The sequence below is a fragment of the Streptomyces sp. NPDC050842 genome (assembly GCF_044456565.1).
Classification (GTDB): Bacteria; Actinomycetota; Actinomycetes; order Streptomycetales; family Streptomycetaceae; genus Streptomyces.
The window spans coordinates 56,798-243,834 of record NZ_JBITGA010000013.1; the positions used below are offsets into that span (position 1 = coordinate 56,798).

At 72.2% G+C, this 187,037-nt stretch carries 159 protein-coding genes and 7 pseudogenes; 87 read left to right on the forward strand and 79 right to left on the reverse strand.

Going from position 1 to position 187,037, the window contains the following annotated elements:
• The first annotated feature begins 169 nt into the window (after positions 1 to 169).
• Together ACIBG6_RS34505 and ACIBG6_RS34510 are read left to right on the forward strand one after the other, a co-directional pair.
• Positions 170 to 763 (forward strand): hypothetical protein, encoded by a 594-nt coding sequence (locus ACIBG6_RS34505; RefSeq protein WP_399226657.1) that lies wholly within the window; start codon positions 170 to 172, stop codon positions 761 to 763.
• 691 nt (positions 764 to 1,454) lie between these two features.
• Positions 1,455 to 2,330, forward strand: coding sequence for a hypothetical protein (locus ACIBG6_RS34510; RefSeq protein ID WP_399226658.1), 876 nt, complete (start codon positions 1,455 to 1,457; stop codon positions 2,328 to 2,330).
• A gap of 284 nt (positions 2,331 to 2,614) precedes the next feature.
• Here the strand turns inward: ACIBG6_RS34510 and ACIBG6_RS34515 are convergent, their stop codons facing one another.
• Together ACIBG6_RS34515 and rpmF are read right to left on the reverse strand one after the other, a co-directional pair.
• Positions 2,615 to 3,787: a GTP-binding protein gene (locus tag ACIBG6_RS34515; protein WP_399226659.1), complete on the reverse strand. Its 1,173-nt coding sequence runs from the start codon at positions 3,785 to 3,787 to the stop codon at positions 2,615 to 2,617.
• Positions 3,788 to 3,791: 4 nt separating this feature from the next.
• Positions 3,792 to 3,962, reverse strand: a complete 171-nt coding sequence (gene rpmF / locus ACIBG6_RS34520; RefSeq protein WP_399226661.1) for a 50S ribosomal protein L32 — start codon at positions 3,960 to 3,962, stop codon at positions 3,792 to 3,794.
• A 319-nt stretch (positions 3,963 to 4,281) separates the two neighbouring features.
• Here rpmF and ACIBG6_RS34525 point away from each other — a divergent pair.
• The 3 genes and pseudogenes from ACIBG6_RS34525 to ACIBG6_RS34535 form a co-directional block, all read left to right on the forward strand.
• Positions 4,282 to 5,061: pseudogene (locus ACIBG6_RS34525) on the forward strand (Tat pathway signal sequence domain protein); the annotation flags it as partial.
• A complete protein-coding gene (locus tag ACIBG6_RS34530) occupies positions 5,047 to 5,967 on the forward strand; it encodes a discoidin domain-containing protein (protein WP_399226816.1) in 921 nt (306 codons plus the stop codon). The pseudogene ACIBG6_RS34525 and the gene ACIBG6_RS34530, both read left to right, overlap by 15 nt.
• 474 nt (positions 5,968 to 6,441) lie before the next feature.
• The gene (locus tag ACIBG6_RS34535) at positions 6,442 to 7,950 is read left to right on the forward strand and encodes a DUF4246 domain-containing protein (RefSeq protein WP_399226662.1); all 1,509 of its coding nucleotides are present in this window, start codon (positions 6,442 to 6,444) and stop codon (positions 7,948 to 7,950) included.
• A gap of 25 nt (positions 7,951 to 7,975) precedes the next feature.
• Here ACIBG6_RS34535 and ACIBG6_RS34540 read toward each other — a convergent pair whose 3' ends face one another.
• Complete coding sequence (locus ACIBG6_RS34540; RefSeq protein ID WP_399226664.1) at positions 7,976 to 9,967, reverse strand: protein kinase; 1,992 nt, start codon at positions 9,965 to 9,967, stop codon at positions 7,976 to 7,978.
• Between the two features lie 349 nt (positions 9,968 to 10,316).
• Between ACIBG6_RS34540 and ACIBG6_RS34545 the strand changes: the two genes are divergently transcribed.
• Complete coding sequence (locus ACIBG6_RS34545; RefSeq protein WP_399226665.1) at positions 10,317 to 11,858, forward strand: hypothetical protein; 1,542 nt, start codon at positions 10,317 to 10,319, stop codon at positions 11,856 to 11,858.
• A 27-nt stretch (positions 11,859 to 11,885) separates the two neighbouring features.
• On the opposite strand, the gene ACIBG6_RS34550 is transcribed toward ACIBG6_RS34545, so the two are convergent.
• The gene (locus ACIBG6_RS34550; RefSeq protein ID WP_399226666.1) at positions 11,886 to 12,272 is read right to left on the reverse strand and encodes a DUF6223 family protein; all 387 of its coding nucleotides are present in this window, start codon (positions 12,270 to 12,272) and stop codon (positions 11,886 to 11,888) included.
• 220 nt (positions 12,273 to 12,492) lie between these two features.
• Between ACIBG6_RS34550 and ACIBG6_RS34555 the strand changes: the two genes are divergently transcribed.
• On the forward strand, positions 12,493 to 13,626 hold the full coding sequence (locus ACIBG6_RS34555) for a sensor histidine kinase (protein WP_399226667.1): 1,134 nt from the start codon (positions 12,493 to 12,495) through the stop codon (positions 13,624 to 13,626).
• Positions 13,623 to 14,285, forward strand: a complete 663-nt coding sequence (locus ACIBG6_RS34560) for a response regulator (protein WP_399226668.1) — start codon at positions 13,623 to 13,625, stop codon at positions 14,283 to 14,285. The genes ACIBG6_RS34555 and ACIBG6_RS34560 overlap by 4 nt, the downstream gene beginning before the upstream one ends.
• Positions 14,286 to 14,300: 15 nt before the next feature.
• Here ACIBG6_RS34560 and ACIBG6_RS34565 read toward each other — a convergent pair whose 3' ends face one another.
• A complete protein-coding gene (locus ACIBG6_RS34565; protein WP_399226817.1) occupies positions 14,301 to 14,924 on the reverse strand; it encodes a hypothetical protein in 624 nt (207 codons plus the stop codon).
• Between the two features lie 158 nt (positions 14,925 to 15,082).
• Between ACIBG6_RS34565 and ACIBG6_RS34570 the strand changes: the two genes are divergently transcribed.
• Positions 15,083 to 15,685 carry a GPP34 family phosphoprotein gene (locus ACIBG6_RS34570; protein WP_399226669.1) on the forward strand — a complete coding sequence of 201 codons (603 nt, stop codon included), beginning with the start codon at positions 15,083 to 15,085 and terminating at the stop codon, positions 15,683 to 15,685.
• 75 nt (positions 15,686 to 15,760) lie between these two features.
• Here ACIBG6_RS34570 and ACIBG6_RS34575 read toward each other — a convergent pair whose 3' ends face one another.
• The 4 genes from ACIBG6_RS34575 to ACIBG6_RS34590 are packed head-to-tail and all read right to left on the reverse strand — an operon-like array spanning position 15,761 to position 20,073.
• Positions 15,761 to 16,369, reverse strand: a complete 609-nt coding sequence (locus ACIBG6_RS34575; RefSeq protein WP_399226670.1) for a substrate-binding domain-containing protein — start codon at positions 16,367 to 16,369, stop codon at positions 15,761 to 15,763.
• Between the two features lie 56 nt (positions 16,370 to 16,425).
• Positions 16,426 to 17,205 carry a hypothetical protein gene (locus ACIBG6_RS34580; protein WP_399226671.1) on the reverse strand — a complete coding sequence of 260 codons (780 nt, stop codon included), beginning with the start codon at positions 17,203 to 17,205 and terminating at the stop codon, positions 16,426 to 16,428.
• Positions 17,189 to 18,832 carry a substrate-binding domain-containing protein gene (locus ACIBG6_RS34585; protein ID WP_399226672.1) on the reverse strand — a complete coding sequence of 548 codons (1,644 nt, stop codon included), beginning with the start codon at positions 18,830 to 18,832 and terminating at the stop codon, positions 17,189 to 17,191. The genes ACIBG6_RS34580 and ACIBG6_RS34585 overlap by 17 nt, the downstream gene beginning before the upstream one ends.
• Positions 18,829 to 20,073 (reverse strand): hypothetical protein, encoded by a 1,245-nt coding sequence (locus tag ACIBG6_RS34590; RefSeq protein ID WP_399226673.1) that lies wholly within the window; start codon positions 20,071 to 20,073, stop codon positions 18,829 to 18,831. Before ACIBG6_RS34590 ends, ACIBG6_RS34585 begins: the two co-directional genes overlap by 4 nt.
• Before the next feature lie 263 nt (positions 20,074 to 20,336).
• Here ACIBG6_RS34590 and ACIBG6_RS34595 point away from each other — a divergent pair, with 263 nt between their 5' ends.
• The gene (locus ACIBG6_RS34595) at positions 20,337 to 22,049 is read left to right on the forward strand and encodes an amidohydrolase (RefSeq protein ID WP_399226674.1); all 1,713 of its coding nucleotides are present in this window, start codon (positions 20,337 to 20,339) and stop codon (positions 22,047 to 22,049) included.
• A 31-nt stretch (positions 22,050 to 22,080) separates the two neighbouring features.
• Positions 22,081 to 22,851, forward strand: a complete 771-nt coding sequence (locus tag ACIBG6_RS34600) for a LuxR C-terminal-related transcriptional regulator (protein ID WP_399226675.1) — start codon at positions 22,081 to 22,083, stop codon at positions 22,849 to 22,851.
• A gap of 76 nt (positions 22,852 to 22,927) precedes the next feature.
• Here ACIBG6_RS34600 and ACIBG6_RS34605 read toward each other — a convergent pair whose 3' ends face one another.
• Genes ACIBG6_RS34605 through ACIBG6_RS34615 form a run of 3 tightly spaced genes read right to left on the reverse strand, consistent with a single transcriptional unit; the run spans position 22,928 to position 25,232 of the window.
• A complete protein-coding gene (locus tag ACIBG6_RS34605) occupies positions 22,928 to 23,938 on the reverse strand; it encodes a transporter (RefSeq protein ID WP_399226676.1) in 1,011 nt (336 codons plus the stop codon).
• Positions 23,935 to 24,831, reverse strand: coding sequence for an ABC transporter ATP-binding protein (locus ACIBG6_RS34610; RefSeq protein WP_399226677.1), 897 nt, complete (start codon positions 24,829 to 24,831; stop codon positions 23,935 to 23,937). Before ACIBG6_RS34610 ends, ACIBG6_RS34605 begins: the two co-directional genes overlap by 4 nt.
• Positions 24,828 to 25,232 (reverse strand): GntR family transcriptional regulator, encoded by a 405-nt coding sequence (locus ACIBG6_RS34615; protein WP_399226678.1) that lies wholly within the window; start codon positions 25,230 to 25,232, stop codon positions 24,828 to 24,830. The genes ACIBG6_RS34610 and ACIBG6_RS34615 overlap by 4 nt, the downstream gene beginning before the upstream one ends.
• Positions 25,233 to 25,443: 211 nt before the next feature.
• On the opposite strand from ACIBG6_RS34615, the gene ACIBG6_RS34620 reads away from it, so the two are divergent.
• Genes ACIBG6_RS34620 through ACIBG6_RS34645 form a run of 6 tightly spaced genes read left to right on the forward strand, consistent with a single transcriptional unit; the run spans position 25,444 to position 31,010 of the window.
• Entirely contained in the window at positions 25,444 to 26,595 is a 1,152-nt protein-coding gene (locus tag ACIBG6_RS34620; protein WP_317601105.1) for an extracellular solute-binding protein, read from the forward strand.
• Between the two features lie 7 nt (positions 26,596 to 26,602).
• Positions 26,603 to 27,649, forward strand: coding sequence for an ABC transporter permease (locus tag ACIBG6_RS34625; protein WP_399226679.1), 1,047 nt, complete (start codon positions 26,603 to 26,605; stop codon positions 27,647 to 27,649).
• Positions 27,637 to 28,497: an ABC transporter permease gene (locus ACIBG6_RS34630; protein WP_399226680.1), complete on the forward strand. Its 861-nt coding sequence runs from the start codon at positions 27,637 to 27,639 to the stop codon at positions 28,495 to 28,497. Before ACIBG6_RS34625 ends, ACIBG6_RS34630 begins: the two co-directional genes overlap by 13 nt.
• Positions 28,494 to 29,579 carry an ABC transporter ATP-binding protein gene (locus ACIBG6_RS34635; protein WP_399226681.1) on the forward strand — a complete coding sequence of 362 codons (1,086 nt, stop codon included), beginning with the start codon at positions 28,494 to 28,496 and terminating at the stop codon, positions 29,577 to 29,579. The genes ACIBG6_RS34630 and ACIBG6_RS34635 overlap by 4 nt, the downstream gene beginning before the upstream one ends.
• Positions 29,576 to 30,229 (forward strand): HAD family hydrolase, encoded by a 654-nt coding sequence (locus tag ACIBG6_RS34640; protein WP_399226682.1) that lies wholly within the window; start codon positions 29,576 to 29,578, stop codon positions 30,227 to 30,229. The genes ACIBG6_RS34635 and ACIBG6_RS34640 overlap by 4 nt, the downstream gene beginning before the upstream one ends.
• Positions 30,230 to 30,254: 25 nt before the next feature.
• The gene (locus ACIBG6_RS34645) at positions 30,255 to 31,010 is read left to right on the forward strand and encodes a GntR family transcriptional regulator (protein ID WP_399226683.1); all 756 of its coding nucleotides are present in this window, start codon (positions 30,255 to 30,257) and stop codon (positions 31,008 to 31,010) included.
• A gap of 72 nt (positions 31,011 to 31,082) precedes the next feature.
• On the opposite strand, the gene ACIBG6_RS34650 is transcribed toward ACIBG6_RS34645, so the two are convergent.
• Entirely contained in the window at positions 31,083 to 31,631 is a 549-nt protein-coding gene (locus tag ACIBG6_RS34650) for a phosphonate degradation HD-domain oxygenase (protein WP_399226684.1), read from the reverse strand.
• Positions 31,628 to 32,722, reverse strand: a complete 1,095-nt coding sequence (locus ACIBG6_RS34655) for a TauD/TfdA family dioxygenase (RefSeq protein WP_399226685.1) — start codon at positions 32,720 to 32,722, stop codon at positions 31,628 to 31,630. Before ACIBG6_RS34655 ends, ACIBG6_RS34650 begins: the two co-directional genes overlap by 4 nt.
• A gap of 192 nt (positions 32,723 to 32,914) precedes the next feature.
• Here ACIBG6_RS34655 and recQ point away from each other — a divergent pair, with 192 nt between their 5' ends.
• Positions 32,915 to 34,945 (forward strand): DNA helicase RecQ, encoded by a 2,031-nt coding sequence (recQ, locus tag ACIBG6_RS34660; RefSeq protein WP_399226686.1) that lies wholly within the window; start codon positions 32,915 to 32,917, stop codon positions 34,943 to 34,945.
• Between the two features lie 43 nt (positions 34,946 to 34,988).
• Here the strand turns inward: recQ and ACIBG6_RS34665 are convergent, their stop codons facing one another.
• Positions 34,989 to 35,654: a class I SAM-dependent methyltransferase gene (locus ACIBG6_RS34665; RefSeq protein WP_399226687.1), complete on the reverse strand. Its 666-nt coding sequence runs from the start codon at positions 35,652 to 35,654 to the stop codon at positions 34,989 to 34,991.
• Positions 35,655 to 35,774: 120 nt separating this feature from the next.
• Here ACIBG6_RS34665 and ACIBG6_RS34670 point away from each other — a divergent pair, with 120 nt between their 5' ends.
• The 4 genes from ACIBG6_RS34670 to ACIBG6_RS34685 are packed head-to-tail and all read left to right on the forward strand — an operon-like array spanning position 35,775 to position 39,048.
• Complete coding sequence (locus tag ACIBG6_RS34670) at positions 35,775 to 36,722, forward strand: hypothetical protein (RefSeq protein ID WP_399226688.1); 948 nt, start codon at positions 35,775 to 35,777, stop codon at positions 36,720 to 36,722.
• A complete protein-coding gene (locus ACIBG6_RS34675; protein ID WP_399226689.1) occupies positions 36,719 to 37,249 on the forward strand; it encodes an HD domain-containing protein in 531 nt (176 codons plus the stop codon). Before ACIBG6_RS34670 ends, ACIBG6_RS34675 begins: the two co-directional genes overlap by 4 nt.
• A 45-nt stretch (positions 37,250 to 37,294) precedes the next feature.
• Complete coding sequence (locus tag ACIBG6_RS34680; protein ID WP_399226690.1) at positions 37,295 to 37,966, forward strand: RNA polymerase sigma factor; 672 nt, start codon at positions 37,295 to 37,297, stop codon at positions 37,964 to 37,966.
• Positions 37,963 to 39,048, forward strand: a complete 1,086-nt coding sequence (locus tag ACIBG6_RS34685) for a CU044_5270 family protein (protein WP_399226691.1) — start codon at positions 37,963 to 37,965, stop codon at positions 39,046 to 39,048. Before ACIBG6_RS34680 ends, ACIBG6_RS34685 begins: the two co-directional genes overlap by 4 nt.
• Here ACIBG6_RS34685 and ACIBG6_RS34690 read toward each other — a convergent pair.
• Both ACIBG6_RS34690 and ACIBG6_RS34695 read right to left on the reverse strand, forming a co-directional pair.
• Complete coding sequence (locus tag ACIBG6_RS34690) at positions 39,038 to 39,931, reverse strand: glycerophosphodiester phosphodiesterase (RefSeq protein ID WP_399226692.1); 894 nt, start codon at positions 39,929 to 39,931, stop codon at positions 39,038 to 39,040. The two genes, ACIBG6_RS34685 and ACIBG6_RS34690, sit on opposite strands and share 11 nt — an antisense overlap.
• Positions 39,932 to 40,039: 108 nt before the next feature.
• On the reverse strand, positions 40,040 to 40,786 hold the full coding sequence (locus tag ACIBG6_RS34695; RefSeq protein ID WP_399226693.1) for a TioE family transcriptional regulator: 747 nt from the start codon (positions 40,784 to 40,786) through the stop codon (positions 40,040 to 40,042).
• A 58-nt stretch (positions 40,787 to 40,844) separates the two neighbouring features.
• Between ACIBG6_RS34695 and ACIBG6_RS34700 the strand changes: the two genes are divergently transcribed.
• Positions 40,845 to 42,047, forward strand: coding sequence for an erythromycin esterase family protein (locus ACIBG6_RS34700; RefSeq protein WP_399226694.1), 1,203 nt, complete (start codon positions 40,845 to 40,847; stop codon positions 42,045 to 42,047).
• Positions 42,048 to 42,116: 69 nt separating this feature from the next.
• On the opposite strand, the gene ACIBG6_RS34705 is transcribed toward ACIBG6_RS34700, so the two are convergent.
• The 4 genes from ACIBG6_RS34705 to ACIBG6_RS34720 form a co-directional block, all read right to left on the reverse strand.
• Positions 42,117 to 43,559, reverse strand: coding sequence for a GH1 family beta-glucosidase (locus ACIBG6_RS34705; protein WP_399226695.1), 1,443 nt, complete (start codon positions 43,557 to 43,559; stop codon positions 42,117 to 42,119).
• An 88-nt stretch (positions 43,560 to 43,647) separates the two neighbouring features.
• Positions 43,648 to 44,568, reverse strand: a complete 921-nt coding sequence (locus tag ACIBG6_RS34710; protein WP_399226696.1) for a carbohydrate ABC transporter permease — start codon at positions 44,566 to 44,568, stop codon at positions 43,648 to 43,650.
• Positions 44,569 to 44,572: 4 nt separating this feature from the next.
• Entirely contained in the window at positions 44,573 to 45,586 is a 1,014-nt protein-coding gene (locus tag ACIBG6_RS34715; protein ID WP_399226697.1) for a carbohydrate ABC transporter permease, read from the reverse strand.
• 91 nt (positions 45,587 to 45,677) lie between these two features.
• A complete protein-coding gene (locus ACIBG6_RS34720) occupies positions 45,678 to 47,024 on the reverse strand; it encodes an ABC transporter substrate-binding protein (protein ID WP_399226698.1) in 1,347 nt (448 codons plus the stop codon).
• Between the two features lie 331 nt (positions 47,025 to 47,355).
• On the opposite strand from ACIBG6_RS34720, the gene ACIBG6_RS34725 reads away from it, so the two are divergent.
• A complete protein-coding gene (locus ACIBG6_RS34725; protein WP_399226818.1) occupies positions 47,356 to 48,405 on the forward strand; it encodes a LacI family DNA-binding transcriptional regulator in 1,050 nt (349 codons plus the stop codon).
• 39 nt (positions 48,406 to 48,444) lie between these two features.
• Here ACIBG6_RS34725 and ACIBG6_RS34730 read toward each other — a convergent pair whose 3' ends face one another.
• The 3 genes from ACIBG6_RS34730 to ACIBG6_RS34740 form a co-directional block, all read right to left on the reverse strand.
• Entirely contained in the window at positions 48,445 to 49,755 is a 1,311-nt protein-coding gene (locus ACIBG6_RS34730; protein ID WP_399226699.1) for a PQQ-binding-like beta-propeller repeat protein, read from the reverse strand.
• Positions 49,756 to 49,940: 185 nt separating this feature from the next.
• Positions 49,941 to 51,698, reverse strand: a complete 1,758-nt coding sequence (locus ACIBG6_RS34735; protein WP_399226700.1) for a glycoside hydrolase family 6 protein — start codon at positions 51,696 to 51,698, stop codon at positions 49,941 to 49,943.
• A 47-nt stretch (positions 51,699 to 51,745) separates the two neighbouring features.
• Positions 51,746 to 53,329 (reverse strand): cellulase family glycosylhydrolase, encoded by a 1,584-nt coding sequence (locus tag ACIBG6_RS34740; RefSeq protein WP_399226702.1) that lies wholly within the window; start codon positions 53,327 to 53,329, stop codon positions 51,746 to 51,748.
• A gap of 289 nt (positions 53,330 to 53,618) precedes the next feature.
• Here ACIBG6_RS34740 and ACIBG6_RS34745 point away from each other — a divergent pair, with 289 nt between their 5' ends.
• The 8 genes from ACIBG6_RS34745 (at position 53,619) to ACIBG6_RS34780 (ending at position 66,271) form a co-directional block, all read left to right on the forward strand.
• Positions 53,619 to 56,522 carry a glycoside hydrolase family 48 protein gene (locus ACIBG6_RS34745; protein ID WP_399226703.1) on the forward strand — a complete coding sequence of 968 codons (2,904 nt, stop codon included), beginning with the start codon at positions 53,619 to 53,621 and terminating at the stop codon, positions 56,520 to 56,522.
• Between the two features lie 204 nt (positions 56,523 to 56,726).
• The gene (locus tag ACIBG6_RS34750; RefSeq protein ID WP_399226704.1) at positions 56,727 to 58,271 is read left to right on the forward strand and encodes an alpha-N-arabinofuranosidase; all 1,545 of its coding nucleotides are present in this window, start codon (positions 56,727 to 56,729) and stop codon (positions 58,269 to 58,271) included.
• Positions 58,272 to 58,477: 206 nt separating this feature from the next.
• Complete coding sequence (locus ACIBG6_RS34755) at positions 58,478 to 59,728, forward strand: ABC transporter substrate-binding protein (protein WP_399226705.1); 1,251 nt, start codon at positions 58,478 to 58,480, stop codon at positions 59,726 to 59,728.
• The gene (locus ACIBG6_RS34760) at positions 59,728 to 60,762 is read left to right on the forward strand and encodes a carbohydrate ABC transporter permease (protein ID WP_399226706.1); all 1,035 of its coding nucleotides are present in this window, start codon (positions 59,728 to 59,730) and stop codon (positions 60,760 to 60,762) included. Before ACIBG6_RS34755 ends, ACIBG6_RS34760 begins: the two co-directional genes overlap by 1 nt.
• Complete coding sequence (locus ACIBG6_RS34765) at positions 60,759 to 61,637, forward strand: carbohydrate ABC transporter permease (protein WP_399226708.1); 879 nt, start codon at positions 60,759 to 60,761, stop codon at positions 61,635 to 61,637. The genes ACIBG6_RS34760 and ACIBG6_RS34765 overlap by 4 nt, the downstream gene beginning before the upstream one ends.
• A 16-nt stretch (positions 61,638 to 61,653) precedes the next feature.
• Positions 61,654 to 62,232, forward strand: coding sequence for a hypothetical protein (locus ACIBG6_RS34770; protein ID WP_399226709.1), 579 nt, complete (start codon positions 61,654 to 61,656; stop codon positions 62,230 to 62,232).
• A 215-nt stretch (positions 62,233 to 62,447) separates the two neighbouring features.
• Positions 62,448 to 65,180, forward strand: coding sequence for a Tat pathway signal sequence domain protein (locus ACIBG6_RS34775; RefSeq protein ID WP_399226711.1), 2,733 nt, complete (start codon positions 62,448 to 62,450; stop codon positions 65,178 to 65,180).
• 41 nt (positions 65,181 to 65,221) lie between these two features.
• Positions 65,222 to 66,271 (forward strand): rhamnogalacturonan acetylesterase, encoded by a 1,050-nt coding sequence (locus tag ACIBG6_RS34780; RefSeq protein ID WP_399226712.1) that lies wholly within the window; start codon positions 65,222 to 65,224, stop codon positions 66,269 to 66,271.
• Here the strand turns inward: ACIBG6_RS34780 and ACIBG6_RS34785 are convergent.
• Positions 66,268 to 69,153, reverse strand: coding sequence for a glycoside hydrolase family 2 TIM barrel-domain containing protein (locus tag ACIBG6_RS34785; RefSeq protein WP_399226713.1), 2,886 nt, complete (start codon positions 69,151 to 69,153; stop codon positions 66,268 to 66,270). The two genes, ACIBG6_RS34780 and ACIBG6_RS34785, sit on opposite strands and share 4 nt — an antisense overlap.
• A gap of 207 nt (positions 69,154 to 69,360) precedes the next feature.
• Here ACIBG6_RS34785 and ACIBG6_RS34790 point away from each other — a divergent pair.
• The 4 genes and pseudogenes from ACIBG6_RS34790 to ACIBG6_RS34805 form a co-directional block, all read left to right on the forward strand.
• Positions 69,361 to 70,389, forward strand: a pseudogene (locus ACIBG6_RS34790) (LacI family DNA-binding transcriptional regulator); the annotation flags it as partial.
• Between the two features lie 472 nt (positions 70,390 to 70,861).
• Entirely contained in the window at positions 70,862 to 71,401 is a 540-nt protein-coding gene (locus tag ACIBG6_RS34795; protein WP_399226714.1) for a SigE family RNA polymerase sigma factor, read from the forward strand.
• Positions 71,401 to 72,075, forward strand: coding sequence for a hypothetical protein (locus tag ACIBG6_RS34800; protein WP_399226715.1), 675 nt, complete (start codon positions 71,401 to 71,403; stop codon positions 72,073 to 72,075). The genes ACIBG6_RS34795 and ACIBG6_RS34800 overlap by 1 nt, the downstream gene beginning before the upstream one ends.
• A 26-nt stretch (positions 72,076 to 72,101) precedes the next feature.
• Positions 72,102 to 72,401 (forward strand): hypothetical protein, encoded by a 300-nt coding sequence (locus tag ACIBG6_RS34805; RefSeq protein WP_399226716.1) that lies wholly within the window; start codon positions 72,102 to 72,104, stop codon positions 72,399 to 72,401.
• A 15-nt stretch (positions 72,402 to 72,416) separates the two neighbouring features.
• On the opposite strand, the gene ACIBG6_RS34810 is transcribed toward ACIBG6_RS34805, so the two are convergent.
• Positions 72,417 to 72,923 (reverse strand): hypothetical protein, encoded by a 507-nt coding sequence (locus ACIBG6_RS34810; RefSeq protein ID WP_399226717.1) that lies wholly within the window; start codon positions 72,921 to 72,923, stop codon positions 72,417 to 72,419.
• A 99-nt stretch (positions 72,924 to 73,022) separates the two neighbouring features.
• Between ACIBG6_RS34810 and ACIBG6_RS34815 the strand changes: the two genes are divergently transcribed.
• The 4 genes from ACIBG6_RS34815 (at position 73,023) to ACIBG6_RS34830 (ending at position 77,520) form a co-directional block, all read left to right on the forward strand.
• Positions 73,023 to 73,367: a PadR family transcriptional regulator gene (locus ACIBG6_RS34815; RefSeq protein WP_399226718.1), complete on the forward strand. Its 345-nt coding sequence runs from the start codon at positions 73,023 to 73,025 to the stop codon at positions 73,365 to 73,367.
• The gene (locus tag ACIBG6_RS34820) at positions 73,364 to 74,041 is read left to right on the forward strand and encodes a permease prefix domain 1-containing protein (protein ID WP_399226719.1); all 678 of its coding nucleotides are present in this window, start codon (positions 73,364 to 73,366) and stop codon (positions 74,039 to 74,041) included. Before ACIBG6_RS34815 ends, ACIBG6_RS34820 begins: the two co-directional genes overlap by 4 nt.
• A 102-nt stretch (positions 74,042 to 74,143) precedes the next feature.
• Entirely contained in the window at positions 74,144 to 75,874 is a 1,731-nt protein-coding gene (locus tag ACIBG6_RS34825; protein ID WP_399226720.1) for a rhamnogalacturonan lyase B N-terminal domain-containing protein, read from the forward strand.
• Positions 75,875 to 76,002: 128 nt separating this feature from the next.
• Positions 76,003 to 77,520, forward strand: a complete 1,518-nt coding sequence (locus ACIBG6_RS34830) for a carboxylesterase/lipase family protein (protein WP_399226721.1) — start codon at positions 76,003 to 76,005, stop codon at positions 77,518 to 77,520.
• 16 nt (positions 77,521 to 77,536) lie between these two features.
• Here ACIBG6_RS34830 and ACIBG6_RS34835 read toward each other — a convergent pair whose 3' ends face one another.
• The 12 genes from ACIBG6_RS34835 to ACIBG6_RS34890 all read right to left on the reverse strand — a co-directional run bounded on the left by ACIBG6_RS34835 (position 77,537) and on the right by ACIBG6_RS34890 (position 91,186).
• The gene (locus ACIBG6_RS34835) at positions 77,537 to 78,667 is read right to left on the reverse strand and encodes a pectinesterase family protein (protein ID WP_399226722.1); all 1,131 of its coding nucleotides are present in this window, start codon (positions 78,665 to 78,667) and stop codon (positions 77,537 to 77,539) included.
• 81 nt (positions 78,668 to 78,748) lie between these two features.
• Positions 78,749 to 80,044 (reverse strand): polysaccharide lyase family 1 protein, encoded by a 1,296-nt coding sequence (locus ACIBG6_RS34840; RefSeq protein WP_399226723.1) that lies wholly within the window; start codon positions 80,042 to 80,044, stop codon positions 78,749 to 78,751.
• 2 nt (positions 80,045 to 80,046) lie between these two features.
• Entirely contained in the window at positions 80,047 to 80,889 is an 843-nt protein-coding gene (locus ACIBG6_RS34845) for a rhamnogalacturonan acetylesterase (protein ID WP_399226724.1), read from the reverse strand.
• Positions 80,886 to 82,223, reverse strand: a complete 1,338-nt coding sequence (locus ACIBG6_RS34850) for an ABC transporter substrate-binding protein (RefSeq protein ID WP_399226725.1) — start codon at positions 82,221 to 82,223, stop codon at positions 80,886 to 80,888. Before ACIBG6_RS34850 ends, ACIBG6_RS34845 begins: the two co-directional genes overlap by 4 nt.
• An 83-nt stretch (positions 82,224 to 82,306) precedes the next feature.
• Positions 82,307 to 83,857, reverse strand: coding sequence for a family 43 glycosylhydrolase (locus ACIBG6_RS34855; RefSeq protein WP_399226726.1), 1,551 nt, complete (start codon positions 83,855 to 83,857; stop codon positions 82,307 to 82,309).
• Positions 83,854 to 84,699: a PmoA family protein gene (locus ACIBG6_RS34860; protein ID WP_399226727.1), complete on the reverse strand. Its 846-nt coding sequence runs from the start codon at positions 84,697 to 84,699 to the stop codon at positions 83,854 to 83,856. The genes ACIBG6_RS34855 and ACIBG6_RS34860 overlap by 4 nt, the downstream gene beginning before the upstream one ends.
• Positions 84,696 to 85,859, reverse strand: coding sequence for a Gfo/Idh/MocA family protein (locus tag ACIBG6_RS34865; protein WP_399226728.1), 1,164 nt, complete (start codon positions 85,857 to 85,859; stop codon positions 84,696 to 84,698). The genes ACIBG6_RS34860 and ACIBG6_RS34865 overlap by 4 nt, the downstream gene beginning before the upstream one ends.
• A gap of 26 nt (positions 85,860 to 85,885) precedes the next feature.
• Positions 85,886 to 86,785: a carbohydrate ABC transporter permease gene (locus tag ACIBG6_RS34870; RefSeq protein ID WP_399226819.1), complete on the reverse strand. Its 900-nt coding sequence runs from the start codon at positions 86,783 to 86,785 to the stop codon at positions 85,886 to 85,888.
• 14 nt (positions 86,786 to 86,799) lie between these two features.
• Positions 86,800 to 87,753: a carbohydrate ABC transporter permease gene (locus tag ACIBG6_RS34875; RefSeq protein ID WP_399226729.1), complete on the reverse strand. Its 954-nt coding sequence runs from the start codon at positions 87,751 to 87,753 to the stop codon at positions 86,800 to 86,802.
• Between the two features lie 148 nt (positions 87,754 to 87,901).
• On the reverse strand, positions 87,902 to 89,623 hold the full coding sequence (gene araD / locus ACIBG6_RS34880; RefSeq protein WP_399226730.1) for an L-arabinonate dehydratase: 1,722 nt from the start codon (positions 89,621 to 89,623) through the stop codon (positions 87,902 to 87,904).
• Positions 89,620 to 90,522: a dihydrodipicolinate synthase family protein gene (locus ACIBG6_RS34885; protein ID WP_399226731.1), complete on the reverse strand. Its 903-nt coding sequence runs from the start codon at positions 90,520 to 90,522 to the stop codon at positions 89,620 to 89,622. The genes araD and ACIBG6_RS34885 overlap by 4 nt, the downstream gene beginning before the upstream one ends.
• Positions 90,523 to 90,535: 13 nt before the next feature.
• Positions 90,536 to 91,186 (reverse strand): GntR family transcriptional regulator, encoded by a 651-nt coding sequence (locus tag ACIBG6_RS34890; RefSeq protein ID WP_317601192.1) that lies wholly within the window; start codon positions 91,184 to 91,186, stop codon positions 90,536 to 90,538.
• Between the two features lie 221 nt (positions 91,187 to 91,407).
• On the opposite strand from ACIBG6_RS34890, the gene yicI reads away from it, so the two are divergent.
• Positions 91,408 to 93,657 (forward strand): alpha-xylosidase, encoded by a 2,250-nt coding sequence (yicI, locus tag ACIBG6_RS34895; protein ID WP_399226732.1) that lies wholly within the window; start codon positions 91,408 to 91,410, stop codon positions 93,655 to 93,657.
• 76 nt (positions 93,658 to 93,733) lie between these two features.
• Here the strand turns inward: yicI and ACIBG6_RS34900 are convergent, their stop codons facing one another.
• Together ACIBG6_RS34900 and ACIBG6_RS34905 are read right to left on the reverse strand one after the other, a co-directional pair.
• Positions 93,734 to 94,549 carry an ABC transporter permease gene (locus ACIBG6_RS34900; protein ID WP_399226733.1) on the reverse strand — a complete coding sequence of 272 codons (816 nt, stop codon included), beginning with the start codon at positions 94,547 to 94,549 and terminating at the stop codon, positions 93,734 to 93,736.
• On the reverse strand, positions 94,546 to 95,508 hold the full coding sequence (locus ACIBG6_RS34905) for an ATP-binding cassette domain-containing protein (protein WP_399226734.1): 963 nt from the start codon (positions 95,506 to 95,508) through the stop codon (positions 94,546 to 94,548). The genes ACIBG6_RS34900 and ACIBG6_RS34905 overlap by 4 nt, the downstream gene beginning before the upstream one ends.
• A gap of 217 nt (positions 95,509 to 95,725) precedes the next feature.
• Between ACIBG6_RS34905 and ACIBG6_RS34910 the strand changes: the two genes are divergently transcribed.
• From ACIBG6_RS34910 to ACIBG6_RS34920, 3 genes are all read left to right on the forward strand, one after another.
• The gene (locus ACIBG6_RS34910) at positions 95,726 to 96,463 is read left to right on the forward strand and encodes a helix-turn-helix domain-containing protein (protein WP_399226735.1); all 738 of its coding nucleotides are present in this window, start codon (positions 95,726 to 95,728) and stop codon (positions 96,461 to 96,463) included.
• A 275-nt stretch (positions 96,464 to 96,738) separates the two neighbouring features.
• Complete coding sequence (locus ACIBG6_RS34915) at positions 96,739 to 97,917, forward strand: Cmx/CmrA family chloramphenicol efflux MFS transporter (RefSeq protein ID WP_399226737.1); 1,179 nt, start codon at positions 96,739 to 96,741, stop codon at positions 97,915 to 97,917.
• A 52-nt stretch (positions 97,918 to 97,969) separates the two neighbouring features.
• The gene (locus ACIBG6_RS34920; protein WP_399226738.1) at positions 97,970 to 98,191 is read left to right on the forward strand and encodes a hypothetical protein; all 222 of its coding nucleotides are present in this window, start codon (positions 97,970 to 97,972) and stop codon (positions 98,189 to 98,191) included.
• Positions 98,192 to 98,244: 53 nt separating this feature from the next.
• Here ACIBG6_RS34920 and ACIBG6_RS34925 read toward each other — a convergent pair whose 3' ends face one another.
• The 3 genes from ACIBG6_RS34925 to ACIBG6_RS34935 all read right to left on the reverse strand — a co-directional run bounded on the left by ACIBG6_RS34925 (position 98,245) and on the right by ACIBG6_RS34935 (position 102,196).
• Positions 98,245 to 98,505 (reverse strand): hypothetical protein, encoded by a 261-nt coding sequence (locus ACIBG6_RS34925; protein WP_399226739.1) that lies wholly within the window; start codon positions 98,503 to 98,505, stop codon positions 98,245 to 98,247.
• A 315-nt stretch (positions 98,506 to 98,820) separates the two neighbouring features.
• A complete protein-coding gene (locus ACIBG6_RS34930) occupies positions 98,821 to 99,255 on the reverse strand; it encodes a hypothetical protein (RefSeq protein ID WP_399226740.1) in 435 nt (144 codons plus the stop codon).
• Positions 99,256 to 99,316: 61 nt separating this feature from the next.
• Positions 99,317 to 102,196: a glycoside hydrolase family 3 C-terminal domain-containing protein gene (locus tag ACIBG6_RS34935; RefSeq protein WP_399226741.1), complete on the reverse strand. Its 2,880-nt coding sequence runs from the start codon at positions 102,194 to 102,196 to the stop codon at positions 99,317 to 99,319.
• Between the two features lie 338 nt (positions 102,197 to 102,534).
• Here ACIBG6_RS34935 and ACIBG6_RS34940 point away from each other — a divergent pair, with 338 nt between their 5' ends.
• The 5 genes from ACIBG6_RS34940 to ACIBG6_RS34960 all read left to right on the forward strand — a co-directional run bounded on the left by ACIBG6_RS34940 (position 102,535) and on the right by ACIBG6_RS34960 (position 110,619).
• A complete protein-coding gene (locus tag ACIBG6_RS34940) occupies positions 102,535 to 104,322 on the forward strand; it encodes a Tat pathway signal sequence domain protein (RefSeq protein ID WP_399226742.1) in 1,788 nt (595 codons plus the stop codon).
• A complete protein-coding gene (locus ACIBG6_RS34945; RefSeq protein ID WP_399226821.1) occupies positions 104,319 to 105,365 on the forward strand; it encodes an ABC transporter permease in 1,047 nt (348 codons plus the stop codon). Before ACIBG6_RS34940 ends, ACIBG6_RS34945 begins: the two co-directional genes overlap by 4 nt.
• Positions 105,362 to 106,300 (forward strand): carbohydrate ABC transporter permease, encoded by a 939-nt coding sequence (locus ACIBG6_RS34950; protein WP_399226743.1) that lies wholly within the window; start codon positions 105,362 to 105,364, stop codon positions 106,298 to 106,300. Before ACIBG6_RS34945 ends, ACIBG6_RS34950 begins: the two co-directional genes overlap by 4 nt.
• Before the next feature lie 93 nt (positions 106,301 to 106,393).
• The gene (locus ACIBG6_RS34955; RefSeq protein ID WP_399226744.1) at positions 106,394 to 108,412 is read left to right on the forward strand and encodes a beta-galactosidase; all 2,019 of its coding nucleotides are present in this window, start codon (positions 106,394 to 106,396) and stop codon (positions 108,410 to 108,412) included.
• A complete protein-coding gene (locus ACIBG6_RS34960; protein WP_399226745.1) occupies positions 108,409 to 110,619 on the forward strand; it encodes a glycosyl hydrolase family 95 catalytic domain-containing protein in 2,211 nt (736 codons plus the stop codon). Before ACIBG6_RS34955 ends, ACIBG6_RS34960 begins: the two co-directional genes overlap by 4 nt.
• Here the strand turns inward: ACIBG6_RS34960 and ACIBG6_RS34965 are convergent.
• The 4 genes from ACIBG6_RS34965 to ACIBG6_RS34980 all read right to left on the reverse strand — a co-directional run bounded on the left by ACIBG6_RS34965 (position 110,609) and on the right by ACIBG6_RS34980 (position 115,077).
• Positions 110,609 to 111,694, reverse strand: coding sequence for a LacI family DNA-binding transcriptional regulator (locus tag ACIBG6_RS34965; protein ID WP_399226746.1), 1,086 nt, complete (start codon positions 111,692 to 111,694; stop codon positions 110,609 to 110,611). The two genes, ACIBG6_RS34960 and ACIBG6_RS34965, sit on opposite strands and share 11 nt — an antisense overlap.
• A gap of 118 nt (positions 111,695 to 111,812) precedes the next feature.
• Positions 111,813 to 112,820 carry a hypothetical protein gene (locus tag ACIBG6_RS34970; protein ID WP_399226747.1) on the reverse strand — a complete coding sequence of 336 codons (1,008 nt, stop codon included), beginning with the start codon at positions 112,818 to 112,820 and terminating at the stop codon, positions 111,813 to 111,815.
• Positions 112,821 to 112,882: 62 nt separating this feature from the next.
• On the reverse strand, positions 112,883 to 113,926 hold the full coding sequence (locus tag ACIBG6_RS34975; protein WP_399226748.1) for a zinc-binding dehydrogenase: 1,044 nt from the start codon (positions 113,924 to 113,926) through the stop codon (positions 112,883 to 112,885).
• The gene (locus ACIBG6_RS34980) at positions 113,923 to 115,077 is read right to left on the reverse strand and encodes a mandelate racemase/muconate lactonizing enzyme family protein (RefSeq protein WP_399226749.1); all 1,155 of its coding nucleotides are present in this window, start codon (positions 115,075 to 115,077) and stop codon (positions 113,923 to 113,925) included. The genes ACIBG6_RS34975 and ACIBG6_RS34980 overlap by 4 nt, the downstream gene beginning before the upstream one ends.
• 161 nt (positions 115,078 to 115,238) lie before the next feature.
• Between ACIBG6_RS34980 and ACIBG6_RS34985 the strand changes: the two genes are divergently transcribed.
• Entirely contained in the window at positions 115,239 to 116,024 is a 786-nt protein-coding gene (locus tag ACIBG6_RS34985; protein ID WP_399226750.1) for an IclR family transcriptional regulator, read from the forward strand.
• 55 nt (positions 116,025 to 116,079) lie between these two features.
• On the opposite strand, the gene ACIBG6_RS34990 is transcribed toward ACIBG6_RS34985, so the two are convergent.
• Positions 116,080 to 117,357, reverse strand: a complete 1,278-nt coding sequence (locus ACIBG6_RS34990) for an ROK family protein (RefSeq protein ID WP_399226751.1) — start codon at positions 117,355 to 117,357, stop codon at positions 116,080 to 116,082.
• Between the two features lie 129 nt (positions 117,358 to 117,486).
• On the opposite strand from ACIBG6_RS34990, the gene ACIBG6_RS34995 reads away from it, so the two are divergent.
• The 5 genes from ACIBG6_RS34995 (at position 117,487) to dgoD (ending at position 122,198) form a co-directional block, all read left to right on the forward strand.
• Positions 117,487 to 118,392 (forward strand): SMP-30/gluconolactonase/LRE family protein, encoded by a 906-nt coding sequence (locus ACIBG6_RS34995; RefSeq protein ID WP_399226752.1) that lies wholly within the window; start codon positions 117,487 to 117,489, stop codon positions 118,390 to 118,392.
• A 215-nt stretch (positions 118,393 to 118,607) separates the two neighbouring features.
• Complete coding sequence (locus ACIBG6_RS35000) at positions 118,608 to 119,282, forward strand: bifunctional 4-hydroxy-2-oxoglutarate aldolase/2-dehydro-3-deoxy-phosphogluconate aldolase (RefSeq protein WP_399226753.1); 675 nt, start codon at positions 118,608 to 118,610, stop codon at positions 119,280 to 119,282.
• Positions 119,279 to 120,241 carry a sugar kinase gene (locus ACIBG6_RS35005; RefSeq protein ID WP_399226754.1) on the forward strand — a complete coding sequence of 321 codons (963 nt, stop codon included), beginning with the start codon at positions 119,279 to 119,281 and terminating at the stop codon, positions 120,239 to 120,241. Before ACIBG6_RS35000 ends, ACIBG6_RS35005 begins: the two co-directional genes overlap by 4 nt.
• A 62-nt stretch (positions 120,242 to 120,303) precedes the next feature.
• Positions 120,304 to 121,056, forward strand: coding sequence for an SDR family NAD(P)-dependent oxidoreductase (locus ACIBG6_RS35010; RefSeq protein WP_399226755.1), 753 nt, complete (start codon positions 120,304 to 120,306; stop codon positions 121,054 to 121,056).
• Positions 121,053 to 122,198, forward strand: coding sequence for a galactonate dehydratase (gene dgoD / locus ACIBG6_RS35015; protein ID WP_399226756.1), 1,146 nt, complete (start codon positions 121,053 to 121,055; stop codon positions 122,196 to 122,198). The genes ACIBG6_RS35010 and dgoD overlap by 4 nt, the downstream gene beginning before the upstream one ends.
• A gap of 59 nt (positions 122,199 to 122,257) precedes the next feature.
• Here the strand turns inward: dgoD and ACIBG6_RS35020 are convergent, their stop codons facing one another.
• Both ACIBG6_RS35020 and ACIBG6_RS35025 read right to left on the reverse strand, forming a co-directional pair.
• Positions 122,258 to 123,862 (reverse strand): glycosyl hydrolase 53 family protein, encoded by a 1,605-nt coding sequence (locus ACIBG6_RS35020; protein ID WP_399226757.1) that lies wholly within the window; start codon positions 123,860 to 123,862, stop codon positions 122,258 to 122,260.
• A 212-nt stretch (positions 123,863 to 124,074) separates the two neighbouring features.
• The gene (locus ACIBG6_RS35025) at positions 124,075 to 126,096 is read right to left on the reverse strand and encodes a beta-galactosidase (protein ID WP_399226758.1); all 2,022 of its coding nucleotides are present in this window, start codon (positions 126,094 to 126,096) and stop codon (positions 124,075 to 124,077) included.
• A 207-nt stretch (positions 126,097 to 126,303) separates the two neighbouring features.
• Between ACIBG6_RS35025 and ACIBG6_RS35030 the strand changes: the two genes are divergently transcribed.
• Positions 126,304 to 127,623, forward strand: coding sequence for an ABC transporter substrate-binding protein (locus tag ACIBG6_RS35030; protein WP_399226759.1), 1,320 nt, complete (start codon positions 126,304 to 126,306; stop codon positions 127,621 to 127,623).
• Positions 127,624 to 127,673: 50 nt separating this feature from the next.
• On the opposite strand, the pseudogene ACIBG6_RS35035 reads toward ACIBG6_RS35030, so the two are convergent.
• Positions 127,674 to 128,416: pseudogene (locus ACIBG6_RS35035) on the reverse strand (RNA-guided endonuclease TnpB family protein).
• A gap of 144 nt (positions 128,417 to 128,560) precedes the next feature.
• Between ACIBG6_RS35035 and ACIBG6_RS35040 the strand changes: the two are divergent.
• The 3 genes from ACIBG6_RS35040 to ACIBG6_RS35050 are packed head-to-tail and all read left to right on the forward strand — an operon-like array spanning position 128,561 to position 131,511.
• Positions 128,561 to 129,544, forward strand: a complete 984-nt coding sequence (locus ACIBG6_RS35040) for a carbohydrate ABC transporter permease (protein ID WP_399226760.1) — start codon at positions 128,561 to 128,563, stop codon at positions 129,542 to 129,544.
• Positions 129,541 to 130,455, forward strand: coding sequence for a carbohydrate ABC transporter permease (locus ACIBG6_RS35045; protein WP_399226761.1), 915 nt, complete (start codon positions 129,541 to 129,543; stop codon positions 130,453 to 130,455). Before ACIBG6_RS35040 ends, ACIBG6_RS35045 begins: the two co-directional genes overlap by 4 nt.
• Before the next feature lie 30 nt (positions 130,456 to 130,485).
• Positions 130,486 to 131,511, forward strand: a complete 1,026-nt coding sequence (locus tag ACIBG6_RS35050; protein WP_399226762.1) for a LacI family DNA-binding transcriptional regulator — start codon at positions 130,486 to 130,488, stop codon at positions 131,509 to 131,511.
• A gap of 53 nt (positions 131,512 to 131,564) precedes the next feature.
• Here the strand turns inward: ACIBG6_RS35050 and ACIBG6_RS35055 are convergent, their stop codons facing one another.
• From ACIBG6_RS35055 to rhaI, 6 genes are read right to left on the reverse strand one after another with little or no spacing between them, the layout of a single operon-like run.
• A complete protein-coding gene (locus ACIBG6_RS35055) occupies positions 131,565 to 132,215 on the reverse strand; it encodes a lactate utilization protein C (protein WP_399226763.1) in 651 nt (216 codons plus the stop codon).
• On the reverse strand, positions 132,212 to 133,636 hold the full coding sequence (locus ACIBG6_RS35060; protein ID WP_399226764.1) for a LutB/LldF family L-lactate oxidation iron-sulfur protein: 1,425 nt from the start codon (positions 133,634 to 133,636) through the stop codon (positions 132,212 to 132,214). Before ACIBG6_RS35060 ends, ACIBG6_RS35055 begins: the two co-directional genes overlap by 4 nt.
• Positions 133,633 to 134,349, reverse strand: coding sequence for a (Fe-S)-binding protein (locus ACIBG6_RS35065; protein WP_399226765.1), 717 nt, complete (start codon positions 134,347 to 134,349; stop codon positions 133,633 to 133,635). The genes ACIBG6_RS35060 and ACIBG6_RS35065 overlap by 4 nt, the downstream gene beginning before the upstream one ends.
• Positions 134,349 to 135,887 carry a rhamnulokinase family protein gene (locus ACIBG6_RS35070; RefSeq protein ID WP_399226766.1) on the reverse strand — a complete coding sequence of 513 codons (1,539 nt, stop codon included), beginning with the start codon at positions 135,885 to 135,887 and terminating at the stop codon, positions 134,349 to 134,351. Before ACIBG6_RS35070 ends, ACIBG6_RS35065 begins: the two co-directional genes overlap by 1 nt.
• 8 nt (positions 135,888 to 135,895) lie before the next feature.
• Complete coding sequence (locus ACIBG6_RS35075) at positions 135,896 to 137,941, reverse strand: bifunctional aldolase/short-chain dehydrogenase (protein ID WP_399226767.1); 2,046 nt, start codon at positions 137,939 to 137,941, stop codon at positions 135,896 to 135,898.
• A 43-nt stretch (positions 137,942 to 137,984) separates the two neighbouring features.
• On the reverse strand, positions 137,985 to 139,151 hold the full coding sequence (rhaI, locus tag ACIBG6_RS35080; RefSeq protein ID WP_399226768.1) for an L-rhamnose isomerase: 1,167 nt from the start codon (positions 139,149 to 139,151) through the stop codon (positions 137,985 to 137,987).
• A gap of 158 nt (positions 139,152 to 139,309) precedes the next feature.
• Here rhaI and ACIBG6_RS35085 point away from each other — a divergent pair, with 158 nt between their 5' ends.
• Positions 139,310 to 139,639, forward strand: a complete 330-nt coding sequence (locus tag ACIBG6_RS35085; RefSeq protein WP_399226769.1) for an L-rhamnose mutarotase — start codon at positions 139,310 to 139,312, stop codon at positions 139,637 to 139,639.
• 94 nt (positions 139,640 to 139,733) lie between these two features.
• On the forward strand, positions 139,734 to 140,843 hold the full coding sequence (locus ACIBG6_RS35090) for a LacI family DNA-binding transcriptional regulator (RefSeq protein ID WP_399226770.1): 1,110 nt from the start codon (positions 139,734 to 139,736) through the stop codon (positions 140,841 to 140,843).
• Between the two features lie 13 nt (positions 140,844 to 140,856).
• On the opposite strand, the gene xylA is transcribed toward ACIBG6_RS35090, so the two are convergent.
• Entirely contained in the window at positions 140,857 to 142,026 is a 1,170-nt protein-coding gene (xylA, locus tag ACIBG6_RS35095; protein ID WP_399226771.1) for a xylose isomerase, read from the reverse strand.
• A gap of 148 nt (positions 142,027 to 142,174) precedes the next feature.
• On the opposite strand from xylA, the gene ACIBG6_RS35100 reads away from it, so the two are divergent.
• Both ACIBG6_RS35100 and ACIBG6_RS35105 read left to right on the forward strand, forming a co-directional pair.
• On the forward strand, positions 142,175 to 143,854 hold the full coding sequence (locus ACIBG6_RS35100; protein ID WP_399226772.1) for an FGGY family carbohydrate kinase: 1,680 nt from the start codon (positions 142,175 to 142,177) through the stop codon (positions 143,852 to 143,854).
• Between the two features lie 211 nt (positions 143,855 to 144,065).
• Positions 144,066 to 144,296 (forward strand): hypothetical protein, encoded by a 231-nt coding sequence (locus tag ACIBG6_RS35105; protein WP_399226773.1) that lies wholly within the window; start codon positions 144,066 to 144,068, stop codon positions 144,294 to 144,296.
• Positions 144,297 to 144,544: 248 nt separating this feature from the next.
• Here ACIBG6_RS35105 and ACIBG6_RS35110 read toward each other — a convergent pair whose 3' ends face one another.
• Together ACIBG6_RS35110 and ACIBG6_RS35115 are read right to left on the reverse strand one after the other, a co-directional pair.
• Positions 144,545 to 144,982 (reverse strand): glutaredoxin domain-containing protein, encoded by a 438-nt coding sequence (locus ACIBG6_RS35110; RefSeq protein WP_399226774.1) that lies wholly within the window; start codon positions 144,980 to 144,982, stop codon positions 144,545 to 144,547.
• Positions 144,983 to 145,126: 144 nt separating this feature from the next.
• Positions 145,127 to 145,633, reverse strand: coding sequence for a hypothetical protein (locus tag ACIBG6_RS35115; protein ID WP_399226775.1), 507 nt, complete (start codon positions 145,631 to 145,633; stop codon positions 145,127 to 145,129).
• 382 nt (positions 145,634 to 146,015) lie between these two features.
• Between ACIBG6_RS35115 and ACIBG6_RS35120 the strand changes: the two genes are divergently transcribed.
• Entirely contained in the window at positions 146,016 to 146,702 is a 687-nt protein-coding gene (locus ACIBG6_RS35120) for a MerR family transcriptional regulator (RefSeq protein WP_399226776.1), read from the forward strand.
• A 451-nt stretch (positions 146,703 to 147,153) separates the two neighbouring features.
• Complete coding sequence (locus ACIBG6_RS35125; RefSeq protein ID WP_030552413.1) at positions 147,154 to 147,540, forward strand: nuclear transport factor 2 family protein; 387 nt, start codon at positions 147,154 to 147,156, stop codon at positions 147,538 to 147,540.
• A 139-nt stretch (positions 147,541 to 147,679) separates the two neighbouring features.
• Here the strand turns inward: ACIBG6_RS35125 and ACIBG6_RS35130 are convergent.
• Positions 147,680 to 148,700: pseudogene (locus tag ACIBG6_RS35130) on the reverse strand (IS630 family transposase).
• 930 nt (positions 148,701 to 149,630) lie between these two features.
• Here ACIBG6_RS35130 and ACIBG6_RS35135 point away from each other — a divergent pair.
• From ACIBG6_RS35135 to ACIBG6_RS35145, 3 genes are all read left to right on the forward strand, one after another.
• Positions 149,631 to 150,011 carry a VOC family protein gene (locus tag ACIBG6_RS35135; protein ID WP_399226777.1) on the forward strand — a complete coding sequence of 127 codons (381 nt, stop codon included), beginning with the start codon at positions 149,631 to 149,633 and terminating at the stop codon, positions 150,009 to 150,011.
• Between the two features lie 116 nt (positions 150,012 to 150,127).
• Positions 150,128 to 150,529, forward strand: a complete 402-nt coding sequence (locus tag ACIBG6_RS35140) for a VOC family protein (RefSeq protein WP_399226778.1) — start codon at positions 150,128 to 150,130, stop codon at positions 150,527 to 150,529.
• A gap of 56 nt (positions 150,530 to 150,585) precedes the next feature.
• The gene (locus tag ACIBG6_RS35145) at positions 150,586 to 151,053 is read left to right on the forward strand and encodes a hypothetical protein (RefSeq protein ID WP_399226779.1); all 468 of its coding nucleotides are present in this window, start codon (positions 150,586 to 150,588) and stop codon (positions 151,051 to 151,053) included.
• A gap of 18 nt (positions 151,054 to 151,071) precedes the next feature.
• On the opposite strand, the gene ACIBG6_RS35150 is transcribed toward ACIBG6_RS35145, so the two are convergent.
• Together ACIBG6_RS35150 and ACIBG6_RS35155 are read right to left on the reverse strand one after the other, a co-directional pair.
• The gene (locus tag ACIBG6_RS35150) at positions 151,072 to 151,575 is read right to left on the reverse strand and encodes a GNAT family N-acetyltransferase (RefSeq protein ID WP_399226780.1); all 504 of its coding nucleotides are present in this window, start codon (positions 151,573 to 151,575) and stop codon (positions 151,072 to 151,074) included.
• Positions 151,576 to 151,624: 49 nt separating this feature from the next.
• Positions 151,625 to 152,491 carry a GNAT family N-acetyltransferase gene (locus tag ACIBG6_RS35155; protein ID WP_399226781.1) on the reverse strand — a complete coding sequence of 289 codons (867 nt, stop codon included), beginning with the start codon at positions 152,489 to 152,491 and terminating at the stop codon, positions 151,625 to 151,627.
• Between the two features lie 187 nt (positions 152,492 to 152,678).
• On the opposite strand from ACIBG6_RS35155, the gene ACIBG6_RS35160 reads away from it, so the two are divergent.
• A complete protein-coding gene (locus ACIBG6_RS35160) occupies positions 152,679 to 153,956 on the forward strand; it encodes a serine hydrolase domain-containing protein (RefSeq protein WP_399226782.1) in 1,278 nt (425 codons plus the stop codon).
• Positions 153,957 to 153,966: 10 nt separating this feature from the next.
• On the opposite strand, the gene ACIBG6_RS35165 is transcribed toward ACIBG6_RS35160, so the two are convergent.
• Positions 153,967 to 154,890, reverse strand: coding sequence for a ketopantoate reductase family protein (locus ACIBG6_RS35165; RefSeq protein ID WP_399226783.1), 924 nt, complete (start codon positions 154,888 to 154,890; stop codon positions 153,967 to 153,969).
• Positions 154,887 to 155,501, reverse strand: a complete 615-nt coding sequence (locus ACIBG6_RS35170; protein WP_399226784.1) for a winged helix-turn-helix transcriptional regulator — start codon at positions 155,499 to 155,501, stop codon at positions 154,887 to 154,889. The genes ACIBG6_RS35165 and ACIBG6_RS35170 overlap by 4 nt, the downstream gene beginning before the upstream one ends.
• An 80-nt stretch (positions 155,502 to 155,581) precedes the next feature.
• On the opposite strand from ACIBG6_RS35170, the gene ACIBG6_RS35175 reads away from it, so the two are divergent.
• The gene (locus tag ACIBG6_RS35175) at positions 155,582 to 156,805 is read left to right on the forward strand and encodes an ROK family protein (RefSeq protein ID WP_399226785.1); all 1,224 of its coding nucleotides are present in this window, start codon (positions 155,582 to 155,584) and stop codon (positions 156,803 to 156,805) included.
• A gap of 7 nt (positions 156,806 to 156,812) precedes the next feature.
• Here the strand turns inward: ACIBG6_RS35175 and ACIBG6_RS35180 are convergent, their stop codons facing one another.
• Positions 156,813 to 157,610 carry an MBL fold metallo-hydrolase gene (locus ACIBG6_RS35180; protein ID WP_399226786.1) on the reverse strand — a complete coding sequence of 266 codons (798 nt, stop codon included), beginning with the start codon at positions 157,608 to 157,610 and terminating at the stop codon, positions 156,813 to 156,815.
• A gap of 185 nt (positions 157,611 to 157,795) precedes the next feature.
• Here ACIBG6_RS35180 and ACIBG6_RS35185 point away from each other — a divergent pair, with 185 nt between their 5' ends.
• The 3 genes from ACIBG6_RS35185 (at position 157,796) to ACIBG6_RS35195 (ending at position 161,108) form a co-directional block, all read left to right on the forward strand.
• Positions 157,796 to 159,310 (forward strand): ABC transporter permease, encoded by a 1,515-nt coding sequence (locus ACIBG6_RS35185; RefSeq protein WP_399226787.1) that lies wholly within the window; start codon positions 157,796 to 157,798, stop codon positions 159,308 to 159,310.
• 44 nt (positions 159,311 to 159,354) lie between these two features.
• Positions 159,355 to 160,041, forward strand: coding sequence for an ABC transporter ATP-binding protein (locus ACIBG6_RS35190; protein WP_390481246.1), 687 nt, complete (start codon positions 159,355 to 159,357; stop codon positions 160,039 to 160,041).
• Positions 160,042 to 160,187: 146 nt separating this feature from the next.
• A complete protein-coding gene (locus ACIBG6_RS35195; protein WP_399226788.1) occupies positions 160,188 to 161,108 on the forward strand; it encodes an alpha/beta fold hydrolase in 921 nt (306 codons plus the stop codon).
• 13 nt (positions 161,109 to 161,121) lie between these two features.
• Here ACIBG6_RS35195 and ACIBG6_RS35200 read toward each other — a convergent pair whose 3' ends face one another.
• Entirely contained in the window at positions 161,122 to 162,117 is a 996-nt protein-coding gene (locus ACIBG6_RS35200; protein WP_399226789.1) for a M23 family metallopeptidase, read from the reverse strand.
• A gap of 8 nt (positions 162,118 to 162,125) precedes the next feature.
• Positions 162,126 to 163,052 (reverse strand): annotated as a pseudogene (locus ACIBG6_RS35205) (SPFH domain-containing protein); the annotation flags it as partial.
• Between the two features lie 408 nt (positions 163,053 to 163,460).
• Here ACIBG6_RS35205 and ACIBG6_RS35210 point away from each other — a divergent pair.
• Positions 163,461 to 163,937: a hypothetical protein gene (locus tag ACIBG6_RS35210; protein ID WP_399226790.1), complete on the forward strand. Its 477-nt coding sequence runs from the start codon at positions 163,461 to 163,463 to the stop codon at positions 163,935 to 163,937.
• A 149-nt stretch (positions 163,938 to 164,086) separates the two neighbouring features.
• A complete protein-coding gene (locus tag ACIBG6_RS35215; RefSeq protein ID WP_399226791.1) occupies positions 164,087 to 165,034 on the forward strand; it encodes a S66 peptidase family protein in 948 nt (315 codons plus the stop codon).
• Positions 165,035 to 165,097: 63 nt separating this feature from the next.
• Here the strand turns inward: ACIBG6_RS35215 and ACIBG6_RS35220 are convergent, their stop codons facing one another.
• From ACIBG6_RS35220 to ACIBG6_RS35230, 3 genes are all read right to left on the reverse strand, one after another.
• The gene (locus ACIBG6_RS35220; RefSeq protein WP_317601289.1) at positions 165,098 to 165,520 is read right to left on the reverse strand and encodes a DUF350 domain-containing protein; all 423 of its coding nucleotides are present in this window, start codon (positions 165,518 to 165,520) and stop codon (positions 165,098 to 165,100) included.
• Between the two features lie 155 nt (positions 165,521 to 165,675).
• The gene (locus ACIBG6_RS35225) at positions 165,676 to 166,278 is read right to left on the reverse strand and encodes an HdeD family acid-resistance protein (RefSeq protein WP_399226792.1); all 603 of its coding nucleotides are present in this window, start codon (positions 166,276 to 166,278) and stop codon (positions 165,676 to 165,678) included.
• A gap of 59 nt (positions 166,279 to 166,337) precedes the next feature.
• On the reverse strand, positions 166,338 to 167,714 hold the full coding sequence (locus ACIBG6_RS35230) for a dipeptidase (protein ID WP_399226793.1): 1,377 nt from the start codon (positions 167,712 to 167,714) through the stop codon (positions 166,338 to 166,340).
• A 179-nt stretch (positions 167,715 to 167,893) separates the two neighbouring features.
• Between ACIBG6_RS35230 and ACIBG6_RS35235 the strand changes: the two genes are divergently transcribed.
• Both ACIBG6_RS35235 and opcA read left to right on the forward strand, forming a co-directional pair.
• Positions 167,894 to 168,448: a DoxX family membrane protein gene (locus ACIBG6_RS35235; protein WP_399226794.1), complete on the forward strand. Its 555-nt coding sequence runs from the start codon at positions 167,894 to 167,896 to the stop codon at positions 168,446 to 168,448.
• Between the two features lie 32 nt (positions 168,449 to 168,480).
• Positions 168,481 to 169,392, forward strand: a complete 912-nt coding sequence (opcA, locus tag ACIBG6_RS35240) for a glucose-6-phosphate dehydrogenase assembly protein OpcA (RefSeq protein ID WP_317601296.1) — start codon at positions 168,481 to 168,483, stop codon at positions 169,390 to 169,392.
• Between the two features lie 39 nt (positions 169,393 to 169,431).
• Here the strand turns inward: opcA and ACIBG6_RS35245 are convergent, their stop codons facing one another.
• Positions 169,432 to 170,688, reverse strand: a complete 1,257-nt coding sequence (locus ACIBG6_RS35245) for a cytochrome P450 (protein WP_399226795.1) — start codon at positions 170,686 to 170,688, stop codon at positions 169,432 to 169,434.
• Between the two features lie 267 nt (positions 170,689 to 170,955).
• On the opposite strand from ACIBG6_RS35245, the gene ACIBG6_RS35250 reads away from it, so the two are divergent.
• Positions 170,956 to 172,137 (forward strand): cytochrome P450, encoded by a 1,182-nt coding sequence (locus ACIBG6_RS35250; RefSeq protein ID WP_399226796.1) that lies wholly within the window; start codon positions 170,956 to 170,958, stop codon positions 172,135 to 172,137.
• A gap of 125 nt (positions 172,138 to 172,262) precedes the next feature.
• Here ACIBG6_RS35250 and ACIBG6_RS35255 read toward each other — a convergent pair whose 3' ends face one another.
• From ACIBG6_RS35255 to ACIBG6_RS35265, 3 genes are all read right to left on the reverse strand, one after another.
• Positions 172,263 to 173,051 (reverse strand): aldo/keto reductase, encoded by a 789-nt coding sequence (locus tag ACIBG6_RS35255; RefSeq protein WP_399226822.1) that lies wholly within the window; start codon positions 173,049 to 173,051, stop codon positions 172,263 to 172,265.
• A 96-nt stretch (positions 173,052 to 173,147) separates the two neighbouring features.
• Entirely contained in the window at positions 173,148 to 174,380 is a 1,233-nt protein-coding gene (locus ACIBG6_RS35260; RefSeq protein ID WP_399226797.1) for an MFS transporter, read from the reverse strand.
• Positions 174,381 to 174,586: 206 nt separating this feature from the next.
• Positions 174,587 to 175,558 (reverse strand): acetylxylan esterase, encoded by a 972-nt coding sequence (locus ACIBG6_RS35265; protein WP_399226798.1) that lies wholly within the window; start codon positions 175,556 to 175,558, stop codon positions 174,587 to 174,589.
• Positions 175,559 to 175,806: 248 nt separating this feature from the next.
• Between ACIBG6_RS35265 and ACIBG6_RS35270 the strand changes: the two genes are divergently transcribed.
• The gene (locus ACIBG6_RS35270; RefSeq protein WP_399226799.1) at positions 175,807 to 176,088 is read left to right on the forward strand and encodes a hypothetical protein; all 282 of its coding nucleotides are present in this window, start codon (positions 175,807 to 175,809) and stop codon (positions 176,086 to 176,088) included.
• Positions 176,089 to 176,238: 150 nt separating this feature from the next.
• Here ACIBG6_RS35270 and ACIBG6_RS35275 read toward each other — a convergent pair whose 3' ends face one another.
• Complete coding sequence (locus ACIBG6_RS35275; RefSeq protein WP_399226800.1) at positions 176,239 to 177,351, reverse strand: hypothetical protein; 1,113 nt, start codon at positions 177,349 to 177,351, stop codon at positions 176,239 to 176,241.
• Between the two features lie 204 nt (positions 177,352 to 177,555).
• Between ACIBG6_RS35275 and ACIBG6_RS35280 the strand changes: the two are divergent.
• Both ACIBG6_RS35280 and ACIBG6_RS35285 read left to right on the forward strand, forming a co-directional pair.
• Positions 177,556 to 178,426 (forward strand): annotated as a pseudogene (locus ACIBG6_RS35280) (aminoglycoside phosphotransferase family protein).
• Positions 178,427 to 179,275: 849 nt separating this feature from the next.
• Positions 179,276 to 179,536: a GlsB/YeaQ/YmgE family stress response membrane protein gene (locus ACIBG6_RS35285; protein ID WP_399226801.1), complete on the forward strand. Its 261-nt coding sequence runs from the start codon at positions 179,276 to 179,278 to the stop codon at positions 179,534 to 179,536.
• Positions 179,537 to 180,085: 549 nt separating this feature from the next.
• Here the strand turns inward: ACIBG6_RS35285 and ACIBG6_RS35290 are convergent.
• Positions 180,086 to 180,295, reverse strand: a pseudogene (locus tag ACIBG6_RS35290) (hypothetical protein); the annotation flags it as partial.
• A 189-nt stretch (positions 180,296 to 180,484) separates the two neighbouring features.
• Here ACIBG6_RS35290 and ACIBG6_RS35295 point away from each other — a divergent pair.
• Both ACIBG6_RS35295 and ACIBG6_RS35300 read left to right on the forward strand, forming a co-directional pair.
• Entirely contained in the window at positions 180,485 to 181,039 is a 555-nt protein-coding gene (locus ACIBG6_RS35295) for a hypothetical protein (protein WP_399226802.1), read from the forward strand.
• Positions 181,040 to 181,559: 520 nt separating this feature from the next.
• A complete protein-coding gene (locus ACIBG6_RS35300) occupies positions 181,560 to 181,991 on the forward strand; it encodes a hypothetical protein (RefSeq protein WP_399226803.1) in 432 nt (143 codons plus the stop codon).
• Between the two features lie 244 nt (positions 181,992 to 182,235).
• On the opposite strand, the gene ACIBG6_RS35305 is transcribed toward ACIBG6_RS35300, so the two are convergent.
• Both ACIBG6_RS35305 and ACIBG6_RS35310 read right to left on the reverse strand, forming a co-directional pair.
• Positions 182,236 to 182,379 (reverse strand): hypothetical protein, encoded by a 144-nt coding sequence (locus tag ACIBG6_RS35305; RefSeq protein ID WP_169749533.1) that lies wholly within the window; start codon positions 182,377 to 182,379, stop codon positions 182,236 to 182,238.
• A gap of 218 nt (positions 182,380 to 182,597) precedes the next feature.
• A complete protein-coding gene (locus ACIBG6_RS35310; RefSeq protein ID WP_399226804.1) occupies positions 182,598 to 183,668 on the reverse strand; it encodes a serine/threonine-protein kinase in 1,071 nt (356 codons plus the stop codon).
• 241 nt (positions 183,669 to 183,909) lie between these two features.
• Here ACIBG6_RS35310 and ACIBG6_RS35315 point away from each other — a divergent pair, with 241 nt between their 5' ends.
• The 4 genes from ACIBG6_RS35315 to ACIBG6_RS35330 all read left to right on the forward strand — a co-directional run bounded on the left by ACIBG6_RS35315 (position 183,910) and on the right by ACIBG6_RS35330 (position 186,775).
• Entirely contained in the window at positions 183,910 to 184,134 is a 225-nt protein-coding gene (locus tag ACIBG6_RS35315; protein ID WP_399226805.1) for a DUF6458 family protein, read from the forward strand.
• A gap of 60 nt (positions 184,135 to 184,194) precedes the next feature.
• The gene (locus ACIBG6_RS35320) at positions 184,195 to 184,569 is read left to right on the forward strand and encodes a PRC-barrel domain containing protein (RefSeq protein WP_399226806.1); all 375 of its coding nucleotides are present in this window, start codon (positions 184,195 to 184,197) and stop codon (positions 184,567 to 184,569) included.
• 1,272 nt (positions 184,570 to 185,841) lie between these two features.
• Positions 185,842 to 186,009 carry a hypothetical protein gene (locus ACIBG6_RS35325; protein WP_399226807.1) on the forward strand — a complete coding sequence of 56 codons (168 nt, stop codon included), beginning with the start codon at positions 185,842 to 185,844 and terminating at the stop codon, positions 186,007 to 186,009.
• A gap of 202 nt (positions 186,010 to 186,211) precedes the next feature.
• Positions 186,212 to 186,775 (forward strand): DUF6328 family protein, encoded by a 564-nt coding sequence (locus tag ACIBG6_RS35330; RefSeq protein ID WP_399226809.1) that lies wholly within the window; start codon positions 186,212 to 186,214, stop codon positions 186,773 to 186,775.
• Positions 186,776 to 187,037: the final 262 nt, after the last annotated feature.

Here is a 187,037-nt window from a genome sequence, read left to right on the forward strand (position 1 = left end):
AGCCAGGTGAGTCCGGTGTGCCGGAGGTCGTGGCGCCGCAGGTGTTCGTATCCGAGTTCCGTGACGACGTCGCCCAGTGGGTGGCGTCGCGCAGGACCGCGGTGGAGATGCGGCCTCCTCGGGGGCCGGTGAACATGCGCGCGCCGGGAGCTGGTCCGGCGGCCGGCATGTGCTGCGCGACGAGGGAACGGATCTCCTCGATGATGGGGACCCGGCGGGCTCGCTTGCCCTTCGTCCCCTTGTCGACGAGGCCACCCGGCGCCGGGGTGGTCTGGCGCCGGACGGTCCAGATCCAGGTGTCGGTGTCGATGTCCCCGACTCGGCAGCCGGAGACCTCGCCGATTCGCTTGGCCGTGCAGGCGACGAAGCGGACGACATCGCCCCAGGCTCCGTACTTGTCATGGGAGGCGGCCACGAGTGCGTCGGCCAGCTCGACGAGCGCTTCCCAGCCGGGCAGGGCGAGTGCTCGCGGGTCGAGGAGTTCATCCTCGGCCTGCTTGTAGAGCTTCTGCCAGCCCGTCACACGGGCCGGGTTGACCTTGATGTTGCCGTACCGGACCGCCTGCTCCATGACGCGGACCAGGACGGTGATGGTGTTCTCGACGGTCGAGCGACCGTGCTTGTCGGCGATCCAGTTCTGAACGGTTCGGCCGATGGCCCCGTTGGTGATCATCCGGACCGGCAGGTGCCCGAGGGCCGGCACTACGCGCACTCGCCATCCTGCGAGATAGGGATCGCGCGTCTTCAATTCCAGTCCCCGTAGGGCGAGTTCCATGTTCGTGTGGCTCGGAACCGATCGGACGCCTGGCTGAGGCTTTCTGGAGTAGGGGGAAACCTGCCGTGACGAGATGGGGCGGCGCCCCTTGGTCCCCGCCCGAAAGGTGAATCCCCGGGCGCGCGCGGTTACACGGCGAAGGTCCTCGACCCTCCCATGCGCCGGCGACACCAGCCTCGCCGCGTGCATCCTCGGCCGCAAGGCCCCAGTTCGCCGTCGACACCAGTCATCCCGTCGACGCCCTCTGTCTTGCTACGCCTTCCCGGCGCACCGCTCGGTCCGGCAGCCGTCTCGAAGCCATCGCCGTCCTGTACGGGGCTCACTCGCACGCCAGACTCGGAGACGGTCCCGAAGTCCACCGCTACGACGGCACCGCGCTCACTCTTCTCGGTCGCGTGGGGACGACGGAGCCATCGTCCCCTTCTGCTTTCGCACCTGGGATACAGGGGCGTCTACCTCGCCCGTGCAGCCCGTGTCCATACGGCACCGGCAACATGACCGGGGCCGCTCGGATCGGCGTACAGACCGCCGGGATCGGCACCGAAGCCGGCTCCGCACCGGATCACCGGCCACCTCGTTCGGCCGGATCGGACGCTTGCCCCGCACCGAGCAGGTGAAGGCCAGGTCGTCGGCGGAGGTTCGCTGCCGTCGATCGCCGGGGGTGGCGCACAGTGGTGGTGTGGATGTCGAAGAGGTCGCCGAGGAGCTGTACGGGCTGAAGCCGGCCGAGTTCGTGGCGGCGCGGGACGCGTACGTCGCGGAGGCGCGGAAGGTGAAGGACGCGGCGGCGGCGAAGGCGATCGCCGCCTTGCGTCGGCCGGCGCTCGCGGCGTGGGCGGCGAACCTTCTGGCTCGTGAGCGGCGGCGGGAGGCGGAGCAGTTCCTGACGGTGGGGGACACTCTGCGGGAGGCGCACCGGACGCTCGACGCCCAGCAGCTTCGTGTGGCGAGTCGGCAACGGCACCAGCTCGTCACCGCGCTCGCCCGTACCGCCGCAGACCTGGCCCGCGAGGCCGGGCAGCCGGTGAGTGACACGGTGCTGCACGAGATCGAGCAGACCCTCCAAGGGGTTCTCGCCGACCAAGGCGTCGCCGAACGGTGGTCGAAGGGCCGACTCGTGAGGGTGCCCGAGGCCACGGTCGGCTTCGCTGCTGTCGCCCCGGAGGCGGAGTCTGCCCACCCGGATCCGGCCGAGCGGCCCGAGCCGAAGAAGAAGCCCGGGCGTGAGGCGGAGCGGCGGCTGCGTGATCTCGAGCGCGCTCGTACGAAGGCGGAGGAGGCCGACGCCGAGGTGGGCAAGCGCGAGCGGGAGCTCGGCGATGCGCGTGATGCGCAGGAGGCCGCCGGAGCGAAGGCCGAGGAGGCCGAGGCGCGGGTGGTGCGCATGGAACACGAGCTGCAGGCGGCCCGTAAGGCGAAGACGAAGAGTGGGGTCCTTGTGACGGAGGCAGGTACGGCGGTGAAGGCGGCGGAGAGTGCCCTGCGGGAGGCGCGCCGGGTGGCCGAGCGGGCCGTCCGTGCGGTGGAGCGTCTGGAGGTGCAGGGCGAGCCGTAGGCGGCAGGTCGGCGCGGATTGTTCCGGCTCGGGCCGGCCGGCTGCCTCGCCCTTGCGGTTCGCCATCCCGCCCTCCTCGGTGACCTCCGGCGCCGCCGTTCCGGCCGCCCATGAGGTAGGTCGCGTGGTGCATGCCCGCGGGGCGTGATCGCATGGGGTGGAGACGGCTATCCACTGCGGTCGGTCGGGTCGGTCGATGCGACGGGGACCCGCCGGACGCCGTGCTTCAGTGATGGCCGGGCTGGGCGGTGCCGTGGCTGCGACCACCGCCCAGCCCGGAGTGTTCAGGCCGCCTCTGCCGCGTGCTCGTGGACGTCGCAGGCGGCGGCGGTGCCGTACGTCTCCCAGGCGGGGAACTCGTCGCCTCCCGGTACGGGTTCGCCTGGGGCGAGCGAACAGGCGCCCAGGGCCGCGAGGAGGGCTTCAGCGCGCAGGTCCGTGCCGATGAAGACCAGTTCCTGGCACTGCGTGGTGTCGGGTCCGCGCGTACCGGAGGGTTCGAAGCGGGCGACGTTGCCGGCCTGGGACCAGAGGCCGGTCATGTGGGGGCGGCTCGCGAGCCAGAAGAAGCCCTTGGAACGCAGGATGTTCCCGAAGGTGCCACTGTCGAGGCCCTTGGTGATGAACGTCCACAGCCTCGCGGGGTGGAAGGCGGCATCGGAGCGGAACACGACGGAAGAGATGCCGTACTCCTCGGTCTCGGGGACGTGGTCGCCGTTGAGCTCCTGGACCCAGCCGGGTGCCTGCTGCGCCTTCTCCACGTCGAACAGGCCGGTGCCCAGGATGTGTTCGAGGGCGACGTGTCCGCGCACGGCGGGCACTACGCGGGCGGCCGGGTTGAGTCGGGTGAGTGCGGCGCGCAGGTGCCTGGCGTCGTCAGGGTCCACCAGGTCGAGTTTGTTGATGACGATGACGTCGGCGAACTCGACCTGGTCGACGAGGAGATCGCTGATGGTTCGTTCGTCGTCCTCGTGGGCGGCGAGTCCACGCGTGGCCAGTTCGTCCCCGTCTCCGAGTTCGCGCAGGAAGTTCGCGGCGTCGACGACGGTGACCATGGTGTCGAGGCGGGCGAGATCGTCGAGGGTGGCTCCGTCGTCGCGGGGGAAGGAGAACGTGGCGGCGACCGGCATGGGCTCGGAGATGCCGCTGGACTCGATGAGCAGGTGGTCGAAGCGGCCTTCGCGGGCGAGCCGGTCGACCTCCGCCAGGAGGTCGTCGCGCAGGGTGCAGCAGATGCACCCGTTGGTCATCTCGACCAGCCGCTCCTCGGTGCGTGAGAGCGCCGCCTCGCCGCCGCGGACGAGTGCGGCGTCGATGTTGATCTCGCTCATGTCGTTGACGATGACCGCGACGCGCAGGCCCTCGCGGTTGCTGAGGACGTGGTTGAGCAGAGTGGTCTTGCCGGCGCCGAGGAAGCCGGACAGGACGGTCACCGGCAGGCGGTCGTGTGAGGTCACGCGCTCAGCCTTCGGGGTGGATGAGGCCGCGCTCGTACGCCTTCACCAGGCGCTGCGGGACCTGGTGGACGGAGCCGTCGATGGTGACCGGCACAAGCTGGGGCGTGGTCGCCTTCCACTGGGCGCGGCGGTGGCGGGTGTTGCTGCGGGACATCTTGCGCTTGGGGACGGCCATCGTGAGCTCCTGGGGATGCGGGAGGGTACGCAGGAGAGAGTAGATGAAAATGGCATCCATTATCAATCTATCCCTCTGTCCCTCTGTTCAGAGCGCGCGTGTATGTGGTTCCCGGACACCCTGTCCATCTGACTACAGCTTCGCGTCGCGGCCGACTGGTCCCGCCCGGACTCTGGTGGTTCGCGGGCGTTGCCGAGCCGACGTGGCGCCGTCCCGAGGCCGTACGTCCCGGGTTCAACTCGTTTGTTAGGAAGCTTTACTGACACCCCTTCCTCGGGCAGCATGGTCCGTACCTGACAACCTCATCGAGGGGTGACGTATGACGTACGGACGCTCAACGGTGGCCCTGCTGGCCGCACTTGCCCTGGGGCTGCTCGGCCTCGGCCTTCCCTCCGCCCCCGCCGAAGCGGCTCCCGTCTGGACGCTCCGCTGGTCCCCTGATCCGGCCGCCCAGGGCCTCGGCGCCTTCGAGACCGTCGAGGACGACCGGGCCGATTCGCACCCGGGTGCCGCTCCGCACATCAAGGTCGCGAACGGCGCCTATCGATTTGACATGCACACGGCGGACCGGGATACCTCCACCGACCGGCAGCGCCACGAGGTCACCGGCAACCGCACCTCGTCGTCGAGCTACCTGCAGTGGAGGCTCGGCGAGACCTGGCGGGTCACGTACTCCATGTACATCCCCGGCTCGCTGATGGCGACGACCAGCTTCACCCACATCATGCAGACCAAGCAGCCGGGCACGGGCACCTCCCCGATCACCGTGACGTCGCTGCGGCGCGTCGGCGGCGTCCAGACCATCGAGCACAAGGTCATCGCCGGGGACGTCCTGGTCGGCCGGACGAACCTGGAGCCCCTCCAGAACAAGTGGATCGACATCGAGTACGAGATCAAGATCGGCGACGGCACGGCAGGCGCCGTCCGTTGGGTGGTCAAGAGCGCGGGCACGACGGTCGTCGACGCGACGAAGACCGGCGTCGACACCTTCCTCGCCGACCGGGTCCGCCCCAAGTGGGGCATCTACCGGTCCCTCGGCGACACCTCGGGCTCCCTCCGCGACACCTATCTGCTCCTGCGCGACATGCGCGCCTACCAGCAGACCGGCACCGCCCCGGGTGGTGACACCCAGGCCCCGACCGTCCCGGGCGGACTGCGGGCGACCGGCGTCACGTCCGGCAGTGTCTCCCTGGCCTGGAACGCGGCCGCCGACGACGTGGGGGTGACCGGCTACGAGATCTACCGCGGCACCGCCCTCGTCGGCACCACCACCGGCACCGCGTACACCGACACCGGTCTCGTCGCCGCCACCCCGTACACCTACACCGTCCGGGCCAAGGACGCCGCCGGCAACCGCTCCGCCAACTCCGCGCCCCTCTCCGTCACGACCGCGTCCGCTCCCGGCACCGAGATCCTGCTCTCCCAGGGCAGGCCGACCACCGCCTCCTCCACGGAGTCCACCGGCTACGAGCCCGACAAAGCCGTCGACGGCCAGAGCGCCACCCGCTGGGCCTCCGCTGAGGGCATCGACCCCCAGTGGCTCCGCGTCGACCTCGGGACCACTGCCGCGCTCTCCCGCGTACGGCTCGACTGGGAGGCCGCCCACGCCTCCGCCTACCGGATCCAGTCCTCCGTCGACGGGGCGACCTGGACCGACCTCGCCACCGTCACGGGAGGCGACGGCGGCACCGACGAACTCACGGTGAGCGGCGACGCCCGCTACGTACGGATGTACGGCACCCAGCGGGGCACGCCGTACGGCTACTCGCTCCACGAGTTCAAGGTGTACGGCACCACCGGGACCACCGGCACCCCGGCCCCGGCGCCCACCCCCACCCCGTCACCGACCCCGACACCGTCGGGCAGTTGGCAGGCCGGCGTCGCCTACGCGGTGGGCGCCCAGGTCACCTACGACGGGACCGGCTACCGCTGCCTGCAGGCCCACACCTCACAGCCGGGCTGGGAGCCTTCCGTGAGCCCCGCGCTCTGGGAGCGGTCGGCGTGATGCTCCTGGGGGCCTCGTCCCACTCGGGCGCGCAGCCCGCTCACAGGTTCCTGGTCTCGATGACCTCCTGTTCGGCCTCTCGACCAGGAAGCGTGCGGCGGGGTCGCCCCCCGCGCGGCGTACGGCGCCGCGTACCAGGGCGAGGTAGAAGAGGGCCGGTGCGCAGGGGGACCAGCGCTCCTCCGGCTCGTCGGCGATGAAGCCGAGTACGGAGGCCGGGTCGGCGGGTACGGAGGCCGGGTCGGCGGGTACGAACTTACATCGAGATGACCTCCCGCATCCTCGAACCCGCCCTGATCGGCCTCACCGTCCTCGCGGTCCGCAGCCGCGTGAAGCGGTAGCGGCAGAGGGGCGACGAGCATGCGGACAGGGACAGGGACAGGGACAGGGACAGGGACACGGACCGCGGCCGCGGTGTCAGACGGCTGGGCTATCCTTCCGGCCACCGCACACCGACTGTAGGGACCACGAGAATTGACCGGCCTGTCTGCTTTCCCGCTGCCCTTCCACGCTTCCCGTTCCATGGGGTTCGCGACACCCCGAACGCTGCGGGAACTCGAGATGATGCAGTGCAGTGCGCACCTCCGGGAGAAGCCGGGGTGGTTCGACAAGATGAACGATGCCGACATCGTCGCCCGGTGGACACAAGAGGCGGTCGCCCAGGGCCTCACCGAAGCGCAGGTTCGTTACGTGCTCGCCGAGCTCGCGCACTACGCCGGGCTGCGGGACGGACGAACCGGCATGGAGGTGTCCGCCGTCGACGGGGTGTGGCAGTCGGACACGCTGGTCGACGACAAGCTCAGGTCCCGGCTGAGTGAGGCGGTTCGGGTTCTGGAAGAGGTCCCCGAAGCCGAGCAGGACTGGCATCCCGGATCCGACGGGCAGGTACTGGATCTGGTGCATCCCTCACTCTTCTGTCTGGTGAGAGAGTTGAGCGGCGCGCCCGAGCGGGCTTGGCAGAACCCGACGAGCCGCTACTCGAAGTACGAGTTCTCGGAGAAGTTCCAGTGGCTGCCCACGGATGTCGACGTCAGTGACGACGGCGATGTCGCCTTCCGTTCGTACGTCAACAACGTCCACCCCGAGGCCCATCACGCACTGGCCTCCCTCCTGCCGGACTTGTTCGCGCGCATGCGCCCGCTGCTGGAGAACGTGCTCACCGATCTGCGCCATCCGCGGCCCCTGCGGATCACGGCCGATCCTTACGGGTGGTACGACTCGGAACCGGAGTGTCCGGACGAGGCCTCCTACGGTGATGCTGCGGCGTACGACGAAGCCGTCAGCGCATACGAAGAGGCTCACGACGACTGGTGGGAGAACCGCCGCCCGGTCATCCCGGACGCCCCGGACTTCACCGCGCCCGAGTCGCCCGACGAGTCCGCCCGAGTCGACCTGCGCGGCCGCGGTCTCCAGGTCATCGTCAAGCTCGCCACGATTCATCTCACCCCGGACAAGCCCGAGTACGCCGGCGGTTCCTGGCATGTCGAGGGGATGCTGAACGAGCGGATCGTCTCGACCGGCATCTACTACTGGGACAGCGAGAACATCACCGAAAGCCGGCTGAGCTTCCGGGCGGCGCTCGACGACCCGCACTACGAGCAGAACGACGACAACGGTATGCGCGACGTGTACGGCCTGGAGAACGAGGACGCGCTGAACCAGATGCTGGGATCGGCACCGACGCCGGCGGGTCGCTGCCTGGCGTTCCCGAACGTCCTGCAACACCGCGTCGGCGACTTCCGCCTCGTGGACCCCACCCGCCCGGGACACCGCAAGATCCTTGCGTTCTTCCTGGTCGACCCGTCGGAAAAGATCGTCTCGACATCCGATGTGCCCCCGCAGCAACCGTGGTCCGACACCTCGACCATGACGCTCGAACAGGCCGAGAACTACCGCGAACAGCTCATGCAGGAACGCAAGTTCTTCGTCGACGAACACAACGAGCAGCTCTACGAACGCGAATTCTCCCTCTGTGAGCACTGAACCTCGGCGGTCAGTGCGGGGTGGGTCAGGTCTCGCAGCTCCCGGCTGAGCCCCAGCGGAGAAACTGTGCGTCGCCGGCATCGTCGAGGATCGCGACCGCGTACAGGAAGTAGGCCCATTCCTGGCGGGCGCGGGACTCGGTGAGGACGGCCCGACAGGCCACGGTGGCCGCCTGCTCGGCCCACTCCTGCCGGGTCGACTGGTTCCATTCGGGCTTGGTCGTCCACACGTACATCGTCTTCTCGTGCGGGGCGAAGCCGATGCTGGTGTTCTCGTCGCTGAGGTATCGGGGGCTGTGGACCAGCCGGGAGTTTCCGTTCCACTCGACGAAGAGTTCGTGGACCGCCTCCGTGGCCACCCGGATCTCCTCCTCGTCGGTGCTGGGGATCCGGGCCGCCTCCAGGCCGCCTTCGGTGGGTTGCCAGTCGGACTCCTGGCCGTCCTCGGCGGTGTTGCGTTCGGCCGCCTGTGTGACGCAGCCGGTGTTGGTGCGGAAGTCGTCCTCCCAGACGATCGCGGGTGCCGTGGGCGTGGTGTCGTCCACCAGGACGTACTCGTCGTAAGGGAGGCCTTTGTAGATGTCCGCCATCATGCGGAGGCTGTAGCAGGCGTCCTTGGCGATCGACTGGATGATGTGGGGTGCGAGGGCGGGGCCGTTGACCGAGATGTAGATCTCTCGGCGGGATTCGGCGAACCGGAAGTCGTACTGCCCGATGTAGTCGTAGTCGGAACCCACGCCCATGCTGACGTCGTGGCCGAGCGCCGCCGAGGTCTCCAGTTCCGCCTCGCCCTTCGGGCGTCGGGCACCGTGCCAGGTGGCGATGGACGCCTCGGCGGAGTCGGCGGAGTCGACGGACGACGGCGTCGGGCGGTCCGACGCCGGGGGGCCGGCCGCCTGCGAGGGTGCCGCAGGCGTGTCGGCGAGCGCGGTGGCGGAAGTCCCCGCGCGCGAGGGCAGGGAATTCGACCCGTGCGTCGTATCGCCGCTCCGCAGCACGATCGCTCCTCCCACCAGTCCGCCGATCACGGCGCCGACGGCCAGCGAGACTCCGAACACGCGCTTGCGTGAGCGGGCGGGAGGATGCCAGGCCGGGTCCTCCGGCGTGGGCACGCCCCACTGGGTGGCGACGAGGTCGGCGGCGAGGCTCGGGTTGGTGGCGGGCGAGACGACGAGAGTGGTCTGGGCTGCGAGGAGGGCCACGCATTCCCCGGCGACGCCGCTCGCGGTCGGCCGATCGGCGGGGGTCTTGGCGAGGGCTCTTCCGACGATCTCGTGGAGCGCGTCGGGCAGGCTCTGGAGGTCGGGTTCGTCGGACATGACGCGGTAGGCGATGACGTCCGGTGCGCCGGTGCCGAAGGGCGGGCGGCCGGTGGCGGCGTACGCGACGAGCGCTCCCCAGGTGAAGACGTCGCCTTCGGGCCCGGCGGCGCCGGAGCGGTAGTGCTCGGGACTGACCCAGCCGGGGGTGCCGGTCATGACTCCGGTACGGGTCACGGAAGTGCCGTCCGTGGCGTGGGCGATGCCGAAGTCGAGGACGCGGGGGCCGCCGGCGGCGAGGATGACGTTCTGCGGTTTGACGTCCCGATGGACGACGCCGGCCGCATGAATGGTCGCGAGTGCCTGGGCGGTGCCGGCGGCGAAGGCGATCAGGGTGGCGCCGGTGAGAGGGCCGTGCACGGCGAGGTGCTGGTCGAGGGTGAGCCCGGGAGCGAAGGCGGTGGCCAGCCACGGGGTGTCCGCGTCCGGGTCGGCCGCGAGGAGCGGTATGAGGCACGGACCCTGGACGCGGGCGGAGAGCTGGACCTCGCGGCGGAAGCGTGCCCGGAACTCGGGGTCGTCGGCTTGCGCGGGGTGGACGACCTTGACCGCGACCCGGCGGCCTGCGGCGTCGAGGCCGGCGTGCACGGTGCCCATGCCGCCCGAGCCGAGGCGCCCGATGATGCGGTACGGGCCGACCCTCTTGGGGTCACCGGGCCGGCCGGGGTGCACACGCCCGCCGGGACGAGCAACGCTCACGGGGCATCCATCTCTCTGGTGCGAGGGAGTGCGTGAGGCTGAACCCACCCGTCGGAGGCGACATTCGAGCCTGGTCGCAGGATGCTATCCGCACGCCGCCGAGGTGGCTGACGACTGCTCACTCCTCGGCCGCCGTGCACTCCACGCCGACTTCCTGTGGGCAAGGTCGCACGGGCAAATCGAGATGCTTGCAGCCGCTACTTCGGAATCGGAGGTTCCGGGGCAACACGCCACATCCCGTTCGGGCGCGGGCGGTTGACCCGCCGATCCCCCTTGCAATCCGTGCAAGCGTCCTGAAAGCCTTCGTTCGATTCAGCTGTCGCAGCAGCAAACAACGGAGGCAATGCGCATGTCCCACATCCGAATGCGACGGGCGTGGCTGACCGTCACCGCCGCGGTCTCGCTGGCACTGACCGGCCTGGCGGCCCCGGTTCAGGCCGAGACGCCCGTGGGCACCATGGCGTGGACCAGCCCCGGCGGGAAGGCCGACCCCTCGGACTTCACCCTGCAGGCCGGCGCGATGAACGGGACGACCGCCGAACGCGTCGCCCGCCTCGACGGCGTACTCCCCAAGTCGGGCGTATCGAAGCTCCTCGCCGACGCCAATCGCACCGTCGACACGTCGTGCACCCGCGACCCGTTCGGCACGGCGCCCGCTCCGGCTCTCAAGTGGTGCCTGGAGAACGACGACTCGACCTCGCGCGAGTGGATCCCGCAGGCCATGACCGGCGTCTCGGACGCCGCGGACAACGAGCAGTACGGCGTCGGCAACGACACGAACATCCAGCTCTACGCGTCCTACGACAATTGGGACCCGGGGCGCGACAGCAACGGGAACGAGGTCGGCGACTGCAACCCCGACGAGCTGGAAGCGAACGACGCCTGCAACCAGAAGGGTGTGCGGGTCTCCTTCGTGCAGCGCCGCGCCGACGGCACGGTGAAGTACCGGCATGTGCTGCTGGGTTGGGCGTACATGAACAACTCCCAGCACGTCTCCATCGACGGAGTGCACGCCGCCGAGGGCTCGACCGTTCCGGACCCGAACAAGGACATGCAGAACGGCCTGCACGCAGGCGGCATGGTCTGGTACGGCCACTATCTCTATGTCGCCGACACCCGCAACGGCATCCGGATCTTCGACATGGAGAAGATCATGGACCTGGATCCCAACGGGGACGGCAAGGCCGGTGACGAGATGGGTGCCGACACCGACGGGGTGAAGACCACGTCGAACGTCGAGGTGAAGACCAAGGTCGGCCGCCACGACAACGTCTGGTACAGCTTCGGCTACCGCTACGTGATGCCGCAGGTGGCGGCCTGGAAGTTCAAGGCCCCGCAGTCCAATCCCACGGGTACGTTCAAGTGCGTCAGCACGGGCGCCCCGAAGGCGTCCTACGTGTCGCTCGACCGCAGCACGACCCCGGACCGGCTGATCATGGGCGAGTACTGCCGTCCGGAGAGCGGCTACCCGTCGCCCGGCCGGATCGCCTCGTTCCCCGTCAAGGCCCTGGAGAACCGCTCCGGCGAGGTGGCGGCCGAAGGCTGGGCCAACTACCTGCCGATGACGAACGGCGGCGCCCAGGGTGCGCTGGCGATGGGCGACAAGCTGTACGTCAACCAGAGCGCCGGTCACAACGACCCGGGCAACCTGTGGCGTTATCGGTGGAGCAACGGTGAGCTGGTGTCCAACGGCAGCGCCATCAAGACCGCCACGGGCGCCGAGGACCTCTACTACGAACGCGGCGCGCAGCGTCTGTGGTCGGTCTCCGAGCACTACGGTCCGGCGGTGAACGCCGAGGCCCTCGAAGACGGCTCGTCGGCGCGGTGCCTGAGCCTCGTGTGCGAGCGCGTTCTCTACGCCCACAGCAAGGCTCAGCTGGACGCCCCGTAGTCCGGCCGTCGGCTCCCGCCGCGCGGATCACGCGTGGTGGGAGTCGATGCCGGGTCGGACGGTGCGGCGGGCGCGGGACAGAGCCAGCCCGCCGAGGGCCGTACCCGCCAGCCCCAGCAGCAGGGCCACGTACGCTCCGCCCAGTCCGTTGCCGGTGCCGAGACCGCCGTCGGCGGTGGCCGCGACCAGCCCGCCGAGGGCCATGCCGGTCAGGCCCGCCGCCATGGCCGTGACGGCCCCGAGTGCCCCGTTGGCCGTGCCGAGACGACCGGCCGGCCGGGCCAGCGCCAGGACGGCGACGACCACGGCGACCAGCCCCAGCAGCCCGCCCGTGCTGGCCCCGAGTCGTCCGAGGCTGAAGTCGGAGACGCCGGCGGCAAGCGACTGGACCGCGGACAGGTGACGAACGGACATGAAGGTGCTCCTTCTCTTCGTGCGGCTGGACGTCGTCCGAGCATGTCCGCCGGGCCCACCGCCGGTCGTCCCTCAGACGCAGGCACTTCGCCCTTCCACCGATGCGGCATCCGACTACCACGGACGCGGCAGGCGCCGCGAAGCTACTGCGTACGTGGTAGCCGGCTGCTCGTCCGTCGGCGGGATCCGCCCGCGGAGACGTCCCGGCTAGGGTGCGCGCATGAGCAAAGGACGGTTCGCTGTGCGTGCCGGTGTCAGGGACTGGCTGATCGCCGTCGGCGTGGCGGCGGCGCTGCTGGTCACCGGGGTGTTCGGGCAGCACTCCGCCACCGCCACCCGCCTCGACCTCCTCGGCCATGGGCTGCTGGTGGCCGGCGGCCTGGCGCTGGCCGCCGGCCGACGGGCTCCGGTTCTCGTGCTGGCCGTCACCGGGGTGTGCGCGGTGGGCTACCAGGCGGCCGGTTTCGACGTGGCCGCCGTCGCGTACCTGTTCGCGGTGTACGCGGCCATGCGGGCGGGACATCGCGTCGTCACGGTCGTGGCGAGCGTGGCCGTGCTGGCCGTTCTTCCCCTCGCGGCCCTCGTCTCGGGTCTGCACGACACCGGCGAGGCGTTCGCGCAGGCCAGAGGTGCTCTGGAGATCGCCTGGTTGATCGCGGCCGGTGCGGCCGGTGAGGCGCTGCGGCAAGCCGAGCGACGGGCGGACGAGGCCGAGCGGACCCGGGAGGAGACCGCGCGGCGCCGCGCCGACGAGGAGCGGCTGCACATCGCGCGGGAGCTGCACGATTCGCTCACGCACCAGATCTCGGTCATCAAGGTGCAGGCCGAGGCGGCCGTGCACGTCGCCCGCAAGCGGGGGGAACCGGTGTCGGATGCCCTGCTGGCGATCCGGGAGGCCGGTCGTGAGGCGTCACGGGAGCTCAGGGCGACCCTGGAAGCGCTGCGCGACGACGACAAGTCCCCGCCGTGCGGGCTCGACCACGTTCCCGAACTGGTCGAGCGGGCCGGTAAGTCCGGCCTGGAGGCGACGCTGACCATCGAGGGACAGCGGCACGACGTGCCGGCCGCGGTGGGCCGGACCGCCTACCGGGTCGTCCAGGAATCGCTGACCAACATCGCCCGGCACGCGGACGCCGGCACGGCGTCGGTCCGCATCGACTTTCAGCCGGACGCCCTCGCGATACGCGTCGACGACGACGGCAAGGCCACACCGGACAGCGTGCCCGAGCCCGGCATCGGACTGCTCGGGATGCGTGAACGCGTCACCGCCCTCGGCGGCCGGCTGCGGGCGGAACCGCGCAGCGGGGGCGGCTTCACCGTCCAGGCCGAACTTCCCCTGGAGCGAGCCTCGTGATCCGTGTCCTGCTGGTCGACGACCAGCCGCTCATCCGCAGCGGGTTCCGCGCGCTCCTCGACCTCGAGGACGACATCGAGGTGGTCGCCGAGGCCTCCAACGGGGAGGAGGGCTTTGATCTCGCCAAGGAGCACCTGCCCGATGTCGCGCTCGTCGACATCCAGATGCCGGTCGTCGACGGCATCGAGGCGACCCGTCGGATCGCCGCGGACCCGGCCCTGGCCGGGGTGCACGTCGTCATCCTGACCAACTACGGCATGGACGAGTACGTCTTCAACGCCCTGCGGGCCGGCGCCGCCGGCTTCCTCGTCAAGGACATCGTCCCGGAGGACTTCCTGCACGCCGTACGCGTCGCCGCGCGCGGTGACGCGCTGCTGGCACCGTCGATCACGCGCAAGCTGATCAACCGGTACGTCACCCAGCCGCCTCCCACCGACACCTTCAGCGGGCTGGGCGTACTGACCAGCCGTGAACGCGAGGCGGTCGTGCTGGTCGCGCAGGGCCTGTCCAACGACGAGACCGCGGACCGCATGGTCATCAGCCCGCTGACCGCGAAGACCCACATCAACCGGGCCATGACCAAACTCCACGCCCGCGACCGCGCCCAGCTCGTGGTCCTCGCCTACGAATCCGGCCTCGTCGCCCCGCGTCACCCCTGACATCCACGCGCCGGGCTACGACTCCCGCGGGCCGGAGAGGTCGAGGACGCGGACGAGGGCGGCGGTGACGGATGCGGCGTGGTCAGGCAGATGCAGGGATGCCCAGTCGGCCGCCAGGGCGAGGAAGCCGGTGAGGTCGCGCTCGGCGCCGACGAGCAGGTGGCGGAGTTCGGCGACGGGCAGTTCGATCACCGGGCTGTCGCTCTGGTCGGCGTTGACGGTGAGCCGGACGGTGTCGCCGACGCGCTCCGCGACCGGTGACACGGGGTCGTGGCCGAAGCCGAGCACGTCCCCGCTCTGGATGAACCGGTGCCAGTCGCGCCAGTCCTCCAGTCCGTCGCAGCAGCCGGGCTGGAAGCTGACGCCTGTGGAGGCGTCGGTGACGCACAGGCCGCCGGCCGCGAAGAGGTCGTCGAAGGTCAGCAGGCCGTGCAGGAACGAGTCGATCGCGTCGGCCGGACGGGGCGGGCGGTCGCCGTCGGGGTCGATGTCATTGCAGCCGGCGATGCGCATCACCGCCGTCCCGACCTCGGCGGTCGACAGTCCGCCGCTGAGGGGCAGGAGGCCGAACTGCTCGAAGTCGGCGACAGGCCAGAGGTCGAAGCCGTCAGGGGTGTAGATCTCCAGGACGGGCTGCATCACGATCACCGGGCGAAGTGTGCCCCATTCCGCGCCCGGGCGGAGGCGATACTGCTCGTGGCACTCGCCTGCCGTTGGGCCGGTTGGGCCGGTTGGGCTGGTGGGGCATGCACTCTGTCGATCTGTCCATCTGTCGATGTCTTCGAGGGGAGCCGTTCATGACCACGGCGAAAGACCTGTTCATCATCGCCATAGACCTGAAGCCGGAGCAGGCCGTGGGACAGGGGGACCTGTCGCTCGCGCTCGCGGGAGCCGAGCTGATCGATCTCGTCGGTGCCGGAGCCGTCACCGTGGACGACGAGCACCTTCTGCCGGACGGGGCGCCGACGCTCGACGACCGGCTCCTCGGCGAGGCCGCGGCACGACTCGTCCGGCAGCCGCCCTACGAGCGGATCGAGGACTGGCTGTGGCGCCGGGGCCGAGACCTTTCGGCCGCGTACCAGACCGCGCTGGAGGAGGACGGCGAGCTGACGCGGAAGCGAAGCGGCCGGCTGTCCTTCGGCCCGCACGTCGTGGAACCGGTCGATTCGGCCGGCCGCCGCCGGGCGGCGGACCGCTGGGAGGAGCAGGAACCCGTCCTGGTCGCCCTCGCCTCGGCCCTGGGCCTCGGCGCCGCGCGCTCCGACGACGAGCCCGGCCTCGACGACGAGGCGGTGACGACCGTGGTGGCCTCCGTCCACGACGCGGTGATGGAACTGGAGGCCGTGCGCCAGAGGCGGACCATCGAGAACTCGGCCTTCGCCAACCTCTGGCGCGGCTGAGCCGGGTTCGGGTCCACGGTCGGGCCGTCAGAGGGGCAGGGGGCTGCCCCTCTGACGGGCGGGCGCCTCCTGCTCCTAGGCGTGCGCGCCGCGTTCCCCGGCCCCAGCAGGGGCCGTCTTAGGCGGCGCCACGGCGGTGAGCGGTACGTCGCTCAGCTCGGCGCCCTCGTCGTCGTACGTCACGACGGCCAGGTCCTCGGGAACGCGCAGCGCGCGCGACCGGAGGAGGCCGACCAGGGTGACGGCGTCGAGGTCGGTGTGGACGAGGGCGGCCCGGACGTCACCCGCCTCGACGGCCCGTACGAGCTCCTCGAACCACTCGGTGGGCGCCGTCCCGTCGGTCGGCCCGATGCGGTACTCCGGGCCCGGCGTCAGCCCCAGCCTCCGGCAGGCCGCCAGGTAGCCGTCGCGGATCAAGGGGGTGTTCGGGCTGTCCGCCCGGGCGACCAGGGCGATCCGCTCATGACCCAGCGACGCGAGGTGCACGACGGCGAGGCCCGCGCCGTGGGCGTGATCGGAGGCGACCCGCTCCAGCCGGCCGGCCTGCGCGTCGGCCCGGCGGTCCACGAGGACGACCGGGACGTCGAGGCCGGCCAGCCACTCCTCGGTCCGCTCGACGTGCTCCAGTCCGGCGCGGGGCATCAGCAGCAGGCCGTCGGCGCCCGTCGCGACGAGCCGTCGCACCCGCTCCCGGTTGTCGGCCCACGTCTCGCCGGAGACCGCGAGCAGACCCGGTCGGCTCAGCGGAAGATCGCCATCGCCTGGACCTCCAGGACCCCTTCGGCCGCGTCCCATTCCTGGACCTTGCCCAGGCACCGGGCGGAGAAGGTGCCCTGGGGGACCTGGTTGCGCAGGCCCTCCGTGGCGCAGGTGACGCGGACGCGGGGCCCCCAGGTGGGGTCGGCCGGGTCTCCGTACGGGGCGAGGAAGACGGTGGAGACGCCTCCCGCCGGGACGCCTCCTGCCGTGACGTCATCCGTCGCGCGGAACCGGCCCCGGATCAGGACGAAGCCCTCGACGTCGCGCAGACGGACGGTGTCCCGCGGGCCGGAGGCCGTCCGCAGCAGCGCGGTGCTGCGGGTGACGGAGCGGCTCGGGAGGTCGACGTGGACGATGACCCGCTTCTCCTCCAGGACCTTCATGATCAGACCGATCACCGAGATCGGCTCCGCGACCTCCAGGTAGCGGCTGACGACCTCGGTGTTCTCCTTGCGGCCGCCGTCCGCGCCCACGCCGAAGACCTTCGCGCGCACGGTGCCGTCCTTGCTGTCGCTGGTGCGCTGCTCGACCTCCTTGCGCAGGGCGGCGGTGTAACTGCGCATCTGGTAGTGGTCCATGACCATCTTGTCGTGCAGGTAGAAGCAGATGCCGTCCGCGATGTCCGGGGTGACGGCCCGCCGGGCGCGGACCAGCCGGAGGAGTGTCATCGCCAGGAGCGTCGCGAGCCCGGCCCCCGTGAACACCCACAGCAGCATCCAGGGCCACCACACGGCCCACCACGCTTCACTCGTGACACCCACGGATCTCCTTGAAGGCATGCAGAAGGGACTGTCCGGTCGCGTCGGCCATGTGCCCGCCGGTGGCCCTGGCCGCGCGGTCGAGTTCCCGCGGGTCGGCGTCGCCGTACCGGACGGTGTACGTACGGACCGCGCGGGCGGCCGGCGGCAGGGCCGCGTACCGGTCGAGGAACGCGTCGAGGCTCAGCCCGGCGTTGTTCTCCCCGTCCGTCATGAGCACGATGGAGACGCGCTGCCGGGGGTCCTTCGCCACGGCGGCGGCCGCCGACCGGTAGGCGTGGTCGAGGGCGGACCAGACGGCGGTGCTCGGGTCGAAGCCGTCGTCGGCGACGAAGTCGCGGAGCCGGTCCAGGTCGGACGCCTTCGTGTACGTCACGCTCCGCTCGTCCAGGACGCGGCCGCCGAAGCGCAGCACCGTGACGGTCTCGCCCTGGTGGAACCGGGCGAACTTTCCCGACCGGGAGTCGTCCGCACCGCTGAGCCCGGCGATCGTGGCGCGGAGGCCCGCGATCCGCTCGCCCCGCATGGACGTCGAGAAGTCGAGGAGGAACAGGACCCGCGCGGGGCCGCCGTTCCGCGCCCCGGCGTAGTCGGCGAGCAGCCGGTCGACGACCGCCTGGCTGTCGGGGAAGTACAGGGCGTTGCCGAGGGGGGCCCGCAGGCCCTCGATACGGGGCAGGTCGGGGGTGATCGGCCTGCGCAGCGTCCGTTCCATGATCTTCCGCTGTACGGGTTCGCTCCGGAGCCAGGCCGTCAGCCGGTCGTACGCGTCCCGCGCGGTCGGGTCGAGCAGCATCAGAGGGTAGTCGGACACCACGATGCCGTCCTTCGGGTAGACGACCTCAAGGGGTACGCGGAGGGTGCCCGCGCGGTTCAGGGCGAGCAGCTCGGACTCGTACGTGATCAGCGCGTCGATACCCTCCTCGCCCCGCGCGTACGCGCCTGCGAGGCCGGCGGAGGAGTCCACCGTCAGCGCGTGCCCGGCGAAGAAGCCGCGCAGCCGGTCGCAGGACACGTCCTCGGGGCGCAGGGCGCCGCCGGTGGCCGCGGCGGCGGTCGCCACGCCCACCAGGGCGGACAGCCCGCTGTTCGCGCTGCGGGGGTCGGCCATGGCGTACGTGAGCGTGCCGGCCGCCGCGGCGTCGGCCAGGTCCGCCCACGACAGCTGCCCGTCGGGGGTCGTCCGGCGCAGCCGCTGCGCCACCTCGGGCTTCATGCCGACGACGACGGGGGAGCGCATCGTGCTCGTCGACAGCGGGCTCTCCGTCTGGCGTCCGTGCTTCTTCAGCAGGAGCTGGAAGGGGCGGGAGGAGGAGAGCCAGGCGAGGTCGTGCCGGTACCTGCCGGCGGCCAGGGAGGCGGCGGCCTCGACGGTGCCCTGGTACTCCATCTCCAGGGTGATGCCGGTGTCGCGTCGCAGGTCGTCCAACAGGGGTTCCATGTCGGCGAGTTCGGAGCTCGCGAGGACCCGCAGGGTCACCGGCTCGGGCCTGCCCGCGGTGCAGGAGGCCAGGCCGGCCAGGACGACGACGCACAACCAGGCCAGGGCGAGGGCGGCGACCGCCCTGCTCCGGGGTGGGAGGGGCAGTCCGGGCGGGCGGAGCGGTCGGGAGCCGCCGGGCCCCGTCACCGCGGCTGGTCCGGGAGCTGGGCGGGCGGGCAGTCGCCGACGATGGAGATCATCTGCTCCAGGTAGCGGATCCGGGGCATGGGGGAGCGGGTGTCGTCACCGCGCAGCGCCGGCACGGGGACGTTCCGCTCGGTCAGGAACCGCGCCAGCTGGTCGCCGGCGACCTCGCCCGCCGGATCCAGGATCCGGAAGCCCAACTCCATGGCGCGGCGCCGCAGATCGGGGTCCGTGGTGACGAGCTCGCCGAGCCGGTCTCCCTTGGAGTTGAGGGAGATGAACTGGGGTTGGGTGACGAACTGGCTGGAGGGGTAGAGCAGGACGCGCTCCGCGTCGAGCCGCCCGGTCTCGGCGCGGTGCCGGACCTGGTAGGTGAGGTACTGGTGCTCGTACGCCACGACCACGGGCGCGATGCCCTTGCCGTCCGGTGAGATGTACGTACGGAACACGTCGGCGGCGGGCAGGCCCTGTTCCATGAGGTGCTTGACGGACCGCGCCCGGCTGCTCGCCTCCTGGTCGGTGGTGGGGACGTCGGGTCCGTCACCGCGCCGGGTGAAGGAGACCAACGCGAGGTAGGTGCCCGCCGAGTTGGAGCCGCAGACGTCGGGGCTCTGCGCCACGATCCGGTTCGCGTTGGCGATCCCGTGCCGGCGGATGCCCAGGTCGTTCCAGCGCTTGCCCCGGTCGATGCCGTCGAGGAACTTCCGCATGTCCAGCGAGTAGTAGAGCGGCCGGTCCGCGCCCTCGGACGGCAGCGGGGTGGCGATGCCCGCGTCGCGCAGGGTCTCGGCGTACTCCCGGTAGGTCGCGAGCACGATGGGGCTCACGAAGGGCCGGTGCACCTTGGCGTACCGGCCGTCCGTCGCGCGCAGGCCGGTGATCAGATCGCCGGCAGGCTGGCCGGAGGGGAAGACGAAGTCGAAGGCGGCGATGTCCCGCATCGCGACCTCGCGCGAGCCCGAGCTGGTGATGTGCACCCTGATGTGGTGCTTCAGCAGGATCCGCTGGACCTCCTCGTCCTCGAAGAAGTCCCGCTTGGAGGCCATCTTGCCCTCCAGGACGACGACGCGTTCGAAGGGCAGCAGCAGATTGCCCGACACCGCCAGCGTGGCGAGTCCCGTCAGCGCGGTCGCCAGTACGGGGAGGAAGAACAGCAGCAGACTCCGCCGCGACCAGGACCCGGGCGACCGGCGCCGCACGGCCAGCCGGGGCTCCTCGACGACCGATCTCTCCCCGGCGACCACCCGTACCCCCTCGTCCGCTCCGCCCCTCGGATGGCATCCTGTGCCGCCTCGGTGGCCGACGACGCGCGGCGGGGTCAATTCCAGGTGAACAAATCCCCAGGGAATACGGAGAGTTGGGCCGTCCAGGTGTCGAGCGAGCGGCCGGTTCCCGGCCGCGCGTATCGGTGGAATGACCGATGTGCGGGGAGCGGGCGCGCGGCGATAGTCCTCGGGAGATCGTTTGCGGGCGGCCGTGGCGCGCCCGGTTGTGGAAAGGACCTTCTGTGGACACGTATGCGGATCTGGTGTTTCTCGGCGGACGGGTGCTCACCGTCGACGCGGAGTTCTCCGTCGCCTCGGCCCTGGCGGTGACCGGCGGGACCATCAGTGCCGTCGGCGGGCGGGACGACGTGGCGCCGTTCGTCGGGCCCGCCACCCGCGTCGTCGACCTGCGAGGGGCGACGCTGCTTCCCGGCATCAACGACTCCCACCTGCACGGATGCGCCTTCGGCATGGCGACGCCGCCGCTCTCCCTCGACGTCGCCCACCCCGCCGTGTCCTCCCTCGCGGACGTGGCCGAGGTCGTACGGGAAGCCGTCGGACGGGTTCCGGAGGGGCAGTGGATCACCGGGCACGGCTGGGACACCGGCTACCTCGACGAGTGCGTCTCCCACCCGACGCGGCAGCCCTCGCGGCACGACCTCGACGCCGTCAGCCCGGACCACCCCGTCGTCCTCTACTCCTTCTCCGGGCACGCGACCTGGGTCAACTCCAAGGCGCTGGAGCTCATCGGGATCGACCGGCATACCGTCGCGCCGCCCGGCGGGGCCATCGTCGTGGACGAGACCGGGGAACCGACCGGGCTGCTCCACGAGGGCGCCCAGGCCCTCGTCCAGAACGCGCTGCCGCCGCTCAGCCGGCAGGAGCGGACCGACGCGATCAGGTCGGCCCTCGCCACACTCGCCCGGCTCGGCGTGACCAGCTACACCGAGCCCGGGCTCGGCCCCGGCGGCGACGGCATCATGCGGGGCGCGCTCGGCGGGGAGACCCTCGACGTCTACCGCCGGCTGCTCGCCGACGGCGAACTGACCGCCCGCGTCGGCGTCCTGCTCCTGCCCACCGGAATGGCGAGCACCGCCGAGGAGTTCGCCCGCACCCTCTCCGAAATCGGGGGTTCGAGCGAGTCCGGCGAGCCCGATCCGCGCCTCCTCGCGATCCACGGCGTCAAGATCTTCGGCGACGGCATCGTCCCCAACAAGACGGCCTGGATGCACGAGCCGTACGTCGGCGGCGGCTGCGGCTCCCTCTGCGTCGGCGGCGAGACCGACGCCGACCGGATCGCCGAGATCGGCGCCATGATCCGGCACGCCCACGCCGCCGGGTACCAGCTGGGCGTCCACGTCACCGGCGACCGGGCCGGCGACACCGTCGCGGACGCCTTCGCCGCCGCCGCGGCCGAACACCCGCGGCCCGACGCCCGCCACTACGTCATCCACGGCGACTTCCTCACCGCGCACAGCATGAAGGTCCTCGCCGCGCACGGCTTCGGCGTCAACATGAACCCCACCATCAAGTGGACCGTCGCCGACATGGAGGAGGAGTTCGTCGGCACCGGCCGCGCCGCGTACGCCTGGCCCTACCGCGACGCCCTCGACGCCGGCGTGCGGGTCGCGAGCGGATCCGACGCCCCCGTCACGCACCCGGACTGGCGCCAGGGCGTCTCCACCATGCTGCTGCGCGAGTCGAAGGCCACCGGCCGGGTCAGCGGGCCCGAGCAGCGCATCGGCCTGGCCGAGGCCATCCGTACGTACACCATCGACGCGGCCTGGCAGGACTTCGCCGACGACTGGAAGGGCTCCCTGGAGCCCGGAAAGGCCGCCGACCTCTGCGTGCTCGACGGGGACCTGCTCACCGCCGACCCGCACGACATCCCGGACATGCCCGTCGTCCTCACCGTCGTGGACGGACGTGTCGTGCACGACACCCTGCGCGATTGACGTATTCCGGGCAGATGATCATCCTGGGGGGATGGCAGCGGAGCGGAGCACGACGGACATCCTGGACGCGGCCGTCCACGTCCGTGAGGCCGCCAGAAGCGCCACGAGCGGCGCGGCCGGCGTCGACACGGTCCTGGCCGCGCTGTCCGAGGTGATCGCGTACGACCACGCGTCCCTGGCCCGCTGGGACCCCCTGCGCCGGTGCCACACCACCCTGGCGGGGAGCTACCCGGACGACGCCACGGCCTACATCGAGACCCGCCTCCACCACGACCCGGTGTTCCCCGTGCTCCGCGGCCCGGACCGGGGCGGACTCTGGCTCAGGGACGTCCCCCGGCGGCTCCTCGCGGTGTCGCCGGGCTTCCAGGAGGTACTGAGCCCCCTCGGGATCGAGGACGGCGTGGCCCAGTGCCTCTTCGCCGCCGACGGCCGGTACGTCGGCATGCTCAACGTCAGCACCCGCGGACCACGGCGCACGCCCGATCCGGCGCGCGCCGTGGTCACCCTGCTCACCGAGGCCCTCGCCGCGGCCGTCGACGCCCGCACGGCCGCGCCGTCCCACGAGCTCGCCGCGCCCGCCGGGGGCGGCGAGCGGCGGCCGGGCGGGCTCTCCCCACGGGAGCTCCAGGTGCTCGCCGAGCTGACCGCCGGCCGCACCAACAAGGAGATAGCCGAACGGCTGTACGTCACGCCGCGCACCGTGGGTACGCACATCGAGCACATCCTCGCCAAGCTCGATCTCCCCAACCGCGCGGCCGCCGCCGCCCGGGCCGCCGCCTGGGGAATCGAACCCTCCCCATGACGCCGGCCGCCGGATCGCGGCTGCGCCGACCTCCCGGCTGCCCCTCACCGTCGCTTCCGTAGGAGGACGGCGACCGTCAGGTCACTCGGCGGCGGATCCACCAGGTGCAGAACCCGGCCAGGGCCAGGGCGAGGCCGACGTAGAGCCCGGTCTCCGCCCATTGAAGGACCCAGAAGTTCCCGGCGGGCTGGTACGTCACCTGCTGCTTGTAGCCCAGCGCGCCGAACTCGCCGACACAGCGCTCGACTTGCTCCAGGGTGGGCGGGCCCGAATCGGTCCGCAGGCAGTCGGGGAAGGACGACGGCACCGAGGCCGGGCGACCGGCGGTGTCCAACGTCTGCTGGGAGACCACCCAGGCCCCGGGCAGTTCTTCGAGGTGCGCGACGATCTCCTTGGCGTCGTCCTGGATGCTGATGGGCGCGCCGCCGGGCTCGATCGGCACGGTCGTCCGGTCCGAGGCGGCCAGGTAGGGCCGGATCCACGTCGGCACGGCGATCTGGACGGCGGCGTAGAGGGCGAACGTGGTGGCCATCGCGGGCAGCGTGCGGCGGATGACCAGGCCGAGGGCGACGCCCAGGACGAAGGCGAAGGCGGCATGGGCCATGGGGACGACACCCCGTGCGGCGAAGGCCATGGGGTCGAGCCGCGGGAAGTACGTGTCCGTCGCACCACCGCCGTTGACGGCCCGGTCGATGGGGCTGCTCCACCAGCTCACCGCGAGTGCGGCGAGTCCGGCGGCGGTCATGGAGGCCGCCGTGCCGAGGCCCAGCTTGGTCGCCAGCCAGCGGGTGCGGGTGACGCCCTGGTTCCACGCCAGGTAGTGGGTGCCGGTCTCCAGTTCGCGGGAGATCAGCGGCGCTCCCCAGAACATCCCGATGACCGCCGGTACGGCGAGCACGACCAGCAGTCCGGTGTAGTAGAGGGTCTGGTCCGAACCGGAGACCCGGTCCACCAGGCTGCTGCCGGCCGTCCGGTAGAGGTCGGCCAGGTGGGGGCCGGTGACCGCGAGGGTGGCGGCGAAGGCGGCGACCGCGGCGAACAACACGGCGGCCTGGGTACGGAATTGGCGCCAGGTCAGCCAGATCATCGGATGACCTCCAGTGCGGGCCGGGTGTCACGGGCGGCGTCGGCCGGCCGGGTCATGTAGGCCAGGACGATGTCCTCCAGGCCGAGCGGGCCGACGGTCCAGGACGGATCGTGGAGCGCGGTGTCGCTGCGGACCAGGAGGGTGGTCTGCCGTTCGGTGTGGCTGGCGGTGATGACGTGCTGACCGGCCGGGAGCGTGTCCGGGTCCCGGCGCGGTCCGGTGAGCCGGTGGTGGCTGGCGATCAGGTCGTCGATGTCGCCGGCCACCTGCACCCGGGAGTCGACCAGCACGATGACGTAGTCGCAGGACCGCTCCACGTCGGAGACCAGGTGGGAGGAGAGCACGACGCTCAGCTCCTGTTCGGCGACGGCCTCCATCAGGTCCTGCATGAACTCCCGTCGGGCGAGCGGGTCCAGGGCCGCGACCGGTTCGTCCAGGATGAGCAGCTCCGGGCGCTTGGCGATGCCCAGGGTGAGAGCGAGCTGCGCGCGCTGGCCGCCGGACAGCCTGCCGGCCCGCTGCTTGGGGTCCAGGCCGAGGCGACGGATCCTGTCGCGTGCCAGGCCGTCGTCCCAGTTCGGGTTGAGGCGCCTGCCGAAGTCGAGGTGGTCGGCGACGCTCAGCGTGGAGTAGGTCGGAGCGCCCTGGGACACGAAGCCGACCTTGGCCAGCTGTTCCACGCCCTCGGCGGGACGGCCACCGCAGACTTCGATGGTGCCGGCCGTCGGGGTGAGCATGCCGGATGCCAGGTTCAGCAAGGTCGACTTGCCGGCGCCGTTGGGGCCGACCAGGCCGACCACTCGGCCGGCGGGGACGTCGAGGTCGCAGTTCTGCAGTGCCCAGCGCTGCTTGTACTTCTTGCCCAGGCCTTGGGCTCGCAGGACAGTGCTCACGCGACGTCCTCTCCGGCGGCGTGACGAAATGTGTTCACGAACAGTGCCTCGATGCTCTCGTCGTCGAGCCCGGCCAGGCGGGCCTTGGTCAGCCAGCGCTGCAGCTCCTTGCGCAGCGGCCCGTGCGCGGCGAGCGTGCCGTCGGCCAGCGTCCGGATGACGAACGTCCCGACGCCGGGGCGGGCGGCGACCAGGCCGTCGTGCTCCAGCTCGCGGTACGCCTTGAGCACCGTGTTCGGGTTGACCGCCATCTGCTTCGCCACGTCCTTGACCGTCGGCAGCCGGTCCCCCTCCTTCAGGAGGCCCAGGCGCAGTGCGTGCCGAACCTGCTGGACCAGTTGCTGGTACGGGGACAGGCCGGACCGGCTGTTCAGGTGGAACTCAATCACCGGTTCCTCCATTTATCTAGTTGCCTAGCACTATAGCTCTCTCGATGTTTCGGGCAAGGGTCGGCGCTCGCCGGGCCCGCCGGGCCCTATCCGCCGGGGAATGGTCGGGCGCGTGTCGCCCCGCGTTCACCGGCGGGACATCGAGGCCCCCCGTAATGCAGGAGTTGTATGGACAACAGTTGTTCATACAGCTTGGCCTCGCCCCTTCCCCCATGGAGTACGCGTGACCTCCGCTGCCCGCGCCGCGATCCTCGTCGGTGCCCTCGGCCTGACCGCCCTGTCCCTCACCGCCTGTGGCGCCGCCCCCACGAAGGACGCCGTCGGCGCCGACGGCAAGAACCTCGCCACGGCGGCCTCCGCGGCCGACGCCGGCGGCATGGACGCCCTGGTCGCCGCCGCGAAGAAGGAAGGCACGCTCAACGCGATCGCCATCCCCCGGGACTGGGCGAACTACGGTGCGCTCATCGACGGCTTCACCGCGAAGTACGGCATCAAGGTGAACGTCGAGAACCCCGACGGCTCCAGCCAGGACGAGATCAACGCGGTGAAGTCCCGCAAGGGCCAGGACCGCGCACCCGACGTCCTCGACCTCGGCGCCTCCTTCGCCCAGGCGGCGGGCGAGCAGGGCCTCACCGCCCCGTACAAGGTCGCCGCCTTCGACAAGATCCCCGAGACGCAGCGCGACCCGCAGGGCCGCTGGTTCAACGACTACGGCGGCTACGTCTCCATCGGCTGCGACGCCAAGCGCGTCAAGGTCTGCCCGCAGACCTTCGCCGACCTGCTCAAGCCCGAGTACAAGGGACAGGTCGCCCTCAACGGCAACCCGACCAAGTCCGGCTCCGCCTTCGGCGGCGTGTACGCGGCGGCCCTGGCCAACGGCGGCTCGTTCGACGACATCAAGCCGGGCATCGACTTCTTCGGCAAGCTGAAGAAGAACGGCAACTACAACCCGGTCGAGTCGACCCCCGCCACCGTCGAGAAGGGCGAGACGCCCATCTCCATCGACTGGGACTACCTGAACGCCGGCTACGCCGAGCAGTTCGCGTCGAAGGGCGTCGACTGGAAGGTCGCCGTCCCCACGGACGGCGTCTACGCCCAGTTCTACTCGCAGGCCGTCAACAAGGACGCCCCGCACCCGGCCGCCGCCCGCCTGTGGCAGGAGTACCTCTACAGCGCCGAGGGCCAGAACCTGTGGCTCAAGGGCTACGCCCGTCCCGTCCTCATGCCCGCCATGGAGGCCGACGGCACCCTCGACAAGACGGCCGCCGCGGCGCTGCCGAAGGTCACGGGCACGCCGAAGTTCCCCACCGAGCAGCAGACGTCGAAGGCCAAGGAGACCCTGTCGCAGGGCTGGTCCGCGGCCGTCTCCGGGTGACCCGTCGATGACTCCGCACTCCTCCACCGCCCCGTCCGGGGCCGTCCGCGCGCACGACGCGCGGCCGGCCCCGGCGGGTGCCGGGCCCGATACGGCCCCGTCCGGCGCGGTCCGGGGCGGGACCGCCGGTTCCCCCATGACCGACGGCCCCGCCACGTCTTCCGCCCAGGCCACGTCTTCCGCCCAGGCCACGTCATCCGCTCCCGCGCGGCGGGCGGCCCGCCGTCGCCCGCGCGCGGGCGGCTGGCTCGCCGCCCTGCCCCTCTTCCTCGTCGTCGGGCTCGCCTTCGGGCTGCCCGCGCTCGCCATGACCGACGGCGCCTTCACCGTCGCCGACGGCTCGTACGGCATCGACAACCTCACCCGGTCCGTCGACGGCGCCTACCGCACCGCCCTCATCGGCAGCATCGAGCTGTCCGCGCTCACCGCCGCCGCCGGCACCCTCTTCGGGCTGCTCCTCGCCCAGGCCGTCGTCTCCTCGCGCGGCCGCGCCCTCCGCGAGGCCGTGCTCACCGCCTCCGGCGTGCTCGCCAACTTCGGCGGCGTCCCCCTCGCCTTCGCGTTCGTCGCGACCCTCGGCAACGCGGGCGTCCTCACCACGAGCCTGGGCCTCGCCGACCACGGCTGGTCGCTGTACGGCTTCTGGGGCCTCGCCCTCACCTATCTGTACTTCCTGGTGCCGCTGATGGTGCTGACCGTGGCACCCGCGCTCGACGGACTGCGCGTCCAGTGGCGGGAGGCGGCCCGCGACTGCGGCGCCTCCACATGGCAGTACTGGCGCCACGTCGGCCTCCCGGTGCTGCTGCCGTCCCTCCTCGGCGGCTTCGTGCTGCTCTTCGGCAGCGCCTTCGCCGCGTACGCGACGGCCGCCGCCATGGTCGGCAGCTCCGTACCCCTCGTGACCCTCCAGATCGCGGACGCGCTCTCCGGAAACGTCCTCGTCGGCCAGGAGAACGTCGCCCTCGCGCTCAGCCTCGACATGGTCGTCGTCGCGGCGCTCGTGATGGCCGTCCACCTTCCCCTCCAGCGAAGGAGCACCCGATGGCTCGCCTAGGACGCCCCCTCGTCCTCCTGCTCGCCGGGGTCTACTTCCTGGTGCCGCTGCTCGCCTCCACCGTCTTCACCGTGAACATCCCCGGACAGGGGCTCACCCTCTCCTCCTACACCCGGATCTTCACGGCGCCCGGCTTCACCGGCAGCCTGCTCCTCTCGCTGGGGCTCGCGGCGGCGACCGTCGCCCTCGTCCTCCTCGTCACCGTCCCCGCGGCGGTCGCGGCCCGCCTCTCGGCGCCCCAGCTGCGCGCGGTCCTGGAGGTCGTCTGCACCCTGCCGCTGGTCGTGCCGCCCGTCGCGCTGACCGCCGGCCTCGGCACCGTCCTGCGCTGGGGCCCCGAGAAGCTGTCCACGACCCCGCTCTACCAGACATTCGTGGCCGTCCAGAACCCCGACTTCCCCCTCGTCCTCGTCCTCGCGTACGCCGTGATGGCGCTGCCCTTCGTCTACCGCGCGCTCGACGCCGGGCTGCGCTCCGTCGACGTACGCACCCTGGTCGAGGCCGCGCGGGACTGCGGCGCGTCCTGGCCGCGGGCGCTGATCTCGGCCGTCCTGCCCAATCTGCGGGGCACCCTCCTGAACGCCTCGTTCCTCACGCTCGCGCTGGTGCTCGGCGAGTTCACGGTCGCCTCGCTCCTCGGCTTCCAGCCGTTCGCCGTGTGGATCGTGCAGGCGTCCGGCTCGGACGCCCGGCTCTCCGTGGCCGTCTCGCTGCTGAGCCTGCTGCTCACCTGGGTGCTGCTGCTCGCGCTGACGACGCTGGGCAACCGCCGCCGCACACCGCGCCCTTCCCGTACGTCCCGCCCTTCCCGTACCTCTCGTACCTCCGAAGGAAAGACCTCCCGATGACCTCGACCGTGACCGCGCTCGACAAGCCGGTGCGCACCGGCGCCGACCTCCGGATCCGCGGCCTGCGCCGGTCCTTCGGCTCCGCCGTCGCGCTCGACGGCCTCGACCTCGACGTCGCCCCCGGCGAACTCCTCGCCCTGCTCGGCCCGTCCGGCTGCGGAAAGACGACCGCGCTGCGCGTCCTCGCCGGCTTCGAGCGGCCCGACGAGGGCCAGGTCCTGCTCGACGGCGAGGACATCGTGCCGGTGCCCGCCGACCGCCGCGACACGGCGATGGTGTTCCAGTCGTACAGCCTCTTCCCGCACCTCACGGCCGCCGACAACGTCGCCTTCGGGCTCCGGATGCGCAAGGTCAGGACCGCCGAGCGGCGGGCGCGCGCGGGTGAACTGCTCGAACTCGTCGGCCTGGCCGGCCACGGCGAACGCTTCCCGCACCAGCTCTCCGGCGGCCAGCAGCAGCGCGTCGCGCTCGCCCGCGCGCTCGCGCTGCGCCCCCGGCTGCTGCTGCTCGACGAACCGCTGTCGGCGCTCGACGCGCGCGTGCGGCTGACACTGCGCGAGGAGATCCGCCGGCTCCAGCTGGAGCTGGGCATCACCACCGTCTTCGTCACCCACGACCAGGAGGAGGCGCTGTCCATGGCCGACCGGGTCGCGGTCATGAACGGCGGCCGGCTGGAACAGTGCGCCTCGCCGACCGAGCTGTACGAGCGTCCCGCGACGGACTTCGTCGCCGAGTTTATTGGCACCATGAACCGGATGCCGGGCCACGCCGACGGCGACGGTTCCGTGGACGTCCTCGGGGTACGGCTGCCGGTCGAGGGGCCCGCCGGCTCCGGCCCGGTCACCGCACTCGTCCGCCCCGAGGCCCTGGAGATCGAGGCGGCGGAGGACGGCACGGGACGCGTCGTCGCCACCGCGTTCCACGGCCCCACCACCCGCGTCCGCGTCACCCTGGCCGACGGTACGGACGTCAAGGCCGACGTGCCGACGCACGCCGCCGCCCCGCTGACGCCCGGTGCCGCCGTCACCGTACGGCCCCGGCGGCGGCCCGTCGTGCTCGCCGCCGCGGGCGGTGCCCGATGACCCGGCTCCAGGCCGTCCTCTTCGACATGGACGGGACGCTCGTCGACACCGAAGGCGTCTGGCTCGACGTCGTCGAGGCGGCCGCCGCACGCCGGGACCGCACCCTCGACGCCGGGCACCGCACGGCCGTGACCGGGCGCTCGGTGGAGGACACGGCCGCCCTCCTCCAAGGGCACCTGGACGCTCCGGCGGCGGAGCTCGCCGCCGAGCTGGGCGCGGACTTCGCCGCCCGCCTGGAAGTGGCCGCCGTGCCCCGGCCGGGCGCCCTGCGGCTCCTCGCCGCGCTCCGCGCCCGCAGGGTCCCGACGGCCCTCGTGTCGGCCTCGCCGCGCGCGGTCGTCGCCCAGGTCGCGGGCACCCTGGACGGACACCGCTTCGACGTCCTGTTCGGCGCCGAGGACACCGTACGCACGAAGCCCGAGCCCGATCCGTACCTGGCGGCGGCCGTGGCGCTCGGCGTCGAACCTGCCCGCTGCGTGGCCGTCGAGGACAGCCCGACCGGGGTCGCCTCGGCGGTCGCCGCCGGCTGCCGGGTGCTCGCCGTGCCCTCGACGGAACCGCTCGTGGCCTTCGCCGGCACCGAAGGCGTCACGCTCGCCGACTCGTTGACCGAGGTGGACGCCGAGATGTTGATCTCCCTGGTCCGTTGAGCCCGGTCCGTGACAGGGTGGGCGTGTGAGTGAGGCACGGGGCAGGACGCCGCTGTATCTGACGGTCGCCGCCGATCTGCGGACCGCCATCTCGGCGGGCGAGTACGGCTCGGGGGCCAAGCTGCCCGCCGAGGACGAACTGGCCCGCCGCTACGGCGTGTCCAGAGGAACGGTCCGCCAGGCGCTCGCCGCGCTGCGGACCGACGGGCTCATCACCTCACGGCGCGGCTCGCGCCGGGTGGTGCTCGGCGGGCCCCGGCTGCACAGCTTCGGCGAACTGCGCTCCTTCACCCGCTGGGCGCGCTCGCTCGGCGAGGAGCCGGGAGGCCGGATCGTGGCCGTCGACCGGGTCCCGGCGGACGCGGAGGAGGCCGAGAAGCTGCGCGTCGCGGAAGGCGCGCCCGTCTACCGGGTGCGGCGGCTGCGGACGCTCGCGGGCACGCCGGTGATGGTGGAGCGGACGACGTATCCGGAGCGGATCGGGGAGCTGGTGGCCGCGATGCCACTGGACACGGTCTCGCACTCGGAGCAACTGGAGCGGCACGGCGTGCTGTTCACCGACGCCCGGCACACCATCGACCTCGTGCCGGCCGACGCCGACGACGCGGACCTGCTCGGCTGCCGGGCGGGGGAGTCGCTGCTGCGGGAGCGGCGGCACTCCACCGACCCGGCCGGGAACCCGGTGGAGTGGTCCCAGGACCGCTACCTGCCGGGGACGGTGGCCTTCACGATGCAGAGTTCGACGGCGACGAGCGCGCTGGGACGCCGGCTCGGTTCCTGAACCGGCGCCCGCGCTGGGACGCCGGCTCGGTTCCTGAACCGGCGCCCCTTCGAGTTTTGTGGCTGATCCGCGCTACGGGGCGAGCAGCCCGGCCAGTAGGGGCCGGAAGTGCGCGAACCCCGGTGTGTCCATGTCCGGGTCCTTCGCCTGCTCGTCCCAGCGGCGTACGGCGACGGCGTCGGCGGCCCCGGGGTGCGCCTCGAAGGCGCGGACCTGCTCCTCGTTCATCGGCCCGCCCTGCACGGCCAGCGTGTGGACGGACGCCTCGGAGAGCAGGTCGAGGTAGCCGGGCTCGACGGCGCACAGGTACCGCTTGGCGGCGACGTGCAGCCGTACGGGCTCGGTGACCTCGGGCCCGAACCACTGGTCGAGCCAGTCGGCCCCGGTGTGGCTGTGCCGGTTGTCGGTGCCGTTCTCCATCAGGTCGCGACCGGTGACCGCGCCCTGGAAGTGACCGACGTCGTGCAGGAGCGCGGCGGCGACCAGATGCGGCGCGGCGCCCGCGGCCTCGGCGAGGGCGGCGGCCTGGAGCATGTGCTCGGCCTGGGTCACGGCCTCGCCGAGGTACTCGGCGCTGCCTTCGCCCGCGAAGAGCCCGGCGAGGGTGTCGAGCGGGTTCACCGGGTGCTCTCCTGCCGGCGCAGGACCGCGAGGGTCGAGGCGAGGCCGTCGATGTCGGCGTACGCGCCCTGGAGGTGGCGGTCGCCGGACTCGGCGAAGGCCGTCCGGGCGTGCAGCAGCCGGGTGTTGTCGAAGATCAGGCAGTCACCGGGCGCGAGCCGGAAGTCCAGCTGGAGCTCGGGGCGGAGCAGCAGCTCGCCGAAGCGCCGGTAGGCGGCGTAGAAGGCGTCGAGCTGGTCGGCGGGCAGCCGCAGCGTGCCGATGGAACGGTTGTTGAAGCGGATCTCGCGGATCCGGCCGGCCGGGTCGGTGCCGATCAGCGGGCGGTGGGCGCGGAGCTCGGTGCGCTCGTCGGCGAACGCGAAGGGGACGAGGACGCGGGTGAGGGTCTCGTACGCCTCCGGTGCCTCGGCGCGCAGCACGGCCGCGGCGTGGAAGCCGTCGACGAGGCCGGAGTCGCCGCCCTGGGCGGCGTTGACCAGGCAGTGCAGCAGCTGGAGCGTGGGGACGGGGTCGCGGTAGGGGTTGTCGGTGTGCGGGGTGATGCGGGCGCCCGTGAAGGCGAGGTTGTTGGGGTCGGCCTCGACCCGCACCTCGAAGAGCTCGCCGTAGTTCGTCTCGCGTACGTGACCGAAGGTCCGCGCCACGTCGAGGACCCGGCGGTCGTCGACGGGGACCCCGCGCAGCAGGACGAAGCCGAGGCGCAGGACGGAGTCGAGTGCGGCGGCCCGGACGGCAGGGTCGGCGCGGTAGGCGTCCCAGTCGGCCTCGGGGAGCCCGCCGTCGAAGCGGCTCGCGGCCCACAGCTCCTTGTCGTCCTCCGTGCGGCCGTCGCCGGGGGCGGCGGCGGAGCCGGGGAGGTGGTCGCCCAGCCAGGTCTCGGGGTAGACGGACCGGTGTCCGTCGGGTGCCCAGACGACCTCGCGCGCGGGGGCGCCGTCGGGCGTGCGGGCGTCGTGGACGGCGTCGACGGCGAGTGCGCCGGGGAGCTCGGTGATCTGGAACAGCTTCTGGCCGTTGCGGGGGTCGCGGCAATCCGCGCAGGGGCAGTTGTCGCGCAGCCAGAGGGGGGAGGCGGAGGCGAGTGACACGATGAAGGTCTCCAAGTTGTACAGACAACTTTCGTTCGGGCGTGAGCCTCGCAGGCAGGGGTGGCGGAGGGGTTACGGCCGGATGGACGGCGCCGTCGAATCACCCGCCCGTGAGACCGGCGGCAAGGGCGGTTGTCCACAGGTTCCGGTGGACGGTCCCAGGGTGTCGGCGGCGGCCGCTAGGCTTCACGAATGGTCCTTTCCGACGAATCCGCCCAGCTCTCCGACGCCTCAGAGGTGCTCCACCGCGTCTTCGGCTACAGCTCCTTCCGCGGGGTGCAGCAGGAGATCATCGAGCAGGTCGTCGGAGGCGGCGACGCGCTCGTCCTGATGCCGACCGGCGGCGGAAAGTCGCTCTGCTACCAGATCCCGGCGCTGGTCAGAGACGGTACGGGCGTCGTGATCTCGCCGCTCATCGCGCTGATGCAGGACCAGGTGGACGCGCTCAGGGCCCTCGGGGTGCGGGCCGGATTCCTGAACTCGACGCAGGACACGTACGAGCGTCAGGCCGTCGAGCAGGCGTTCCTCGCGGACGAGCTGGACCTGCTCTACCTGGCCCCCGAGCGGCTGCGGACCGAGGGCACGCAGCGGCTGCTCGACCGGGGCACGGTGTCGCTCTTCGCGATCGACGAGGCACACTGCGTCGCCCAGTGGGGTCACGACTTCCGGCCCGACTACCTGGCGCTCTCGATGCTCCACGAGCGCTGGCCCAAGGTGCCGCGGATCGCGCTGACCGCGACGGCGACCGAGGCCACCCACGCCGAGATCGCGGCGCGGCTGGGTCTGGAGGACGCCCGGCACTTCGTCGCCGGCTTCGACCGGCCGAACATCCAGTACCGCATCGTGCCGAAGAACAACCCGCTCAAGCAGCTCCTCGAACTGATCAGGACCGAGCACGACGGGGACGCCGGCGTCGTCTACTGCCTCTCCCGTTCGTCGGTGGAGAAGACCGCGGCGGCCCTCGTGGAGCAGGGCATCGACGCCGTGCCGTACCACGCGGGCATGGACTCCCGAGCGCGTGCCGCGAACCAGTCCCGCTTCCTCCGCGAGGACGGGGTCGTGGTGGTCGCGACGATCGCCTTCGGCATGGGCATCGACAAGCCGGACGTGCGCTTCGTGGCCCACCTCGACCTGCCGAAGTCGGTCGAGGGCTACTACCAGGAGACCGGCCGCGCCGGCCGTGACGGCGAGCCGGCCACGGCGTGGCTGGCGTACGGCCTCCAGGACGTCGTCCAGCAGCGCAAGCTCATCGACGGCTCCGAGGGCGACGAGGCGCACCGCAGGTCCCTGGGCATGCACCTGGACGCCATGCTCGCGCTCTGCGAGACGGTCGACTGCCGCCGCGTACGGCTCCTCGCGTACTTCGGGCAGAAGGGCGAGCCGTGCGGCAACTGCGACACCTGCCTGACCCCGGCCGAGTCCTGGGACGGGACGGTCGCGGCGCAGAAGCTGCTGTCCACGGTGTGGCGGCTGGCCAAGGAGCGGCGCCAGAAGTTCGGCGCGGGGCAGATCATCGACATCCTGCAGGGCAAGAAGACGGCCAAGGTCATCCAGTTCGACCACGACGGCCTCTCGGTGTTCGGCGTCGGGTCGGACCTGGGGACCGCGGAGTGGCGCGGCGTCGTCCGGCAGCTCCTCGCGCAGGGCCTGCTGACGGTGGAGGGCGACTACGGCACGCTCGTGCTGACGGAGAACAGCGGCGAGGTGCTGGGTGGCCGGCGCACCGTCCCAATGCGGAAGGAGAAGGCGCCCGCCGGTCCCGCCCGCAAGGAGTCCGGGGCGCGCTCCGGCAAGGGCTCCCGTGTGCCGGTGGACCTGCCCGCCGCCGCCGCGCCGGTCTTCGAGGCCCTGCGCGCCTGGCGGGCGGCGACGGCCCGCGAGCAGGGCGTCCCGGCGTACGTCGTCTTCCACGACGCGACGCTGCGCGAGATCGCGACGCTGTTCCCCACGACGGTCGCGGAGCTGGGCACCGTCGGCGGAGTCGGCGAGGCCAAGCTCACGAAGTACGCCGAGGGCGTCCTCGCCACCCTGGCGGAATGCGGGGCCCCCGCCCCGGCGGCCGAGACCGCCCCCGCGAGCCCCGCTGTCACCGCCGCCGCGCCGGCCCCGGCGCCTCGGGCGGCGACGGCCGGCCGTCAGACGCCGTACGACGACGGGCCGCCCTTCGACCTGGACGAGCCGCCCGCCGACATGGACGAGTTCGAGCCGCCCTGGGACGAGTGACGTCCCCTCCCCGGGACCGGTGCCGCGCGCACCGGAACCGGGGTCACCCGCCGGGCAGTTCCTTCGCCCGGCGGGCGTAGCAGAAGACGTGCTCCTCCGGGCCGGCCTGCTCGTCGTCCGGCTGGAAGACGGAGACGGCATGGTGGAGGACGTCGAGCCCGCACTCTTCGCGGATCTGGCGCACGTACTCCTCGGCCGAGAAGCTGGAGACCCTGACACGGCGTCCCATCCAGACGATCTCCACGTCCTCGACGTCCGCCGGGACGGTCGCCGACACCAGGTAGCCGCCGGGGGCCAGCCAGCCGGCCATCCGCTTCAGCGCGGCGGACACCTCCGACCGGTCCATCACGAGCAGCGGGAAGAACGCGCACACGGCGTCGAAGCTGCCCTCGGGCGCCTCGAAGTCGTGGACGCCGCACTGCTCGAACCGGGCCCCCGGCACCTGGGCGCGGGCCAGCTCGACCATCGTCCCGGACACGTCGATCCCCGTGACGTCGCAGCCGGCCCGGGCCAGCAGATCGGCCACCGGCCGGCCCGTGCCGCTGCCGACGTCCAGGACACGGGCCCCCGCGCCCAGCCGGCCCTTGAGCCACCCGACCGCCTCCAGCTGTGCCGGAAGGTGAGCGAAGGCCCGCTCGTAGCCGATCCCCAGATCGTCGAACAGCTCCGCCGCCGACAAGGCCCGCTGCTCCGCACCGTGTTCCCGCACGCCGTTTCCCTTTCCCTCGTACCGCCGGACGGCCCCCGGACGGGCCGCCCGGCGGACCCACTACCCTGCTGTGGCGATCCTTACCACCCGGATCGCTGGAGCCGGCATCGGAGGCTGTGCATGACGGGGAACGGGCGAAGGGTCCTGCGGGGGTTCGCCGCGACGGCGCTCGTCGGCGTCCTGGGCGCCGGAGCGGCCGCCTGCGGCGGCGACTCCGAGGACGCGGCCGGCGGGTCGGCCACCGGCCTCACCGCCGCGCTCGGGGCCGCACCCGCGGCGGACGCCGGCGCGCTCCTCACCTACACGGACGTGGCGGCGACCCGACGGCTGGTGAAGCAGGACAAGAAGCTGTACGGCGGCCTCGCCACGTACGGCATCCCCGAGGTGGCACAGGCGGGATACGAGAGCCGTCCCCTCAAGGAGACCCACGGGTTCGACGAGAACGACGTGAACACCTCGCTCCAGATCGACTCCGACCGATGGCGGCTCACCGGCGCCTTCGACGTCGACGCCGTCACGGCCGGCATGAAGAAGCTCGGGTACACCGAGGGCGCGACCGACGGCGGAGTGCTCCTGAAGGACCCGAACGGCGGACAGGTCGCCGTCTCGACGTCCGTACGCTCCCTGTCCATGTCACCGGACACACCCCCGCCCGCCCTCGCCGCGCCGAAGGCGTCGGTCGCGGACGACCCCGCCTACCAGGCCGTCGCGCGCTGCGTCGGCGACGCCACGTACTACGCGACCTTCTACGGCAAGGGCCGCGAGAGCCAGACGCCGGACGTCACCCTGTACGCCATCGGGGCCACCGCCCAGGCCGACGGCACGTCACGCGAGCGGCTGTGCGCGCTGACCGTCTCCGCCGAGGCCGCCGCACGCACGGCAGACACGCTGCGCAAGACCACCGCCGAAGCCTCCGGCTCCGGCGAGCGGTTCGCGGGAGCCACCGTCGACTCCGGCAGCGGCGCCACCCCCATGGTCACCCTGGAGTGGGCCAACAGCCCCCAGGCACTCCCCGGCGACCAGAACCGCACCATGCGGCTGCCGAAGCTGTTCCTGGGCGAGCGGTGAGGCAGCGCGCGAGGACGCTCGCGGAGGTCGAGGAAGTCGTCGCACGGGCGCACGCCGATCAGGTCGACCTGATCGGCGTGCCGTACGTCGAACACGTCCGGGCCGTCGCCGCGGGACTCGAACCCTTCGGCGAGGAGCTGGTGATGGCCGGGCTCCTGCACGACATCATCGAGGACACCCCGTGGACCGCCGAGCGGCTCAGGGCCGCCGGCGTCCCCGACCGGGTCGTCGCCGTCGTCGAAGCCGTCACCAACCGGCCGGACCTGTCCTACGAGGCGAAGCTCCACCTCATCGCCCAGGACCCCGACGCGACCCTCGTCAAGATCGCCGACAACGCGCACAACAGCCGCACGGACCGCGCCGCGGAGCTGTCGCCCGAGCGGCGTGAGCGGCTCGCCGCCAAGTACCGCGGCGCGCGGGACATCCTGTGGGCGGACGTCGACGCCGAGCGCATCGCGACGATCCTCACGGTCGTCAACCCCGACCTCCTGCCGGAACTCCACGCCCGGACCGCCCGTCGGATGTGACCCGGCTCACGGGAACCCGTCCCGTGAGCCGGACAGACGACAGTCGTGAACACCGACACGCGCGCACGGATCCGGGCCGGGGACCCCTCGGCCTTCGCCGAACTCTTCGACTCCCACGCCCGGAGCGTCTACAACCACGCCTTCCGGCTGACCGGCGACTGGTCGGTCGCCGAGGACGTGATGGCGGCGACCTACCTGGAGGCCTGGCGGCTGCGGCAGAAGGTCGACCCCGAAGGGGGATCGCTCCGGCCGTGGCTCCTGGGCGTCGCCACCAACGTCGCCCGCAACCACTGCCGGGGCAACCGGCGCTATCGCCGGGCCGCCTCCGCGTACGCCGCGGCCGGCGCCGCCGACGCCGCGATGCCCGACCACGCCTCCGAGGTGGCGGGCCGGCTCGACGACCGGCGCCGCATCGCGGCCACGTTGCGGGCGCTCGGCACGCTCCGCCGCAGCGAACGCGAGGTCCTCGTCCTCTGCCTCTGGGAAGGCCTCGCCTACACCGAGGTCGCCGCCGCCCTCGGCGTCCCGGTCGGCACCGTCCGCTCCCGGCTCTCGCGCGCCCGCGCCAAGCTCCGTACCGGAGCCGAGGAGGAACTCGCCCGCGAGATGCGGGAAGTTCGAGAAGTTCGGGAAATCCGGGAACCCGCCCCGCGCATCCGACAGACAACAGGTGATCGCATGAACGCGGTCCGGCCCGCACAGGAGGGAACCCGATGAACCTCGACCCGACCGACCCCCGCACGGCACCCCGGCACGAGGCCGGTGACCTTCCGGTGATCGAGGAGCGCGAGCTTCCTCCGGGCCGTCACCAGTTCCACAAGGAGCGCCTGATGAGCCAGATCCACGACGACCGCCTCGCCACCGCGAACGCCACCGCGAGCGGCCCGGGCAAGCGCAACCCCTTCCTCCGGAAGGTGTTCCTCCTGCCCGCCGCGACCGCGCTCGCCGGCGCCCTCGCCGTCGGCGTCCTCGTCCTCACGCCGGGAGACCCGTCCGGCACCCGGGACGACCGCGCCACCGGCCCCGCCCTCACCACCCGGATCGGTGCCGTCGACGCGAAGGGAGCTCCCCAGCTCCTGGACCGCATCTCCCTCGCCGCGGCCGAGGCGGACGCTCCGAAGCCCGCCGCGGCGGGCCAGTACGTCTACATCGAGTCCCGCTCCGCCGGCACGCACGTGCGGACCGACAGCGGCGTGAGCCGCCTCGTCAGCGTGCCCCTGCACACCCGGCAGGCCTGGAAGTCCCCCGACGGCAGCGACGGCTGGCTGATCGAACCGGGCAACACCGCGCCCGAGGGCATCACCCTCGCGGGCCCCGACGAGCAGGGCAACGACCCGAAGCCGCACCTGGGCGCGCCCTCGCACGACTACCTCGCCACGCTCCCCACCGACCCCGACGCCCTGCTGCGGAAGATCTACAAGGAGACCGAGGGACAGGGCAACGGCCCGGACCAGCAGGCCTTCACCACCATCGGCGACCTGCTCGGCGAGAGCTGGCCGTCGCCCCGGCTCACCGCCGCGCTCTACCGGGCCGCCGCGAAGATCCCCGGCGTGGTCACGGTGGACAGCGCCACCGACGCCGTCGGCCGCCAGGGCGTCGCGGTCGCACGACTCGACGAGACCAGCGGCGCGCGCACCGAGTGGATCTTCGACCGCAAGACCCTCACCTTCCTCGGGGAGCGATCGGTCCAGGTCGAGGGCGAAAGCGGTGAGGACGGACTGATCAAGCCCGGCACCGTGATCTCCACCCACGCGATCGTGACAAGGGCCTTCGTCGACGACATGAAGGTCACCCCGTAGGGGAGCGCCCCGCGATCCATCCGGTGAGCTCCGCCGGCCGGTTGGTGATGATCCCGTCCACTCCGAGGGCGGCCAGCGCCTTCCAGCGGGCGGGCTTGTCGACCGTCCAGACGTTCACGGCCACCCCTGCGGCGTGCAGGTCACCGACGACCTGGGGGCGGGTGGCGAGCGCGCTGTCCGAGACGTTGTACGCCGTCAGGCCCAGGTCCTCGGCGAGGCCGACCGGGTCCGCGTCGAGGGTGGCGCGCAGCAGCCCGAGCGGCAGCTCGGGAGCGAGCTCGCGGGTGAGCTCGAGCGTCGGGATGTCGAAGCTCTGCACGAAGACCCGGCTGCTCATGGACTGCTCCCGGACGTCCCGGACGATCCGGGCCACCTCGGCGTGGCTGTGGCGGCCCTTGATCTCCAGGAGGAGGTACCCGCCGCGCTCGCGCAGGTCCGCCAACTGCGCGGCCAGGGTCGGGATCCGGGCCCCGGCGTAGGCGGGGGCGAACCACGAGCCGGCGTCCAGCTCGTCGAGCCGGGCGGCGGTGAGGGAGCGGATCGGGCCCGTACCGTCGGTCGTCCGGTCGACGGTGGCGTCGTGCAGGATGTACGGCACGCCGTCGCTGCTGGGCTGGACGTCGTTCTCGATCCACTTCGCCCCGCCCCGCCGGGCGACCTCGTCGGAGACCAGGGTGTTCTCGGGGGCGGCGGAGGAGGCACCCCGATGGGCGATGACGGTCGGCGCCGCCGGGGCCGCCGCCTTCCCCGCGGAATGTTCCACCGGCTCGGCGAAGAGGGCGGAGGGAGAGGCCAGCACGAGAACGGCGGCGAGCGCCGCCGAGCCGTAAGCGACGCGTCCGGGGCGCCGGGACCGGGGCGCGGTCGATCGTCCGTCATTCATGAACGCACAGCATAGGTACGGAGAGTGACGCGCCAGGGACCACACACCGGCCCGCGCGTGACGAATCGTCGACACCGACACCACACCACCCCGACACGACCGGGGCTTTCACGCACGCGCGCGGAGGTACGCCTCCAGCTCCGCCGCCCCGGTCAGCATCGCCCGCCCGCGGGCGGACAGCCGACCATGCCAGTCGCCCAGCGCGGCCTCCAGCGGCCCCGGCCCGCCGGCCGCCCGTACCTGCGCGATCACCGGGGCGATCTGCTCCAGAAGGTAGCCACCCCGTCTGAGCTGGTGGGCCAGGCGTGCGTCCCGTACGTCCGCCTCGTCGTAGACGCGGTACCCGGTCAGCCGGTCGCGGCGCGGGTGCAGCAGCCCGGCGCGCTCCCACGTACGCAGCGTCGCGGGCCGGATGCCGAGCTTCCCCGCCAGCGGCCCGATGAACGTGCCGCCGGGCTCGGGCGTGGCACCGGGCTCGGGCGCGGTGCCGGGCTGTGTCGTGCCGGGCTCCAGGTCGCGGAGGGCGCGCTCCACGGCCTGAAGGGTCCGCCGGTCGTCGAGGAGCTGGGCGTGGCTCTCGTCGATGAGACGGAACGCCTCGTCGACCGCGCCCCGGTTCACGGCCCGCATGATCGACGCCGCCGTCCGGTGGCCGTGGCCGGGCACCAGGGCGAGGAACGCGCGCAGGGCCCCCGCGTGCAGCGGGGTGTAGGTGCGGTATCCGTGGGGTGTGCGACCGGCGGCCGGAAGGATCCCGGCCTCCTCGTAGTTCCTGACCGCCTGCGTGGACAGACCGTGCCCGCGTGCCAGATCGACCGGCCTCAGCCGCTCCCGGCTTTGAAGGTTTCTCCCCATGGGTCCGACGATATCGAGGAAAAGTCTCCACCGTAGCTTCAACGATAGCGTTGAAGGCATGGCGACAGACATCAAGGACACCGCCCATGCCGTCGACGCCGCCGCCGTCCTGCGGCTGCTCTCGACCCGGCCCCGGCTCCTCGCCCTGGGCGAGCCCACCCACGGCGAGGACACCCTCCTCGACCTGCGCAACGACCTCTTCCGGCAGCTCGCCGAGCAGGAGGGCTACCGGACGATCGCGATCGAGAGCGACTGCCTGGCGGGCCTGCTCGTGGACGACTACGTCACCTCGGGCACGGGCACCCTCGACGAGGTCATGGAGCACGGATTCAGCCATGGGTGGGGCACGTCCGCGGCCAACCGCGAGCTCGTGCGCTGGATGCGCGCCCACAACGAAGGACGGCCCGCGTCCGAGCACCTCCGCTTCGCCGGTTTCGACGGGCCGCTGGAGATCGCCGCCGCCGCGAGCCCTCGGCAGGCCCTCACCGCGCTCCACGCCTATCTCGCGGCCCGGCTCGACGCGGACCTGTTCCCCTGCACCGCGGACACACTCGACCGCCTGCTCGGCCCCGACGACCGGTGGACCGATCCCGCCGCGATGATGGACCCGGCCCGATCCGTGGGGCAGTCCGCCGAGGCCCGTGAACTGCGGTTGCTCGCCGACGATCTGACGGCGCTCCTCGACGCGCAGCGGCCTCACCTGCGCGCTGCCTCCTCGCCGGAGGAGTGGGACCGGGCGCGCCTCCACGGGCGCACGGCCGTCGGCCTGTTGCGGTACCACCACTGGATGGCCGACGCCTCACCGGGCCGCCTGAGCCGGCTGGTGGGCCTGCGGGACCAGATGATGGCCCACAATCTCTTCGCCGTCGTCGCTCGGGGCCCGGTGTTCGTCCACACCCACAACTCCCATCTCCAGCGCGAGAAGAGCTCGGTGCGCATGGGAGGGCAGCTGCTGGAGTGGTGGAGCGCCGGTGCGCTGGTGAGCGGCCGGCTCGGCAAGGAGTACGCCTTCGTGGCCACGGCCCTCGGCACCATCCGGCACCAGGGGGTCGACACACCGCCGCCGGACACCCTCGAAGGCCTTCTGTACGCGCTCCCGGAGGACCGCTGCGTCATCGACGCCCCGCGCCTGGCAGCCGTCCTCGGCGACGAACGGCCCGCACCGCGCGAATCCCCTTGGTTCGGCTACGCCCCCTTCGACCCCGCCCACTTGGCGGACAGCGACGGCATCGTGTTCGTCAAGGACATGGCGCAGAGGTAGCCGGCGTGGGCGGCGTACGACCGGGCGGGCCGTACCGGTGATCCGGTACGGCCCGCCCGTGCTGCCGTCTCAGTCGCTGTACGGGGCGTGCAGTTCGCCCGACCGGGCCACGCGGCCGTACCAGCGGGCGCTGGACTTCGGGGTGCGCTCAAGCGTGTCGTAGTCGACCCGGACGGCGCCGAACCGCTTCGCGTAGCCGTACGCCCACTCGAAGTTGTCGAGCAGCGACCAGAGGAAGTAGCCGCGCACGTCCACCCCGTCGGCGAGTGCGCGGTGCACCGCCTCCAGGTGCGCGTGCACGTAGGCGGCACGCTCCGGGTCGTGCACCGATCCGTCCTCGTCGACCTCGTCCTCGTACGCGGCGCCGTTCTCGCTGATCACCAGCGGAAGGTCCGGGTACGCGGCGGAGACCCGGCTCAGCAGGTCGTACAGCGCGCTCGCGTCGACAGGCCAGCCCATCGCCGTCCGCTCGCCGGGCGCGCGGTGGAAGGCTACGGAGTCCGCGCCCGGCCACGGCGAGTGCTCGCTGTTGCCGTGACCGTCGTCCTGCGGCTTCTCCGCACCCTCCGGTACGTGCGAAACCAGCGTCGGCGTGTAGTAGTTGATCGCCAGGAGGTCCAGCGGCTGCCGCGTCGCGGCCGTGTCGCCGTCCCGCACGAAGGACCAGTCGGTCAGGTGCGCGGTGTCGGCGAGCAGGTCCTCGGGATAGGCGCCGTCCAGCATCGGGCCCAGCCAGATCCGGTTGCCGACGGCGTCGATGCGGCGGGCCGCGTCCCGGTCCTCGGCGGATTCCGTCAGCGGGCGCACCTCGTGGAGGTTGAGGGAGACCGCGATCTGCCGGTCGGCCGGGAGCGCGGACCGCAGGGCCTGGACGGCGAGGCCGTGCCCCAGGTTGAGGTGGTGGGCGGCCCGCAGGGAGTCGACCGGGTCGGTGCGGCCGGGGGCGTGGACCCCGGAGCCGTACCCCAGGAAGGCGCTGCACCACGGTTCGTTGAGCGTGGTCCACCGGGTGACCCGGTCGCCGAGGGCGTCGGCGACGATCCCGGCGTACTCGGCGAACCGCTCGGCGGTCGCCCGCTCCGGCCAGCCGCCGGCGTCCTCCAACTCCTGGGGCAGGTCCCAGTGGTAGAGCGTCAGCGCCGGCGCGATGCCGGCGGCGAGCAGCTCGTCGACGAGCGCCCGGTAGAAGTCCAGGCCCTTCTGGACGGCGGGACCCCGTCCGGTGGGCTGGACACGGGACCAGGAGACGGAGAACCGGTAGGCGTTCAGGCCCAGTTCGGACATGATGCCGACGTCCTCGCGGAACCGGTGGTAGTGGTCGACGGCCACGTCACCGGTGTGGCCCTCGAAGACGTTGCCGGGAGTGTGCGAGAAGGTGTCCCAGATGGACGGCGTACGGCCGTCCTCCGCTGCCGCCCCTTCGATCTGGTACGCGGCGGTGGCGGCGCCCCAGAGGAAGTCGGACGGGAACGAGCGGGTGGCGGTGAGCGGCCGGGTTTCGGACGCGGTCATAGGAGAGGGCTCCCAACGCGGGTACGGGGTCGGTACGTTCGGTGAGTGCGGGGCGAAGCGGGCGCGGCTGCTCAGCTCTTTCGGCTGCTCAGCTCTTGACGGCGCCGGCCGTGATGCCGCCCACGATGTGCTTGCCGAGGAAGGCGAAGACGAGCAGCAGCGGCACGGTGGATATCAGGGCGCCCGTCAGGACGACCGCGTGGTCCACGGTGTGGTTTCCCGCTCCGAGGCCGGCGAGGGCCACCTGGAGGGTGGGGTTGCCGTCCTGGGTGAGGGCGATGAACGGCCAGAAGAAGTCGTTCCACGCCTGGACGAAGACGAGCATGCCGAGCACGGCCATCGCGGGCCGGGCCACCGGGAAGACCACGTGCCAGATCACCCGCAGGCTGTGCGCCCCGTCCATCCGGGCCGCCTCCACCAGCTCGATGGGCAGGGCCTCGACGAGGAACTGGCGCATGAAGAACACGCCGAAGGCGGCGACGAGCGAGGGCAGGACGACCGACTGGAGCTGGTCGAACCAGCCGAGGTCGGTGATGATCTGGTACAGCGGGATGACGCTGAGCTGCGGCGGGATCGTCATCGTGGCGACCACGAGCGAGAGCAGCATGCCGCGCCCCCGGAAGGGCAGTTTGGCGAAGGCGAAGCCGGCGAGCGTGGAGAAGACGACGGTGGACGCGGCCACCAGACCGGCGACCACCGTGGTGTTGATCAGCGCCTCGCCCATGTGGACCTGGTTCCAGGCGAAGCTCAGGTTGTCCAGGAGGCGGGGGCCGGGCAGCAGCGGTGCCGGGGCCTGGACCACGCGCTCGCCGCTGTGGGAGGCGGCGACCAGGTTCCAGTACAGCGGGAAGAGCGAGACCACGGCGGCCACGGCCAGCAGGACGTAGGTCAGGGGTCCGGCGTGGTGCTGGCGGCCGGCCGTCCGGTGGAATCGGCGCCCCGGGCGGGGAGGCTCCGGGAGGCGACGCGAGGCCTTGGCCTCGATGGTCGTGTCGAGCGTGCGGGCCATGGGGTCAGCCTCCCAGCTTCTTGCGGTTGTGACGGGAGACGAGCGCCTGGACGCCGCCGACGAGCAGAAGGAGCAGCAGCATGATCCAGGCGATGGCGGAGGCCTGGCCCAGCGCGTTGTTCACCCACCCCTTCTCGTACATCAGCAGGCTCAGCGTCTGGAACTGGTTGCCGCTGCCGCCGCTGATGCCGACGCTGCCGCCGTAGAGCATCGGCTCGCCGAAGAGCTGGGTGGCGCCGATGGTGGAGACGACTACGGTGAAGAGGATCGTCGGCCGGATCGACGGGATGGTGACGCTGATGAACTGCCGCCAGCGCGACGCCCCGTCGAGGGAGGCGGCCTCGTACAGGTCCTGGGGCACGGCCTGCATGGCGGCCAGGTAGATCAGGGCGTTGTAGCCGGTCCAGCGCCAGGTGACGATCACCGAGATCGCGATCTGCGCCGGCCACTTGGACGACTCCCACTGGACGGGTCCGACGCCGAACCAGTCGAGGACGGAGTTGATCATTCCGTAGTCGGTGTTGAACAGCTGGGCGAAGACCAGCGTCGCCGCCGCGATCGACGTGGCGTACGGGGCGAGGATCGCGATCCGGAAGAAGCCGCGGCCGCGGAGCTTGTAGTTGAGCAGGTGCGCCAGGCCCAGGGCCATGAGCAGCTGGGGGACGGTCGAGATGACCCCGATGGTGAAGGTGTTGGCGAGCGCGTTCCAGAAGAACTCGCTGGTCGCCAGGTCGGTGTAGTTCTCCAGGCCCTTCCACTGCGGGTCACCGCCGAGCTCGACCCGGTTGAGCGAGAGCCAGCCCGTGTAGATCAGCGGGAAGAGGCCGAAGGCGGCGAAGGTGAGGAAGAAGGGGGCGATGAAGACGTACGGGATCGCCTTGATGTCCCAGCGGTAGAGCGTGCTGCGCCAGCCGCCGGAAGAGGTGGAGGAGCGGCGGCGGCCGCGCGGGCCGGGGGAGGCGGGCGGTGCGGCGGGCGGCTGCGAGCCGTCCGGCTTCGCCCGAACGGAGGTGGCCACGGGGGCGTCCTTCCAGGGTCGATGCGTGCGGTGGTGCGGACGGTGCCGGTCCGCCGCCCGCGGGCTGCGGCGGACCGGCACACGGCCCCCGCTACTGGTCGATCTTGTCGTCGACCAGCTTCTTGACGTTCTCCCAGGCCTTGGCCGGGTCGGTGCCGCGCTGCTCGATGTCGAGGATGCCGTTGTCGGTGAGGAAGGTCTTCACCTGGCCGTCCCAGCGGCTGATGACGGCGGGCGTGATCCCCGCGGCGGCGGAGGAGAAGATCTTGCCGACCGGGGTGTCGCCGAAGTACGGCAGCTTGGCGTCCTGGACCGCCGGCGAGGTGAGCGTGTCCTTGGACGAGGGGATGTTGCCGTTGACCCCGAAGACCTTGGCGTGCTGCGCCGGGGCCGTCAGCCAGGCGGCGAGCTCGGCCGCCTCCTTCGTGTGCTTGCCGGACTTCGGCACGGCGAGGAAGGCGCCGCCCCAGTTGCCGGCGACCGGCGGCGCGGCGATGTCCCACTTGCCCTGGTTGGCAGGGCCTGCCTGGTCCTTGATGATGCCGGTCATCCAGCTCGGGCAGGCGACCGTGGCGAACTTGGAGTTCTTGAAGGCGGCGTTCCAGGTGCCCTTCTCGTCGAACTGGCGCAGCTTGGCGGTGAGTCCGCCCTTGCTCGCCGCGACGGCGGTGTCCCAGGCCTTCTTCACGCCGGGGCTGTTCTCCCAGTCCAGCTTGCCGCTCGCGTCGGCGTACTGGACGGGGTCGCTGGAGATCACGGCGTTGAAGAGGCCGCTCGCCGAGTCGTGGAAGGCGGTGCCGGCGGGCGCGCTCTTCTTGTACGTGTTCCCGGTCTCGATGAACTTCGCCCAGTCGCCGGCCCACAGCTTGGCGACGGCCTCACGCTCGGTCGGCAGCTTGGCCTTGGCGAAGAGCTCCTTGTTGTAGCAGATGGCCATGGGGCCGATGTCGGTGCCGAGACCGATGACGCTGCCGCTCGCCGTCGTCGCCTGCTTGACCTTCCAGTCGAGGAAGGCGCCGATGTCCGCGCCGCCCTCCTTGCTCAGGTCGACCCACTTGTCCGCCATGGTCTCGCCGGTCGCCTCGGCGATGTAGCCGACCTCGACGGCCTGGACGTCGGCGAGGCCGTTGTTCTGGGCGAGGCGCAGCTTCAGCGTGTCCCAGTACTTCTGGCCGTCGGAGACGTTCGTCTCCTCGATCTTGATGTTCGGGTGGGACTTCTCGTACTCGGCGTAGAGCTTGGCGCCGGTCTTGTCGTCGTAGCCGAAGGAACCGAAGGTCCCGACCCGCAGGGTGATCTTGCCGCCGCCCTGGGCGTCGCCGCCGCCGTTGTCGTCGCTGTCGCTGCCGCAACCGGTGAGCAGGGTCGTACCGGTCACGACGACGGCGACCGCCGCGATCGCCGCCCGGCGTCCGCGTCTGCTGCTGGAAGTGCGCATTCCACTCTCCTCGTCCAAGGTGGTGCTCGTTGTGCGCCAAGAGGTCCGGCCGGCTGATCGCGGCTCGGCGGCTGCCCGCCAGGACCTGATACAGGCTGTGTGCGCCCCGGATGGGAGCGCTCCCACGTCGTTGCCGGAAGGTTGCTGCCTGGCGGGTGCGGGTGTCAAGACATGAACGCGGATTCGTTACCGGAAGGTTTTCCGGGGGTTTCGCCGGGGCCGCGCGGGGGTGGGGTCGTCATCTCCTGAACGCATGCTCGTGGCGTGGGGTGCGGTGGGTGGACTAGTGTGGGAGCGCTCCCATCCCCTTGCGGCGTGGGTGAGCGGCACGATGTCCTACGAAGGGAGTTCGGCGGTTGTGAACGGACGGCAGAGCGGCAGACCGACCCTGGAGCAGGTCGCGGCCAGGGCCGGGGTCGGCCGGGGAACGGTCTCCCGGGTGATCAACGGCTCTCCCCGGGTCAGCGAACAGGCCAGAACCGCCGTCGCCAGAGCCGTCGCCGAACTCGGTTACGTCCCCAACCAGGCCGCCCGCGCCCTCGCCGGGAGCCGCACCGACGCGATCGCGCTCGTCATCCCCGAGGTCGAGGCCCGACTCTTCGCCGAGCCGTACTTCCTCGACCTCATCCGTGGTGTCAGCGCCGAACTGGCCGACGCCGACAAGCAGTTGCTGCTCACCTTGGTCCGCAGCGAGCAGGAGCGGCAGCGCTTCGAGCAGTACCTCGCCGCCCAGCGCGTCGACGGGGTGCTGCTCGCCTCGGTCCACGGCGACGACCCGCTGCCCGAGCGGATCCGCGAGCTCGGGCTCCCGGTCGTCATGAACGGGCGCCGCTCGGAGGCCGAGCCCGTGCCGTACGTCGACTCCGACAACATCGGGGCCGGGCGCGCGGCCGTCGCCCACCTCGTCGGCAGCGGACGGAGCCGTATCGCGACCGTCACCGGGCCGCTCGACATGTACGTGGCCCGCGCCCGGCTCGGCGGCTACCGCGCCGGGCTCGCCGAGGCCGGCCACGCCCCGGACGAGGCCCTCGTCTCCGCCGGTGACTTCACCGAGGAGGGCGGCCGGCGGGCCATGCGGCTGCTGCTCGACCGCAGGCCGGACCTGGACGCCGTCTTCGCCGCCTCCGACGTGATGGCGGCCGGTGCGCGCAGCGTCCTGCGCGAGGCGGGCCGCCGCGTCCCGGAGGACGTGGCCCTCGTCGGCGTCGACGACTCCCCGGTGGCCCGGCTCATGGATCCGCCGCTCACGAGCGTCCGGCAGCCCATCGAGGAGATGGGCCGCACCATGGCCCGGATGCTGCTCCGGCACATCGCGGGCGGCCCGGAGGACGCACCGAAGCGGGTCCTGCCGACGGAGCTGGTGGTACGGGGGTCCTGTTGACGGCCCGCCGGGTTCTGGCGGCGTCGGGCGGAGCCGGCGTCACCAGCGCTCGTACGCGGAGAATGGCCGGTTGTCGTCGCCCGGGTGGACGGCGATGAGCAGCTCCCCGAGCGGGATCACCTCCTGCGCGGGGGACGCGAGTTCACGGAAGACGCGCTGCTCCTCGTCGCCGGTGGCGGCGTCGAAGGTGTGCAGGATGTTCCCGGACCTGGTGGAGGTCCGCAGGGCCATGACCCGGCCGCCCCCCGCGTACAGCCCGCCGACGGTGTAGCCGGCGCCGCCGAGTCCCTCCTGCCACAGCTGGTCGCCCGACGTCAGGTCGTACCCGACGATGCGCCCCCACCGGCCGCCCTTGGTGAGAGCGAAGAGCCGCCCGTCGGAGACGGCCACGTCGGCGCCGTCCAACCGGGAGGGCGCGCCGCCGGGCTTGATCCGCGGCCCGGGGCGGCCGTCCGGCCCGAAGGCGAGGAAGTCGCGGCCGTCGACCCGCAGCACGATCGGCTCGGCGGACACGACCGACACGGCCGTGCCGGCGGTGACGCCGCGCCGGGCGTCGAGGGGAACGGTCCACAGCGCCGTGCCGTCCGCCGGCGCGAAGGCGGCGAGCTTCATCTCGCCACCGCAGGTCAGGACGGTGAGGACCTGCTTCGGAGCGGTGGCCGTCGGGCCGGGTTCGCAGCCCTTGGGCACGGCGGCCGTCCAGCGGGGGGCGCCGGTGCGCAGCTCCAGCGCGCGGAGCGCCGGCGCGTCGCCGCCGGCTTCGAGGACCAGGCCGAGTCCGTCGGCGACCGCGAGGGCACCGCCGACGCCGAGGAAGCCACGGCCGGTGAGGGGGCCTTGACCGGGGAGGAGGCCCTGGTCGGCGACGGCGTCGAGTGCCGGGACGCGGGAAGCGTGCCACAGCTCGCGGCCGTCCTTCAGATCGAGCGCGGCGACGGTGGCGCAGCCCCCGCCCCGCCCGGTGTAGGCGACCAGCGCCACCGAGTCGTCGGCCGTGGCGCTGAGCGCGCAGATGTCGGTGAGGCGGGGAGGCGTGTACTCCCAGCGCTTCGCGCCCGAACCGGCGTGGAATGCCCGGACGCCGTCGGGGCGGCCGCGGACGACGAGGTCTCCGGCGACCCAGGTGCGGTCGGCAGCGTCCTCCGGCGCGGCCTCGGCCGCGTCGCTCTTCGCCACCCAGGTCGTCGTCATCGACCACCCCGGCACCCAGCCCATGGGGTGGAGGAAAGCCCAGGCGATGCCGACGACCAGCGCGAGCGGGACGACGACGGCGGCGAGGCAGCCCAGCCGTCCACGCCACCCGTAGCGCCGTACCGCGCCGCTCCGACCCTCGTCCGTTCGTTCTGTCATGGTCTCCCCCCACCCTTGGACCCGTTGTCCCGAACCGCGCACAGCGTAAGGGAACGCGGAAGCGGAAAGGCCGGACGGGGTGTTCGGGCCCGTCCGGCCGGCTTCCGCTTCTAGGCCGTGTCCGTAAAGTCCCGCCTGAGCCGCGACGGGCAGACGGCGCTCCTGTCCGGACACGGTCTAGGGGCTTACAGCGCCGGGTGGGCGTTCTTCATGAGCTCCTGGAACTGGGCCGAGAACCACGCGCCCGACAGCGGGGCGTCCGGCAGCGCGCCCGACATGCTGTTCCCGTTACGGGCGTTGCCCGTGTACGTCGGGTCGCACATCCGGTCGAAGCCCTTGCCGTCGGGGTTCGGGATCACCTTGGAGGCGCCGTCCGACTCGCCCGGGGGCTTCATCCAGACGTACGCGTCGATGCCCGCGGCGGGCGCCGCCTGGGGCCTTTCGCCGAGGCCGGCTCCGGCCTGGTTGCACCAGTTGCCGAGGTGGATGCGACGGTCGTAGCGTCCGCCGTCGACGTATGTGTCGACGCTGGTCAGCGCACCCGGGGCGGTGGGCCGCGCGGTGCCGCCCCAGCCGTTGCGGGAGGTGTCGATCAGCATGCCGAGGTTGCTGTTGAAGCCGATCGAGACCAGCTTGTCGCGCATCGCCTGGGCGTACGACAGCTCGTCGGTGTACTGGTTCCAGTCGATCCACTTCGACGTGCGCACGGAGGTGCCGTTGACGGAGTCCCCGATCTTGAAGTGGTCCTCCTTCAGGGCGCTGTAGTTGGCGGTGTTGACGATGAAGCCGTGCACCTTGTCGACCGTGGAGCCCTCGGCCGTGGCGGCCGTCTTGAACAGCTCGGCGGAGGGGCCGAAGTTGCTGTCCCAACCCAGCCAGCCGTGGTGGCCGGCGTCGACGTAGTTGTAGACGTTGCCGATCGAGCCCAGCTTGTTCAGGGCGTAGCCGACACCGGTGATGTAGTTGCCGTTGGCCTTCATGACGTCGCAGTTGGCGGTGGCCGTCGGGCGCCCGGAGACGTTGGTGACCAGGTTGGGCAGCGAGTCGATCTCGACCGTGGTGACGATCCGCAGGCCCGCGTACTTGGGGTCGGCGAGGATCGCGGCGATCGGGTCGATGTACTCGGTCTTGTAGCGGCCGATCTCCGTCGGGCCCAGCTCGCCGTTGGAGGCGAGCGCGGCGCAGTCGCGGCCGGGCAGGTTGTAGACGACCAGCTGGACGACGAGCTCGCCGGAGCCCTTCTGCTCCAGGGCCTTGTCGAGGTGGGCGCGCAGGCCCATCGAGGTGGCGGAGCCGTTGATGGCGGCGATCCGGTCCAGCCAGACGCCGGTGGGCTGGCCGGAGATCCTGGTGCCGCCCGGCTCGGCGGCGGCCTTCGCGGCCCACTCGGGGTTCACGTACACCTTGGCGCCGGCGTACGGGTTGTCGGCCTTGGTCCCGGCCGGCGGCGGCGTGGTGGGAGGCGTGGTCGGGGGTGTGGTGGGCGGGGTGGTGGGGGGCTCCGTCGGCTCGGTGGCGCCGTTGCAGACGACGCCGTTGAGCTTGAAGGTGGCCGGTACCGCGTTCGTGCCGCTGTACGAGCCGTTGAAGCCGAAGGAGGTCGAACCGCCCGTGGTGAGCGTCCCGTTGTAGGACAGGCTCTTGGCGGTGACGGCGGCGCCGGACTGGGTGATGGTGGCGTTCCAGCCCTGCGTGACCTGCTGGTTTCCGGCGTAGGACCATTCGAGGGTCCACGAGGCCACCGGGTCACCGGTGTTGGTGACGGTCACGTTGGCGCCGAAGCCGGTGTTCCACTGGTTGGTGACCTGGTAGTCGACCTTGCAGCCGGGGGTGGCGGCGCCGGCGGTGGCGGTGCTCAGGACGGTGGCGGTCGCGCCGGTGGCCGTGATGAGACCGAGTGCTGCCAGGAGGGCGGTGCGGCTGGTGCTTCTGGTGCGGCTCATGCGGGTGGGGATTCCTTTCAGGGGGATTTCAAGGACTTTCGGGGGCTTCACGGCGTGAGGGCGCGCAGGTGATCGCGCAGCCCGATGCCGAATGCTGTGGGGGTGCCGTCGTACGAACTGATCAGTGCCGGACCCGAGTTGCAGTTCCAGGTGTTCCAGGTCCAGCCCAGGTACGAGAGGCCGCGGTCGTCGAACCACTTCATGACGCGGTCGATGAACGCGTGTCCGCAGGTGTTCTCACCGATCTCGCCCGCGAGGAGAGGAACCTCGGCGGCTACCGGGGCGAGGGTGTTGTTCCAGCACGTCTCGTCGGCGCAGGTGTTGAAGTTGTAGACGTGCCAGGCGGCGGCCAGATTGCCCGCCGGGTCCGTGGGTTTGTACGTGAGCCACTGGCTCAGGTCGTTGGAGTAGGCGATGCCCGGGACGAGAACCAGGTTCTTCGCCCCCGTGGCGCGGACCGCGTCCAGCAGGTCCTGCATGCCGGCGACCTCGTAGCCGATGCCGGGGCAGGTGCCGCCGTCGCGCCAGCAGGACCAGGCCTGGGTCGCGGTGGAGGTGGCCCGGTCCGGATAGGGCTCGTTGAACAGGTCGAAGACGACCCGCTTGTCGTTCTTGAAGGTGTTCGCCACCGAGGTCCAGAACGCCGGGGTGTGCTGGGCGCCCGGCATCGGCTTCTGGCAGGAGGCGTGAACGTCGGAGCAGCCCGCGGAGTTACCCGTGTACTGCCCGTGCGTCCAGTGGAGTTCGACGACCGGGGTCATGCCGTGGGCGAGGACCTTGGTCACCAGGTCCTTGACCGCGTTGATGTAGTTCGTGCCCCGGTACTCGGGCTTGATGTTGTCCAGGCCGAGCCAGCACTCCTCGTTGAGGGGGATGCGGACCGTGTTGGCCTTCCAGTCGGCGATGGCCTTCACGGAGGCGTCGTCGACGGGACCGTCCCAGATGCCGTAGCCCTGGACGCACATGAACTCGCCGCCGGAGCGGTTGACGCCGAGGAGGCGGCGGACCGCGCCGTTCTGGTCGGTGAACTTGTTCCCGGTGACGCCCAGTTCGGGCGCGCCGGTGACCGGAGTCGGCGGCGGTGAGGTCGGGGGAGTGGTGGGCGGTGTGGTCGGAGGCGTGGTCGGGGGAGTCGTCGGGTCGGTGGGAGTGGGTGTGGGAGTCGGCGTCGTGGCAGTCGGCGTCGGCGTGGGTGTCGGGGTCGGCGGCGCGCCCGTGTCACACGGCGTGCCGTTGAGCGTGAAGGCGGTGGGCGCGGTGTTGGCGCCCGTCCAGGAGGCGATGAAGCCGCCCGTCACCTTGGCGCCCGTGCCGAGCGTCGCGTTCCAGCTCTCGTTCACGACCGCGACCGAGGTCCCGGACTGGGACCACTTGCCGCCCCAGCCCTGGCTGACGACCTGACCGGCAGGGAAGTCGAAGCCGAGGCTCCAACTGCTCAGCGCGGCGCTGTTGTTGGTGACGGTGACGGCACCCTGGTAACCGCCGGCCCACTGGCCGACGACCGAGTACTCCACGGTGCAGACGGGTGCGGCCGCGGCTCCTGAGGCCGTACCCGTGACGGCGAGCGCGGTGCTCGCCATCGTGAGCGCTGCTCCTGCGAGCAGCGCGGAAAGACGTGGGGGATGTCGCATGAGCGAGTCCTCACAGCGAGGGCACACCTCTGACGATGTGCCGACTGGACGGATTCGCTCCCACTGGTCGGGCAGACCGTAGCGTCAACAGCCGCCAAGCAAAAGAGGGGTTGAGTAAATTTCCCTGTCATCCGCCTTCGACTCTTCGCAGACCTTGACGCCGATGCGGCCCAACTGCACAGTGGGAGCGCTCCCACTGGTTCAGGGCTTGTCCCCACGGGCTCATCCGCTCTTCGCTCATCCGCTCTTCGCACCCCCATCCTCCCGAGCCGCGAGGAGAACCACCCGTATGACGCGACTACGACCACGCCGGCCGCTGACAGCGCTGGCCGCAGCCTTCTCCCTCCCCCTCGGCCTCATGGCCGTCGGCGCCGTCTCGACCGCCCAGGCCGCCGCCGTGCAATGCAGCGTCGACTACAAGACCAACGACTGGGGTTCGGGCTTCACCGCCGAACTCACGCTCACCAACCGGGCTGCCGAAGCCCTCGACGGCTGGACGCTGACCTACTCCTACGCAGGTGACCAGAAGCTCACCAACGGCTGGAGCGGCACCTGGTCCCAGTCCGGCAAGAACGTCACGGTGACCAACGCGTCCTGGAACGGCACCCTCGCCGCGGGTGCCGCCACCACCACCGGCGCCCAGTTCACCTACAGCGGGACCAACGCCGCCCCGACCGGCTTCGCGGTCAACGGCACCTCCTGCACCGGCGCCCACCAGCCGCCGGTCGCCGTCCTGACCAGTCCCACCGCGGGCGCCGTCTTCACCGAGGGCGACGCGGTGCCGCTCGCCGCCACGGCCGCCGCCGCCGACGGCGCCGCCGTCGGCAAGGTGGAGTTCTACAGCGACACCACCCTCCTCGGTACGGACACGACGGCGCCGTTCGCCTTCAGCGCGGCCGGCCTCGCCGCCGGGTCCCACTCCCTCTACGCCAAGGCCTACGACAGCCTCGGCGCCTCCGCCGAGTCCGCGCCCGTCGGCGTCACCGTCGCCGCGGGGCCCGCGCTCGTCGCCTCACCGAGCCAGCTCGGGGTCCGTCAGGGTGCCACCGGCACCTTCGACCTGAAGCTCTCCACCGCTCCCACCGCCAACGTCACGGTGAGCGTCGCCCGTACCTCCGGCAACACCAACCTCACCGCGACCCCGGCCGCCCTCACCTTCACCCCGGCGAACTGGAACACCGCCCAGAAGGTGACCGTCGCCGCCGCGGCCACCGGCACCGGCTCGGCCGTCTTCACCGCGACCGCACCCGGCCACGCCAAGGCCGAGGTCACCGTCGCCCAGCTGGCCGCCGACTCCACGTACGACGCCCGCTTCCTCGACCTCCACGGGAAGATCACCAACCCGGCCAACGGCTACTTCTCGCCCGAGGGCATCCCGTACCACTCCGTCGAGACCCTGATCGTCGAGGCCCCCGACCACGGGCACGAGACGACCTCGGAGGCGTACAGCTACCTCATCTGGCTCCAGGCCATGTACGGGAAGATCACCGGGGACTGGACCAAGTTCAACGGCGCCTGGGAGACCATGGAGAAATTCATGATCCCCACCCACGCCGACCAGCCCACCGGCTCCTCCTACAACGCCTCGAAGCCGGCCACCTACGCCCCCGAGTGGGACCTGCCGTCGCAGTACCCGGCCCGGCTCGACTCCGGCGTCACCTCGGGCTCCGACCCGATCGCCGCCGAGCTCAAGAGCGCCTACGGCACCGACGACGTCTACGGCATGCACTGGCTCCAGGACGTCGACAACGTCTACGGCTTCGGCAACGAGCCCGGGAAGTGCTCCGCCGGACCGACGGCGACCGGCCCCTCCTACATCAACACCTTCCAGCGCGGACCGCAGGAGTCCGTCTGGGAGACCGTCACCCACCCGACCTGCGACAACTTCTCGTACGGCGGGAAGAACGGCTACCTGGACCTCTTCACCGGGGACGCCTCCTACGCCAAGCAGTGGAAGTTCACCAACGCCCCCGACGCCGACGCCCGTGCCGTCCAGGCCGCCTACTGGGCCGACCTCTGGGCCAAGGGCCAGGGCAAGGGCACCCAGGTCGCCACGACCGTCGGCAAGGCCGCCAAGATGGGCGACTACCTGCGCTACTCGATGTTCGACAAGTACTTCAAGAAGGCCGGGAACTGCGTCGGCCCGACCACCTGCCCGGCCGGCACCGGCAAGGACAGCGCGCACTACCTGATGTCCTGGTACTACGCCTGGGGCGGCGCCACCGACACCTCGGCCGGCTGGTCCTGGCGCATCGGCTCCAGCCACGCCCACGGCGGCTACCAGAACCCGCTCGCCGCGTACGCGCTCAGCGAGTACGCCCCGCTCAAGCCCAAGTCGGCGACGGGCGCGGCGGACTGGGCGACCAGCCTCGACCGGCAGCTGGAGTTCTACCGCTGGCTCCAGTCCGACGAGGGAGCCATCGCGGGCGGCGCCACCAACAGCTGGCAGGGCCGCTACGCCACCCCGCCGGCCGGTACGCCCACCTTCCACGGCCTCTTCTACGACGAGAAGCCCGTCTACCACGACCCCGCGTCCAACCAGTGGTTCGGCTTCCAGGCCTGGTCCATGGAGCGGGTCGCCGAGTACTACCAGCAGACCGGTGACGCCGGGGCGAAGACCGTCCTCGACAAGTGGGTCTCCTGGGCGCTGTCCAAGACCACGATCAACCCGGACGGCACCTACCGCATCCCCTCCACCCTCCAGTGGTCCGGCGCGCCCGACACCTGGAACGCGGCGAACCCCGGCGCCAACACCGGGCTGCACGTCACCGTCGCCGACTACACGAACGACGTCGGGGTGGCCGCCGCCTACGCCAAGACCCTGACGTACTACGCGGCCAAGTCCGGCCACGCCGAGGCCAAGCGCGTCGCCAAGGCCCTGCTCGACGGCATGTGGGACCACCACCAGGACCCGCTGGGCATCGCCGTCGAGGAGACCCGCGCCGACTACCACCGCTTCGACGACCCCGTGTTCGTACCGAGCGGCTGGACCGGCGTCATGCCGAACGGCGACACGGTGAACACCACCTCCACCTTCGCCTCGATGCGCACCTTCTACCAGGACGACCCGGCCTGGCCGAAGATCGAGGCCTATCTGGCGGGCGGCGCCGCCCCCGTCTTCACCTACCACCGGTTCTGGGCCCAGGCGGACATCGCCCTGGCCATGGGCTCGTACGCGGAGCTGCTCGAGTAACAGCCCGCCCCGCATGGAGCCGGCTTCGCGTACGACGAGCCCGGGCGGACCCCGAAAGGGGCCCGCCCGGGCTTCACGCGTTTCCGGGGCAGGGCCCGGCGGGGCCCGGCCAGGCGGTGGTCCATTGACGCCCGAAGTTCCGGATCCTACCTTCGCGTTCGGATACACGACCAGTGGTCGATATTTCGAACGAAAGGGATTCGCGTGTCACGTTCCGAGCGCACCGCCCGCTTCACCCCCGACCCCGAGCGCACCGCCCGCTTCACCCTCGACCCCGACTTCACCGTCGCCCCCGTCGATCCCCGCCTCTTCGGCTCCTTCGTCGAGCACCTCGGGCGCTGCGTCTACACCGGCATCCACGAGCCCGGCCACCCCGCCGCCGACGAGGACGGCCTGCGCACCGACGTCCTGGAGCTCGTCCGCGAGCTGGGCGTCACCGCGATCCGCTACCCCGGCGGCAACTTCGTCTCCGGCTACCGCTGGGAGGACGGCGTCGGCCCGGTGGAGGAGCGGCCGCGCCGGCTCGACGTCGCCTGGCGGTCCACCGAGACCAACCGCTTCGGCCTGAGCGAGTTCATGACCTTCCTGCGGAAGGCCGGTCCCGAGGCCGAGCCGATGATGGCGATCAACCTCGGCACCCGCGGCATCACCGAGGCCATGGACCTCGTCGAGTACGCCAACCACCCCGGCGGCACCGAGCTCTCCGACCGCCGCGTCGCCCACGGCGACAAGGACCCCTTCGGCATCCGCCTGTGGTGCCTGGGCAACGAGATGGACGGCACCTGGCAGACCGGCCAGAAGACCGCCGAGGAGTACGGCAGGCTCGCCGCCCAGACCGCGCGCGCCCTGCGGAGCATCGACCCCGGTCTCGAACTCGTCGCCTGCGGCAGCTCCGCGCGCGGCCTGCCGACCTTCGCCGCCTGGGAGGCGACGGTCCTCGCGGAGACGTACGAGGTCGTCGACCACGTCTCGCTGCACGCCTACTACGAGGAGGTCGACGGCGACCGCGACTCCTTCCTCGCCTCCGCCGTCGATATGGACGCCTTCATCGAGGAGGTCGTCGCGACCTGCGACCACGTCGGCGCCCGCCTGAAGTCCGCGAAGAAGCTGACGCTCTCCTTCGACGAGTGGAACGTCTGGTACCAGCGCCGGCCCAACCCGCACGCGGTGGAGGACTGGCAGGAGGCCCCGCGTCTCCTGGAGGACATCTACACCGTGACCGACGCGGTCGTCTTCGGCACCCTCGTGATCACGCTCCTGCGCCATGCCGACCGGGTCGCGGTGGCGTGTCTCGCCCAGCTCGTCAACGTGATCGCCCCGATCATGACCGAGCCGGGCGGCCCCGCCTGGCGGCAGACCACCTTCTTCCCCTTCGCCGAAGCCTCCCGGCACGGCCGCGGCACGGTCCTCGACGTGCGGGTCGACTCGCCCGCGTACCCCACGGCGCGGTACGGGGAGGTGCCCCTCCTGCACGCCACGGCCGTACGCGCCGAGGACGGCACCGTGACCGTCTTCGCGGTCAACCGCGGGCGGGACGCGCCCCTGCCGCTGGAGGTGACCCTGCGCGGGCTCGGTCTCGACCGGGTCGTCGAGCACAGCGCGCTCGCCGACGCGGACCCGGAGGCCCGCAACACGCTCGACGAGCCGGAGCGGGTCGTGCCGCACCCGGTGGACGGCTCGACGCTCGACGACGGGCTGCTGCGGGCGGTCCTGGAGCCGATGTCCTGGAACGTCATCAGGCTGGCCTGACCGACCTGCCTGACCAGGCCGATATTGAATCCTTTCACAAGGGTCCCCCTGTCACGCGGTTCGAAGCGCTTCGAAAGATCCGGTCCGAAGCGTTGACGTGGCTGGCGGACGACCCTACTTTGGCCCAGCAAGCGCTTTCCTGAAACGTTCCATTAACGCGCGGAGGACGAACTGTGCGTACTCAAGGCACTGTTGACCGTCGGAGCATGCTGAAGGTCGCCGGCGGCTCCCTTGCGGCTCTCGGCCTGACCGCGGCGGGCTGCGGTTCCGGCTCGGGCTCCGGAGACGGCACGGTCACCATTCGGTACAGCTGGTGGGGCTCGGAGGACCGGGCCAAGCGGATCAATCAGTCGATCGCGCTCTTCGAGAAGAAGTTCCCGAAGATCAAGATCAAGACCGACTTCCAGCCCTACGCCGACTTCTGGAAGAAGTTCAACACCCAGGCCTCGGGCGGCAACGCGCCGGACGTCTTCCAGAACGCCATCGGCTTCCTGCGCAAGTACGACGCGAAGAACGTCCTCCTCGACCTGCGTGAGCAGGCCGGGGCGGGGAACCTCCGCCTCGACGGCTTCCGCGCCGGGCTGGAGAAGTTCGGTGAGGTCGACGGCAAGCTCCTCGGCGTCCCCGTCGGCAGCAACTCGATGGCCCTCGTCGTCGACCGGGCCGTCTTCACCAAGGCCGGGGTCACCCCGAAGCCGGGCTGGACCTGGGACGAGTACCACGCGGCCCTCGCCCGGATCCAGGAGACCCAGGGCAGGGCCGGCGACGCGGGTCCGTACGGGATCATGTACCTGTACGACCTCTACCTGCGCCAGCACGGCAAGGCGTTCTTCACCACCTCCGGCCTCGGCTTCACCGAGGCGGACCTGACGGACTGGTGGACCAAGGCGTTCGAGCGGGTGAAGTCCGGCGTCTACGCCGACCCGAAGAAGACCATCCCGGCCAAGCCCAAGTCGGCGGTCACCGCCGAACTCGCCGGCTGCGAGTTCACCTGGGACAACTTCGCCGTCCGCTACACCTCCGAGGGCAAGAGCCAGTACGGGCTCGCCCCCATCCCCACCACGGACGGCCGCAAGACCAGTCAGTACCTCGGCTCCCTCATGCTCAGCGCCTCCAAGCGCACCAAGCACCCCAAGGAGGCCGCCCAGTTCATCGACTTCATGGTCCACGACCCCGAGGTCGGGAAGATCATGGGCTACGACCGGGGCGTCCCGGCCACCGAGGCCCAGTACCAGGCGTATGTGCCGACCGACGAGGTCGGCAAGCAGATAGCCGCCTACGAGAAGCAGCTCGTCGAGTCCCGAGTCCTGGAGCCGATCACCCCGCACCCGGCCGGCGCCGACGTCTGCGAGGCCGCCTTCATGCGGCTCGCCGAGGAGATGTCCCTGGGCGAGCGGCCGGTCGGGGACGCGGTGAAGCAGTACTTCACCGAGGCGAAGACGGCGCTCTCCGCCTGATGGACGCCGCCGTGACCTCCGTACCGACTCCCGCACCGCACCCTGTGCGGGACACCCGCCCGGACGGGGAGACCGCACCCGCGGACTCCCCGCCCGGCGGCGGGCGCCCGCCCCGGGCGGCGAGCCGCGCCGCCCGCCCCCGCCGGGCCCGCCGCGAGAACCTCGCGGGCTACCTCTTCATGTCCCCCTGGATCGCGGGCTTCCTCCTGTTGACCGCGGGGCCCATGGTGGCCTCCCTCTACTTCGCCTTCACCGACTACAACCTCTTCGACGCACCCCGGTGGATCGGCCTCGACAACTTCACCGAGATGTTCGGCGACCCGCGCTGGCGCACCTCGGTCGAGATCACCGGCTGGTACGTGGTGATCGGCACCCCGCTGAAACTCGCCGCCGCCCTCGGCGTCGCCCTGCTGCTCAACCAGAGCAGGCGCGGCCAGGGCTTCTACCGGGCCGCGTTCTACGCGCCGTCGCTCATCGGGGCCAGTGTCTCCATCGCCATCGTCTGGCGCGCGATCTTCTCCGACGGCGCCGCCGTCGACCGCACCCAGCAGCTCTTCGGCATGGACGCCGGAGGCTGGATCGGCGACCCCGACCGCATCATCTACGCCCTGGTCGCCCTGACCGTCTGGCAGTTCGGCGCCCCGATGGTCATCTTCCTGGCCGGACTCAAGCAGGTGCCCCGGGAGTTGTACGAGGCGGCACAGGTCGACGGCGCGAGCCCCTGGCGGCGGTTCTGGCACATCACGCTGCCGATGATCTCCCCGGTGCTCTTCTTCAACGTGCTCCTGGAGACCATCCACTCCTTCCAGATCTTCGGCTCCGCCTACATCATCGGCAGCCAGGGCAACGCCTGCGGGCCGGCCGACGGCACGCTCGTCTACACCTGCTACCTCTACATCCAGGGCTTCGAGAACAGCCGGATGGGTCTCGCCTCGGCGATGGCCTGGATGCTGCTGCTCGCCGTCGGCCTGGTCACGGCGGTGCTGTTCTGGTCCCAGCGGCGCTGGGTGCACTACGAGGAGGGGGCGCGATGAGCCTCGCACGCACCGGCAAGCGCTCGATGAGCGTGGCACGCACCGGCAGAGGCGGCTCCGTCGCCTGGCACCTCGGGGCGCTGGCCGTGCTCGCGGTCATCCTCTACCCCGTGGTCTGGGTGATCGGAGGCTCCTTCAAGCCGAACGACGAGATCGTCGGCAGCCTGACCCTCTTCCCCGCCGACCCCATCACCGACAACTACCGGCGGCTCGCCGACGGCATCGCCGACATCCCCATCTCCACCTTCTTCGGCAACTCCCTCTTCCTGGCGGTCGGTTCGGTCGTGGGCGTGCTGATCTCCAGCTCGCTCTCCGCGTACGCCTTCGCCAAGATCGGCTTCGCCGGACGCGGACTGCTCTTCACCCTGATGATCGGCACGCTGCTCCTGCCGTACCACGTGCTGCTCATCCCGCAGTACGTGCTCTTCCAGAAGCTCGAACTGATCAACACCTACACGCCGTTGCTGCTCGGCAAGTACCTGGCCACGGACGCCTTCTTCGTCTTCCTCATGCTCCAGTTCATGCGCGGGCTGCCGAAGGAACTCGACGAGGCCGCCCGCCTCGACGGCTGCGGGCACCTGCGGACGTACTGGTCGATCGTGCTGCCGCTCTGCAGGCCGGCCCTCATCACCAGCGCGATCTTCACGTTCATCAACGCGTGGAACGACTTCATGGGTCCGCTGATCTACCTCAACGAACCCGAGAAGTACACGGTCTCCCTTGGCCTGAAGATGTTCGTCGACCAGGACGGCGTCGCCAACTACGGCGGGATGATCGCGATGTCGCTCGTGGCACTGCTCCCGGTGGTCGCCTTCTTCCTCGCCTTCCAGAGATACCTCATCGACGGCATGGCCACCTCGGGCCTCAAGGGCTGAGGGGGTGGCAGGCGAGATGAGAGCACGCTTCCTGGCCCGCTTCGGGATCTTCGCGGAGTGCCTCCTCGTGGGGGTGTGGATCGCCGTCGCCGCGCTCCCGCTGGTCACCCTGCCGGCGGCGCTCGCGGCGGGCTCCTCCCACCTGCGGCGCTGGACGGGCGACGAGGAGGCCGGTCTGCGGCTCTTCGCCGCCGACCTGCGCGGGGCCCTGCGGGGCGGGGGCTGGTCGGCGGGGCTCGGCTACGGGGGCGTGCTCGCCCTGGTGGGCGCCGACCTCGTGTTCGTCCGGGCGCTGCCCGTGCCCGGCGGGCGGGCGGCGGGGACCCTCGCGATCCTGACGGCGATCTGGCTGACGGTCACCCTCCTGCGGGCGGCCACGGCCTGGCGCCCGGACCTGCGCTGGCGGGAACTTCTCGGCCCCGCGGCCCGCCGGGCGCTGCGCGACCCGGCGGGTTCCCTCCTCGTCGTCTGCGGCCTGGCGGTGATCGCCGCGTCCGCCTGGTTCTCCGCCCCACTGGCTCTGCCGGCCATCGGCATCCTCGTCGCGTCGACCCTGGCCGCGGAGCGCCGCCTGGCGGCCCCGGCGGTCGCCTGATCCACACGGGGCCGCGGCCCGTTCGCGTCGCGCCGGGGCTCGTGGCCCCGGGGTCCCACCCGGCAGGGCCCGACGGCCCGGGCCTCGGGCCACGACCCCGGCCATCGGCCATCGGCCATCAGGCATCAGCCGTGCCGTGTCCGGTCGTGCGGTCCGGCCCCGCACTCTCCCGCTTCCGAGGGCGTGCCGACGGTATGCCCATGAAAGGAGTTCCTGTGACCTCCCTCCCTCGCCGCTCCCTCCTCAAGGCCGCCGCCGTCGCCGGTGCCGCCGCCCAGTTCAGCTGGGTCCTCGGGCGCGGGGACGCCCAGGCCGCCGCGCCCGCCGAGCCCCCGGCGGCCGACCGGCCCTCCACCGTCACCTGGCTGGAGCCCGGCGGCCTCGGGGCCGCCGCCGGCTCGACCTTCGGCGCCGCCTGGCCCCAGGGCGTCCACCCCGGCGACCAGGCCTTCGCGCTGACCACCGCCGACGGCGCGAACGTCCCCGTGCAGACCTGGACCACCGCCCGATGGCCCGACGGCTCCCTCAAGTGGACCGCGCACGCCGTCGGACCCGAGGCAGCCGGGGCCGAGCGCTTCACCCTCGCCCCCGGGGCCCCGGCCACCGCCGCGACGACCGTCTCCGTCACCGAGACCGACCGCCGGATCACCGTCGACACCGGCACCGTCCGCGCCGTCATCCGGAAGGACGGCGGGAAGCTCGTCGAGTCCGTCACCCGCGACGGAGTGAAGATCGCCACCGACGGCCGGCTGGTCCTGCTCCGGCAGAGCGACCTCGACGACGGCGACCAGGGCGACGCCAAGTGGGAGCGGTTCGACGGCGAGATCTCCGGCGCCACCGTCGAACAGCGCGGCCCCGTCCGGGCCGTGGTCCGCATCGACGGCAAGCACCGCAAGGGCAGCCGCAGTTGGCTGCCGTTCTCCGTGCGTCTCTACTTCTACGCGGGCTCCGAGTCGTTCCGCATGGTCCACACGATCACCTACGACGGCGACCAGGCCAAGGACTTCATCCGCGGCCTCGGCGTCCGCTTCACCGTCCCGATGCGGGACGCCGCCTACGACCGGCACGTCCGGATCGCCGGCGAGGGCGCGGGCTTCCTCACCGAGGCCGTCCAGGGCATCACCGGCCTGCGCCGCGACCCCGGCGCGGCCGTCCGCACCGCCCAGGTCAAGGGCGAGAAGCTGCCCGACCCCGCCACCTGGGACCAGCGGGTCACCACCCGCATGCGGTACGTCCCCACCTGGGGCGACTACACCCTCTCCCAGCTCTCCGCCGACGGCTTCGCCCTGCGCAAGCGCACCAAGCCGGGCCACGGCTGGATCCCGGCCGGCGGCGGCCGCCGCGCGAGCGGCTTCGGCTACGTCGGCGGTGTGAGCGGCGGACTCTCCTTCGGCCTGCGGGACTTCTGGCAGAAGCACCCCGCCCAGCTCGACATCCGGGGGGCCGCCGGCGACGAGGCCGAGGTCACCCTCTGGCTGTGGTCGCCCGAGGCCCAGCCCATGGACCTGCGCTTCTACCACGACGGCATGGGCCAGGACACCTTCCCCGAGCAGCTCGAAGGCCTCAACATCACCTACGAGGACCACGAGCCCGGCTTCGGCACCCCCTACGGCATCGCCCGCACCAGCGAGCTGATGTTCTGGGCCAACGCCGCCACCCCCTCCGCCGACACGCTCGTCGCCCAGGCCGCCGCCGTCCGCACCCCTCCGCAGCTCGCCGTCGGCCCCGAAGACCTCGTCCGGGCCCGGGTGTTCGGCGGACTCTTCTCGCCCGTCGACCGTTCCACCCCCGCGAAGGCGAAGATCGAGGACCACCTCGACTACCTGTTCACCTACTACAAGGACCAGGTGGAACAGCGCCGTTGGTACGGCTTCTGGGACTACGGCGACATCATGCACACCTACGACGAGGACCGTCACCAGTGGCGGTACGACGTCGGCGGCTACGCCTGGGACAACTCCGAGCTCTCGCCCGACCTGTGGCTCTGGTACGCCTACCTGCGCTCCGGCCGCTCCGACGTCTTCCGCTTCGCCGAGGCCATGACCCGCCACACAGGCGAGGTCGACGTCTACCACCTCGGCACCTGGGCCGGACTCGGCACCCGCCACGGCGTCCAGCACTTCGCCGACAGCGCCAAGCAGCAGCGCATCTCCACCGCCGTCTACCGGCGTCCCTACTACTTCCTCACCGCCGACGAACGCGTCGGCGACCTCATGCACGACCTGGTCGACTCCGACGAGACCTTCCTCGTCCTCGACCCCATCCGCAAGATCCGCACCGAGCCGTACACGCCGGACCGCCACGCCCTCTCCATCGGCTTCGGCACCGACTGGAGCGGCCTCGCCGCCGCCTGGCTCACCGAGTGGGAGCGCGGCGGCCCCAAGGCGGCGAAGGCCGAGGCCCGGCTGCACTCCACCATGGAGACCATCGCCGCCCAGCCGAACGGCTTCGTCCAGGGCACCGGCCTCTACGACCTCGACACCGGCCGCTTCGCCGTCGCGACCGAACCCGTCGTCGGCGTCTCCCACCTCTCCGCGATGTTCGGCCTGGTCGAGATGTGCGCCGAGCTCATCGACCTCGTCGACATGCCGCAGTTCAAGACGGCCTGGCTCGACTACTGCCGCTACTTCAACGCCTCCAAGACCGAACAGGCCGCCCGCTACGGCAAGAACTTCGGCACCCTCCTCCTCTTCCAGGGCCACTCGCGCCAGGACGCCTACGCCGCCGCCCAGTTGAACGACACCGCGCTCGCCCAGCGCGCCTGGGCCAGGTTCGACAAGAGCGACGGCTACACGGCGGCCATGGTCTGGGGCAAGACCCCCGTCCAGGGCGCCGCCGCCCTCGAACCCGGCTACGAGCACCTCTGGATCAGCACCAACACCACCGCCCTGTACGGTCTGGCCGCCATCCAGAACCTCGCCCTGGTCGGCGACCACCTCCCCGCGTGAGCGTCGACGTGAGAACCGAGAGGAACGAGAGGAACAGGACCATGCGAAGGACCGCACTCCTCGCCGCCGCCGCGACCCTCCTCGGGTCGCTCGCCGCGGCCCCCGCCGCCCACGCCGACGGCCCGTACGGCCAGGGCCTCGACCACTGCGCCGCCACCGCCGGCGGCGCCCTCGCCTGCCACTTCGACGTCGCCCCCGGGACGTACCACGTCACCGTCACGCTGGGCGGCGAGACCGCCGGCTCCACCGCCGTCGGCGGCGAGACCCGGCGCGCCCTGCTCGCCGAGACCGTCACCGGGGCCGGGGAGACCGTCCGGCGCTCGTTCACCGTGGACGTCCGCGACCCGGAGGGCGAGCCCACCGGTCCCGCCGGCAGCCCGGGCCTCGACCTGGTCCTCGGCGGCGCCGCGCCGCGCGTCACCGCGGTCCGGGTCACCCCCGCACCCGCCGCCCGGCGCCTCTTCCTCGTGGGCGACTCCACCGTCTGCGACCAGCCGGGCGACCCGTACACCGGCTGGGGACAGCAGCTCCCGGCCCACCTCGCGCGCGGGATCGCGGTCGCCAACCACGCCGACTCCGGCGAGAGCACCGTCACCTTCCTGGCGAACCCGGCGCTCTTCGACACGGTCGAGGCCGCGATCCGCCCCGGCGATCCCGTCCTGATCCAGCTCGCCCACAACGACAAGCAGACGGACGCGGCCACCTACCGCGCCAACCTCACGAGCCTCGTCGAGCGGGTACGGGCCCGGGGCGGCGAACCCGTCCTGGTCACCCCGATCGTCCGCCGCTGGTTCAACACCGACGGCACCCTGGACAACGGCACCGCCCTGCTCGTCAACGGCCTCGGCGTGGACCACCCGGCCGAGATCCGCGCCCTCGCGGCCTCCCTCGGCACCCCGCTGATCGACCTCACCGCGCTCACGAAGGCACGGGTCGAACAGCTGGGGCCCGAGGCCTCCAAGGCGCTCTACCTGACGACCGAGAAGCGGGACAACACCCACACCTCGGTGCGCGGGGCCACGGAGTACGCGGCCCTCGTCGCCGAGGAGCTGCGGGCCCGGGACATCGTCCCGGACCGGCAGCTCCGCTAGGCCCTGTCCACCGGGGTGAAGGTGAGGGTGAACGCGGCCGGGACCGCGTCCAGCCGGTACGCGGGCAGGACACCCGGTCCGCAGGACTGGGAGCCGATGCCGTGCTGGGCGTGGTCCAGGTGCAGCCAGAGCGTGTCGCCGGGCACCAGATCGGTGCGGTGGGCGGCCGCGTCCAGCTGCTCGGTCGTCCAGGGGCGGGCCGTGAACGAGAAGACAGGCTCGCCCTCCACCCGTACGCCCTCCCTCCCGCTTGCCGAAGTCAGCTCCAGCCACCGGGTGTCGATCCGGGCCCCGTTCTCCTGCGGTCGCAGGTACGGGGTCCGGAGGGCGTCCACCGCGGCCTCCCAGCGGCCGAGCCGCGCGGCGGCCCGGGTGTCGGCGTACGCCTCGCCGGGACCGGCGCCGTACCAGACGGCCCGGCCCAGGGCGGCCGGCAGACCGAGCCGGACGCCGAGCCGGGGGAGCGGGACCCGCCACTCGCCTTCGGGGGCGACCTCGACGCCGAGGCGCAGCGCGGTGCCGTCCGAGGTCCAGCGGTACGTCGTGCGCAGGCCGATGTCCCGGGCGGCGGGCGCCACCCGTGTCCGTACGGTCAAGGAGTCGTGGTCCAGGGCGATTTCGTCGACGCGGTGGCGCATCCGGTGCAGGCCGAGATCGCGCCAGAGCGGTCCGTGGCGCTCGTCGGGCTGCCAGGGCGCGCCCTCGTCGTTGTCCGTCGGCGCCCGCCAGACGTCGAGTCGCGGACCGGTGACGGGGAGGGAGCCGAGGGTGAGGGGTTCGCCGGTGCGGGCGTCGAAGACCGCGGGGCCGAGGGCGATCCGGTCGGCCGTGCGGACGGGCCGCGCACCGGTCGCCCCGCGAGGCGCGGGGGCCGGGGCGGATGCCGGGATCTGGCCCCAGGCCACCTCGTGCCCGGCGGGCGCCCAGGCCGTGTCGTGCGCGAGCAACGCCCGTACGGTCCAGAGGGTTTCCGCCCCCGCCGGATGCGCGGGCGCGGTCGGCAGCGTCACCCGCGCGCTCTCTCCGGCGGCGAGCGGCGGCACGTCGAGCGGACCGGTGGCGAGGGTCTCGCCGTCGGCCAGGAAGGACCAGGTGAAGGCGAGATGCGCCAGATCGACGACATCGTGGCCGTTGGCCACGAGGACCGAGCCCGGACCGTCGGGCGTGATCCTGACCGGCTCGATCACCTTCTTGTACTCCAGGAGTCCCGGCGACGGTGTCCGGTCGGGGAAGAGCAGCCCGTCGCAGACGAAGTTCCCGTCGTGCACCTCTTCCCCGAAGTCGCCGCCGTAGCCGTGGCCGTACACCGGGTGGACGAGGCCGTGGTCGATCCACTCCCAGACGAAGCCGCCCTGGCAGTGCTCGTACGTCTCGAAGAGCCGCTGGTACTCGGAGAGTCCGCCGGGTCCGTTGCCCATGGCGTGCGCGTACTCGCAGAGGATGAACGGAAGTCGGCGCCTGGCCTCCGGGCCCTCGTCGGCCCGGCGGCCGATCGCGTCGACCTCGGCGTGCGGTGCGTACATCCGCGAGTGGACGTCGGTGTCCGCGCAGGAGCGGTCGCCCTCGTAGTGGACGAGCCGGGACGGGTCGCGGTCGCGGATCCACCGGGCCATGGCGGTGAGGCCGGCGCCGGTGCCGCATTCGTTGCCGAGCGACCAGATGACCACCGAGGGGTGGTTCTTGTCCCGCTCGACGAGCCGGGCCGCCCGGTCGAGCAGGGCCGGGGTCCAGCGCTCGTCGTCGACCGGGTTGCCCCGCCAGGCCAGGTCCTCGAAACCGTGGGTCTCCAGGTCGCCCTCGTCGATCACCCACAGCCCGTACGTGTCGCACAGGTCGAGGAAGGCCGGGTGCGGCGGGTAGTGGGAGGTGCGGACGGCGTTGATGTTGTGCCGCTTCATCAGCTCCACGTCCTCGCGCATCGTCGCGAGGTCCAGGGTCCGGCCGTGCTCCGGGTGGAACTCGTGGCGGTTCACCCCGCGGAAGAGGATCCGGCGGCCGTTCACCGTCATGACCCCGTTCTCGACGGCGACCGTCCGGAAGCCGATCCGCAGCGGGATCCGCTCGCCGCCGGCCGTCAGCTCGCCCTCGTACAGCCGGGGCGTCTCGGCGCTCCACGGCTCGACCGGCAGCGTCGCCGACTCCCCGGTGGCGAGGTCGAGGCCGAGCTCGGGCACGGTGACCCGGCCGGGGACGTCGCATGCGACGCGCAGGGTGCCGGTGCCGGTGGTGTGGTCGTACGAGGCGTGCGTGAAGAAGTCGCCGGGTGCGCCCGTCGGCCGGTGCAGCAGGGTCACGTCACGGAACACGCCCGGCAGCCACCACTGGTCCTGGTCCTCCAGATAGGAGCCGGAGGACCACTGGTGGACGCGGAGCGCGAGGACGTTGTCCCGCGCCTTCAGGAGGTGCCCGACGGTGAACTCGTGGGCCAGGCGCGATCCCTTGAACTCGCCGAGCTCCGTGCCGTTGAGCCAGACCCGGGCACAGGACTCGACCCCGTCGAAGCGGAGGACGGTCCCGCCGTCCGCCGGCCAGGCGTCGGGCAGGTCGAAGCGGCGCAGATGGTCGCCGGTCGGGTTCTCGGTGGGGACGCGGGGCGGATCGACGGGGAAGGGGTACTGGACGTTGGTGTAGGCGGGTCCGCCGTACTCCCGCTCCTTGCCCTGGAGCACCCAGTGGCCCGGGACCGTGATCGCGTCCCAGGCGCTCGCGTCGAAGCCGGGGGCGGCGAAGGAGTCGTCCTCGGTGTCGGCGGTGGGGGAGAGACGGAAGCCCCAGGAACCGTTCAGGGACAGGGCGGCGGCGTCGGAGGCGGCGTACCAGGCGCGGGGCGGCAGCGTGCCGCGGCCGGGGGAGACGTCTTCGTACCAGGGGAGGGCGGACATGGTCCTCCTGACGGAGTGAGGGAGGGGAAGGAGAGCCCAAGGGTGCAGAAAGCGCTTTCTGTTCGGAGTTCATCCCATCGCGCCGGTGGCCCGCGCACAACCCCGCGCGACCGCCGGACCCTTGGACTCTTCCACGCCGACCTGGACAGCTCGACGAGCGGCCGCTTAGGGTCGGGGTCCACATCGAGATTGCCCAGGAGCGCGTACGTGGTCACCCTCGCCGATGTCGCCCGCCACGCCGGGGTGTCGGCCAGCACCGTCAGCTACGTGCTCAGCGGCAAACGCTCCATATCCGCCCCCACGCGCGAGCGGATCCAGCACAGCATCGACGCCCTCGGCTACCGGCCGCACGCCGGCGCCCGCGCGCTCGCCAGCAGCCGCACCGACATCCTCGCCCTGATGATGCCGCTCCGCACCGGGCTCTACGTGCCGGTGATGATGGAGATCGCGATGGCCGTCACCACGACGGCCCGCTCCCACGGCTACGACGTGCTGCTCCTCACCGGCGAGGAGGGCCCCGAGGCCGTCCGCCGCGTGGAGGGCAGCGCCATCGCCGACGCCATGATCGTCATGGACGTCGAGCTCGACGACCCCCGGCTGCCCTGCCTCCTGGCGGCCGAACGGCCCGCGGTCCTCATCGGACTCCCGGCCGCGTCCGCCGATGCCGGCGGCGATGCCGCCGATTCGGCAGGGCTCGACTGCGTCGACCTCGACTTCGAGGCGGCCGGAGCGCGCTGCGTCCAGCACCTCGCGGGCCTCGGCCACACCCGTATCGCCGTCCTCGGCGAGCCTCCCGCCGTCTACGCGAGGGGCACCGGCTTCGCCGCGCGCACGCTCACCGGGCTGCGCGCCGCCGCCGACGCGCACGGCGTCGGCCTGCTCCACCGGCCGGTCGAGGGCACCTACGCGGCCGTCGCCGCCGCCGTGACCCGCGTCTTCGAGGAACGCCCCGGGACCACGGCCCTCGTCGTCCAGAACGAGGCCGCCGTCGAACCGCTGCTCGCGGTCCTGCGCCACCAGGGTCGCGCGGTCCCCGAGGACGTCTCCGTCGTCGCCATCTGCCCCGACCAGGTGGCGGTCCACGCCTCGGTCCCGCTCACCGCCGTCTCCGTACCCGCCCAGGAGATGGGGCGACTCGCCGTGGAACGGCTCGTCGCCCGTCTCGGGGGAGAGCCCGCACGCGGCACGGAACTGATCGCGCCCCGCCTGACCGAGCGCGCGAGCACGGGCCGGGCGGCGGGCGCCGGTGGGGTGGGTACGGGCGCGGGTACGGCGGCAGATGCCGGTCCGTCCGTCCCGGTCGAGCCCGCCGGGCCCGGGGGCAACCCGGCCGGGCTGCCCGCGCCCGCCGGGTCGTCCGTGCCTGCCGAGCCCGCCAAGTCCCCGTCCGCGCCCGCCGGGTCGTCCGCGTCGGCAGGGCCCGCCAAGTCCCCGTCCGTGCCGGCCGGGTCGTCCGCGTCGGCAGGGCCTGCCAAGTCCCCGTCCGCGTCGGCCGGGTCGTCCGCGTCGGCAGGGCCCGTCAAGTCCCCGTCCGCGTCGGCCGGGTCGTCCGCGTCGGCAAGGCCCGCCAAGTCCCCGTCCGCGTCGGCCGGGTCGTCCGCGTCGGCAGGGCCCGCGGGCACGTCCGCCGGGCCTGCGGGTACGTCCGCCGGGACCGCTGCCACGTCCGCCGGGACCGGTTCGGCGGTCGGAGCCACCGAGGGCCGCCGTGGTCGCGGTGGACGCTGAGGGCGACGACAGCGCGACGGAGTTCCGGGCCTTCTTCGCGCGTCACTACGCCGAACTCGCCCGCCTCGCGCACCTGCTGACAGGCGAGACCGACGCCGCCGACGACCTCGCCGCCGACGCCATGCTCGCCCTCTGGCACCGCTGGGACCGGGTCCGTGCCGCCGACCACCCCGCCGCCTACGCCCGGGGCGTCGTCGCCAACCTCGTCCGCACCCGCATCCGGGGCACCGTGCGCGAGCGGCGTCGGATCGCCGCCTTCTGGGACCGGCGCCCCGACCACGTCGAGGACCCCGACGTCCCGGCCGTCGTCGACGTCCGGGCGGCGCTCCGCGCCCTGCCCTTCCGCAAGCGCGCCTGCGTCGTGCTGCGCCACGCCTTCGACCTCTCCGAGCGCGACACCGCACTCGCCCTGGGGATCTCGGTCGGTACGGTCAAGAGCCAGACCGCCAAGGGGATGGCCGAGCTCCAGCGCCTCCTGGGCGATCGGGCCGCCACCGAACTCGTCGCGGGGAGGCGTTGATGCACGAGGACCAGCTGCGCCGCGAGCTGCGGGAGGCCGGGCTCGCCCACCAGCCCGACCACGCCCGCATGCTCGCCCGGGTGGAACGCGGCCTCGCCGCACCGCCGCAGGCGTCCCTGCGCGCCCGCGCGGCCGTCCCGTGGACCGGCAGGCGCTGGGCGGTGGCCGCGGCCGTGGCGGTGGCCGTCGCCGGGGTCGTCGGCGTCGGCGGACTCGCCGTGACCACGCTGGACCGGGGGAGGACCGCACCCGCGTCGGAGCTGCCCGCGCCGGGGCCGGTGGCCGTGGCGGCCGGCACCATGGACCCCGGCAGCAACCGCTGGTGGGCGCAGGGCGATCTCGCCGTGACGACGGAGACACCGGTGTCGGGCCTCGTCGTCGACGTGCGGGTCGCCCGCACGGCCGGCGTCGTGAGCACGGGCCACTGGCGCACGCGCCCCGCCGAGGACTTCACCGTCACGGCCACCGAGGAGCCGGGCGCCCTGGTCTACCGGTGGACCCTCAAGCCGGGCCGTACGGTCCCGCCGGGCCGCCACGTCTTCGCGGTCCAGTACAACCACGCCGAGGGGGTACGGGACGCCTCGGCCGACACGTACACCGTCGTCCTGACCGGCGGCGACGGCGGCCGGGCCACCCTCCGGGGCGGCTTCGGGGCGGCAGTCCCCACGAAGTGACGGGCTTGATCGCCCGCTGAGGCGAGGTGGTTCCCGGCTGGGTCCCGGTCCTGCCGGGCCGCCGGATCCCTCCGGCGGCGGTGCTCGCCCCGGCCGCCCTCGGCGCCACGGCCCTCACGCTCCTGTCGACCGTGCTCGGCTTCGTCACCGAGATCAGGGGCACCACGATCCGGGGCGACGCCCTGTCCGCCGACTTCCCGAGCCGGGGCGGCGGCTGGGAGGCCGGCTTCTCCTCCCTCTGTCACGCCCCGCTGGTCCTGTGGGGGCCGCTGCTCGCCGTCCTCACCGTCGCGTACGGGAACCGGCGCCCGCGGGCCCGCGGATGACGCCGCCGCCGGGCGTCACACCCCCGTCGTGGAGCCGGGGCGGACGATCATCAGGACGACGACGACCGCCCAGAGGAGATTGAACACCCCGGTGAGCATGGCCAGTCGGGACGCCAGGGGCCGCGCCTCCGCCTCGGAGGCCGCGCCCTCGGCCAGGGCGAGCAGCCGTCGCTGGCCGGGCAGGACGGCCAGGCCGAGGAGGGCCGCGGCGATCGTGGTCAGCACGAGCGACACGATCAGCCAGGCGTCGGTCAGGACGCCGAGCTGGGCGCCGGTCGCGATCCCGAAGACGGGGACGACGACACCGGCGACGGCGTAACCGGCGCAGACGCGGTGGAGGACCACGGCCGTCCCGGTCCCCCCGGCCCCTCCTGTCTCCTCGCTCCCTTCGGACGGGCCGTCCTGCTTCCCGCCGCCGCAGGCCCGCAGCGCGACGCGCGGGAACATCGAGGCGGCCACGGTGATCGATCCGACGGTGACGATCGCCACCAGGACGTGGACGGACAACAGGAATTCGGTCACGGCGCATGCCTCCGCGTCAGTACTCGGTCCATTGACTGCCAATATGTTGGCTGCCAATACATACACTGCCTACCGATCCTTTGGGTAGGCTGCCTACTCATGAAGGCGGATGCGGTACGAGGACACCTGGACGGACTGCTGCTCGCGGTGCTCGAACAGGGCCCGCTGCACGGGTACGCGATCATCGCCGCGGTCCAGCACCGCAGCGGCGGCGTGCTCGAACTGCGTACGGGCACGATCTATCCGGCGTTGCAGCGGCTGGAGCGGCTCGGACTCCTGAGCAGCAGCTGGCAGTCGTCCGGCGAGCGGCGCCGGCGCGCCTACGAGCTCACCGAGGCGGGCAGGCAGACCCTGGCGGGCGAGCGGACGGCGTGGAGCGAGTTCACCGCCGCGATCGGCTCGGTCCTGAACCCGACCACGCCGCCGCCCGGGCTGGCCACGTGAGCGCGCCCACGGCCGATCCCCTGGAGGCGTACGTCGCCGGACTGACCGCCGCCCTGCACGGCCCGGCCCGCGCCAAGGCCCGGCTGATCGAGGAGATACGCGGCGGACTCGTCGACACCGCGGACGCCCATGCCGAGCAGGGCAGCCCGTATCCGGACGCGATCCGCGCGGCGGTACGGGAGTTCGGGTCGGTCGAGGAGCTCGTACCGAGCTGCCAGCGGGAGCTGACGCTCGCCCAGGCCCGGCACACCGCCCGGGCCGTCGCGCTCACCGCCCCCTTCCTCATCGCCTGCTGGTACCTGGCCGGGACCCCCGCCCCCGACCAGGCCGCCGCTCAGCTGCTCGCCGCCCACCTGGCCGGTGTCGCGATCGTCGCCACGCTGCTGTCCGCCGCGGCGCTCGCCGTCACCGGCACCCTCGCCCGCCGACTGCCCATCCCGCCCCGGCTGCCGCTCTTCGTCGCCTGGACCGGGACCACCGCGGGCGTCGCCATGGCCGTCACGACGCTCGCGCTCGCCATCGCCTCGGCCCTCGCCACGAACTGGCCGCTGCTCGCCTTCGCCGGAGCCCTCGCGGCCGCCTCGCACGCGGTCGTGGCGACCTCGGCCCGGGCCTGCCGCCGCTGCGCCCGCCTGCCGGTGACCAGGACGGCGCGGCTGATGCCTGACGGCTGACGTTCCGCCTCGTACGGGGGCAACCCTTCCGCGGCACGGCGGCGACCTAGGAACAACCGGGAGCCGCCCCGTACCCCCCCGTACCGAAGGAGCCGCACGCCGATGCGCTCGTACGACGACACAGGCACCGACACCGACGACACAGGCACCGACGACACCGACACCACCGCCGCCCCGCACCCGCTCCGCCGCCGTGCCCTCCTCGGTGCCGCCGTCGCCGGCACGGCCGCCGCCGTCACCGCGGGCCTCGCGCCCGGCACCGCCGCCGCGGCCGGCTTCGGCTGGAGCGACGACGGCACGCAGTACGTCGTCGACACCGGCGCCGGACTCGTGTTCAAGGTCGCGAAGGCCACCGGGGACCTCACGTCCCTCGTCTACAAGGGCACGGAGTACGAGGGGTACGGCGGCAAGCACTCGCACGTCGAGTCCGGCCTCGGCGCCTCCACGGTCACCCTCGCCCAGACCGGCTCCACCGTCCTCGTCACCGTCGTCCACGGCACGCTCCGCCACTACATCGCGGCCCGCTCCGGCCTCGGCAACGTCTACCTGTGGACCGACAAGGCCGACACGTCCTTCACCGCCACCCGCTTCATCGCCCGCCTCAAGCCCGGGATCTTCCCGAACGAGGGCCCCGACTCCTGGGTCGAGGGCGCCGACACCGTCATCGAGGCCGGGGACGTCTGGCAGCGTGCCGACGGCCACACCCGCTCCAAGCACTACTCCGGCGTCCGCGTCATGGACTACGACCACATCGGCTACACCACCGGCTCGGTCGGCCTCTGGATGATCCGCTCGAACCACGAGAAGGCCTCGGGCGGCCCGTTCTACCGCTCGCTCCTCCGCCACTCCAACGAACTCGGCGTCGGCCTGTACGAGATCCTCCACTACAACCAGTCCCAGACGGAGGCGATGCGCTTCGGCCTCCAGGGCCCCTACACGCTCGCCTTCACCGACGGCGGGACGCCCGCCCCGGCGCTCTTCGCCGCGAACCACGACACGTCCTGGGTCGACGGCCTCGGCATCCCCGGCTGGGTCGGCGCGGCGGGCCGCGGCCGGGTCGCGGGCGTCGGCCTCGCGGGGATGGACGCGGACCACCCGTACACGGTCGGCTTCGCCAACGCCGACGCCCAGTACTGGACCCGTGCCACCGCCGGCACGGGCGCCTTCTCGTGCCGGGGGATGCTCCCCGGCACGTACACCCTCACCGTCTACAAGGGCGAACTGGCCGTCCTCACCGGCACGGTGACCGTCACGGCAGGCGCCGCCACCGCCCTCCACACCCTCACCCTCACCAACGACCCGGCCACCGCCCCCGCCATCTGGCGGATCGGCGACTGGGACGGCACGCCCGGCGCGTTCAAGAACGCCGCCCTCATGACGTACGCCCACCCCGCCGACGTACGGGCCGCGTCCTGGACCGGGAACGTCGTGCTCGGCGCGGGTGACGTCTCCGCCTCCTTCCCCTGCTACCTCTGGAAGGGCGTCAACGACGGCGTCCTCGTGTACTTCAGGCTCACCTCCGCCCTGGCCGCAGCCGCGCACACCCTCCGGATCGGCGTCACCACCGCCTTCCTCAACGGACGGCCCCAGGTCACCGTCAACGACTGGGTCTCCGCGATCCCCTCGCCGCCGGCGCAGCCCGCGACCCGCTCCCTCACCAACGGCTCGTACCGCGGCAACAACCACACCTTCACGTACGTCGTCCCCGCGAGTGCCTGGAAGACCGACCCGAGCCAGTACAACGTGCTCCGGCTGAACGTCGTCAGCGGATCCTCCGGCACGGGCTTCCTGAGCCCGGGCACCGCGATCGACTGCGTCGACCTGCTGCCCTGACCCCTGACCACAGGTGCCCTGGGTGGGCCGAAGTCCCGCCCCGGGCCCTCGCATTGACATCAAGGGTGTGTGAATCGTCATGATCTTGGTGTTGGTGCCGCCGATGCCCCTGATGCCAAGCTGCGACCATGGTCATCTTCGATACGTCTCACGGTGCGGTGCGGGGCTTCCGGGCCTCCGCCGAGGTCGTCGCCGTGCTCGGCATCCCCTACGCGGCCCCGCCGTTCGGCGCCAACCGCTTCCGGGAGCCTCTCCCGGCTCCCGCGTGGTCCGGAGTGCGGGACTGCACGGAGTTCGGCCCCGTCTCCCCGCAGTCGGCGGAGCTGCCCGGCTCACCCGTGTGGTCGCCCGGCGACGAGGACATCCTCACCGTCAACATATGGACCCCGGTCCCGGACGGGGGTCGTCTGCCCGTCCTGGTCTGGATCCACGGCGGTGCCTACACCTTCGGATCCTCGGCCCAGCCCGACTTCGACGGCACCGCGCTCGCCCGTGCCAGCCTGGTCGTGGTCACCCTCAACTACCGGCTCGGCTTCGAGGGGTTCGGCCACGTCCCCGCCGCCGGAGCGACGGCCCACCCGGACAAGGCCCACCCGGACAACCGGGGCCTGCTCGACCAGGTCGCGGCCCTGCGCTGGGTCAGGGAGAACATCGGCGCGTTCGGCGGCGATCCCGGGAACGTCACGGTCGCCGGCCAGTCCTCCGGAGCCGCCTCCGTCGCCTGCCTGATGGTGATGGACCGCGCCCGCGGCCTGTTCCACCGCGCCATCGCGCACAGCGCCGTCAGCCCGCACTACACCCTCGACATCGCCGCCGCGACCACCCGTGAGGTCGCCGCGGCGGCGGGATGCGCCGCCACGGCGGAAGGCCTCACCTCCGCGACCCCGCAGGCCCTGGTCGTCGCCTCCGACCGGGTCGTCGACGACTACCGGCGGGACCCCGCCTCCGGGTCCCGCCACTACGACCCCTCGCTCTACGCCCCCGTCCTCGACGGCGACGTCCTGCCCACCGACCCCCTCACCGGGCTGGCCGCCGGTGCGGCCCGGGGCGTGGACCTGCTGGTCTGCCACACCACGGAGGAGTACTGGCTGCTCGACGCCGTCGGCAGCAGCGCGAAGGTCACCACCGAGGAGCAACTGGCGCGCTTCGCCGAGGACTTCGGGCTCCCCGACGGCCTGGTGGCCGGCTACCGCGCCGCGATGCCCCAGGCTCCGGTGCTCGACGTCTACCTCGCCGTCTTCGGTGACCTCCTGTTCGGGGAGTACAGCAACCGGCTCGCCGACCTGCACGCACGAGCCGGCGGCCGGGCGTTCCTGTCGCGCTTCGACCGTCGGCGCACCGGCCCGGACGGAGTCGTACGGGCCTGGCACTGCGCGGACGTCCCCTTCGCCTTCGGCAACGTCGACAGCGACTGCGTGGCCTTCCTCATCGGCGGCGCCCCCACCTCCGCGGACCATGGACTGGCCCGCCGCATGGTGCGCGCGTGGGCCGACTTCGCCGCCACCGGAGACCCGGGCTGGCCGTCGGTCGACGGCTCCGCTGCGCAGGCCCACACCTGGACCACCGACGACGATCCCGACGACGACCTGCCCACGGCTGAACGTGCTCTGTGGGCCGACGCGGAATTTCCCGTCCTGCGCCCGTGAACGGGCAGCCCCCTCGTCAGGCGCAGGGCCTCCGGGGGAACCAGTCGCCGAGATACGTCTCCCGGGTCGCCGTCGCGGCCTGCGCCGCCGCGAGCTGGGGACGGTTCTCCGGGACGGTGACCGCCGCGCCCCGGCCGGTGTTGCGGTACTCGGCGAAGCGCTGCGCCTGCCACGGGTGGGCGTCGCGCATGTTCGCGTACGGGGCGGCGGCGTCGATCCCGGGGCCGAGGGCGCTCTCCCGGACCACGAGCGACGGCCAGGCGGTCAGGTCCGAGCTCGGCACCCAGGGTCTGGCCAGCTTGTGGAAGCCGTCGGGCGCCTCGCTGGTGATCCGGCAGCGGGAGGCCAGGAAGCCGTACGGGTTGGCGCCCGCCGTCGACGGGGCGAACACGAAGCCGTACGGGGCGCCCGTCAGATCGGTGCGGACCAGCGTACGGAAGTGGCAGTGCTCGAACACCGCCGTCGCGCGGCCGAAGACGAAGTCGACGTCACCCTCGACGTAGCAGTGCGCGAAGTACTGACGGGCGAAGGACGTCAGGGACGTCGAGTCCGCGTACAGCGTGTCCTGGTGACCCAGGAAACGGCAGTGGAGGAACGCCGAGCGATCGCCCTGCACCTTCAGCGCGACGGCCTGGGTCCCGGGGTTCCCGGGGAGGTCCGTGCGGAGGAAGTCGTTGGCGAAGGTGACCCCCTGGGCGGTGAAGCCGTCCGCCTGGACGGTCGTGGTCGCCGAACCGCTCGTGCCGTAGGTGCCGCCCTCAGGGCGGGGCGTACCGGCCGCGTTGTCGTACACCACGACCACGTCCCGGGGGTCGCCGCTCGCGCCGATCCAGGTCATGTCCGTACGGGCGGCGCTCACCGCGACGGTCTCCCGGTACGTCCCGGGGGCGAGCACCAGCGTCCGGCCGGTGCCGCTCGCGGCGGTGACCGCGGCCTGGAGGGTGGTGTGGTCGCCGAGGCCGCCGGGGTCCACGTACAGCGTCCGCCCGGTGAGCCGGGCGGACGGCGAACCGAAGCGTCCGAAGAGTCTGTTCGGTGCTGCGGCCGCGGTGGCGGCGGGCAGTGCCAGGGCAAGAGCCGCGCCGACACCGGCGGTGAGAAGGGTACGGCGGCCGAGGGCATCGGCACCGGGGTGGTGCGAGGGCATGCGGGTGCTCCTTCGCTGCTGGGGAGGGAGGGAACGGAGGGAGGCCGGGTGCGGCGATACCCCGGCCTCCAGCCGGGAGGCTCAGCGCGCGCGGCCGGCGCCCGCGTGGAGGGCGACGCGGACCGGGACGACCAGCGGGTGGTCGACACGGGTGCGCAGGGCCGGCGTCCAGCCCGCGTCCGCGCGCAGGACCTCCCCGGGGAACTGCTCGTTGTGGACGGCGAGCAGGTCGACCGGGCGGCCGTTGACGTAGTTGCCGGAGGTCGTGACCGGCGCGTCCTTCCACTTCTTCAGGATCTGCCCGGCGGGCACGTCGGCGGCGAGCGTGAACGCGTTCTTCTCGGCGACGAGCTGGGACTCCTGGCCGATGCCCAGGCTGTACACGTAGGACGGACCCGCGACCACGAAGTGGTTGTTGTACGCGTCGACCTGCCCGAAGCGCACCCGGGGCGCCCGCTCCACGACCTTGTCGAAGAGGTTGTGGTGGAGGGTGACGCGCAGCTTGCCCCGGTCGGTGGCGCCCGCGCTGTCGCTGTTGCCGATCATCAGGGTCTTGTCGTGGTCGGTGAAGACGTTCCAGGAGGCCGTGACGAGGTCCGCGCCGCGCACCACGTCCAGCTCGCCGTCGTGCTGCTGGTAGACCTCCCCGTAGTACGAGGGCAGCGAACTGTCCGGGTGGGCCCCGTCGGTGAAGGTGTTGTGGTCGATCCAGACGTGGGTGGAGCCGTACACGACGAGGCTGTCGTACTCGGAGTTCCACGCCCCGGTCGCGCCGTCCGTCGGGTCCCACTGCGGGAAGCAGTCGAGGGGGCTCTCCAGGGTCAGGTTCCGGACGATGACGTTGTCGACGCCCTGGACCTGGAGGCTGCCGCCGGTGATCCCCGCGTGCCTGCCGACGCCCACGATCGTGGTGTTCGCGGGCACCTTCACCTTGATGGCCTGCCCTTGTGCCGTGGCGGAGGCGGCCCGCAGATCCTCCTGGGGGCCGCTGACCCCGTTCTCGTACCCCCAGACGGCCGGGTCGTAGTCGGCGAGGTAGCGGGCGAAGTCGTAACCGGGGGCCTCGAAGGCGGCGCAGCCGTCGGCGGTCGCGTTCAGCGTGCCCACCACCTTGACGATCCGGGGCTCGGTGCCGGGCGCTTCGAGCGCGGCGCGGAACTCCTCCCAGGTGGTGACGGTGACGACCCGGGAGGCGTCGGCGGCGGATCCGCCGGTGGTGCCGGCGCCCTCGGACGCCCAGCCGTCGCCGGCCGGCAGGGTCGCCCTCGCCGGGTCGGCGGCGGGGCGGTGGCCGGAGTGGGCGCCTGCGGCGGGCGCGGTCACCGTCAGGGCCAGCGCGGTGGCGGCCACGACTCCCAGCTTCTTGCGTCTGTTCACGGTCAGCTCTCCTCAAGAACGGGCTCGGGCACGGGCCAGGTGATGCGGTCGGTGGGGATCTCGTCGTCCAGGCGGCGCGTCTCGCGCGGCGTGAGGACGTGGGTGCGGAGCAGCTCGGCGGCGACGAGCCGGGCCACCTCGATCGCGCCGGGCGGGTTGAAGTGGGTGTTGTCCTGCTCGGTCGCGGTCCAGTTGAAGTACGTCTTCGTGGCCTCGGGGCCGAGCTGCTGCCACAGGGCCAGGGACAGCGATTCGATGTCGAGCAGCGGGACGTCCGCCTCCAGGGCGGTCTCCCGCATCGCCGCCGGGTACGCGCCGTGGGTGCGCAGGGCCGTGCCGTCGGCGGCGAACTTCCGCCGCTCGACGGAGGTGGCGAGCACCGGGAGGGCGCCCCGGGCCCGCGCTCCGTCGACGAAGACCCGCAGATTGTCCTGGTAGGTGGTCCACGGCTCGGTGTAGCGGGTGGGGTCGGCGGTCTTCTGGTCGTTGTGGCCGAACTGGACCAGGAGCAGGTCGCCGGGGCGTATCGACGTCAGGATCGCGTCGAGCCGGCCCTCGGCGAGGAAGCTCTTGGTGCTGCGTCCGTTGACCGCGTGGTTGGCGACGGTCAGGCCCTTGTGCAGGAAGAAGGGGAGCGCCATGCCCCAGCCGGTCTCGGGCGCGGCGTCGGCGTACTTCTGGGCGGCCGTGGAGTCGCCCGCGAGGAAGACGGTGCGCATACGGGGGTGTCCTTGGGGAGGGTGACCTCGGGTGGGGAGTCCCTGGGCGCGGGCGGCGGGCGCCCCGGCCAGGGCGAGCGCGAGGCCCGCCCCGGCCGTGACCACCGCGCGGCGGCCGACGCTCACTTCTTCTGCTGCTTCCACTCGGCCTGGGCCGCGTTCAGCTGCTCGGCGAGGGCGTCGAGGAACTCCTTGGCCGTGGCCTTCCCGAGCAGGACCTTCTGGAAGGCGGCCTCGTTGTCGGCCTTGGAGATGGTGTTCCAGTCGGGCAGGTAGTACGGCAGCTGCACGATCGACGCCTTGCCGCTGAAGAGGACGTCGGCGGCGAGCTTGGTCGGCTCGGCCTCCTGGATCCACGCGTCCTTCGCGGCCTCCGTGTTGGCGGGGATCGCGCCGGCCGACTTGTTCCACTTGCTGTTGGACTCGTGGGAGGCCGCGAACTCGATGAACTTCCAGGCGGCGGCCTTGTTCTTGCTCGACGAGAAGAGGCCGAGGCCGTCGACCGGGTTGGAGACCTGCACCCGGGTGCCGTCGTCGAGGGTCGGGTTCGGGATGCCCCGGAACTTCTCCGTGCCGAGCGCCTTCACGTGGTCCTGGTACGAGCCCAGGTTGTGGTTCAGCATGCCGATCTCGCCGCTGTCCCACTGGGCGACCATCTTGGTGAAGTCGTTGTTGACGTCGGCCGCCGGGGTGGTCTTCTTGAACAGGCCCGCGTACTTCTCCAGGGCCGCCACGTTCTTGGGGTCGTTGACGGTGGTCTTGTCGCCGTTCCAGAAGCCGGTGATGCCGCTCTGGCCGTACATCGCGTCGAGGGCCTGCGCGACGGAGCCGGCGCCGCCGCGGATCGTGTAGCCGAAACGGTTCTTGTCCTTGGCGGTGAGCTTCTCGGCCGCCGCGTAGAACGCCGACCAGGTGGTGGGCTCGGCCAGACCGGCCGCCTTGAACAGGTCGGTGCGGTAGTAGAGGACGCCGTTGCTGGCGGAGGTGGGGACCGTGAACAGCTTGTCCTGGCCGCCAGCGGCCTTGACGCTGTCGACCATCCCGGTGTTCAGCTTGCCCTTGAGCGCGCTGTCCTCGACCCGGGCGTCCAGCGGCTCCAGGGCGTTCTGCGCGGCGATCCCGGCGAGCATGGCCGCGCCGACACCGCCGACGTCCGGCAGGCCGCCGCCCTGGATGGCGGTGTCGTACTTGGACTGCACCTCCTTGGAGGCGACGCCGACGTACTCCACGTCGATGTCCGGGTTCGCCTTCTCGAAGTCCGCGATGATCTCCTTCCAGACATCGGTGCGGACGCCGCCGTTGTTGTCCCAGAAGGTGATCTTGCCTGTGCCCGATCCCTCCGTACCCTTGTCGCCGCCTCCGCTGCCGTCGTCACCGCAGGCGGTGGCGGTCAGGGCGAGGACGCCGGACAGGGCGAGGGCGAGGGCGGCTCTGCGCCGTCCGCCGGGGAAGATGGTCATCGTCGGCTCTCTTCTCTCGGGGTCTTGCGGGGATGGGGATGTGGGGGAGCTCAGGGGGGGCAGGGGGTAGGGGGCTGGGGTGTTCAGGCGGTGACGCGGAACGCGGTGAACACGGCCGTCCCGGCGTGTCCCGCGCCCTCCGGCGCCCCCGCGAACAGGCCGAGCAGCGCACCGACCCAGCGCCAGGGGGTGGCGGCGAACTCCGGGCCCAGCGGGACCGGACCTCCGGCGCCCTCCTCGGTGTACGAGAACCGGCAGCGCGCGTCCGCGGTGACGTCGATCCGCAGGAGGACCCGGTCCCCGGCCACCGGCCGGGAGTGGGCGGCGTCCCGCTCGCGGTCGGCGTTGGCCGGGGCGAAGCGGTGCGTCAGCCCGACCGTGCCGTCCGGCGCCCGTTCCAGACCGATCCAGGCGTACGCGTCGCCGAGGACCACGAGCCCCGCGCGGGCCCCGACCGCCTCGCCGTCGAGCCGCAGCCCGACCTCGACCGTGCACGCCCCGGCCGGCAGCCGCTGGGTGAGCACGTGCGGCACGCTCCGCAGATCGTCGAGCCGCTCCGTACGGACACAACCGAGGCGCAGGCCGTCGCCCGCGTGCTGGGTCGCCCAGCCCTCGTCCGGGTTGGCGGTCCACTGCCACTGGCGGCCGAACCGCCCGCCGGGGAAGGTGTCGTCGACCGCGGGCCGCGAGGGCGGCTGATCCGGCAGGTCCGGCTTGCGGTGGACGCGGACGGGCGCGCCGCAATCACCGAGCACCGGCCAGCCGTCCGTGCCCCAGCGCATCGGCTGGAGGTGGACGAGCCGGCCGTGCGCGCCCGACTGCTGGAAGTGCAGGAACCAGTCCTCACCGCGCTGGGTGCGCACCCAGCCGCCCTGGTGGGGGCCGTTGACGTCGGTGTCGCCCTGCGCGAGGACGGTCCGCTCCTCGTACGGGCCGTGGAACGACCGTGACCGGAAGGCGCCCTGCCAGCCGGTGGCCACGCCCCCGGCGGGGGCGAGGATCCAGAACCAGCCGTCGTGCCGGTACAGCTTCGGGCCCTCCAGGGTGAACCAGCCCGGGATCAGGTCGGCGTCCACGAGGACCCGGCCCTCGTCGAGGACCTTCGTGCCGTCGGGGCTCATCCGGTGCCCGGTGAGCCGGTTGTTGAACCCGGCGCGGGACTTCGCCCACCCGTGGACGAGGTACGCCTCGCCGGACTCCTCGTCCCACAGCGGGCAGGCGTCGATCAGCCCGAGCCCCGACTTCACCAGGTGCGGTGCGGTCCACGGGCCGCGCACCGAGGGGGAGTTGACCTGGAAGATCCCGTGGTCGGGGTCGCCCCAGAAGATCCAGAACCGGCCGTCGTGGTGCCGCAGGGAAGGCGCCCAGACCCCGCGGTCGTGCCGGGGCGCCGTGAACGCGGCGGCCGGTTCGAGCCGCTCCAGGGCGTGGCCCACCAGGGTCCAGTTGACCAGGTCCCGGGAGTGCAGCAGCGGCAGCCCGGGGGCGCGGCCGAAGCTGGACGCCGTCAGGTAGTAGTCCTCGCCCACCCGGACGACGTCGGGGTCCGACCAGTCGGCCGCGAGGACCGGATTGCGGTACGTACCGTCACCCAGGTCGCCCGTGGCGACGCCGGCGGCGGCCGCCCCGCTCACGAGGCCACCGCCTTGCGGACCAGGGCGGCGGCGCCGGGCCGGTCGAGTCGGCCGTCGGCGACGACGGTGACCACCCGCCGTACGAACGTCTCCCCGGCCGGCACCGGCAGCCGGCCCTCGTGGGCGAGGGACGAACCCACGCCCGGGTACTCGGCGGCCCGTACGAACCACGGGTCGCGGCGGGTCGTCTCCGTCGCCCCGGCGAAGACCAGGGTCCAGCCGTCGCCCGAGAGCGCCACCCAGTCGGAGCGGGCGCCGTGCACCGACTCCTCGCCGTCGGCGTCCGCCCCGAAGACGACGGGTGCGGCCGCCTCCTTGGGCGCGCGCCAGAAGAACCCGCCGTACGCCGCGCCCGGCCGTCCGTTCGTCGCGGGGCTGCCGATCGACAGGTCCCGCCCCGACACGTTGGCGAGGGAGAAGGTGAGGTCGAGCGCCCAGGCGGAGTCCGTGAGGGCGGTGGCCGCCACGGTCCGGTGCTCGCGAAGGAGCCGCTCGCCCGCCGCCCACCAGGTCAGCTCCTCGACGAAGCCGTCCGGGTCGCACAGCTTGAACCCGTCGTGCCGCTGCAGGCCGTGGTTGTCGAGCTCGACCGAACCGCGGTCGCGGACGAAGGTGCGCCCGCCCCAGAAGTTGTGGCCCGCCACGTCGGGGACGGCGACGCCCGCCCCGAGGTGGTGTGGATGGTCCTCGGGCACGGTCTCGGTCACCACCCGACCGGCGAGGGTCGTCACGGGGTGGAGATACGGCCGGGGCGCGTGGTCGAGGGCCAGTGGGGGCCGGGTGGTGTAGCGGGCGACGGTGCGGCCCGCGCAGCGCAGGAGGGTCGGTGCCTCGGTGGTCATCGGGCCTCCGCCCGGGTCGAAGGCGCCCAGGCGGCGCCGAGTTCGGAGAAGAGCCGCAGTTCGTCGGCGCTCGCGTCGACCAGGGCGTCGATCCCGTCGACGACCCGGCGCGGCGCGCTCTCGCCGGGCTCGGTGTGCCAGTGCGAGGCGGGTATCCCGCGCGGGTCCGGAGCCGTACGGACCGCCTCGACGACCCGCATGAAGGCGCCGGTCTCCGCCGGGGGCACCCACAGCGGCTCGCCGTCCGTCACATGGGCGACGAGGTTCTCCAGGAGGTCGGTCCGCCCGTACTCGGTCTCGACCGGGCCGTGCCCCGCCCGCTGCACGAGCACCCGGTCCTGCCGGTACCAGAAGGTGATGCGGCCCTGGCTGCCGTGGACGACGACGTACGGCTCCGAGGACTTCTCGGCGCAGAGCGTCGCCGCCACCGTCACCGGGGTGCCGGCCGCCGTCAGGACCCGTACGCAGGAGGTGTCGTCGGACTCGATGGCGTGGGCGTGGAGCAGTTCCGCCTCGATGTGCTCGACGTCCTCGGCCCGGGTGGAGCCGGAGAGCGCGAGCGCCGTGGCGACCGCGTGCGCCAGGGGGTTGGTGAGCGCCCCGTCGACGACGTCGACCCCGGCGAGGCGCCGGTGACCCGCCCATGGGGCGCGCCGGAAGTAGGCCTCGTCGCGGACCCAGGCACCGGCGGCGCCGACGCCGAGGAGTTCGCCGATCGCGCCCTCCTCGACCATCCGGCGGATCGCGGGCACCGCGTGCGAGCCGAGCGACTGGAAGCCGATCTGACAGGCCACCCCGGCAGCCTCGACGCCGTCGGCCATCCTGCGGAACTCCGCGAACGACGGGGCGGGCGGCTTCTCCAGGAGGATGTGCGCGCCGTGCCGGGCGGCGGCGAGCGTCATGTCGGTGTGGGTCTGGATGGGCGTGCTGAGCACGGCGATCCGGGCGCCGGTGGAGGCGAGCAGCGCCTCGAAGTCGGCGGACTGCTCCGGGTCCCCGATGCCGTCGAGCTCGGCCGCGTCCAGCGGGCGCAGCTCGCAGACCCCGGCGAGGCGGACGAGCCCGCGCTCTTCGAGGCGCCGGATGTTGAGGAGGTGGCTGCGGCCGTGGCCGCGGGCGCCGGCCAGGACGACGGGGAGCGGGGTGCGTACGGTGTTCATGTCTTCCTTGTTCACGTGGTGGCCGCTCATCCCTTCACCGCCCCGGCGCTGAAGCCGGTGACCAGCCACTTCTGGATGAAGGCGAAGACGATGACGACGGGGACGGCGGCGATGACCCCGCCCGCCGCGAGCGCGCCGAGGTCGACGCTGTCGGCGCCCATGAGGGTGTTGAGGCCGACCGGGATCGTCTGCTTGTCCTGGCTGCTCAGGAACATCAGGGCGAAGAGGAAGTGGTTCCAGGCGTGGACGAAGGCGAAGGAGCCGACGGCGACGAGCCCGGGCCGCAGCAGGGGGAGGACGACGATCCGGAAGGCGCTGAAGCGGTTGCAGCCGTCGACCCAGGCGGCCTCCTCCAGGGAGTACGGCACGTTCCTGATGAAGCCGCTGATGAGGATCATCGACAGCGGGAGCTGGAAGACCGTCTCGGCGATGATGACCGAGCCGAGGGAGTTGATCATCCGCAGCTCGGCGAAGATCTGGAAGAGCGGGACGAGCAGCAGGGCGCCCGGCACGAACTGCGAGCAGAGCAGGGCCAGCATGAAGCCCTTCTTGATCCGGAAGTCGAAGCGGGCGAGCGCGTACCCCCCGGCCAGCGCGACGACCGTGGTCATGACGAGCACCGCGACGCCGATGAGCAGGCTGTTCTGGAAGAAGACGCCGAAGCTGCGCTCCGTCCACACCTTCTCGAAGTGCTCGGTGGTCATCGGCCACGGCAGGAGCGACGTGGAACCGGCCGGCCGCACCGCGAACAGCAGGATCCAGTAGAAGGGGACCAGGGTGAAGATCAGGTAGATCCCGAGGGGCAGGTAGATCTGCCAGCGGGGGACCTCGTCCCAGGCCGGGCGGCGCTTGCGGCCGGCGGCCGGCGGGGTCCGGTCGGGGGGCGGGGGTGCCTGCGCGGCCCCGGGGGCGGGGGCGGCGGTCAGGGTGGACTCGGCTGTCACTTGCCGTCGCCTCCGAACTTGCTCAGGCGCAGATAGACCATCGAGCAGAAGAGAAGGATCACGAACGCCACCGTGGTGAGGGCGGAGGCGTATCCGAAGTTGTGGGCGTCGACGCTGGTGTGGGCGATGTACAGCGGGAGGGTGGTCGTCTCGCCCGCGGGGCCGCCGCCGGTCAGCGTGTAGAGCAGGTCGACGTTGTTGAACTCCCACACCGCGCGCAGCAGCGTGGACAGCACGATCGCGTCCCGGATGTGGGGCAGCGTGATGTGCAGGAACTGGCGGATCCGGCCCGCCCCGTCGACCTCGGCCGCCTCGTACAGGTCCTTCGGTACGGACTGGAGGTCGGCCAGGATGAGGATGGCGAAGAAGGGCACCCCGCGCCAGAGGTCGGCGACGATCGCCGCGGGGAAGACGGTCGCGGTGTCGGAGAGCAGCGACGTGCCGTACTCGCCGAGGCCCAGGTCCGCGAGGTACCGCGTGATGCCGGTCTGGGAGTTGTAGAGCAGCACCCAGATCGCGGAGGTGAGCACGCCCGAGACGGCCCACGGCGAGAAGACGAGGGCCCGGCCCAGGGCGCGGCCCACGAAGGTCTGGTTCACGATCAGGGCGAGGGCGAGGCCGAAGAGCAGCTGGAGGGTCACCTCGACCACGACCCACTTCAGGCTGAAGGACAGCGTCCCCCAGAAATGCGGGTCGTCGGTGAAGATCCGGGTGAAGTTGTCCAGGCCGGCGAAGCCGTTCCGCCAGGGCTTGGTGGGGTTGTAGTGCTGGAGGCTGTAGTAGAAGACGCTGAGCACCGGGTAGGCGATGAAGCCCAGCATCAGCAGTCCGGCGGGGGCGATCAGGAGATACGGCAGTCGGCGGGGGGCCGCTCCCGTGCGGCGGCGCCTCCGTGCCGGTTCGGCCTGGGACGTGTCGGCCTGGGGCGGTGAGGTCACAGCTGAGGCCATGACGGCGGCTCCGTTCTCGGTGAAGCGCTTCGCGAACGACGTTCGAGATTTCGGACAGGTGGGGCGGGGTGGGCTTCGGGGTGGGGTTCGGGGTGGACTGGACGGTGCCCTGGGCGTGGTGCTCAGGGCGGTGCTGCGGGTGGCGGGGTCAGCCCGCGTACGGATCTGGGGTGGTTCCCGGCCTGGCCAGGAACGCGAAGTCGCAGCCGGTGTCGGCCTGGGAGATCTGCTCCATGTAGAGCGCGCCGTAGCCGCGTTCGTACCGGGCCGGCGGAGGCGTCCACGCGGCCCTGCGGCGGTCCAGCTCCTCGTCCGTGACGTGCAGGTGGAGGGAGCGGGCCGCGACGTCGAGGGTGATCGTATCGCCCGTACGGACGAGGGCAAGGGGTCCGCCGACATGGGACTCGGGCGCCACGTGCAGCACACAGGCCCCGTAACTCGTCCCGCTCATCCGGGCGTCGGAGATCCGGACCATGTCCTTCACCCCCTGCTCCAGGAGGTACGCGGGGATCGGCAGCATCCCGTACTCCGGCATGCCCGGACCGCCCTTGGGGCCCGCCCCGCGCAGCACGAGGACGTGGTCGGCGGTGATGCCGAGCGCCGGGTCGTCGATGGTCCGCTGCATGGTCCGGTAGTCGTCGAAGACGACCGCGGGACCGGTGTGCTTCAGCAGCCGCGGCTCGGCCGCGATGTGCTTGATGACCGCGCCGTCCGGGCAGAGGTTGCCCCGCAGCACCGCGACCCCGCCCTCGGCCGCCAGCGGCCTCGACCGGTCCCGGATCACGTCGTCGTCGTGGACGAGGGCGCCGGCGAGCTGCTCGCGCAGGGTGGCGTGCGAGACCGTGGGCCGGTCCAGGTGCAGCACGTCCGTGAGCCGCGAGAGGAACCCCGGCATCCCGCCCGCGAAGTGGAAGTCCTCCATCAGGTACCGGCCGCCCGGCCGGAGGTTCGCCAGGACCGGGACGGTCCGCGCGATCCGGTCGAAGTCGTCGAGCGTGAGCTTCACCCCGGAGCGCCCGGCCATCGCGATCAGGTGGATCACCGCGTTGGTCGAGCCGCCGAGCGCCAGGACGGCGGCGACCGCGTCCTCGTACGCCTCCCGGGTCAGCAGCCGTGACAGCCGCAGGTCCTCCCGTACGAGCTCCACGATCCGCAGCCCCGAGGCCGCGGCCATCCGGTCGTGGCCCGAGTCCACCGCCGGCACCGAGGAGGCGCCCGGCACGGTCACGCCCAGGGTCTCCGCGGCGGCGGTGAGCGTGGAGGCCGTCCCCATCGTCATGCAGTGGCCGGGCGAGCGGGCCAGACCGCTCTCCAGCTCGGACATCTCGCAGTCGCCGATCCGCCCGGCGCGCTTCTCGTCCCAGTACTTCCACATGTCCGTACCGGAGCCGAGGGTCTCCCCGCGCCAGTGGCCGGGCAGCATCGGACCGGCCGGGACGAAGACGGTCGGCAGGTCGACGGAGGCCGCGCCCATCAGCAGCGCCGGAGTCGTCTTGTCGCAGCCGCCCATCAGGACCGCCCCGTCCACCGGGTACGAGCGGAGCAACTCCTCCGTCTCCAGGGCGAGGAGATTGCGGTAGAGCATCGGCGTCGGCTTCTGGAAGGTCTCCGAGAGCGTGGAGACCGGGAACTCCAGAGGGAAGCCGCCCGCCTGCCACACCCCCCGCTTCACGGCCTGCGCGCGGTCGCGGAGATGGACGTGGCAGGGATTGATGTCGGACCAGGTGTTGAGGATCGCGATCACCGGCTTGCCGAGGTGCTCCTCGGGCAGATAGCCGAGCTGGCGGGTGCGGGCGCGGTGGCTGAACGAGCGCAGCCCGTCCGTGCCGTACCACTGATGACTGCGCAGGTCCTCGGGCTTCCTCGTCACATCGGCCACCCGGCGGCTATCGCGGCGACCTCGGCCCGCTCGCTCTCGGGGAGTTCACGGCTCGGCGGGCGGATGTCGCGGCGGCACAGGCCGAGGGAGGCGAGGGCCTCCTTGACCACCGTCACGTTGTCGGCGCTGCCGTTCGCCGCGCGCAGCTCCTCGAAGCGGCGGATCCGCTCCCACACCTTCATCGCGGTCGGGTAGTCGCCCGCCCGCAGGGCGTGCAGCATCTCCAGGGAGAGCGCGGGGGAGACGTTGACGAGGCCGGAGGTGAAGCCGGTCGCGCCGCTCGCGAAGTAGGAGGGGGCGTACGGCTCGGCGAGCCCCGCCACCCACACGAAGCGGTCGAGGCCCGCGTCCCGGGCGAAGCCGGCGAACCGGGAGGCGTCCGGGACGGCGTACTTGACCCCGATCACGTTGGGGCAGGCGGCGCCGAGTTCGGCGAGCCGGGCACCGCTCAGGAGCGGGTTGCGGAGGTACGGGACGACGCCGAGCTCCGGCACGGCCTCGGCGATGGCCCGGTGGTAGTCGACCCAGCCGCTCTCGGAGACGTACGGGTGCACGGGCTGGTGCACCATCAGCATGTGGGCCCCGGTGGCGCGGGCGTGTCGGGCGGCCTCGACGGCCGTCGGCACGTCGTGGCCGACGCCGACGAGGATCACGGCGCGGTCCCCGGCCTCCTCGACGGTCGCCTCGGTGAGGGAGCGGCGCTCCTCGGGGGCGAGGGCGTAGAACTCGCCCGTGTTGCCGTTCGGCGTGAGGGTGCGTACACCGCCGTCGAGCAGCCGGCGCAGCAGCGTCCGGTGCGCGGCGGTGTCCACCGAACCGTCCTCGGCGAACGGGGTGACGGGGATGGCCACCACATCGGCGAGGGCGGCCCTCAGGGTCTCGAAATCCATGCTCACTCGGTGCTCACTCGCTGTTCAGAGGGGAGTGGGGGAAGGCGCGCTCGACGAACGAGGCGATGTGGTCGTGTACGGCCAGGCCGGCACCCTCGACATCGCCCGCGGCGGCGAGCCGCAGGATCTCCTCGTGCTCCGCGGCCTCGCGCTCCCAGGAGGGGACGGCGGCCCAGGCGACCGTGGAGACCAGGGCGGCCTGGTCGCGGACCTCGTCGAGCATCCGGCCGAGCAGCGGATTGCCGCAGGGCAGATACAGCGCGCGGTGGAAGTCCCGGTTCGCCAGGGACCGTTCGGCCGGGTCCTCGGCCCCGGCGGCCCGGCGCAGCGCCTCGTGCGCCGCGTCGAGCGGGGCGGCGGAGGCGACCGCGCGGCGGACCGCCTCGGGCTCCAGGAGCAGGCGCACGTCGTAGACCGACCGGGCCATGTCCGCGTCGACCATCCGGACCGTGACGCCCTTGTACTGGCTCATCACCACGAGCCCGCTGCCCGCGAGGGTCTTGAGCGCCTCGCGCACCGGAGTCTTCGACACCCCGAAGCGCGCGGCGAGTTCGGTCTCCACGAGCGCCTGGCCGGGTCTGAGCCCTCCGGTGAGGATGTCGTGCTTGATCGCTTCCAGGACGTACTGGGTGCGGGACGGGATGGGGCTGGGGGCGAAGGCCATGGAGCACTCTCAGATCTCGTGTATCGCGTCTCATATATGACGTACGAAGTGCAACGGGCATGAAGCTATGGGGGCGTTCGTGTTTCGTCAATGCTTCGCGCAAACGCTTTCTACGGGACTGGTCCACCGTTTTGTTTTCTGGGATAACTATTGGGGGCTCGGTGCGCCCCTCCTCCCTCGGCGCAGCCCCCACCCGCCTCACCCCACCCCCAAGGACCCGCATGAAGTTCACCGACGGCTTCTGGCTGATGCGCGAGGGCGTCCACGCCTCGTACGCCACCGAAGTCCGCGATCTGCGCGCCGAAGCCGACCGCTTCACCGCCTACGCCTCCGTCAAGCGGGTCGCGACCCGTGGCGACACCCTGAACTCGGCGCTCCTGACGGTGGAGTGCCGGTCGCCCGCCGACGGGGTGATCGGGGTCCGCGTCACCCACCACGCGGGGAAGGTCCACCGGGGCCCGGACTTCGCCCTGGCGGAGGGCTCCGGCTGCGGAACCGTCGTGGTCGACGGTCCTGTCGTCGAACTCGCCTCAGGACCGCTGCGGCTGCGCCTGGACCGCTCGAAGCCCTGGACGCTGGACTTCCGCGACGCCGACGACCGCCCGCTCACCGAGGCGGGCCGCAAGGGCACCGCCTTCGTCACCACCGCCGACGGCTCCCACCACATGGCGGTCCAGCTGGCGCTCGGCGTCGGCGAGCAGATCTACGGCCTCGGCGAGCGCTTCACGCCCTTCGTGAGGAACGGCCAGAGCGTCGACATCTGGCAGGCCGACGGCGGCACCAGCAGCGAACAGGCCTACAAGAACATCCCGTTCTACCTCTCCTCGCGCGGCTACGGCGTCTTCGTCGACCACCCCGGACGGGTCTCGTTCGAGGTCGGCTCCGAGGCCGTCGGCCAGGTCCAGTTCAGCGTCGAGGACCAGAGCGTCGAGTACTTCGTCGTGGCGGGCCCGACGCCCAAGGAGGTGCTCGCCCGCTACACCGCGCTCACCGGCCGCCCGGCCCTGCCCCCGCCGTGGTCCTTCGGCCTCTGGCTCACCACCTCCTTCACCACCCGCTACGACGAGGAGACCGTCACCTCCTTCGTCGACGGCATGGCGGAGCGCGGCATCCCGCTCTCCGTCTTCCACTTCGACTGCTTCTGGATGCGCGAGTACCAGTGGTCGGACTTCCGCTGGGACCCCGAGACCTTCCCCGACCCCGAAGGCATGCTGGCCCGGCTGAAGGAGCGGGGCCTGCGCGTCGGCATGTGGATCAATCCGTACATCGCGCAGAAGTCCGCGCTCTTCGAGGAGGGTGGAGAGCGGGGCTATCTACTCAAACGGCCGAACGGCGACATCTGGCAGTGGGACCTGTGGCAGCCCGGCATGGCCCTGGTCGACTTCACGAACCCGGCGGCCCGGACCTGGTTCCAGGACAAGCTGCGGCCGCTGCTCGCGCAGGGCGTCGACTGCTTCAAGACCGACTTCGGCGAGCGGATCCCCACCGACGTCGTCTGGCACGACGGCTCGGACCCCGAGCGGATGCACAACTACTACGCCCAGCTCTACAACCGGACCGTCTTCGAGCTCCTGGAGAAGGAGCGGGGTACGGGCGAGGCCGTGCTGTTCGCCCGCTCGGCGCCCGCCGGCGGCCAGCAGTTCCCCGTCCACTGGGGCGGCGACTGCTGGGCCTCCTTCGAGGCGATGGCGGAGTCGCTGCGCGGCGGACTCTCGCTCTCCCTCAGCGGGTTCGGCTTCTGGAGCCACGACATCGGCGGCTTCGAGGGCACGCCGGACCCCGAGGTCTTCACGCGCTGGCTCGCCTTCGGCCTGCTGTCCTCGCACAGCAGGCTGCACGGCAGCGACTCCTACCGGGTGCCGTGGGAGTTCGGCGAGGAGGCCGTCGCGGTCGCGCGCCGCTTCACCCGGCTCAAGCACCGGCTCATGCCGTACCTGTACGGGGCGGCCGCCGAGGCCCACGCCGCGGGCGTCCCCGTCATGCGGCCCATGCTCCTGGAGTTCCCCGGCGACCCGGCCTGCCGGACCCTGGACCGGCAGTACATGCTCGGCCCCGACCTGCTCGTCGCCCCGGTCCTCGCGACGGGCGGCGAGGTGGAGGTGTACCTGCCGACGGGGGAGTGGACCCACCTCCTCACGGGCGAGACGGTCACAGGCCCGGGCTGGCGCCACGAGACCCACGCACTCGACAGCCTCCCGCTGTACGTCCGCCCCGGCACCGTCCTGCCCCTGGGCGCGGACGACTCCCGCCCGGACGGCGCGTGGCTCGACGGCCTGACCCTCCTGGTGGCCCCGGGCGCCGCCCTGGACACGACGACCACGGTCACCGTCCCGGACCACCGGGGCGCTCCGGCGGCGGTCTACCGCGTGACGCACACGCCGGAGGGCCCGCGCGCGGAGGCGACGGGTACGGAACTGCCGTACGAGGTGAGGAGCCTGGGGACGGAGCCGGGGGAGTCGCCCGGCTTGTGAGCGCAGGGCACGGTCGCCTCGTCGGTGGGCATGCCGAGGAGTTCGTGCAGTCCACGGGCTGACGCGACGAAGACACTCATTTGGTGGGCTCGCGGTTGTAGAGCTTCTTGGCCCATAGGTAGCCGGCCAGCGCGATCAGGGCGCACCAACCGGTGGTCAGGATTGCGCTGTTGCCGATCGGGGTGCCCATCAGCAGCCCGCGCAGGGTCTCGATGAACGGGGTGAACGGCTGGTAGTCGGCGAACCATTTCAGTCCGGCCGGCATCGAGTCGGTGGGGACGAACCCGCTGCCCATCATGGGCAGGATCATCAGCGGCGTCAGCATGTTGCTCGCGGTGGCGACGCTCTTGGCGGCCATGGCCAGGGCGACCGACAACCAGGTGAGCGCGAGGATGATCATGACGAGCACGCCGATCGCGCCGAGCCATTCGCCGAAGTCCGCGGTCGGCTCGAATCCCACCAGCAGCGCGACGCCGAGGACGGCGGCGATGCTCAGCAGGGTCTGGATCAGGCTGCCCAGCACATGACCGGTGAGCACCGAGACCCGGGCGATGGCCATGGTGCGGAACCGGGCGACGATGCCCTCGGTCATGTCGATGGCGACCGAGATCGCCGTGCCCTGGGCCGCGGTGGCCACGGCCATCAGGACGACGCCGGGGACGACGTAGTTCACGTAGGCATCCCGGCCGCCCGACGGCCCGCCGAGGCCGCTGCCGAGGATGCCGCCGAGAACGTAGACGAACAGCAGCAGGAAGACCACCGGAACCCCGGCGGCCGTCAGGATGAGCGTCGGATAACGCAGCATGTGCCGCAACTGGCGGCGCAACATGGTCGCCGAGTCGGCGAAGGCGTGGGAGACCGTACTGGACGCGCTGCCTGAAACGGCACTCATCGGGCGGGCTCCTGTTCCGTGACCGGGTTGCCCGTCAGGGCGAAGAAGACGTCGTCGAGATCGGGGGTGTGGAACTGGAGTTCGTCCACGGTGAGCGAGGCGTGATCGAGCCAGTCCAACAGCGCGCGCAGCGACCGGACATCGCCCTGGCTGGGGATCTGCAGGGTGCGGGCCTCATCGTTGCGGGACACCACGTCCAGCGTCCGGGCCGCGTGGTCATAACCGCGTGGGTCGGCGAACCGCAGGGTGACATGGCCGCCGCCGACCTGGCGCTTGAGCTCCTCCGGCGTGCCCTCCGCCACCAGCTTTCCCCGGTGCAGCACCGCGATCCGGTCGGCGAGTTCGTCGGCCTCCTCCAGGTACTGGGTGGTGAGGAAGATCGTGACGCCCTCGTCGGTCACCAGCCTGCGGATGATCTCCCACATGGTCCGCCTGCTGCGCGGGTCCAGCCCGGTGGTCGGCTCGTCGAGGAAGATCACCCGAGGCCGGCCGACCAGCGTCATCGCGAGGTCCAGGCGGCGGCGCATCCCGCCGGAGTACGTCATCGCAGGCTTTCGGGCCGCGTCCACCAGATCGAACCGCGCCAGCAGGTCCGCGGCACACTGCCGCCGTTCCCGGCGGGGCAGGTGGTTCAGGCAGGCCATCAACAGCAGGTTCTCCTCGCCGGTGAGGAAGCCGTCCACCGCGGAGAACTGGCCGGTGACGCCGATCGCGGCACGCACCGCGTCCGGATCCCGGACCACGTCCTGGCCTGCGACCCGCATCTCCCCCGCGTCGGCGCGGATGAGCGTCGACAGGATCTGCACCACGGTGGTCTTGCCGGCGCCGTTCGGGCCGAGCAGCGCGAAGACCGATCCCGCAGGGATGTCGAGGTCGATGCCGTCGAGCACCACATGGTCGCCGTACGCCTTGCGTACCGCAGTCGCCGCGACCGCGGGTCGACCTGGATCGGTAGTCATGGGCATCACTCCCGTTGGTGAGATCCGGCGCCGTACGAGCACCTTTACGGCTCAACGAAAGTTACGTTGCATACACAAGACCGTCAATCACTCATATGTGAAGCAACGACATACGTGCAGGTAGATGTGATGAGTCATTGCATGACCGATGTCGAGTAATGCAACGATGGTCGTTGCATTAAGCTGGCCTCAAACGCCCGACAGCGGAGGACACGCGATGCCTGGTGAAAGAGTCACCCTCCAGGACCGACAGCAGATCGCCGCGGGACTGCGCGAGGATTTGACCTACGCCGCCATCGGCCGCCGCATCGGGCGGCCGACCTCAACGGTCACCCGCGAAGTGATGCGCAACGGCGGGCCGCGCGGCTACCAGGCCGAGGCGGCCCATCGGGCCAGTAGACGAGACACGCGCCGGCGCAGGACCACTGAGCCGACACCGTCACCGGGAAGGGCCGACCCCGGCGGGCGCGATCCACGGCTCATGGACGAGGTGGACGCGCAGAGCATGGAACTGATGGTTCAGGCCGGGCTCCCACAGATGATGGCCAGGGTGCTTTCCGCGGTGTTCACCACCGACAGCGGCAGCCTCACCTCAGCGGAACTCGTGCGACGCCTGCACGTCAGCCCCGCCTCCATCTCCAAGGCGATCGGATACCTGGAAACCCAGGCACTCATCAAACGCGAACGCGACCCCCACAGCCGCGCTGAGCGCTACGCCATCGACGACGACGTGGCGTTCCAGTCCGTCATGGCCGGCGTGCGCAGCCAGACCCGGATCGCCGAGGCTTGCAAGGTCGCAGCCCGGAATCTCGGCACCGACACCCCCGCCGGCGCCCGGCTGGAGAGCACGAGCCAGTTCCTCCTCCACGTCATCGACGACCTGGCCCGCTCGGCCGAGCACTGGCACCAGATCTATGCCACCCACCCTCGGGAGTCGTCCGAAACCGACGACTGAACAGCTCACGCTGCCCGCGCAACCGGCCGTGCCATGCGGAAAGCGGCGTGTCCACGCTCGCGTTGGTCGGGTAGCGTGCTCCGCATGTCGAGCCCCGAAGCATCCAGGGTGGGGGCTTTCGGTCACGCCGTCAGCCCCCTGAACCCCTGAGTCCGCAGCTGAGTCCACAGCTCGTTCGCCGTCCGCCGCATTGCGGCGAGGCGTGTGTTCGTGGGTGCTGACCGCGGTGACGAGACGAGTCCGCTCGTACTTCTCCTCACCCCGGAGCCCTCTCGATGCCTCTCCCGCTCTATCTGCTCGCCCTGGCGGTCTTCGCCATGGGCACCTCCGAGTTCATGCTCGCCGGCCTGCTGCCGGACATCGCCTCGGAGCTCGACGTCACCGTCGGCACCGCCGGTCTTCTCACCTCCGCCTTCGCCGCGGGGATGGTCGTCGGCGCCCCGCTCATGGCCGGGCTCGCCCGCGGCCGGTCCGGCCGGACCGGACTCCTCGCCTTCGTCGCCCTGTTCCTGGCCGCCCACGTCGTCGCCGCCCTCACCACGAGCTTTCCGGTCCTGCTCGCGACCCGGGTGGTCGCCGCCCTCGCCAACGCGGGGTTCCTCGCCGTCGCCCTGACGACCGCCGCCGCGCTCGTACCGCCCGAGCGGAAGGGACGCGCGCTCGCCGTCCTCCTGTCCGGCACGACCGTGGCCACCATCGCCGGAGTGCCGGGCGGCGCGCTGCTCGGCGCGCTCTTCGGGTGGCGGGCCGCCTTCTGGGCCGTCGCCCTGCTGTGCCTCCCGGCGGCACTAGGCATCGTCCGTGGCGTCCCCGCCCGACCCGCGCAGCAGGAAGACGGGGCCGGCCGCCCCGCCCTCCGGGACGAACTCGCTCGGCTCGGGAGCCCCCGGCTGCTCCTGGCCATGCTGCTCGGCGCCCTGGTGAACGCCGCGACCTTCGGCAGCTTCACCTTCCTCGCGCCCCTCGTGACCGGGACGACCGGTCTCGGCGGGCTCTGGCTCCCCGTCGTCCTCGTGCTCTTCGGCGCCGGCTCCTTCGCCGGGGTCACCGTCGCGGGACGGCTCGCCGACCGGCGCCCCGGGCTCGTCCTCGCGGCCGGCGGACCGCTGCTGCTCCTCGGCTGGCCCGTCCTCGCCGTTCTCGCCGAGCGGCCGTTCGCGGTGCTGGTCCTCGTGTTCGTGCTGGGCGCCCTGTCGTTCGCCGTCGGCGCCACCCTGATCACGCGGGTCCTGTACGAGGCGACGGGAGCCCCCACCATGGCCGGCGCGTTCGCGACAGCCGCGCTCAACACCGGCGCCGCCCTCGGACCACTCGTCGCCGCGATCGCCCTCGGCACCGCGGCCGGCGACCGGGGGCCGCTCTGGGCGAGCGCCCTGCTCGTCGCGGTCGCGACGGTCGTCGCCGTCGCCTGCCGGCCGGTGCTCGCGACCGACCGCCGGGGCGGCGGCTGCTGAGTGACGCGGAACGGCCCTCCTCCGCAGTTCGGGGAGGGCCTACGCTCGTCCCGTGATCCACACCCCTGAGCACTGGACCGTCCGCCATTTCTCCCAGGCCAACCCATCGGGTCCGGGCTGCGACAGCGTCCCGGCGCTCCTGCGGCGCCTCGCCGACACGATCGAGGCTCTCGGGCCCGTCGAGATCCAGGACCTGGTGCTCCATGAGGAGATGACCGAGCACGGCTCCTGGCGATCGGGCACGGTCTATTACCACCTGCCGGAAGACGACTGACGCGGCCTGGGGTGGTGGGACGGTGATCGGCGAGGTGGCGTCGGCGGCCGTCGTCAGCCACTGCCTTCCTCGCCCGCGGCCTCGGTGGTCACCAGCGCGATGTACTCCAGGCGGACGCCGAAGGTGGTGTGCCCCGTGGCTGCGGTGTGCGACTCGCACCCGACCGCACCGGTCCCGGGCCGCGGTGTCGGCTCCGACTCCCATGGGCATCCACCGTTCATGCAGCGCGCGGTCATGGTGAGCTCGGACTCCGGTCCGGGGTGCCGGCCCAGGCGATAGACCGGCGGCGCGGTCACGGCCGCCACCGTGGTCATGGCACATTCCAGGGAAGCGTCAACTTCGGCTCGTCGTGCGGGTGGTTCCGGATCTCTACCCGGAAGTCCGCCGCCGCCGAATGGTCGTGCGTCCGGAGATGGTGCCGCTCCCGCTCGGCGGCGATCGCGCACGTGGCGCACCCCGGAGCCGGTACGGCGGGCGGCATGGGATCCACGGAGAGCACCACCGGAGGCTCCGGACAGGTCTGCGGGCGGGGCGCCGCCGTTACCGGGGTGGTGAGTACGCGGATCAGCGCGCGCTCGTCCTCGGTCGGCCGGCGCAACTCGGACCGATTCGGTCAGGGTTCGTCGTGGTCAGCGGTAGTCGTCCGGGTGGCCCTGCATCCACGTGTTGACGAAGTCGCGGGTGCCGATGATCACCTTCTCGTGCTTCTTCAGGTTCTCGGACGAACTGTCCCCGGCCAGCGTCTTGTTGAGCTCGGCGATCTTCTGGATCGGCTCGGGGAAGTGCCCAGGCCCCTTGGGGTCGGCCTTCATCGCCCCGTCCAGCTCCTGGAGTTCCTGGTGGACGCGGCCGAGAAAGGGGCCGCAGTCCGCCGCGCAGGAGTCGTAGAGCGTGGCCTGGAGGGTGGCGAAGGCGCCACGGACATCCTCGCCGGAGGACGGCGCCGTCGAGCCTGACGTGGTGGGGGTGCCGTCGGGCTCCGGCGCCGTGCCGCAAGAGACGGCGAGCGCGGCGAGCGCCGCCGCGAGCAGGGCGACGCGGCGTACGGATGACGTGCGGGTCATGGTGGCCCCCCAGGTAGACGATCACGCGAGCCTACCCGGGGGGCGTAGCGCTTCCGGTCCCTCAGCCGGAGAAGGCGACGTGCGCGAGGCGCAGCGGTCCGCGCAGTTCGACGCGGAGGTCCGTCACGGCCCGGACGTGACAGGGCGCCTTTACGGTGGTGTGGTCGTACGGGTCGTCCGTGGGCCCTACCGTCACGCGGGCCAGCTCCGCCGTCCCCGTACCGGCGAAGAACGTCACCTCGCCCGCCCCTGCGGCCGTCACGGCCAGTTCCGTGACCCCGTCGCCGAAGTCGCAGGACCGGTAGAGGAGCGTGCCGGGTACGTCCGGATCGGCCGGGGTCACCGCGTCGCCGGAGACCCGGGAGCGGTCGACGATCATGGTCGCGGTCTGCTCGTCGTAGTCGACGGCCTCCAGGCCCGTCTCCACGACCGGACGCGGCCCGGGTGCCGTACCCGGCACCTCGACGCGGACCGTACGGCGCACGTCGGCGCTGGACGCGCCCGCGAGGATCTCGTACGGCCCCGGGTCCACGGCCCATCGGCCGTGGGCCACGTCCCAGAAGCCGAGCGCCTCCAGTGGCACCGCGAATCGGAGCGTGGTCGACGCGCCGGGTGCGAGGTGGACTCGTTCGTGTGTGAGGAGTTCGTGGTGCGGGCGCGGCACGGAGGGTGCCATGGCCCGCGCGTACACCTGGGCGACCTCGTCCGAGGCGATGGCGCCCGTGTTCGTCACGGTGCAGGAGATGCGGACCGTCTCCCCGTCGACCGCCGCCGTCAGCTCCTCGTACCCGAAGGTCGTGTACGAGAGGCCGTGGCCGAAGGGGTAGAGCGGCGTGCCGTCGAAGTACAGGTACGTCTGACGGCCGCCGATCACGTCGTAGTCGAGCATCCCCGGCAGGTCGGCGTCCGCCGCGTACCAGGTCTGGGGGAGTCGGCCCGCCGGGGAGACGTCGCCGGCCAGGATCCGGGCGAGCGCCGTGCCCGCCGCCTGGCCGCCGTGCGCCGTCCACAGCAGGGCCGGGAGCGTGGCGGCCGCCTCCGGCACCGCGTACGGGTAGGAGGAGACGAGGACGAGCGCGGTCCGGGGGTTCGCGGCGTGCGCGGCCCGCCACAGCCGGTCCTGGTGGGCGGGGAGGGCGAGCGTCGTACGGTCCTCGGTCTCCCGGCCGTTGATGTGCGGGTCGTTCCCGGCGACGACGACCACCACGTCGGCCGCTGCGGCGGCCCGGGCGACGGCCTCCTCGCCCCGCTCGACGGTCTCGACGGTGAACGTCTCGGCAGATTCGCGGTCGGCGGCAACCTTCACGCCGTCGGCGGCGACAGAGACGTAGCCACCCGTCCCGAGGTGCAGAAGGAGGTGCCCGTCCCCGTGCCCGTCACCATGGGCTTCGAGCCGGAACGTCTCCTGGACGACCCAGCCGCCGGGCTCGTCCGCCGAGGCGCGGACGAAACCGTCCTCCGCGACCGAGAGGTACCGGCCGTCGGGCGCGCGCAGCGTCAGCACGCCGTCGCCCCAGTCGATCAGGGCCAGCTCGGAGCCTTCCGTGCCGGCGGTCAGTGGGGGCAGGTCGGTGCGGCCGGCGAGCAGCGCCGGATCGAGCGCGACCTCTATGTCCCTCGCCTCGACCTCCGTATCGCTTTCCGGCACCCGCAGCCACGTGCCCGACGCGGTACGCAGCCGGATCCGGTCCATGCCCTCGGCGAAGCTCACCCGCTCCGGCCCGAACCGCTCCCGCAGCCCGGCGAGCGGGGTGGAGCGGTGGAGCAGCGAACCGCTGTACCAGTCCAGCTTGCAGGCGTCGGCGAGGAGGCCGACGACGGCGATCCGGACCCCTTCCGTCGCCGCGATCGGCAGGAGCGGGCGCTCCTCGCCGGCCGGCGGCTCGTTCTTCAGGAGAACGACCGCTGCCTCGGCCGCCTCGCGGGCCAGCTCCCGGTGTTCGGGGGTGTCGAACCGGCTCTCGTCCGCGTACGGATCGAGCTCCGGGTCGAACTCGCCGAGGAGGAACCGCACGGTCAACTGCCGCCGCACCGCCCGGTCCACGTCCGACCGGTCGATCAGACCACGCTCCAGGGCCCCGCGCAGCCGGCCCAGGATCGGCGACGCGTCCGTCCCGTGGTCGGTGAAGGAGTCGACCCCGGCGCGCAGCGCGGCCGCCACGGCCTCCTCGTGCGTGGCGAAGTACCCCTGGGAGTCGGCCAGGTTGGACGGGGCGCCCGCGTCGGAGCAGACGAGCAGCTCCTGGTCCGTCCAGCGCCGCAACTCCTCCTCCAGGTAGGGGGAGAGGTGGTTCGGGCGGCCGTTGACCAGGTTGTACGCGGGCATCACCCCGGCCACCGCGCCCGCTTCGACGGCGCCGCGGAACGCCCGCAGGTCGTACTCGTGCAGGACGCGGGGCCGTACGGATGCGGAGGAAGTGTCGCGCGCCGCCTCGTTGTTGTGGGCGAGCCAGTGCTTGAGGACCGGGGCGGTACGCCAGTACAGCGGATGGTCGCCGCGCAGCCCCCGGGTGAACGCGGTCGCGATCGCGGAGGTCAGCGCCGGGTCCTCCGCGTACCCCTCCTCGCCGCGGCCCCACAGCGGGTTGCGGAGCAGATTGACCGTCGGCGCCCAGACGTTGAGGCCGACCCGGTCGTCCTTGGCCCGCATCGCCCGTGCCTCGCGGGACACCGCCTCGCCGACCCGGCGCACCAGCTCCGGGTGCCAGCTCGCGCCGAGCCCCACGGCCTGCGGGAACACGGTCGCGGGGCCCATCCAGGCGACGCCGTGCAGGGCCTCCTGCCCGGTACGGAACGGGGCGAGGCCCAGGCGGTCGACGCCGGGCGTGAACTGGTGGAGCAGGGCAATGCGTTCGTCGGCGGTGAGCCGTTCGAGGAGATCGTCGACGCGCCGGGCGACGGGAAGGGCCGGGTCACGGAAGGGCGGCCGGTGTGCGGTCACGTGCGAGTCCCTTGGCAGAGGAGGATAGGGAGATATTCGAAGCGCTTCGATGCTCTGCGCGCGGGGAGTGGGTGTCAAGGAGACACGGTGACCCACTTCCCTTACCCCCAGGGCGCTTTGGCGGGACGACGCGCCGGAGAGAAGCCCGAGAAACTCGGGAACGGCTCTTGCCGCGCCTGTGACGTTCACTTAACCTCGCAGCAATATCGAAGCGCTTCGACTCGATGGTCGCCGGCGCCCCGGGGCTCCGCCCCGCCCGCTCCACCTCCACCCCCGCAGCCGACCGGCGACCCCGCGGTCGCCGTATGTCCTGGCGCGTGCCATGAAGGGTTGACGCAATGACGCCGAACGCCGTCTCCACGGGCTCCCGGAGATCCACCCCGAGCCGGAGCGACTCCGAGCGGAGCCGGAGCGATGCCGGGCAGAGCCGGAGCGACGCCGGGCAGAGCCGGAGCGACGCCGGGCAGAGCCGGAGGGGCTTCCTCGCCTCCACCGCCGTCGCCGCCGCGGCGGTGGCCGGCGGCGTCCCGCTCCTCGCGGCCTGCGGCGGCGGCGACTCGGACACCGGGAAGAAGGACGGCACCACCACCGGCAAGGACGCGGCGAAGCTCCTCCCCGCCTTCGTGGCCGGCACCGTCGTCACCCCCGACATCGCGCCGAAGAACGGCTCCGCCGCCGGCTTCACGCGGGCCATCGCGAGCGCCGAGCTCAAGGCGTCGGTCACCGCCAAGAAGGGCAAGGGCGGCGCCCTGACCGTCATGGCCCCGTTCTGGGGGCCGCCGCCCGCCTCCGACAACCCGTACTACAAGGCCATGAACGAGGCCATCGGCGTCCAGGCCACCTGGCAGAACCAGGACGGCAACGTCTACGACCAGAAGCTCGGCGCCGTCCTCGCCTCCAGTGAGATACCCGACGTGGTCGTCGTCCCCGGCTGGAACCTCGGCGGCAAGATCCCCAGCGCGATCAACGCCAAGTTCGAGGACCTCGGCCCGTACCTCTCCGGCGACAAGGTCAAGGCCTACCCGAACCTGGCGGCCATCCCCACCGACGCCTGGCAGCGCTCCCTCTTCGGCGGCAAACTGCGCGGCCTGCCCATGCCCGCCTCGTACGTCACGAACATCGCGCCCTTCTACCGCAAGGACCTCTTCGACGCGAAGGGCTGGCAACTACCCAAGAGCGCCGACGAGTTCCTCGCCCTCGCCAAGGAGATCACCAGCGCCAAGGCCAAGGTCTGGGCCTGCGGGGACATGACCTGGACCGCCTACAACATGTTCGGCGTGCTCCCCGGCAGTGACAAGGCGCTGGGCTGGCACCTCGTCGACGGCAAGCTGATCAACCGCATCGAGACCCCCGAGTACCTCGAAGCCCTGGAGTGGACCCGCAAGCTCTACGACGCCGGAGTCGTCCACCCCGACGAGAAGACCCAGAACCAGGGCGACACCAGCCTCCGCTTCACCGCGGGCCAGTGCCTCGTCTACAACAACGACCTCTCCCACTGGTACGCCAAGACGTCCGAACAGGCCGCGCAGAACCCGTCGTTCGCCATGGCCGCCATGGACATCCCCGGCCACGCGGGCGGCACACCGAAGCTGTGGGCGACCAACCCCGCCAACATCTGGGCCTTCGTGCGGAAGGGCAGCTCCAAGGCGATCGTCGAAGACGCCCTCGCCATCGCCGACTTCACTGCCGCGCCCTACGGCACCAAGGAGCGGATGCTCACGGACTACGGCGTCGAAGGCGTCCACCACACCATCAAGGACGGCCTGCCGGTCAAGACCGACAAGGGCAACCAGGAGGTCAGCAGCTCCTGGCTGTTCGTCGCCAGCCCCGCCCCCTACGTGGCACACCCCGACACCCCCGACGTCACCCGGGCGATGGTCGAGTGGCAGCAGCGCATGGGCGCCGTGACCGCCAAGTCCTCCTTCTACGGGATGACCATCACCGAGCCGTCCCAGTGGACCGGCCTCATGAACGACTTCGAGCAGCTGGAGAAGGACATCGTCCGGGGCCGCAAGAAGGTCTCCGACATGCAGCAGGCCGTCTCCGAGTGGAAGACCAAGGGCGGGGACGAGCTGCGCGACTGGTACAGGAAGCTCCTCGACACCACCGGATCCGCGGCGAGCTGACGGTGAGCACGCTCGACACCAAGGCGGCGGAACAGGCCGCGCGGCCGCCCGACGGCCCGACCCCGCAGGTCCCAGGCGGGCGGGGCCGGCGCCACGACCGGCGCCGCGCGGACGGCCACGTACCGCTCGGCCGCCGGTTCCGGCGCGACCGGACCCTCCTCCTCATGACCGCCCCGGCGCTCGCCCTCGTCCTGGTCTTCCACTACATCCCGATCCTGGGCAACGTCGTCGCCTTCCAGGACTACGACCCGTACGTCTCCACCAACGGCGTCACCGCCATGCTCGAAAGCCCCTGGGTCGGCCTCGCCCAGTTCGAACGGGTCTTCTCCGACCCGTCGTTCTGGCACGCCGTGGAGAACACCTTCGTCCTCTTCCTGCTCCAGCTGGTGCTCTTCTTCCCGGTGCCCATCGCGCTCGCCCTGCTCGTCAACAGCGTGCTGCGGCCCCGGGTCCGGGCCCTGGTCCAGGCCGTCCTGTATCTGCCGCACTTCTTCTCCTGGGTCCTCGTCATCACGGTCTTCCAGCAGATCCTCGGCGGCGCCGGCATCATCGCCCAGACCCTCCGGCAGTACGGCCACGAGGGCTTCGACCTCATGACCGACCCGGGGGTCTTCACGTTCCTCGTCACCGCCGAGGGCATCTGGAAGGACGCCGGCTGGGGGGTCATCGTCTTCCTCGCCGCGCTCGCCGCCGTCAACCAGGACCTGTACGAGGCCGCCGCCATGGACGGGGCCGGGCGGTGGCGCCGCATGTGGCACGTCACCCTGCCCGCGCTCCGGCCCGTGATCGCGCTGCTGCTCGTGCTGCGCGTCGGCGACGCGCTCACCGTCGGCTTCGAGCAGCTGCTGCTCCAGCGCGACGCCGTCGGACCCGGGGCGGCCGAGGTCCTCGACACCTTCGTGTGGTGGACCGGCCTGCGCAGCCAGGACTTCAGTTACGCGGCCGCCGCCGGACTGATCAAGGGAGTCGTGGGCCTGGTGCTGGTGCTCTCCGCGAACAAGGTCGCCCACCTCATGGGCGAGCAGGGGGTGTACCGGAAATGACCGCCGTCCAAGCGAAGACGTCCCGGCGCCACACCTCGTGGTGGGCGGCGCCCGCCCGGCCCGTCTGGGAGGAGCCGCCCGGCCGTGCCGGCCTCGCGGCCAAGGGCCTGCTCCTCGCCGGAGCCTGCCTCGCGGTCCTCGTACCGCTGTGGATCGTCGTGGTCACCAGCCTTTCGTCGAAGAAGACGATCACAGAGGTCGGCGGCCTGGTGGTCGTCCCGAGGGACCTCACCTTCATCGCCTACCAGGAGCTCCTGAGCGGCGGCCAGGTCACCCGGGCGGCGGTCGTCAGCGTCCTCGTCACCCTGACCGGCACCCTGTTCTCGATGACCGTGTCGGTCCTCTGCGCGTACGGGCTGTCCCGGCCGGGCTCGCTCGGCCACCGCTTCATCCTGCTCGCCCTCATGGCCACCATGTTCTTCGGCGCCGGACTCATCCCCACGTACCTGCTCGTCCAGACCCTCGGCCTCACCGACACCTATCTCGCGCTGATCCTGCCGAGCGCCGTCAGCGTCTTCAACATCCTCGTCCTGCGCGGCTTCTTCATGGGCATCTCGCCCGAACTCGTCGACAGCGCACGGATCGACGGCGCCGGAGACCTGCGGATCCTCTGGCAGATCGTCATGCCGCTCTCCCGGGCGGTGATCGCCGTCATCACCCTCTTCTACGCGGTCGGTTACTGGAGCGCCTGGTTCAACGCCTCCATCTACCTCAGCGACCAGAACATGATGCCGCTGCAGAACGTCCTCATCCAGCTCGTGCAGAAACAGGAGATCCCGGTCGGCCTCGGCCAGGCGGTCAGGGCCGGCGACCTCTCCGGACTCGCCGTCCAGATGGCCGTCATGGTCCTCGCCCTCCTGCCGGTCGCCGTCCTCTCGCCCTTCGTCCAGAAGCACTTCAGAAAGGGCATGCTGACCGGCGCCGTCAAGGGCTGACCCCGTCTGCGCAGCAGCCGAGGGCTGACGCCTGCCGGCGTCGTCAACGGTCGACCCGTCCCCACCCCACCCCCCATACGGAGAGACCGCCCGATGCCTCCCAGCCTCGACGACCTGACCCGCCCGCCCGGCCGGCCGCCCCGGCTGCTCTACGGCGGCGACTACAACCCCGAGCAGTGGCCCGAGGAGACCTGGGCCGAGGACGCGCGGCTCATGCGGGAGGCCGGAGTCACCTCCGTCACCCTCGGCGTCTTCTCCTGGTCCCGCATCGAACCCACCCCGGGAGCGCGGGAGTTCGACTGGCTCGACCGGGTCATGGACCTGATGCACGCCCACGGCATCGGCGTCGTCCTGGCCACCCCCACCTCCTCGCCCCCGCCGTGGCTGGGGCACCGCCACCCCGAGACGCTGCCCCGCGACGAGGACGGCAGAACCGAATGGTGGGGCTCCCGCCAGCACTTCTCCCACTCCAGCGAGGCCTACCGGCGCCATGCCGCCGCGATCACCGAGGACCTCGCCGTCCGCTACGCCCGCCACCCCGCCCTGACCATGTGGCACATCAACAACGAGTACTGCACCCACGACTGGGGCGACGAGGCCGCCCGCACCTTCCGCCGCTGGCTCCAGGACCGGTACGGCAGCCTCGACGCCCTCAACACCGCCTGGGGCAGCGATGTTTGGGGCCAGCGGTACGGCGCGTGGGACGAGGTCCTGCCGCCCCGCCGCGCCCACTACCTGAAGAACCCGACCCACGTCCTCGACTTCCGGCGCTACACCTCCGACCAGCTCCTGGAGTGCTACCGCACCGAACGCGACATCGTCCGCCGCCACACCCCGCACCTCCCCGTGACCACCAACTTCATGCCCTTCTGGTCCGGCCAGGACGGCTGGGCATGGGCGGCGGAGGAGGACGTCGTCTCCGTCGACGTCTACCCGGACCCCCGGGACCCGGGCGCCGGCCAGTACAACGCCATGACCGGCGACCTGACCCGCTCCGAGGCCGGCGGACGGCCGTGGATGGTGATGGAGCAGGCCGCCGGAGCGGTCAACTGGCGGGCCGTCAACCACCCGAAGCCGTACGGCCTCAACCGTCTCTGGGCTCTTCAGTCCGTCGCCCACGGCGCCGACGCCGTCTGCTACTTCCAGTGGCGCCAGTCCCGCCAGGGAGCGGAGAAGTTCCACTCCGGCATGCTCGGCCACGCCGGCGAACGCGGCCGGGTCTTCCGCGAGACCGTCCGCATCGGCGAGGACCTTGCCACCCTCGGCCCCCGGGTCGCGGGAAGCCGCGTGACCACCGAGATCGCCCTCCTCCACGACTGGAACTCCTGGTGGACGGAGTCCCCGGAAGGGGCGCTCTCCACCCGCGTCGACCACGCCGCGCTCGTCCGCGCCTGGCACCGCGCCCTCTGGGACGCCCACCTCCCCGTCTCCTTCGCCCACCCCCACCACGACCTGAGCGGCCACCGCCTCGTCCTCGTGCCCCACCTCCACCTCCTCGACGACCGGGCGATCGAGAACCTCACCGCGTACGTGCGCGGCGGCGGCACCCTCGTCTGCGGCTTCCTCACCGGCATCGCCGACGAGGACGACCGGGTCCGCCCCGGCGGCATGGACGCCCGGCTCAGGGAACTCCTCGGCATCGACCTGCTCCAGGAGTGGTGGCCGCTCGACGAGGGCGAGCACGTCGACTGCGGCACCTTCCACGGCACCCTCTGGTCCGAGGAGCTCACCCCGGCACCGGGCGCCGAGACCGTCGCCGCCTACCGGGGCGGCGAACTCGACGGCCTGCCCGCGATCCTCCGCAACGGCCGCGCCTGGTACGTCTCCACCCTTCCCGAACCCGCCGCGCTGAGCGTGCTGCTCGCCTCCGTCGCACGCGAGGCCGGGGTCCGGCCGGTCCTCGACGGCCTCCCCGAGGGCGTCGAGGCCGTCCGCCGCGGCGAGCTGCTGTTCCTCCTCCACCACGGCAGCGACGCCGCTTCCGTGCCACTGCCCGGCCGCCACCGCGACCTCCTCACCGGCACCGTGACGGAGGGGACCGTGAAACTGGACCGGTTCGGCGTCGTCGTCCTGGAGGAACTCCCGCCCACACCGGGGGAGGACCGCCCGTGACCCACGGCACCTGGGAGCCCGCGCCCGCGGCCCGCTGGGAGGACGCCTTCCTCACCGGGAACGGCCGGCACGGCGCCCTGGTCTTCGGCGACCCCGAGGACGACCGGGTGATCGTCACCCACCACACCCTCGTACGGCCGAACAACGCCCCCGCCGACACCCTGCCGCCCCGCCTAGCCGACGCGCTGCCCGCCCTTCAGGACGCTCTGCTCTCCGGCGACACGACCGCCGCCGAACGCTTCACGGACGACCGGCCGCTGCGCTGGGTCCGGCCCTTCCACCCCGCGTTCCAGACCCGCGTCCGGCGCGCACCCTTCCGCACCGGCGCGGCGACGCGCCGGTCCGTCGACTTCACCACCGGGGTGGTCGCCGGCGTGTCCGGGGAGCGGCGCAGCGAGGTCTTCGTCTCCCGCGCCGACGACGTCCTCGTCCAGTACGTCTCCGAACCCGGCCCGGTGGTCGAGGTCGACCTCGACCACCGGCTGCCCGGCGTCCCCGCGGAACTCGCGACCGGGCGCGGCATCGCCACCGCCGGCCGCGAGACCGTCCTCACCCTGCGGGCCCGCTACCCGGACAGCCCGCTCGGCTACACGGGCCTCACCCTCCTCCTCACCGACGCCGGGCGGACCACGATCACCGCCGCGGGCGTACGCATCGAGGGCGCTCGGCAGTTGCTGCTCCTCACCCGCGTACGGCGGCACGAGGCCGACGCCGGCATGGCCATGGACGGGGAGACCGAGGGGCTGCGCGCCCTGGTCGACACCGAGGGGTCCCTCCCGGACCTCGCCGCCCTCCACGCCCGGCTGCTCGCCCGGCACACCGCGCTGCACGGCCCCGCGTACGGGCGCGTCGCCCTCGACCTCGGCGCGGACGCGACCGAGCGGGCCCTCCCCGGCTCCGCCCTGCTCGGCCGCCCCGACAGCGCCGCCCTCCTGGAACGCCTCTTCGCCGCCGGCCGCTACCACCTGCTCTCCTCCTCGGGCCTCCTGCCTCCCCGGCTGACCGGACTGTGGACCGGCGACTGGAACACCGCCTGGTCGGGGGCGTTCACGACGAACGCCAACCTCAACCTCCAGACCGCGTCCGCGGTCGCCGCGGATCTCCCCGAGGTGACCGAGGCTCAGATCAGGCTGATCCGCAGACAGTTGGCGGACTGGCGGGACAACGCCCGGGAGATCTTCGGAGCCCGCGGCATCGTCGCCCCCGCCCACACGGACGGCGCCTCCGGGCACACGTACCACTTCAGCCGCGAGTACCCCCTCCACCTGTGGACCGCCGGAGCCGACTGGCTGCTCGTCCCGCTCCTCGCCCACGAGGAGGCGAGCGGACGGTGCGACCGTCGCGTCACCGGGATCCTCCGCGAACTCGCCGCCTTCTACGAGGACTTCCTCACCCGCACCGGACCCGACGGCCGGATCGTGATCGTCCCCTCCTACTCCCCGGAGAACCGCCCCCACGGCGGAAGCTGGGGCGCGGTCGACGCCACCATGGACATCGCCGCCGCCCGGCACGCGCTGCGCGCCGCCGCCGACCGCGCCCCGAACCTGGACGCCGGCCGGCTCCGGGCGCTCGCCGACCGGCTGCCGTCCTACCGGGTCAACGACGACGGGGCGCTCGCCGAATGGGCCCGGCCCGGGCTCGGTGACCGCTACGACCACCGGCACCTCAGCCACCTCTACCCGGTCTGGCCGCTGGACGAGATCAACCCGTACGACACCCCGGACCTCGCCCGGGCCGCCGGGCGCGCCCTCGAACTCCGGGACAGCGAGAACGACTCGGCCCACGGCCACCTCCACCACGGCCTGGTCGCCGCCCGGCTCGGGGACGCCGTCCGCACCGAGGACGCCCTCGCCCGCGTGCTCACCGGGGACTACTTCCACGCCTCCCTCATGAGCGCGCACTATCCGGCCCGAGACGTCTACAACGCCGATGCGGCGCACACCCTGCCCGCGCTCCTGATCGAGGCCCTCGTGCAGTCGACGCCCGACCGGCTCGTGCTCCTGCCCGCGCCGCCCGCCCGCTGCCCGCGCGGCCGGCTCACGGGGGTACGGACCCGGTTCGGCGCACGCGTCGACCTGGAGTGGTCACCGGGGGAGTACCGCGCGGTCGTCCGGCCGGACCGGGACGCGGAGGTCGAGCTCAGGTGTCCGGCGGGGGCGACCCGGCTCGTCCTGCGCGCGGGCGAGGCGCGGGTCGTCAGCTCCTGACCGGTCGCGCGGGCGGGGGGCCGGAGCTGTCCCGGGCCGTCAGGACCGGCGTGAGGAGCTCGACGCCCGCTGTCTGGGCGGTGTCGCCTTCCGTCCGGTCGCCTTCCGGCCGGTCGTCCTCCGTCCCGTCGTCGCCGGGCCGCCCGGAGAGGCCGGTGATCAGCCGCTCCACCGCCCGGCGGCCCAGCTCCTGCGCGGGGATCGCCACGGAGGTGAGCGCCACCGAGGCCTGGGCGGCGATCGGGTCCGGGCAGACGGCGACGACCGACACGTCCTCGGGCACGGCCCGGCCCGTACGCCGCAGCAGCGCGAGCAATGGCTCGACGGCCGTCTCGTTCTGCACGACGAAGGCGCTGACCCCTGGCCGCTCGTCGGAGATCCGGGCCAGGACCCCCGCGACCGCGTCGTGACCGCCCTCGCAGGGCCGGTGCAGCAGCCCGACGCCGAGCTCGGCGGCCCGGTCACGCAGACCGCGCAGGGTCCGCTCGGCGAAGCCGGTGTGCCGGGCGTAGACCCCGGGGGCCTCCCCGATCACGGCGATCTCCCGGTGCCCGAGGCCGGCCAGATGCTCCACGCACAGCGCCCCCGCCGCCGTGAAGTCCAGGTCGACGCAGCTCAGCCCCGCGGGATCGGCCGGCAGGCCGACCAGGACGGCGGGCGGGCCCGCCGCGCGCAGCATCGGCAGCCGCTCGTCGTCGAGCTGGACGTCCATGAGGATCACCGCCTCGGCCAGACCGCTGCCGGTGACCCGGCGCAGCGCCGACGGGCCCTCCTCGCCGGTGAGCAGCAACACGTCGTAGCCGTGCGCCCGGGCGGTGGTGGCGACGGCGACCGCGATCTCCAGCATCACCGGCACGTACATGTCGGTCCGCAGCGGCACCATCAGCGCGATGATCCGCGACCGGCTGCTCGCCAACGCCCGGGCACCCGCGTGGGGTTGGTAGCCGAGCTGCTCGATGCTGGCCCGCACCCGCCGCCGGGTCGGGTCGGAGATGGGACGCTTGCCGCTGAGCACGTAGCTGACCGTGCTCGCCGACACACCGGCGTGCCGGGCTACCTCGACAAGGGTGACCATCCGTTCTCCCCGCGGCCCGTGACAGTGGTGAAACGCTTCGACGGAGACCGCCGAGTGATCGCTTCGGCGACCCAGCGAGACCGTAACGTGACCGTGCTGACGTGTCCATAGCGAAGGGTCAGGAAGATCGAAGCGCTTCGACAGCAGGCGGGCGCGAGTGGGCCTCGTCGGTGACCGGGAAGCGTCGGAGCTCGCCCGGATGCCGGGAGCCGAGCGGGGACATCCCGTCGTCCGCCCCCAGGCGGGCGAGCAGGTCGAGGACGAGCCGTCCGCGCCGGACCCGCTCGCGGGCGGTGGCGAGGGCCTGGTCCCGCAGGTGCGCGCCGTAGGGGTAGATCCCGGCCGCCCGGCTCAGCCCGAACTTCAGATACAGCGGCGCGCCCCGCCGGATCAACTCAGCGGCCTCGTACATCCGGACGTAACCGCCGAGGTCGTCCGGGGCCTCGACGTACAGGTCCATCGGCGCCCTGCTGACCCGCCGGATCTCCGTGAGGTGCGCGAGGGTCAGGTCGGAGGGCACGTTGAGCGAGTCGGCGCCGAGCCGCTCGTGGACGGCGAAGGCCGCGGGGTTGACCGGGCCGATCAGCGCGGACACCTTGAAGGTGGTGTCGCTCGGCAACACCCCCGCGGTACGCAGCCGGTGCAGGGTCCACAGGACGCCCTCGTCGGCGACGAGCAGACACCGCACGCCCAAGTCGGCGGCCCGCAGGGCGTCTTCGACACATCCGGCGAGCGCGTCGTGACCCCGGGCGCGGAGCCCGGCCCCGCCGGAGTCGGTCCGGGTGGCCGCCCCGGTGTCCCAGGTGCCGCGCGGACCGGTGAACAGACAGAGCTCGACGGAGCGTTCGGCGCAGGCGTCGACCATCTCCGAGATCTCGGCGTCGGTGAGCATCCAGACGCCGCTGCCCTGGCTGACCCGGTGTACGGGGACGTCGAGCCGCGCGCTCTCGGCGAGCACGACGGCGAGCGCCTCGGGCCCCTCGACGGAGGGGAGTTCGGTGCGCCAGAGACCGCCGTCGGGAAACACGTGCGGGGAGGCGTCGGCGAGGTCGCCCGCCGGTACGGGGTGGCCGATGCGGCGGAGCGCGTCGCCGCCGGGACGTCGGGGTGCCGGGCGCGTGGTCATCGGGATCCTCTGTTCGGGAGGTCGGACGAGATGCGGAGCAGACGAGGGGCGGTACGGGGTGATCAGGGACGCAGGAGGACCTTGCCGGTCCCGGGCGCGCTGCCGCCCACCAGGGCGAGCGCCTCGCCGAACCGCTCCAGCGGGAACGTGTGGGTGACGAGCGGTGCCGGGTCGAGCAGCCCGGCCGAGAAGGCGCGTACCGCGTCCGCCCAGGCGGCGGAGGAGGCGCCGAAGACGGAGCGGATTTCCAGCTGGCTCACCGAGAGATGGACCGGGTCGATGCCAGTGGCTCCCGCCGCGAACATGCCGGTCAGCACCACCCGTCCGCCCCGCCGTGCGAGGAGGCAGGAGGAGGCGGCCGTCGTGGGCGCTCCGGCGGTCTCCACGACCAGGTCGTAGCGCCCGGAGACCTCGTCCGCCTCCGTCGGGGAGAGCGTCCGGTCGGCGCCGAAGGCGAGGGCCCGCGCGGCCCGTTCCGTACGGGGGTCGACGACGGCGAGCTCGGCGGGGGAGGAGGCGGCGAGCCACTGGACGGCGAGCAGGCCGAGCGTGCCGGCGCCGACGACGGCGATCCGCTCGCCCGGGCGCGGCCGCCCGGCCCGTACCGCCGCCGCGACGACGGCGGCGGGTTCGAGGAGCGCAGCGGCCCGCAGGTCCACGCCGCGGGGGAGCGGGTGCACCAGCCGTGCGGGGATCACCAGGTGGTCGGCGAAGGCGCCCGGCTCGGTGAAGCCGGTCTCCGCGTACCCGGCCGTGCAGAGGCTGGTCTCCCCGTACCGGCACCGCTCGCACGTGCCGCAGGACCGGAACCCCTCGGCGACGCACGGCCGGCCCACGAGCGCGGGGTCGACCCCGGCACCGACGGCCTCCACGGTGCCGGACCACTCGTGCCCGGGGACCACCGGATAGCGGACGTAACCCGGGGCGCGGTGGCCGTCATACAGTTCGCGGTCGCTCAGGCAGATCCCGGCGGCGGCGATCCGTATCCGGACCTCGCCCGGTCCCGGCTCGGGCACCTCCCGTTCGACGAGACGGTGTTCGCCGGGTGCGTCGACGACGATCGCGCGGCTGCGACGGGCCGGTCCGTGTGCCGGTCGGCCGCTCATCGGGGCCGCCTCTTCTCCCAGCCCTCGGCCCACAGGTCGAACCGGGCGCGCTGCTGCGGGAATTCGGCCGCCGCGTCCACGTCCAGCTCGACACCGAGGCCCGGCGCGTGCGAGACGGCGAAGCACCCGGTCTCCGGATCGACCTCCGGCGCCCCGCGCACCACCTTCGTGATCTCGGCGTCCGCGAAGTCGTTGAAGTGCTCCAGGACCTTGAAGTTCGGCGTGCAGGCGGCGAGTTGGAGGGAGGCGGCGGTGAGGACCGAACCTCCGACGTTGTGCGGGGCGACGAGCACGTAGTGGGTCTCGGCGGTGGCGGCGAGCTTCCGGGCCTCCAGGATGCCGCCGATGTGCCCGACGTCCGGCTGGATGATGTCGACGGCCTGTGACTCGAACAGCTCCCGGAACTCGATCCGGTCGTGGATCCGTTCCCCGGTCGCGATCGGCAGGTCGACCTTGTCGGCCACCTTCCGCAGGGCCTTGAGGTTCTCCGGCGGCACCGGCTCCTCCAGCCACGCGGGCCGGAACGGGGCCAGATCACGGGCGAGGCGGACCGCCGTCGCGGGGGAGAAGCGGCCGTGCATCTCCACCATCAGTTCGGTGTCCGGCCCGATGGCGTCCCGTACGGCCTCGATGAGCGCGACCGCGTCCCGCGACCGCTCGGCGTCCAGCTCGAACCGGCCGTTGCCGAACGGGTCGATCTTCAGCGCCCGGTAGCCACGGGCCACGACCGTACGGGCCGCCGCGTGATAGGCCTCGGGGGTGCGCTCGGTGGTGTACCAGCCGTTCGCGTACGCCGGGACCCGGTCGGTCACCTGTCCGCCGAGCAGCTGCCACACGGGCACGCCGAGGGCCTTGCCCTTGATGTCCCAGCAGGCCAACTCCACGACGGCGATGCCCGACATCACGATCTCGCCGGCCCGTCCGAAGTCGCCGTACTTCATGCGGCGTACGAGATCCTCGACAGCGAACGGGTCGGAGCCGGCGATGTGGTTCGCCTCGGCCTCGCGGAGATAGCCGATCAGGGCATCGGTGTGCCCGAGCATCCGGGTCTCGCCGACACCGGTCAGGCCCTCGTCGGTGTGGACCAGGACGTAGGTCAGATCGCGCCAGGGCGTTCCGACGACATGTGTGGTGATTCCCGTGATGCGCACGGTGGTTGCTCCCCGGGGGCGCTGGCGTGATGTTCGAGATATCGAATACTGTTCGGTGGATCGGCGAGACCGTAGGCAGCGGCCCGTCGACGTGTCAATGGGAGCGCGTCCACGCGGACGCTGCCCGGGATCTCGATCGAGCAGAGGGTGGGGTGGGTCTCGTGGGACGACTCGTTCCGGCGGTGACCAGGGCATTCGACATACTGGAGCTGTTCCTCCAGGGCGACGGGACGCTGTCCGCGCCCGAGATCACCCGCAGGCTCCAGCTGCCGCGCACGACCACGCACGAGCTGGTCGCCACCCTGACCGCCCGCAACTACCTCGTCCAGGTGCCGGAGCAGCCCGGCCGCTACCGGCTCGGCGTCCGCACGTACCAGCTCGGCAGCCGGTACGCGGAGCAGCTCGACCTCGCGGCCGAAGGCCACCAGGTCGCCCGCGAGGTGGCCGACACCTGCGGCGAGACCGTCCACGTCGCCCTCCTGGAGGACATGGACGTCATCTACATCGCCAAGGTCGACTCGACGCACGCCGTGCGGATGGTCTCCGCGACCGGCCGCCGCCTTCCCGCCCACTGCACCGCCGTCGGCAAGATGCTCCTCGCCTCCCTCCCCGCCGACGAGCTCGAAGCGCGCCTCGAAGAGCGGCTCGAAGAAGGGCCGTTGGAGTCCATGACGCCGAGCAGCCTCAGCGACCCGGACGTGCTGCGGTCCGCGCTCGCCGAGATCCGGATCCTCGGCGTCGCCGTCGAACTCCAGGAGTCCAACCCCGACGTCAGCTGTGTCGCCGCGCCCGTACGGGACCGGACCGGCCGGGTCGTCGCGGCGCTGTCCGTCTCGGTGCCGGTCCACCGCTGGAGCGAGGACCGGGAGAACGAACTCACCGCCCTCGCCGCGAAGGGCGCCGACGAGCTCTCGGCACGGCTCGGCCACCGGGGCGTGCGCCACTGAGGGCCGATGTCCGTCATGTGAGGGCCGGTGGGCGTCACGTGAGGGCCGGTGTCCGTCAGGCCTCCGCATCGGCGGATCCGGTGCGCCGGCCGCCCCGGCGTTCCCGGGGCTGACGCGTCCGGCTGACCGGCCCGAAGACCTCTCGGTCGTTGAGGAAGCCCTCCAGCGCGAAGGTCGCGGCCCCCCGCGTCACCGCGTTGTGCGCGACCGCGCTGCGCCGCAGGGTCGCGGCCCGGTGCGGCAGCGGCAGGGCGTGCCGCGTCACCGCCTCGTACGTGGCGGTCAGGAGACGCTCCCCGAGCAGGTCGACGACCTGATTGCCGAGGACGAGCACCCGGGGGTTGAAGAGGTTGACGAGATTGGCGACGGCCGCGCCCAGGTAGCGCCCTGTCCTGTCGATGACGGCGGCGGCCGTCGGGTCCTGCTCCGCCGCCGCGCGCGCCAGGGCCGCGACCGTGGCGGCGTCGTCCGCGCCCGTCGCCCGCTCGTCGCCCGGCGCCAGCTCGCGCCAGGTCCGCGCGATCCCCCGGGTGCTCACGTACGCCTCCACGCAGCCCCGGTTGCCGCAGGTGCACAGGCGGCCGTCGAGCGCGAGGCAGGTGTGGCCCCACTCGCCCGCGCTGTTGGTGAAGCCCCGGTACAGCTGCCCGTCGATCGCGATCCCGGCGCCGACACCGGCCCGCAGTGTGAGCACCACCAGGTCGTCGACCTCGCGCCCGGCGCCGAACCACAGCTCGGCGACCGTACTGGCCCGCAGCGGGTTGTCGAGCCACAGGGGCAGCCCGAGGCGCTCGTCGAGCAGGGCGCGCAGGGGCACCTCGTGCCACGACCAGTACGGGGAGAAGGACGAGACGCCGCCCTCGCGCTCCACCATGCCCGGCACGCTGACCCCGGCCCCGAGCACCCGCTCGCGGGGCACTCCGGAGACGCTCAGCAGCTCCTCCACGCAGCCGGCGAGGACGTCGACGACGTCGGAGGGGCGGACGTCACCCGGCGGGAGCGGGCGCTCGACGGAGTGCCGGACCTCCAGAGCCAGGTCGAAGAGCTCGGCGTGCACCGAGGTCTCGGCGATGTCGACGCCGATCAGCGCGCCCCGCTCGGCGTTCACGGCGAGGCGCGCCCGGGGGCGGCCGCCGCTGGAGTCCTCGTGGCCCGCCTCGACGAGTACCCCGGCCTCCAGGAGTTCGGCGGTGAGGTTGGCGACGGTGGCGAAGGAGAGCCCGGTCGCCGTCGCGATGTCCTGACGGCTCATCGCACCCGGGCCCGCGTAGACGCGCCGCAGGACCTCGAAGCGGTTGAGCCGTCGGATGTCCTGCGACGTCCGCTTGATCATCTGTGCTGTCCTCCGATCGGCCACGCTGTCCCGAGGATGTTATTCGAAGGGTTGGAAGAAGCGGTGGAGGGGTTATTTACAACCGTTAGACGAAGCCCTAGTTTTTGAGGAGCCAACCGAGGAGGACAGATGCTGCACCTCAGGGCCGTGCCCTGCTCCCCCCTGCCCGGACGCCTGACGGAAGGTCCCCTCTGGGACGATCGACGCCAGGAGATGCTCTGGGTGGACATCCCCGAAGGGCTCGTGCGCCGAGCCGCGCTCACCGACGGAACCGAAGGCCCGGACCTGGCACCCGTCGCCGCCCTCCGCTTCGACCGACCCGTCGGCGCCGTCGCCCTCTGCGCCTCCGGAGGCCTCCTCGCCGCCGCGGGCACCTCCCTCCTCCGCCTGGACGAGGGCCGCACGGTCGCCGAGGCCGTCGAACTCGCCGCGCCCGCCCTCCCCGACGACGGCCTGCCGCGCCGCATGAACGACGCCGCCGTCGACCCCGCGGGCCGGCTCCTCGCCGGAACCATGGCGTACGACGAGAGCCCCGGCGCGGGCGCCCTCTACCGCCTCGACGGCGACGGACTCGTCACCCTGCTCGACTCCGTCACCATCTCCAACGGCCTCGGCTGGAGCCCCGACGGCAGCCGCCTCTACTACGCCGACAGCCCCACCGGCCGCGTCGACGTCTTCGCCTACGACCCGGAGAGCGGCGGCCTGAGCGACCGGCGCCCCTTCGCCGTCCTCGACCGGGGCGTCCCCGACGGACTCACCGTCGACAGCGCGGGACGCGTCTGGGTCGCGGTCTGGGGAGGCGGCGAAGTCCTCGCCTTCACGGCCGACGGCACCCTCCACGCGCGCGTGGAGGTGCCCGCCTCGCACGTGACGAGCTGCGCCTTCGCCGGCCCGGCCCTCGACGTCCTCGTCATCACCACGGCCACCGAGGGCCTCGACGAGGAGCGCCTGCGCGCCGAGCCCGACGCCGGCCGCCTCTTCGCCTGCCGCCCCGGCGCCACGGGCCTGCCCACGAACCGGTACGCCGACCGCTGACGGCGCGCGCCGACTTCGCACGACCTCCGCGGCCCCCGAACGCCGACTCCGTACGCCGCCCACCGACTCCGTATGCCGCCCGCTGACGCCGGACGGCGCCGTCCACACGCCGGCCGTTGACCGGCATACGCCGACGCCGACTCCGCACGACCTCCGCCGACGCCCGTCTGCCGCCCCGGCCGCACGCGCTCCGACCCACAAGGAAGCACCGCGCCATGCCCACCCCGCACGAGACAGCCGCCCCGCCCGCCCCCGGCGCAGCCCACGAAGGGCTGCGCGCCGCGCTCGACGCCGCCCCCGTCATCGCGATCCTCCGCTCCACCTCCGCCACCCGCTTCGCCGAGGTCACCGACACACTCCGGGCGTCCGGCGTCCGGGCCGCCGAGTTCACCCTCACCACGCCCGGAGTCCTCGACGCACTGCGCGAGTACGCCGCCGACGCCCCGCCCGGACTCGCGCTCGGCGCGGGCACGGTGACCACGCCCGCCGAGGCCCAGGCCGCCGTGAAGGCCGGAGCCACCTACCTCATCACCCCGACCACCTCCACCGAGGTCATCGCCGAAGCCGTCCGGCTGGACGTCCCGGTGCTCCCCGGCGCGTACACCCCCACCGAGATCCTCACCGCCTGGCGGGCCGGCGCCACCATGGTGAAGCTCTTCCCCGCCGCGACCGGCGGACCGGAGTACCTCCGCGCCGTACGCGCCCCGCTGCCCGACATCCCCCTCGTGCCGACCGGCGGCATCGGCGCCGCCGACGCCCCCGCCTACCTCGCCGCCGGCGCCGCCGCCCTCGGCGTCGGCGGCCCCCTCGTCGGGGACGCCTGCGAGGGCGGCTCCCTGGCGGCCCTCGCCGAGCGCGCGACCGCCTTCCTCGACGGGATACGCCGATGACACCACCGGGGCCCGAACTCGTCACCCTCGGCGAGGCGATGGCGGTCGCCGCCGCCACCTCGCCCGGGCCGCTCGCCACGGGAGCGCCCCTGCGCCTCGGCTGGGCGGGCGCCGAGGCGACCGTCGCCATCGGCGTCAGCCGCCTCGGCCACAGCGCCGCCTGGACCGGCCGCGTCGGGGAGGACGCGGCGGGCGCGATGGTCCTCGCCGGACTCCGTGCCGAGGGCGTCGACATCTCCGGCGCCCGTACGGACCCGGCGGCACCCACCGGCCTGATGCTCCGCGAACGGCGCACCGCCGACCGGCTCCGCGTCACCTACTACCGCGCCGGACTCGCCGGCTCCCGGCTCACCCCCGAGGACCTGGACGAAGCTCGGATCTCCGGCGCCCGGATCCTCCATGTCACCGGCATCACCCCGGCGTTGAGCCCCACCGCCCGCGCCGCCGTCGAGCACGCCGTCGCGCTCGCCCGCGCCGCCGGCGTCACCGTCTCCTTCGACGTCAACCACCGCGAACGCCTCTGGAGCCGCACCGAGGCCGCCGAGGCCCTCGCCCGCTTCCTCCCGTACACCGACATCGTCTTCGCCGGACCCGAGGAGGCCTCCCTCTTCGTGCCCGAGGTCCCCGAGGACGAGCCGGAGCGGACGGCCCGCGCCCTCACCCGCCTCGGCCCCGCGCAGGCCGTCCTCAAGCTCGGCGCCGCCGGGGCGCTCGCGGTCGTCGACGACCAGCTCCACGTCCAGCCCGCCGTACCCGTCACGGCCGTCGACCCCGTCGGCGCGGGCGACGCCTTCGTCTCCGGCTACCTCGCCGCCGTCCTCGACGACGCCCCGGCCGCGGAACGCCTCCGGCTCGCCGCGCTCTGCGGAGCCTTCGCCGTCTCCGTCCCCGGCGACTGGGAGGGCCTTCCGCGCCGCGCCGAACTCGGCCTGCTCGCCGCGCAGGACATCAGCCGCTGAGTGCCCCCGAGTCCCGAGCCGTCCCCCGTCCCCGTACCGCCCCAGCACAGGAACCCACCACTATGAACCGTTTCTCCGGACGGACCGCCGTCGTCACCGGCGCGGCCTCGGGCATCGGCGCCGCGAGCGCCGCCCGACTCGCCGCCGAGGGCGCCGCGGTCCTCGTCTCCGACATCGCCGACGAGGCGGGCGAAGCCGTCGCCGCGGCGATCCGCGCCGCCGGCGGCCGAGCCGCCTACGTACGCTGCGACGTCTCCTCCGAGGAGGACTGGACGGCGCTGCGCGAGGAGGCCCACGCCCGCTTCGGGCCGGTGGGCATCCTCCACAGCAACGCCTTCACCCACACCACGGCCGCCGCCCACGAACTCCCCGTCGCCGTCTGGGACCGGGAGATGGCGGTCAACCTCCGGGCCCTCTACCTCGCCACCCGCACCTTCCTCGACGACCTGCGCGCCGAGGGCGGCAGCCTCATCGCCACCTCCAGCGTCCACGCCGACTTCGGCCTGCCCGGCTACCCCGCCTACGCCGCCGCGAAGGGCGGAATGTGCGCCCTGGTACGCCAGTTCGCCGTCGAGTACGGACCGGACGTGCGGTTCAACTCCGTCCTGCCCGGGCCGATCCTCACCGACGTGTGGAACGACGTCGACGAGGAAGGACGGCGGATCTCCGCCGACGCCACCGCGCTCGCCCGGCTCGGCCGACCCGAGGAGGTGGCGTCCGCCGTCGCCTTCCTCGCCTCCGCCGACGCCTCCTACATCACCGGAACGAACCTGGTCGTCGACGGCGGCTGGACCGTGAAGAAGGACTCCAAGTGAAGATCACCTCCCTGCGTACGTACCTCGTCGCCCCGCGCTGGTGCTTCCTGCGCGCCGAGACCGACGAGGGCATCACGGGCTGGGGCGAGCCCGTCGTCGAGGGCCGCGCGCACACCGTCGCCGCCGCCGTCGAGGAGCTCTCCGACTACCTGATCGGCCAGGACCCGATGAAGATCGAGGACCACTGGCAGGTCCTCACCAAGGGCGGCTTCTACCGCGGCGGCCCGGTCCTCTCCAGCGCCGTCGCCGGCATCGACCAGGCCCTCTGGGACATCACGGGCAAGGCCCTCGGTGTTCCCGTGTGGCAGCTCCTCGGCGGCAACGTCCGCGACCGCGCCCGGGTCTACAGCTGGATCGGCGGCGACCGGCCCGACGAGGTCGCCTCGGAGGCGCTGGCGCGGAAGAACGAGGGCTTCACGGCCATCAAGATGAACGCCTCGGCGCAGCTGCGGCTCATCGACACCCCGGCGGCCGTCCACGGCATCGTCGACCGGGTCGCCTCCATCCGCGAGGCCGTCGGCGACGACTTCGACATCGCGATCGACTTCCACGGCCGCCTCACCGCGCCGATGGCCCGCCGGGTCCTGCCGCTCCTGGAGCCGTACCTGCCCTTCTTCGTGGAGGAGCCGGTCGTCCCGGAGATGAGCGACCACATCGGCGACATCGTGCGGTCCACCTCCATCCCCATCGCGACGGGCGAACGCCTCTACTCCCGCTGGGACTTCAAGAAGGTCCTCGACCAGGGCATCGCGGTCGCGCAGCCCGACCTCTCGCACGCGGGCGGCATCTCGGAGGTGCGCAGGATCGCCGCGATGGCGGAGGCGTACGACGTCTCCCTCGCCCCGCACTGCCCGCTGGGGCCGATCGCGCTCGCCTCCTGTCTCCAGGTCGGCTTCGCCGCGCCGAACCTGCTGATCCAGGAGCAGAGCCTCGGCATCCACTACAACACCGGCTCCGACCTGCTCGACTACCTCGTGGACCCGACGGTCTTCCGGTACGAGGACGGGCACGTGGCCCTGCCGACCGGACCGGGGCTCGGCATCGAGGTCGACGAGAAGGCGGTCGAGCGGGCCGCCGAGGTCGGCCACCGCTGGCGCAACCCGGCGTGGCGCAGGGACGACGGCTCGCTCGCCGAGTGGTAGCCACAGTGTGAGGAAGGGGCGGGCTCGTGAACGAGCCCGCCCCTTCGTCGAGTTGTCCGTCAGCGGTGCGCGAACCAGCTCGCCGCCGGGAGCAGCTTGCTGTCGTAGTCGAACAGGGCCTGGTTCTCCCAGCCGTTGCCGGACGATTTGTCCGTCGGGTCCCAGCCGTTGCCGGTCACGGCGGTCCAGGCCGGCTCCCAGTAGACGACCCCGAGACCACGGCCGTTCGGCACGGCCTCGACGACGTTCATGACGTCCCGCAGCCAGGCCGACTGGCCGGCGCTGCTCGCCGGGTAACCGGAGACCAGCTCGCTCGACAGGTCGATGATGTTCTCGTGGCCGTCCTCGCTGTCGAGGCGGAACGGGTAGGCGGTCTCCGCGACCATGACCTTCTTGCCGTAACGGGCGGAGATGTCGTCGAGGTTGGTCTGGAGCGCGGAGAGAGCGCCGTGCCAGTAGCCGTAGAAGGAGAAGGCGATGACGTCGTAACTCACGCCCTGTGCGGTCGCGTTGTCGAACCACGTCCGGTAGAGGGCGTTGTCGCCGCCGTTGGCGAGGTGCAGCGCGATCTGCGTGCTCGACGACACCGCCTTGGCCGCCGATATACCGGCCTTGAGCAGCCCGCCGAGCTGCGACCAGTTGGACGTCGAACCCTCGGGCCAGAGCATGCCGGTGTTGATCTCGTTGCCGATCTGCACCATGTCGGCCGTGGTGCCCTGCGCCTTGAGGGCGTTGAGGACGTCGTACGTGTGGTTGTAGACGTCCGTGGTGAGCTGGGAGTACGAGTGGCCGGACCAGGCCGCGGGCTTGGTCTGGGCGCCCGGGTCGGCCCAGATGTCCGAGTAGTGGAAGTCGACGAGGAGCTTCATGCCCTGCGCCTTGATCTTCTGGGCGGTGGCGAGGACGCGCGCCTTGTTGTTGTAGCCGTCGGCCGGGTTCACCCACACCTTGAGGCGGCCGTAGTTCGCGCCCGCGTTCTTCAGGATCGCGACCGGGTCACCGGTGACGCCGGCGGCGTTGCGGTAGGTCCCGCCGAGATCCTCGCTCTTCTTGAGGGTCGACAGGTCGACGCCCTTGACGGCGAGTCCGGTCGTGCCGGAGGTGAAGGTCAGGTCGTCGACGTTGAGCCAGTTCCCGGCGCTCGCATCGGAGTTGACGCTGACGGTGCAGGCGCCTCCCGTGACCGTGACGGAGGTGACGAGCCGTATCCAGGCTCCGTTGGACGTCACCGGCAGGTCGGTGCGCTGCTCGGCGGAGCCGCAGTTGCGCAGGGCCAGGTAGGCGGCGTTCTGCCCGCCGCCGGAGCGGACCCACGCGCTGAGCGTGTACGTGCCGCCGGCGAGCCCGGAGAGGTACTGGTACGTCTCGACCTTGTACGCGGACGCCGACCAGTGGCTGAGGCGGTAGCTCCCGCCGTGGCCCCCGGCCTCGGTGAACGAGGCGGCGTTCTGGCCGGCGGCCGAGTAGGTGGACCAGCCGGTGGGCGTGGTGGTCCCGGTGGCATCGCTCTCGAACCCGGCGTTCGTGAGGGTGGCGGCCGCCTCGGCCTGCGGGGCGGTGGGCAGCGGAGCCAGGAGCAGGGCGCCCAGAGCCGCCGCGACGGCGGCTGCTCGCAGGCGGATACGGCCGCTCAGACGGAAACGGCTTCTGGTGGTGGGGTGCATCGTCGAGTCCCTTCGACGGTGGCCAATGTGAGGTGTGGTGCGGGTGGTTCCTTACGGGTGGTGCGGCTCACCCGGGGGCGGCGCAGCGGGCGCTGCCGCCCCCGGGGAGATCAGGGGGTCCGGCCCGGAGGCAGGGGGCCGGAGGGGGAGTGGTGCGGTGAGGCGCCAGGCGCCAGGCGCCGGAGCGGGAAGGTGCGGTCAGGCGTCAGGCGTCAGGCGTCCAGGCGGACGACCCCGACGGCCCCGGCCGGGACGGTGAACGTCCCGTCGACCGGCGTACCGCCGAGGAGTTCCGTCCCGGAGCCGTCGAGCGGCACCTCGGCGTCCTCGGCGGAGTGGTTGAGGGCGAACAGGTACTGCCCGCCGTCCCCGGCGCGGCGCACGACCTCCACGTCGTGCGGCAGCGCGGCGCGAGCCGCGACTCCGGCGTCCTCGCAGGCCACGGCCACGATCGCGTCGAGCGAGGCCGCGTCGAGCCGCGTGGAGACGTACCAGGCGGTGCCCCGGCCGAGCCGGTGCCGGGTGACCGCGGGACCGCCGGCGGCCGGCCCGTCGGCGTACGTCCAGACGGTCTCGGCGCCGCGCGGCCGAACGAACTCCGTCCACACGTCGCCGGTGAGCGAGGAGCCGTCCGGCCCGGCGATCCGTACGCGCTGCTCGTCGAGGAGCGGGGACCACTCCTCGACGGTCAGGCCGAGGACGTCCCGCAGGGCGCCCGGGTAGGTGCCGGGGTGCACGGCGTCGTGCTCGTCGACGATCCCGGAGAAGTACGAGACGACGAGCGTGCCGCCGTTCTCGACGTACTCGCGGAGGTTCTGCCCGGCGGCCTCGGTCATGAGGTAGAGCGCGGGCACGACGACCAGCGGGTAGGCGGACAGGTCGGCCTCGGGGTGCGCGAAGTCGACCGTGAGGTGCCGGTCGTACAGCGTCTCGTAGAAGCTGTCGGCGCGCTCGCGGGCGTCGTGGGCCGCGTTCGGCCGCCACTCCAGGTTCTGCGCCCACCAGGAGTGCCAGTCCCAGAGCATGGCGACGTCCGGGACGGTCCGGGTGCCGCGTACCTCCTCCAGGGCCTCCAGGCCGGCCCCCAGGGCGACGACCTCGCGCCACACCCGGGTGTCGGTGCCGCCGTGCGGGACCATCGCGGAGTGGAACTTCTCGGCGCCGCGCCGGGACTGGCGCCACTGGAAGAACATCGCGCCCTCGGAGCCGCGGGCGACGTGGGCGAGGGAGTTGCGGGCCATCTCGCCGGGGCGCTTGGCGGGGTTGCGGGCCTGCCAGTTCACGCCGGACGTGGAGTGTTCGAGGAGCAGCCAGGGCGCGCCGCCCGCCACGGAGCGGGTGAGGTCGGCGGCCATGGCGAGGTTGACGTGGGTGCGGCGCCCGTCGGTCATGAGGTAGTGGTCGTTGGTGACGAGGTCGACCTCACGGCCCCAGGCCCAGTAGTCGATCGAGTCGCACTGGCTGAGCGCGGTCATGAAGTTGGTGGTGACGGGGATGCCGGGCGCCAGCTCGTGCAGGATGTCCCGTTCCGCCCGGAAGTTCTCCCGGATGGTGGCGTCGGCGAAGCGCCGGTAGTCGAGCTGCTGGGCCGGGTTGCCGACGGTGGGGGTGACGCGGGGCGGGTCGATCTCCTCGTACGAGCCGTAGCGCTGCCCCCAGAAGGCGGTGCCCCAGGCTTCGTTCACGGCCTCCACCGAGCCGTGGGTCTCGTGGAGCCAGCGGCGGAAGTGGGCGGCGCAGTTGTCGCAGTAGCAGGCGCTGACGGGCACGCCGTACTCGTTGTGGACGTGCCAGAGGGCGAGCGCGGGGTGGCTGCCGTAGCGGCGGGCGAGTGCCGTGGCGATCCCGGTGGCGGCCGCCCGGTAGGCGGACGAACTGTGGCAGATCGCCCCGCGTGAACCGTACGAGTGGCGCACGCCCTCGGCGGTGACGGGCAGTGCCTCGGGGTGGGCGCGGTAGAACCAGGCGGGCGGTGCCACGGTGGGCGTACCCAGGTCGACGCGGACGCCGTGCGCGTGCAGCAGGTCGAGGAGCCGGTCGAGCCAGCCGAAGTCGTACCGGCCGCGCTCGGGTTCCAGCAGGGCCCAGGAGAAGATGCCGACGCTCACCATGGTGACACCGGCCTCCCGCATCAGCCGGACGTCCTCCTGCCAGACGCTTTCCGGCCATTGCTCGGGGTTGTAGTCCCCGCCGAACGCGAGCCGGTGCAGGCCCTTGGGAGTGGTCTGCGGCATGAGTCTCTCCTGAAATCTCGGACGATGGAAGCTGTGTTGGATTGGGAACGTGCACACACCCGATCTCGATGTGGCAACGCAACATAACCGCACACGAACAACCATTGACAAGTGTCCGGAACGTTTCTCTACTGTGAACGCTCACAGATGCATGGTCGGCCTCTCCGTCTGCGAGAGAGGCCCCTTTCGGTCAGGGAGAAGTACCCCATGCCCCACATCACGCGCCGCAGCCTCGCCGCCGCCACCGCCGTCCTCCTCGGCGCCACCGCACTCACCGCCTGCGGGTCAGCCGACGCCGGCTCCGGCGACGGGGCGGACGCCGCCTCCGGCCCCGTCTCGCTCACCTACTGGGCCTGGGCGCCCGGCATGGACAAGGTCGCCGCCCTCTGGAACGCCAAGCACCCCGACATCAAGGTCACCGTGCAGAAGCAGGCGTCCGGGGACGACCTCGTCACCAAGATCATCACCGCGGCGAAGGCGCACAAGGCCCCCGACCTGGTCCAGGCCGAGTACCAGGCCCTGCCGACGCTCGTCAGCAACGACGCCCTCGCCGACATCGCCCAGGAAGTCCAGGGCGTCAAGGACAAGTTCGCCCCCGGCATCTGGCAGCAGACCACCTTCGGCGGCGAGGCCGTCTACGCCCTGCCGCAGGACTCCGGGCCGCTGATGTTCTTCTACCGCGAGGACCTGTTCAAGCAGTACGGCCTGACCGTCCCCACCACCTGGGACGAGTTCGCCGAGACCGCACGCGCCGTCAGGAAGAAGGCCCCGAAGAAGGCCCTGACCACCTTCTCCGCCAACGACTCCGGCCTCTTCGCCGGCCTCTCCCAGCAGGCCGGCGCCAAGTGGTGGACCTTCGAGGGCGACACCTGGAAGGTCGGCATCGACGACGCCGCCACCAAGAAGGTCACCGACTTCTGGGGCGGCCTGGTCGCCGAGGGCGCCATCGACAACCAGCCCATGTACACCCCCGCCTGGAACAAGGCCCTCAACACCGGCGAGCAGCTCGCCTGGGTCAGCGCCGTCTGGGCCCCCGGCACCCTCACCACCGCCGCCCCCGACACCAAGGGCAAGTGGGCCATGGCCCCCCTCCCGCAGTGGAACGAGGGCGACAACTCCACCGGCAGCTGGGGCGGCTCCTCCACCGCCGTCACCACCGACTCGAAGCACAAGGCCGCCGCCGCCCAGTTCGCCACCTGGCTGAACACCGACCCGGAGGCCCTCGCCGCGCTCGTCAAGGAGAGCGGCATCTACCCCGCGGCCACCGCCGCCCAGACCAGCGGAGCCCTCGCCAAGGCCCCCGACTACTTCGCCAACCAGCCCGACTTCTACACCCGCGCCGCCGAGATAGCGAAGACCACCGCGCCGGCCGCCTGGGGCCCCAACGTGAACGTGGCCTACACCTCCTTCAAGGACCAGTTCGGCAAGGCCGCCAAGGCCAAGAGCGGCTTCCCCGAAGCCCTCACCGCGATGCAGGCCGCCACCGTCACGGACCTGGACAAGCAGGGCTTCGAGGTCGCCAATTGACTCCTTCCCCTCGTGAACGAGGGGAATTCCTGGCTCACTTTGCCTGCCACCTAGCAGGTGGCAGGTCTTACAAGATCGACACCAGCCGGGTTGAGACCAGCCCGGACGAGCATTACGCGGGCGGAGTTCTTGTCCCTGGGGGACACCGCTCCGCACGCGGTGCACGTGAAGGTTCTCTCGGAAAGGGGAAGTGCGTGCTTGGCTCTCGCTCCGCACCGTGCGCACTCCATGGTGGTGTGCGCGGGGTGGACCAGATGAACGGCCCGGCCGTGCTTTCGTGCCATTTCGACCAGCGCCGTCTTGGTCGCGGTGATGGCGGCATCGGCAGCCTTCCGCGCCATGGCGGACTTGGCGAGGAACTTCGGCCGGAAGTCCTCCACGGCGAGGGCATCATGGTCGCGGACGACGCGCTTGGCCCACTTACGGGCGGTGTCCTGCCGTTGCCGGGCGACCTTCTTGTGCGCCTTCGCAGTCGCCGTGCGAGCCTTGCGGTACCCCGCGGTGTCGGGACGGTTCTTCGGGGTGGCGCGCCGGGCCGTCATCCGCTGGTAGCGAAGGCCGTCGACCGGCGGGCGTCGGTCAGCAACTTGTCCAACTGCGCCGGACCGCAGGTTGTGTTAGCCCCCGCCGTCCGGTTGAGGGCGTGGACCTTGCGGGACATGGCCACACACTCGTTCCACACCCACCGACACCGCGCCCACTCACCCTCCAGAGCCGTACGCGCGGTGGACGACACCCGCAGCCGGTACGTGTACCGGGCGTGCCCGCCTCCGTCCACCCCCGCCGTCGTCATACAGATCAAGCTAACGGCCACCACTGACAACGGAAGAATGCACAGGTCACCACAGATGCGCAGCAGACTCCGCCACCATGCGGTTCCGCCTCAAGTCCCCATTCCTCGCCGGCCTGACGGCCCGGGCCTCCGAGGAGACGGCCAGTGACGCAGCCCCCCAAGGGCGCGCGCCGGTCGTACGGGGTCAAGGCGGCCCCGTACGCCCTCCCGTCGCCCACCACCACCCTCAAACGAGCGCGAAGCGCCCCCTACTTCTTCCTCCTCCCCGCCGCCGTCCTCTTCGCCCTCTTCTTCGCCCTGCCCATCGGCTACGCGGTCTGGATCAGCTTCCACAAGGTCGAGATCAAGGGCCTCGGCCTCGGCAAGGGCGCCAAGTCCGAGGTCTGGGCCGGCCTGGAGAACTACGCCTCCGCCCTCACCGACCCCGAACTCCTCGCGAGCGCCCTGCGCGTCCTCGGCTACGGCGCCATCGTCGTCCCCGTCATGCTCGGCCTCGCCCTCTTCTTCGCGCTCCTGCTCGACTCCGAGCGCGTCCGGGCCCGCTCCTTCGCCCGGCTCGCGATCTTCCTCCCGTACGCCGTCCCCGGCGTCATCGCGGCCGTCCTCTGGGGCTTCCTCTACCTCCCCGACGTCAGCCCCTTCCACTACCTCCTCGACAAGGCCGGTCTTCCACAGCCCGACCTCATGGACGGCGGACCGCTCTACCTGGCGATGTCCAACATCGCCGTCTGGGGCGGTACCGGCTTCAACATGATCGTCATCTACACCGCGCTGCGCGCCCTGCCCACCGAGGTGTACGAGGCCGCCAAGCTCGACGGCTGCTCCGAGCTCCAGATCGCGCTCCGCATCAAGATCCCGATGGTGGTGCCCTCGCTGGTCCTCACCTTCTTCTTCTCGATCATCGCGACCCTCCAGGTCTTCAACGAGCCCACCACGCTCAAGCCGCTCACCAACGGCATCCCGTCCACCTGGAGCCCCCTCATGAAGGTCTACAGCGACGCCTTCACCGGCGGGAACATCCACGCCGCCTCGGCCACCGCCGTCGTGCTCGCCCTCGCCACCTTCGCGCTCTCCTTCGCCCTCCTCAGGATCTCCAACCGCCGCACCACACAAGGAGCAGGCCGATGACCGGGCTCGCCTCCCCGACGCTCCGCAAGGCCGCCCCCGCGGCCGGCAGCACCCCCGGCACCTCCCAAGGCCCCCCGCGCCCCCGCCGCACCGCCCTGCTGCCGACCGCCGCACTCGTCCTCGGCGCGCTCTACTGCCTGCTGCCCGTCGCCTGGGTCCTCGTCGCCGCCACCAAGGCCGACGACGAACTCTTCTCCACCTTCACCTTCCTGCCCGGCAGCGGCCTCGGCGACAACATCGGCGAGCTCACCGGATACCGCGACGGCATCTACTGGCGCTGGATGGCCAACTCCGTGCTGTACGCGGGCCTCGGCGGCATCCTGTCCACCATCGTCTCCGCGTTCGCCGGCTACGCCCTCGCTGTCTACCGCTTCCGCGGCCGAGAGGCGTTCTTCAACATCATGCTGGCGGGCGTCCTCATGCCCCCCGTCATCCTCGCCATCCCGCAGTACCTGCTGATGGCCGAGGCCGACCTCACGGACACGTACGCCTCCGTCCTGCTGCCGCTGGTCCTCTCCCCGTACGGCGTCTACCTCGGCCGCATCTACGCCGAGGCCGCCGTCCCCATGGAGCTGGTCGAGGCGGCCCGCGTGGACGGCGCCGGCGAGTGGCGGATCTTCGTCCGGATCGCCGTCCCCATGATGTCCCCGGGCCTGGTGACGATCTTCCTCTTCCAGTTCGTCGCCATCTGGAACAACTTCCTGCTGCCGTTCATCATGCTCGGCGACGACGAGAAGTTCCCCATGACCGTCGGCCTGTTCACCCTCCTCAAGCAGGGCGCGAGCCAGCCCGCCCTCTACACCCTGGTCATCACGGGCGCCCTGCTCGCGATCGTCCCGCTCATCGCCCTCTTCCTCCTCATCCAGCGCTTCTGGAGCCTCGACCTGCTCTCCGGCGCCGTAAAGTCCTGAACCACAGGGGATCGAGGGGAAACACACAGCATGAGCACAGCAGCGGCAAGGCGCCGCCCGGCGACCATCCACGACGTGGCCCGCGAGGCCGGGGTCTCGCGCGGCACCGTCTCCCGCGTCCTCAACGGCGGCCACTACGTCAGCCCGTCGGCGAAGGCCGCCGTCGACGCCGCGATCCGCAGAACGGGATACGTCGTCAACCGGCACGCCCGCTCGCTGATCACCGGCAAGTCCGACTCGGTCGCCTTCCTCCTGACCGAGCCGCAGGAGCGCTTCTTCGAGGACCCCAACTTCAACGTCCTGCTGCGCGCCTGCACCCAGGCCCTCGCCGCCCAGGACATCCCGCTCCTCCTGATGATCGCGGGCACCGAGGACGAACGCCGCCGCAACCTCCGCTACATCGAGGCCGGCCACGTCGACGGCGTCCTCCTGGTCTCCAGCCACTCCGGCGACCCCGTCGTGGCCCGGCTGCACGAGGCCGGCGTGCCCGTCGTCGCCTGCGGCAAGCCGCTCGGCCAGACCGCCAAGATCGGCTACGTCGCCGCCGACGACCGCGACGGCGCCCGCGACATGGTCCGCCACCTGTACGCGTCGGGGCGCCGCCGGATCGCCACCGTCAGCGGCCCGCTGGACACCCCGGGCGGCGTCGAGCGCCTCGCCGGCTACCGCGAGACGCTCGCGGAGGTCGGACTCCCCGTCGACGAGACCCTCGTCGCCACCGGCGACTACAGCCGGGCGAGCGGCGAGGACGCGGCCGTCGCCCTCCTGGAGCGGGCCCCCGACATCGACGCGGTGTTCGTCGCCTCCGACCTGATGGCACAGGGCGTCCTCGACGCCCTGGCCCGCGCGGGCCGGCGGGTCCCGGAGGACATCGCGGTGGGCGGCTTCGACGACTCCCCGGCGGCCCTCTCCAGCCGCCCCTCGCTCACCACGATCCGTCAGCCGTGGGACCGGATCAGCACCGAGATGGTGCGGACGCTCCTGGCCCGGATAGCGGGCGAGGACCCGGCGACGGTCATCCTGCCCACGGAGCTCGTCCGCCGGGAATCGGCGTAGCGGCACTTTTCGATGAGAGGTCGGTCCCCGACGAGGGACCGACCGCTCCTCCGTCATGTCGGGCCGATGGTCAACAGGATCACTTCGAGGGTCCGGGGGCCGTGGACGCCCTCGACCCGGTCGAGTTCGATGTCGCTCGTCGCGGACGGCCCCGAGATCCAGGTGAGCGGACGCGTCGGGGCGAGCCGGGGGAGCGCCAGGGGGACCGAGGCCACCACCTGCTCCGGCGCCCGGACCACACAGACGTGCAGATCGGGGACGAGGGTCAGAGCGCGGCGGCCCTGACCCGGACCGCCGTCGAGGACGATCGTGCCGGTCTCGGCGATCGCCAGGGCGCAGCCCGTCACCACGGCGTCGACGCCGTCGAGTTCGTACGGGGTCAGCCGGGGCTCGTCGGGCCGCCGGACGGCGTCGGTGGCGGCGAGCCAGCCGGCGGGCAGCCCGGGCGGGAAGGCGACGCTCCGGGCGCCGCGCTCCGCGAGCCTCCGGGCGATCAGCGCGGGAAGCCCGTCCGGATGGGTGCGGTGGACGTGGGCGCGGTAGTCGGCGAGGTTCTCGTGGAGCAGGTCGAGGACGGCCGCCGGGTCGTCCGCGGTGTGGCTCGTCCGGTAGTCGCGGGCGACGGCGGGCGCCTCTGGCGCGTCGGCGACGGCGGCGCGGACCCGGGCGAGGATCCGGTCACGGCTTGAGGGCTGGGGCGTCACGTGCGGTTCTTCCTCCACCAGTCGCGGAACGGTTCGGCGGGCATGTCGGGCAGGTCCCGGTGGTCGGACCACTGGCGGGCGCCGGGGCCCGGCAGGCGCTTCGGGTGGAGCTTCCGGGTCGCGGACGCCAGCCGCTCTCCGGCGGCGAGCGCGTTCGGGTGGTCGAGGACCCAGCCGGCGGCCTTCATCGCGGCCTTCTCCAGGCGGTGGCCCTTCCCGCCTTCCCCGGCGACCTTCTCGCGCAGGTGGACGAGGACCTCGGGGATGTCGATGGCGACCGGGCACACCTCGTAGCAGGCGCCGCAGAGTGAGGAGGCGTACGGCAGCGACGCGTCGATCTCGCTCGTCGTGCCCCGGAGTTGGGGGGTGAGGATGGCGCCGATCGGCCCGGGGTAGACCGATCCGTACGCGTGCCCGCCGGCCCGCTCGTACACGGGGCAGACGTTGAGGCAGGCCGAGCAGCGGATGCAGCGCAGCGCCTGGCGGCCGACCTCGTCGGCGAGGGCGTCGGTGCGGCCGTTGTCGAGGAGCACCAGGTGGAAGGTCCGCGGCCCGTCGTCGTCCGCCGTGCCGGTCCACATGCTCGTGTACGGGTTCATGCGCTCGGCCGTCGACGAGCGGGGCAGCGTCTGGAGGAACACCTCCAGGTCCCGCCAGGTCGGCACCACCTTCTCGATCCCGACGACGGAGATGAGGGTCTCGGGCAGGGTCAGGCACATGCGGCCGTTGCCCTCGGACTCGACGACGACCAGGGTGCCGGTCTCGGCGACCATGAAGTTCGCCCCCGAGATCCCCACCTTGGCCCGCAGGAACTTCTCCCGCAGGTGCAGCCGGGCCGCCTCCGCGAGCTCGGCCGGGGCGTCGCTCAGGCCCTCGGGAGCCGGACGTCCCCAACTCCCCATCTTCTCCGTGAAGATGTCGCGGATCTCGCCCCGGTTGCGGTGGATGGCCGGGACCAGGATGTGCGAGGGGCGGTCCTCGCCGAGCTGCACGATGAGCTCGGCGAGGTCCGTCTCGTAGGCGGCGATGCCCTCGGCCTCCAGGTGTTCGTTGAGCCCGATCTCCTGGGTGGCCATCGACTTGACCTTGACGACCTCCGTCTCGCCCGTGGCCTTCACCAGATCGGTGACGATCCGGTTCGCCTCCGCGGCGTCCGCGGCCCAGTGCACGGTGCCGCCCGCGCGCGTCACCGCCTGCTCCAACCGGACCAGATACGTGTCCAGATGGCGGAGCGTGTCGTCCTTGATCCGCTTCCCGGCCTCCCGCAGCGCGGCCCAGTCGTCGAGCTCGGCCACCGCCCGCGCCCGCTTGTCCCGGATCGTGTGCGTCGCGTGCCGCAGGTTCGCCCGGAGCGTCGCGTCGCCGACGGCCTCGTGCGCCGCCTCCGGAAAGGACGGCATTCCCACGAAGGTTCCACTCATTGCCAGGGCTCCTCTTCCGTGCTCGCCAGGATCTCCGCCAAGTGCAGCGCCCTCAGCGGGTCCTCGCGCCGACTCAGCATGCCGCCCAGGTGCAGCAGGCAGGAGTTGTCGGCGCCGCACAGCACCCCGGCACCCGTGGACAGCGCGTTCGTGATCTTGTCGGCGCCCATGGCGGCCGACACGTCCGGGTTCTTCACCGCGAAGGTCCCGCCGAAGCCGCAGCACTCCTCGGCCCCCGGCAGCTCCACGAGCTCCAGACCCTTCACCGCCTCCAGGAGCCGCCGGGGGCGCTCCCCGAGCCCGAGCATCCGGAGCCCGTGACAGGACGGGTGGTACGTCACCTTGTGCGGGAAGTACGCGCCCACGTCCGTCACGCCCAGCACGTCCACCAGGAACTCCGTCAGCTCGTACACGCGCGGGCCCAGGCCGGCGGCCTCCGCGCCGAACGACGGATAGTGGTGGCGCACCATCGCCGCGCACGAACCGGACGGGACGACGACGTGCTCGTACCCCTCGAAGGCCCCGACCGTGCGCCGGACCAGCGGCTCGGTCTCCTCGCGGTAGCCGGTGTTGAACTGCGGCTGCCCGCAGCAGGTCTGCGCGGCGGGGAAGTCGACCTCCACGCCCAGCCGTTCGAGGAGCCGGACCGTCGCCACGCCCGTCGCCGGGAAGACGGCGTCGTTGACACAGGTGACGAAGAGGGCGACGCGCATCACGGGTTCCTCGGGGACGGTTCGATTCGGGCGGCGGCCGCGTCCCAGGCGGCGCGGCCGACGGGGTCCTTCCGCGGTACGTAGTGTCGCAGGGGCTGTGTCCGCGCGACGAGCCGACGCGTCGAGGGCAGGTCGCCGACGAGCCCGGCGGCCCGCGCCTGCACGAGGACGTTGCCGAGGGCCGTGGCCTCGACGGGCCCGGCGACCACGGGAAGGCCGGTGGCGTCCGCCGTCCACTGGCACAGCAGCTCGTTGCGGGCCCCGCCGCCCACGAGATGCACCCGCGTGACCTCCCGGCCGGCCAGCTCGGCGGCCTGCCGCAGCGTCCGCCGGTGGGCGAGGGCCAGGCTCTCCAGGACGCAACGGACCACTTCGCCGGGGCTTGCGGGCGGGCGCTGCCCGGTCCTGCGGCAGTGGGCACGTATCCGCTCCGGCATGTCGCCCGGGGTCAGGAACTCCGGCGCGTCCGGGTCGACCAGCGCCGCGAACGGCTCCGCTCGCGCCGCCTGTGCGAGCAGCTCCGGCAGCTCCGGCGGTTCGGCGACCGTACCGCCCCCCGCCCACGTCCGGCGGCATTCATCCAGGAGCCACAGGCCCATGATGTTGCGCAGGAAACGGACGGTGCCGTCGACCCCGCGCTCGTTGGTGAAGTTGGCCGCCCGGGCCTCCTCGGTGAGCACCGGGGCCTCCAGCTCCAGGCCGGCCAGCGACCAGGTGCCGCAGGACAGGTAGGCGAAGTCCGGGCCGGTGGCCGGGACGGCGACCACGGCCGACGCGGTGTCGTGGGAGGCGACCGTCGTCACCGGAGTCCGGGCGTCGAGACCGGTGAACTCGGCGACGTACGGGAGGAGTCGACCCGCGGGATCGCCGGGCGCGCGGAGGGGCGGCAGGAGCACGGGGTCCACCCCGAGCGCGCCGAGCAGCTCTTTGGACCAGGTGCCCGCGCGGGCGTCGAAGAGGCCCGTGGTGGAGGCGTTGGTCTCCTCGGCCCCGACCGTCCCCGTCAGCCAGTGGACCATCAGGTCCGGCATGAGCAACAACGTCCGGGCCGCGTGCAGTTGGGCGCTTCCGGCGGCGGACGCGAGCTGGAAGACGGTGTTGAAGGGCAGGTGCTGGAGGCCGGTGATCCGGTAGAGCTCCGCCTGACCGATCCGCGCCCACACGTCCTCGGCGGCGCCGTCGGTACGCGGGTCGCGGTAGTGGAACGGAGCGCCCAGGAGGGCGCCGTCCGCGTCGAGGAGGCCGTAGTCCACGCCCCAGGTGTCGACACCGACGGAGGCGACCCCGCCGGAGCGGGCGGCCACGCGCAGCCCTTCCAGGACGCCCTGGAAGAGGGCGAGGACGTTCCAGCGCAGCCCGTCCGGCAGGGGGATCGGGGTGTTGGGGAACCGGTGGGCCTCGGTGAGGACGAGGTCGTCGGGACCTACGCGGCCGAGCATCACCCGACCGCTGCCGGCCCCGAGATCCACCGCCGCGAAAACGTCCCGAGGCGGGATCGTCGGGCGGGCGTCGGGAGCGGGTGGCTGCCGCCCTGTCATCGGCCCGCTCACCGGAGGAAGGCGGCGGCCACGCCCGCGTCCACCGGGACGTGGAGCCCGGTGGTGTGGCTGAGGTCGCCGCCGGTGAGCGCGAAGACCGCGTTGGCGACGTGCTCGGGCAGGACCTCGCGCTTCAGGAGGGTGCGCTGGGCGTAGAAGGCGCCCAGCTCCTCCTCCGCGATGCCGTACGTGGCGGCCCGCTGAGCACCCCAGCCGCCGGCGAAGATGCCCGAGCCGCGCACCACGCCGTCCGGGTTGACGCCGTTGACCCGGATCCCGTGCTCGCCCAACTCCGCTGCGAGCAGTCGGACTTGATGGGCCTGATCGGCCTTCGTGGCGGAGTAGGCGATGTTGTTCGGCCCGGCGAACACCGCGTTCTTGGAGGCGATGTAGACGATGTCGCCGCCCAGCCCCTGGGCCGTCATCACCCGCGCGGCCTCCCGTGACACGAGGAACGAACCCCGCGCCATGACGGCGTGCTGGACGTCCCAGTCCTTCGCCGTCGTGTCCAGGAGCGGCTTGGAGATGGACAGCCCCGCGTTGTTGACGACCAGGTCGACCCCGCCGAACGCGAGCAGCGCCGACCCGAACGCGGCGCCGATCCGTTCCTCCGACGTGACGTCCACGGCGACGGCCACGGCCTTGTCCGGGCCGCCCAACTCCTCCGCGACCGCTGCCGCGTTCGCCGCGTCGAGGTCGGCGACCACCACACAGGCGCCCTCGGCGACCAGCCGGTGCGCGATCGCCCGGCCGATGCCGCTGCCCGCGCCCGTGACGAGCGCCACCCGGGTCGCGAGCGGCCTCGGCTTCGGCATCCGCCGCAGCTTGGCCTCCTCCAACTCCCAGTACTCGATGCGGAACTTCTCCGCCTCCTCGATCGGCGCGTACGACGAGACCGCCTCGGCCCCGCGCATCACGTTGATCGCGTTGACGTAGAACTCGCCCGCCACCCGCGCCGTCTGCTTGTCGCGGCCGAAGGAGAACATGCCCACGCCGGGGACGAGGACGATCGCCGGGTCCGCGCCCCGCATGGCGGGGGAGTCGGCGGTAGCGTGCCGCGCGTAGTACGCCGCGTACTCCTCGCGGTACGCGGCGTGCAGCTCCCGCAGCCGGGCGACCGCCCGGTCGAGGGGAGCGTCGGCCGGCAGGTCGAGGACGAGCGGCCGGACCTTCGTCCGCAGGAAGTGGTCGGGGCAGGACGTGCCGAGGGCGGCGAGCCGCGGATGCTCGGCGCGGGCGAGGAAGTCGAGCACCGCGTCGGAGTCCGTGAAGTGACCGACCTGCGGAAGGTCCCGGGAGGCGAGCCCCCGGACGTACGGGGCGAGTGCGGCGGCCCGCTCCCGCCGTGCCGCCTCGGGCAGCGGCGCGCAGCCCTCGACGACCGGCCCGAAGGGCTCCCGGCGGCCCCGCTCGACGAGGAAGGCCTCGGCGGTCCGGATGATGTGCAGCGCGTTCCGCTCGCATTCCTCCGAGGTCTCGCCCCAGGCCGTGATGCCGTGGCCGCCGAGGACGCAGCCGACGGCCTGCGGGTGGGCGGCCCGCACGGCGGCGATGTCGAGACCCAGCTGGAAGCCGGGGCGCCGCCACGGCACCCACACCACCGTGTCGCCGAAGCAGTCGGCGGTCAGCTTCTCCCCGTCGGCGGCGCAGGCGAGCGCGATCCCCGCGTCCGGGTGGAGGTGGTCGACGTGGGCCGCGGGCACGAGGCCGTGCATGGCGGTGTCGATGGAAGGGGCCGCGCCCCCCTTCCCGTACAGACAGTGGTCGAAGGCGGCGACCATCTCGTCCTCGCGCTCGACGCCCGGGTAGACGTCGACGAGCGCGCGCAGCCGGTCGAGGCGCAGCACCGCGAGCCCGTCCTCGGTGAGCGTGCCCAGGTCGCCGCCGGAGCCCTTGACCCACATGAGCTCGGTGGGGCGGCCGGTGACGGGGTCGGTGACGGAGCCCTTCGCGGAGGCGTTGCCGCCGGCGTAGTTGGTGGTGCGGGGATCGGAGCCGAGCCGGTGGGCCCGTTCTACGAGGGAGGTGACGACGGGGTGGGTGGCCGGGGTCATGTGGTCTTCCTTCGGGCAGGATGCGAACGGATGTCGAGAGGGGTCACGCGCCCCAGCCGGCCTGGTCCCCGCCGACGCGCTCGGCGGCGATCCGCTCCTGTCGCCCGGAGCGGAGGTAGGCGGCGACCGGGTCCGGGTCGAGGCCCCGCTCCTCGCGCAGCGCGCGCAGCAGGGGCCGTACGTCGGTGTCGTAGGCGTCCATCAGGACGGCGTTCGCGGCGAGCACGTCCCCGTCGCGCTGGGCGGCGGCGAGGGCGGAGCCGTCGACGAGCAGCGCCTTGGCGGTGGCCTCCTGGACGTTGGCCACCGAGCGGATCACCGCGGGCACCTTCGCCTCGATGTTGTGGCACTGGTCGAGCATGAAGGCGACGTTCGTGGTGGGCTCCAGACCGCCGTTGCGGACGACCTCGTGCATGATCCGGAAGAGCTGGAAGGGGTCGGCGGCGCCGGCCATCAGGTCGTCGTCCGCGTAGAAGCGCGAGTTGAAGTCGAAGCCGCCGAGCCTCCGCTCCCGCAGCAGCAGGGCGACGATGAACTCGATGTTGGTGCCCGGCGCGTGGTGGCCGGTGTCCACGACCACCTGGGCCCTGGGGCCCAGCTTGAGGCAGTGCGCGTACGCGGTGCCCCAGTCCGGCACGTCGGTCGTGTAGAAGGCCGGCTCGAAGAACTTGTACTCCAGGAGCATCCGCTGCCCCTCGCCGAGCCGCTCGTACACCTCCGCGAGGGACTCCGCGAGCCGCTCCTGCCGGGCGGTGACGTCGTCCTGCCCGGGGTAGTTCGTGCCGTCCGCGAACCACAGCTTCAGGTCGGCCGAGCCCGTCGCGTCCATGATGTCGACGCAGTCGAGCAGGTGGTCCACGGCCCGGCGGCGCACGGCGGCGTCCGGGTGGCAGACGCTGCCGAGCTTGTACGTGTCGTCCTGGAAGGTGTTGGAGTTGATCGCGCCCAGTTCGAGCCCGCGCTCCTTGGCGTACGAGGCGAGGGCCGCGTAGTCGTCGACCCGGTCCCACGGGATGTGCAGCGACACCTTGGGGGCGACGCCCGTGAAGGCGTGGACCTGAGCCGCGTCGTCGAGCTTCTCGTACGGGGTCCGGGGCACACCCGGCTGCGCGAAGACCTTGAAGCGGGTCCCGGAGTTGCCGTAGCCCCAGGAGGGCGTTTCGATCCGCTGGGCGGCGAGTGCGGCCTTCACGGCAGCGATGTCGGGCATGTCCACCTCGGAGCCTTGAAATGAATCGATTCACTACGTGGGGGAAGCTAGCCAGCGCACCGGGTGTCGTCAAGACTCTTGACCAAGGGAGCGTCCGCGTCCTAGCGTCCCGACCCACGGAAATGAAACATTTCAGTCAAGCGTTCACGGAGGAGTGGATGGCGAACGCGCAGCGGGTCTGCTTCCTGCTGAAGGTCCGGGCCGAGCGGGTCGACGAGTACCGCGCGCGCCACGCACACGTCTGGGCCGACATGCTCACGGCGCTCTCCGCGGCCGGCTGGCACAACTACTCGCTCTTCCTGCGCGAGGACGGTCTGCTCGTCGGCTACCTGGAGACGCCGGACTTCGACCGGGCGCGCGCCGCGATGGAGGCGGCCGAGGTCAACGCCCGGTGGCAGGCCGAGATGGCGGAGTTCTTCGAGGAGCTCGACGGGCAGGCACCCGACGCCGCGATGCGCCCGCTGACCGAGGTCTTCCACCTTGCGTGAGGGGCGGATCCGTGCGGCCGCATAGGATGAAACGCGGGGCGGAAGCCGACCCGGACGGGTTGGCGGCAGGGGCAGGACGGACCAGGTGGGACGGATGACGGACACCGCGCGGACGGCCGGGAACGCCGGCATCAACGCCGGCAACACCACCGGCATCAACGCCGGCAACACCACCGGCATCAACGTCGGCATCAAGGACGTGGCACGCGAGGCGGGCGTCTCCGTCGGCACCGTCTCCAACGTGATCAACCAGCCCGACCGGGTGTCGCCGGCGACGCTCCAGCACGTCCGCCGGGTCATCGCACGCCTCGGCTACGTCCGCAGCGAGTCCGCCCGCCAGCTGCGCGCGGGCCGCAGCAGGATCATGGCCCTGCTCGTCCTCGACATGGGCAACCCCTTCTTCGTCGACATCGCCCGCGGCGCCGAGCGCACCGCCCGGGCCGCCGGCCTGGTCGTCATGGTCTGCAACAGCGACCAGAACCCCGGCGACGAGGCCGACTACCTCTCCCTCTTCGCCGAGCAGCGCGTCCGCGGCGTCCTCGTCACCCCGGCCGACCCCAGCGGCGCGAACCTGCGGGAGTTCCGCCGCCACGGCATCCCGTCCGTGCTCGTCGACCGCGTCGCGGGCGAGGGCGAGGGCGCGGACGCCGGCTGTTCGGTCTCCGTCGACGACGTCGCCGGCGGCGCCCTCGCGATCCGCCACCTCGCGGCGGCGGGACACCGCTCCTTCGCCTACGTCAGCGGCCCGCCCCACCTCCAGCAGATCCGCGACCGGCGCGAGGGCGCCCTGCTCGCGCTCGCCGAGGCCGGCCTGCCCGCCTCGGCCCTCCGGGAGCTGCCCGCCGAGCGCCTCGACGTGGCCTCGGGGCGCGACGCGGGCGCCCGCCTGCTCGGCCTCACCGAGCGGCCGACCGCCGTCTTCTGCGCCAACGACCTGCTGGCCCTCGGAGTCCTCCAGTCGCTGTACGCGGCCGGGGTCCGGGTCCCGGAGGACATGGCCATCGTCGGCTACGACGACATCGAGTTCGCGGCGGCCGCGACCGTACCCCTCACCTCCGTACGGCAGCCGGCGCTCACGCTCGGGGCGAAGGCGGCCGAACTGCTCCTGGAGGAGACCGGCGAGCGGGCGGACGAGCACCGGCACGAACACGTGGTGCTCCAGCCGGAGCTGGTGGTCCGCCGCTCGACGCTCGCCGGTCGCTGAAGCCCCTGGCCCCTCAGCGGACGCCGAGGAGGTGCTCCAGGGCCAGCTGGTCGAGGTGCTCGAAGGCCATGGAGCGAGCCGCCACCGCGTCCGCGTCGAAGGTCTCGTACGCCGTGGGGTCGGCGAGCAGCGCGGCGAGACCGTCGGCGGCCGTGGGGACGGCGAGCTCGGGCAGCCGGGACGCGGCGAGCGCCTGCTGGACGTCCGGGTCGGCGCGGAAGGCCGCCGCGCGCTCCTTGAGGATCAGGTAGTTGCGCATGCAGTTCTTCGCGGACTCCCACACGCCGTCGAAGCCGTCCGTGCGCACCGGCTTGAAGTCGAAGTGGCGCGGCCCCGCGTACCCGCCCGTCTCCAACAGGTCCACCAGCCAGAACGCCTGGCGCAGATCGCCCGCCCCGAAGCGGAAGTCCTGGTCGTACTTGATCCCCGACTGGCCGTTGAGGTCGATGTGGAAGAGCTTGCCCGCCCACAGCGCCTGCGCGATGCCGTGCGGGAAGTTGAGCCCGGCCATCTGCTCGTGGCCCGTCTCGGGGTTCACCCCGACGAGCTCGGGACGCTCAAGGCGTTCGATGAAGGCGAGGGCATGGCCGATGGTGGGCAGCAGGATGTCGCCGCGCGGCTCGTTCGGCTTGGGCTCGATCGCGAAGCGCAGGTCGTAGCCCTGCTCGGTGACGTACTGGCCGAGGAGGTCGAAGGCCTCCTTCATCCGGTCGAGCGCCACTTGCACGTCCTTGGCGGCGCCGGACTCGGCGCCCTCCCGTCCGCCCCAGGCGACATAGGTGGTGGCGCCGAGCTCGACGGCCAGGTCGATGTTGCGGAGGGTCTTGCGCAGGGCGAAGCGGCGCACGTCCCGGTCGTTGGCGGTGAAGGCGCCGTCCTTGAAGACGGGGTGGGTGAAGAGGTTGGTCGTCGCCATCGGCACCGCGAGCCCGGTCCGCTCCAGCGCGGCGCGGAATCGCTTGACGGCGGTGTCGCGCTCGCCCTCCGAAGCGCCGAAGGGGATGAGGTCGTCGTCGTGGAAGGTGATGCCGTACGCGCCGAGGGCGGCGAGCCGTTCGACGGCCTCGACCGGGTCGAGGGCGGGGCGGGTGGCCTCGCCGAAGGGGTCGCGGCCCTGCCAGCCGACAGTCCAGAGGCCGAAGGTGAAGAGGTCGTCGGGGCTGGGGGAGAAGAGCTGCGGCACGGTGTGTCCTTCCCTTGCTCTCGGGATTTGTTATCTGACATAACTAATACGGGATGGAGTGCTGCGGCGCCAGACCCGCCCGAGAGAATCAACGAGCCACGAGCCACGAGCCACGAGCCACGAGCCACGAGAGAGACGAGGTGAGGGCGTGCGCACCAGCCGCTCCGTCGTGATCGGCGTCGACAGCTCGACGCAGTCCACCAAGGCCGTCGCGGTCGACGCCGAGACCGGCGAGCTCCTCGCCGTCGGCCGCGCGCCGCACACCGTCACCGGCACGGGCGGGGCGCGGGAGAGCGACCCCGAGGAGTGGTGGACCGCCCTGGTGACGGCCGTCCGCGCGGCGGTACGGGACGCGGGCGTCCCGGCCGGTTCCGTCACGGGCATCGCGGTCGCGGGCCAGCAGCACGGCCTCGTCGCGCTCGGCGCCGACGGCCGGCCCCTGCGCCCGGCGCTGCTCTGGAACGACACGCGCTCGGCACCGCAGGCCGCCGCGCTCGCAGCCGGTCTCGGCGGTCCGAAGTCCTGGCTGGAGCGCACCGGTTCGGTCCCGGTCGCCTCCATGACGGCCGCGAAGTGGCAGTGGCTGCGCGAGCACGAACCGGCGCATGCCGCCGCGGCCACCGGGGTCCGGCTCCCGCACGACTACCTGACCGAGCGCCTCACGGGCCACGCCGTGACCGACCCCGGAGACGCCTCGGGCACATGCTGGTACGGAACGGGGGGCGCGGGCGCCGACACATCGGTAGGCACCGACGAAACCACGGGCGCAGACGCCCCCAAGGCGGCCCACGACCGCACGGGCACCCACGACCGCACGGGCACCGACACCCCCACGGCCACCTACGACCGCACAGGCACCTACGACCGCACGGGCACCCACGTCCCCACGGCCACATACGACCCCGCGGGCAGCTACGACCCCGCGGGCAGCTACGACCCCGCGATCCTGGACGTCCTGGGCCTGGACCCCGCCCTCCTGCCCATCGTCGCCCCCACCGGTGCCACACACGTCGGCACCCTCACCGCGACCGCCGCGGAGGCCCTGGGACTGCCCCGTACGGTCGTCGTCGCCGCCGGCACCGGCGACAACATGGCCGCCGCCGTGGGCCTCGGCCTCGGCGGCGCGGGCCTGCTGGACCACCCGGTCGTCAGCCTCGGCACGTCCGGCACGGCCTTCGCCGCCACCCGCGCCCGACCGGCCCATCCCGGGCTCGCCGGATTCGCCGCCACCGACGGCACGTACCTTCCGCTCGGCTGCACCCTCAACTGCACGCTCGCCGTGGACCGGTTCGCCGCGCTCCTCGGCCTCGACCGGGAGGACGCCGCGCCGGGCGGCGACGTGGTCGTCCTCCCGTACCTCGACGGCGAACGCACCCCCGACCTGCCGCACGCCGCCGGACTCGTCACCGGCATCCGGCACACCACCGACCCGCGTGCGATCCTCGGCGCCGCCTACGAAGGCGCGGCCTTCACCGTCCTGCGCGCCCTCGACGAACTCCTCGCCGCCTGCGGCCTCGACCTGACGGACTCCGCCGTACGCGACCGTCCGCTGCGCCTGATCGGCGGCGGCGCACGCGGCAGGGTCTGGACCGACACCGTACGCAGACTGTCCGGGCGGCCCCTGGTCGTCCCGGCAGCCGAGGAACTCGTCGCCCTGGGCGCGGCCGCACTCGCCGGGGGCGCGGTCACCGGCGACGATCCCGTGGCTCTGGCCACGGCCTGGGGCACGGGTGAGGGCGCACTCCTGCCACCGCTGCCGCGCGCGACGGAGACGTGGGACCGGATCGCCGGAGTCCTGACGGCGGCGAGCCCGAGCCTCCTGCGCTGAGCGGCGCGGCGGAAGGGGTTCTTCAAGGTCAACGGATTCGACGATCGGCCGATCAGGGGGAGCGACGGCCCCCGCAGACCAGGAGGCCGGCGCCCCGGACGGAACGCCCAAGGCGCCCTCGGCCCACGGGACGGCGTCGGCCGGGACGCCGGCGATCTTCCCCGCGCTTCCCGTGACGATTACGGTGGTGGGAAACAACGGGGGAGGCGCAGTGATAGCTCTACTGACCCTTTTCGGAGTGCTCGGCGGCATCGGAGTGCTGCTGACGGTCACGCTGATGCGGCGCGGCAGCAGTCGTACGGACACGGCCGAGGGCCTGCTCCAGGAACAGCAGGCCCTGCGCCAGGCCCAACACGACCGGGTGTCCTTCGGCGCCGCCGCGGTCCACAACTCCGTACCCACGGCCAGCGACACGTACAGCCGCCGCAACGGCCGCCCTTAGGCGCGCGGCAAAGGGGGCGCTTCCCAAGGAGCCGCCGGGCGGCGTCCAGCCTGAAGCTCGCCGTCCGCTTGGACGGCGGGCTCGTAGGCATCCGCACAGCCAATCGCCATGTTCTGCAATACCGAAACCATGTGCGCCAGCCTTCCTGATCTTCACGTCGAACGCCCCCGAGCTGCGTCGCTCACACCACCTCCTCCTGACGATCTTTCGTGCCTTCGGGCGCCTCGCCGATGTGACACCACTCCCGATCACGCGGAAGGCGAGAGTTGTTCGCGCACCCATGCAGGATCGGGGTTGGTGTGTGGCCGGCCGGCCACGACGACGGTCGGCACGGTCTCATTGCCATCGTTGACCGCCCTCACCGCTGCCGCTCCAGCCGGGTCACGCCAGATGTTGACCCAATGGCACTGGCGGGCGCGACGACCGAGCCGGATGCGCAGGCGCAGGCAGTACTTGCAGCCCGGACGCCAGTAGACGACCGGGCGGCCGTCGACCGTGCTGCGGCGTTGCGCCTCCCGCGTACCGATTGATCTCGGGAAGACCAGAGGTGAGTGCACGCCTGCGAGCAGCACAAACACCAGCAGGAGTGCTGCGGCCTCGCCGGGGCTCCCGCTGAAGACCAGCCCGGTCGCGACGAGTGAGCCGCAGAGCACAAGCAGGAGAGACAAGATCCACGTGCGCATCATGATGACGCAGGCTATCGATGAGCCGAAATGTTCTCGAACTGGCTCGCTCACCTGGGCGTCAGCCGCAGGCTGCCGATAGGCGCCTGGTGCCGGCGGTGGACGTCACCCACTGGCTCCCGAGGCTCGTCGGACCAGTTCGTGCCCCTAAGCACGTACCCCGTCGGCCCGGCGGGCAGCCGCGGAACGGGCCGGGGCGTAGGCCCACAGCGCGACACCGATGAAGATCATCTGCTCAGGAATCCTGAACCACAGGGGCGTCGCCGGCTCCCCGTTGAACGGGATCTGCTCGACGGCCGCGTGGATGTTGGCCGGGAGCATCAGGACGAACAGCGCGGCGAGTCCGAGCCCGGCCATCGGTCGGGTGGCCTCCCGGACGAGTCCGGCGGCGCCGAGGAGTTCCAGGACGCCCGTCGCGTAGACCGCGAGGCGAGGGAACGGCACGAACGGCGGGACCATCGCGACCAGGTCGTGGTGGCCGGGCATCGGGCCGAGGGCGGTCGGGACGAAGTGCGCGCCGGCCGTGAACACCAGCATGACCGCGAGGCCGTGCAGGACGGACACCCGCCAGGTCGCGAACCGTCCGACGCCGAGCGCGCCGAGCAGCCGGAAGAGCACGGTGGGAACGGCGATGAGCATGAGTGTGCCGAACATGAGAGGAGAATCCTTTCGGTCGGTCGGTCGTGTTCACGCTGCGGTGAGGAACAGGCCCGTGCCGTACGTCCGGCGAGCGGGCACGAAGAAGCCGTCACGGTCGGCAGGGTCGCCGTCCTCGACGGCGGCAAGGCGTCGAACGTCAGACGGGTCGGCCGCCGGGGTCGGCGTCGGTTCTTTCCCGGAAGGTGAAGGGTGATTGAGGGCGAAGGAGACCCGGGACGCCATGACGAGTACCCGGGGTGCGACGTGGAACGGGGTTCGGAGTGAGCCAACCTCATGTGGGCAGGGCGAAGGGCCCCTTCGGGAGGTCGAGCGGATGTGCACCACAGCAGAATGGATAATAGCGTTATCCGCTATCCATTGCCGAGGAAGTGAGTAGATGAAGGTCTCCGAGCTCAGTCGACGCACCGGTGTGCAAGTCCCGCTGATCAAGCACTACTTGCGTGAAGGGATGCTGCCCCCGGGGCGGGCCACCGCGTCCAACCAGGCCGACTACGGCGAAGACCACGTCCACCGGCTCCGGTTCATCCGCACCCTCATTGCGACGCGAGGCCTGTCGGCCGGGGCGACGAAGGAGATCCTGGACGCGATCACCGCCGAACAAGAGGATCTGCACCAGGTGTTCGGCATAGTGCTGGGCGTACGTGCGGCCAAGCAGGAAGAGGACGCCGTTACGGAACAGCCCTCGAGCGAGCCGGAGCCGGAGCGGGCGGGCCTGGCCGACACACGCGAGCTGATCGCCGAGATGGGGTGGGACGTGTCCCGGGGCAACCCGGCAGCGCACACCCTGGCAGAGGTCCTGGCCGCACTCGCCGACCTGGGCGCGGACATCGACTGGCGCGCCTTGCTGCCCTACGCCCGACTCGCCGACAGCATCGCCGACGTGGACATGCAGCAGATGCACGGCGAGCGCGACCTGTTGGCCCAAGCCGAACGGGCCGTTCTGGTCTCGATCCTCCTCGAACCCGCCCTGCTGGCCCTCCGCCGCCTGGCCCAGGAATCCAAGTCGTCCCGACACTTCGGCGGCGACAGCGACGGCGGGCCTGACGACACGAACTCAACGTGAACGTACGGGGGCTGTCGCCCGCAAGTGTGCCGCCCCACTCGTGTACGTCACCCGTCGCCCCGCGGGCCGGCGGCCCAACCGCCCTGGCCCGCCCGCAGGATCGTGGTCCGCCTGTCGCGCGGCCACGGATGCGGCGAAGGCGGCTTCGGGTCCAGGGCCGTGGTGATCAGCCGGTAGACCGTGCAGCCGGGGCGAGGTCGTACTCCATGACACGGACCCGGCGAGGTCTGCGCGGCGGCTCTTGTCCCGGGGAGCGACGATCTAGGAGAGGCGGAAGCCGTCCTCCAATTGGGCCCGCGCCGGCAACCCGGCGTCATTCTTGACCCGCTCGCCGCACGGTCCCCACGGCCGACGCAGCTCCCCCTAGTGCTGTGACCGGGATGGTTCACCGTGGTCGGGAGACGGCTCACGGGACGAGCGCGGTCCGCGAGGCGACTGGTATTACTGGTGCATGCAGGAAGAGCAGGAAGAGACCGCGCGGTCCGCGATCGACACGTTCATCTCCGCGTTCAACGCCTCGGACGACAGCTATGTGACTGCGCTGCTCTCCCAGGCCCTCACCTCGGACGTGGTCTTCTGGGGACCGTTGGGCCGCAGTGAGGGGATCGAGGCGGTCGAGCGGTTCGTGCTGGACATCCGGCGCCACCCCGCGGGGACCGGCACGATGGTGCGCTGTTCGGCAGTGGACATGCCGGACGAGTGGGCCCGGTACCAGTGGGTCTTCACGACGCCGGATGGAGGCCCCCGCCTGGCGGGAACGGACGTCGTCCATCTGCGGCGGAGCCTCATCGACCAGGTCATCGTCTTCGCGGGGGAGATCGAGCCGTCCGCCTCCTGAGTCATTCTCCTCTGGCGCCGTCCTCCTCCTGAACCGGCCCCGTTCGGGGCTCCGGGTCTGCCCAGCCGGGATTTCGGTCGTCCGCGCTTGGCCACGAGCGGACCGATGGTGCGCTGTGGCTGTGTAAGTTCGCGGTTGATCAGGCTGCGGTGTTGAGGGGGCGTCCGCACCAACGGATGCCCTTCTCGCTTCGGATGCGGGCGCGTTGCGTTCCTTGCGTTCGGCGGCCAGGACATCACGGTGGCGGGCGTTGGCGTTGCGCCAGCGTGGATAGGCGTGCAGGGGTCGTGTCTGCACGGTGTGGCTGGGGTGGTTGGAGTTGGCGATGGTGCACTGCCTCAGCGGTCCGAAGTGGGCCTCGATGGGGTTGACCCAAGAGGCGTAGGTCGGGGTGAAGCACAGCTCGACCTTGTGCCTTGTAGCCCAGTGGCGGATGTCGGTGCCTTTGTGGGCGGACAGGTTGTCCAGGATCACGTAGATGGGGGCGCCGTCGGGCCGGGCGGCGCGGATCGACTTGAGCGCGGCCAGCGTGTTCGCGGCACCTCTCTTGCGGCGGTTGACGCCCCACAACGTGTCGTCGCCGACCGAGTAGCAGCCGAGGAAGTACCGGACTCCATGGGTGCGGTGGTAGGTGGCCGGCACCCGGTCGGAGTGTTTCCGTTCGGCCCAGCCCGAGCCTGCGGTGGGCCGGATCCCGAGTGGGCCGAACTCGTCGAACGCGAAGACCCGGTCGGGGAAACGGTCCAGGACGTGCTCGATCCGGTCCAGCTTCGCCTCGCGGTCGGGGTCGGTGGATTCCTTCCAGGTCTTGGTGCGCTGGAAGGTGACTCCACGGCGGGCGAGCAGGCCGCGTAACGCCTCGCGGCCGATACGGATCACTCGGCCGTGGACTGTGCGCAGGTAGGCGACGAGTTTGCGTAGCGACCAGCGAGTGAAGGCTGGCCGAGCTTGGTGGGGCGGGTGGTGGCCGTCTGGACGACGAAGTCCTTGTCGTCATCGCTGAGCAGGCGGGGACGGCCTCCCGCCCACCGAGGGTCCAGGCAGGCCAGGCCGATCTCGTTGAACCGGTGGATCACATCGCGCACGGTGTCCTCGTCGGCCGCCACCAGCTGGGCGATCACCGGCACCCGATTCCCGCCGGCCGAGGCCAGCAGCATCATCGCGCGCCGATAGCGCACCGAGTGGGTGCTGCCCCGGCGCACGATCGGCTGCAGCCGCGGCCCCTCCTGGTCGGTCAGTCTGCGCACACGGACAGGCTCGTCCGACGATCTCAGGCAGCACTCGTTCCGCACTCTCCGGCGTCGTCATGTCGAGGACTCTCGCATGCCGCTCTGACACTCCGCCCGTTGCCGACGTGATCCAGAGGAAGCGGCAGCCCGGGCCTGTCGTCATCGGGGGTGAGCCTCGGCTTGTTCATCGCGGCCGGGCAAGATGGCGTCGTGATCGGCTACTGGAATCCGCTACCCACGGCTCAACGGGTGATCGAGAACCTCGGGGAGTGTGCGGAGTAACTCTTCACGAGCGTGTGGGAACAGCGGAACTGGCGCAACGTTCCGGGCCCCTTCTACGCCGGTGAGACCGACAGCATGGCCACTGGGCGTCTGGACGCGCCGGATCACATCGCCTACGACCACGATCTGGGCGGCGGTTTCGGCTCCGCGATCATCTATCGCCAACCGGTCGACGAGCACGAGACCGCGGCCTTGATCGACGGCTGCGGGATGGAGTTGTGCCGGGGCTACAACTGGGACGGTGACGACCATTGGACGGTGGAAGCCGTCCGTGACTGGTGGCGGGACCGAGCCCGCGTTCGGGAATGGGCCGTCGCCATCGCCGCCGACTGGGGTGCGGACGCTCACCCCTGGGGCTTCAACGCCGACCCGCGCTACCTCGGCCACTATCACGATGCGGCGCAGGGGCATCGTGATTTCATCGCCTACCTAGGAAGCCCGGATTCATCTGGCCTGCGTCGGCCTGCGTCGGCCTGGGTCGCCGCCCAGGGCGTGTCGGGCAAACGATCTCGTGCGGGTTCGCGAAGTCAAGGGGCGTCGTGCCGGTCGGCTCCGGGGGCCCTCCGTACACTCGCGGGCATGGCATGCCGCATCAGTGAACTGGTCATCGACTGCGCAGACCCGGCCCGGCTCGCCGCATTCTGGGGCGAGGTCCTCGGATACGTGGAACTCGGCCGGGAGGACGGAAGCATCGAGATCGGGCCGCCCGACGCCGGCTTCGGCGGGCCGCAGCCCACGCTCATCCTCAGCCCCAGCAGCGACCCGCGGGCCGGGAAGCTGCCCCTGCACATCGACGTCAACCCCACCGACCGGGACCAGGACGCCGAACTGGAGCGGCTGCTCGCGCTCGGAGCCAGGCCCGCCGACATCGGCCAGACCGGCACCGAGAGCTGGCACGCCCTCGTCGACCCGGAAGGCAACGAGTTCTGCCTCCTGCGCACCCGGCTCCAGCCCCTCTGAGCGGGCGGGGGCTCGCACCCGAGTTCCGCCCGCACACTTGATCGCCGGCTCTGGGATGAGCATGATCATCCGAAGACCACGAGATCAGACGTAATTCCAGAACGGGGATCCGACACATGCGAGTCAAAGCCTTCGACCACCTGGTACTCAACGTGACCGACGTCGACAGGGCGCTCGAGTTCTACACCGGCCCGCTGGGCCTCGCGCCCGAGCGGGTCGAGGAGTGGCGGGCCGGCAAGGTCTCCTTCCCGTCCGTGCGCATCGACGAGGGCACCGTCATCGACCTCTTCTCGCGTCCCCGAGGCGAGTCCAACGTCGACCACATCTGCCTGGTCGTGGATCCGCTGGACTGGCAGGAAGTCATCGATTCGGGGACGTTCGACGTCCTGGAAGGCCCCGTCCCGCGCTGGGGCGCGCGCGGTTCGGCCCAGTCGGTCTACGTGAAGGACCCGGACGGCAACACGGTCGAACTGCGCTGGTACCCGCAGGACTCCGACGCCGCCCCGACGGCCGGCTGACGATCCGGCTTCTCCCGCGCGGCACCAGGCCGCCCAATCTCCGGAGGGCGGGGCGAGTGAACGAGTCGGCTGTCCCGCAGCATGAACCGGTCTGGGCCGTGGCGGCGAACGTGGTGGCCTGGCGTCGATGCGGAGTCGGCGGCCAGGAACTGCGCCCGGGGACGAAGTACTTCAGGGGCGGGGCGAAGGTGTACGTGGTCCACGTGTACTGGGGTCCGGGAGGCGACCGGGTCACGGCGGCCGGACGGGAGCGGCACACCAGCCGGTGGATCGTCATCGACACGGCGACGCGCCACCTCCACGGCTTCCGGCCGAAGCTCGTCCACACCCCGCGCGCCCTGGAGCGACTGCGTGAGGCGGGATACGCACGCGGCCTCGGCGCCGACTACGCAGCGGACGTATCGGCGACGCTGGAGCGGTACGCGCGCCGGTACGCGCGCCGGTACCGCGCCGAGACGGCGCCGCGCAGTCCGCACCCGGACCCCTGCCTGTGCCACGCCTGCCTCACCGGCGAATCGGGGTAGAGCACGCACGGTCTCGCGTCACGGCAACGCGCGCGTGAGCCACACCACTTCACCGGCGTCCTCGACGGAATCGTGATCCCGCTCGAATCCCAGCTTCTCCAGGACACGGAGCGACGGTGCGTTCCACGCGCCGACGGTCGACCAGAGTCGCTTCCGCCCGGTCGCGATCGCCGCGTCGAGCACCGCGGCAGCCGCCTCGGTGGCGTAGCCACGCCCATGCGCGTGCTGGAACAACTCGTACGCGATCTCCGGCTCATCCAGGGTCGTGCGGCCGATGATCAACCCGCAGTAGCCGATGAAGTCGCCTTCCTCGCGGCGCTGGATGGGCAGCAGGGCGATCCCCGTGCTCTCCGTCGCGGTGAGCAGCTCCGTGATGGCCGTCCGGATGTGCTCGACCGAGGACGCCCCCTTGCCGCGTTCGAGGATGAGGGCGCGGAACTCGGCGGCGTCCGACTCGGCCCACGGCCGCAGTATCAGCCGCTCGGTCTCCAGGTGGAACGACATGGTCTCGTACGTAGACATGCCCCTACTCTGCCCCACGGGTCGTCACGAGCAGGAGCCCCCTCGCGTGTTACGCGTCCCGGGCCAGGTCCCGGACCTGGGGACGCCGGTCGAAGCCGGCTGATTCGTACGTGGCGACGGCGCCGACGTTGGAGCTCGGCGTACCGACGATCGCACTCGACGAGCCCAGCTCCCGGAGTGCGGCCGCCGCCGCGAGGCTGATCGCCCTGCCGTGGCCCTGGCCGCGGTGTTCCCGGTGCACGCCCATCGGTTCGAGCAGCCCCGGCTTCCCCGGACCCGCCGACCACACCGTCACCGCCGCCACCGCGTCGCCCTGGTCGTCGTACGCGATCAGGCACCGGGCGTCGGCGTACGCCGATCCGGCCGCCATCACATGCCAGCGCTCTTCCGTGAACGTCGACACGTCGAACGCCGACCGGAGGACGGCGGCGAACGCGCCCGCCCGCTCCGGCCCGGCCACCTCGATCCGTACACCCGGGTCGTCCACCGGCTCCGTCAGGTCGCGCCGCAGCGGCGTCCACAGCTCGTCGGCCCGCCATCCGGCCCCGGACAGCAGATCCTGGACCAGCGCGTCCATCGGCGCCTCGATGCTCGCCTTCCCACCGGGCAGCACCCCGCGCTCCGGCTCCGCGACGTCGTCGACCAACCGCCGCGCCAGCTCCTCGTCCTGCCGGGCGTCCGGCGCGATCGTCAGCCTCAGCAGCCCGGGACCGTCCAACAGTCCGACGGCGAGGATCCGTCCGTCCCGGCTCCACGTCCTGACCGCCGCGGCGGTCGCTTCCGCACCCGACCGCCAGAACCATCCCAGGTCCCCCGGATGCAGCTGCGCCGGCGCCCCCTCGTCCTGCCACTCCCGCAGCACGTCCAAGGCCTCGCCCAGTCCGTCGACTCCCGGTTTGCTTCCTGTGATCGCCATGCGCCCGATCACACATCACGGCAGGGGCGGTCCGCATCCGCTTTTCCGGCCCGGCCGTCACGCGCAACTCGCCCCGGGTGCTCTGCGTCCGAACGGCTTCAGGCGCCTGCCCCGCACGGGCGCGTCCGCCGCCGTGCGCGGAGTGTTCCGGCGGGCCGCCCCCGGTCTTCCGGACATAGTGCGGCCCATGACACTCACCCCCTTCCGTACGCGTACCGGTAGAGGTACTGGCACGCGTCCTCGGACAGGCACCCGCCGGGCCCTCCTCTGCGCCGCCCTCCTCGCCGTCACGTTCCAGACGACCGCCACCGCGCCCGTGTCAGCCGATGAGTCCGGCGACCGGGGCGGGAACGGCGGACGCGACTGCGTGCGGACCGAGAACCCCCGCGACGACCGGGCCCGTCAGGTCCTGGCCATCACCCGCAAGGCCAAGAAGGACCTCCGCCTGAAGTCCGTGCAGCTGCGGGTCACCGTCGACGGACGCGAGGTCGTCACCGACGCGCTCGGCGAGTCCATGACGAACGTCCCGGCCCGGCCGGACATGCACTTCCGCGCCGGGTCCGTCGCGTTCGCCCACATCGCCACCGCCCTCCTCCAGCTCGTCGAGGAGCGGAAGGTCCGGCTCGACGACACCGTGGAACGCTGGCTGCCCGACCTGCCCAAGGCCGACAAGATCACCCTGCGGATGCTCGCGACCAACACCACCGGCCTCCACGACTACGTCACCGACCCGGCCTTCCTCGCCGAACTGGAGGCCCACCCGTTCCGCGCGTGGACCCCGACGGAGCTCGTCGGCTACCCCCTCCGTCACTCGTTCTGGTACGAGCCCGGCACCAACTGGAGCTACTCCCACGCCAATTACGTCCTCCTCATCGCCGCGCTCGAGAAGATCACCGGCGTACGGATCGACGAGTTCATGAAGGAGCGGATCACGGGGCCCCTCGGGATGCGCGACACCCGGAACAACTTCACGCCCGAGATCCCGCGCCCGGCCCTGCACGCCTTCACCTCCGACCGCGGCCTCTACGAGGAGTCGACCTTCTGGAACCCCTCGTGGACCACCGCGCCCGGCGCCGTCATCACGACCCACATCTGTGACCTCGCGCGATCCGCCGAGGCCATCGGCAGCGGCGAGCTCCTCTCGCCCCGCTCCTACCGGACCCTGCTCGACCCGGGCACGGTCGGACTCGGCGGCGCGACCGCGAAGTGCCCCGCCACGATCTGCCTGAAGCAGACCGAGGCCAAGCACTTCGGCTTCGGCGTCATCGTGATCAACGGCTGGCTGCTCCAGAACCCGTCGTTCTCGGGGTACGCGGCGATCCAGGCGTACCTCCCGTCCGAGCGGCTCGCCATCGCGGTCTCCGCCACGAAGACGGCGACCACACCCGAGGGCAACATGGCCGAGGTGGTCGCCGAACGCATCGCGGCCGCACTCGCCCCGGGTACGCCGCTGGCCATCGGCTGACCTTCGGGTTCTACGACGCCAGGACCCGGCGCTGGTGGACCCGCAGGTGCAGGGTCGCCAGGTCGAGCAGCGGGGTCGCCACACCGAAGGCGCGCGCCCGGTCGGTCAGGTCGCCGAAGAGGTGCTCGACCTCGGTGGGCTGCCCCGCCGTCAGATCGCGGTACAGGGACGGCACCATCCGCGAGCCGGACGCGGACACCACGGCGAGCGTCGCCGCCCGCTCCGCCTCCGGTACGGGGTGACCCGCCGCGGCGGCGACGGCGGCGGCCTCGTCGAGGACCGCGGGTCCCAGCGCGGGGCCGCCCGGGGTGTCGTACACGTCGCCGACGGTGCCGCGCATCAGGCTCGTCACGGCGCCGAAGGTCGTGATGAACACCCACTTGTGCCACATCGCGGTCATGACCCGCTCCGGCACCGGCGCGTCGATCCCCGCCGCGTCGAGCACGGCCCGGATCTTCTCCACGCGCGGGGAGACCGTCCCGTCCTGCTCGCCGAAGGCCAGATGGGCGAGGGGGGCCAGCCGTCGGATGTCACCCGTGTCATCGAGGGTCGTGACCACCTTGGCCACCCCGCCGAGGACGGCGGACGCGCCGAAACGGGCGTTGAGGACGTCGATGTGGGCGAGGCCGTTGAGCAGCGGGACGAGGGCGGTGTCCGGGCCGACGGCCGGCGCGATGTCCTCGACGGCCCGGTCGAGCCCGGTGGACTTCACCGAGAGCAGGACGAGGTCGTACGGGCCGGTCAGCTCGTCGGCCGTGACGAGGCGCGGCGTGAGGACCCACTCCTCGTCCCGGCCGACGACCCGCAGCCCGCGCTCGCGCAGCGCGGCGGCGCGGGCGGGGCGGACGAGGAAGGTGACGTCCTGTCCGGACCGGGCGAGCAGGGCACCGAAGTAGCCACCGGTGGCACCGGCGCCGACGACCAGGATCTTCATGGGCGGGGACCTCTCGTGGGGCGCCCTGAGGGCGCGGTGATGGGGTGGGCGGGAGGGTGGAGAGAGGGGAGGGGGAGGAGCGGAGTGAGCAGGCGGTGCGGGCGGGTCAGTGCCGCAGTCACCGGGTCGGCGTCCACGGCCGGGGAGCCGGACGCCGTCCGGAGTCCCGGTCCGGGGGTGACCAGGACGTCTTCGACCGGTACGGCCGTGCCGCAGCCGGTGCACCGTCCGTCGGCGTCGAGCGGGGCCTCGTCGCCGACGTGCCGGAAGACGCGGCGCGGGCCGCCCTCCGCCGCGTAGAACTCCTCGCCCCATGCCGTGAGCGCGCGGACGGCCGGCCAGAGGGCGACGCCCTTGGGCGTCAGGACGTAGACCTCGCGGCGCCCCGTGTCCGTCTCGCGCCGGCGGTCCAGGACGCCGGCCTCGACGAGCGTGGTGAGCCGGTCCGTGAGGACGGCGCGGGGGACCGCCAGATGCGCCGCGAACTCCCCGAACCTGCGGACCCCGTAGAAGGCGTCGCGCAGGATGAGCAGCGTCCAGCGCTCGCCGACGATCTCCATCGAGCGGGAGAGGGCGCAGGTCTGGCCGCGGTAGTCGCGCGGAAGCGTCATGGGGCGAGGCTAGCGCAGAAGAGTTCGGTCACCGAACTGTTTTCTGGTGAGCGAAAGGGGCGACTAGGCTCTCGCTCACCATGAACCAGCCCACGGAACCCAAGGCCGACAAGTCGGGTGTGCGCCGGCACAACCTGAGTCTCGTCCTGCGGACCGTCCACGACGCGGGCGAGACGACGCGGGCCGCCGTCGCGTCCCGCGTCGGCCTCACCCGGCCCGCCGTCTCCTCGCTCGTCGAGCAGCTCCTCGACCTCGGCTTCCTCGTCGAGTCGGGCAAGACGTTCAGCGGGCAGGCCGGACGGCCGGGGACCGTACTGAAACCGGCGGACACCGGCCCCGCGGGGCTCGGCGTCGAGGTCAACATCGACTACGTGACGGTCTGCGTCGTCGACCTCACCGGCACCGACCGCGTCCGGCGCACCGAGCGCCTCGACAACCGCGCGGCCGGCGCCGCAGAGGTCCTGGACCGGGCCGCCCGCATCGCCGCCGAGGCCCTCGACGACGCGGCCGGACGAGGGCTGGTCCCGGCCGGAGCCGGGCTCGCCCTCCCCGGACTGGTCACCGGCGGGACCGTCCGGCAGGCGCCCAACCTCGGCTGGAACGAGGTCGACGCCGAACGGCTCTTCGCCGAGGCCCTCACCGCGCGACGGCCCGGCACGGGCGGACCGGCCGGGCTCGCCCTGACCTCCGACAACGAGGCCAACATGGCGGCCCTCGCCGAGCTGTGGTTCGGCACGCTCGGCGACCTCCGCACCTTTCTGCACCTGACCGGCGAGATCGGGGTCGGCGGCGCGATCGTCGTCCACGGCGAACTCCTGCGCGGCGCGCACGGCTTCGCGGGCGAGATCGGCCATCTGGCCGTCGACGCCGAGGGGCCCCGCTGCCGCTGCGGATCACGCGGTTGCCTGGAGCAGTACGCGGGTCAGGCGGCGCTGCTGCGGGCGTCGGCGGCCTCCGACGTCGCGGAGCTCGTACGCCGTGCCGAGACGGGAGATCCCCGCACACTCGGCGCGCTCGGCGAGGCGGGCCGCATGCTCGGCCGCGCGCTGTCGGGCGCCGTGAACCTCCTCGATCCCGAGGCCGTCGTCCTCGGCGGCATCTACCCGCTTCTCATGCCCTGGCTCGCCCCGGCCGTCGCCGAGGAGCTCGCCGCCCGGGTGGTCTCCGGCCTCTGGACCCCGGACGCCGCCCGTCTCCGTGCCGCCTCCCCGGCGTCCGACGCCGCCCGGGGCGCGGCGGCCCTCGTCCTCCACGACGTCCTGACCGACCCGCTCGCCTACGCGACGGCGGCTACGGACAACTGACGTTCCCTTAGGGAGACTTGGGCGGTTCGACGAACGGGCGGGTCAGGTGGGCCGTCGCCAGGACCGCGCCGCGTTCGGCGGCCCGCGCGAGCAGTTCCTCGCGGGAGGCCCGCGCCGTGGCCGGGTCGCGCTCGTGGGCGTACGCGACGGACGGAGCGGCGAGCTGGACGGCGTGCACGAGGAGGTCGCCCGTGACGAGGACGTCCCGGCCGCCGGCGCGTTCGACGAGGACCGACTGATGGCCGGGGGTGTGCCCCGGCGTGGGCAGCAGGGTGACACCGGGGCGGAGCCGGTGCGTGCCGTCGACCTCGTGCAACTGCCCGGCGGCCCGCAGCGGTTCCACGACCCAGGACCACACCGGGTCGTGCCGGTCGAGCGCGGCGGTCTCCGCGCCCTGGACGACGTACCGGGCGTCCGGGAAGAAGGGCTGCCCCGCGGCGTCGGCGGCCCATCCCGTGTGGTCCTCGTGCAGGTGCGTGAGGACGACGGTGTGGACGTCTCTCCGATCGATCCCGGCCTCCGTGAGGAGGTCCGGCAGCCGGCCGGGGACGGGGCACCAGGGCGCTCCCGGGCCCTCGGCGGGGCCCACGCCGGCGTCGATCAGGGTCCAGCCCGTACCGCCCGGGTCGGCGACGGCGAAGCACCGGAAGTCCAGCCGCCAGGCTCCGTCGGGCCCGACCGCCCCCGGGTCGAGGGCGGCGGCGGCCGCCCAGTCGGCCGGGAGCGCCCCGGGGAACGCGTCCCGCGCCGACTTGAAGAACATCCCGGTGGCGTCGAGCAGGGCCGTCACCGGCCCGTGTCGCACCGGCCCCGCTTGCACCGGTCCCTGCCGCTCCGTTCCCGGCCTCACTGTTCCCCCACTGTCCGACATGGCGCCGACTCTGCCATCACGAGGCCCCTCGTGCCCAGGCTTTGCCTCGCTGACGTGCTCTCATCAGGCTCTCACGCGGGCCTTATCCCACCATCACGTGCCGCTCCTACCTTCGCGCCATGTTCTTCACCTACCTCCGGCGCGAGCTGCGCCGCCGCAGAAAGGCGGCGCTCGTCGTCGCCTCCGGGCTCGCGCTCGGGATCGCGCTGGTCATCGTCGTCAACTCCGTCTCCTCCGGCATGAAAGTCGCCCAGGGCAAGGTGCTCGAGTCCTTGTACGGGCTCGGTACGGACCTGACGGTGACCAAGGCCCAGGAGCAGCCCCAGGAGGGCACGCGGCCGCAGCGGCCCCGGTTCGAGTTCGAGGGCCAGGAGGACGGCGCGGAGGAGCAGAGCAGCGACCGGCTGATGGTCCAGGGCTTCCAGACCCTGGCGGACTCCACCGTCGCCACGGTCGCGAAGCAGCAGGGCGTCGACCGGGCGGTGGGTGGACTGAGCCTCGTCAACCTCAAGATCGACGGCGAGTTCACCCGCGGCCGGATCCAGCGCGGTGAGCCGCAGCAGGCGCAGCCTGCCCAACCGGGCGGCACCGGCGGCGGATCGGGCGGCACCGGAGCCACCGGCGGCGGATCGGGCCCGAGCGACACGGTCACCGGCGGCGGCGCGGCCTTCGACGTCGACTCCTTCACGCTCTACGGCACCGACGTCACCGCCCCCGACCTCGGCCCCCTCACCACGTCCACCGTCTCCACGGGCCGCACCTTCAAGACCACCGAGACCGACGCGAAGGTCGCCGTCCTCGACAGCGCCTACGCCCAGCAGGAGGGGCTCGCGGTCGGCGGGAAGCTGACGGTCAAGGGCGTGTCGTTCGAGATCATCGGCATCGCGACGGCCGACAGCGGCCAGTCCGCCGCCCAGGTCTACCTGCCCCTGAAGCAGGCGCAGACGCTCTCCGGCTCCACCGGCAAGATCACCACGATCTACGTGAAGGCCACCGACTCGACGAGGATCGAGGCGGTCAAGTCCGCCATCCAGAAGAACGTCTCCGGCACCACCGTCACCACCTCGGCCGATCTCGCCCAGACGGTCTCCGGCTCCCTGGACACCGCCGCGAACCTCGCCTCCACGATGGGCAAGTGGCTCTCGTACGCGGTGCTCGTCGCCGCCGTCCTCGTCGCCGGCCTGCTCACCTCCGCGGCGGTCGGCCGCCGCGTCCGCGAGTTCGGCACGCTCAAGGCGCTCGGCTGGACGAGCGGCCGGGTCACCCGCCAGGTCGTCGGCGAGGCCCTCGTGAACGGTGTCGTCGGCGGCGCTCTCGGCATCGCGGCCGGTCTCGCCGGCGCGTACGCCGTGACCGCCGTCAGCCCGAACCTCACCGCCGAACTGGGCGCGAGCGTGAGCGGTTTCGGCGGGCGGGGCGGCGGGATGGTCTTCGGCGGCGGCGCGGGCGGCCCCGGCGGAGCCCGTACGGCCGTCGGCAAGACCGTCGACATCGCCCTGACCGCCCCGGTCGGCGTCACCACCGTCGGGCTCGCCGTGCTCCTCGCCCTCGGCGGCGGTCTCGTCGCGGGCGCCTTCGGCGCGTGGCGCGCCTCGCGCCTGCGCCCCGCCGACGCGCTGCGCCGCGTCGAGTAGTGGCCGACCGCCCGCACCGCACCACCTCACCCAGGAGTCGCACCATGTACGAACTCATCGGCGTCACCAAGCAGTACCGGCGCGGCCGCACCAGAGTCGACGCCCTCGCCGGGGTCGACCTCGCCATCGGTCAGGGAGACCGGCTCGTCATCCAGGGCCCCACGGGCGGCGGCAAGTCGACCCTGCTCCAGATGCTCGGCGGCCTCGACCGCCCCACCTCCGGCAGCGTCCTCCTCGACGGCACCGACCTGGCGAAGCTCTCGGAGCGCCGTCTGACGGCCGTACGCGGCCAGAACATCGGCTTCGTCTTCCAGAGCTTCAACCTCATCCCCACCCTCACCGCCCTGGAGAACGTGGAGACCGCCCTGGTCCCCCTCGGCGTCAAGGCCGCCGACCGCCGCGACAGGGCGGCCGAGGCGCTGGATTCGGTCGGGCTCGGCGAGCGCCTCGGTCATCTGCCGTCCGAGCTCTCCGGCGGCCAGCAGCAGCGCGTGGCCATCGCCCGCGCGCTGGTGAAGCGGCCGAAGGTGCTGCTCGCCGACGAGCCGACCGGCAATCTCGACGAGTCGATGCGCGACGAGATCGTCGACCTGCTCGAAGGGCTCTGCGAGGAGCACGGACTGACCTTCGTCATGGTCACCCACGACAGCGCCGTCGCCCGCCGCGCGCCCCGCCTGGCCACCATCCGCAAGGGCCGGATCACCGTGAAGGAGAACCGCCCGGTCGGCTGAGCGGCTGAGACGGGGATCACGCCACCGTGACGGTGTTCGGCAATGTCGAACACCGTTACGGTGGCCGGGCATCAGGAGCCCGCTGCCCGCTGCCCACAGCCCGGAGCCCGCAGCCCAGAACCCAGAGTCAGGAATCAGGAGCCGCCATGTTCACCTTCGCCTCCCAGGACGGCATCGCCATCCACGTCCACGTGTGGCTCCCTGAAGGCGAGGCGCGGGGCGTCGTCCAGATCGCGCACGGCATGGGTGAACACGCCGCCCGCTACGCCCCGCTCGCCGAGCACCTCACCGGCCTCGGCTTCGCCGTCTACGCGGGTGACCACCGCGGCCACGGACTCTCCATGCACGCGGGCGCGGGCCACTTCGGCGAGAACGGCTGGAACCTCCTCGTCGAGGACATCGCCGCCCTCACCCGGATCGCCCGCGACCGGCACCCCGGGGTGCCGGTGATCCTGCTGGGGCACAGCATGGGCTCCTTCGCCGCCCAGCAGTACCTCCTCGACCATGCCGCCCTCGTCGACGGCGTCGCCCTCTCCGGCACCACGGCCGTGGACGGGCTCCTCACCGGACTCGTGGAGGCCGCCCGCCAGGCCGCCGAGGCGGGGCCGGCTTCGGGCGGCGAGGGTGCCCAGGGCGCCGAGGGCGCCGAGGGCGCCGAGGGCGGCGGGGTCTTCGACGCCTTCAACGCCGCCTTCGCGCCCAACCGCACGGACGCGGACTGGCTCAGCCGCGACGAGAAGCAGGTCGACGCCTACCTCGCCGACCCGCTCTGCGGCTTCGCCGCCGACGACCGGGGGATGGCGGACATGGGAGCCGCCGCCGGCCGGCTCGCCGCACCCGAGGGCATCCCGACCGGCCTGCCGGTCTACGTCCTCGTCGGCGAACACGACCCGCTCAACGCCCGCCTCGCCCTCTCCGACCTCCTGGTCGCCCGCTACCGCGAGGCCGGGCTCACCGACCTCACGTACCGCAGCTACGAGGGCGCCCGCCACGAGCTCCTCAACGAGACCAACCGGGACGAGGTCGTCGCCGACCTCACCGCCTGGATCGAGCGCGTGGCGGGCTGAGTCCGCCCTTCTGCTACACGGGCACGCCGTGGCCGCGCAGATAGGCCAGCGGGTTGACGTCCGAACCGAAGTACGGCGTGGTCCGCACCTCGAAGTGGAGGTGCGGACCCGTCACCCGGCCCGTCGCCCCCGACCGCGCGATCCGCTGACCGGCCGACACGCTCTGCCCGGGGGACACGTCGATCCGCGAGAGATGGGCGTACTGGGTGTAGCGGCCGTCGGGGTGACGGATCACCACCTCGTAGCCGTACGAGCGGCTGTACCCGGCCGTCACCACGCGCCCGGGACCGACCGAGCGGACCGTGGTCCCCGTCTGCACCGCGAAGTCCTGGCCCGTGTGATAGCCCCTCGACCAGGAACCCCGCTGCCCGTAGTACCCCGTGAAGACGTACGAGGAGACCGGCGCCGTCCAGCCCCGCGAGGACGGAGTGGACGGGTCCGTGGGGCCGGTCGGCTTCGACGTGTTCCCCGAGGTGTTCCCCGAAGTGCCCGTCCGCTGCTCGTACTTCCACTGGTGGCTGGTCCAGTACCAGTGGCCGCGGTACTTGTACCAGTAGACGCGGTCCTGGGCGTCCCAGCCCTGCCGCCCCCGGAAGACGGGCTCGCCGGTACGGCCCCCGCCCGCCGCGGCCTGTTGCCGGCCGTTGCCGGAGCCGCCGCCGGTGCCGCCGCCGGAATCGCCCGCGCGCTGGACGTACGTGGAGTGGTGGCTGGTCCAGCGCCACTCGCCCGCGGCGTTCCGGAACCAGTACTTCGAGCCGTCCCAGCCGGCGTGCGCCGGGGCGGGCTCGGCGAGAGCCGTTCCGCTGCCCGCCCCCACCAGAGCGACCGCACCGACGGTCGCGACGACGGCGCGGCGCACCCCGTGCAGGGTCGCACCGGCGCGCGCGCCGCCGGCGCCGTGGACCCGGGCGGTCTCGGCGCAGCCCGCGCAGGCGCAGTCCAGGGGTATCTCGTCGGTGAAGTCGGGTGCGGTGAGTTCGGGTGCGGTGAATTCGGGGGTGTCCACGATCCTCGTCACTCCTGATTCTGTGGGGCCGGCCCGCCACGCCGGGTGTAGAAGGCCACGGTCAAGTCCTTCACCAGGGCCTGGCGTTCGAAGTCGTCGAGTTCGACGAGTCCGCGTGTGGTCAGCCGTGTCACCGTGTCGTCCACGGCGTCGATGACGCCGGTCAGGACGGAGTCCCGGTGCTTGGCGTCGAGCGCGGCGATCTGCCGCCGCTGCATCGCGGCGGCCACCTCGGGGGCGTACTCGATACGGGTCGGCTGGGCGGAGAAGACCGCGATGCCGACCGGCCGGCACTCGGCCGCGAGCATGCGGGTGAGGGCGTCGCCGACCGCCTCGGCGTTCCGCAGGGTCGGCGCGTCACCCCGGAAGGCGTCGGCGGGCAGCTGCGACAGGACCCGCGCCGCGGCCGCCTCCACCTGCTCCCGCAGATAGCCGAGATGGTCGTCGACGGCGTAGAGCGCGCGGGCCGTGTCCCGTACCGACCAGACCACCAGGACCACGACGCGCAGCGCCGAACCCTCGGCGTCGACGACGGCGATCGGTTCGCTGCGCCAGTGCCGCAGCCTGACGTCGATCCGGCTGCGCAGCACGAAGGGACTGATCCAGGCGAGGCCGGTACGGCGCACGGTCCCGCGGTAGCGGCCGAAGAGCGAGAGGACCCAGGCGGAGCCCGTGCGCCCGCGGGTCAGTCCGCCGAAGGCGACGACGGCGACGACGGCACAGCCGGCGAACGCGGCCCACTGCCAGGCCAGCGGCTGCATGCCGCTCAGAGGGCGGGCGCGCCACAGGATCGCCGCAGGACCGGCGAGCGCGGTCAGGCCGACGAGCACGGCGAGCCAGCCGGGGACGGCGGGCCCGGGGCGCTCGACGAGACCGGGGTCGGAGGGCGGCGGGCGTCGGGAGACGGCGACGGGAGGGATGGTGACGGGAGGGACGGCGACGGGAGGGACGGACCGCGCGGGTTCGGTACGTTCCGCCGGTTCCGCGGCTTCCTCAGACTCTGCCGGCGCCGTGGGTGCCGTCTGTTCCGCCGGCGTGGACCGGTCGTCCGGCCTGAGCAGGGTGCCGGTCGGTCGCGCGGGATCCGACCGGTAGAGGTCGTCCATCGGTATGCCGTCCGGATGGCGACGCACTCGGACGGGCAGGGGCCGCTTCTGTGGCTCGGTCATGAGGCCCTTCCGGCCGTCCGGAGATGACGGCACGTCGGATGATCTTCAAAGACCATCGTCACAGGGGTGAATGTCCGAAATGCCACGACAGAAGTCCCGAATGTCGAGGACTTTAGTCCCTTGGCCAAGGCTTCACAGCAGGCCGTTGTCAGTGGCGGCCCCTACCGTTTTCGCATGACGACGACGAGCGGTGGGGGAACGTTCGAGGCGGCCACGGGGGACGGTCCGCCGTTGCCCGGGGCCGCGGCCGAGCAGCGTTCGCGCGAGGTCCGCGCGGCCCGGGACGGGCTGCTCCAGATCAGACGCCTGACGAACGGCCAGGGGGGCGATCCGAAAGCGGTGCCCGCCGACTGGGAGCGCGGGAGGCCGGTCCGCGCGGTCGCCCTGGCCCTGGAGTCCGGCGGGCTCACGCCCTCCTCGGTGGACGCCGCGGGCGCGCGGGTCGCCACCGGCTACCGGGTCAGGGCGGGGGACCGGCCGGGGACCGCCGTGGTGGAGTGGCTGGGCCCGCCCGGTTCGGGGGCCGCCCAGGAGGAGGCGGAGGCGCTCGCCGCGTGCGTACCCGCGCTGGCCCGACTGGGCTGGGAGGCCCTGCTCTACCGGGGGCCGCGGGGGCGCCGCTTCCTGGAGGTGGAGCCCATGAATCCGTGACGGGAGCGGGCGCACCGCCCGCGAAATTCGATGCCGCATGGTCGTCACGGCATGTCAGGATCCGGCGCATGTCGATTCGATACCCGAACCCCCTGCGCCCCGGTGACCGTATAGGCGTCACCTCCCCTTCCAGCGGAGTGCCGAAGGAGATGCGTGCGCGCCTCGACGTGGCGATCCGCGACGTGGAGGCCCGGGGGTACGAGGTGGTGGTCGGCGACTGCATGGACGGCGCCGGTCACGTCAGTGCCCCGGCCGCCGACCGCGCGCGCGAGCTGATGTCCATGCTGACGGACCCCGGCATCAGGGCCGTCGTGCCGCCGTGGGGCGGCGAGACCGCGATCGACCTGCTGCCGCTTCTCGACTGGGACCGGCTGCGGGAAGCCGAGCCGACGTGGCTGGTCGGGTTCTCCGACATGGCGACCGTCATGACACCGCTGACCCTGCTCACCGGCACGGCGACCGTGCACGGGAACAACCTCATGGACTCGCCCTACCGCGCGCCGGACGGGCTCCTGTCGTGGCTCGACATCGTCACCGCCCCGCGAGGACACCGGTTCGCGCAGGTCCCGCCGAACCGCTACCGAGCCGGCGGCTGGGACGACTACACCCTCCATCCGGAGGTCCGCGAGTTCACGCTCGACACACCCGGCAGATGGACCAGGCTGGACGGCGACGGGGACGTGGAGGTCGAGGGGCGCCTGATCGGGGGGTGCATCGAGATGCTGTGCAACCTCACGGGGACGCCCTACCTGGACGCCTCGCGCTTCGCACGGACCGAGGCCCCTGAGGGACTCCTCGTCTACGTCGAGGCGGGGGGCGACGACTCCTTCGCCATCTGCAGGTACCTGCACGGGATGCGGCTGGCGGGCTTCTTCGACGAGGCGAACGCGGTCCTCGTCGGCCGGACCTCGGCCCCCGGCCACGATTCGCTCAGCCAGCACGAGGCCGTGCTCGACGCGCTCGCGCCGCTGAACGTGCCGATCGTGGCCGACGTCGAGTGCGGGCACGTGGCGCCTTACCTGCCGATCGTCAACGGCGCCCGCGGCCGCCTCGTCCACACGGCGGCGCGCAGCGAACTGACCCAGACGCTGGACTGACGCCGCCGGACACACGGAGAGGACCCGGCCCGTCGGGCCGGGTCCTCTCCGTGTGCGTGGCCGTCAGGCGATCGAGGCGGAGACGATCGCCGAGACCGCGAGGTTGCAGGAGGCCGTCACCCACACCGCCGGGTGCGGCTCGGGGTCGACGAGCGTGGCGCCGAGCTTGCCCGGCGTGACCAGGTCCACGACGAGGAAGGCGACCGCCATCATCACGAGGCCGAGCAGGCCGAACGCGGCCGTGGAGACGAGCCCCTTGCCGAAGTCGTGGTAGGTGGTCCAGATCGAGGTGAAGACGATGCCGCCTATGCCGAGGAGCGCGGAGCTCAGCAGGATCGCGGCGTTGCGGTTGCGCTCTTCCCAGATCTGCCGGCCGAGCTTCCCCGGCGTCAGCAGATCCACGAGCACGATGCCGAGGATCAGCAGGACCACGCCGAGGGCGCCGTACGCGCCTGCCCGGCCCAGGCCGTTGACGATGTCGCTCATGGGATGCCGACTCCGGAAGGGTTGCGATCACGGTGGATCGGTGGTCAAGGACCGGCAAAATGTAGCGCACGGGTCGACCACGCCCGCCGCCCACCCGGAAAACGGGTGGGCGGCGGGCGGTGGCGACGGGAGTCGGGGAGCGGTGGGGCGACGCGTCAGGCCCCCACCGGCAGGTCCTTGGCGCGCGAGCGGATCACGAAGGCCGTGACGAGCTCGACCACGCCGACCACGATCAGCCAGATACCGGCGAGCACGGCGAGGACCCTCGCCGACTCCAGCGGCGACACGATGAGCACCACACCGGCGACCGCGCTCACGACGCCGAGGAAGATCTGCCAACCGCGCGCGGGCATCCCGGGGTCGGAGGCCGCGGCCACCGTCTGCGTGATGCCCCGGAAGAGCCAGCCGATGCCGATCCAGAGCGCGAGCAGCAGGGTCGACTGCATCGCGCCCCGGAAGCAGAACAGGCCGAGCAGGATCGAGAGCGCACCACTGATGAACGCCATGACCCGCAGCGCCGTGGTCGCGTGCGTACCGAAGGCCGCGACCAGCTGCATCACACCGCTGAAGAGCAGATAGAGGCCGAAGAGAACACCGGCCACTCTCAGGGAGGCATCGGGCCATACGAGCACCAGGATGCCCAGGACCACCGAGACGAGCCCGGCGACGAGCAGCGCTTGCCAGGCCGCGCCCGCGAGCGCACCGAGCGGACCCGGCGGTACGTCGTGCCGCGCCGGTCCGTCATGAGTCTGTGTCATGGAAGCATCGGTCCCTTTCCGTTCAGGTGCGTCGGTTACGTGCGGGGGAGGGAGACCGGTCAGCGCGCGGTCGCGTAGCCGCTGAGGAACAGTGCCTCGGCCAGCGCCATGTGCTCGATCTCCGAGGGGTCCACGCTCTCGTTGGGCGCGTGGATGAGGCAGCCGGGCTCCTCGACGCCGATCAGCGCGATCTCCGCCTTCGGGAACCGGTCGGCGAGCACGTTGCACAGCGGGATCGACCCACCCTGCCCCGACTCGACCATCTCCTTCCCGTAGGCCTCGCGCAGCGCCGACGCCAGGGCACGGTAGGCCGGACCGTCGGTGCGCGCCCGGAAGGGCTGCCCGGCGCTCTCCGCCTCCACCTCGACCCGGGCGCCCCACGGCGCGGCCGAGGTCAGATGGTCGGTGAGCGCGCGGAGTGCCTCGTTCACGTCGATGCCCGGCGGGACGCGGAGGCTGACCCTGGCCCGTACCTTCGCCTGGATCGCGGCCGAGGAGCCCACGACCGGCGGGCAGTCGATGCCGAGGACGGTGACGGCGGGACGGGCCCATAGCTCGTCCGCGACCGAGCCCGTACCGACGAGGGACACGCCGTCCAGGACCCCCACGTCGGTCCGGAACTGTTCGGCCGGATAGTCCACGCCGTCCCAGGAGCCGTCGCCCGGCAGCCCCTTGACCGCGGTGTTCCCGTGCTCGTCGCGCAGGCTGTCGAGGATCCGTACGAGCGCGGCCAGCGCGTCGGGCGCGGGCCCGCCGAACATCCCCGAGTGCATCTCGCCCTTGAGCGTGGAGACGGTGACCACCACATTGGTGAGCCCCCGCAGCGACGTGGTCGCCGTCGGCAGGCCGAGTGCGAAGTTCCCGGTGTCGCAGATCAGCAGGGCGTCGGCGGCGAAGAGGTCGGGCTGCACCGGCACCAGCTGCTCCAGGCCGCCCGTGCCCTGCTCCTCCGAGCCCTCCGCCACGAACGTGATGTTCACGGGGAAGCCCTTGCCCTCCGGCCCGCCCAGCGCCCGCAGGGCCGTCAGGTGCATGGCGATGTTGCCCTTGCAGTCGGCGGAGCCCCGCCCGTACCAGCGGCCGTCGCGTTCCGTGAGCTCGAAGGGCGGTGTCTGCCAGGCGGCGTCGTCCAGCGGCGGCTGGACGTCGTAGTGGCAGTAGAGCAGCACCGTGGGCGCGCCCTCGGGGCCGGGCGCGTGGCCGACCACGGCGTCCGTGCCGTCCGGGGTCGTCACCCGCCGCATGTCACGGAGTCCGGCCTCGGTGAAGGCCCGTACGAGGAAGTCGGCCGCCTTCGCGCACTCCTCGGGCGGGAACTGGCGCGCGTCGGCGACGGAGCGCATCGCCACCAGCTGGGCGAGGTCCTCCTTCGCCCGCGGCATCAGCGTCCGGACCTTCTCCCGCAGCGCGGCGGTCTCGGGGGACTCGGCGGTCATGCGTACCCACTCTCTTCGGGACGGCCACAGCTCCCTCACTAAAGCAACGCGGGACAATTGCCGCAAAAGATGACTCCGATGGAGCAGGGAAGCAGGGTCCCGGGCGGCGCGGCCGGGGGAGCGGGCCGAGAGTGGACGGCGTACGAGTCCGCCTTCCCGCACGTTACGGAGACCCCCTCATGACCCAGCTCAACCGACGTGACCTCGGGTTGCTCGTGCTGCGGGTCGGCACCGGCGCCGTACTCGCCGCGCACGGGACGCAGAAGCTGTTCGGCTGGTTCGGCGGCAGCGGCCTCGAAGGCACGGCCAAGGGCATGGAGGCGATGGGCTTCTCGCCCGGCCGGGAGAGCGCGATCGCCGCCGGTCTCGGCGAGGCGGGCGGCGGCGTCCTCCTCGCCCTCGGTCTCGCCACCCCGGCCGCCGGCGCCGCCGCGGCCGGTGCCATGGCGGGAGCCGTCGCCGTCCACGCCCCGGCCGGCTTCTTCGCCCACGCCGGCGGGTACGAGTACCCGGCCTTCCTCGGCTTCACGGCCGCCGCGATCGGTATCGCGGGCGCCGGCCGGTACTCCCTGGACCACGCCACCTGCCACGTCCTCGACCGGCCGTGGGTCGTGGCGACCGCCTTCCTCGGCACGGCCATCGCCGCGGCCGCCGTGGTCGGCCGCCGGGCCCAGGACCAGGGGCCCGCGGAGGACGACGAACCGGCGGACGCCGCACCGGGCGAGGAGCGTTAGGCTCGCCGCAGAGGAAGGGACGGGCGCCGCACATGAAGATCGATCTGACGGACACCAATTCCAGCAAGATCAACAAGGCGATCCTGGAGGGCCGGCGGGCCGTCGGCACCCCCGCCGTCGGCGTCGTGCTCACCCTCCTCGTCGTCACGGACGAGGAGAACGCCTACGACGCGGTGAAGGCAGCCAACGACGCCTCCCGGGAACACCCCTCCCGCATCCTCGTCGTCATCAAGCGCCATGCCCGCTCGCCCCGAGGGCGGCACGAGACCCGGCTCGACGCCGAGGTCCGCCTCGGCGCCGACGCCGGTTCGGGCGAGACGGTCCTGCTCCGCCTCCACGGCGAACTCGGCGCCCGCGCCGACTCCGTGGTCCTGCCCCTGCTGCTGCCGGACGCCCCGGTCGTCGTCTGGTGGCCCGTCGACGCCCCCGAGGTCCCCTCCCGGGATCCCCTGGGCGTACTGGCGCAGCGCCGCATCACCGACATGTACGCGGTCGAGGACCCGCTCGCCGCCCTGGAGGCGCGGGCCGCGTCCTACGCCCCCGGTGACACGGACCTCGCCTGGACCCGGCTCACCCCGTGGCGCTCGATGCTCGCCGCCGCGCTCGACCAGGCCCGGGCGTCCGTGACCTCGGCGGCCGTCGAGAGCGAGGCGGAGAACCCCAGCGCCGAACTCCTCGCCCGCTGGTTCGAGGTCCGGCTCGGCGTCCCCGTCGACCGGATCGTCACCGACGGCCCGGTCGTCACGGCCGTCCGCATGGGTACGCCCGACGGGGAGATCCGCATCGACCGGCCGGAGGGCCCGGTGGCCCGGCTGGCCATCCCCGGCCAGCCCAGCCGGGTTCTCGCCCTCAAGGTCCGTACCACCGCCGAGCTGATCGCCGAGGAACTGCGCCGGCTCGACCCCGACGACGCCTACGCGGCCGCCCTGCGCGGCCGCGCGTGACGCACCCCGTACCGCCCACCGGCTCAGCCTTCCGCCGGTTCAGCCCTCCGCGGACTCAGCCCCCGTCGTGGGGGCGACCGGCGTGAAGGCGACCGGCAGCGTCGCCATGCCCCGCAGGATGCCCTCGCGCCGGGTCAGATCCGCGTCCGGGTCCGCGAGCCGCAGATCCGGGAAACGGCGCAGCAGGGTGCCGATGGCGATCCGGGCCTCGGCCCGGGCCAGCGGGGCGCCCAGGCAGAAATGCACGCCGTGGCCGAAAGCGAGCTGTTGCGGGACCTCGCGCCGTGCGATGTCGAGGATGTCGGCCCGGTCGTAACGGGCCGGGTCGCGGTTGGCCGCGGCGAGCCCGATGATGATCATCTCGCCCGCCGGGATGGTCACCCCGCCGATCTCGTACGTGTCGACGGTGAAGCGTGCGACGCCCCGGCTCACCGGGCCCTCGTACCGCAGCAGTTCCTCGATCGCGCCGGGAAGCAGCGAGGGGTCGTCCCGGAGCGCCGCGAACTGCTCGGGGTGGCGGAGGAGCGCGTGGACGCCGTTGGCGATGAGGCTCGCCGTCGTCTCGTGACCGGCCAGCGTGAGCAGGATCGTCATGGCCGTCAGCGCGCGGTCGCTGATCCGCTCCTCGGCCTGCGCGGCGCACAGCGCACTCAGCAGGTCGTCCTTCGGGTCGGCCTTGCGCTGCGCGATCAACGGCTCGAAGAACTCGGTGAGTTCGGCCCGCGCCTGCGCCCCCTTGGCGAGTCGCTCGGGTGTGTTGGGCGGCATGATGAGACCGACGGCGAGACGGGCGAAGTCGGGCTGTCCCTCGGCCGGGATGCCGATGAGTTCGCTGAGTACGGCCATGGGCAGCGGGAGGGCGAACTCGGAGACGAGATCGGCGGATCCGCGTGCCGCGAAGGCGTCGAGGAAGGCGTCGGTGTGCGCCTGGACGCGGGGCGCCATCTGCTCCACGCGACGGAAGGTGAAGGCCTTCGAGACGAGGTTGCGCAGCCGCGTGTGGTCCTCGCCGTCGGCGACGAGCATGCTGGCCATCAGGACGTTGGTGCGCTCCTGATGGGCCATCTCCTCCTCAAGTCCGTTGACGCCGACGGGACTACTGCTGAGCCGGGGATCGGTGAGCGCCGCCACCGCCTCGTCATAGCCGGTGACCATCCAGACCTCAAGGGTGGGATTCAGCCGTACGCGCTGGACGACTCCGTGCTCGCGGATGCGCTCGAAGAGGGGGTAGGGGTTGGGCTGTTGGGCGACGTTTACCGGGACATCGTGAACAATCGTCTGGTCTTGGCCGGTCATCTTCCGTAACTCCCCGAAGCTTTGTGAAAGATCTGTGGCAGGTAGTCATACCAGCCACCTCAGTTGCGTGGTAGCGTCACCGGCGCTCGGCTCGAATGATGTACGAATGATGTACGGGGAAGGACCGGCGAACCGCCGGTGGTAGACCAGCGAGACGCTCCGCCTACCGGTGGATTCGCGTCTCGTGCAGCTCGACTCGTCGGCTATGAAGGCCTCAACCAGGGCCGTATGCGAAGGGGGAGATGTTTCGTGGAGCAAGCGGCAGCTGTGGATGCTGTGGACCCGATCCTGGACCTGGTCCGTCCGTCGAACCTGCGGAACCCGTACCCCGCGTACGCCCTGATGCGTGAGTCCACCCCCGTCTTATGGCATGAACTGCTCGGTTCCTGGGTGCTGACCCGGCATGCCGACTGCCTCGCCGTCCTCACCGACAGTCACCGATTCGCCTCCGACTGGCGCCGCGCAGGGGAGGACATCCCCGCGCCGCTGCTCAGCGTGCAGACCCTCGATCCGCCGGAGCACACGGCCATCCGGCACCTGCTCCTCGACGGTTTCCGGGCCCAGGACCGGCGGGCACTGCACGACGGTCTGGATCTCGAAATCGCCGATCTGCTGGCGGAGTTGGCCGAGAGGCCCTCGTTCGACTTCGTCGGCGAGCTGGCCGAGCCGGTCGCGCTGCGCTTCGTCACCGCGTTCCTCGGCGTCCCAGCCCCCGAGCTCGACTGGTTCGTGCCCATGTCCCGTACCGTCGTCGACGGCATGGACGCCGGCCTGTGGCCGGAGAAGCACGAGCCCGCCGTCGCGGCCCGGGCCCGGCTCGCCGAGTACGCCGGCGGATGGCTCGCGGATCCGCCCAAGGAAGGGCTCATCGCCCATGTCGCCGAGCACGCGGCGGACAGCGGCGTAGAGGAAACGATTCTTCGGAACAGTCTGCGCGCGGTCCTCCACGCCGGCTACGAATCCGCCTCGCGGCTCCTCGGCAACGCCGCGGCCGCCCTCCTCACCACCCCCGGCGCGCCGGCCGCCTTCCGGGCGACCCCGGCCTCCGCCGTGGACGAACTCATCCGGTACGACGCACCCGTCCAGGCGGACGCCCGGGTCTGCGTCACCGACACCGAACTGGGTGGCGTCACGATGAGAGCGGGTGATCCGGTCACGCTGCTTCTGGGCGCGGCCAACCACGACCCGCTCCGCTTCGACCACCCCACAGAGCTGCGACTCGACCGCACTCCGAACCCGCACCTCGGGTTCGGACGCGGAGCCCATGCCTGTCTGGGCGCGTCCATGGCGATCCGGCTCGCCGGATCGGTCCTCGGGGCCCTGGCCAGGGACTACCCGGACGCACGGGGAGTCGCGGAACCGGAACACCGGCGCAATCTGACCCTTCGCGGTCTCGACCGCTTCGAGGTCACTCTGCGCCCGAGAGCGGGGGAGGGGGTACGACCATGAAGTACTGGCACTGAAACCAGTGAGCGGGGCGCCCGTCCGGGAGGCGCGCGCCACGCCTCGTGCACGACTGTGCACGACCTGAAGCCCGAGCCCGTTGTACGGCTCGGGCTTCAGCCCTGTCCGGATCAGTTGAGGGTGTCGGGGTCCGGCCCCGTGCGCAGACCGCGGTCGAGGCGCTCGATCGACCGCATCTCGGCGTCGGACAGGACGAATTCGGGGTCGAAGACGTCGATGTTCTCGCGGATACGGCCAGGGGTCACGGACTTCGGGATGACGACGTTCCCGAGCTGAAGGTGCCAGCGCAGCACCACCTGGGCGGCGGACTTGCCGTGCCGGGCGGCGATCGCGGCGATGACGGGGTCGGCGAGCACGGCGCCCTGGGCGAGCGGGCTCCAGGCCTCGGTGGCGATGGAGTGGACGGCGTGCAGCTCGCGCAACTCCCGCTGCTGGAGGGCGGGGTGGAGCTCGATCTGATTCACGGCCGGCACCAGGTCGCTGCTGTCCAGGAGCCGCTGAAGATGCGCGGGCTGGAAGTTGGAGACGCCGGCGGTGCGGACCCGCCCGTCGGCGACGAGCGTCTCGACGGCCTTCCAGGTGTCGACGTACAGGTCACGGGCCGGAGTGGGCCAGTGGATGAGATACAGATCGACGTGGTCGAGGCCGAGCTTGGCCAGGCTGTCGTCGAAGGCCCGCAGGGTGGAGTCGTACCCCTGGTCGGCGTTCCACAGCTTGGTGGTGACGAAGAGCTCGTCGCGGGGGATGCCGGAGGCGGCGAGCGCGCGGCCGACGCCGGTCTCGTTGCCGTAGATCGCGGCGGTGTCGACGGAGCGGTATCCGGCTTCGAGGGCGTGGGTGACGGCGGCGGCGGTCTCGTCGTCGGGGACCTGGAAGACGCCGAAGCCGAGCTGGGGGATCTCCGTGCCGTTGTTGAGGGTGAGACGGTGGGGACGTGGGACATGGGACGTACTGCCTTCTCTGTGATTCCGGGTGTTTCCGTACGAGGTGGGGGTTCAGCGGCGCCCGGCCGCCACAGGGGCCGGAGCCGCGCCGGGCACACCGGCCGATGAGGTGGTGATGGCGGTCGCCTTTGCGGCGGCCCGGGTGCGCCGGTCGAGGGAGGCGGCGACGAGGGCCAGGACCAGCGCGGAGGCGGAGAGCAGGGCGCCGACCCAGTTGGGGGCGGTCCAGCCGAGGCCGGCGGAGATGACGGTGCCGCCGAGCCAGGCGGCGAGCGCGTTGCCGAGGTTGAAGGCGCCGATGTTGGCGGCGGAGGCGAGAGTGGGGGCGGCGGCCGCCTGGTCGAGCACCCACTTCTGCAGCGGCGGGACGGTGGCGAAACCGAGCGCGCCGATGAGGGTGAGGGTGATCGCGGCGAGCACCTTGTCGTGGGCGGTGGCGGTGAAGGCGAGGAGGGTGAGCGAGAGCGCGCCGAGGGTGACGAGGAGCATCGGCATCAGGCGCCGGTCGGCGAACCTGCCGCCGAGGAGATTGCCCAGGAACATCCCGATGCCGAAGAGGACGAGCAGCCAGGTGACGGCGGCCTCCGTGTAGCCGGCGACCTCGGTCATCATCGGGGTGATGTAGGTGATGGCCGCGAACACGCCGCCGTAGCCGAGGACGGTCATCGCCATCGCGAGCCAGACCTGGACGTTCTTGAAGGCGGCGAACTCGGCGCGGACGTTCGACGTCTCCGGCCTGCCCTCCTCGGGTACGAGCCTGGCCACGCCGAGGAAGCCGATCACGCCGAGCGCGCTGACGATGGCGAAGGTCACGCGCCAGCCGGCGGCCTGACCGACGTAGGTGCCGAGCGGGACGCCGACGATGTTGGCGACGGTCAGCCCCATGAACATCAGAGAGATGGCTGAAGCCTTCCTCTCCGGGGCGACGAGTCCGGCGGCGACGACGGAGCCGATCCCGAAGAAGGCCCCGTGGGCGAGGGAGGCGACGACCCGGCCGATGAGCATGACGCCGAAACTCGGGGCGATCGCGGAGAGTGCGTTGCCGACGACGAAGAGCGCCATGAGGAACAGGAGCATCTTCTTCCGGGACACCCGGGTGCCCAGCGCGGTCAGGACCGGGGCACCGATCACGACGCCCAGGGCGTAGCCGGTCACGAGCCAGCCGGCGGTGGGGATCGACACCCCGAAATCGCCCGCGACCTGCGGCAGCACGCCCATGATCACGAACTCGGTGGTCCCGATCCCGAATGCCCCGATGGCGAGGGCCAGCAGCGCGAGAGGCATGACGACGAACCTTCCGTTCGTTGTGTGGAGGTCTTACCTGCGTAGACAATACTTGCACACGCGCTATAAGCGCAAACGGTGGATAGTGGCGCGGAATGGCTACTGAGGGTTGGGGCAGGGCCGACGGGAACGACGAAGCGCCGCCCGCCCCAGGGAAGGGGCGGGCGGCGCTTCGTCGACGAAGGAGAGGGGAGGAGGGGTGGACCTCAGGCGCGCAGCCTCCCCGGCAGCCAGCGAAGCTGGGCGGCCTGCTGGAAGGAGCCGCCGCCCTCGTGGTCGTTGAAGTCGTAGACCTCGATCTCCTTGTCCTCCTCCGCGTAGGCGTTGAAGGCCGCGAACACCGTCGACGGCGGGCACGTCATGTCTTCCAGGGCCGTCGAGAACAGGGCCGGCGCGGTCGCGCGCGCCGCGAAGTGGACCCCGTCGAAGTACGCGAGGGTGTCCCGCGCCCGCTGGACGCGGTCGCGGTGGGCCTTGAGGTAGGTGCCGATCTCGCGGTACGGCGCGCGGTCCGTGATCGTCGTCGCACGCGGGAAGTCGCAGAGGAACGGTACGTCCGGGGCCACCGCCACCAGGTCCCGCACCAGCCCCGCCACCGCCAGCGTGATGCCGCCGCCCTGGCTCCCTCCGGTCACGGCCGTGCGGCCCGCGTCCACCAGCGGGTGCGAGCGCGCCGCCTCCACGGCACGGACGGCGTCCGTGAAGAGCCGCCGGTAGTAGTAGGTCGCCGGATCCTCGATGCCCCGGGTCATGAAACCGGGGGAGGCGGGCGCGCTGCCGACCGGGTCGGGGGTGTGGCCGGTGGCCCATCCGCTGCCCTGCCCCCGGGTGTCCATCACGAAGTGCGCGAACCCGGCGGAGGCCCAGAGCAGATGCGTGTGCGGCAGCCCGCGCCCGCCTCCGTACCCGAGGAACTCGACGACCACGGGGAGCGGTTCGGTGGTGCCCGCCGGGAGTACGAACCAGCCCTTGACCGGCTGACCGTCGAACCCGGCGAACGTCACGTCGTACGTCTCCACCGTGGCGAGCTGCGTGGCGACGCGCTCGAAACGCGCGTCGAGCGGGTGCGCGCGCGTCTCGTCGAGGGTCTTCGCCCAGAAGGCGTCGAAGTCCTCCGGCTCCACGGACGCGCTGCGGTACGTACGGAGTTGGTCGATGGGCAGGTCGAACTGGCTCATGGGCACCGCCTGATGGGTGAGGGGTCGCGTTCGAAATCTCGACCGGTCACTCCGGTCCTCCCCACCCTAGTAGGCACCCGCCGCCGATTCATATACGTGAATCAGCGGGCCGTCCCGAGCGCCGCCCCACCGACACTTCACGCCGAGCGTGCCACGAGAACGCCCCCGGACGTGTCCCCATGGCATCCTCGGACGATGCCCCACCGCGTCCGGCTGCGGGCCTTCTTCGTCCTGCGCGGAGGGACACCATGCTCATCAGCCACACCGTTCGCCTCGACGTCCTGCACGTGATGCTCCACCGGGACCTGGACGTCACCAACAGGGCCGCCGCCGCCCTCCAGATCCAGGTCCTGGTCCAGACCCACCGACCGACCCGCGTGGTCATCGCGCTCCCGGCGGCCGACCCCACCCCGGCCACCCTCAGCGCCCTCGCCCGCGCCCACCGCATGTGCGGAAGCCTCGGCATCCCCCTCACCCTGACCGGCGCGAGCACCCGCACGAGCCGCCTCCTGGAGGTGAACACCCCGTAGAGCACGGCCGCGGACACCCAGGTACGACGTCTTTCACGGGACGGATACCGTCGCCTGGCTCCCGCGCTGGCTGCGCATATCAGGGTCGACCTGCGGGCAGTACGACGTCCCGTGGCCGCGAGAGTCAGTGACTGCTCGGCGGGCCGCGGGCTAGAAGAGGCCGACCCACCTGTGCTGGGTGACGTTCTCCAGGATCTCGCGCAGCCAGGGGCTGCGAACGGCCGGCAGCCGGACCAGAGTGTGTCGGAACGCTCCAGGGTCGGCCCGGAACAAGCGATGGGGGCGCGGCGCAGGCGGGTCGTCGCGGAGGACGCCGTCGGGCATGGAGCCCGATGCGGGGATGGGCAGATGCGGCTCGGGGAAGGCAAGCCACAGCCACACGCCGAACGGCAACGGCACCGGGTACGCCGAGGCGGCTGGGCCGGGCGGGGTCCAGACTTCCCCCGTCTGCGGATGAGTCGGTACGAGGAGGATGTCGGCGTCCGCGTCGGGGGTGGGCAGTCCCGGCCCGGCCAGGACTGCGCGCTGCGCCGGAGGACCTGCGGGCAGCAGGGCGTCGAGGGCACGTTGGAAGACCTCCTCGACCAGGCCGTCCGGGACCGTCACTGGCCGACCGTTCGAGGCGGCCAGCAGATGGGCGAGTGCCCGGCCGGCCGCAGCCTCCCACTGTGGGCTCCATGACCACCAGCGGCTCACCCACGGCCGCGACCCCCATGTGGTGATCGGCTCGAACGGGGGCGTGCCCTTTCCCTCCGCCAGCGCTTCTGTCCAGGAGAGCGGTGCGGCGTCGGCGCCGGCGCCGTCGACGAGCAGGCGGTGCACGGCGTTCGGTGCGAGCCACACCGCTTGCCAGAGCGAGCAGTCGTCGATCCGGGTCGCCACGAGCATCCCGCACGCCTCGCAGGCCATGTTCGGGCCGTCGGTCCCGTCGAGGCCGCAGCAGTATCCGCCGCAGTTCTCCGGGATCAGCAGTGTGCCACGGGCGTCACCGGGTGCGATCGCGATCGCACCGGGCGCGGCGTCGGACAGGGCGTGGACCGGCGCGTAGACACCCCGGACAGCCGCCTCGTCCGGATGGATCTCCTCCCACGTCCTCCACGGCGGCCCCCAGGGATCGGGGTCCACGGCGAACGTGCCCGGTTCCATGAGTACCGGCAGTTGAATGCCATTCCCGTACTTCTGATGGGCATGGACCGGCAGGGCGACCTGGGACAGCGAGGTGGTCAGCTCAGCGCCGCACCCCGCACACACGAAAACGAACAAATGTCCTCCGCCTGGGAAACAGAGGGCATCGTCGCAAGTAAGGCAGCGGCCGGCCAATCAGTTTCGAGCGGGGAAGACCGTCACCCCATGAGCAGCCGGCGTGCACGCGTCGTTGAGCTCGGCGTTGGCGCCTCCGTTGGGCTCAGAACCCCACCACAGGCCCACAGTGTTCACGACCCAGCATCAAGGGGCTGTCGATCCCGCATGGTTCTGCTGGCGCAGCGGGTGGATACGGACCTCGCCGATCTGGCGGTCCGTCCGGTGCGCGGCGGCCAACCAACTGTGGCGGCTCGGGGACGCGTTGGCCGTGCGGCTTCCGCGTACGGCACGCGCTCCCGGTCTCCTCCTCAAGGAGCGACGGTGGCTCCCGGACCTGGCGCCCCGGCTCCCCCTGCCGGTCCCGATCCCGGTGCGGACCGGCCAGCCGTCCGCGCTCTTCCCTCACACCTGGAACGTCGCGGTCTGGGTGTCCGGCGAACCGGCCGACCGCGTCCCGATCAGCCGGGGCGCCCACGCGGCCGACGCCCTGGCGGGCTTCCTCCGGGCGCTCCACACCGACGCGCCCTCAGGGGCGCCTGTCCACCCCGAGCGCGGGGTTCGCCTCGGGACGCTCGCGGACCGCTTCGACCGGCAGTTCCGGGCCCTCGCCTCCCACGTGCCCCGCGATGTACGAGACGTCTGGGACGAGGCGATCGCCGCCCCGGAGTGGGACGGGCCGCCGCGGTGGCTCCACGGCGACCTGCACCCCGCCAACGTCGTCGTCTCGGACGGGACGCTCTCCGGCGTACTCGACTTCGGCGAACTCTGCGCCGGCGACCCTGCGACGGACCTCGCGGCGGCGTGGCTGCTGCTTCCCGGGACGGACGCGGTCTCTCACTTCCTCGACGCGTACGCCCATGCCCACGCACGCGTCGACACGGCGATGCTTCGGCGGGCCCGAGGATGGGCAGTCCTGCGGAGCCTCTCCCTCGTCGACATCGGTCGCGCGGGGGAGCGCGGGCGCCCGGGCGGCAAGCGGACCTGGGGAACCGCGGGCCGCGCGGCCCTCGGCCGCCTGCTGGCACCCGGCCGGTGAGGCTGACGCGCGTCGACATCGTCAGACCGCTGACCACGACGGTGACACCGAAGGGACGCTCAGTGGGTCAGCGGTTGCGGGAGACACGTGCTGACGTCCTTGCGCAGAGGGCCTGAGTGACGGCGCCGCGGGCGTCGTCTGTGTCGTCTCCGAAGACCGCCCTCGACCTGCGCACTATTTGGCGCCGCCGCAGGTCAGGGGCGTCATGTGCCCCCCTCGGGTCGGCAAACGGTCAGCGTGCGTCCCCGTTGTGTCTCCGCTTGCGGACCCTCGACCTGCAGTACGGCGCAGGAGTACGCCAAGCAGTGGCGGCCTCGGCAGCGCTGAGCGGCAGCCCGCCGCCCGAGGTGCGCCGGGGGTTCCGCGCGCCGCACTATCGGGAGGAAGTCGGCGGCCGGCCGTTCGGCGACGGCCCCCGCCCGGGCCGCCGCGCCCGGCCGCGCGCGTGCCGCCGCTCGGCCCCGGAATTCGATAGGGATTTCAACGTTTGAATGCGCGCTGATGGCGTAGAAGCATCTGCGGAGGACGCAAACAACGGAAATCAACTTTTCGCTACCACCGCCCGCCGTCCGGTGACCGGGAGGAGTCGGCCGTGACATTCGGATCGCGCCGCCACGGTCGCTGGAGAAGGCGTCGGGCGTGGGCCCGATGGACTCCGGGTGCTCTCTTTCGCCGAGGTGTCGTGCGCGTGGCGAAATGGGAGCTCCGCCTGACGGCTTGGAGCGTCCGGACGTTGTTCCGGGCGGCATTCCACGCCGCGCTGCCGACGGCGGTCCGGCGCAGGCTGTAGGGCTCTGAAGCGGGCCGATACGAATACGGCAGGATTCACGACACGGGACGGAATGAATCATGGGAATAATCGCCTGGATAATACTCGGGCTTCTCGCGGGCATCATCGCCAAGATGTTGATGCCCGGAAAGGACCCGGGCGGCTTCATCATCACCACGCTCATCGGCATCGCCGGAGCCCTGCTCGGCGGTTGGCTGGGCAAGGTCATCTTCGGCGTGGACTCCGTCGACGGGTTCTTCGAGCTGTCCACCTGGATCGCCGCCATCGTCGGATCGCTCGTCCTCCTGGCGCTCTACCGGCTCTTCGCCCGGCGCAAGTGACGCCCTCCGCGGCCCTGGACCCCTCCGCCCCTTGCCGGCCGCCCCGCTGCTGCCCCCGACCGCTCCTCGGCGGTCGGGGGCAGCAGTGTGCCGAGCGGGCCGCGGCCCAGGGTGAGCTCTCCGCCAGGGTCATGGCGACCAGGCCGGCGAGGGCCTCGCACCGGTGCAGGAGTGACGCGTCGATTTCCGGCGCGGTGACCCGCAGGACGCCCCTCCGGCCGACGCCGGGACCGGAATCCATCCCGTACGCTCCCCGCCGCCGGAGTCCGGCCGGCTCAGCCGCACCGACTCGGTGCGGTACGCGTGTCCCGCGAGCGAGTTGTCGACGGACGGCGTCTCCAGGTCCACGGTCCCGTCGTCGGCTGTGAGCGGGGACGCCTGCTCGGGGATCGGGAGCGCCACCAGACCCTGCTGCTGCAGGTCGGCCACGTAGCCTCGGGCCCGGTCAGCCCCAGCCGCCGCCCGGCGTCCGCCACGAACAGGGGCATCGCGCTGGGAGCGAGCTGGTGGGACGCGGCCGGCACGTCCGCCAGGACCGCGCCCACGGTGTCACCGTCCACAGGCGCCGCCCTTCGCCGGCGGTCGCCGGCGGGCCCCGGTGACCCTCCCCTCATGCGCCGGTGCGCGCTCGTGGGCCGTCAGGCCGTCCAGGGCGATGCGAGCGATCACCCGCTTGCCGACGGACTCCCGCCGCACCTCGAAGTGCCTGGCGACGGACGTCACGACCTCCAGACCGTGCCGTCCGACGCGTGCCGGGTCGGTCCCCGACCACCGGTAGGGCCCTTGGATTGGCTTCCGCCCTCGCCCCCGCATGCCGGCCAGGCCCGTCCTGGATGCCCGGTTTGCCTTCCTGGGTCAGGGGCACGCGGACCTCCATGAGTCCCGCGCCCCGAAGGGCCGGGACGGAAGAGCGCGACTCCGAGAGAGAAGGCGAAAGGGTGAGAATCGATGTCGATCGGAATCGTCCTGGTCGTCGTCGCGGCCGTCGTCGCGGCCGGGTTCGCCGCCGGTGTGGTGGTGGACCGCCGGCGGCGATCGCGACTGCGCGACCGCTTCGGGCCCGAGTACGAACGGGTCGTGGAGGCGACCGGCAGCAGACGGGCCGCGGAGCGGGAACTGGACGCCCGCGAACGCCGCTTTGCCGACCTGGAGATCAAGCCCGTGCCCGGTGAGGCGCGGGAGCAGTACGCGCGGCGGTGGGTGCGCGTCCAGGAGGAGTTCGTGGACCGGCCCGAGGCCGCCGTCCACGACGCCGACGAACTGGTGGCGGCCCTGATGCGCGACCGGGGTTACCCCGACGAGGGCGACGAGCAGCGGCTGCGTGACCTGTCGGTGCGGCACGGCCGCACCCTTGAGCACTACCGGGCGGCCCTGGACGTCCACGCGATGAGCACCCGCAACGCCGCCACCACCGAACAGCTGAGGGGCGCGATGATGCACTACCGCACCCTCTTCGACGACCTGCTCGCCGACGGCGAGCCGACCGGCACCCGCCGGTCCTGACGCGGAGGCAGGAGAGATGCGACACCACGAGACGTCCGAGCGCACGACCCGGGCGACGGGTCGACGACACCACGCGGACCCGACGGGCGAGTACCCCGAGCGGTCGGAGGGTCGTCCCGAGCCGGCCGGCCGCCCCGAGCCGCGGACCGGGCAGGCCCGGTCCCGCCCCGGCCGGCCCGGGCCCGCGACGACCGGAGGCGACGGGGTGCACCCGCCGGAGCACAGCCCGACGGTCGCACCGACCCCGCCCCGGCACGACCAGGCTCAGCAGGGCGGGCCGCAGCCCGAACAGCCTCAGCAGGGTGCGTCCCAGCAGGGTGGGCCGCAGCCGGGTGGGCCCCAGCAGGGCCGGCCCCGGCACGACGAGCTCCAACAGGGCGGGCCGCAGCATGATCAGCCGCAGCCCGGCCGGCCCAGTCACGATCAGTCCCGGCCCGGCGGCCCCGGCGACCCGCCGCCCCCGCCCGCGGCGTCCCCGCAGGTACCGGCTCAGAGGACGCCTCCCGCGTACCCGCAGGCCATGCCCGAGACCCCGCCCCTGCCCTCCGCGCTCCCAGGCCCGGTGCCCGAGGGCCACGGCGGTCACGCCCGGCACGCCGCCCCCGCCCCGCAGGAGCGGTCGCAGGGGCCGGACAACGGACGCGCCGCGCGACCCGGCGCCGCCGGAGCGAACGCGGAGGGGATCCCCGATCTGCTCGACCCGGTCGAGGAAGGGGAGTTCCGCCGCCGCTGGCACGAGGTCCAGGGCCAGTTCGTCGACGACCCCCGCCAGGCGGTCCACGCGGCCGACGTCCTCGTCGGGGACGTGATGAGGACCCTGGCGGACACCTTCGCCCGGCACCGGCACACCCTGGAGGGGCAGTGGAGCCAGGGGCTGGAGGCCGACACCGAGAGCCTGCGCCTCGCGCTCTGCCAGTACCGCGCCCTGTTCCAGCGCCTGTTGTCCACCTGACGCCCGGGGGCGCCCCCCGTGCCCGTGCCCGGCGGTGCGATCGGCCTCGCGGCCGCACCGCCGGGCCGGCGGCATGTCCGGCACCGCTTCCCGCGGGCCTTCCGCTCCGGCGATCCTGGCCGTACGGCGCCTGCGCGCGGCGGTGGTGTACGCGCCGCGCACGCCCCGTACGCACACCGACGCCCCGCGCGGTACCTCGCGCGGGGCGTCAGCGGTCCGGCTGTGAGGGCCGGGCGAGCAGGCGTCAGCGGTGGCGCAGCCTGCCGAACAGGCGGCGTGCCTGGGCGCGCCTGCGCGGGTCGGCCGTGGCGCGGCGAAGGGACGCCGCCGCGCCACGGCCCTGGGGGCTGCGGGCGAATCGCTTGATGCGGTCCAGCAGTGCGGTCATGGGATTCTCCTCCGATGTCGAACGCGCGGGACGGTTCCCGAGAGGGCACCATCTACCGGAAGTACGCGGGGAGGAGGCCGGCGAACCGCCTCCGGTCCCGGCCTCCGGCAATGCCCCCGCCTTCCTTCCGTGTCCTGGCACTCCGTGTTGCCCCAAGCGGCCGTCTCACACCTCAAGGATCCTGATCGGCCGTCAGACGAGGGGTCTCAGACGGTCGTTCACGGGGGGATTGGCGGCGCCGGTGCGCTCGTCCGGGTGCCGTCCGCCGCCCCGTCCCGGGGCGGGGGCGCCGCCTCGCCGGCGGGCGCGCTGCCCAAAGCGCCGTTCAGCGTGAGCCCGAGCGTGACGAGGGTCGCCGCCACGGCCCGCCCGGCGGCCGGCCGCCCCGGCCGGGCGGCGGAGGACCGGCGCGGCCGGGGCGACCGGTGCGATCGGTGCGATCGGTGTACCCCCGCCTCCCGGGAGCCGGGTGCGGTGGAGGGCGCGGAGGCGCGTCCCGCGGTCCGCGGGTCGGCGAGGATCCGGGCGCAGGCGGCGGCGTCCGGGCGGGCCTCGGGGGATCGGTCGGTCATCGCCGTGAGCAGGCGGGCGAGTTCCGCCGGGAGACCGGACGGCAGCACCGGAGGGCGGCGCAGGTGAGCCAGCGCCGCCTCCAGCGGCGCTCCGCCGTACTCCACCTCGCCCTTGAGGGTTTCGAGCAGCACCAGGCCGAGGCTGTACACGTCGGCCGCGGGCCCCGTCCTGCGGCCCAGAGCATGCTCGGGCGCCATGTAGGAGGCGGTGCCTACGAGGGTGCCCGCGTGCTCGGAGGCGTCGTCCGCGGTCTCGACGCGACGGGAGATGCCGAAGTCCGTGAGGTGCGGGGTGTCCGACCGGTCCAGCAGGATGTTCGACGGCTTGACGTCGCGGTGGACGACGCCATGGGCGTGCACATGGGCGACGGCCGAGGCCAGGGCGGCCCCGGTCCGGCAGGTCTCGGCGGGCGTGAGGACCCCGCGGGCGATCCGCCGCCGCAGCGTCGTCCCCCGGACGAGCTGCATCACCAGGAACGGCCGGTTCTCGTCGCGGCCCGTGTCGTAGAGGGTCACCAGGCCGGGATGGTGCATCCGGGCCAGCAACCGGGCCTCATCGCCGCACTCGGCGTCGGTCCGGCGGGCGCCCGCGGGCCGGAACACCTTCACCGCCACGGGGCGCCGCAGCCGCAGGTCCAGCGCCTCGTACACGTCTGCCGTGCCGCCCCGGCCCAGGAGGCGGTCGAGCCGGTAGCGCCCGGCGACGGTTCGGGCCATCCATGTGGCGTCCGGATGTACGGCCCTCGTTCGGACCTGCATCGGGGGCTCCCTGAGGGGTGTGGCCGGCCCACTGCCGACGGGCCGGGAGTCGGGTGCGTCGCCCGCCGGTGCGTGCGCGGGCCCGCGGCTGAACGCGTGCCCCGTCCGTCCATGAACATCCCCTGGAGGACGGCGGAATGATCCCGGGGGACCCGGGTACGCGGACGCTGTCCAACCCTCAGGGGAGGAGCAACCAACCATGGGTCTGGGACTGTTCATCATCATGATCGCCGTCGGCGCCATCCTCACCTTCGCGTCCGACTGGGAGCTCGAAGCGGTCGACCTCGATGTGGTCGGCCTGATCCTGATGGGCGTCGGCCTGCTCGGGACCGCCGTCTACACCAGCGTTCTGCGCCGCCGCCGGATGGTGGTCCCGCCCGTGGCACCCACGGTCACCGACGACGACCGGCGTGACCTGCTCTGAGGCGGCCCGCACGTCCGGCGCCGCGCCCTGCACGAACACAGCGACAGAGGAGTGACAGCGATGACCGACCATCTGTGGTCCTACAGCACCGAGTCCGGCCACCTGGCGGGTACCGACCTCACCGGGTGGCGCGTCGAGGCCTCCGACGGGCACATCGGCAAGGTGGACAAGCACTCCGACGAGGTGGACGACTCCTACCTGGTCGTCGACACGGGCGTCTGGATCTTCGGGAAGGAGGTGCTCATCCCGGCGCGGGCCGTGACCCGCGTCGACCTGGAGGAGCAGACCCTCTTCCTCGCCCTGTCGAAGGAACAGGTGAAGGACTCGCCCGAGTTCGTCTCCGACAAGCACCTCGCGGACCGCCAGTACCGCGAGGAGATCGGCCAGTACTACCGCACGTCCTGGCCCTTCCCGGGAGGCATGGGCGGCCTCTGACGGGCCGCCGGTCCCAGAATCCCGGACGAACGCGTCGCGGGAAGCGTGCCACGCCGACGGGAGGCGGCCATCCCACGGCCCCGCGCCGACGGCCTCGCGACCGCCCCGCCAGGGACCCCTCCCGATGCGGGGCGGTCGCATGCCCGGGGCCGTCCTTCGGCGGGCTGCTTCGACTCGGTCTCGACGAACGCCGGCGGGGAGCCCGTGTTGACGACCTCGTGTTCGCCGCCGCCCGGAGCTCGGAGACGGTGACCGTGCCGCCGGCATCGATCACCCGGGTACGCCCGTCGGTGACGGGGACGACGACGTAGTCGTACGCGTGGACGAGCCGGCCGGTGGACCGACCGGGTTCGAAGTCCCAGCCGGTCCCGTGGGTCCGGTCGTCCTCGTGCTGGAGGCTCGCGCGGGCCGTGCGGTCACGGGGCGCTCCTTTCGGCGTCGTCTCCGAGCGGTGGGGGAGCGGAGTCGCCGGCGCCCCCGGGCGGCAGGTCAAGCCGCCCGGGCCCGCCCCGGGCGAAACCGGACCGGGGTGGCATGGATCCCGGTCGGCGGGGCATGCGGGTGTCGAGCGATGGGACACGCTCACGCCGGACGATCCACGGTTCCCCCTCCTTGCCGTGGGTCGGCGGCACCCGCGAGCGGCCCGCACCCCGTGGAGGTGCGGGCCGCTCGCATGCCGCCCCGAGCCCCCGTCCCGAGCCGGCGCCCCGAGTCCGCGCCCCGGGACGACGTGCCCCGGCGGACCGGACCGCCGAGCGGTCTTCTCGCATCCTCGGGGTTTGACCCAGGGAAGAGCGGCAAGCCGAACTGGTAGGCACCGGAAGCAGGGTGACGGACAGTCGGCCCGCGGAACCCACCCAGGAGGCGCTCATGTCGAACCCGACCCGAGCCCTCGTCCGTGTGGCGCCGTGGGCCGTGCCGGTGGGACCGACCCGGCCTCGCCGCCTCGCCCACCTCTCCGGTGGCCCGTCGGGACCGGGGACGGCCCCTCGGGCCCACGGGCATCGGTGCGAGCCGCCGCACCCGGGGATCCCCACGCCGGGTATCCCCCTGCACGGCATCCCCGTGCGGGGGCTCCCCGCGGGAACGGTTCCCACGCCCGCGCACTCCGGTCGGACCGACGCGGCGGAATCCTCCGCACCGGTCCGCCCGCCCCGTCGCCCGACCCGCCCTCCGGTGACGCCGCCGTCGCGGCCGCCGGAGGCCGCAGTCCCGTCCGAGGACCCCAGTGCCTCGGGCCGGAGCGGGGAGAACCGCACGTACGCTCCCGCCGTGACCCCCGACGCGCCGCGCGGACGGGACGGGCAGGACAAGCAGGACGGGCTGAAGGGGCGCGCCGACGGTGACCGCGGGCGGCCGCCCGGCGACGGCGGGAACGCCCGTCGCGGACGGTGGCGTCGCCACGCGCCCCCGCGAACGGCCGGTACGCCGCGGGCCTGACTCCGCACCGTGCCGCGCCGGACGGAAGCCCCCACGCTCGACGGGGGCTTCCGCCGTGCCGGCCCCGCTCCAGGGCGCCGCACGTCCGTGCCGTGCCCCCGAGACCGGGCGTCCGCGCCCTCCGCAACCGGGCATGGGCGGAGCGCCACCGGACCGGGTGGTGCGGATCGGCTCCTGGCCCATGATTCAGAGGAGGACCTTCATGAACGAACGAAGCGGCGGTACGCCGGAGGACGAGCCGAGGGAGGCGCGGCACGGCGGGAAGGCACAAGTGCCGGACGGCGGCACCGGCAGGCACGACGGGCGCGGCGAGACGGAGGAGGAGCGCGCGGACCGGCGCTGGCAGGAGCTCCTCCAGGAGATCCGGGTCGCCCAGACCGGGGTCCAGATCCTCCTCGGCTTCCTCCTCACCGTGGTGTTCACCCCGCTCTTCCACGACCTGGAGCAGACCGACAAGACGATCTACCTGGTCACGGTCGTCCTCGGGTCGCTGGCGACGGGCGCGCTGATCGGCCCCGTCTCCTTCCACCGGATAGTGTCGGGGCGGCGGGTCAAGCCCCAGGCCGTCGCCTGGGCCTCCCGGCTCACCTTCACCGGCATCCTGCTGCTGCTCGCGACACTGACGGCCGCCCTGTTCCTCATCCTGCGGGTGGCGACGCACGACCCGTACGTGCCCTGGCTGGTCTCCGGCGTCCTCGCCTGGTACCTGATCTGCTGGTTCGCCCTGCCCTTGTGGGTCCGCACCCACTACGCCGACAGAAGCTGACCGGAGCACGACCCGGAAGGCCCGCCGACCCAAGGCGCGTACCGGCCCGGGAACCGTCGCCGGCGGGGGAGGACGACGACGGAGCCGGCGGGGGAGGACGACGACGGGGGAGGACGACGACGGAGAGGGGCGGGCCCCCCGCGGGGGGGGCCCCCCCCCCCCGGGCGGGGGGGGGGGGGCGGGCCGCCGGGGGGGGGGGGTTGGGCTGCGTAGCCCGGGACATATAGCCGCCCCCCGCCGCCCAGGGGCGTTTGGGCCCGCC

What these genes read in the sequence shown, in the direction of transcription:
- ACIBG6_RS35030 (WP_399226759.1), top strand. Translation starts at nt 126,304, where the DNA reads ATGCCCCACATCACGCGCCGCAGCCTCGCCGCCGCCACCGCCGTCCTC.
- ACIBG6_RS34730 (WP_399226699.1), bottom strand. Translation starts at nt 49,755, where the DNA reads ATGACAGAACGAACGGACGAGGGTCGGAGCGGCGCGGTACGGCGCTAC.
- ACIBG6_RS34710 (WP_399226696.1), bottom strand. Translation starts at nt 44,568, where the DNA reads ATGGCCCGCACGCTCGACACGACCATCGAGGCCAAGGCCTCGCGTCGC.
- rhaI (WP_399226768.1), bottom strand. Translation starts at nt 139,151, where the DNA reads ATGCCCGACATCGCTGCCGTGAAGGCCGCACTCGCCGCCCAGCGGATC.
- ACIBG6_RS34640 (WP_399226682.1), top strand. Translation starts at nt 29,576, where the DNA reads ATGACCCGGCTCCAGGCCGTCCTCTTCGACATGGACGGGACGCTCGTC.
- ACIBG6_RS35120 (WP_399226776.1), top strand. Translation starts at nt 146,016, where the DNA reads ATGAAGGTCTCCGAGCTCAGTCGACGCACCGGTGTGCAAGTCCCGCTG.
- ACIBG6_RS34555 (WP_399226667.1), top strand. Translation starts at nt 12,493, where the DNA reads ATGAGCAAAGGACGGTTCGCTGTGCGTGCCGGTGTCAGGGACTGGCTG.
- ACIBG6_RS35220 (WP_317601289.1), bottom strand. Translation starts at nt 165,520, where the DNA reads ATGAGCGACATCGTCAACGGCCTGGGCCGGGCAGGCGCGTACGGCGCC.
- ACIBG6_RS34755 (WP_399226705.1), top strand. Translation starts at nt 58,478, where the DNA reads ATGCTGAAGGTCGCCGGCGGCTCCCTTGCGGCTCTCGGCCTGACCGCG.
- ACIBG6_RS34965 (WP_399226746.1), bottom strand. Translation starts at nt 111,694, where the DNA reads ATGGTCACCCTTGTCGAGGTAGCCCGGCACGCCGGTGTGTCGGCGAGC.
- ACIBG6_RS35065 (WP_399226765.1), bottom strand. Translation starts at nt 134,349, where the DNA reads ATGCGCGTCGCCCTCTTCGTCACCTGTGTCAACGACGCCGTCTTCCCG.
- recQ (WP_399226686.1), top strand. Translation starts at nt 32,915, where the DNA reads ATGGTCCTTTCCGACGAATCCGCCCAGCTCTCCGACGCCTCAGAGGTG.
- ACIBG6_RS35195 (WP_399226788.1), top strand. Translation starts at nt 160,188, where the DNA reads ATGTTCACCTTCGCCTCCCAGGACGGCATCGCCATCCACGTCCACGTG.
- ACIBG6_RS34975 (WP_399226748.1), bottom strand. Translation starts at nt 113,926, where the DNA reads ATGAGCGGCCGACCGGCACACGGACCGGCCCGTCGCAGCCGCGCGATC.
- ACIBG6_RS34885 (WP_399226731.1), bottom strand. Translation starts at nt 90,522, where the DNA reads ATGGATTTCGAGACCCTGAGGGCCGCCCTCGCCGATGTGGTGGCCATC.
- ACIBG6_RS35090 (WP_399226770.1), top strand. Translation starts at nt 139,734, where the DNA reads ATGACGGACACCGCGCGGACGGCCGGGAACGCCGGCATCAACGCCGGC.
- ACIBG6_RS34995 (WP_399226752.1), top strand. Translation starts at nt 117,487, where the DNA reads ATGCTGCACCTCAGGGCCGTGCCCTGCTCCCCCCTGCCCGGACGCCTG.
- ACIBG6_RS34725 (WP_399226818.1), top strand. Translation starts at nt 47,356, where the DNA reads ATGTCCTACGAAGGGAGTTCGGCGGTTGTGAACGGACGGCAGAGCGGC.
- ACIBG6_RS34940 (WP_399226742.1), top strand. Translation starts at nt 102,535, where the DNA reads ATGACGCCGAACGCCGTCTCCACGGGCTCCCGGAGATCCACCCCGAGC.
- ACIBG6_RS35215 (WP_399226791.1), top strand. Translation starts at nt 164,087, where the DNA reads ATGCGTGCGCGCCTCGACGTGGCGATCCGCGACGTGGAGGCCCGGGGG.
- ACIBG6_RS35225 (WP_399226792.1), bottom strand. Translation starts at nt 166,278, where the DNA reads ATGACACAGACTCATGACGGACCGGCGCGGCACGACGTACCGCCGGGT.
- ACIBG6_RS34925 (WP_399226739.1), bottom strand. Translation starts at nt 98,505, where the DNA reads ATGACCACGGTGGCGGCCGTGACCGCGCCGCCGGTCTATCGCCTGGGC.
- ACIBG6_RS34685 (WP_399226691.1), top strand. Translation starts at nt 37,963, where the DNA reads ATGAACCTCGACCCGACCGACCCCCGCACGGCACCCCGGCACGAGGCC.
- ACIBG6_RS35265 (WP_399226798.1), bottom strand. Translation starts at nt 175,558, where the DNA reads ATGAGCCAGTTCGACCTGCCCATCGACCAACTCCGTACGTACCGCAGC.
- ACIBG6_RS35110 (WP_399226774.1), bottom strand. Translation starts at nt 144,982, where the DNA reads ATGATGCGCACGTGGATCTTGTCTCTCCTGCTTGTGCTCTGCGGCTCA.
- ACIBG6_RS34550 (WP_399226666.1), bottom strand. Translation starts at nt 12,272, where the DNA reads ATGTCCGTTCGTCACCTGTCCGCGGTCCAGTCGCTTGCCGCCGGCGTC.
- ACIBG6_RS34780 (WP_399226712.1), top strand. Translation starts at nt 65,222, where the DNA reads ATGCGAAGGACCGCACTCCTCGCCGCCGCCGCGACCCTCCTCGGGTCG.
- ACIBG6_RS34865 (WP_399226728.1), bottom strand. Translation starts at nt 85,859, where the DNA reads ATGAACACCGTACGCACCCCGCTCCCCGTCGTCCTGGCCGGCGCCCGC.
- ACIBG6_RS34695 (WP_399226693.1), bottom strand. Translation starts at nt 40,786, where the DNA reads ATGGGGAGAAACCTTCAAAGCCGGGAGCGGCTGAGGCCGGTCGATCTG.
- ACIBG6_RS34615 (WP_399226678.1), bottom strand. Translation starts at nt 25,232, where the DNA reads ATGGAGGAACCGGTGATTGAGTTCCACCTGAACAGCCGGTCCGGCCTG.
- ACIBG6_RS34990 (WP_399226751.1), bottom strand. Translation starts at nt 117,357, where the DNA reads ATGATCAAGCGGACGTCGCAGGACATCCGACGGCTCAACCGCTTCGAG.
- ACIBG6_RS34950 (WP_399226743.1), top strand. Translation starts at nt 105,362, where the DNA reads ATGACCGCCGTCCAAGCGAAGACGTCCCGGCGCCACACCTCGTGGTGG.
- ACIBG6_RS35310 (WP_399226804.1), bottom strand. Translation starts at nt 183,668, where the DNA reads ATGGCCCGAACCGTCGCCGGGCGCTACCGGCTCGACCGCCTCCTGGGC.
- ACIBG6_RS34600 (WP_399226675.1), top strand. Translation starts at nt 22,081, where the DNA reads ATGGCAGCGGAGCGGAGCACGACGGACATCCTGGACGCGGCCGTCCAC.
- ACIBG6_RS34735 (WP_399226700.1), bottom strand. Translation starts at nt 51,698, where the DNA reads ATGAGCCGCACCAGAAGCACCAGCCGCACCGCCCTCCTGGCAGCACTC.
- ACIBG6_RS35235 (WP_399226794.1), top strand. Translation starts at nt 167,894, where the DNA reads ATGACCCAGCTCAACCGACGTGACCTCGGGTTGCTCGTGCTGCGGGTC.
- ACIBG6_RS34900 (WP_399226733.1), bottom strand. Translation starts at nt 94,549, where the DNA reads ATGAGTGCCGTTTCAGGCAGCGCGTCCAGTACGGTCTCCCACGCCTTC.
- ACIBG6_RS34850 (WP_399226725.1), bottom strand. Translation starts at nt 82,223, where the DNA reads ATGACCATCTTCCCCGGCGGACGGCGCAGAGCCGCCCTCGCCCTCGCC.
- ACIBG6_RS35160 (WP_399226782.1), top strand. Translation starts at nt 152,679, where the DNA reads ATGACACTCACCCCCTTCCGTACGCGTACCGGTAGAGGTACTGGCACG.
- ACIBG6_RS34910 (WP_399226735.1), top strand. Translation starts at nt 95,726, where the DNA reads ATGCCTGGTGAAAGAGTCACCCTCCAGGACCGACAGCAGATCGCCGCG.
- ACIBG6_RS34860 (WP_399226727.1), bottom strand. Translation starts at nt 84,699, where the DNA reads ATGACCACCGAGGCACCGACCCTCCTGCGCTGCGCGGGCCGCACCGTC.
- ACIBG6_RS35045 (WP_399226761.1), top strand. Translation starts at nt 129,541, where the DNA reads ATGACCGGGCTCGCCTCCCCGACGCTCCGCAAGGCCGCCCCCGCGGCC.
- ACIBG6_RS34635 (WP_399226681.1), top strand. Translation starts at nt 28,494, where the DNA reads ATGACCTCGACCGTGACCGCGCTCGACAAGCCGGTGCGCACCGGCGCC.
- ACIBG6_RS35005 (WP_399226754.1), top strand. Translation starts at nt 119,279, where the DNA reads ATGACACCACCGGGGCCCGAACTCGTCACCCTCGGCGAGGCGATGGCG.
- ACIBG6_RS35155 (WP_399226781.1), bottom strand. Translation starts at nt 152,491, where the DNA reads ATGGCGATCACAGGAAGCAAACCGGGAGTCGACGGACTGGGCGAGGCC.
- ACIBG6_RS34530 (WP_399226816.1), top strand. Translation starts at nt 5,047, where the DNA reads ATGCGCGCCTACCAGCAGACCGGCACCGCCCCGGGTGGTGACACCCAG.
- ACIBG6_RS34955 (WP_399226744.1), top strand. Translation starts at nt 106,394, where the DNA reads ATGCCTCCCAGCCTCGACGACCTGACCCGCCCGCCCGGCCGGCCGCCC.
- ACIBG6_RS35270 (WP_399226799.1), top strand. Translation starts at nt 175,807, where the DNA reads ATGCTCATCAGCCACACCGTTCGCCTCGACGTCCTGCACGTGATGCTC.
- ACIBG6_RS35175 (WP_399226785.1), top strand. Translation starts at nt 155,582, where the DNA reads ATGAACCAGCCCACGGAACCCAAGGCCGACAAGTCGGGTGTGCGCCGG.
- ACIBG6_RS35050 (WP_399226762.1), top strand. Translation starts at nt 130,486, where the DNA reads ATGAGCACAGCAGCGGCAAGGCGCCGCCCGGCGACCATCCACGACGTG.
- ACIBG6_RS34760 (WP_399226706.1), top strand. Translation starts at nt 59,728, where the DNA reads ATGGACGCCGCCGTGACCTCCGTACCGACTCCCGCACCGCACCCTGTG.
- ACIBG6_RS35320 (WP_399226806.1), top strand. Translation starts at nt 184,195, where the DNA reads ATGACCGACCATCTGTGGTCCTACAGCACCGAGTCCGGCCACCTGGCG.
- ACIBG6_RS35070 (WP_399226766.1), bottom strand. Translation starts at nt 135,887, where the DNA reads ATGACAGGGCGGCAGCCACCCGCTCCCGACGCCCGCCCGACGATCCCG.
- ACIBG6_RS34670 (WP_399226688.1), top strand. Translation starts at nt 35,775, where the DNA reads ATGACGGGGAACGGGCGAAGGGTCCTGCGGGGGTTCGCCGCGACGGCG.
- ACIBG6_RS34625 (WP_399226679.1), top strand. Translation starts at nt 26,603, where the DNA reads ATGACTCCGCACTCCTCCACCGCCCCGTCCGGGGCCGTCCGCGCGCAC.
- ACIBG6_RS35230 (WP_399226793.1), bottom strand. Translation starts at nt 167,714, where the DNA reads ATGACCGCCGAGTCCCCCGAGACCGCCGCGCTGCGGGAGAAGGTCCGG.
- ACIBG6_RS35210 (WP_399226790.1), top strand. Translation starts at nt 163,461, where the DNA reads ATGACGACGACGAGCGGTGGGGGAACGTTCGAGGCGGCCACGGGGGAC.
- ACIBG6_RS34565 (WP_399226817.1), bottom strand. Translation starts at nt 14,924, where the DNA reads ATGCAGCCCGTCCTGGAGATCTACACCCCTGACGGCTTCGACCTCTGG.
- ACIBG6_RS35010 (WP_399226755.1), top strand. Translation starts at nt 120,304, where the DNA reads ATGAACCGTTTCTCCGGACGGACCGCCGTCGTCACCGGCGCGGCCTCG.
- ACIBG6_RS35000 (WP_399226753.1), top strand. Translation starts at nt 118,608, where the DNA reads ATGCCCACCCCGCACGAGACAGCCGCCCCGCCCGCCCCCGGCGCAGCC.
- ACIBG6_RS34905 (WP_399226734.1), bottom strand. Translation starts at nt 95,508, where the DNA reads ATGACTACCGATCCAGGTCGACCCGCGGTCGCGGCGACTGCGGTACGC.
- ACIBG6_RS34875 (WP_399226729.1), bottom strand. Translation starts at nt 87,753, where the DNA reads ATGGCCTCAGCTGTGACCTCACCGCCCCAGGCCGACACGTCCCAGGCC.
- ACIBG6_RS35300 (WP_399226803.1), top strand. Translation starts at nt 181,560, where the DNA reads ATGCCCGAGACCCCGCCCCTGCCCTCCGCGCTCCCAGGCCCGGTGCCC.
- ACIBG6_RS35115 (WP_399226775.1), bottom strand. Translation starts at nt 145,633, where the DNA reads ATGTTCGGCACACTCATGCTCATCGCCGTTCCCACCGTGCTCTTCCGG.
- ACIBG6_RS35185 (WP_399226787.1), top strand. Translation starts at nt 157,796, where the DNA reads ATGTTCTTCACCTACCTCCGGCGCGAGCTGCGCCGCCGCAGAAAGGCG.
- ACIBG6_RS34545 (WP_399226665.1), top strand. Translation starts at nt 10,317, where the DNA reads ATGTCCCACATCCGAATGCGACGGGCGTGGCTGACCGTCACCGCCGCG.
- ACIBG6_RS35260 (WP_399226797.1), bottom strand. Translation starts at nt 174,380, where the DNA reads ATGCCTCTCGCGCTGCTGGCCCTCGCCATCGGGGCATTCGGGATCGGG.
- ACIBG6_RS35085 (WP_399226769.1), top strand. Translation starts at nt 139,310, where the DNA reads ATGGCGAACGCGCAGCGGGTCTGCTTCCTGCTGAAGGTCCGGGCCGAG.
- ACIBG6_RS35245 (WP_399226795.1), bottom strand. Translation starts at nt 170,688, where the DNA reads ATGACCGGCCAAGACCAGACGATTGTTCACGATGTCCCGGTAAACGTC.
- ACIBG6_RS35165 (WP_399226783.1), bottom strand. Translation starts at nt 154,890, where the DNA reads ATGAAGATCCTGGTCGTCGGCGCCGGTGCCACCGGTGGCTACTTCGGT.
- ACIBG6_RS34785 (WP_399226713.1), bottom strand. Translation starts at nt 69,153, where the DNA reads ATGTCCGCCCTCCCCTGGTACGAAGACGTCTCCCCCGGCCGCGGCACG.
- ACIBG6_RS34800 (WP_399226715.1), top strand. Translation starts at nt 71,401, where the DNA reads ATGCACGAGGACCAGCTGCGCCGCGAGCTGCGGGAGGCCGGGCTCGCC.
- ACIBG6_RS35125 (WP_030552413.1), top strand. Translation starts at nt 147,154, where the DNA reads ATGCAGGAAGAGCAGGAAGAGACCGCGCGGTCCGCGATCGACACGTTC.
- ACIBG6_RS34770 (WP_399226709.1), top strand. Translation starts at nt 61,654, where the DNA reads ATGAGAGCACGCTTCCTGGCCCGCTTCGGGATCTTCGCGGAGTGCCTC.
- yicI (WP_399226732.1), top strand. Translation starts at nt 91,408, where the DNA reads ATGAAGTTCACCGACGGCTTCTGGCTGATGCGCGAGGGCGTCCACGCC.
- opcA (WP_317601296.1), top strand. Translation starts at nt 168,481, where the DNA reads ATGAAGATCGATCTGACGGACACCAATTCCAGCAAGATCAACAAGGCG.
- ACIBG6_RS35315 (WP_399226805.1), top strand. Translation starts at nt 183,910, where the DNA reads ATGGGTCTGGGACTGTTCATCATCATGATCGCCGTCGGCGCCATCCTC.
- ACIBG6_RS35285 (WP_399226801.1), top strand. Translation starts at nt 179,276, where the DNA reads ATGGGAATAATCGCCTGGATAATACTCGGGCTTCTCGCGGGCATCATC.
- ACIBG6_RS34815 (WP_399226718.1), top strand. Translation starts at nt 73,023, where the DNA reads ATGAAGGCGGATGCGGTACGAGGACACCTGGACGGACTGCTGCTCGCG.
- ACIBG6_RS34605 (WP_399226676.1), bottom strand. Translation starts at nt 23,938, where the DNA reads ATGATCTGGCTGACCTGGCGCCAATTCCGTACCCAGGCCGCCGTGTTG.
- ACIBG6_RS34700 (WP_399226694.1), top strand. Translation starts at nt 40,845, where the DNA reads ATGGCGACAGACATCAAGGACACCGCCCATGCCGTCGACGCCGCCGCC.
- ACIBG6_RS35025 (WP_399226758.1), bottom strand. Translation starts at nt 126,096, where the DNA reads ATGCCGCAGACCACTCCCAAGGGCCTGCACCGGCTCGCGTTCGGCGGG.
- ACIBG6_RS35190 (WP_390481246.1), top strand. Translation starts at nt 159,355, where the DNA reads ATGTACGAACTCATCGGCGTCACCAAGCAGTACCGGCGCGGCCGCACC.
- ACIBG6_RS34825 (WP_399226720.1), top strand. Translation starts at nt 74,144, where the DNA reads ATGCGCTCGTACGACGACACAGGCACCGACACCGACGACACAGGCACC.
- ACIBG6_RS34740 (WP_399226702.1), bottom strand. Translation starts at nt 53,329, where the DNA reads ATGCGACATCCCCCACGTCTTTCCGCGCTGCTCGCAGGAGCAGCGCTC.
- ACIBG6_RS34915 (WP_399226737.1), top strand. Translation starts at nt 96,739, where the DNA reads ATGCCTCTCCCGCTCTATCTGCTCGCCCTGGCGGTCTTCGCCATGGGC.
- ACIBG6_RS34630 (WP_399226680.1), top strand. Translation starts at nt 27,637, where the DNA reads ATGGCTCGCCTAGGACGCCCCCTCGTCCTCCTGCTCGCCGGGGTCTAC.
- ACIBG6_RS34570 (WP_399226669.1), top strand. Translation starts at nt 15,083, where the DNA reads ATGACCACGGCGAAAGACCTGTTCATCATCGCCATAGACCTGAAGCCG.
- ACIBG6_RS34930 (WP_399226740.1), bottom strand. Translation starts at nt 99,255, where the DNA reads ATGACCCGCACGTCATCCGTACGCCGCGTCGCCCTGCTCGCGGCGGCG.
- ACIBG6_RS34890 (WP_317601192.1), bottom strand. Translation starts at nt 91,186, where the DNA reads ATGGCCTTCGCCCCCAGCCCCATCCCGTCCCGCACCCAGTACGTCCTG.
- ACIBG6_RS34745 (WP_399226703.1), top strand. Translation starts at nt 53,619, where the DNA reads ATGACGCGACTACGACCACGCCGGCCGCTGACAGCGCTGGCCGCAGCC.
- ACIBG6_RS34720 (WP_399226698.1), bottom strand. Translation starts at nt 47,024, where the DNA reads ATGCGCACTTCCAGCAGCAGACGCGGACGCCGGGCGGCGATCGCGGCG.
- ACIBG6_RS34835 (WP_399226722.1), bottom strand. Translation starts at nt 78,667, where the DNA reads ATGCCCTCGCACCACCCCGGTGCCGATGCCCTCGGCCGCCGTACCCTT.
- ACIBG6_RS35330 (WP_399226809.1), top strand. Translation starts at nt 186,212, where the DNA reads ATGAACGAACGAAGCGGCGGTACGCCGGAGGACGAGCCGAGGGAGGCG.
- ACIBG6_RS35020 (WP_399226757.1), bottom strand. Translation starts at nt 123,862, where the DNA reads ATGCACCCCACCACCAGAAGCCGTTTCCGTCTGAGCGGCCGTATCCGC.
- ACIBG6_RS35150 (WP_399226780.1), bottom strand. Translation starts at nt 151,575, where the DNA reads ATGTCTACGTACGAGACCATGTCGTTCCACCTGGAGACCGAGCGGCTG.
- ACIBG6_RS35140 (WP_399226778.1), top strand. Translation starts at nt 150,128, where the DNA reads ATGCGAGTCAAAGCCTTCGACCACCTGGTACTCAACGTGACCGACGTC.
- ACIBG6_RS34830 (WP_399226721.1), top strand. Translation starts at nt 76,003, where the DNA reads ATGGTCATCTTCGATACGTCTCACGGTGCGGTGCGGGGCTTCCGGGCC.
- ACIBG6_RS35305 (WP_169749533.1), bottom strand. Translation starts at nt 182,379, where the DNA reads ATGACCGCACTGCTGGACCGCATCAAGCGATTCGCCCGCAGCCCCCAG.
- ACIBG6_RS34705 (WP_399226695.1), bottom strand. Translation starts at nt 43,559, where the DNA reads ATGACCGCGTCCGAAACCCGGCCGCTCACCGCCACCCGCTCGTTCCCG.
- ACIBG6_RS34690 (WP_399226692.1), bottom strand. Translation starts at nt 39,931, where the DNA reads ATGAATGACGGACGATCGACCGCGCCCCGGTCCCGGCGCCCCGGACGC.
- ACIBG6_RS35060 (WP_399226764.1), bottom strand. Translation starts at nt 133,636, where the DNA reads ATGAGTGGAACCTTCGTGGGAATGCCGTCCTTTCCGGAGGCGGCGCAC.
- ACIBG6_RS35075 (WP_399226767.1), bottom strand. Translation starts at nt 137,941, where the DNA reads ATGACCCCGGCCACCCACCCCGTCGTCACCTCCCTCGTAGAACGGGCC.
- ACIBG6_RS34765 (WP_399226708.1), top strand. Translation starts at nt 60,759, where the DNA reads ATGAGCCTCGCACGCACCGGCAAGCGCTCGATGAGCGTGGCACGCACC.
- ACIBG6_RS35170 (WP_399226784.1), bottom strand. Translation starts at nt 155,501, where the DNA reads ATGACGCTTCCGCGCGACTACCGCGGCCAGACCTGCGCCCTCTCCCGC.
- ACIBG6_RS35135 (WP_399226777.1), top strand. Translation starts at nt 149,631, where the DNA reads ATGGCATGCCGCATCAGTGAACTGGTCATCGACTGCGCAGACCCGGCC.
- ACIBG6_RS35295 (WP_399226802.1), top strand. Translation starts at nt 180,485, where the DNA reads ATGTCGATCGGAATCGTCCTGGTCGTCGTCGCGGCCGTCGTCGCGGCC.
- rpmF (WP_399226661.1), bottom strand. Translation starts at nt 3,962, where the DNA reads ATGGCCGTCCCCAAGCGCAAGATGTCCCGCAGCAACACCCGCCACCGC.
- ACIBG6_RS34970 (WP_399226747.1), bottom strand. Translation starts at nt 112,820, where the DNA reads ATGACCACGCGCCCGGCACCCCGACGTCCCGGCGGCGACGCGCTCCGC.